This window comes from Stenotrophomonas sp. 96582_Sma (genome assembly GCF_056480905.1).
The window spans coordinates 900,167-1,128,548 of the sequence record NZ_CM151122.1; the positions used below are offsets into that span (position 1 = coordinate 900,167).

Annotated in this window: 193 protein-coding genes, 14 tRNA genes and 1 other RNA gene (2 of these 208 cut by a window edge); 116 read left to right on the forward strand and 92 right to left on the reverse strand. The window is 66.1% G+C overall.

Annotated features, from left to right (window positions below):
* The 4 genes from ppk1 to ACZK2R_RS04130 all read right to left on the reverse strand — a co-directional run.
* Positions 1–796 carry the 5' end (the start) of a polyphosphate kinase 1 gene (gene ppk1, locus ACZK2R_RS04115; protein WP_032129077.1) on the reverse strand. Its footprint begins 1,292 nt before the window's first position, so only the first 796 of its 2,088 coding nucleotides appear in the window; it begins with the start codon at positions 794–796; the stop codon falls past the left edge of the window.
* Positions 797–800: 4 nt separating this feature from the next.
* A complete protein-coding gene (gene phoR, locus ACZK2R_RS04120) occupies positions 801–2,132 on the reverse strand; it encodes a phosphate regulon sensor histidine kinase PhoR (protein WP_032129078.1) in 1,332 nt (443 codons plus the stop codon).
* 106 nt (positions 2,133–2,238) lie between these two features.
* A complete protein-coding gene (phoB, locus tag ACZK2R_RS04125) occupies positions 2,239–2,928 on the reverse strand; it encodes a phosphate regulon transcriptional regulator PhoB (protein WP_005408258.1) in 690 nt (229 codons plus the stop codon).
* Positions 2,929–3,044: 116 nt separating this feature from the next.
* On the reverse strand, positions 3,045–4,691 hold the full coding sequence (locus ACZK2R_RS04130; protein WP_032129079.1) for a M48 family metalloprotease: 1,647 nt from the start codon (positions 4,689–4,691) through the stop codon (positions 3,045–3,047).
* A gap of 142 nt (positions 4,692–4,833) precedes the next feature.
* Here ACZK2R_RS04130 and grxC point away from each other — a divergent pair, with 142 nt between their 5' ends.
* From grxC to ACZK2R_RS04165, 7 genes are all read left to right on the forward strand, one after another.
* A complete protein-coding gene (gene grxC / locus ACZK2R_RS04135) occupies positions 4,834–5,124 on the forward strand; it encodes a glutaredoxin 3 (RefSeq protein WP_049400919.1) in 291 nt (96 codons plus the stop codon).
* Positions 5,121–5,513, forward strand: coding sequence for a carboxymuconolactone decarboxylase family protein (locus ACZK2R_RS04140; RefSeq protein ID WP_004146041.1), 393 nt, complete (start codon positions 5,121–5,123; stop codon positions 5,511–5,513). The genes grxC and ACZK2R_RS04140 overlap by 4 nt, the downstream gene beginning before the upstream one ends.
* A gap of 324 nt (positions 5,514–5,837) precedes the next feature.
* A complete protein-coding gene (locus ACZK2R_RS04145; RefSeq protein ID WP_180838318.1) occupies positions 5,838–6,842 on the forward strand; it encodes an isocitrate dehydrogenase in 1,005 nt (334 codons plus the stop codon).
* 131 nt (positions 6,843–6,973) lie between these two features.
* Positions 6,974–7,384 carry a hypothetical protein gene (locus tag ACZK2R_RS04150; protein WP_180838319.1) on the forward strand — a complete coding sequence of 137 codons (411 nt, stop codon included), beginning with the start codon at positions 6,974–6,976 and terminating at the stop codon, positions 7,382–7,384.
* Between the two features lie 161 nt (positions 7,385–7,545).
* Positions 7,546–8,289, forward strand: coding sequence for a cysteine hydrolase family protein (locus tag ACZK2R_RS04155; RefSeq protein WP_110711216.1), 744 nt, complete (start codon positions 7,546–7,548; stop codon positions 8,287–8,289).
* Between the two features lie 53 nt (positions 8,290–8,342).
* Complete coding sequence (locus ACZK2R_RS04160) at positions 8,343–9,251, forward strand: LysR family transcriptional regulator (RefSeq protein ID WP_032129084.1); 909 nt, start codon at positions 8,343–8,345, stop codon at positions 9,249–9,251.
* A 25-nt stretch (positions 9,252–9,276) separates the two neighbouring features.
* The gene (locus ACZK2R_RS04165; protein WP_032129085.1) at positions 9,277–10,026 is read left to right on the forward strand and encodes a sulfite exporter TauE/SafE family protein; all 750 of its coding nucleotides are present in this window, start codon (positions 9,277–9,279) and stop codon (positions 10,024–10,026) included.
* Between the two features lie 60 nt (positions 10,027–10,086).
* On the opposite strand, the gene ACZK2R_RS04170 is transcribed toward ACZK2R_RS04165, so the two are convergent.
* Positions 10,087–10,845 carry a Bax inhibitor-1/YccA family protein gene (locus tag ACZK2R_RS04170; RefSeq protein WP_180838320.1) on the reverse strand — a complete coding sequence of 253 codons (759 nt, stop codon included), beginning with the start codon at positions 10,843–10,845 and terminating at the stop codon, positions 10,087–10,089.
* Positions 10,846–11,025: 180 nt separating this feature from the next.
* Between ACZK2R_RS04170 and ACZK2R_RS04175 the strand changes: the two genes are divergently transcribed.
* Positions 11,026–11,102, forward strand: a tRNA-Pro gene (locus ACZK2R_RS04175).
* Between the two features lie 39 nt (positions 11,103–11,141).
* Positions 11,142–11,218, forward strand: a tRNA-Arg gene (locus tag ACZK2R_RS04180).
* A gap of 318 nt (positions 11,219–11,536) precedes the next feature.
* Here ACZK2R_RS04180 and ACZK2R_RS04185 read toward each other — a convergent pair.
* Together ACZK2R_RS04185 and ACZK2R_RS04190 are read right to left on the reverse strand one after the other, a co-directional pair.
* A complete protein-coding gene (locus ACZK2R_RS04185; protein WP_180838322.1) occupies positions 11,537–11,965 on the reverse strand; it encodes a hypothetical protein in 429 nt (142 codons plus the stop codon).
* A gap of 75 nt (positions 11,966–12,040) precedes the next feature.
* Complete coding sequence (locus tag ACZK2R_RS04190) at positions 12,041–12,961, reverse strand: hypothetical protein (RefSeq protein WP_180838321.1); 921 nt, start codon at positions 12,959–12,961, stop codon at positions 12,041–12,043.
* A 435-nt stretch (positions 12,962–13,396) separates the two neighbouring features.
* Between ACZK2R_RS04190 and ACZK2R_RS04195 the strand changes: the two genes are divergently transcribed.
* The 17 genes from ACZK2R_RS04195 to ACZK2R_RS04275 all read left to right on the forward strand — a co-directional run bounded on the left by ACZK2R_RS04195 (position 13,397) and on the right by ACZK2R_RS04275 (position 24,654).
* The gene (locus ACZK2R_RS04195; RefSeq protein ID WP_049422622.1) at positions 13,397–13,621 is read left to right on the forward strand and encodes a hypothetical protein; all 225 of its coding nucleotides are present in this window, start codon (positions 13,397–13,399) and stop codon (positions 13,619–13,621) included.
* Between the two features lie 168 nt (positions 13,622–13,789).
* A tRNA-His gene (locus tag ACZK2R_RS04200) sits at positions 13,790–13,866 on the forward strand.
* Positions 13,867–13,945: 79 nt separating this feature from the next.
* A tRNA-Lys gene (locus tag ACZK2R_RS04205) sits at positions 13,946–14,021 on the forward strand.
* A 198-nt stretch (positions 14,022–14,219) separates the two neighbouring features.
* A tRNA-Lys gene (locus ACZK2R_RS04210) sits at positions 14,220–14,295 on the forward strand.
* A 246-nt stretch (positions 14,296–14,541) separates the two neighbouring features.
* A complete protein-coding gene (locus ACZK2R_RS04215; RefSeq protein WP_125894652.1) occupies positions 14,542–14,907 on the forward strand; it encodes a hypothetical protein in 366 nt (121 codons plus the stop codon).
* A 139-nt stretch (positions 14,908–15,046) separates the two neighbouring features.
* A tRNA-Leu gene (locus ACZK2R_RS04220) sits at positions 15,047–15,131 on the forward strand.
* Between the two features lie 189 nt (positions 15,132–15,320).
* A complete protein-coding gene (tig, locus tag ACZK2R_RS04225) occupies positions 15,321–16,616 on the forward strand; it encodes a trigger factor (RefSeq protein WP_049400909.1) in 1,296 nt (431 codons plus the stop codon).
* 76 nt (positions 16,617–16,692) lie between these two features.
* Positions 16,693–17,319, forward strand: a complete 627-nt coding sequence (clpP, locus tag ACZK2R_RS04230) for an ATP-dependent Clp endopeptidase proteolytic subunit ClpP (RefSeq protein WP_004146318.1) — start codon at positions 16,693–16,695, stop codon at positions 17,317–17,319.
* 126 nt (positions 17,320–17,445) lie between these two features.
* Positions 17,446–18,735 carry an ATP-dependent Clp protease ATP-binding subunit ClpX gene (clpX, locus tag ACZK2R_RS04235; protein WP_032129320.1) on the forward strand — a complete coding sequence of 430 codons (1,290 nt, stop codon included), beginning with the start codon at positions 17,446–17,448 and terminating at the stop codon, positions 18,733–18,735.
* A 142-nt stretch (positions 18,736–18,877) separates the two neighbouring features.
* Positions 18,878–21,328: an endopeptidase La gene (gene lon, locus ACZK2R_RS04240; RefSeq protein WP_049422624.1), complete on the forward strand. Its 2,451-nt coding sequence runs from the start codon at positions 18,878–18,880 to the stop codon at positions 21,326–21,328.
* A 217-nt stretch (positions 21,329–21,545) separates the two neighbouring features.
* Positions 21,546–21,818 carry an HU family DNA-binding protein gene (locus ACZK2R_RS04245; RefSeq protein ID WP_004146343.1) on the forward strand — a complete coding sequence of 91 codons (273 nt, stop codon included), beginning with the start codon at positions 21,546–21,548 and terminating at the stop codon, positions 21,816–21,818.
* 11 nt (positions 21,819–21,829) lie between these two features.
* Positions 21,830–21,904 (forward strand) — tRNA-Val (locus ACZK2R_RS04250).
* A gap of 26 nt (positions 21,905–21,930) precedes the next feature.
* A tRNA-Asp gene (locus ACZK2R_RS04255) sits at positions 21,931–22,007 on the forward strand.
* A gap of 85 nt (positions 22,008–22,092) precedes the next feature.
* Positions 22,093–22,169: transfer RNA gene (locus ACZK2R_RS04260), tRNA-Asp, on the forward strand.
* An 87-nt stretch (positions 22,170–22,256) separates the two neighbouring features.
* Positions 22,257–22,333, forward strand: a tRNA-Asp gene (locus tag ACZK2R_RS04265).
* Between the two features lie 106 nt (positions 22,334–22,439).
* Positions 22,440–22,516 (forward strand) — tRNA-Asp (locus tag ACZK2R_RS04270).
* 182 nt (positions 22,517–22,698) lie between these two features.
* Positions 22,699–24,654, forward strand: a complete 1,956-nt coding sequence (locus tag ACZK2R_RS04275) for a peptidyl-prolyl cis-trans isomerase (protein ID WP_100437402.1) — start codon at positions 22,699–22,701, stop codon at positions 24,652–24,654.
* 172 nt (positions 24,655–24,826) lie between these two features.
* Here the strand turns inward: ACZK2R_RS04275 and ACZK2R_RS04280 are convergent, their stop codons facing one another.
* Together ACZK2R_RS04280 and gloB are read right to left on the reverse strand one after the other, a co-directional pair.
* Positions 24,827–26,026 (reverse strand): lytic transglycosylase domain-containing protein, encoded by a 1,200-nt coding sequence (locus ACZK2R_RS04280; protein ID WP_071228862.1) that lies wholly within the window; start codon positions 26,024–26,026, stop codon positions 24,827–24,829.
* Positions 26,023–26,787 carry a hydroxyacylglutathione hydrolase gene (gloB, locus tag ACZK2R_RS04285; protein ID WP_032129324.1) on the reverse strand — a complete coding sequence of 255 codons (765 nt, stop codon included), beginning with the start codon at positions 26,785–26,787 and terminating at the stop codon, positions 26,023–26,025. The genes ACZK2R_RS04280 and gloB overlap by 4 nt, the downstream gene beginning before the upstream one ends.
* Before the next feature lie 11 nt (positions 26,788–26,798).
* On the opposite strand from gloB, the gene ACZK2R_RS04290 reads away from it, so the two are divergent.
* From ACZK2R_RS04290 to dnaQ, 3 genes are read left to right on the forward strand one after another with little or no spacing between them, the layout of a single operon-like run.
* A complete protein-coding gene (locus ACZK2R_RS04290; RefSeq protein WP_121504044.1) occupies positions 26,799–27,443 on the forward strand; it encodes a methyltransferase domain-containing protein in 645 nt (214 codons plus the stop codon).
* Positions 27,444–27,456: 13 nt separating this feature from the next.
* Positions 27,457–27,909, forward strand: a complete 453-nt coding sequence (gene rnhA / locus ACZK2R_RS04295; RefSeq protein WP_032129326.1) for a ribonuclease HI — start codon at positions 27,457–27,459, stop codon at positions 27,907–27,909.
* A gap of 4 nt (positions 27,910–27,913) precedes the next feature.
* Complete coding sequence (dnaQ, locus tag ACZK2R_RS04300; RefSeq protein WP_180838458.1) at positions 27,914–28,645, forward strand: DNA polymerase III subunit epsilon; 732 nt, start codon at positions 27,914–27,916, stop codon at positions 28,643–28,645.
* A 69-nt stretch (positions 28,646–28,714) separates the two neighbouring features.
* Here the strand turns inward: dnaQ and ACZK2R_RS04305 are convergent, their stop codons facing one another.
* Positions 28,715–29,419 (reverse strand): PP2C family protein-serine/threonine phosphatase, encoded by a 705-nt coding sequence (locus ACZK2R_RS04305; RefSeq protein ID WP_032129328.1) that lies wholly within the window; start codon positions 29,417–29,419, stop codon positions 28,715–28,717.
* Between the two features lie 164 nt (positions 29,420–29,583).
* On the opposite strand from ACZK2R_RS04305, the gene ACZK2R_RS04310 reads away from it, so the two are divergent.
* Positions 29,584–29,673, forward strand: a tRNA-Ser gene (locus ACZK2R_RS04310).
* A gap of 278 nt (positions 29,674–29,951) precedes the next feature.
* Positions 29,952–30,356, forward strand: a complete 405-nt coding sequence (locus ACZK2R_RS04315) for a DUF6165 family protein (protein ID WP_046982834.1) — start codon at positions 29,952–29,954, stop codon at positions 30,354–30,356.
* A gap of 18 nt (positions 30,357–30,374) precedes the next feature.
* Here the strand turns inward: ACZK2R_RS04315 and ACZK2R_RS04320 are convergent, their stop codons facing one another.
* Complete coding sequence (locus ACZK2R_RS04320) at positions 30,375–31,421, reverse strand: glycosyltransferase family 9 protein (RefSeq protein WP_180838459.1); 1,047 nt, start codon at positions 31,419–31,421, stop codon at positions 30,375–30,377.
* A 20-nt stretch (positions 31,422–31,441) separates the two neighbouring features.
* Between ACZK2R_RS04320 and ACZK2R_RS04325 the strand changes: the two genes are divergently transcribed.
* Genes ACZK2R_RS04325 through ACZK2R_RS04335 form a run of 3 tightly spaced genes read left to right on the forward strand, consistent with a single transcriptional unit; the run spans position 31,442 to position 33,344 of the window.
* Positions 31,442–32,191 carry a 3-deoxy-D-manno-octulosonic acid kinase gene (locus ACZK2R_RS04325; RefSeq protein ID WP_049400634.1) on the forward strand — a complete coding sequence of 250 codons (750 nt, stop codon included), beginning with the start codon at positions 31,442–31,444 and terminating at the stop codon, positions 32,189–32,191.
* Complete coding sequence (locus tag ACZK2R_RS04330; protein WP_049421588.1) at positions 32,191–32,958, forward strand: MBL fold metallo-hydrolase; 768 nt, start codon at positions 32,191–32,193, stop codon at positions 32,956–32,958. Before ACZK2R_RS04325 ends, ACZK2R_RS04330 begins: the two co-directional genes overlap by 1 nt.
* Positions 32,955–33,344: a nuclear transport factor 2 family protein gene (locus tag ACZK2R_RS04335; RefSeq protein WP_180838460.1), complete on the forward strand. Its 390-nt coding sequence runs from the start codon at positions 32,955–32,957 to the stop codon at positions 33,342–33,344. The genes ACZK2R_RS04330 and ACZK2R_RS04335 overlap by 4 nt, the downstream gene beginning before the upstream one ends.
* Positions 33,345–33,422: 78 nt before the next feature.
* Here ACZK2R_RS04335 and ffs read toward each other — a convergent pair.
* Positions 33,423–33,519, reverse strand: an RNA gene (ffs, locus tag ACZK2R_RS04340) — signal recognition particle sRNA small type.
* Between the two features lie 300 nt (positions 33,520–33,819).
* Here ffs and ACZK2R_RS04345 point away from each other — a divergent pair.
* On the forward strand, positions 33,820–34,137 hold the full coding sequence (locus ACZK2R_RS04345; RefSeq protein WP_010483859.1) for a DMT family transporter: 318 nt from the start codon (positions 33,820–33,822) through the stop codon (positions 34,135–34,137).
* Between the two features lie 359 nt (positions 34,138–34,496).
* Positions 34,497–45,374, forward strand: a complete 10,878-nt coding sequence (locus ACZK2R_RS04350) for an autotransporter-associated beta strand repeat-containing protein (RefSeq protein ID WP_478487769.1) — start codon at positions 34,497–34,499, stop codon at positions 45,372–45,374.
* Between the two features lie 57 nt (positions 45,375–45,431).
* On the opposite strand, the gene ACZK2R_RS04355 is transcribed toward ACZK2R_RS04350, so the two are convergent.
* The gene (locus tag ACZK2R_RS04355; protein WP_125894641.1) at positions 45,432–45,875 is read right to left on the reverse strand and encodes a GNAT family N-acetyltransferase; all 444 of its coding nucleotides are present in this window, start codon (positions 45,873–45,875) and stop codon (positions 45,432–45,434) included.
* A gap of 250 nt (positions 45,876–46,125) precedes the next feature.
* Positions 46,126–46,968, reverse strand: a complete 843-nt coding sequence (locus tag ACZK2R_RS04360; RefSeq protein ID WP_180838462.1) for a DUF6216 family protein — start codon at positions 46,966–46,968, stop codon at positions 46,126–46,128.
* Positions 46,969–47,569: 601 nt separating this feature from the next.
* On the opposite strand from ACZK2R_RS04360, the gene ACZK2R_RS04365 reads away from it, so the two are divergent.
* The 3 genes from ACZK2R_RS04365 (at position 47,570) to ACZK2R_RS04375 (ending at position 50,433) form a co-directional block, all read left to right on the forward strand.
* Entirely contained in the window at positions 47,570–48,811 is a 1,242-nt protein-coding gene (locus ACZK2R_RS04365; protein ID WP_049431274.1) for a tyrosine-type recombinase/integrase, read from the forward strand.
* Positions 48,812–49,747: 936 nt separating this feature from the next.
* Positions 49,748–49,927 carry a helix-turn-helix transcriptional regulator gene (locus ACZK2R_RS04370; protein ID WP_223846483.1) on the forward strand — a complete coding sequence of 60 codons (180 nt, stop codon included), beginning with the start codon at positions 49,748–49,750 and terminating at the stop codon, positions 49,925–49,927.
* Positions 49,928–49,944: 17 nt separating this feature from the next.
* Positions 49,945–50,433, forward strand: coding sequence for a helix-turn-helix domain-containing protein (locus ACZK2R_RS04375; RefSeq protein ID WP_161770632.1), 489 nt, complete (start codon positions 49,945–49,947; stop codon positions 50,431–50,433).
* Positions 50,434–52,004: 1,571 nt separating this feature from the next.
* Here ACZK2R_RS04375 and ACZK2R_RS04380 read toward each other — a convergent pair.
* Positions 52,005–52,097: transfer RNA gene (locus ACZK2R_RS04380), tRNA-Ser, on the reverse strand.
* Positions 52,098–52,241: 144 nt separating this feature from the next.
* Here ACZK2R_RS04380 and dnaX point away from each other — a divergent pair.
* The 4 genes from dnaX to ACZK2R_RS04400 all read left to right on the forward strand — a co-directional run bounded on the left by dnaX (position 52,242) and on the right by ACZK2R_RS04400 (position 55,791).
* Entirely contained in the window at positions 52,242–54,296 is a 2,055-nt protein-coding gene (gene dnaX, locus ACZK2R_RS04385; protein WP_180838466.1) for a DNA polymerase III subunit gamma/tau, read from the forward strand.
* A gap of 6 nt (positions 54,297–54,302) precedes the next feature.
* Positions 54,303–54,623 (forward strand): YbaB/EbfC family nucleoid-associated protein, encoded by a 321-nt coding sequence (locus tag ACZK2R_RS04390; protein WP_004154630.1) that lies wholly within the window; start codon positions 54,303–54,305, stop codon positions 54,621–54,623.
* A 141-nt stretch (positions 54,624–54,764) separates the two neighbouring features.
* Positions 54,765–55,364 carry a recombination mediator RecR gene (gene recR / locus ACZK2R_RS04395; protein WP_121504037.1) on the forward strand — a complete coding sequence of 200 codons (600 nt, stop codon included), beginning with the start codon at positions 54,765–54,767 and terminating at the stop codon, positions 55,362–55,364.
* 67 nt (positions 55,365–55,431) lie between these two features.
* Positions 55,432–55,791 carry a histidine triad nucleotide-binding protein gene (locus tag ACZK2R_RS04400; protein WP_014646179.1) on the forward strand — a complete coding sequence of 120 codons (360 nt, stop codon included), beginning with the start codon at positions 55,432–55,434 and terminating at the stop codon, positions 55,789–55,791.
* A 98-nt stretch (positions 55,792–55,889) separates the two neighbouring features.
* Here the strand turns inward: ACZK2R_RS04400 and ACZK2R_RS04405 are convergent, their stop codons facing one another.
* From ACZK2R_RS04405 to ACZK2R_RS04420, 4 genes are read right to left on the reverse strand one after another with little or no spacing between them, the layout of a single operon-like run.
* The gene (locus tag ACZK2R_RS04405) at positions 55,890–56,417 is read right to left on the reverse strand and encodes a Slp family lipoprotein (RefSeq protein WP_032127773.1); all 528 of its coding nucleotides are present in this window, start codon (positions 56,415–56,417) and stop codon (positions 55,890–55,892) included.
* Positions 56,414–58,363, reverse strand: coding sequence for a transglutaminase TgpA family protein (locus tag ACZK2R_RS04410; protein WP_071228018.1), 1,950 nt, complete (start codon positions 58,361–58,363; stop codon positions 56,414–56,416). The genes ACZK2R_RS04405 and ACZK2R_RS04410 overlap by 4 nt, the downstream gene beginning before the upstream one ends.
* Complete coding sequence (locus tag ACZK2R_RS04415) at positions 58,356–59,279, reverse strand: DUF58 domain-containing protein (protein WP_032127771.1); 924 nt, start codon at positions 59,277–59,279, stop codon at positions 58,356–58,358. Before ACZK2R_RS04415 ends, ACZK2R_RS04410 begins: the two co-directional genes overlap by 8 nt.
* A 23-nt stretch (positions 59,280–59,302) precedes the next feature.
* Entirely contained in the window at positions 59,303–60,256 is a 954-nt protein-coding gene (locus ACZK2R_RS04420) for an AAA family ATPase (protein WP_049400642.1), read from the reverse strand.
* A 42-nt stretch (positions 60,257–60,298) separates the two neighbouring features.
* Between ACZK2R_RS04420 and ACZK2R_RS04425 the strand changes: the two genes are divergently transcribed.
* Positions 60,299–62,134 carry a glycosyltransferase family 39 protein gene (locus ACZK2R_RS04425; RefSeq protein ID WP_125894615.1) on the forward strand — a complete coding sequence of 612 codons (1,836 nt, stop codon included), beginning with the start codon at positions 60,299–60,301 and terminating at the stop codon, positions 62,132–62,134.
* Positions 62,135–62,253: 119 nt separating this feature from the next.
* Here ACZK2R_RS04425 and ACZK2R_RS04430 read toward each other — a convergent pair whose 3' ends face one another.
* The gene (locus ACZK2R_RS04430; RefSeq protein WP_180838179.1) at positions 62,254–62,823 is read right to left on the reverse strand and encodes a Maf family protein; all 570 of its coding nucleotides are present in this window, start codon (positions 62,821–62,823) and stop codon (positions 62,254–62,256) included.
* Positions 62,824–62,936: 113 nt separating this feature from the next.
* Between ACZK2R_RS04430 and ACZK2R_RS04435 the strand changes: the two genes are divergently transcribed.
* The 14 genes from ACZK2R_RS04435 to ACZK2R_RS04500 all read left to right on the forward strand — a co-directional run bounded on the left by ACZK2R_RS04435 (position 62,937) and on the right by ACZK2R_RS04500 (position 74,350).
* Positions 62,937–63,446 (forward strand): YceD family protein, encoded by a 510-nt coding sequence (locus tag ACZK2R_RS04435; protein WP_032127767.1) that lies wholly within the window; start codon positions 62,937–62,939, stop codon positions 63,444–63,446.
* Positions 63,447–63,553: 107 nt separating this feature from the next.
* A complete protein-coding gene (rpmF, locus tag ACZK2R_RS04440; protein WP_004154640.1) occupies positions 63,554–63,748 on the forward strand; it encodes a 50S ribosomal protein L32 in 195 nt (64 codons plus the stop codon).
* Positions 63,749–63,839: 91 nt separating this feature from the next.
* On the forward strand, positions 63,840–64,817 hold the full coding sequence (locus ACZK2R_RS04445) for a beta-ketoacyl-ACP synthase III (protein WP_032127766.1): 978 nt from the start codon (positions 63,840–63,842) through the stop codon (positions 64,815–64,817).
* Between the two features lie 77 nt (positions 64,818–64,894).
* Entirely contained in the window at positions 64,895–65,677 is a 783-nt protein-coding gene (locus tag ACZK2R_RS04450) for a BUD32 family EKC/KEOPS complex subunit (RefSeq protein ID WP_125895270.1), read from the forward strand.
* A 135-nt stretch (positions 65,678–65,812) separates the two neighbouring features.
* On the forward strand, positions 65,813–66,757 hold the full coding sequence (fabD, locus tag ACZK2R_RS04455) for an ACP S-malonyltransferase (RefSeq protein ID WP_180838180.1): 945 nt from the start codon (positions 65,813–65,815) through the stop codon (positions 66,755–66,757).
* Positions 66,758–66,839: 82 nt separating this feature from the next.
* On the forward strand, positions 66,840–67,583 hold the full coding sequence (gene fabG / locus ACZK2R_RS04460) for a 3-oxoacyl-ACP reductase FabG (RefSeq protein WP_004146899.1): 744 nt from the start codon (positions 66,840–66,842) through the stop codon (positions 67,581–67,583).
* A gap of 152 nt (positions 67,584–67,735) precedes the next feature.
* Positions 67,736–67,975, forward strand: coding sequence for an acyl carrier protein (gene acpP, locus ACZK2R_RS04465; RefSeq protein ID WP_005415509.1), 240 nt, complete (start codon positions 67,736–67,738; stop codon positions 67,973–67,975).
* Positions 67,976–68,118: 143 nt separating this feature from the next.
* Positions 68,119–69,381: a beta-ketoacyl-ACP synthase II gene (gene fabF, locus ACZK2R_RS04470; protein ID WP_049463472.1), complete on the forward strand. Its 1,263-nt coding sequence runs from the start codon at positions 68,119–68,121 to the stop codon at positions 69,379–69,381.
* Positions 69,382–69,537: 156 nt separating this feature from the next.
* Positions 69,538–70,902: an aminodeoxychorismate synthase component I gene (locus ACZK2R_RS04475; RefSeq protein ID WP_180838181.1), complete on the forward strand. Its 1,365-nt coding sequence runs from the start codon at positions 69,538–69,540 to the stop codon at positions 70,900–70,902.
* A gap of 211 nt (positions 70,903–71,113) precedes the next feature.
* Positions 71,114–72,175 (forward strand): endolytic transglycosylase MltG, encoded by a 1,062-nt coding sequence (mltG, locus tag ACZK2R_RS04480; protein WP_049400647.1) that lies wholly within the window; start codon positions 71,114–71,116, stop codon positions 72,173–72,175.
* Positions 72,172–72,837, forward strand: a complete 666-nt coding sequence (gene tmk, locus ACZK2R_RS04485; RefSeq protein WP_049400648.1) for a dTMP kinase — start codon at positions 72,172–72,174, stop codon at positions 72,835–72,837. Before mltG ends, tmk begins: the two co-directional genes overlap by 4 nt.
* Positions 72,834–73,790, forward strand: a complete 957-nt coding sequence (locus tag ACZK2R_RS04490) for a DNA polymerase III subunit delta' (protein WP_478487773.1) — start codon at positions 72,834–72,836, stop codon at positions 73,788–73,790. Before tmk ends, ACZK2R_RS04490 begins: the two co-directional genes overlap by 4 nt.
* Complete coding sequence (locus ACZK2R_RS04495; RefSeq protein WP_004146965.1) at positions 73,787–74,140, forward strand: PilZ domain-containing protein; 354 nt, start codon at positions 73,787–73,789, stop codon at positions 74,138–74,140. Before ACZK2R_RS04490 ends, ACZK2R_RS04495 begins: the two co-directional genes overlap by 4 nt.
* A gap of 135 nt (positions 74,141–74,275) precedes the next feature.
* Positions 74,276–74,350, forward strand: a tRNA-Val gene (locus ACZK2R_RS04500).
* An 84-nt stretch (positions 74,351–74,434) separates the two neighbouring features.
* Here the strand turns inward: ACZK2R_RS04500 and ACZK2R_RS04505 are convergent.
* Complete coding sequence (locus ACZK2R_RS04505) at positions 74,435–74,998, reverse strand: hypothetical protein (protein ID WP_180838194.1); 564 nt, start codon at positions 74,996–74,998, stop codon at positions 74,435–74,437.
* A 288-nt stretch (positions 74,999–75,286) separates the two neighbouring features.
* On the opposite strand from ACZK2R_RS04505, the gene ACZK2R_RS04510 reads away from it, so the two are divergent.
* The 4 genes from ACZK2R_RS04510 to ACZK2R_RS04525 all read left to right on the forward strand — a co-directional run bounded on the left by ACZK2R_RS04510 (position 75,287) and on the right by ACZK2R_RS04525 (position 80,065).
* Entirely contained in the window at positions 75,287–75,667 is a 381-nt protein-coding gene (locus tag ACZK2R_RS04510; RefSeq protein ID WP_049400651.1) for a tautomerase family protein, read from the forward strand.
* Positions 75,668–75,883: 216 nt separating this feature from the next.
* Positions 75,884–76,279, forward strand: coding sequence for a DUF2946 family protein (locus tag ACZK2R_RS04515; protein WP_100434139.1), 396 nt, complete (start codon positions 75,884–75,886; stop codon positions 76,277–76,279).
* A gap of 130 nt (positions 76,280–76,409) precedes the next feature.
* Positions 76,410–78,548 (forward strand): TonB-dependent receptor, encoded by a 2,139-nt coding sequence (locus ACZK2R_RS04520; protein WP_180838195.1) that lies wholly within the window; start codon positions 76,410–76,412, stop codon positions 78,546–78,548.
* A gap of 11 nt (positions 78,549–78,559) precedes the next feature.
* Positions 78,560–80,065, forward strand: a complete 1,506-nt coding sequence (locus tag ACZK2R_RS04525) for a PepSY domain-containing protein (RefSeq protein WP_180838196.1) — start codon at positions 78,560–78,562, stop codon at positions 80,063–80,065.
* 9 nt (positions 80,066–80,074) lie between these two features.
* Here the strand turns inward: ACZK2R_RS04525 and ACZK2R_RS04530 are convergent, their stop codons facing one another.
* Both ACZK2R_RS04530 and ACZK2R_RS04535 read right to left on the reverse strand, forming a co-directional pair.
* Positions 80,075–81,208, reverse strand: coding sequence for an MFS transporter (locus ACZK2R_RS04530; RefSeq protein ID WP_125895247.1), 1,134 nt, complete (start codon positions 81,206–81,208; stop codon positions 80,075–80,077).
* An 11-nt stretch (positions 81,209–81,219) separates the two neighbouring features.
* The gene (locus ACZK2R_RS04535; protein WP_049400656.1) at positions 81,220–81,996 is read right to left on the reverse strand and encodes a DeoR/GlpR family DNA-binding transcription regulator; all 777 of its coding nucleotides are present in this window, start codon (positions 81,994–81,996) and stop codon (positions 81,220–81,222) included.
* 160 nt (positions 81,997–82,156) lie between these two features.
* On the opposite strand from ACZK2R_RS04535, the gene smqnr reads away from it, so the two are divergent.
* Positions 82,157–82,804 (forward strand): SmQnr family pentapeptide repeat protein, encoded by a 648-nt coding sequence (smqnr, locus tag ACZK2R_RS04540; RefSeq protein WP_125895243.1) that lies wholly within the window; start codon positions 82,157–82,159, stop codon positions 82,802–82,804.
* 3 nt (positions 82,805–82,807) lie between these two features.
* On the opposite strand, the gene ACZK2R_RS04545 is transcribed toward smqnr, so the two are convergent.
* Both ACZK2R_RS04545 and ACZK2R_RS04550 read right to left on the reverse strand, forming a co-directional pair.
* The gene (locus ACZK2R_RS04545) at positions 82,808–83,482 is read right to left on the reverse strand and encodes a class I SAM-dependent methyltransferase (RefSeq protein ID WP_180838197.1); all 675 of its coding nucleotides are present in this window, start codon (positions 83,480–83,482) and stop codon (positions 82,808–82,810) included.
* Between the two features lie 99 nt (positions 83,483–83,581).
* On the reverse strand, positions 83,582–84,961 hold the full coding sequence (locus tag ACZK2R_RS04550) for an aminotransferase-like domain-containing protein (RefSeq protein WP_180838198.1): 1,380 nt from the start codon (positions 84,959–84,961) through the stop codon (positions 83,582–83,584).
* Positions 84,962–85,094: 133 nt separating this feature from the next.
* Here ACZK2R_RS04550 and ACZK2R_RS04555 point away from each other — a divergent pair, with 133 nt between their 5' ends.
* The 3 genes from ACZK2R_RS04555 to ACZK2R_RS04565 all read left to right on the forward strand — a co-directional run bounded on the left by ACZK2R_RS04555 (position 85,095) and on the right by ACZK2R_RS04565 (position 87,915).
* Positions 85,095–85,958: a DMT family transporter gene (locus ACZK2R_RS04555; protein ID WP_180838199.1), complete on the forward strand. Its 864-nt coding sequence runs from the start codon at positions 85,095–85,097 to the stop codon at positions 85,956–85,958.
* A gap of 158 nt (positions 85,959–86,116) precedes the next feature.
* The gene (locus ACZK2R_RS04560; protein ID WP_180838200.1) at positions 86,117–86,998 is read left to right on the forward strand and encodes an SDR family NAD(P)-dependent oxidoreductase; all 882 of its coding nucleotides are present in this window, start codon (positions 86,117–86,119) and stop codon (positions 86,996–86,998) included.
* A 38-nt stretch (positions 86,999–87,036) separates the two neighbouring features.
* A complete protein-coding gene (locus tag ACZK2R_RS04565; protein ID WP_180838201.1) occupies positions 87,037–87,915 on the forward strand; it encodes a LysR family transcriptional regulator in 879 nt (292 codons plus the stop codon).
* Positions 87,916–88,072: 157 nt separating this feature from the next.
* Here ACZK2R_RS04565 and ACZK2R_RS04570 read toward each other — a convergent pair whose 3' ends face one another.
* From ACZK2R_RS04570 to ACZK2R_RS04580, 3 genes are all read right to left on the reverse strand, one after another.
* Entirely contained in the window at positions 88,073–90,163 is a 2,091-nt protein-coding gene (locus tag ACZK2R_RS04570; protein ID WP_180838202.1) for a TonB-dependent siderophore receptor, read from the reverse strand.
* Between the two features lie 99 nt (positions 90,164–90,262).
* Positions 90,263–91,648: a sensor histidine kinase gene (locus ACZK2R_RS04575; protein WP_180838203.1), complete on the reverse strand. Its 1,386-nt coding sequence runs from the start codon at positions 91,646–91,648 to the stop codon at positions 90,263–90,265.
* A complete protein-coding gene (locus ACZK2R_RS04580; RefSeq protein WP_032969121.1) occupies positions 91,626–92,309 on the reverse strand; it encodes a response regulator transcription factor in 684 nt (227 codons plus the stop codon). Before ACZK2R_RS04580 ends, ACZK2R_RS04575 begins: the two co-directional genes overlap by 23 nt.
* A 153-nt stretch (positions 92,310–92,462) precedes the next feature.
* Here ACZK2R_RS04580 and ACZK2R_RS04585 point away from each other — a divergent pair, with 153 nt between their 5' ends.
* From ACZK2R_RS04585 to ACZK2R_RS04595, 3 genes are all read left to right on the forward strand, one after another.
* Positions 92,463–93,641: an efflux RND transporter periplasmic adaptor subunit gene (locus tag ACZK2R_RS04585; protein WP_125895230.1), complete on the forward strand. Its 1,179-nt coding sequence runs from the start codon at positions 92,463–92,465 to the stop codon at positions 93,639–93,641.
* Between the two features lie 4 nt (positions 93,642–93,645).
* Positions 93,646–96,747, forward strand: a complete 3,102-nt coding sequence (locus ACZK2R_RS04590) for an efflux RND transporter permease subunit (RefSeq protein WP_180838204.1) — start codon at positions 93,646–93,648, stop codon at positions 96,745–96,747.
* Positions 96,748–96,846: 99 nt separating this feature from the next.
* Positions 96,847–97,020, forward strand: a complete 174-nt coding sequence (locus tag ACZK2R_RS04595) for a hypothetical protein (protein WP_180838205.1) — start codon at positions 96,847–96,849, stop codon at positions 97,018–97,020.
* Here the strand turns inward: ACZK2R_RS04595 and ACZK2R_RS04600 are convergent.
* A complete protein-coding gene (locus tag ACZK2R_RS04600; RefSeq protein WP_180838206.1) occupies positions 97,017–97,421 on the reverse strand; it encodes a GFA family protein in 405 nt (134 codons plus the stop codon). The two genes, ACZK2R_RS04595 and ACZK2R_RS04600, sit on opposite strands and share 4 nt — an antisense overlap.
* Before the next feature lie 171 nt (positions 97,422–97,592).
* Between ACZK2R_RS04600 and ACZK2R_RS04605 the strand changes: the two genes are divergently transcribed.
* Positions 97,593–98,567 carry an Lnb N-terminal periplasmic domain-containing protein gene (locus ACZK2R_RS04605; RefSeq protein ID WP_180838216.1) on the forward strand — a complete coding sequence of 325 codons (975 nt, stop codon included), beginning with the start codon at positions 97,593–97,595 and terminating at the stop codon, positions 98,565–98,567.
* A complete protein-coding gene (locus ACZK2R_RS04610) occupies positions 98,567–100,588 on the forward strand; it encodes an esterase/lipase family protein (RefSeq protein WP_032127736.1) in 2,022 nt (673 codons plus the stop codon). The genes ACZK2R_RS04605 and ACZK2R_RS04610 overlap by 1 nt, the downstream gene beginning before the upstream one ends.
* A 38-nt stretch (positions 100,589–100,626) precedes the next feature.
* On the opposite strand, the gene ACZK2R_RS04615 is transcribed toward ACZK2R_RS04610, so the two are convergent.
* Entirely contained in the window at positions 100,627–102,048 is a 1,422-nt protein-coding gene (locus ACZK2R_RS04615; protein WP_180838207.1) for an MFS transporter, read from the reverse strand.
* Between the two features lie 29 nt (positions 102,049–102,077).
* On the opposite strand from ACZK2R_RS04615, the gene soxR reads away from it, so the two are divergent.
* A complete protein-coding gene (gene soxR, locus ACZK2R_RS04620; protein WP_032127734.1) occupies positions 102,078–102,512 on the forward strand; it encodes a redox-sensitive transcriptional activator SoxR in 435 nt (144 codons plus the stop codon).
* A gap of 73 nt (positions 102,513–102,585) precedes the next feature.
* Here soxR and ACZK2R_RS04625 read toward each other — a convergent pair whose 3' ends face one another.
* Positions 102,586–103,188, reverse strand: coding sequence for a short chain dehydrogenase (locus ACZK2R_RS04625; protein ID WP_180838208.1), 603 nt, complete (start codon positions 103,186–103,188; stop codon positions 102,586–102,588).
* Between the two features lie 99 nt (positions 103,189–103,287).
* On the opposite strand from ACZK2R_RS04625, the gene ACZK2R_RS04630 reads away from it, so the two are divergent.
* Positions 103,288–104,163 (forward strand): LysR family transcriptional regulator, encoded by an 876-nt coding sequence (locus ACZK2R_RS04630; RefSeq protein ID WP_132809399.1) that lies wholly within the window; start codon positions 103,288–103,290, stop codon positions 104,161–104,163.
* Between the two features lie 59 nt (positions 104,164–104,222).
* Here the strand turns inward: ACZK2R_RS04630 and proC are convergent, their stop codons facing one another.
* Positions 104,223–105,044 carry a pyrroline-5-carboxylate reductase gene (gene proC / locus ACZK2R_RS04635; protein WP_180838209.1) on the reverse strand — a complete coding sequence of 274 codons (822 nt, stop codon included), beginning with the start codon at positions 105,042–105,044 and terminating at the stop codon, positions 104,223–104,225.
* A gap of 18 nt (positions 105,045–105,062) precedes the next feature.
* Positions 105,063–105,740 (reverse strand): YggS family pyridoxal phosphate-dependent enzyme, encoded by a 678-nt coding sequence (locus ACZK2R_RS04640; RefSeq protein WP_032127730.1) that lies wholly within the window; start codon positions 105,738–105,740, stop codon positions 105,063–105,065.
* An 87-nt stretch (positions 105,741–105,827) separates the two neighbouring features.
* On the opposite strand from ACZK2R_RS04640, the gene ACZK2R_RS04645 reads away from it, so the two are divergent.
* The 3 genes from ACZK2R_RS04645 to ACZK2R_RS04655 all read left to right on the forward strand — a co-directional run bounded on the left by ACZK2R_RS04645 (position 105,828) and on the right by ACZK2R_RS04655 (position 109,271).
* Positions 105,828–106,865, forward strand: a complete 1,038-nt coding sequence (locus ACZK2R_RS04645) for a type IV pilus twitching motility protein PilT (RefSeq protein ID WP_006422551.1) — start codon at positions 105,828–105,830, stop codon at positions 106,863–106,865.
* A gap of 78 nt (positions 106,866–106,943) precedes the next feature.
* On the forward strand, positions 106,944–108,107 hold the full coding sequence (locus ACZK2R_RS04650; protein WP_049400675.1) for a PilT/PilU family type 4a pilus ATPase: 1,164 nt from the start codon (positions 106,944–106,946) through the stop codon (positions 108,105–108,107).
* 180 nt (positions 108,108–108,287) lie between these two features.
* Entirely contained in the window at positions 108,288–109,271 is a 984-nt protein-coding gene (locus ACZK2R_RS04655; protein ID WP_180838210.1) for an aldo/keto reductase, read from the forward strand.
* An 82-nt stretch (positions 109,272–109,353) separates the two neighbouring features.
* Here ACZK2R_RS04655 and ACZK2R_RS04660 read toward each other — a convergent pair whose 3' ends face one another.
* Complete coding sequence (locus tag ACZK2R_RS04660) at positions 109,354–110,253, reverse strand: LysR family transcriptional regulator (RefSeq protein ID WP_180838211.1); 900 nt, start codon at positions 110,251–110,253, stop codon at positions 109,354–109,356.
* A gap of 471 nt (positions 110,254–110,724) precedes the next feature.
* Between ACZK2R_RS04660 and ACZK2R_RS04665 the strand changes: the two genes are divergently transcribed.
* Positions 110,725–110,937 carry a DUF4287 domain-containing protein gene (locus tag ACZK2R_RS04665; protein ID WP_014646220.1) on the forward strand — a complete coding sequence of 71 codons (213 nt, stop codon included), beginning with the start codon at positions 110,725–110,727 and terminating at the stop codon, positions 110,935–110,937.
* Between the two features lie 110 nt (positions 110,938–111,047).
* Positions 111,048–111,755, forward strand: coding sequence for a YitT family protein (locus ACZK2R_RS04670; RefSeq protein ID WP_012510275.1), 708 nt, complete (start codon positions 111,048–111,050; stop codon positions 111,753–111,755).
* Positions 111,756–111,828: 73 nt separating this feature from the next.
* Here ACZK2R_RS04670 and ACZK2R_RS04675 read toward each other — a convergent pair whose 3' ends face one another.
* Both ACZK2R_RS04675 and ACZK2R_RS04680 read right to left on the reverse strand, forming a co-directional pair.
* Positions 111,829–112,371: a DNA-3-methyladenine glycosylase I gene (locus ACZK2R_RS04675; protein ID WP_049400680.1), complete on the reverse strand. Its 543-nt coding sequence runs from the start codon at positions 112,369–112,371 to the stop codon at positions 111,829–111,831.
* Complete coding sequence (locus ACZK2R_RS04680; protein WP_180838212.1) at positions 112,368–114,155, reverse strand: DUF4153 domain-containing protein; 1,788 nt, start codon at positions 114,153–114,155, stop codon at positions 112,368–112,370. Before ACZK2R_RS04680 ends, ACZK2R_RS04675 begins: the two co-directional genes overlap by 4 nt.
* A gap of 91 nt (positions 114,156–114,246) precedes the next feature.
* Between ACZK2R_RS04680 and ACZK2R_RS04685 the strand changes: the two genes are divergently transcribed.
* The 4 genes from ACZK2R_RS04685 (at position 114,247) to ACZK2R_RS04700 (ending at position 117,062) form a co-directional block, all read left to right on the forward strand.
* Positions 114,247–114,813, forward strand: a complete 567-nt coding sequence (locus ACZK2R_RS04685; protein ID WP_004147177.1) for a YqgE/AlgH family protein — start codon at positions 114,247–114,249, stop codon at positions 114,811–114,813.
* A complete protein-coding gene (ruvX, locus tag ACZK2R_RS04690; protein ID WP_049400682.1) occupies positions 114,806–115,300 on the forward strand; it encodes a Holliday junction resolvase RuvX in 495 nt (164 codons plus the stop codon). Before ACZK2R_RS04685 ends, ruvX begins: the two co-directional genes overlap by 8 nt.
* A gap of 15 nt (positions 115,301–115,315) precedes the next feature.
* On the forward strand, positions 115,316–116,266 hold the full coding sequence (locus ACZK2R_RS04695) for an aspartate carbamoyltransferase catalytic subunit (protein WP_032130186.1): 951 nt from the start codon (positions 115,316–115,318) through the stop codon (positions 116,264–116,266).
* A 304-nt stretch (positions 116,267–116,570) separates the two neighbouring features.
* Positions 116,571–117,062, forward strand: a complete 492-nt coding sequence (locus ACZK2R_RS04700) for an REP-associated tyrosine transposase (protein ID WP_180838213.1) — start codon at positions 116,571–116,573, stop codon at positions 117,060–117,062.
* Positions 117,063–117,216: 154 nt separating this feature from the next.
* Here ACZK2R_RS04700 and ACZK2R_RS04705 read toward each other — a convergent pair whose 3' ends face one another.
* From ACZK2R_RS04705 to ACZK2R_RS04780, 16 genes are all read right to left on the reverse strand, one after another.
* Positions 117,217–118,035 (reverse strand): carboxylesterase family protein, encoded by an 819-nt coding sequence (locus ACZK2R_RS04705; RefSeq protein WP_180838214.1) that lies wholly within the window; start codon positions 118,033–118,035, stop codon positions 117,217–117,219.
* Positions 118,036–118,105: 70 nt separating this feature from the next.
* The gene (locus tag ACZK2R_RS04710; RefSeq protein ID WP_010483664.1) at positions 118,106–118,372 is read right to left on the reverse strand and encodes a hypothetical protein; all 267 of its coding nucleotides are present in this window, start codon (positions 118,370–118,372) and stop codon (positions 118,106–118,108) included.
* A gap of 58 nt (positions 118,373–118,430) precedes the next feature.
* On the reverse strand, positions 118,431–119,792 hold the full coding sequence (gene mgtE, locus ACZK2R_RS04715; protein WP_010483662.1) for a magnesium transporter: 1,362 nt from the start codon (positions 119,790–119,792) through the stop codon (positions 118,431–118,433).
* Between the two features lie 194 nt (positions 119,793–119,986).
* Positions 119,987–121,756 (reverse strand): phosphoenolpyruvate--protein phosphotransferase, encoded by a 1,770-nt coding sequence (gene ptsP, locus ACZK2R_RS04720; protein WP_100437450.1) that lies wholly within the window; start codon positions 121,754–121,756, stop codon positions 119,987–119,989.
* Positions 121,757–121,758: 2 nt separating this feature from the next.
* Entirely contained in the window at positions 121,759–122,028 is a 270-nt protein-coding gene (locus ACZK2R_RS04725; RefSeq protein WP_005408385.1) for an HPr family phosphocarrier protein, read from the reverse strand.
* Complete coding sequence (locus tag ACZK2R_RS04730) at positions 122,021–122,413, reverse strand: PTS sugar transporter subunit IIA (RefSeq protein WP_049462131.1); 393 nt, start codon at positions 122,411–122,413, stop codon at positions 122,021–122,023. Before ACZK2R_RS04730 ends, ACZK2R_RS04725 begins: the two co-directional genes overlap by 8 nt.
* Before the next feature lie 302 nt (positions 122,414–122,715).
* Positions 122,716–123,600 (reverse strand): RNase adapter RapZ, encoded by an 885-nt coding sequence (rapZ, locus tag ACZK2R_RS04735; protein ID WP_032130190.1) that lies wholly within the window; start codon positions 123,598–123,600, stop codon positions 122,716–122,718.
* 27 nt (positions 123,601–123,627) lie between these two features.
* Complete coding sequence (gene hprK, locus ACZK2R_RS04740; RefSeq protein WP_005408388.1) at positions 123,628–124,578, reverse strand: HPr(Ser) kinase/phosphatase; 951 nt, start codon at positions 124,576–124,578, stop codon at positions 123,628–123,630.
* The gene (locus ACZK2R_RS04745) at positions 124,575–125,027 is read right to left on the reverse strand and encodes a PTS sugar transporter subunit IIA (RefSeq protein ID WP_032130191.1); all 453 of its coding nucleotides are present in this window, start codon (positions 125,025–125,027) and stop codon (positions 124,575–124,577) included. Before ACZK2R_RS04745 ends, hprK begins: the two co-directional genes overlap by 4 nt.
* Before the next feature lie 21 nt (positions 125,028–125,048).
* The gene (gene hpf, locus ACZK2R_RS04750; RefSeq protein WP_004147311.1) at positions 125,049–125,366 is read right to left on the reverse strand and encodes a ribosome hibernation-promoting factor, HPF/YfiA family; all 318 of its coding nucleotides are present in this window, start codon (positions 125,364–125,366) and stop codon (positions 125,049–125,051) included.
* A gap of 58 nt (positions 125,367–125,424) precedes the next feature.
* Entirely contained in the window at positions 125,425–126,849 is a 1,425-nt protein-coding gene (locus tag ACZK2R_RS04755; RefSeq protein WP_180838126.1) for an RNA polymerase factor sigma-54, read from the reverse strand.
* A 39-nt stretch (positions 126,850–126,888) separates the two neighbouring features.
* Positions 126,889–127,608 carry an LPS export ABC transporter ATP-binding protein gene (gene lptB, locus ACZK2R_RS04760; protein ID WP_049400688.1) on the reverse strand — a complete coding sequence of 240 codons (720 nt, stop codon included), beginning with the start codon at positions 127,606–127,608 and terminating at the stop codon, positions 126,889–126,891.
* Positions 127,608–128,159, reverse strand: a complete 552-nt coding sequence (gene lptA, locus ACZK2R_RS04765) for a lipopolysaccharide transport periplasmic protein LptA (protein WP_049462882.1) — start codon at positions 128,157–128,159, stop codon at positions 127,608–127,610. The genes lptB and lptA overlap by 1 nt, the downstream gene beginning before the upstream one ends.
* Before the next feature lie 104 nt (positions 128,160–128,263).
* Positions 128,264–128,839 (reverse strand): LPS export ABC transporter periplasmic protein LptC, encoded by a 576-nt coding sequence (lptC, locus tag ACZK2R_RS04770; protein WP_071228064.1) that lies wholly within the window; start codon positions 128,837–128,839, stop codon positions 128,264–128,266.
* Positions 128,836–129,384: a KdsC family phosphatase gene (locus ACZK2R_RS04775; protein ID WP_049398160.1), complete on the reverse strand. Its 549-nt coding sequence runs from the start codon at positions 129,382–129,384 to the stop codon at positions 128,836–128,838. The genes lptC and ACZK2R_RS04775 overlap by 4 nt, the downstream gene beginning before the upstream one ends.
* A gap of 66 nt (positions 129,385–129,450) precedes the next feature.
* Entirely contained in the window at positions 129,451–130,452 is a 1,002-nt protein-coding gene (locus ACZK2R_RS04780; RefSeq protein ID WP_032130370.1) for a KpsF/GutQ family sugar-phosphate isomerase, read from the reverse strand.
* 54 nt (positions 130,453–130,506) lie between these two features.
* Between ACZK2R_RS04780 and ACZK2R_RS04785 the strand changes: the two genes are divergently transcribed.
* From ACZK2R_RS04785 to ACZK2R_RS04795, 3 genes are read left to right on the forward strand one after another with little or no spacing between them, the layout of a single operon-like run.
* Positions 130,507–130,737, forward strand: a complete 231-nt coding sequence (locus tag ACZK2R_RS04785) for a BolA family protein (protein WP_005408396.1) — start codon at positions 130,507–130,509, stop codon at positions 130,735–130,737.
* A 21-nt stretch (positions 130,738–130,758) separates the two neighbouring features.
* Entirely contained in the window at positions 130,759–132,030 is a 1,272-nt protein-coding gene (gene murA, locus ACZK2R_RS04790) for a UDP-N-acetylglucosamine 1-carboxyvinyltransferase (protein ID WP_180838127.1), read from the forward strand.
* Complete coding sequence (locus ACZK2R_RS04795; protein WP_032130368.1) at positions 132,027–132,356, forward strand: hypothetical protein; 330 nt, start codon at positions 132,027–132,029, stop codon at positions 132,354–132,356. The genes murA and ACZK2R_RS04795 overlap by 4 nt, the downstream gene beginning before the upstream one ends.
* Positions 132,357–132,471: 115 nt before the next feature.
* On the opposite strand, the gene ACZK2R_RS04800 is transcribed toward ACZK2R_RS04795, so the two are convergent.
* The 7 genes from ACZK2R_RS04800 to purM form a co-directional block, all read right to left on the reverse strand.
* Complete coding sequence (locus ACZK2R_RS04800; protein ID WP_010483632.1) at positions 132,472–133,155, reverse strand: DUF3108 domain-containing protein; 684 nt, start codon at positions 133,153–133,155, stop codon at positions 132,472–132,474.
* 2 nt (positions 133,156–133,157) lie between these two features.
* Positions 133,158–133,982: a DUF3108 domain-containing protein gene (locus ACZK2R_RS04805; RefSeq protein ID WP_180838128.1), complete on the reverse strand. Its 825-nt coding sequence runs from the start codon at positions 133,980–133,982 to the stop codon at positions 133,158–133,160.
* A gap of 67 nt (positions 133,983–134,049) precedes the next feature.
* Positions 134,050–134,709, reverse strand: coding sequence for a phosphoribosylglycinamide formyltransferase (purN, locus tag ACZK2R_RS04810; protein ID WP_180838129.1), 660 nt, complete (start codon positions 134,707–134,709; stop codon positions 134,050–134,052).
* Positions 134,706–135,368, reverse strand: a complete 663-nt coding sequence (locus ACZK2R_RS04815; RefSeq protein ID WP_258015800.1) for a DUF2238 domain-containing protein — start codon at positions 135,366–135,368, stop codon at positions 134,706–134,708. The genes purN and ACZK2R_RS04815 overlap by 4 nt, the downstream gene beginning before the upstream one ends.
* 41 nt (positions 135,369–135,409) lie before the next feature.
* Positions 135,410–135,832, reverse strand: a complete 423-nt coding sequence (locus ACZK2R_RS04820; protein WP_032130364.1) for a hypothetical protein — start codon at positions 135,830–135,832, stop codon at positions 135,410–135,412.
* Positions 135,829–136,317 (reverse strand): hypothetical protein, encoded by a 489-nt coding sequence (locus ACZK2R_RS04825; protein ID WP_180838130.1) that lies wholly within the window; start codon positions 136,315–136,317, stop codon positions 135,829–135,831. The genes ACZK2R_RS04820 and ACZK2R_RS04825 overlap by 4 nt, the downstream gene beginning before the upstream one ends.
* A gap of 22 nt (positions 136,318–136,339) precedes the next feature.
* Positions 136,340–137,398 (reverse strand): phosphoribosylformylglycinamidine cyclo-ligase, encoded by a 1,059-nt coding sequence (purM, locus tag ACZK2R_RS04830; RefSeq protein WP_180838131.1) that lies wholly within the window; start codon positions 137,396–137,398, stop codon positions 136,340–136,342.
* A 99-nt stretch (positions 137,399–137,497) separates the two neighbouring features.
* On the opposite strand from purM, the gene ACZK2R_RS04835 reads away from it, so the two are divergent.
* The 3 genes from ACZK2R_RS04835 to hda are packed head-to-tail and all read left to right on the forward strand — an operon-like array spanning position 137,498 to position 140,510.
* Positions 137,498–138,637: a DUF2066 domain-containing protein gene (locus ACZK2R_RS04835; RefSeq protein WP_180838132.1), complete on the forward strand. Its 1,140-nt coding sequence runs from the start codon at positions 137,498–137,500 to the stop codon at positions 138,635–138,637.
* Positions 138,634–139,803, forward strand: coding sequence for an AI-2E family transporter (locus ACZK2R_RS04840; protein WP_032130360.1), 1,170 nt, complete (start codon positions 138,634–138,636; stop codon positions 139,801–139,803). Before ACZK2R_RS04835 ends, ACZK2R_RS04840 begins: the two co-directional genes overlap by 4 nt.
* Positions 139,803–140,510, forward strand: coding sequence for a DnaA regulatory inactivator Hda (gene hda / locus ACZK2R_RS04845; RefSeq protein ID WP_032130359.1), 708 nt, complete (start codon positions 139,803–139,805; stop codon positions 140,508–140,510). The genes ACZK2R_RS04840 and hda overlap by 1 nt, the downstream gene beginning before the upstream one ends.
* A gap of 629 nt (positions 140,511–141,139) precedes the next feature.
* On the opposite strand, the gene murU is transcribed toward hda, so the two are convergent.
* From murU to ACZK2R_RS04865, 4 genes are all read right to left on the reverse strand, one after another.
* Complete coding sequence (gene murU / locus ACZK2R_RS04850) at positions 141,140–141,850, reverse strand: N-acetylmuramate alpha-1-phosphate uridylyltransferase MurU (protein ID WP_180838133.1); 711 nt, start codon at positions 141,848–141,850, stop codon at positions 141,140–141,142.
* Complete coding sequence (locus ACZK2R_RS04855; protein ID WP_180838134.1) at positions 141,847–142,872, reverse strand: aminoglycoside phosphotransferase family protein; 1,026 nt, start codon at positions 142,870–142,872, stop codon at positions 141,847–141,849. The genes murU and ACZK2R_RS04855 overlap by 4 nt, the downstream gene beginning before the upstream one ends.
* A gap of 64 nt (positions 142,873–142,936) precedes the next feature.
* Positions 142,937–143,206 carry a GlsB/YeaQ/YmgE family stress response membrane protein gene (locus ACZK2R_RS04860; protein ID WP_125894171.1) on the reverse strand — a complete coding sequence of 90 codons (270 nt, stop codon included), beginning with the start codon at positions 143,204–143,206 and terminating at the stop codon, positions 142,937–142,939.
* Between the two features lie 70 nt (positions 143,207–143,276).
* The gene (locus ACZK2R_RS04865; RefSeq protein ID WP_010483606.1) at positions 143,277–144,770 is read right to left on the reverse strand and encodes a M20 family metallopeptidase; all 1,494 of its coding nucleotides are present in this window, start codon (positions 144,768–144,770) and stop codon (positions 143,277–143,279) included.
* A 199-nt stretch (positions 144,771–144,969) separates the two neighbouring features.
* Between ACZK2R_RS04865 and ACZK2R_RS04870 the strand changes: the two genes are divergently transcribed.
* The 4 genes from ACZK2R_RS04870 to ACZK2R_RS04885 all read left to right on the forward strand — a co-directional run bounded on the left by ACZK2R_RS04870 (position 144,970) and on the right by ACZK2R_RS04885 (position 148,126).
* On the forward strand, positions 144,970–145,296 hold the full coding sequence (locus tag ACZK2R_RS04870) for a ComEA family DNA-binding protein (RefSeq protein WP_012510302.1): 327 nt from the start codon (positions 144,970–144,972) through the stop codon (positions 145,294–145,296).
* Positions 145,297–145,648: 352 nt separating this feature from the next.
* Positions 145,649–146,740, forward strand: a complete 1,092-nt coding sequence (locus ACZK2R_RS04875) for a L,D-transpeptidase (RefSeq protein WP_180838135.1) — start codon at positions 145,649–145,651, stop codon at positions 146,738–146,740.
* A 17-nt stretch (positions 146,741–146,757) separates the two neighbouring features.
* Positions 146,758–147,483, forward strand: a complete 726-nt coding sequence (locus ACZK2R_RS04880; RefSeq protein ID WP_004147404.1) for a murein L,D-transpeptidase catalytic domain family protein — start codon at positions 146,758–146,760, stop codon at positions 147,481–147,483.
* Positions 147,484–147,517: 34 nt separating this feature from the next.
* A complete protein-coding gene (locus ACZK2R_RS04885) occupies positions 147,518–148,126 on the forward strand; it encodes a HutD/Ves family protein (RefSeq protein WP_180838136.1) in 609 nt (202 codons plus the stop codon).
* A 515-nt stretch (positions 148,127–148,641) separates the two neighbouring features.
* On the opposite strand, the gene ACZK2R_RS04890 is transcribed toward ACZK2R_RS04885, so the two are convergent.
* From ACZK2R_RS04890 to ACZK2R_RS04940, 11 genes are all read right to left on the reverse strand, one after another.
* On the reverse strand, positions 148,642–150,246 hold the full coding sequence (locus ACZK2R_RS04890; RefSeq protein WP_125894177.1) for a sulfite reductase subunit alpha: 1,605 nt from the start codon (positions 150,244–150,246) through the stop codon (positions 148,642–148,644).
* A complete protein-coding gene (locus ACZK2R_RS04895; RefSeq protein WP_180838137.1) occupies positions 150,243–151,214 on the reverse strand; it encodes an FAD:protein FMN transferase in 972 nt (323 codons plus the stop codon). Before ACZK2R_RS04895 ends, ACZK2R_RS04890 begins: the two co-directional genes overlap by 4 nt.
* Before the next feature lie 55 nt (positions 151,215–151,269).
* Positions 151,270–152,073: a DUF4198 domain-containing protein gene (locus ACZK2R_RS04900; RefSeq protein WP_071228078.1), complete on the reverse strand. Its 804-nt coding sequence runs from the start codon at positions 152,071–152,073 to the stop codon at positions 151,270–151,272.
* A gap of 76 nt (positions 152,074–152,149) precedes the next feature.
* Positions 152,150–152,668, reverse strand: a complete 519-nt coding sequence (locus tag ACZK2R_RS04905; RefSeq protein WP_004147429.1) for a DUF2271 domain-containing protein — start codon at positions 152,666–152,668, stop codon at positions 152,150–152,152.
* Positions 152,669–152,694: 26 nt separating this feature from the next.
* Complete coding sequence (locus tag ACZK2R_RS04910) at positions 152,695–153,333, reverse strand: PepSY-associated TM helix domain-containing protein (RefSeq protein WP_180838138.1); 639 nt, start codon at positions 153,331–153,333, stop codon at positions 152,695–152,697.
* Positions 153,334–153,544: 211 nt separating this feature from the next.
* The gene (locus tag ACZK2R_RS04915; protein ID WP_253144189.1) at positions 153,545–155,965 is read right to left on the reverse strand and encodes a TonB-dependent receptor domain-containing protein; all 2,421 of its coding nucleotides are present in this window, start codon (positions 155,963–155,965) and stop codon (positions 153,545–153,547) included.
* 146 nt (positions 155,966–156,111) lie between these two features.
* Positions 156,112–156,513, reverse strand: a complete 402-nt coding sequence (locus ACZK2R_RS04920) for a hypothetical protein (protein WP_125894185.1) — start codon at positions 156,511–156,513, stop codon at positions 156,112–156,114.
* Between the two features lie 164 nt (positions 156,514–156,677).
* Entirely contained in the window at positions 156,678–157,355 is a 678-nt protein-coding gene (locus ACZK2R_RS04925; protein ID WP_049463140.1) for a Fe2+-dependent dioxygenase, read from the reverse strand.
* Between the two features lie 49 nt (positions 157,356–157,404).
* On the reverse strand, positions 157,405–159,729 hold the full coding sequence (locus tag ACZK2R_RS04930) for a catecholate siderophore receptor Fiu (RefSeq protein ID WP_125894187.1): 2,325 nt from the start codon (positions 159,727–159,729) through the stop codon (positions 157,405–157,407).
* 717 nt (positions 159,730–160,446) lie between these two features.
* Entirely contained in the window at positions 160,447–160,779 is a 333-nt protein-coding gene (locus ACZK2R_RS04935) for a non-heme iron oxygenase ferredoxin subunit (RefSeq protein ID WP_125894189.1), read from the reverse strand.
* On the reverse strand, positions 160,776–161,315 hold the full coding sequence (locus ACZK2R_RS04940; protein WP_032129242.1) for a GNAT family N-acetyltransferase: 540 nt from the start codon (positions 161,313–161,315) through the stop codon (positions 160,776–160,778). Before ACZK2R_RS04940 ends, ACZK2R_RS04935 begins: the two co-directional genes overlap by 4 nt.
* 241 nt (positions 161,316–161,556) lie before the next feature.
* Here ACZK2R_RS04940 and ACZK2R_RS04945 point away from each other — a divergent pair, with 241 nt between their 5' ends.
* From ACZK2R_RS04945 to ACZK2R_RS04955, 3 genes are read left to right on the forward strand one after another with little or no spacing between them, the layout of a single operon-like run.
* Complete coding sequence (locus ACZK2R_RS04945; RefSeq protein ID WP_125894191.1) at positions 161,557–166,887, forward strand: wall-associated protein; 5,331 nt, start codon at positions 161,557–161,559, stop codon at positions 166,885–166,887.
* 3 nt (positions 166,888–166,890) lie between these two features.
* The gene (locus tag ACZK2R_RS04950; protein WP_219630964.1) at positions 166,891–167,745 is read left to right on the forward strand and encodes an RHS repeat-associated core domain-containing protein; all 855 of its coding nucleotides are present in this window, start codon (positions 166,891–166,893) and stop codon (positions 167,743–167,745) included.
* A gap of 3 nt (positions 167,746–167,748) precedes the next feature.
* Positions 167,749–168,069 (forward strand): apurinic/apyrimidinic endonuclease family protein, encoded by a 321-nt coding sequence (locus ACZK2R_RS04955; RefSeq protein ID WP_180838139.1) that lies wholly within the window; start codon positions 167,749–167,751, stop codon positions 168,067–168,069.
* 643 nt (positions 168,070–168,712) lie between these two features.
* Here ACZK2R_RS04955 and ACZK2R_RS04960 read toward each other — a convergent pair.
* From ACZK2R_RS04960 to ACZK2R_RS04980, 5 genes are all read right to left on the reverse strand, one after another.
* A complete protein-coding gene (locus ACZK2R_RS04960; RefSeq protein WP_121503983.1) occupies positions 168,713–169,969 on the reverse strand; it encodes a cysteine desulfurase in 1,257 nt (418 codons plus the stop codon).
* Positions 169,966–171,228 (reverse strand): Fe-S cluster assembly protein SufD, encoded by a 1,263-nt coding sequence (sufD, locus tag ACZK2R_RS04965; RefSeq protein ID WP_180838140.1) that lies wholly within the window; start codon positions 171,226–171,228, stop codon positions 169,966–169,968. Before sufD ends, ACZK2R_RS04960 begins: the two co-directional genes overlap by 4 nt.
* A complete protein-coding gene (sufC, locus tag ACZK2R_RS04970; RefSeq protein WP_171952363.1) occupies positions 171,228–171,992 on the reverse strand; it encodes a Fe-S cluster assembly ATPase SufC in 765 nt (254 codons plus the stop codon). The genes sufD and sufC overlap by 1 nt, the downstream gene beginning before the upstream one ends.
* 74 nt (positions 171,993–172,066) lie before the next feature.
* A complete protein-coding gene (gene sufB, locus ACZK2R_RS04975; RefSeq protein ID WP_043396952.1) occupies positions 172,067–173,542 on the reverse strand; it encodes a Fe-S cluster assembly protein SufB in 1,476 nt (491 codons plus the stop codon).
* Between the two features lie 17 nt (positions 173,543–173,559).
* On the reverse strand, positions 173,560–174,015 hold the full coding sequence (locus ACZK2R_RS04980; RefSeq protein ID WP_005408436.1) for an SUF system Fe-S cluster assembly regulator: 456 nt from the start codon (positions 174,013–174,015) through the stop codon (positions 173,560–173,562).
* A gap of 209 nt (positions 174,016–174,224) precedes the next feature.
* Between ACZK2R_RS04980 and ACZK2R_RS04985 the strand changes: the two genes are divergently transcribed.
* On the forward strand, positions 174,225–174,692 hold the full coding sequence (locus ACZK2R_RS04985) for an SET domain-containing protein (protein WP_012479369.1): 468 nt from the start codon (positions 174,225–174,227) through the stop codon (positions 174,690–174,692).
* Between the two features lie 72 nt (positions 174,693–174,764).
* On the opposite strand, the gene ACZK2R_RS04990 is transcribed toward ACZK2R_RS04985, so the two are convergent.
* The 4 genes from ACZK2R_RS04990 to ACZK2R_RS05005 form a co-directional block, all read right to left on the reverse strand.
* Entirely contained in the window at positions 174,765–175,361 is a 597-nt protein-coding gene (locus ACZK2R_RS04990) for a YceB family lipoprotein (protein WP_012510326.1), read from the reverse strand.
* Positions 175,362–175,442: 81 nt separating this feature from the next.
* Positions 175,443–175,991 carry a hypothetical protein gene (locus ACZK2R_RS04995; RefSeq protein WP_125894202.1) on the reverse strand — a complete coding sequence of 183 codons (549 nt, stop codon included), beginning with the start codon at positions 175,989–175,991 and terminating at the stop codon, positions 175,443–175,445.
* A 55-nt stretch (positions 175,992–176,046) separates the two neighbouring features.
* Entirely contained in the window at positions 176,047–176,355 is a 309-nt protein-coding gene (locus ACZK2R_RS05000) for a DUF3861 family protein (RefSeq protein ID WP_032129232.1), read from the reverse strand.
* A gap of 254 nt (positions 176,356–176,609) precedes the next feature.
* On the reverse strand, positions 176,610–177,008 hold the full coding sequence (locus ACZK2R_RS05005) for an HU family DNA-binding protein (protein WP_010483539.1): 399 nt from the start codon (positions 177,006–177,008) through the stop codon (positions 176,610–176,612).
* Positions 177,009–177,379: 371 nt separating this feature from the next.
* Here ACZK2R_RS05005 and ACZK2R_RS05010 point away from each other — a divergent pair, with 371 nt between their 5' ends.
* Entirely contained in the window at positions 177,380–177,811 is a 432-nt protein-coding gene (locus ACZK2R_RS05010; protein ID WP_005408443.1) for an OsmC family protein, read from the forward strand.
* 162 nt (positions 177,812–177,973) lie between these two features.
* On the opposite strand, the gene ACZK2R_RS05015 is transcribed toward ACZK2R_RS05010, so the two are convergent.
* Both ACZK2R_RS05015 and ACZK2R_RS05020 read right to left on the reverse strand, forming a co-directional pair.
* On the reverse strand, positions 177,974–178,852 hold the full coding sequence (locus ACZK2R_RS05015; RefSeq protein WP_180838142.1) for a PhzF family phenazine biosynthesis protein: 879 nt from the start codon (positions 178,850–178,852) through the stop codon (positions 177,974–177,976).
* 131 nt (positions 178,853–178,983) lie between these two features.
* Positions 178,984–179,856: a PhzF family phenazine biosynthesis protein gene (locus ACZK2R_RS05020; protein ID WP_180838143.1), complete on the reverse strand. Its 873-nt coding sequence runs from the start codon at positions 179,854–179,856 to the stop codon at positions 178,984–178,986.
* Between the two features lie 75 nt (positions 179,857–179,931).
* On the opposite strand from ACZK2R_RS05020, the gene ACZK2R_RS05025 reads away from it, so the two are divergent.
* The 3 genes from ACZK2R_RS05025 (at position 179,932) to murD (ending at position 185,345) form a co-directional block, all read left to right on the forward strand.
* The gene (locus tag ACZK2R_RS05025) at positions 179,932–182,526 is read left to right on the forward strand and encodes a bifunctional aspartate kinase/diaminopimelate decarboxylase (protein ID WP_478487781.1); all 2,595 of its coding nucleotides are present in this window, start codon (positions 179,932–179,934) and stop codon (positions 182,524–182,526) included.
* Positions 182,527–182,602: 76 nt separating this feature from the next.
* Positions 182,603–183,955 (forward strand): UDP-N-acetyl-alpha-D-muramoyl-L-alanyl-L-glutamate epimerase, encoded by a 1,353-nt coding sequence (gene murL / locus ACZK2R_RS05030; protein WP_049422722.1) that lies wholly within the window; start codon positions 182,603–182,605, stop codon positions 183,953–183,955.
* Complete coding sequence (gene murD / locus ACZK2R_RS05035; RefSeq protein ID WP_180838144.1) at positions 183,936–185,345, forward strand: UDP-N-acetylmuramoyl-L-alanine--D-glutamate ligase; 1,410 nt, start codon at positions 183,936–183,938, stop codon at positions 185,343–185,345. The genes murL and murD overlap by 20 nt, the downstream gene beginning before the upstream one ends.
* Positions 185,346–185,405: 60 nt before the next feature.
* Here the strand turns inward: murD and ACZK2R_RS05040 are convergent, their stop codons facing one another.
* Complete coding sequence (locus ACZK2R_RS05040) at positions 185,406–185,993, reverse strand: SMI1/KNR4 family protein (RefSeq protein ID WP_180838145.1); 588 nt, start codon at positions 185,991–185,993, stop codon at positions 185,406–185,408.
* 133 nt (positions 185,994–186,126) lie between these two features.
* Here ACZK2R_RS05040 and ACZK2R_RS05045 point away from each other — a divergent pair, with 133 nt between their 5' ends.
* Positions 186,127–186,918 (forward strand): dienelactone hydrolase family protein, encoded by a 792-nt coding sequence (locus ACZK2R_RS05045; protein WP_180838146.1) that lies wholly within the window; start codon positions 186,127–186,129, stop codon positions 186,916–186,918.
* Positions 186,919–187,121: 203 nt separating this feature from the next.
* Here the strand turns inward: ACZK2R_RS05045 and ACZK2R_RS05050 are convergent, their stop codons facing one another.
* Positions 187,122–188,120, reverse strand: coding sequence for a polyprenyl synthetase family protein (locus ACZK2R_RS05050; RefSeq protein ID WP_180838147.1), 999 nt, complete (start codon positions 188,118–188,120; stop codon positions 187,122–187,124).
* Positions 188,121–188,334: 214 nt separating this feature from the next.
* On the opposite strand from ACZK2R_RS05050, the gene ACZK2R_RS05055 reads away from it, so the two are divergent.
* Complete coding sequence (locus tag ACZK2R_RS05055; RefSeq protein ID WP_032129592.1) at positions 188,335–189,948, forward strand: alpha-glucosidase; 1,614 nt, start codon at positions 188,335–188,337, stop codon at positions 189,946–189,948.
* A 174-nt stretch (positions 189,949–190,122) separates the two neighbouring features.
* Here ACZK2R_RS05055 and ACZK2R_RS05060 read toward each other — a convergent pair whose 3' ends face one another.
* Together ACZK2R_RS05060 and ACZK2R_RS05065 are read right to left on the reverse strand one after the other, a co-directional pair.
* Positions 190,123–192,891 carry a TonB-dependent receptor gene (locus ACZK2R_RS05060; RefSeq protein WP_180838148.1) on the reverse strand — a complete coding sequence of 923 codons (2,769 nt, stop codon included), beginning with the start codon at positions 192,889–192,891 and terminating at the stop codon, positions 190,123–190,125.
* 251 nt (positions 192,892–193,142) lie between these two features.
* The gene (locus ACZK2R_RS05065) at positions 193,143–195,194 is read right to left on the reverse strand and encodes a glycoside hydrolase family 97 protein (protein ID WP_180837903.1); all 2,052 of its coding nucleotides are present in this window, start codon (positions 195,192–195,194) and stop codon (positions 193,143–193,145) included.
* 237 nt (positions 195,195–195,431) lie between these two features.
* Between ACZK2R_RS05065 and ACZK2R_RS05070 the strand changes: the two genes are divergently transcribed.
* From ACZK2R_RS05070 to ACZK2R_RS05100, 7 genes are all read left to right on the forward strand, one after another.
* The gene (locus tag ACZK2R_RS05070; RefSeq protein WP_180837904.1) at positions 195,432–197,624 is read left to right on the forward strand and encodes a glucosidase family protein; all 2,193 of its coding nucleotides are present in this window, start codon (positions 195,432–195,434) and stop codon (positions 197,622–197,624) included.
* Positions 197,621–199,108, forward strand: a complete 1,488-nt coding sequence (locus ACZK2R_RS05075) for an MFS transporter (RefSeq protein WP_180837905.1) — start codon at positions 197,621–197,623, stop codon at positions 199,106–199,108. Before ACZK2R_RS05070 ends, ACZK2R_RS05075 begins: the two co-directional genes overlap by 4 nt.
* Positions 199,108–200,820: an alpha-amylase family glycosyl hydrolase gene (locus ACZK2R_RS05080; RefSeq protein WP_478487784.1), complete on the forward strand. Its 1,713-nt coding sequence runs from the start codon at positions 199,108–199,110 to the stop codon at positions 200,818–200,820. Before ACZK2R_RS05075 ends, ACZK2R_RS05080 begins: the two co-directional genes overlap by 1 nt.
* Positions 200,821–200,962: 142 nt before the next feature.
* Positions 200,963–201,349, forward strand: coding sequence for an SseB family protein (locus ACZK2R_RS05085; protein ID WP_180837907.1), 387 nt, complete (start codon positions 200,963–200,965; stop codon positions 201,347–201,349).
* Between the two features lie 303 nt (positions 201,350–201,652).
* Positions 201,653–202,615 (forward strand): IS110 family transposase, encoded by a 963-nt coding sequence (locus ACZK2R_RS05090; RefSeq protein ID WP_132809226.1) that lies wholly within the window; start codon positions 201,653–201,655, stop codon positions 202,613–202,615.
* A 53-nt stretch (positions 202,616–202,668) separates the two neighbouring features.
* Positions 202,669–203,133, forward strand: coding sequence for a GNAT family N-acetyltransferase (locus ACZK2R_RS05095; RefSeq protein WP_032129587.1), 465 nt, complete (start codon positions 202,669–202,671; stop codon positions 203,131–203,133).
* A complete protein-coding gene (locus tag ACZK2R_RS05100) occupies positions 203,130–203,423 on the forward strand; it encodes a hypothetical protein (protein ID WP_032129586.1) in 294 nt (97 codons plus the stop codon). Before ACZK2R_RS05095 ends, ACZK2R_RS05100 begins: the two co-directional genes overlap by 4 nt.
* Positions 203,424–203,538: 115 nt before the next feature.
* Here the strand turns inward: ACZK2R_RS05100 and ACZK2R_RS05105 are convergent, their stop codons facing one another.
* The 3 genes from ACZK2R_RS05105 to ACZK2R_RS05115 form a co-directional block, all read right to left on the reverse strand.
* Entirely contained in the window at positions 203,539–207,123 is a 3,585-nt protein-coding gene (locus ACZK2R_RS05105; RefSeq protein ID WP_180837908.1) for an ABC transporter permease/M1 family aminopeptidase, read from the reverse strand.
* Positions 207,124–207,135: 12 nt separating this feature from the next.
* Positions 207,136–208,038: an ABC transporter ATP-binding protein gene (locus ACZK2R_RS05110; protein WP_180837909.1), complete on the reverse strand. Its 903-nt coding sequence runs from the start codon at positions 208,036–208,038 to the stop codon at positions 207,136–207,138.
* A 132-nt stretch (positions 208,039–208,170) separates the two neighbouring features.
* The gene (locus ACZK2R_RS05115) at positions 208,171–209,202 is read right to left on the reverse strand and encodes a LacI family DNA-binding transcriptional regulator (RefSeq protein WP_180837910.1); all 1,032 of its coding nucleotides are present in this window, start codon (positions 209,200–209,202) and stop codon (positions 208,171–208,173) included.
* Positions 209,203–209,460: 258 nt separating this feature from the next.
* Between ACZK2R_RS05115 and ACZK2R_RS05120 the strand changes: the two genes are divergently transcribed.
* From ACZK2R_RS05120 to ACZK2R_RS05150, 7 genes are all read left to right on the forward strand, one after another.
* Entirely contained in the window at positions 209,461–211,599 is a 2,139-nt protein-coding gene (locus ACZK2R_RS05120; protein WP_235202901.1) for a type I secretion system permease/ATPase, read from the forward strand.
* Between the two features lie 30 nt (positions 211,600–211,629).
* The gene (locus tag ACZK2R_RS05125) at positions 211,630–213,024 is read left to right on the forward strand and encodes an HlyD family type I secretion periplasmic adaptor subunit (protein ID WP_125893699.1); all 1,395 of its coding nucleotides are present in this window, start codon (positions 211,630–211,632) and stop codon (positions 213,022–213,024) included.
* A 5-nt stretch (positions 213,025–213,029) separates the two neighbouring features.
* On the forward strand, positions 213,030–213,596 hold the full coding sequence (locus tag ACZK2R_RS05130) for a hypothetical protein (RefSeq protein WP_125893701.1): 567 nt from the start codon (positions 213,030–213,032) through the stop codon (positions 213,594–213,596).
* Positions 213,589–226,113, forward strand: coding sequence for a cadherin domain-containing protein (locus ACZK2R_RS05135; protein ID WP_478487786.1), 12,525 nt, complete (start codon positions 213,589–213,591; stop codon positions 226,111–226,113). Before ACZK2R_RS05130 ends, ACZK2R_RS05135 begins: the two co-directional genes overlap by 8 nt.
* The gene (locus ACZK2R_RS05140; RefSeq protein ID WP_180837913.1) at positions 226,110–226,667 is read left to right on the forward strand and encodes a toxin-activating lysine-acyltransferase; all 558 of its coding nucleotides are present in this window, start codon (positions 226,110–226,112) and stop codon (positions 226,665–226,667) included. The genes ACZK2R_RS05135 and ACZK2R_RS05140 overlap by 4 nt, the downstream gene beginning before the upstream one ends.
* A gap of 192 nt (positions 226,668–226,859) precedes the next feature.
* The gene (locus ACZK2R_RS05145; RefSeq protein ID WP_180837914.1) at positions 226,860–227,435 is read left to right on the forward strand and encodes a single-stranded DNA-binding protein; all 576 of its coding nucleotides are present in this window, start codon (positions 226,860–226,862) and stop codon (positions 227,433–227,435) included.
* A 201-nt stretch (positions 227,436–227,636) separates the two neighbouring features.
* Positions 227,637–228,382, forward strand: the 5' portion of a protein-coding gene (locus ACZK2R_RS05150) for a hydroxypyruvate isomerase family protein (protein WP_180837915.1). It continues 151 nt past the right edge of the window; only the first 746 of its 897 coding nucleotides appear in the window; it begins with the start codon at positions 227,637–227,639; its stop codon lies off the right edge, out of view.

Below are 228,382 nucleotides of genomic sequence, written 5' to 3' on the forward strand. Positions count from 1 at the left end.
CGCGCAGCGCCAGCGCCAGGTTCTCCACTTCCTCCTCGTCCACCACCAGCTCGGAATTGCGGGTGACGCGGAACTGGTAGGCCCCCTGGACTTCCATGCCCGGGAACAGCTCATCGACGAAGGTCGACAGCACCGACGACAGGAACACGAAGTTCTGCGGACCGCCGAGTTTTTCCGGCAGCTGGATGATGCGCGGCAGCGAGCGCGGCGCACGCACGATGGCCAGGTGGCCGGCGCGGCCGAACGCGTCGGTGCCCTTCAGCACCACCACGATGTTCAGCGACTTGTTGAGGATCTTCGGGAACGGGTGCACCGGGTCCAGGCCCAGCGGTGACAGCACCGGCATGATCTCGTTGCGGAAGTACGCACGCAGCCAGCGCTTCTGGCGATCGGTCCAGGAATGGCGGCCGAGCACGCCGATGCCGGCGTCCATCAGCGCCGGGCGCAGCGTCTCGTTCCAGCAGCGGTACTGCTGGTCCACCAGTTCCGCGGCGCGGTCATGGATGGCGTTGAGGATGGCCTGCGGGCTCATCCCGTCCGGCGCCGGCGGCAGGCCGAATTCCTGCGCGTGGCGTACGGCGGCGGCGCGGATCTCGAAGAACTCGTCGAGGTTGGTGCAGGAGATGCACATGAAGCGCAGGCGCTCCAGCAGCGGCACCTGCGGGTCCATCGCCTGGGCCAGCACGCGGAAGTTGAAATCCAGCTGCGACAGCTCGCGGTTGATGTACAGCGCCGGGTCGCGCAACGGATCGTTGTCCGGGCTCACGGGGAGGGGGAGGGATCCGAGGCTGCTCATGGCGTCATTCTTCGATGGAGGTCAGGGGGGCGGACTCGCGCGGGCGCACGTGGTCGGCATCGAAATGGCAGGAGAACACCGAGCCCTTGCCGACTTCGCTTTCAATCTCCAGCCGTGCGTGGTGCAGGCCGAGGATGTGCTTGACGATGGACAGGCCCAGGCCGGTACCGCCGCTTTCGCGGGAGCGGCTGCTGGAGACACGGTAGAAACGTTCGGTCAGGCGCGGCAGGTGGGAGGCCGGGATGCCATAGCCGGAATCGCGCACCGCCAGCACGGCACCGTCGCCTTCGCGGCGGAACTCCACGGCGATGCGGCCACCGGCCGGCGTATAGCGCACCGCATTGGTGACCAGGTTGGAGAAGGCGCTGTGCAGTTCCTTGGTCGAGCCCTGCAGGTCAACGCCGGCCAGGTCGTCGATGCTGATCTGGTGGCGGCCCTGGCTGTGCGCTTCGGCTTCGCGGCGCAGCGTCGCCAGCATCGGCTGCATGGCCACGGTCTCTTCCTCGCTGTGTTCCTGCGATTCGAGGCGCGACAGGGTCAGCAGGTCTTCCACCAGCTGGGCCATGCGCTGGCTCTGCTTGCGCATTTCTTCCAGCATCGGTCCGGTTCCCGGGAAGTCCTCCGGGTCCATCATGTCCAGGTAGCCGTGCACCACGGTGAGCGGCGTGCGCAGTTCGTGTGAAACGTTGGCCACGAAATCGCGGCGCACCTGTTCCAGGCGCAGCAGCTTGCTGACGTCGCGGGCGATCAGCAGCCAGTAATCCGACGAATAGGGAATCAGGCGCAGGTTCAGGCGGATCGCCGGATCGACCGGCGAAGGCACGTCGAGGATCGGTTCGGCGTTGCGGCCGCCGGCCAGCCAGTGCGCCAGCGGCATCGGCTGCAGGCGTTCAACCAGGGCTTCGCCGAGGTCGCCGGGGTGATGCAGGCCGAGCAGGGCGGTGGCCGCTTCGTTGAACCACTGCACGCGCTGGCTGTTGCGGTCCAGCACCACCACCGCATCGGGAAGTGCGGCGGCCGCAGCGCGATAGCTGCGCAGCATGTCCAGCAGGCGGCGCTTGCGCACGCGCATTTCCACCTGGTTGCGGTACAGCAGGCGGTCCAGCTCGTTCCAGACGCCGGTGCCTTCTTCGGCGGTATCCCATCGCTGGCGCGCGGTCAGCCGCCGCAGCACGCTGCGCAGGCGCCAGTAATGCCATGCCAGCGTGGCCAGCGCGCCCAACGCGATGCACAACCACAGATGGCCCGTGAACCACCCCACCAGTCCGGCGAACAGCAGTACCGCGGCAACGGTGGCCAGGGTCTTCAACCAGGCAGAGCGGATGTGGCGGGGCATTGCGATCTCGTCGTTGAGGTGCGGCGGTTCACTGGGGTGAACCGAGGGTTATAGCAGAGTTGCCGGCGCCGGCACCCGCAGGTGCGCGGTGCCGGCACGACGAGGCTCAGGTAGCAGTGGAGAAGCGGTAGCCGGCGCCGCGCACGGTCTGCACCATGTTTTCGGCGTTGAACGGTTCCAGCGTCTTGCGCAGGCGGCGGATGTGCACGTCGATGGTGCGCTCCTCCACGTACACGCTGCCGCCCCACACATGGTCCAGCAGCTGGGCGCGGGTATAGACGCGCTCCGGGTGGGTCATGAAGAAGTGCAGCAGGCGGTATTCGGTCGGGCCGATCGGCACCGGCTGGTCGTTGGCGAACACGCGATGGGCGGCGCCGTCGATGCGGATCGGGCCGACCGCCACGCTGCCGTCCTCGTCGTCCTCGCGGGCGCGGCGCATCACCGCACGGATGCGGGCCAGCAGTTCGCGCGCCGAGAACGGCTTGACCACATAGTCGTCGACGCCGGCTTCAAGGCCACCCACGCGGTCGTTCTCTTCGCCGCGGGCGGTCAGCATGATGATCGGCACTTCGCGGGTCAGGGTTTCCTTGCGCCAGCGCCGGGCCAGGTCCAGGCCGCTGGTGCCGGGCAGCATCCAGTCCAGCAGGATCAGGTCGGGGACGCGGTCGGCGATGGCGGTCTGGGCCTCACGGGCGTCGCCGGCGTGGACCGGTTCGTAATCGCCCTTGCGCAGGGCGAAGGCGACCATTTCACGGATCGCGGGCTCGTCATCGACGATCAGGATGCGTTTCTGCACGAGGACACCGTAGGGCTCGGTTACTGGAGTGGTGCCAGTAGACTACGGTTTGATGACATGTTTGTGACTACCTGGCCGGAACCGTTCGGGATTGCCATCGGCCGGTCATGCAGCGCTCAGCGGCGGTCCAGGTCCGGGTCCTGCACGCCCTGCCGGCGCAGCTCCAGCACGGTGGGGGTGATCGCCTCGATGCGCGCATCCACCCGCGCCCGGCCTACGTAGTCCAGCGCCGGGTTGCGCTTGAGCGCCTGCAGCTGCATCAGCGACTGTTCCGGCCGGCCGCTGAGGAAGGCCGCCTCGGCGTAGGCCTCGCTGGCACGCACGCTGTCGCCGGCCAACTCGCTTGCGCGGGCGTACCGCTGCTGGAAGACCGGATCGTTACCGCTTTGCGACAGCAGGGGCCGCAGCATGGCCTGCGCGCGCTGGCCCGCCTCGCGGCTGCCCTGTTCGTTCAGGATCTCGGCATAGGTCAGCGCCACCGGACGGCTGTTGGGGTGCTGACGCAGCAACTGCTCGAAGCGGCTGTTGGCCTGGGCGGTCTGGCCTGCACGCGATTCGGCCTCGCCCAGCCCCAGAGCCAGCCACAGGTTGTCCGGGCGGGTCTGCAGCAGGCCTGCCAGGGTCTGCCGGGCCTGGGTGGCGCCAGCGCGACCGCTGCGCATCACCGCCAGCGCCTGGCCATAGCGCTGGGCATCGTTGAGGCCGTCCTTCTGACGCTTGGCCAGATCGGCATACTCGCGTTCCAGCTCGGGGGTGGAATCCGCGCTGAGCACGCGCAGGCGCTCGCGGGCCCAGTCGAAGTCGCCACTGGCGCCGCGGCTGAGCTGGCCCATCGGGATGCGCAGCACGCTGCTGGGCAGCAGCGGGTTGGTTCCGCGCAACAGAGGTTCGGCCAGGCTGGGATCGGCCGGGTCCACGCGCTCCCTGCGCTCGCCGCTGGGGGTGCTGGTGGTCAGCAGCACCGTGTCCTTCTTCATCTGGTCGGCGCGGGCCTTCGCCTCGCTGATGCGGGTGATGTTGACCGGATGGGTGCGCAGGAACTCGGGCACGCTGTAGCCACCCTCGTTGCCGCGCATCGCCGATGCCATCCGCTCGAAGAAGCCGGCCATGGCGTCCACGTCGTAACCGCTGCGCGACAGCGTGCGGATGCCGAGGCGATCGGCCTCGGATTCGTTGGAGCGGGTGTAGTTGATCTGGCGCTGCTGCATCAGGCCCATGCCCGAGCTGATCGCGGCCATGGTCGCGTTGCCGGACGACGTGCTGTTGCTGGCCTGTGCGGCCACCACCGCCGCCAGCATGCCGAGCAGGATCGGGATCTGGTCGCGCTGGGCACGCTCGACCCCGCGCAGCACGTGCTGCTGGGTGACGTGCGCGATTTCGTGCGACAGCACCGCCGCGACCTCGTCCTCGCGCTCGGCGGTCAGCACCAGGCCGGCATTGACCCCGATGTAGCCGCCCAGCGTGGCGAAGGCGTTGATCTGGCGGTCCTTCATCACGAAGAACGTGTAGGGCTGGCGAGGCTGGTCGCTGTTGGAGCCGAGCCGGGTACCCATGGTCTGCAGCCAGTCGTTGACCAGCGGGTCATCCAGCAGGTAGCCGTAGTTGCGCAGCTCGCGCAGCATCATCGCGCCGTACTCGGCCTGGCGGGCCGGGGTCAGCAGCTCGCCGGCCGAGGAGCCGATGTCGGGCAGCTTCTCCTGGGCCTGGGCGAGCGGCATGGCCAGGGCCAGGGTGACGGCGGTAGTCAGCAGCAGGGCTCGCAAGCAGTGGGTCCTCGGGCAGGGCGCGCCAAGCGTGGCAGGGTGGGGGGCAACCATTCGTTAATCCACAGTGTTGCGGCCGTGGCGTGGAAATTCCAGCGCACCGGTACCATATGTAGACCGTCGATCCATCGTGGAGTTTCCCGTGACAGCCCAGACCGCCGGCGGTGCCCCCGCCATCACCATCTATTCCACCGCCGTCTGCCCGTACTGCGTGGCCGCCAAGAACTTCCTGAAGAGCAAGGGCCAGCAGTGGACCGAGGTCCGCATCGACCTGGACCCGGTCGAGCGCGAGAAGATGATGGCACTGACCCGCCGTACCAGCGTGCCGCAGATCTTCGTCGGCGACGTCCACGTGGGCGGCTACGACGACATGATGGCCCTGCACCGTGAAGGCAAGCTCGAGCCGCTGCTGGCCGGGCAGGGCCAGGCATGAGCGCGGCCGACGACGGCAGCAAGGACCGCATCGCCGAGTTCACCGACTTCCGCAAGCGCATGAACGAGCGGATCCTGGGCGAGCCGAACCAGGTGGTGCGCCGCTTCTTCGCGCTGGACACGCAGACCTACCAGGCCGGCGCGCTGGATGTGAAGACCAAGGAACTGCTGGGCCTGGTGGCCTCGATGGTGCTGCGCTGCGACGACTGCATCAGCTACCACGTGGCCCAGTGCAAGGACGCCGGGGTGACCCGAGAAGAGTTCTTCGAGACCTTCTCGGTCGGCCTGGTGGTCGGCGGCTCGATCGTGATCCCGCACCTGCGCCGCGCGGTCGACTTCCTCGACCAGCTCGAAGGCGGCGCCGCCGCCCCCGAAGCGCACGCGCACTAAAGGGTAGTGCCGGCCGCTGGCCGGCATTCCGTGAACCCCACATGGCCGAGGTTGCCGGCCAGCGGCCGGCACTACCGGACGTGCGGGGCGCCTTCCCCGTGATCCCACAGCCCAGGAGCCCCCTTGTTGTTCAAGGGGGCGCGCCGACAGGCGCGGGGATATGGTGGGATGCGCGGGCAATTCTGCCTGAGCCGGGCACTGGGACCATGGTCTATTTGGGACCTCGGCCCCGGCTCAGGCATAATTGCCGGTGAAACTTCCTTTGCGCCGGCGTTTCCGGGCACGTCCGGACGGCGTTTTTCCCCCTGTTCGGAACATCGATCAATGACGCAGAAAATTACGGTCATCCGCGGCGACGGCATTGGCCCGGAAATCATGGACGCCACCCTGTTCGTGCTCGACCAGCTCAAGACTGGCCTGGAGTACGAAGACGCCGACGCCGGCCTGGTGGCCCTGGAAAAGCACGGCGACCTGATGCCGGCGGTGACCCTGGAATCGATCGCGCGCAACAAGGTCGCGCTGAAGAGCCCGCTGACCACCCCGGTCGGTGGTGGCTTCACCTCGATCAACGTCAGCCTGCGCCGTCACTTCGACCTGTACGCCAATGTGCGTCCGGCCCACACCTTCCCGAACACCAAGTCGCGTTTCGACAACGTCGACCTGATCACCGTGCGTGAGAATACCGAAGGTGCCTACCTGGCCGAAGGCCAGGAAGTGTCGGCCGACGGCGAGACCGCCTTCTCCGGCACCCGCATCACCCGCAAGGGCTCCGAGCGCATCGTGCGCTACGCCTTCGAGCTGGCCAAGAGCACCGGCCGCAAGAAGGTCACCGCCGTACACAAGGCCAACATCATCAAGTCGACCTCGGGCCTGTTCCTGAATGTCGCCCGTGAAGTGGCTGCGCAGTACCCGGACATCGAATTCCAGGAAATGATCGTCGACAACTGCTGCATGCAGCTGGTGATGCGTCCGGAACAGTTCGACGTGATCGTCACCACCAACCTGTTCGGAGACATCATCTCCGACCTGTGCGCCGGCCTCGTCGGCGGCCTGGGCCTGGCCCCGGGTGCCAACATCGGCAAGGACGCGGCGATCTTCGAAGCCGTGCACGGCACCGCGCCGGACATCGCTGGCCAGGGCAAGGCCAATCCGTGCGCGCTGCTGCTGGCAGCCGCGCAGATGCTGGACCATGTCGGCCAGCCGGAAAATGCCGAGCGCCTGCGCAAGGCCATCGTGGCGACCATGGAAGCCAAGGATTCGCTGACCGGCGACCTGGGCGGCACCGGCACCACCATGGGCTTTGCCCAGGCCATCGCCAGCCGCCTGTAAGCGGCCGTCGTTCCGGCTGGAGATCGTCTCGGCGATGCCCAGTCCGGGCCTGCATGCGTTGAAGACGGGCCGTCCTTGTACGGCCCGTCTGCGTTTTCAACTGCGGCTTTTCACCGACAGGATTTTTTCAGATGCCTGATGCGGCCGTGTGGGTCGTGGCGGCCGTTGCCGTCTATGCTGTCGGCGTGGCCATCTACGCCATCTTCTACTGGCCGTGGTCCCGCGCCCAGCGCGCGCTGCGCCGCCTGCGGACGCAGGGGGCGCCCCTCCGCAGCATGCAGGAGGGCGAGGCGCGCATCCTGCGGTTGATCGAATTTCCGGCAGGATCGCCTGTGTATCTGCTCGAAGGCAGCTGTGCCGAGTTCGTGATCAGGAGCAGGATCTCTCCGGCCCAGCATGTGCAGACCCTGGCCGGCGTCCCAGTGAAGTATCCGGCGGGCCTTGCACGTGCCGTGCGCGCGGGCAGCAATACCGCCGAAGTGGTGCTGGGTCGTGACCACGCGATGATCGTGCGACTCAATGTGGTCAAGCTGGCCCAGTAGAGTCGAGCCATGCTCGACTGCTCCTGCGTAGTCGAGCATGGCTCGACGCTACAAGGACATTCTGTGCGAAATTTGCACAGATCATGTGCTTTTACATGGCTGGTTCGTGCGCCGTCCGCTCCGCATCATGTGCCCACTTTCCACCGCACAGGAGCTTGAACATGAACCTCACCGCCTTTGGTCTGGCCAGCCTGATCGGCATGGCCACCGTTACCCCCGTCACCGCTGCCGAACCGGCCCATCCCACCATTCGCCACATGGCTGGCGCACCCGTTGTGGCTTCGCTGGATGCGGCGAAGACCGCCGTGCTGGTGATCGACTTCCAGAACGAATACTTCGACGGCAGCGCTGCGCCGGGCTTCGCCGGTGGCCGTATGGTCATCCCCGATGGCGTGGCCGCACTGCGGCAGGCGAAGCGGGTGGTCGAATTCGCCGATGCCCACGGCATCCGCGTGATCCATGTACAGCACGTGTTGCCGGCGGGTGCGCCGCTGTTCGCGCAGGGCAGCGTCAATGCCGCCTTCCATCGCGACCTGCAGCCGCGCAAGGGCGAGACCGTGGTGCAGAAGGACAACGTCAGCGTGTTCGCCGGTGACTCGGCCGCAGTGCTCGACCAGGTGCTGAAGGATGCCGGCATCGACACCCTGATCGTCACCGGCCTGCAGACCCATGCCTGCGTGGCCGGTGCCGCCCGCGATGCCGCAGCGGCACCGCGTGGCTACCGCGTCATCGTGTCGTCCGATGCAACTGCCAGCCGTGATCTGGATCTTGCCGGAGGCCAGCGCATCGGTCATCGCGCGCTGCATGACGCCTCGCTGGCGCAGATTGAAGACACCTTCGGCGACGTCCTGGGCACCGATGCAATCCTGGCACTGCCGGTGCGCAAGGCCGGCGACGGCGCTTGATAAGCTGACGGGGCCCGCACGCCGCGGGCCCCGCCACCTGGAGCCGCCCGCCGATGGACCATTTCGCCGCCCTGCGTGCGCTGCGCGCCATCGTCGATGCAGGCAGTTTCACCGCCGCCGCCGAACGACTGGGTACCACCCATTCGGCGATGTCACGGCAACTGCGGCAGCTGGAAGAACATCTGCAGGTTCGACTGCTCGATCGCAACAGCCGCCGGCTGTCACTGACCGAAGCCGGTCGCGATTACTACCGCGAGGCGGCAGCGCTGCTGGATCGCCTGCAGGAGGCGGATGACCGCGCACGCGCAGGGCAGGCACAGCCCAGCGGCACCGTGCGGATCAGCGTGCCGCAGGTGGTCGCCAGCCAGGAGCTGCCGCATTGGTTGCCGTCGTTCCTGCAGCGCTATCCAGAGGTCACGCTGGATCTTTCCGCCGACGACCAGCTGGTTGATGTGGTCGGGGGTGGCTTCGATCTGGCCCTGCGCATCGCGCCTTCCTTGCCGGACAGCCAGCTGGTCGCCCGCGAGCTGGCCAGCTGCCCACGCATCCTGGTCGCCGCACCGGCCTATCTGGCGCGGCACGGTCTGCCCCGGCAGGCTTCGGACCTCGCACAGCACACGCTGCTGGGTTTCAGTCCCACAGCGGCGATGTCGCCCTGGCAGCTGCAGGGGCCACGCGGTGCCGCCGCGAGCATCGAGGCGGGGCAGCGCCTGCGGGTGGATGCGACGCCAGCGTTGTATGCCGCTGCGTTGGCTGGCATGGGCATCAGCCTGTTCACTGCGCTGACCGTGCAGGAGGACCTGCGTGCCGGCCGCCTGATCCGCGTGCTGCCCGCCTGGCACGCCGGACAGCGGCGCTACTTCGCGCTGTATCCGCACGCGCGGGCGCTGGCGCCGAAGGTGCGTGCGCTGGTCGAGCACCTTGCGGCGCACTACGCTGCACAGGTGGGCGCGGCGGGGTAGTCGCGCGGCAGCAACCGAGGTGGTGATGGAGTCGGTGTATCTGCTGGTCGCGCTGGGCGCGATCGTCGCCGGATTCGTGCAGGGCCTGTCCGGCTTCGCCTTTGGCATGGTGGCGATGTCGTTCTGGGCGTGGGGACTGGAGCCGCGGCTGGCGGCGACGCTTTCGGTGTTTGGTGCGCTGGTCGGGCAGCTGGTCGCAGTGTTCACCGTGCGCCGCGGTTTCAACCTGCGCCTGCTGCTGCCGTTCGTGCTGGGTGGGCTGGCCGGCATTCCGCTGGGCGTGACGGTGCTGCCACGGCTGGACATGGACTGGTTCAAGGCGCTGCTGGGTGGCTTCCTGGCGCTGTGGTGCCCGGTGATGCTGATGGCGCGCTCGTTGCCTCCGGTCCGCGTCGGCGGCCGTATCGGTGATGCGATTGCTGGCATGGCCGGTGGCGTGCTCAGTGGCATCGGCGGCTTTGCCGGGCCGGTGCCGACGTTGTGGAGCACCCTGCGAGGCTTCGGCAAGGACGAGCAGCGCGCGGTCATCCAGAACTTCAACCTGGCGATGCTGGCGGTGACCATGGCCACCTATGTCGGCAGCGGCCTGGTGAGCCGGCAGATGTTGCCGTACTTCGCCATCGTGGCACCGGCCATGCTGGTGCCGACCCTGCTGGGCGCGCGGGTCTACATCGGCATCAGCGAGGCACGCTTCCGGCAGGTCGTGCTGGGCCTGCTGACCGCGTCAGGCATCGCGTTGCTGGCGTCGTCGCTGCCGGTACTGCTGGCGCGCTGAGGGAAGAACAAAAAAGGGCGCCACGAAGGGCGCCCTTTGTCGTCTACGGCATGTTTCGGCTCAGCGCTGCTGGATCTTCGACAGCAGGCGCAGGAATTCAACATACAGCCAGACCAGGGTCACCATCAGGCCGAATGCGCCATACCACTCCATGTACTTCGGTGCACGCTGGGCGACACCGGTTTCGATGAAGTCGAAATCCAGCACCAGGTTCAGCGCGGCCACGACTACCACGAACAGGCTGAAAGCAATGCCCAGCCAGCTGGAGTCGTGGATCACCGGCACGTCGATGTTGAAGAAGCCCAGCACGAACGACGCGAGGTAGAGCAGGGCGATGCCGCCAGTGGCGGCGACCACGCCCATCTTGAAGTTCTCGGTGGCCTTGATCAGGCCGCTGCGGTACGCGAACAGCAGCGCGAACAGGGTGCCAAAGGTCAGCAGCACCGCCTGGAACACGATGCCCGGGAACTTGGCGTTGAACACGGCCGAGATGGCGCCCAGGAACAGGCCTTCCACCAGCGCATACATCGGTGCGGTGACCGGCGACCATTCCTTCTTGAAGACGGTGATGAGCACCAGCACGAGGCCGCCGATGGCGCCGCCCATGGCATACAGCCTGGCACCGGGCAAGACCTGGCCGTAGTCGCCGATGGTCTGGTTCCAGGCGAAAGCGGCCGTTAATACGGTCAACAGCAGCAGGAAACCGGTCTTGTTGACGGTGCCGTTGAGGGTCATGGCCTGGTCGGGGCTGGTCACCACCGAGCCACTGGCGAGGTCGAGGAAGGTGGACTCGGAAAGAGCCGGGTTGCCGCTGCGCATACGCGTTCTCCGTGCGAATGAGGGTCAGGACGGCCATCCGGCCGATGGGCGTGAGCATAGCCGATGACTGCTTTCGGCGTTGTGGCAGGCGCCGGATCTACGCATCCTGCGTTGACAGTTCCCAATGCGCTTGGCGACAATGACCAGCTCCCCGGGCATGGCCCGAGGGGATTGCAAGACCGGGGTATAGCGCAGTCTGGTAGCGCGCCTGCTTTGGGAGCAGGATGTCGGGGGTTCGAATCCCTCTACCCCGACCAATCCCACATCACGTCGGATTGGACACCGTTCCGGTTCGGGCGCCCGTAGCTCAACTGGATAGAGCACCGGCCTTCTAAGCCGGCGGTTACAGGTTCGATTCCTGTCGGGCGCGCCATTGGAATCAATGGTTTAAGTGCTCACATCCGTGAACATTGGTTCCCATTCGATGGCTGCACGACCCTGGGTGGCGAGCATTCCACCTTCCTCTTTTCCGATGAAAGATACCCTTTGCATGGGGTGCAGTCGCACGACGTGATGTCATTCCGGTTGCGGTTGACCGGCGTCTGACGTCGATCGGCTCACTCCGCAGGTGCTTGAGCAGCGCCGCCTGGGATGGGGCAATGCACCCGGCAAAGAAAAAAGGCCAGCGCTATGCGCTGGCCTTTTTCAATGTCGCGATGGATGCACTCTGGTCGAGTGCACCCCGGATGGATCACATCTGTTCCAGTTCGCCCACTCGCACCTTGCCGCCACCGCCGCAGTTGCCGTGGCAGCCGCCGCTGATCGGGCCGCTGCCGCCGCCACCACCGCCGCCACCGCCGCCGCCACCACCACCACCGCCGCGGGAGTTGGGCGGGAGGACGGTCGAAATCACTTCGCCGGAGTCGAAACCTGCACCTCGCCACGTGTAGTTGACGCAGGAAATACCGTTGCAGACGGTCAGGACATCGCCGGTCTGGACGCGCGTCTGGGCAGTCCAGACCGTGGTCCGGCCGTCATTGAGCTTCTGGACCTCTTGGGAAAGCTGCTGGTTGGTCACCGGATCGGGATACGGGGTTGTCAGCGTGCATCCGGCGGTGCAGTTGATGACGCCAGGAAGCTTTTTCGCTTGAAGGCTCCCGGCCGCCATGAACAGCAGCACGCCTGCAATGGCGGGAATGGAGTTTCTACCAAGCGAAGGGATAATCCCAATCAGTCTAGCTTTCACAATAGGTCCTTATCGTGGGATGCAACAGTTCTTGAAGATTTCGTTCGATGAAATGCGGGCTTTCTCTTTCTCTTGGCTGCTCAGGTTTTTCTCATGGTTGGCAATGTCATTGGTGGTGGCAAAACGTGGGTCCAGCCGGTTGAGGACGCGGGTGTACGCCAGGGCCGCAACGGGATCCGCAGGAACGATGCCGCCATAGGTGTAGGCCATCGCCATGTCGCTGATGACATTGACGTTCCCTTGTGATTCCAGTTCGCGCAGATATCCGGTGGCGGTGTCCTTCCACGCCTCGAGCGCCGCGGGATCACGGATTGCGTCATCAAGCGAACCGATGACTTTCTCCGGCGATCGCGAGTAGGCGCGCATCGCTTCCTGCGAGCCCATGGCGGCGGCCTTCGAAAGCCAATCGGCGTGATAGATGTCCTGATCCAGAGCCAGCGACTCACACTCTTTGAGGATTCGTTCCGACCGCTCCAGGAACCAGTTGCCGGCCCCGACCGTGGTGGCCGAATCCGCCAGCTTGTCAGCGCGATCCGAGATGAAGGTCTGGCATTGCTCGATGGTTCGATAGATTTCGTAGGTTGCCGTGGCATCTCCGGATTCGGAGCGCAGCATCAGTTGCTTGACGTGGGCAAGCGCGTCACCGGGAGGCCGGAACTCATTGCCTCTTACGATTTCGTAGGCCTTGGGGCCCACGGCCTTGTACGAGCCCGGCGGGATTTTGTTGTCCCGCTCAAGCCTTTGCGCGGCCGCCGCACCTGACGCCGGAAGGTGCCTTCCCTGGTCAGGCCGTTCATCGAGGCTGCCACTCTTCCCGGATTCCTCTGCCGTGGCATCCGCAGTTGCCTGCTGCCGGTAGCCGGACATTGCAACGGCTGCCACTGCCAGCACGGCTGCCAGCGCGACGAATCCGATTAGCCGCTTGCTCATCTATTGATCTCACCTTCATTGCAGGAATCGGCATGGTTGCAAACGCGCGCCCTGCGTTCCATGTCCTGCAGCTAACGTTGTATGAATGGATCTCCCCCATCCCTATTTGAGATTCATTCACGATTTGTTCACTAAGCGTTCATGCTCTCGGGGCGTGCCCGACGACGGGCGGGCTGTTCGCCAGCGCCTGACATCCGGTGCGTGCGGCACGCGCCTTCTCTAGCTCGGGATGGATGCAGATTCGAACGGCGTGGGTGAGGTGAAGCAGGTGCTGATCGAAGTACATCGGCGGCGCAGGCGCCAACGGCGGCTTACCTTCTGCCGCGGTGCTGTCGCCTTGCGGGCGTTTGCTGGCCTGCTGATGGAGGTGACGGCCGAACGCAACACGTCGTTCGATGTGATCGAAACGATGTCGCCGATGGACAGTTGCGACCGATGTTCTGGGCCGACGATGAGCGCTTGCACGCGCAGGGTGTGCAAGCGATTACCCGTCGAGTGCTTCTTGGCAGGACGCAGTCGCGCAACGTGATGTTTCAGTTGCTCGACGGAGCGGGCCAGCCACGCCTGCAGCTGCAGGTCACGCCGAAAGGGGAGGCCACGCTGTCATTCCTGGATGGGCATGCGGACATCGCGCGCGTGACCTCGGCGGAGCAGCATTGATCTCCTGTTCCGGCCCCTGCACATCAATGTGAAGAAGTGCTTGCAATTCCTTCGCGACTCCCGGAAAATGCCGGACTCGCTTCGGGGGACGGACTTCTGGTTCCACCCGCTAGCAAAGCATCAAGGTCCAGCGTCAGCCTCATCGGCGGTGGAGCGAAAGTTTCAGTGGTGGCTGTAGCTCAGTTGGTTAGAGTACCGGATTGTGATTCCGGTGGTCGGGGGTTCGAATCCCCTCAGCCACCCCACTGATTCAACCGCATCGGCGCAGCCGAAACGGTATTGCAATAAACAGAAAGCACGCTACAATGTGCGTCTGAGTTTCACGGGCCGTTAGCTCAGTTGGTAGAGCAGTTGACTCTTAATCAATAGGTCCAAGGTTCGAATCCTTGACGGCCCACCAAGACAGAAGCCACCTGGTATCCCAGGTGGCTTTTTTCTTATAAGTGTGACTCCCATCGTTTCGATGGATCACGGGTTGCAGAGCCCCGCTTGGCCGTGGATCTGCAATGCAGCGGGACCGCAGTGCTGGTTTCAACGATGTTGAAAAAAGTGCTTGCACCCACCGAGCGGATCGGGTCATAATTCGCGCCCCGATTTCGGGCTGTTAGCTCAGTTGGTAGAGCAGTTGACTCTTAATCAATAGGTCCAAGGTTCGAATCCTTGACAGCCCACCAGACAAAAGCCACTTGGTCATCCAAGTGGCTTTTTTCTTGTCTGCACGCCGGGTTGCGCTTCATCCACGCATGGCGTGGATCTGCTGAAACGGCGCATGGCGTGAATCTACTGAAGCGATGCTGAAATCAGGGACATACGCGTCATCAGTGTTTTCAATGCTGTGCGCTGCTTCTCACCGCATCGCGTCCTGTATCGCACCCAATGGATCTTCCGCGCCGATGGCGCATGCACGAAGGAAGATGTTGATGGCTGATATCAATCGATTGCACCGCACGCTGTGGGTTCCCTTCGCGTTGATGGCGCTGGCTGCCTGCGCGCCAGCCAATGATCCCGCGAAGACCGTTGAACGCGATGCGGGCACGGAGAGCACTCCGGCGCGCCCGGTGGGTGACGCCATGCAGATGCGGCCGGCTCAGCCTGCGGAAGCGGAGGTCCTGCCTGACGCGGTGGATGTGCAGCGCAATGCGGACGGTTCGGTGGATGTGCGCAAGGCCATGCCGGAGTCGGTGGCTCTGCGGCGCACCGATGACGGGGGCGTGGAGATCCGCAAGGGGGAGGCGCCCGCCGAACATGCCGGCATGGCGCCGGCCCGCGCTGTACCGCAGCAGTAAGCCGCAGTCGTCCTGGCGGGTGGTGCGCCCGCCGGGGCGGCAGCGATGCAGGGGCCGCGCGCATCGCGGCAGATTCAGTTTTGTGCAGGCCTTCCGCTTCCAGCCCCCGCCTGCGACAATGAACGCCTGAGCCGGCCACGCGAAAGTGGCGGAATTGGTAGACGCCCTGGATTTAGGTTCCAGTGCCGCAAGGCGTGGGGGTTCGAGTCCCCCCTTTCGCACCAGTGCCGGCCTGTCCCCGCCCTGATCGGGCCATCTGCGCCCCCTTGACCGGCACGCGCTGGCAGTGCAGGCCGAATTGGGCGAAACTAAAGGGCTGCGGCAAGCAGGCGCGTCCCAGACGTCGTGTCCTTACAACCGTTTCATCCCAATCATCGAGCCGGGGGCGTGGGCCACCGGTGGCAGGAGTCAACATGCAAGCTTCGATCGAATCCACCGGCAACCTGGAACGCCGCCTGAGCTTCTCGCTGCCGGAAGAGCGTCTGCAGAGCCACATCGTCGGCCGCCTGGGCGAAATCGCCCGTACCACCCGCATCAAGGGTTTCCGTCCGGGCAAGGTGCCGGCCAAGGTGATCGAGCAGCGCTTCGGCGCGCAGGTCCGTGGCGAGGCGCTGGACGGCCTGCTGCGCGAAACCTTCGATGCCGCCGTGCGTGAGCACGACCTGCGCATCGTCGGCAGCCCGCGCATCGACAAGGGCGACGAGGGTGAATTCTCCTTCGTGGCCACCGTGGAAGTGGTGCCGGACTTCGGCGACATCGACGTCAGCAAGCTGACCGTCGTGCGCCACAGTGCCGAGATCACCGACGCCGACATCGACCAGATGATCGAGAACCTGCAGAACCAGCGTCGTACCTGGGCCCCGGTCAGCCGTGGCGCGCAGGACGGTGACCTGGTCGCGGTGGAAACCTGGTCGCAGGCCGGCGAAGAGCGCCTGCCGGCCGAGGGCACCGAGAAGGGTTCGATCGTGCTCGGCCAGGGCATGATGTTCGACACCATCGAAAAGGGCCTGGTCGGCCTGGCCAAGGGCGAAGAAAAGACCCTGGACGTCGAGTTCCCGGCTGACTGGCGCGTGCCGGTGCTGGCCGGCAAGACCGTGCAGGTGACCGTCAAGGTTGCCGAAGTGTCCGAGCCGGTCGTGCCGGCGGTCGACGAAGCCTTCATCAAGAGCTTCGGCGTGAAGGGCGGCGACGTCGAGCAGTTCCGCAGCGACATCCGCGCCAACCTGGAGCGCGAGCTGAAGGGCGCTCTGATGAACCGCCTGCGCCGCGAAGTGGGCGAGCAGCTGATCGCCGCCTACTCGTCGGTGGAAATGCCGCCGCGCCTGGTCGAGAACGAAGCCCGCGCCATGCTGGCCCAGCAGGTCGAGCAGATCCGCCGCAACGGCCAGAACGTCGGCGAGATCCCGGCCGATGCCCACGAAGGCTTCAAGGAAGCGGCCGCCAAGCGCGTGCTGGTCGGCCTGCTGGTCGGTGAAGTGGCCCGCATCAACGACCTGCGCCTGGAAGCCAAGCGCCTGAACGAAACGATGCGCCTGATCGCTTCGACCTACGAAGAGCCGGAACAGGTCATTGAGATGTACCGCAACGACCCCCAGCTGATGTCTGGCCTGCAGAACCGTGTGATGGAAGAGCAGGTGATCGACTGGATCGCCGAGCGTGCCCAGCACACCGAAGAGAAGCTGTCGTTCCAGGACGCGATCCGCCAGTAAGCCCGGGCGGATCACCGGATGCCCCGCGCCTTTGCCGGCGCGGGGTTGTTGCCCCCCAAGATAGGTACCTCACGTAATGGACAACCGAACCAAAGCCCTGAACCTGGTTCCGATGGTGGTCGAGCAGACCAGCCGCGGCGAGCGTGCCTACGACATCTATTCGCGCCTGTTGAAGGAGCGCCTGATCTTCCTCGTGGGCCCGATCGACGATCACATGGCCAACGTGGTGGTGGCGCAGTTGCTGTTCCTGGAGTCGGAGAACCCGGAAAAGGACATCAACATCTACATCAACTCGCCGGGTGGCGTGGTCACCGCCGGCATGGCGATCTACGACACCATGCAGTACATCAAGCCGAATGTGAGCACCACCTGCATCGGCCAGGCCGCCTCGATGGGCGCCCTGCTGCTGGCCGCGGGCGAAGCTGGCAAGCGCTATGCGCTGCCGAACTCGCGCGTGATGATCCACCAGCCGCTGGGTGGCTACCAGGGCCAGGCCACCGACATCGACATCCACGCGCGTGAGATCCTGACCCTGCGTTCGCGCCTGAACGAGGTGCTGGCCAAGCACACCGGCCAGTCGCTGGAGACGATCGCCCGCGACACCGAGCGCGACAACTTCAAGAGCGCCTTCGAGGCGCAGGCCTATGGTCTGGTCGACCAGGTCCTGGAGCGTCGTCCGGACGAGTCGATCCAGGCCGGCTGACCGGCCATCACGGGGCCATGGAGGCCCCGTTCCTGCAGGGTCGGGCGGGACTGGTGTCCCCTCGGCCCTGTGCTATTCTCGAATCGAACCCCCGTTCAGCGGGTGGGGTAACTGGGTAAGCGAAGCATGAGCGAAGACCGCCAAGGTCGTTCCACGGACACCGGCAAGATCCTCTACTGCTCTTTCTGCGGCAAGAGCCAGCATGAAGTGCGCAAGCTGATTGCGGGTCCGAGCGTATTCATCTGCGATGAGTGCGTGGAGCTGTGCAACGACATCATCCGTGAGGAACTTGAGGAAAAGGCGCAGTCGGCGCGCAGTTCGCTGCCCAAACCGCGCGAGATCCTCGAGGTCCTCGACCAGTACGTGATCGGCCAGAACCGCGCCAAGCGCACGCTGGCCGTGGCCGTGTACAACCACTACAAGCGCATCGAGAGCCGGCAGAAGAACGACGACGTCGAACTGGCGAAGTCGAACATCCTGCTGGTCGGCCCGACCGGTTCGGGCAAGACGCTGCTGGCCGAGACCCTGGCCCGCCTGCTCAACGTGCCGTTCACCATGGCCGACGCCACCACGCTGACCGAAGCCGGTTACGTGGGCGAGGACGTGGAGAACATCATCCAGAAGCTGCTGCAGAAGTGCGACTACGACGTCGAGAAGGCGCAGCAGGGCATCGTCTACATCGATGAAATCGACAAGATCTCGCGCAAGAGCGAGAACCCGTCGATCACCCGCGATGTGTCCGGCGAAGGCGTGCAGCAAGCCCTGCTGAAGCTGATCGAAGGCACCGTGGCCAGCGTTCCGCCGCAGGGCGGCCGCAAGCACCCGCAGCAGGAATTCCTGCAGGTGGACACCAAGAACATCCTGTTCATCTGCGGCGGCGCGTTCGCCGGGCTGGACAAGGTGATCCAGGCCCGTTCCACCGACGTCGGCAGCATCGGCTTCGGCGCCAAGGTGAAGAGCAGCGAGCGCAAGCAGGAAGTGGGCAAGGTGCTGGCCGAAGTCGAGCCGGAAGACCTGATCAAGTTCGGCCTGATCCCCGAGTTCGTCGGCCGCCTGCCGGTGGTGGCGACCCTGGAGGAGCTGGACGAGCCGGCCCTGATCAGGATCCTGACCGAGCCGAAGAACGCCATCACCAAGCAGTTCAAGAAGCTGTTCGAGATGGAGAACGTCGAGCTGGAGTTCCGTCCGGACGCGTTGTCGGCCATCGCCAGGAAGGCGCTCAAGCGCAAGACCGGTGCACGCGGCCTGCGCACCATCGTCGAATCGGTCCTGCTGGACACCATGTACGACCTGCCGTCGCAGGAAAACGTCAGCAAGGTGGTGGTGGACGAGTCGGTGATCGAGCACAAGTCCGAGCCGTACCTGATCTACCAGACCCCGGCGGCCCCTGAACAGAAGGCCGCAGGCGCCGAGTGATCCTTCCAGGTTGTTGATTGGAAAGGATTTTCAAGGAATGCCTTGCATCTGAAAGCCGATGGCCCCATAACGGGGCCATCGGCTTTTTTTGTCTCCGGAAGATGCCCTCCCGGAGGCGGTTTTCCCCTTCCCTGGAGCCCCCATGGCCCGTTCCCCAAGTGAAACCCTCGACCTGCCGGTCCTGCCGCTGCGCGACGTAGTGGTGTTCCCGCACATGGTCATCCCGCTGTTCGTCGGCCGTGACAAGTCCATGCACGCGCTCGAACAGGCAATGGAAGCGGACAAGCGCATCCTGCTGCTGGCGCAGAAGTCGGCCGAGACCGACGACCCGCATGCGGCCGACCTCTACCAGGTCGGTACGCTGGCGCAGGTGCTGCAGCTGCTGAAGCTGCCCGACGGCACCATCAAGGTGCTGGTCGAAGGCCTGTCGCGCGTGCAGGTCACCCACGTCGACGAGCGTAACGGCTCGCTGCACGGCCAGGCCGTGGAGATCGACGCCACCGACGAGCGCGAAGCACGCGAGGTGGAGGCGATCGCCCGCTCGCTGATGTCGCTGTTCGAGCAGTACGTGAAGACCAACCGCAAGCTGCCGCCGGAGCTGCTGCAGACGCTGTCGGGCATCGATGAGCCGGCCCGCCTGGCCGACACCATCGCTGCGCACATCAGCGTGCGCCTGGCCGACAAGCAGCGCCTGCTGGAAACGCTGGCCGTCGGTGACCGCCTGGAGATGCTGGTCGGCCTGGTCGATGGCGAGATCGACGTGCAGCAGATGGAAAAGCGCATCCGCGGCCGCGTGAAGTCGCAGATGGAGAAGAGCCAGCGCGAGTACTACCTCAATGAACAGATGAAGGCCATCCAGAAGGAACTGGGTGACCTGGACGACGCACCAGGCGAGCTGGAAGAGCTGGCCCGCAAGATCGCCGAAGCCGGCATGCCGAAGGCGGTTGAAGCCAAGGCACGCAATGAACTGAACAAGCTCAAGCAGATGTCGCCGATGTCGGCCGAAGCGGCGGTCGTGCGCAACTACCTGGAGTGGCTGCTGGGCGTGCCGTGGAAGAAGCGCAGCAAGGTGCGCAAGGACCTGAAGGCCGCGCAGGACACCCTCGACGCCGACCACTACGGCCTGGAGAAGGTCAAGGAGCGCATCCTTGAATACCTGGCGGTGCAGTCGCGCGTGAAGCAGATGAAGGGCCCGATCCTGTGCCTGGTCGGGCCGCCGGGCGTGGGCAAGACCTCGCTCGGCCAGTCCATCGCCAAGGCTACCAACCGCAAGTTCGTGCGCATGTCGCTGGGCGGCGTTCGCGATGAAGCCGAGATCCGTGGCCACCGTCGTACCTACGTCGGTTCGATGCCGGGTCGCATCGTGCAGAACCTCAACAAGGTCGGCAGCAAGAACCCGCTGTTCGTGCTGGATGAGATCGACAAGATGTCGATGGACTTCCGTGGCGATCCGTCGTCGGCGCTGCTGGAAGTGCTCGACCCGGAGCAGAACAACGCGTTCAACGACCACTACCTGGAAGTGGACCTGGACCTGTCCGAAGTGATGTTCGTGGCCACCTCGAACTCGCTCAATATTCCCGGCCCGCTGCTGGACCGCATGGAAGTGATCCGCATCCCCGGCTACACCGAGGACGAGAAGCTCAACATCGCCACCCGCTACCTGGTGCCGAAGCAGATCAAGGCCAACGGCCTGCAGCCGGAAGAACTGGAGATCGGCAGCGATGCGATCCAGGACATCGTGCGCTACTACACGCGCGAATCGGGCGTGCGCAACCTGGAACGCGAGATCGCCAAGATCTGCCGCAAGGTGGTGAAGGAGATCGCGCTGGCCGGTCCGCAGCCGGTGAAGGCGAAGAAGGGCGCGAAGAAGTCCAAGGCGCTGGTGAGCGTGTCCAGCAAGAACCTGGACAAGTACCTGGGTGTGCGTCGCTTCGATTTCGGCCGCGCCGAGGAAGAGAACGAGATCGGCCTGGTCACCGGCCTGGCGTGGACCGAAGTCGGTGGCGATCTGCTGCAGATCGAATCGACGCTGGTGCCGGGCAAGGGCCAGCTGATCCTGACCGGCCAGCTCGGCAACGTGATGAAGGAATCGGCGTCGGCGGCGTTGTCGGTGGTGCGTTCGCGCGCCGTGGGCTTTGGCATCGACAGCGACTTCCTGCAGAAGCACGACGTGCACCTGCACGTGCCCGATGGCGCCACGCCGAAGGACGGACCGAGTGCCGGTGCGGCAATGGTCACCTCGCTGGTGTCGATGCTGACCAAGGTGCCGGTGCGTGCCGACGTGGCGATGACCGGTGAGATCACCCTGCGTGGTCGTGTCACCGCCATCGGTGGCTTGAAGGAGAAACTGCTGGCCGCACTGCGCGGTGGTATCCGCACGGTCATCATTCCGGAAGAGAACCGCAAGGACCTTGCAGACATTCCGGCCAACGTCACCCGCGATCTGGAGATCGTGCCGGTGAAGTACATCGAAGAAGTCCTGGACCTGGCGCTGGAGCGCCCGCTGGCACCGAAGAAGGCGCGCAAGAGTGCGCAGCGTGTCACGGTGCGCAGCAAGGCCAAACCGAGTGGAAGCGCGCGCGTCAAGCATTGACGCGCGCTGTCCGATGGCCCGAAACCCGCGTCGTTGCTGGCTTTCCAGCTTGCGTGGGGGTAGGGCCACTGGTATAAAAGCAGCACTCGCGAATGAGTGATCGCTGTCAGCGATGACTGAATCGGCGAACCGTTTCCACATGGCGGCCGCATGCAGAAGGCGTGCGGTTGCTTCCCTGTCGAATAAGCGGAACCCACCGCCAAAGGAGTTGTAGAGAATGAACAAGACCGAATTGATCGATGCCGTTGCTGAAGCTGCCGACCTGACCAAGGCCGAGTCCAGCCGCGCTGTCGATGCCGTCGTTGCTGCCGTCACCAAGGCGCTGAAGGACGGCGATGCGGTCACCCTGGTTGGCTTCGGTACCTTCCAGGTCCGCGACCGTGCTGCCCGCACCGGCCGCAACCCGAAGACCGGCGACACCATCAAGATCGCTGCTTCGAAGAATCCGTCGTTCAAGGCTGGTAAGGCCCTGAAGGATGCTGTAAACTAAGCGGCTCGCTGGGGTGCTTAGCTCAGCGGTAGAGCGTCTCCTTTACACGGAGAGGGTCGGGGGTTCGAAACCCTCAGCACCCACCACAGCACCGCGGTAAAAGTTTGAGTGTGGAGCGGTAGTTCAGCTGGTTAGAATGCTGGCCTGTCACGCCGGAGGTCGCGGGTTCGAGTCCCGTCCGCTCCGCCATTCAACGAGGCCTCCGGCCAAAAGCTGGAGGCTTTGTTTTCTCCCTGGTCCAGGCCGGTGGGAAAACAGGAAATAGCAACAATGCGGAGCGGTAGTTCAGCTGGTTAGAATGCTGGCCTGTCACGCCGGAGGTCGCGGGTTCGAGTCCCGTCCGCTCCGCCACTACATCGAGGCCCCCGGCCTAAAGCTGGGGGCCTTGTCTTCTCACCGACAGGTTCGGAAGGAAGGCGAAAAGGTTTTTGCAAGAACGGAGCGGTAGTTCAGCTGGTTAGAATGCTGGCCTGTCACGCCGGAGGTCGCGGGTTCGAGTCCCGTCCGCTCCGCCATTGCAGAATTCTTAAGTCCCTGTGAAAAAACTTTGAAAAAAGTGTTCATCGGGCTGGGTTTCCAGGGAGTCTTCGGATATACTGGGCGCCTGCAAAGTTTCAGCGCGGAGCGGTAGTTCAGCTGGTTAGAATGCTGGCCTGTCACGCCGGAGGTCGCGGGTTCGAGTCCCGTCCGCTCCGCCAACTTTAAAAGCCCTCGGCGCAAGCCGGGGGCTTTTTCTTTGTGCCCTGCGGCAGGCCTGCCGAGGTGCTGACGGCACAGGTCCGCGGAGATCGGCGCAGGCCGCGCCGGCGCTGCTTTTGGTCCCTGCGACGAAGCGGGTTACACTGCCGGGCTCGCCAATCAGGCCTTGTGATTCCTCACCATGCTGCAGAAACTCCGCGACAAGACCTCAGGCTGGATCGTCACCGTGATCCTGGGGCTGCTGATGATTCCGTTCCTGTTCGTGATCGACAACAGCTACCTGGGTGGCGTTGGCGCACAGAACGTGGCCAAGGTTTCCGCGCCTCCGACCTGGTGGCGTTCGGCACCGTCGTGGTGGCCGGTGCGCATGCTGTGGCAGCACCACGAGATCAGCGCGCAGGATTTCCGCACCCGCTTCGAGCAGGAGCGCATGCGTGAGCGCCAGCAGCAGGGCGAGAACTTCGACCCGCGCGCGTTCGAAAGCACTGAAAACAAGATGGCCGTGCTCGATCAGCTGATCGACGAGCAGGTCGTGCGCCTGGTGGGCGAGCAGGCCGGTGTTGTGATCGGCGATGGCGCGGTGCGCGAGTACATCGCCACCATCCCGGCCTTCCTCGATTCGAACGGCAAGTTCAACGAGAACAACTACCGCCTGGCCTTGGCCGGTGGCAATCCGCCGCGTACCCCCACGCAGTTCCAGGAGCTGGTGCGCGAGAGCCTGCAGCAGTCGGTGATCCCGTCGGGCCTGCAGAATTCGGGCTTCGTCACCCAGGCCGAGACCGAGCGCCTGCTGAAGCTGCTGGGTGAGACCCGCGACGTCGAACTGGCCGCGCTGCCGGAGGTTCCGGCCGATACCGCGCCGGTCACCGATGAGCAGATCAAGCAGTGGTACGACAGCCACGGCAAGGATTTCCGCCAGGCCGAAAGCGTGTCGCTGGAATACGTCGAGATCAATGGCGCCAACCTGCCGGCACCGACCGCGGCCGACGAAGCGACCCTGCGCAAGCGCTATGAGGACGAGAAGGCGAAGTTCACTTCGCCGGAACAGCGCCAGGCCGCGCACATCCTGATCACCGGTGACGGTGCCGAAGCCAAGGCGAACAAGATCGCCACCGAAGCCAAGGCGGCGGGTGCCGACTTCGCTGCACTGGCCAAGGCCAATTCGGAAGACCCGGGTTCGAAGGACCAGGGCGGTGATCTGGGCTGGGTCGAGCGTGGCGCGATGGTCAAGCCGTTCGAAGACGCCCTGTTCGCCGCCAAGGCGGGTGACGTGATCGGCCCGGTCAAGACCGACTTCGGCTACCACGTCATCAAGGTCGCCGCGGTGCGTGGCGGCGAAGGCAAGTCGTTCGAGGAAGTGCGTGACACGCTGGCCGCCGAGCAGCTGAAGGCCGACGGCGAGCGCGGCTTCAACGAGCTGGCCGGCCACCTGGTCGATGCCATCAACAAGAGCCCGAGTGATCTGGCTGCTGCGGCCAAGGAAGTAAACCTGCCGCTGCAGACCCTGGGCCCGATCACCCGCGCAACCGCCAGTGGCATCGCCACCGATCCGGCTGTGCTGCGTGCGGCCTTCTCCGAAGTGCTGGTGCAGGATGGTACTGCCAGCGACCCGATCGCCCTGGGCGGTGCCACCAACCACAGCGTGGTCATCCGCGTTGCCGCGCATACCCCGGAACAGGCAACGCCGCTGGACAAGGCGCGTGAACAGGTGATCGCCGCGATCCGCGCCGACCGCCAGCGCCAGGCCAGCGACAAGGCCGCCGACGCCGTGCTGGCCAAGCTGAAGGCTGGTGCCACCCTGCAGTCGCTGGCCGCCAGCGAGAAGCTGCAGCTGAGCCCGATGCCGGGCCTGCCGCGCAGCCAGCCGGTGCCGACCCCGGAAATCAACCGCGCGATCTTCAGTGCGCCGGTGCCGGCGGAAGGCAAGCCGAGCTACGGCAAGGTCGACGTCAACGGCCACGCGCTGCTGTTCGCAGTGAACAAGGTCAACCCGGGCGACATCAAGGAAGTGACCGCCGAGCAGCAGAAGCAGCTCAAGGATCAGCTGAGCCAGATCGACGGCATGGCCGCAGCCAAGGCCTACGTCGAGGCGATGCGCAGGAAGTTCGTGATCCAGACCACCGAAGAGAACCTGTAAGCCTCGCGGCGGGGCAGGATCGAAGAAGGCCCGGCAATGCCGGGCCTTTTTTTGTGCTTGCGGCTATGTAGAGTCGAGCCATGCTCGACTGCTTTTTGCGCCGACCATCCCGCGAACGGAAGTCGAGCATGGCTCGACTCTACAGAGAGCAGATACCGCGGTGTTGGGGCCGTCAGTCTTCGACGCGCAGTACCGCGCCGGGCTTCAGCACGCTGCTGCCACTCAGGCCGTTCAGCGACAGCAGGGCCTTTACCGGCATGCCGTAGCGGCGGGCGATGGTCCAGGCCGACTCGCCATCACGCACGGTGTGGCGGCGGCTGCGCGGGCGGTCGGCGATCGCGGCCACGGCCTTGGCCACCTGCGGCGTCGGCGTGGTCGTGGCAACCGGTGCGGTGCTGGCCACCAGCGTGGTCGCGGCTTCCGTCACCGTCGCATTGGCGGCCGAGACCGGGGCCAGGACCCGGGTGGTTCCGGAGGCGCGGTTGCCGGCGGCCAGGGCCGGGTTGAGGCGGGCGATCCTGGCGGGGTCCAGGGCGCGCTGTGCGGCCCACTGCTGGACGCTGGTGCCGGCCGGCAGGGTGTGGTCCTTCAACACCGGCACGGTGCGGTCCAGCGAGGCCATTACGCGAGGCTGGTCCTCCACGTCTTCCAGCACGCAGGCCAGGGCATGCAGCTTCTCGACATAGGCATGGGTAACCGGCGACAGCCCCGGCAGGGCTGCCGGCTTGGCATTCTGCGCGTTCATGCCGGCCTTGCGCATGGACTGCAGCACCCGGTACTCGCCGGCGTTGTAGGCCATGGTGGCCAGTCGCCAGTCTCCGCCGAACATGCCGTGCAGGGTTTTCAGGTAGCGCACCGCGGCCTGGGTGGAATCAACCGCCGACAGGCGGCCGTCGTAGCCGTTGGCCATGGGCACGCGGTGGTTGCGCGCCGTGGTGGCGATGAACTGCCACAGGCCAGTCGGGCCGCTGCCGTTGCGGGCATTGGGCCGATAGCCGCTTTCCACGAATGGGATCAGCGCGAATTCGGTGGGCAGGTTCGCCTTGCGCAGCTCTTCGACCACATAGCCGAACAGCACCAGCGCATCGTCATCCTGGTTGGCCAGGCGCGAGGGGGCGTGGGCGAACTGCTTCTGCCAGCGCGGGCTGGTAGCCTCGGCATCGCAGCTGGGCTCGGCCAGACCGTCGCGGAAGCTGGTGAAGATCTCCTGGCCATTGCGCACCGAGGGCGCAGGCAGCGCGGACGGATCCAGCGGCAGCGCCGCAGCCGCGGTCAGGTTCTGGCTGATGCCGGCGCCCAGCGACTGTGCGCCCGCGGTTCCGGCCAGCCCCAGGGCAAGGCCCAGGGCCAGCGGCAGACTTCGGCGCATCATGCGCGGAAGCCGTCTTTCCAGTGCCGGAGACCGGCCATCACGTCGACGTCGTCCACGACGTCACGGCCCAGGTGTGCCGACACCGACGCACGGATCGGTGCAGCGTGCACACGCAGGAAGGGATTGCAGTCGAATTCGTTGGCCAGGGTTACCGGCAGGGTGGAACGGTCATCGCGGCGCATGGCCAAAGCCTCCTCTTGGCGCTGCCACAAGGCAGCGTTGGCGGGGTCGACATGCCGCGCGAAGACGGCATTTGACACGGTGTACTCATGAGCGCAACAAAGCAGCAGTTGCGCGGGCAGGGCACCCAGCTTGCGCATCGACGCCAGCAGCTGGGACGGCGTACCTTCGAACAGGCGTCCACAGCCCAGGCTGAACAACGAATCTCCGCTGAAAAGATGTTCAGCAGTGTGAAACGCGATGTGGCTGCGGGTATGCCCGGGCACGGATAGTACGTGGAACGTCCGGCCCAGTGCCTGAACGCGTTCACCTTCGCCGACCCGCTCGGTGGCTGTGGGAATGCGTTCCTCGACCGGCGCGATGACCCGCACGCCGGGGAAACGCGCCTGCAATGCCGGCACGCCACCGATGTGGTCGTCGTGGTGATGGGTGAGCAGGATCGTGTCCACGCGCAGGCCCTGATCGGCCAGTGCGAGCACTGGCGCGGCATCGCCGGGGTCGACGACCACGGCAGCGCCCTCGTTGTCGATCAGCGTCCAGATGTAGTTATCCGCAAATGCGGGCAGGGCAGTCAGTCGCATAGAATTGGACCATGCCCGCGCTGCAGAGCACCCGTCAAGCGAGCCAGACCCCGTGGTTCGACAGCGAACCGGCGGAGGCCTTGCGCGTGCTGGAGCGGCAATTGCTGCTGCCGCAGCTGTCGGTGCTGCCGGCGCAGCCCTGGCTGTGGATCGCACCAAGTGCAGCCTGGCTGGACGATGCACAGCTGGGTGGACGCGGTCTGCGCCTGTATCGGCAGGGACAGGGCTATGCCGGCGACACCCGCTGTGCGCTGCCGCTGCCGCTGGCCAATGAGAGTGTCAATGCGATCGTGCTGCAGCATGTCACTGCGGCCGACGCCGATCGGCTGCTCGACGAGTGCGAGCGCGTACTGATGCCGGGCGGCCATCTGTGGCTGAGCAGCCTCAATCCGTTCAGTCCGTATCGCACGCGATGGCGCCAGCATGGACTGGTGGTGCGCACGCCACAGCGGATCCGCCTGCTGCTCGGCCGTCATGGGCTGGAATGCGACGATATGCGTTACCTGGGCCCGCTCTGGCGCGGTGCGGGCAGCCGTCGTCCCGGAGGTTGGGCACCGCTGCGCGCGGCCTGCCTGTTCCATGCGGAAAAACGTACGCTGGCCCTGCCTGGGCCGAAACCGCTGCCGGTGCGCTGGCACGGCACCGTAGCTACCTGATTCTGGAGTTGTATTGAAAACCATCGAAATCCACACCGACGGTTCCTGCCTTGGCAATCCCGGCCCCGGCGGCTGGGCTGCGCTGCTGCGCTACAAGGGCCACGAGCGCGAACTGAGCGGTGGCGAGGCGCACACCACCAACAACCGGATGGAGCTGATGGCGGCCATTTCCGGGCTGGAGTCGCTGACCGAGCCGTGCAACATCGTGCTCTATACCGATTCGCAGTATGTGCGGCAGGGTCTGACCCAGTGGATGCCGGGCTGGATCCGCAAGAACTGGAAGACGGCTGGCGGCGATCCGGTAAAGAACCGCGAGCTGTGGGAGCGCCTGCAGGCGGCCACGCTGCGGCATCAGATCGACTGGCGCTGGGTGAAGGGTCACTCCGGCGACCCGGACAATGAGCGGGTGGATACGCTGGCCCGCAACGCGGCGATCCAGATCCGCGACGCCAGCCCGGTAAACTGAGCCCATGCGTCAGATCATCCTCGATACCGAAACCACCGGCCTGGAGTGGAAGAAGGGCAACCGCATCGTCGAAATCGGCTGCGTGGAGCTGTTCAAGCGCCGCCCGACCGGCAACAACTATCACCAGTACATCAAGCCGGACTGCGAGTTCGAACAGGGCGCGCAGGAAGTCACCGGCCTGACCCTGGAGTTCCTCGATGACAAGCCGGACTTCGCGCAGATCGCCGACGAGTTCCTGGCCTTCATCGATGGCGCCGAGCTGATCATCCACAACGCGGCGTTCGACCTCGGCTTCCTCGACAACGAGTTGTCGCTGCTGGGGCCGCAGTACGGGAAGATCACCGACCGCTGCGCCGTGATCGATACCCTGGTGATGGCGCGTGAGCGCTTCCCGGGCCAGCGCAACTCGCTGGATGCGCTGTGCAAGCGGCTGGGCGTGGACAACTCGCACCGTGCGCTGCACGGCGGCCTGCTCGATGCGCAGATCCTGGGCGACGTCTATATCGCGCTGACCTCGGGCCAGGAAGAAATCGGCTTCGGTCTGGGCGATGACGATGGCGGTGCTGCCGGTGCGGCGCTGCAGGCCTTCGACATCAGCAAGCTGCTGCCGCGCCCGCGCGTGGTGGCCACGCCGTCGGAGCTGGAAGCGCATGCGGCGCGACTGGAGCGGCTGCGCAAGAAGGCTGGCCATGCGCTGTGGGATGGCCCGAAGGTGGAAGAGCCCGCCAGCGCGTAATGCCTGGGATGGGGTAGTGCCGGCCGCTGGCCGGCAGCGTCGCATCCACGCATGGCGTGGATCTACCGGTTAGTGGCAGCGCACCAGGATCACGCTGATGTTGTCGCGGCCGCCGCCATCGAGCGCGGCGGCGACCAGCGTGTCCACGCATTCCTGTGCGCTGGCATCCTCGAAGGCGAGGGTGCGCGCAATGCTGCGGTCGTCCACTTCTTCGGTCAGGCCGTCACTGCACAGCAGCAGCTGCATGCCCGGACGCAGTTCGCCGCTGGTGGTGGCCACGTTCAGATGCGCCGGATCGGTCACGCCCAGCGCCTGGGTGACCACGTTGCGGTGCGGATGCGCACGCGCCTGTTCGGCGGTCAGGTTGCCCTGCGCGACCAGCTCCTGCACCACGCTGTGGTCCTGGCTGAGCTGGGCCAGCTGTCCGTCGCGCCACAGGTAGGCACGGCTGTCGCCGACCCACGCCACTTCATAGCGGTTGCCCTGTACACGTGCGGCGACCACGGTGGTGCCCATCGGCAACGTGTCGTTGCGCCGGCGCGAGGCGCGGATGATCTCTTCGTCGGCGGTGCGGATGGCCTGCGCCAGCGGTGCGCCGCGGCGGATCTCGCGCACGATGGTCTCGCGCGCCAGCGCGCTGGCCACTTCACCGCAGGCGTGCCCGCCCATGCCATCGGCCACCAGCCACAGGGCCAGCTCACTGTCACCGTAGTAGGTGTCCTCGTTGAGCTCGCGACGCATGCCGGGGTGGGTGAGGTGTCCGAATTCGATCATGGGCGCTGGGGCGGGGTGTTGCTGGGGAGACAGGCATCATCGGGTGGCTGCGCGCATCCGGCAAGGCATGCGCTCAGGAAATTTTCACTTCGTTGGCCGGAATGACTTGTCGTCGGCCTCACTTCCTCGTATGATGCGCGTCCCCGGTCCGCCGGGGACCACCCGGAGAGGTGGCAGAGTGGTTGAATGTACCTGACTCGAAATCAGGCAGGCGTTTATAGCGCCTCGGGGGTTCGAATCCCCCCTCTCCGCCAGATTAAAGAAAAAGGGCTGCCGAAAGGCAGCCCTTTTTCTTTAATCTGGCGCGGGACGCGCCGCGCTCTGCGCGTCGCCCCACACGTTGCTGCGCAACCTGTGGGCCCCTCCCTTTGCCGGCCTCTCCCCGCCCCTGTCGGGGCAGGTGCATCAGTAGATCCACGCCATGCGTGGATGCTGTTCCTGCTGGCAGGCTCATCCACGCATGCCGTGGATCTACCCATTCCATCGCGAGCTGCGGGTTAAACTGCCTGCATCACCTGCTGGAGCTTTCCCCATGACTGCTGAAATCCTCGTCCCCGTTTCTTTCGGCGAGCTGCTGGACAAGATCTCGATCCTGCAGATCAAGTCCGAGCGCATCAGTGACGAGGGCAAGCTGGCCAATGTGCGCAAAGAACTGTCGGCGCTGGAGCAGACCTGGATGGCACACCCGGCGGCGGTGAAGGACATCGCCAAGCTGCGTGCCGAGCTGAAGGCGGTCAACGAGCAGCTGTGGGACATCGAGGACGACATCCGCCTGAAAGAGAAGGCGCAGGCGTTCGACCAGGGTTTCATCGACCTGGCGCGCAGCGTCTACCTGCGCAATGACGAACGCGCGCGCATCAAGAAGGCGATCAACCTGGCGCTGGGTTCGGCGTACGTGGAAGAGAAGTCCTACCAGGATTACGCGCAGCGCGCGTAATCCGGGGCAGCCTGCCGCTCACCCCGGGTGGTCGGCGACGTAGCGTTCGAACGCAGCGATACCGTCTTCCACGGTGATCAGTTCCATCACATCGTCGAACTCGATCTTGGTGCCCCACTTCAGATCGGTGGCCTGCTTGGCCAGGTACTTGCGCGCGGCATCGTCGTAGCGGTCCACGCAGTAGCGGCGGTCGGAATAGGGACCGCTGCGGTTCGGGTTGCTGGCCGCGTGCAGGCCCAGTACCTTGGCGCCCATCGCGTTGGCGATGTGCATCGGGCCCGAGTCCGGGGTCATCACCAGATTGGCGCGGGCCAGCAGCGCCGGCAGCTGCTTCAAGGTGTCCTTGCCGACCAGGTCCAGCGCCGGTGTGTGCAGCTGTGCCTGGATGGCATCGGCCATGCTGCGCTCCAGTTCGCTGCGGCCTCCGCACAGCACCACCTGCCAACCGCGCTGTGCGGCGTGGTTGGCCACGGCGGCGTAGCGGTCTGCATACCAGTTGCGGCGCACGTGGCTGGAACAGGGCGAGATCATCAACACCGGGCGGCCATCGTCCTGCCATTGCGCGGCGGCCCACTCATATGCGGACTGCGGCACCGCCAGGTCCCAGCTGACCTCGGTCTGGCGCAGGCCAAGGGGTTCACAGAAACTGCCGATGGCATCCAGCACATGGATGCCGGGGCGGTCGGGGATGCGTTCGTTGATGAAGAGACCATGCAGGTCCTTCGAGCGGCTGCGGTCATAGCCGATGCGACGCTCTGCGGGAATGAAGGCCGACAGCAGGTTGGCGCGGAACGCCACCTGCATCTGCAACAGCGCTTCGAAGCGCCCCGGCGGCAGCTGCCTGCGCAGTTCCTTGACCCCGGCCATGCCGCTCTTCTTGTCGTAGGCATGGAAGGTGACACCGGGCAGGCCGTCGAGCAGCTTGTGGCCGGCCTTGTCGATGATCCAGTGGATCGGCGTATCCGGGCGCGCAGCCTGCAGGGTGCGCACCAGGGGCACCACGTGGGTGACATCGCCAAGTGCGGACAGGCGCAGGAGGCACAAGGAGGAGGACGCTGATGCCATGTGTTGTTAGACTCAATGAAATGGTCGCATTCGACGCCAATGAAGCGCTGACGCCATGCCGCGAGGGTCGCGGCATCGGGGCCATTCTGTTCGACCGCGAGCGGCTGCGGCAAGCCGAGATCGGCCTGTTCTCGCCCCAGCACTGGGGCAGCAGGGCTCGGCCGGTGGGCGAGGGCGGTCGTGGCAGCGCCTGGTTCGTCGATGCGCCGTTCGGCGCCAGCGTGCTGCGCCACTACCTGCGCGGTGGCCTGGCGGCGAAGATCAGCCATGACCAGTACCTCTGGCGCGGCGCGGACCGGACGCGCAGCTTCGCCGAATTCCGGCTGATGCGCGCGCTGCGCGAGAAAAAGCTGCCGGTGCCCCGGCCACTGGCGGCGTTCTACATGCGTGAGGGCCTGCGCTACCGGGCTGCGATCCTGATGGAGCGGATCGAGGGTGTCCGTTCGCTGGCCGACCGCGCGCTGGTCGCGGGCCGGGGCGCACCGTGGGAGGAGACCGGGCGGCTGATCGCCCGCTTCCATCGTGCCGGCCTGGACCATGCCGACCTCAATGCGCACAACATCCTGTTCGACGGCAACGGCCACGGCTGGTTGATCGACTTCGACCGCGGGGTGATCCGCATCCCGGCGACCGCCTGGCGCGAACGCAATCTCAAGCGCCTGCTGCGCTCGCTGATCAAGCTGCGCGGCGAGCGCAGCATGGAAGACGTGCAGAAGGATTACGCGCGGCTGCGCCGCGCCTATGACATGGCCTGGAACCGGGGCACCTGATGGACTGGTCGTTGCGTTTCCTCGGCGTCGGCAATGCGTCGGCGGTCGAGCTGGGGTCGCCGATGTCGGTGATCGAACGGGACGGTCGGCCGTGGTTGACCATCGACTGTGGCGGCGAAGGCCTGACCGCGTTCAAGGCGCACTACGGGCACATGCCGCAGGCGCTGTTCGTCACCCATGTGCACCTGGACCACGTAGCGGGCTTCGAGCGGCTGTTCGTCGATACCTTCTTCAACGCGCACCGGTGCGGCAAGGTGCGCCTGTACGTGCCCGCCACGGTGGTGCCGCTGCTGCACAAGCGCATCGGTGATTATCCGAATGTGCTGGCCGAGGGCGGTGCCAACTTCTGGGATGCGTTCCAGCTGGTCGTGGTGGGCGAGGCGTTCTGGCACGAGGGCGTGCGCCTGGAAGTGTTCCCGGTGCGCCACCACTGGCCGGAGACGGCCTATGGCCTGCGCCTGCAGGGCGCGCTGACCTGGAGCGGCGATACCCGGCCGATTCCGGAGATGCTGGCCCGCTTCGCCAACGACAATGAACTGATCGCGCACGACTGCGGCCTGCATGGCAACCCGTCGCACACCGGCGTGGACGACCTGGAGCGCGAGTACAGCGCCGAACTGCAGGCGCGGATGATGCTCTACCACTATGCGAGCGCGGCCGACGGCCAGGCGCTGGCCGCGCGGGGGCACCGTGTGGCGCAGCCGGGGCAGTGCGTGCCGCTGGCCAACCCCACTGCACCGCACGTGCTGGTGCAGGATCCGCCGTGAGCGGTGCTGGCCAGCCCGCCGACGCGGCGCTGGCTGCCGAGCTGGAGGCGCTGGAACGCGCGCTGCATGCGCCGCAGGTGCGGGCCGATCGCGAGCAACTGGCGGCACTTCTGGACGAGGATTTCAGCGAGATCGGCAGTTCCGGGCGGTGCTACGGCCGTGATGCGGCGTTGCAGGAGATCCCGCTGGAGCGCGCTCAGGTGCTGATCGAATCGGAACAGTACGCGGTGTGGCTGTTGGCCGAGGATCTGGCCCAGGTGCGCTACCGCAGCCGCTATCACGTTGATGGCCAGGCCCAGGGCTGGGTGTTGCGCAGTTCGCTGTGGCGACGGCATGCGCAGGAATGGAGGGTGGTGTTTCACCAGGGCACGCCTGAGGCGCGGTAGCGCCGGGCCATGCCCGGCGAAAAGCGCCAACCAAGATTGGCAGCTACCAGAAGTGGGGCCACGCCCGAAAAGGCGATGGCCCCGCCGGCTGACCTCGGCGCCCGCGTCGATCGATACCGTTGCTGCCTTCCGGCCCTGGCGGGATTTTCGACCTAGCGTCGCGAGGGGCCGACGGGGCCACCATAGAGACGTTGGCCGCCCAGTGGGCGGCCGGTTCACGGATCAGGGGAAGCAGCGCGCGATGCGCCGGAGACCACAGCCGGACTGCACATCGGCTGGCCGATGGCAGACGGCAACTATAGCGCAGGCAGGTACATCGACGCCAGCTTCGTGCACTGAATCGGCTGTAACCCGCGTCTGCCGGCAACGCCCCGCGCCGACCGGCGTTGCTAGAATGCCGGCCAGGAGGAACGACCTCCCCCGCATCGGGAATCAATGACCAGGACGGCCTGGCCCTACCAAGAGGAGGGCTGTCATGGCCTGGATCTATCTGTTGTTCGCCGGCCTGCTGGAAATCGTCTGGGCCGTGTCCATGAAGCAGTCCGAAGGCTTCACCAAGCTCACCCCTACCGTGGTCACCATCATCGGCATGATCGCCAGCTTCTGGCTGCTGGCGGTGGCCATGCGCAGCCTGCCGCTGGGCACCGCCTACACGATCTGGACCGGCATCGGCGCGGTCGGTGCGTTCGTGGTCGGCATCGTCTTCCTCGGTGAGCAGGTCAGCCCGATGCGGATCGGTGCGGCGGTGCTGATCGTTTCCGGCCTGGTGCTGATGAAACTCTCGAGCAGCTGAATGCATTTAGTTGGGCGGAGAAAGGAATCTCCGCCTGCTGCAGGTATATGCATTTTCGGCAAAACCATTTTGTCCGCCCGTTTTATTTGACGTGCGTCATGAAAATAGCGAGCGTGATTCACATGCCGCTGGCGCCATCGGCCGCACAGTGCCGCCATTCGTCATGCGAAATCGGGGAGTTTTCGCCTTGACGGACACGTTGACCTGCCTTTTCCAGGTGCGGTCGCGTGAAGATGTGAAGATTTTCAGAAGTTAATGAAGCCAGGCCTTGTTCCCGTGTCGGGAGCCGGGGTGGGCCGCATTGTCTTCAAAAAAAACCTGCCTGCAGTGCCATCCGGTCTTTTCATGGAGATTTACCGATGAACCGCATTTACCGTCTGGTTTTCAATCGCGCCCTCGGCGTAATGCAGGTTGCTTCGGAGGTCACCCAGAATCCCGGCGGAAGCGCGGTCTGCGCAGGGCGGGTGCCGCGATTGCGGGCGCACCAGCTGGTGGTGGCATTGGCTGCCACGCTGGCCAGTGGTTCGGCCTTCGCAGCGTGCACTGGCACCACGACCGTCAACTGCGACAGCTCCACCAACATCAACAACTACGTCAACCCGACCAGCGGCCTGACGTTGAACATCGCCAATGGCGCGGTGTTCAGCGTGCCTCTGCTGTTGGGCGGCAATGCGGTGACGTTGAGCGGCAGCAACACCACGGTCAACAACGCCGGCACGATCGATCCGTTCCTGACCGGTGGTCTCAGCCTGGCCGCGGCCGGCCTGGTGGTCGGCAACAACACCGCCGGTGGCAGCGCGATCACGGTCAACAACCAGACTGGCGGCCAGATCAAGGGCATCTTCAACATCGGCACTTTGCTGGGTTTCGGCGGCCAGGCGGTCACCGCGCAGAATGCCGCAGGTGGGACCACCACGCTGGTCAATGATGGTTCGATTGGAATGTCGCTGCTGGGGATAGGGCAGCTTGCGGATGCGACGTCGGTGGTGACCTATGGCGGAGCACAGGCCAACGTGACCAACCGTGGCAGCATCACCGGTCGTGTCGGCCTGGGCGCTTCGACAGGCAATACGTTCACCAATTCGGGCACGATCTCGGGCAGTGTGCATCTGGGTGATTCCACCGGCGGCAATACTTTCACTGCCGTGGCAGGGTCCACCGTGGTTACCGGTGGCGGTAGCGCACCTGCAGGCCTGCTCGCCGGCGTAACCGGGGTCAAGGTCGCAGCGGCGGGCACGGTTGATGCAGGCATCGGCACCGGTGCCGCCAACAACACCCTGGTGCTGCAGGACAACGCCAGTAACAACGGGCCTGCGTCGAGCATCGGCTGGACCAACTACATCGGCTTCCAGAAGCTCACCGTCAACAGCGGCACCTGGAACCTGCAGGGGCCGTGGTCGGGCACGGGCGCGATCACCCTCGGTGGCGGCGTGGTGAACTTCAACAACAACGCCGCATTCGGTTCCGGCCTGTTTACCGTCACTGGCGGCTCGATCGCGGCCAGTGGTGCAGGCCTGTCGCTGGGCAACAATTTCACCCTCAATGGCGGGTTGAACCTGGGCGGTGCCCAAGGCTTCGGTTTGAGTGGCGTGCTATCCGGTACCGGTGGGCTGACGGTCAACAACACCGGCATCGTCACCCTGGGCGGTGCGAACCTGTTCAGCGGTGGCGTCAACCTCAATGCTGGCGGCCTGGTGCTCGGCAATGCCGGTGCGCTCGGCAGCGGCAGTCTGACCGTCGGTGGCAACGCTTCGCTGGATACCTCGGCCAACTTCAATCTGGGCAACAACCTCGTCATCAACGGTGGCGGCACGCTCAACCTGCTGGGCAGCAACGCGCTGGGCCTGAATGGTTCGATCTCCGGCGCTGGCGACCTGGTCAAGGCGGGTCCGGGTACCCTCACCTTGAATGGTGCCAACCTGCTTACGGGCTCCTTCGCGGTCACCGGTGGTGCGCTGGCATTGGGCGCCGGTGGCGGCCTGTCGCCGACAAGTGCGATCTCGCTGAGCGCAGGTACCAACCTCGATCTCTCGGTTGCGGCCAGCCAGACCATCGGCTCACTCGCCGGATCCGGTGCGCTCAACCTTGGCGCGCGCAGCCTCACGTTGGGTGGCCTGAACACCAGCACCAGCTTCTCCGGCGTCATCGGCGGTGTCGGCGGCGCGCTGGTCAAGGTCGGTACGGGTACCCAGACCCTGTCGGGCGCCAATACCTTCACAGGTGGCGTCACGCTCAACGGCGGTGGCCTGCTGCTGGGCAATGCAGGCGCGCTGGGTACTGGAACACTTAGTGTTGGCGGCAACGTGTCTCTCGATGGCACCGGGGCGCTCGCTCTCACCAACGCGGTCAATCTGGGCGCGGGCAGCATCCTCAATCTGTCCGGGAACCAGGCATTGACCTTCAACGGCGTGATCGGTGGCTCCGGCAGCCTGGTCAAGAACGGCGCGGCCACCCTGACCCTCAACAACGCCAACACGTTTGGTGGAGGGCTGTCGCTCACGGCTGGAGGACTGGTGCTCGGCAACGGCGGTGCGCTGGGAACCGGCGCATTGAATGTCGGTGGCGCGGTGACGCTTGATGCCAGCTCGGCACTGACCGTGGGCAACGGCATCAACCTGGGGGTGGGTGGTTCGCTCAACGTGCTGGGCTCCAACGCGCTGACGCTGGGCGGCGTGATCGGTGGTACCGGCAGCCTGGTCAAGAACGGCGCCTCCACGCTTACGCTGGGTGGGGCCAACGCATTCACCGGCGGTCTGAACGTAAACGCAGGAAAGGTGGCACTGGCCAGTGGCGGCAGTCTGGCGGCCACCGGGGCGGTGAGCCTGGCGGGGGCCGGCGCCGAACTGGACATCTCGCTCGGCGGCAACCAGACCATCGGTGCGCTGTCCGGTTCGGCAGGCAGCATCCTCTCGCTGGGCGGCAGCACGCTCACCTTCGGTGATGCCACCAACCAGACATTCGGCGGCGTGATCGGCGGTACCGGTGGCCTGGTCAAGCAGGGAACGGGCACGCAGACGCTCAGCGGCGCCAATACCTTCAGTGGTGGCCTGAACCTGGCGGCCGGTGGCCTGTTGCTGGGCAACGGCAGTGCACTCGGTACCGGCGCATTGACGGTCAGCGGCAATGGCTCGCTCGACGCAACCGCAGCACTGAATCTGGGCAATGCCATCAACCTTGGCGCGGTGCTGACGCTGCCGGGCAGCCAGAACCTCACCCTGGGCGGCAACATCACCGGCACCGGCAGCCTGACCAAGAACGGTGCCTCGCTGCTGACCTTGAACGGTACCAATGCATTCAGCGGCGGCCTGAACCTCAATGCCGGCAGCCTGCTGCTGGGCAACAGCGGTGCACTCGGGACGGGCGCATTGAGCGTGGGTGGCAATGCATCGCTCGATGGCAGCACGGCGTTGAACCTGGTCAACAATGTCACTCTGGGTAGTGGGGCTGCGCTGTCGCTGCCGGGTTCGCAGGCGATCACGCTTGGCGGGGTGGTTTCCGGAGCCGGTGGCCTGATCAAGAACGGCGCCAGCACGCTCACGCTCAACGGCGCCAACAACTTCGCCGGTGGGCTGACGCTCAACGGCGGTGGCCTGATGCTGGGCAACGCTGGCGCACTGGGAACCGGGCTGCTTGCCGTGGGCGCGAACGCGACCCTGGGCAGTACGGTGGCATTGAACCTGGGCAATGCCATCGATCTCGATGCCGGTGCGCAGCTGAGCCTGACCAGCAATGAGAATGTTGCTCTGGGCGGACTGATCACTGGCACCGGTGGCCTGATCAAGACCGGCACTGGCGTGCTGTCGTTGAACAACAGCAACACCTTCAGTGGTGGTCTGACGCTGAATGCGGGCGGTCTGTCGGTCGGCGCCAACGGTGCGTTGGGTACCGGTGCACTGAACATCGGCGGCAATGTTTCTCTGGATGCGAGCGCCCCGGTTTCGCTGGTCAATGCAGTGAACCTGGGCGCCAATACGCTGACCCTGCCGGGCAGCAGCAATCTCACTCTGAGCGGTGTGGTGAGTGGTGCCGGTGGCCTGATCAAGGACGGCGCCTCGACGCTGACCTTGTCCGGTGCCAATACCTTCCTCGGTGGCGCCACGGTCAACGCAGGTGCGCTGGCACTCGGCGCGGGTGGCAGTCTTGCCGCCATCGGTGCGGTGGACCTCGCCGGTGCCGGCGCGACGCTGGACATCTCCGCAGCGGGTGCCGGGCAGACCATTGGCGCGTTGAACGGCGTGGCAGGCAGCCATGTGGCATTGGGCACGCAGACCCTTACTTTCGGTGGCGCCAGCAATGGCAGCTTTGCCGGTGTCATCGATGGCAGCGGTGGGCTGATCAAGGTCGGTGCTGGCGTGCAGACGCTGTCCGGTGTCAATACCTTCAGTGGCGGTGTCGCGCTTGATGCAGGTGGCCTGATCCTCGGGAATTCGGGGGCGCTGGGCACGGGCACGCTGGGCATCGGCGGCAACGTCAGCCTGGACGGAACGACGTCACTGAATCTGGCCAACGCCGTGAACTTCGGTGGGGGTACGCAGCTGACGCTGGGCGGCAGCAGCGATCTCACCCTTGCAGGCGTGGTGGCCGGCAGCGGCAGCCTGATCAAGAACGGTGCAGGCCTGCTGACGCTCAACAACACCAATACCTTCGGTGGCGGCCTGACCTTGAACGGTGGTGGCCTGGTGGTCGGCGCGAACGGCGCACTCGGTTCCGGCACGCTGGCGGTGAATGCCAGCACCACGCTGGATGCGGGTGCTGCAGCGACGCTCGGCAATGCGGTCACGCTGGGCTCGGGTGTCGCACTGACATTGCCGGGTAGCAATGCGCTGACGCTGTCGGGTGTGATCGATGGCAACGGCAGCCTGATCAAGAACGGTGCCACCACGCTGACGCTGTCCGGTGCCAACACCTATACCGGCGGTACCACCATCAACGCCGGTACGCTGGCACTGGGAACAGGTGGCAGCCTTGCCGCGGCGGGTGATGTCACGCTGGGCGCAGGCGCTGGCTTCGATATCTCCGGTGCCGGCAGCAGCCAGACCATCGGCGCGCTCAACGGTGCGGGCGGAAGCACGCTGGCGCTGGGCGGTAATTCGTTGACCTTCGGCACGGCCGGCAATGCCGCCTTCGACGGCGTGATCAGTGGTGGTGGCGGTCTGGTCAAGGTGGGCGCGGGCGTGCAGACGCTGTCCGGTGCCAACACGTTTGGCGGCGGCGTGACGCTCAACGCAGGTGGGCTGGTGCTCGGCAATGACGCGGCGCTGGGCTCTGGCGCGCTCACCGTCGGCGGGGCCGCCACGCTGGACACCACCGGCCTGGCAGCACTGACCAACAACATCGCACTCAACGCAGGCCTGACCGTACTGGGCACCAATGCGCTGACGCTCAACGGGGTGATTTCCGGTACCGGCAGCCTGACCAAGGATGGTGGCGCAACGCTGACCTTGAACGGTATCAACTCCTATACCGGTGGTACCAACATCAACGCCGGCACACTGGCGCTGGGTGCCGGTGCAAGCCTGGCGGCGAGCGGTACCGTGAACCTCGCCACCGGCGCGACGCTGGATCTGTCGGCCGGCAGTGGCACGCAGGTGTTCGGCACCCTGGTCGGCAACGGTACGGTCAACCTGGGCGCCAATTCGATCGAAGTCGGCGGGGCGACCAATGGCACCTTCAGTGGCTCTATCGCAGGTACGGGTGGCCTGACCAAGGTCGGTGCGGGCATCGAGACGCTGACCGGTGCCAACACCTACACCGGCGGCACCTTCATCAATGCCGGCACACTGGCGATCGGTCCGGGCGGCAGCCTGGCGGCCACCGGTGCAGTGACACTTACCGCAGCGGGAACCGGCTTCGACATCTCGACGTCCGGTGCCAGCCAGACCATTGGTTCGTTGGCCGGCGTGACCGGCTCCACGGTCACTCTGGGCGCGCAGTCGCTGATCCTCGGCGGCAACGGCAACAGCGTGTTCGACGGCGCGATTTCCGGCACCGGTGGCCTGGTCAAGAACGGCACCGGCATCCTCACGCTGGGCGGCGCCAACCTGTTCAGCGGCGGCCTGGCGCTCAACGGCGGTGGCCTGGTGGTCGGCAACAACGCTGCGCTCGGCAGCGGTGCGCTGACGGTGGGGGCCAGCGCTACGCTGGATGCTTCGACCGCGGCCAACCTGGCCAACAACATCACGCTGGCATCAGGTGCCAACCTCAACCTGCTGGGCAGCAATGCACTGACCTTGGGCGGCATCGTTTCCGGTACCGGTGGGCTGATCAAGAACGGTGCGGCCACCGTGACCCTGACCGGTGCGAATACCTACACCGGAGGCACCACCATCAACAGCGGCACGCTGGCGATCGGCGCCGGCGGCAGCCTGGCGTCGACCGGCGCGGTGAACCTGGCCGGTACCGGTACCCTCGATATCTCTGCGGGCAACCAGAGCATCGGTTCGCTTGCCGGTGTGGCCGGCAGCACCGTGGCGCTGGGGGGCAGTGCGCTGACCCTGGGCGGCACGGTAGACAGCACGTTCAACGGTGCGATCACCGGCAATGGTGGCCTCGTCAAGAACGGCGCAGGCGTGCAGACCCTCAACGGCGCCAGCACCTTCAGTGGCGGTGTAACGCTCAATGCAGGCGGCCTGGTGGTCGGCAACGATGCCGCTCTCGGCACCGGGGCGGTAACGGTGGGTGGCAACGGTACGCTCGATTCGAACACTGCGGTGACGTTGGCCAACAACTTCGTCCTCAATGCCGGGCTGACCGTGCTCGGCAGCAACAACCTCACCCTCAACGGCAGCCTGAGTGGCACCGGCTCGCTGACCAAGGAGGGCGCGGCAACGCTGACCTTGAACGGTGCCAATACCTATACCGGTGGCACCTTCATCAATGCCGGTACGCTGGCATTGGGCGCCGGCGCGAGCCTGCATGCCAGTGGCATCGTCAATCTGGCTTCGGGCGCGACCTTCGATCTGTCGGCGGGCAGCGGCACGCAGCAGTTCGGTACCCTGATCGGCAACGGCACGGTGAACCTGGGCGGCAACACCTTGACCATTGGTGGTCCCGTCAATGGCACGTTCAGTGGTTCGGTGGGGGGTACCGGTGGGCTGATCAAGGAAGGCACCGGCACCCAGACCCTGACCGGTGCCAATACCTTCACTGGTGGCACCACCATCAATGCGGGCACGCTGGCGATTGGCGCCGGAGGAAGCCTGGCAGCGAATGGCGCGGTGACACTGGCCAACGCCGGAACAGCGTTCGATATTTCTGCCGGTGGTGCGCAGAGCATCGGATCACTGGCCGGTGTTACCGGCAGTACGGTCGCGCTCGGCGGCAGCACGCTGACCCTCAATGGCGTAGGAAACACGACCTTCGCTGGTGACATTACCGGTACCGGTGGCCTGGTGAAGAATGGTGCTGGCATCCAGGGCCTGACCGGCAGCAGTACCTTCAGCGGTGGCGTGGCACTCAACGCCGGTGGCCTTGCCTTGGGTAACAACAATGCACTGGGAACCGGCACGCTGACCGTGGGCGGCAATGCCAGCCTGGACGGCACCAGCGCGCTGACCCTGGCCAATACCGTGCAGCTGGCCAGCGGCACGCTGACCCTTGCCGGCAGCCACGCGCTGACCTTGAACGGCCCTATCAGCGGCGCTGGCGGCCTGCTCAAGGATGGCGCAGCAACGGTCACCCTGGGCGGTGCCAGCACCTACACCGGTAACACCACCATCAACAGCGGCACGCTGGCGGTGGGGGCCGGTGGCACCCTGTCGGGTGCGAGCACGGTCAATCTGACCGGTGCCGGTACGCTGGACATCAGTGCCGGTGGCAACCAGAGCATTGGTGGCCTGGCCGGTGTAGCTGGATCCAGCGTGGTGCTGGGTGGTGCGACCCTGACCACCGGCGGCAACAACGGCAGCACCACCTTCGGCGGTGTGCTCAGTGGCACCGGTGGCCTGGTGCAGAGCGGCACCGGCACGCTGACCTTGAGCGGTGACAATGTCTACACCGGCGGCACCACCATCAATGGTGGCAGCACGCTGCAGGTCGGCAACGGCGGCAGCTCCGGTTCGGTGCTGGGCAACATCACCAACAACGGCAGCCTGGTCTACAACCTGGGCACCACGGCAACCGTAGGCGGTGTGGTCAGCGGTGGCGGTGGCCTGACCCAAGCTGGCAGCGGAACGCTGGTGCTGACCGGCAACAACACCTACACCGGCGGTACCACCATCAATGCAGGCGGCACGCTGCAGGTCGGCAATGGCGGTGCGACCGGGGCGATCGTCGGCGACATCACCAACAACGGTGCGCTGGTCTCCAACGTGGCGGGCAACACCACGCTGGGCGGCACCATCAGCGGCAGCGGTGGCCTGACCCAGGCCGGCGCTGGCACGCTGACTCTGACCGGCAACAACACCTATACCGGCGGCACCACCATCAATGCCGGTGGCACGCTGCAGGTCGGCAATGGCGGTGCGACCGGTGCGATCACCGGCAACGTCGCCAACAACGGCAGCCTGGTCTTCGACGTGGCGGGCAACACCACGGTCGGCGGCGCGATCAGTGGCAGTGGTGGCCTGACCCAGGCCGGTGCCGGCGTGCTGACGCTGGTCGGCAACAACACCTACACCGGCGGCACCATCATCACTGCCGGTGGCACGCTGCAGGTGGGCAATGGTGGAGCGACCGGTTCGATCGCTGGCGACATCACCAACAATGGTTCGCTGATCTCCAACGTCGCGGGCAACACCCTGCTGGGCGGCACCATCAGTGGTACGGGTGGCCTGACCCAGGCGGGCAGTGGCTCGCTGGTGCTGACCGGCACCAACACCTACACCGGAGGTACCACCATCAATGCCGGCGGCACGCTGCAGCTGGGCAATAGTGGTGCGACCGGCTCGATCGTCGGCGACATCACCAACAACGGCACGCTTGTGTCCAACGTCGCGGGCAACACCACGCTGGGCGGCACCATCAGCGGCAGCGGTGGCCTGACCCAGGCCGGCAGCGGCACACTGACCGTGACCGGCAACAACACCTACACCGGCCCGACCACCATCACTGCCGGTGGCACCCTGCAGGTGGGCAATGGCGGCGCGACCGGTGCGATTGGCGGCAGCGTCACCAACAACGGCAGCCTGATCTTCAACGTGGGTGGCAACACCACCGTCGGCGGCGCCATCAGCGGCAGCGGTGGCCTGACCCAGGCCGGCAGCGGCACGCTGATCCTGGGCGGCAACAACACCTATACCGGCGGCACCACCATCAACACCGGCACGCTGCAGGTCGGCAACGGCGGCGCGAGCGGATCGATTGCCGGCAACGTCAGCAACAACGGCAGCCTGGTGTTCAACGTCGGTGGCAATACCACCGTGGGTGGCACCATCAGCGGCAGCGGTGGCCTGACCCAGGCTGGCAACGGCACCATTACGCTTATCGGAAACAACACCTATACCGGTGGCACGACCATCAATGCGGGCGGCACCGTGCAGGTTGGCAATGGCGGCGCCAGTGGCTCGATCACCGGCAACATCACCAACAACGGTGGGCTGATCATCAACACCGGTGGCAGCACCACGCTGGGCGGCAGCATCAGCGGTGGCGGCAGCATCGTGCAGGCCGGTCCGGGGGGCCTGAACCTTGGCGGCAACAGCGGTGGTTTCAGCGGTACCGGCCAGGTCACCGGCGGTGGCCTGAATGTCACCGGCAACATCGGCGGCCAGTGGACCATCGGCAGCGGTACCACGCTGTCCGGCACCGGCACCATCGGGGGTACCGGTGGTGGCGTGACGGTATCCAGTGGCGGCGTGCTGTCGCCGGGTAATGGCCCAGGCAATGGCAGCGGTGCGGGCAATGGCACCGGCACGATCACGGTGGGTGGCAACCTGACCTTGTCGCCGGGCAGCACGCTGGGCATCGATCTGGGTGCCACCGGCAGCGACACGGTGCAGGTGGGTGGCAGTGCCAACGTGGGTGGCAGCAGCGTGCAGGTGAATACCATCTCGCCGAGCACCAGCTACCAGCAGGGCCAGCAGTACACCGTGGTCAATGCGGGCGGTGGCGTGAGCGGGCAGTTCGCTTCGGCGAAGACGCCGTCGGCCTTCCTGACCATCACCCCGGTCTACACGGCGAACACGGCCAATCTGCAGATCGATGTGGCGCAGACCGCAGCCTTCACCACGGCGGCGAAGACGCGCAACCAGTACAACACCGCCGCAGCGCTGGACAGCCTGCCGCAGAGTGGTCCGGCGCTGGGCCTGTACAACACGCTGCTGATGTATGACGCGGGTACCGCGCGCGCGGCCTTCGACCAGCTGTCCGGTGAAGTGCATGCGGCCAGCCGTGCGGTGCTGTTGTACGACAATTACCTGGAAGAGGGTATCCGCCAGCGTCTGGGCAGTGAGCTGCCGACCGTGCGCGGTGAGCGTGCCTCGGCCTGGCTGGCCGGCAGCGGCAAGGTGTTCAGGCAGGATGGTGATGGCAACGGCGATGACATCCGCTCCAATCGCAATGCGCTGATGGCCGGCGTGGACTGGCAGCTGGGCGAGCACGTGGTGCTGGGTGCAGCGGCCGGCAACGAACGGCTGGATACGCGCCTGTACGATCGCAGCTCGCGCGCCCGCCTGCGTGGCAACACCTTCGGCCTGTATGCGCAGGGCCAATGGAACAACGGCTTTGCGGTCGGTGGCAGCGTGTCGCGCGGCGACTACCGCACGCGCACCACGCGTGAGGTGCCGCTGCTGGGCCAGACCCTGTACAGCCGCCAGGACTCGGATGTGACCATCGCCCAGGTGGAGGGCAGCTGGACCTGGACCCACGGCAGGACCCAGCTGCAGCCGTACGTGCAGTTCACCAAGCACTGGGTCGACAGTGATCGCGCGGTGGAGCAGGGCGGCACTGCTGCGCTGGAGCTGGAAGGCGGCAAGGACACGCTCAATGTCAGCACCGTGGGTGTGCGGGGCCGCTGGGACGTGGGCAGCGGCGAGCGCTTCCCTGCACAGCTGACGGTCGGCCTCGGCTGGCAGCATGCTTCGGGTGACACCGACGTGGCCAGCCGCAACCGCTTCGCGGTCGGTGGCAATTCCTTCGACGTCTATAGCGCGGTGATGGCACGCAATGCGTTGGTCAGTCAGGTCGGCGTGGCGGTTGGGCTCGGCCGCAACAGCCAGCTGTCGATGTTCGTGCAGGGCCAGCACGGCGACGGTCGCCGCGATGTCGGCGGGCAGATCAACCTGCGCGTGGGCTTCTGAGGGGAGCGGGCCAGCGGTAGAACCACGGCGGGCGTGGATGGGACCGGGGCGGGAGCGCTAGAGCTCCCGCTCCATTTCCACAGCGTCGATCCCGGCGCCGTGACCATCGGGCACCACACGTGTCACCTGGAAGCCCAGGCCGGCATAGAAGCCCTGGGTGTGCTGGCTGGTACTGAGCGCGATGCGCTTGATCGAGGGATCCGCTTCGGCCTGGCGCAGGCGCGCCAGCGCCAGTTCGCGTCCCAGTCCATGCCGGTGCAGCGCGCGCTGCACCATGCCCCAACAGAAACCGGCGCTGCCATCGCCGCGTCGCGACAGGCCGCCGCAGGCCACGATGCGGTGGTCGCGCTCGATCACCTGGAAGGCGCAGTCCATGGCCTGCTCACGCAGGAAGCGTTCAAAGTCGCTGCGCTCTTCGGGCGCGAAGTAGGTGGGCACGTTGCTGTCGAAAATCGACAGGCAGGCGCTGGCATCTGCGGGGCGGTAGAGGCGGAGGTTCATGGGCCCACGATAGACGATCGTCAGTAGATCCACGCTACACGTGGATTCATGGGCCGGATGCCGTGTGTGTATCCCTCAGGCCGAAATACCAGCCAGATTCACTGGTCTGCCTTTTGCCTCCGACGTCCAACAGCATTCCCCTGTGAACTCATCCTTCGACTTGATACTTTTGCCATGAGTAGACCTGAATAATATCCAGCGATGGCTCCGGGGATTGGTGCTATTGCCTGGTCATAACAGAAGTTGTTCATCACTTGTTATTTTCAATAGGCTTTGGGTCGGACTCTATCGTGTCATCTTTAACTTCTTCCAAGAGGTCTCGAAGTTCTCTCTGGGCAAGCCACTCACGAAGAAGTGAAAAGCTCATAAATGCGTACCACGCAAAGATGGCTGCTGCTACAAGAAATGTGATTCGTTGCTCAGGTAGTTCTTTGGAGAAGTGCTTTTCAAGAGCTGGGTCAGACCAAAGTTCGCAAAGAATTTTACGGTCATATTTATGAAAGCCAACTGGAGGCTCGGCAGCGTCTTGCTCTTTATCGCAAGAGGCTTTGTTGATTACGGCTCTGTCGCCGAAAGGTCGAACTGCGCGAGCGTCCTCTTGGGAGAGCCACAGCCAAGTGTCAGTGGCTTTCAACGAAACGAGCAGCTTGCTGCTCGCTGCCACTGCCGAGAAGCCAGCGGTCGAGAGTATCAGAACAAACAAGAGTATCCCTGGAAGAGCGAGCCATGCTCCGTGAGGCACCCGGCTGGGAATTAGGGAGAGAGTTTTTAAATTGAATGCCCAGCCAGATCTTCCTATCAGATCGAGCGGAATGTTGGTTCTGTCGGAGAATTGCGACAGGTTTTGCGCGTCGCGAATCGTCCTTGCCTTAACGCCGTGTGTCATTCGAAAGCTGACCAGTGCCGTTTGATCTGCAATGCTCTTCTTGATGATGGGATCTTCGATCTCATCCTTTGCGATAAAGAATCGCAGCAGGCGAACGTTGACCGGATGGAACGAGCCGACACGCCAGCAGATTATAAGTGCCGCTGCCGAGATGCCCAGGATGGACCCAATCGCAACATCGCGGGTCAAAAAACTAATCCAGTCCATGGAGTGCTTTCCTTCTAGTATTGGTTGGTAGTGCGTCCGCTGAGAGTGCCATCCGGTACATGGGTGCGATGAAGCGTCAGGTCGTGCAGACCTGTTCCCTTGGCCAAAGGCTCGATGAGCGCGTCCACATACTTACCATAGTGGTGATCTCGTTCGTTGGCAGCCCCGAACTGCGTTCAAGATCTCAGCATAGCGCGACGCCAAGATGATGCCTGCAATTGGGCTTGGCACAGATGCGTGGTTTACAGACTTCGTTTGATGCCCGTCTGGTCCAGCTTGGCATGGAAATCGGAGGAGACTCGCCGGCGGAAGTGCCAGTAGCCGGTGGGAGAGCGGAAGAGGTGATGGGAAATTCACATTGGATTGTGTCCCGATTTGTGTCCCGTCTGACCCTCCTCCAGAAGGGCAAAAACCCCCGCGTTAACAGGGGCTTGCGTAATCTGGCGGAGAGAGGGGCAGCCTCCGCCATGATTCACATTGCATCACATGGACTCAAGCGAGCATTGAGACCCAGTAAATTAAGGCTCTCGTCGCATCATGCGGCGTCACTGGCTAGCATCCTGTGGCATCATCTAATGTTGGGACAGATGTTGGGACTGCCATGCCAAAGAAGGCTGCCGACGGGCTAACAGCCATTCAGATTCCTGAGCTAGAGCCGGGCTTCCATCCGGAGGGCACTGTTACCGGGCTTTATTTACGCGCTACTCCCAAGGGAGCAAAGAGCTGGATTCTGCGAATCGTGATCAACGGCCGCCGCCGTGACATGGGTTTGGGCGGCTACCCTGCCGTAACCCTCGCAGACGTACGCAAAGCGGCCCGCAAGGTCCGCGAGGCTGTAGCAAGTGGCGCTGACCCTGTAGCGGACAAGCAAGCGCGCAGAATGGCGTACAAGGCCATTCCAACCTTCCAATGGTGTGCCGAGCAAACCATTGCTGCGAAGCGTCCGGAATGGAAGTCTGCCAAGCATGCCGCCCAGTGGACCAGCACGCTTGCCGCCGATGCCTATCCCGTCATCGGGAAAACTCCTGTAGATCAAATCGAGCTATCTCATTTGCTGGAAGTGCTGGTCCCCATCTGGACGGTTAAATGCGAGTCGGCCACACGCCTACGCGCCCGGCTGGAAGCAGTGTTGGCTTGGGCGACCGCCTCGGGCTACCGCAAAGGCGACAACCCCGCGCGCTGGAAGGGGAACCTAGACGCTGTCCTGGCGAAGCCCAGCAAGGTTGCAAAGGTGAGCCATTACAAGGCGCTACCAATTGATGAGATGCACACCTTTGTGGCTTCGCTCCGCTTGCAGCAAGGCATGGCGGCGCGCGCGCTGGAGTTCCTGATTTTGACCGCCACTCGGTCCGGTGAGGTTCGCGGGGCCACATGGCAGGAAGTTGACCTAGATGCCGCTGTGTGGACCGTTCCAGCGGAGCGCATGAAAGCTGGCAAAGAACATCGCGCCCCGCTCAGCGCGCGCGCAGTAGCGCTTCTCAAGGAGTTGCCGCGCATGGGAGGCACTGAGCTTGTCTTTCCCGCCCCAAGGGGTGGCAGGTTGTCGGATATGACCATCTCCGCCGTAATGCGCCGGATGCAGGTTGACGCTGTGCCGCATGGCTTTCGCTCTACATTCCGCGACTGGTGCAGCGAACGAACCAACTATCCTCGCGACGTAGCAGAGATGGCACTGGCCCATGCAATCAGCAACAAGGTTGAGGCAGCATACCGCCGGGGGGACCTATTCGTAAAACGGACGGGATTAATGGAAGACTGGGCCAATTTTATAGACTCCGCTAAGTCTGAAAACACTGTGCTTAGGTTCCCCAGCACTCGACGTGGAGCACAGGCAGGTGAGTGAGGTGGACAACTTCGCCGCAGCGGGAAATCGCGGACTATCGTCGTTTGTATGCTCACAGTGTGAAAGTTTGACTGGCCGTGGCGCGCAGGAGATCCGCGTTCGCTTTTTGTACGAAGCGTACGGAGAGTCAGGGCCATTGCTGGATCAGATGAGAGCTTACGGCTTAGCCACCAAGGAGGCTCGAGAGCTGGTTGCCACCTTAGCAAAGAGAGCGCGCAGGGAGGGAAAGGGACGACCGCGAACCCGCATCAACAAGGATGACATGGCTGGCATCGAGGGTACCCTTGCTAGCCAGAGGGCATATCGCCACAACGGAACTAGATCAGACGGTCGGCCTTGCTGGCGATGCTCGTCCGGACAGAGTCACTGCGGGCGTGAGGTTGCTGAGCACTTCCTTGTGAGTGTGTACCGGAAGCACCGCCTATTGGAACCGCTCCTAGATCACTTCGTTGACTATGGGCTGGGTACTGAGGGCGCTAAGGCGCTTCTCATCAGCTTTGCAGAGAGAGCTAAGCGGCCTCGCCGAGGAGTTATAACTTCGCAGTTCTTAGACGATCAAGATTACCGCATATGCATCTTGGTCGCGGACCAGCTAGGGGCGTTGAACGGCGATATCAGCCGGCCAGGCAAGGCCTGTCGCTTAGTTCTCGAGAGGTTGCAACGGCTGGGTAAGGCTCAAGGCAATAGAGATGAAAGGACGTTAAGGCGCGTCTGGGCAAAAACCTACCCTAAATACTGGTTTGTCTTTGACCAAGTAATCGCGAATGGACGTTCAGGTGTACTCGACGGGCTGCACCCCATCTACCCAAGTCTCTAGAAAATCGCACATTTTGTGTCCAGTTGCGGGGACGGTGCTTGGCTTTAATAGCCTCATCTCCTCGCCTAAGGGCACATATGAAATCAGCTATTCATTTTCCCTCGCTGCCCGATGACGCAATGTTGCGAATTCGGGACCTACTTCCCGTCATCCCCTATTCCCAAGCGACGTGCTGGCGACGGATCAAAGAGGGGCAATTCCCGCGCCCCCATCGCCTTCCCGGCCGAATTACGTGCTGGCGTTGGGGGGACGTACGCTGCTGGCTGGATGCGCAGACACAGGGAGGCCCGAAACGATGAGGGCTGACAACCGAAGCATGTGGGACGCCAAGATTACGGCAAGACAGGAAAAGGCAGAGGTAGGAGGATCAAACCAAAATGGCTCAGGCCAACAAGGTCACGTCGATGCTGAGAATCGGCCCGTCCTTGGGACAAGTGAACAACACTATGGGGGCGCGGAATACAAAAAACGAAACCCGGATGGCGGACCGGGTTTCGAAAGAGGTTACAGCCACGACAGCTTCGATAATGGTAGCCCACACAGGCCTTCGCCGGCAATACGCTCTGTTAGAGCGAGCATTCTGCGCGCTCTTCTAGAGGGAAGGAGTTTGACCAGCGCGGAGGCGTGGCGAGAGTACGGTGCCTCACGGTTGGCAGCAGACATATACGAGCTCAAGAGGATGGGCTGGGGTATTGCGTCCTGCACCGTGGAGGTCGCCGTTAGAGGTTCGCGTACTGCGCGCGTTGCTAGTTACTACTTTCCTACTAATGTGCTGGAGCAAATCCGTGGCGAAGCGAAGGAGTAAGGCCCACGGCGACGCTCATGTCCGGCTCTACTGGTACGAACAGAATTGCTTGGCTTGGCAGACTATGACGCCTGATGCGCGCGCGCTGCTGTTTGAACTGCGCAGCCTCTACAGACCGTCCTACGGAAATGTTGTATTTCTTTCTATTAGAGAAGCAATGGCGCGTCTAAACATCGGGCAGAGACGTGTTCAGCGTGGATTCTCCGATCTTATCGAGCGTGGCTGGATTACTGTGGAGACGCCGGGCGGTTTCCAACAAAAGACGCGCCATGCCACTAGCTATCGGCTGACAAGCGAAGCTACGTGTGCGCCTGGGGCCAGCCCGGGCAAAGCCTACCTTCGATGGAGGCCTACACCCGCCGATTAAAAAACATCGGTAATCATTGTGCGTAGGTTCGGTAGCCGCATTCGCTACAGTGAAGAGTATTGATGAGAATGAATCGCCCTTGTGGTAGCCAATCCAGCTACCGAAGGGGCGATTTAGATGGCCATTGTGTAGCCATGCCAACTACACAGATACTGTTGCCACCCCATGTGTTTCTTATAGGCTCTCCATACCACCTAGGGCTGAGAGAGCTGGGGCGTTTCGCGCCACCAAAAAGGGGCGAAGATCCAGTTTCTTCACCCCCTAAAGGCTAGGCGCTATCGGAAGCTCACTGGAGGCCGATGGATCTGGCCTTCTTTCAGGGCTCCACCCCGTGCTTCTCCCGGAACCGTTTTTCCATCAGCTCACATGCACTAGCTACAAATCTCTTGGTGGATGGATCAAGAGACCTTCGCTCGTAGTCTTTCCAGCATAGATCGATTGCGGCGCGCTCCTGGCCCTTCTCTCTAGCCTTAGGCGACGGCTCCCGCATCGCGGCAATCAGGAGAAGTAAAACCAATAAGCCTGCACTCAAACCACAAATCAGGATTGCCCACCCAGCGCCAGTGAGCAAAGGAGGCCGCACATACGGCATGGGCGTCGGCGGAGGGGCTGCGCCACATGAAGGACAAGCCTTTGCAGTAGTGCTGATGTTGTGCCCACATTCGTGACAAGCTACTAAGGCCATCCTTGTACTCTCCTAGCAATTTGCCAGATTGTACCTGCATCACTCGGGCTACAGCCCCAGGCGGGGGGTATGGCTAGAAACGGTCGAGACAAGATCAAGGGACATGTATGCACTGGATGAAATCTTTCCACTGCAAGCGACCGCCCTCCCATAAGTCACCTAAGCGGCCAGATGTGCCGAAAGATCGAGAGGAATGATAGCTTCGCAACCGAAAGACGACGCGAAAGCCGCCGCTAAAGAGATCTATATCGCATCACTGGCCTACGCTGACGCTATCCGCAAAGCCTCTTCGAGGTCTGACCTAGACAATGGGAGCGCGCAGGCTGGGCTGAGCAGGGCGAAGGCCGCTTTCATCGTGGACTCCGGGCTTTGAGTGAGCCCGTACCACTTTTTAGCTTTTGCAGTCTCTAAAGCAGAGGCTGCGCGTAGCACACGCTTCTAGCTGTGTTGGGATAGATGTTGGGATGTTAGGCGATGGAAAAGAAAAAGCCCCTGAAATCAGGGGCTTAGTCTTTTATATGGCGGAGAGAGGGGGATTCGAACCCCCGAAGCGCGGTTTAGACGCTTACACACTTTCCAGGCGTGCTCCTTCAACCACTCGGACACCTCTCCGGATCCCTGCCATCGGCAAACGCCTCAGCAGGGGCGCAGATTCTAGCGGGCCGCGCGGCACTTCACAAGCACCCCGGTCAGGAACCTGCGAAGGACGTGCCGGAGGCGAGGGGGCTGGACAGGCATGGCACAATGGAACATCCGATGGAAAACGGTGGCCTGATGTCCTATCTCGTCCTTGCCCGCAAGTGGCGTCCGAAGCGTTTTGCCGAGCTGGTGGGCCAGGAACACGTGGTCCGTGCGCTCAGCAACGCGCTGGACAGCGGCCGGGTCCACCATGCGTTCCTGTTCACCGGTACCCGCGGCGTGGGCAAGACCACCATCGCGCGCATCTTCGCCAAGTCGCTGAACTGCGAGCAGGGCACCAGCGCAGACCCATGCGGCCAGTGCGCGGCCTGCCTGGACATCGACGCTGGCCGCTACATCGACCTGCTGGAAATCGACGCCGCGTCCAACACCGGTGTGGATGACGTGCGCGAGGTGATCGAGAACGCGCAGTACATGCCCTCGCGTGGCAAGTACAAGGTCTACCTGATCGACGAAGTGCACATGCTGTCCAAGGCGGCGTTCAACGCGCTGCTGAAGACGCTGGAAGAACCGCCGGAACATGTGAAGTTCCTGCTGGCCACCACCGACCCGCAGAAGCTGCCGGTCACCGTGCTCAGCCGCTGCCTGCAGTTCAACCTCAAGCGCCTGGACGAGGACCAGATCCAGGGCCAGATGACCCGCATCCTGGCGGCTGAGGAAATCGAGGCCGACGGCAGCGCCATCGTGCAGCTGGCCAAGGCCGCCGACGGCAGCCTGCGTGACGGCCTGTCGCTGCTGGACCAGGCGATCGCCTACGCCGGCGGCGCGCTGCGCGAGGACGTAGTGCGCACCATGCTGGGCACGGTCGACCGCACCCAGGTGGCAGCGATGCTCGATGCGCTGGCCGAAGGCGATGGTCCGCGCCTGTTGCAGGTAGTGGCTGCGCTGGCGGAGTTCTCGCCGGACTGGAGCGGCGTGCTGGAAGCGCTGGCCGAAGGCCTGCATCGCATCCAGGTGCAGCAGCTGGTACCGGGTGCCGCAGCGGCTGCCGAAGGCCTGGACGCGACGGTGTTCGCCGAACGCCTGCGTCCGGAAGTGGTGCAGCTCTGGTATCAGATGGCCTTGAACGGCCGTCGTGACCTGCCGCTGGCGCCTAGCCCGCGCGCGGGCTTTGAAATGGCTGTGCTGCGCATGCTGGCGTTCCGCCCGGCCGCGGCGGTCCCGCCGGTGCCGAAGTCGGTGGACGGTGCAGGCAATGCGCCGGGTGGCAATGCTGCCGGTGGTGGCAGCGGTACGGGTACCCACGAAGCGACACCGGTTGCTGCCGCCACTTCGGCAAGCCCGGCCGTAGTAGCGCAGGTGGCCGCTCCGGCGCAGGCCGCGCCGCGCGAACCTGAACCCGAACCTGAGCCGGCCCCACGACCCGAACCGGACCCGACCCCGGAGCCCGAGCCGGTTCCGGTGGAAGAGCCCGTGTCACCGCCGCCGGTGAAGGCCGAAGCAGCGGCACCGGCATCCGTTGACGCCGAAGCGGGCGACGACCTGCCGCCGTGGGCCACCGACGAAGCCGAGGCGCGTGACGAGGCGCTGGCGGCCGAGATGGCTGGGCCGGACGCCGCCATGGTGGCGCCCTGGCTTGAACCGCCAGCTCCCGTCGCGGCTCCCAGCGAGCCTGCGCTGCCCGAGCGCCCGTTCCGCACTGAAGGCATTGCCATCGCGCCGGCCGAGCCGGCCCCGCCACGTGATGCCGTGCCGCAGGAAGGTGTCAGCGACCTGGCCAGCGCCGAGGATTGGCTGGATCTGGTCGCCAACAGTGGCCTGAGCGGCCCGTCGCGGCAGTTGGCCGCCAACGCCGCCTTCATCAGTTGCCAGCACGGGACCTTGAAACTGGGTCTTTCGCCCGGATTTGAATATCTGCGCTCGGAGCGCGCGCTGGCCGCCCTGGGCGAGATGCTGGAGAAGGCCATCGGCCAGGCGCCGAAGATCGTGGTCGAGACCGTGGAAACCGAACACGTTCCGGCCGAGACCCTGCACCAGCGTGCCGATCGCCAGCGTGGCGAGCGGCAGCAGGTGGCAGAGGCTGTTTTCATGGACGATCCGGAAGTGCAGGTGCTGATCCAACAGCACGGCGCCCGGGTTGTTTCCGATTCCATCCGTTCTTTTGACGAGTAGGACACTATGCGCGGCAACATCGCCCAACTGATGCAGCAGGCCCAGAAGATGCAGGAAAACCTGCAGAAGGCCCAGGAAGAAATCGCCAAGATCGAAGTGACCGGCAGCGCCGGTGGCGGCATGGTCAGCGTGACCCTGACCGGCGCCAAGGAATGCCGCAAGGTGCGCATCGACCCGTCGCTGGCCAGCGACCCGGAGATGCTGGAAGACCTGATCGCCGCCGCCTTCAACGATGCCTCGAACAAGATCGATGCCGAGTCGAAGTCGAAGATGGGTTCGGCCACCGCCGGCATGCAGCTGCCGCCGGGCATGAAGCTGCCGTTCTGATTTTCAGCGTGGCACCCGCGTAACCGGGTGCCACGGATCCCGTAGAGTCGAGCTTGCTCGACTGCTCCAACCTTCAGTCGAGCATGGCTCGACTCTACAAACAGCCGTCGAGCCTGCTCGACGCAATGAAAGCCTGCCGCCGTGTCCGCACCCCTGCTTGAACAATTGATCGACGCACTGCGGGTGCTGCCTGGCGTGGGCCAGAAGACGGCGCAGCGCATGGCCTACCACCTGCTCGAGCGCGAGCGCGAAGGTGGCCAGCGCCTGGCCGAAACCCTGGCGCTGGCGGTGGAGCGCATTGGCCACTGCTCGCAATGTCGCGACTTCAGCGAAACCGAGTTGTGCCCGACCTGTGCCAACAGCAGCCGCGAACGCAGCCAGCTGTGCGTGGTCGAATCGCCGGCCGACCGCCTGGCCATCGAAAACGCCACAGGTTTCCGCGGTGTCTACTTCGTGCTGCAGGGGCGGCTGTCGCCGCTCGATGGCATCGGCCCGCGCGAGCTGGGCCTGGAGCAATTGGAGCGGCGGCTGGCCGAAGGCGAGGTGCAGGAGCTGATCATCGCCACCAGCGCCACTGTGGAGGGGGAGGCCACCGCGCATTACCTGGCGCAGCTGGCGCGCGCACGCAAGGTGCAGCCCAGCCGCCTGGCGCAGGGCCTGCCGCTGGGCGGTGAACTGGAATACGTCGATCGTGGCACGCTGTCGCACGCGTTCGGGACGCGCAGCGAATTCCGCGATTGAGCAACGGCCGGGCATGGCCGGGCGCGGGCGGCCTACAATGCGGGAGACATCCCCGCCGAGGCCGACCATGAGCAACGAAACCCTCTTCAGCAAGATCATCCGTCGCGAGATCCCGGCCACCATCGTCTACGAGGATGACGAGGTGCTGGGCTTCAAGGACATCGCACCGCAGGCGCCGGTGCACGTGCTGTTCATTCCGAAGAACGAGATCATTCCGACCCTGGATGACCTGCAGCCGTCGCAGGCGCACCTGATCGGCAAGCTGGCGCTGGCTGCCGCCGAGTATGCGCGCCGCGAGGGCTTTGCTCAGGACGGCTACCGCATCGTGATGAACTGCCGCGAGGATGCCGGGCAGACCGTGTTCCATATCCACATGCACCTGCTGGCCGGTGCGCCGCTGGGGCACTTCGGTACCCCGGGGCGTTGAAGCCCCTATCCACGCATGGCGTGGATCTACCGTATCCCGGCGTGGATGGAAAAGGCCGCCCGAGGGCGGCCTTTTCCGTCATGCCTGTGCGGTGATGATCACCACCAGCCCCAGCGACCATAGCCGCCCCAGTACGGGCCATACGGGCTCGGGCCCCACGGGCCATAGGGATAGGGCACCACGTCGACCTGACGCTGTTCCGGCCACAGGTAGATCACATCGGCCGACAGCTTCGGCAGGCGGTAGTCGTATTCGCCGATGCGGGTGTTCTGGTAGCCGTCGATCTTGCCGATGAAGGTCACGTCACGACCGGCTTCGAACACCGCCGGGTCGTAGAAGCCGGCACGGCAGGCGATGAAACGACCGTCGCTGGCATCGGACGAAGTGGTGTTCGGGCGGCCACTGCCATTGAGCGGGCGCGAGATGATCTGGAAGCAGGTCTCGCCCTGGCCGGGCTTGGTTTCGATGATGCGACCGCCCCAACGGACCGGCGTGCCGACCTGCTGGGTAGCGACCGAATCGCGAGGGGAGACCAGGCTGAACTGTCCCTGCAGCGGCTTGGGGGCCGTGGCGCAGGCCGACAGGGCCAGCGTGGCCACAGCGGTGAGAAGGAACTTGGTGTTCATGGGGAGGCTCCGGAAGTCGGGCGATGCCTGCGCAGGTCCCGCAATAATGAAGCGAGGTCGGTGCAAGTTCCAGCGTAACGCGCATCAGCGAAACGCTGGCTGAGCGCGAGCAGGGCCGGGTCAGGACGCTGCCGGTGTACGCGCTGTGCCCAGTCCTGGGCGGTTTCGTGCGGTTCACGGGCCAGGCCGAGGCGGGCGTAGCGCCGTCCGAGCCGGTGCCAGGCGCGCAGCAGCGGGTCGCGTTCGCGCTCGCCACGGGCCAGCAGCCAGGCCATCCACGCCAGCGCCAGCAGTGCGGCCACCACGAAGCCAGCGACCAGCTGCCCGGGGCCCAGATCGTCCAGCCCGAACGGCTTGAGCAGCTGTTGCTGGCGGCGCGCATCGAACGACAGCACCAGGTCGTTCCAGCCGCGGCGCAGCCAGTCGCCCATCTGGCCCAGCTGCAGCCAACGCTGCTGCAGTGGCGTGTCCGTGCCGGCCTGCAGGCGGTCATCCAGTGTGTCCAGGATGCGTTCCGGTGCCACGGCTGCGGTCGGGTCGACCCGGACCCAGCCGCGCTGCGGCAGCCACACCTCGGCCCAGGCGTGGGCATCCATTCGCCGCACTACCCAGTAGTCGCCGATGCGGTTGCGGGTGCCGCCGGCGAAACCGGTCACCACCCGCGCCGGGACGCCGGCGTTGCGCATCAGCACCACGAAGGCCGAGCTGAAGTGTTCACAGAAGCCGGCCTTGTAGCCGAACAGGAACTCGTCGATCGGGTCGCGTCCCGCCGCAGGGGTGTCCAGCGTGTACGAGAAGTCGGTGGTGATCCACTGCAGCGCGCGGCGCACGATGGCCTCGTCATCGCTGCCAGCCTCCTGTCGCCATTGCTGCGCCAACGTGGCGGTTCGCGGGTTGAAGCCGGTCGGCAGCTGCAGCGTCGCGCGGCGCAGATAGGGCGACAGCGTGCTGTCGAAACGCAGGGGAGGGGCCGAATGCAACCGCCAGCGGCTGAGCGAGGCCAGCGGGCGTTCGCTGCTCAGGCTCATGTCCGCATCCAGCATGCTGCCTGCAGGCGCGCGGCTGGGCAGGTCCAGCGCCACCAGCTGGCGGCGGTCGGTCGGCTCGTAGTCGATCTGGTAATCCCAGCCCTGTGTACTTGCTTCAACCACCGCAGCAGGCCGCCGCGCGCTGGCGCGGTCGCGTGTCCAGCGCCGTCCATCGAAGGCGGTCAGTACAGGGCCGCGCCAGTAACGCTGCGCCGGCTCGGGTGGAGTGCCGAAGAACTGCACGCGCAGCGCCGGGCTGTCGTCGGCCATCAGGTCCAACCACTGGCCGGGCTCCATGCTGTCGGACAACCCCGGTGTACCCACGGCGCGCTCGGGAACACCCCACAGTGGTGTGGCCAGGCGCGGGAACAGCCAGAAGCAGGCCAATGCCAGCGGCAGGCCGATCGCCAACAGGCGGCCGACACCATGCAGCTGCCCGCGCAGTGGCAGGCGGCCGGCATGACCTTCATCCTGGGCCAGGCGTTGCAGCGCGATCAGTGCGCTGCCCCCGGCCAGCGCGGCCAGCGCGGTTGTCAGCGGCCCCTGGTCGAGCAGGAATGCTGCAAAGGGCGAGAACAGCGCGAAGCCGAGCAGGCTGCGGGCATCACGCAGGCTGCGCAGCTCGCTGGACTTGATCGCCAGCATCGCGGCCAGCAGTGCGCAACCGGTATCGCGCCCGGGGCGCACCATGCCCATCTGCCAGACGATGGCGCCGAGCATGCCCAGCACCAGCAGCAGGCGTACCGGCATCGGCAACACTGTCCGCCACGACAGGGCGGCGGTGATGATCGCCGCCAGCGCGATCACACCAGCCAGCAGTGGCGGCAGCTGCAGCAGCAACGGCAACAAGGCCAGCGCCGCGCTGGCCAGGGTCCAGTTGCGGGCATTGCGGTCGAGCAGGGCGGGGGTCTCAGTCATGCGGCATCAGCGCCAGCGCGCGCAGGCACAGGTGATGGTGGCTGGCGCCCTGACCGGGCCCGAACGGCGGGTGTGCAGGCAGCAGCAGGGTGTAGCGGCGGCCCTCGCGCTCGGCCACATCCACCCAGCGCGCCAATCGAGCGATGCGTGCTTCATGGCCCAACGGCGCCAACGAGCGCCAGTCGAGGATCACTTCGATGCCGACCGGCTTTTCGTACTCGCGCACCAGCAGGCTGTCGCGGCGTGCCGAGTGCTTCCAGGAAATGCTGCGCGGCGCATCGCCGGCCCGGTAGGGGCGTAGCTGATGCAGTTCCTCGCCGCTGGCATGGGCGCGGGTGTGCAGCGGATCGCTGCCGCTCTCCGGCAGTGCAGGCGCCACGGCTTCGGCCAGCGGGTAGACCAGCAGCGGCTGTTCCGGCCACACCCACGACCACGCCCGCACCAGGCCCAGCGGCTGGGTGGTGGACAGTCGGATGCGCGGCAGTTCCAGCCAGCCACGGCGCTCGCTGGGGACGTCCAGTTCCACTTCGCCACGGCCGTGCGCAGGCAGCGAGGTCCAGGCGTTGCTGTCACCCAGCTGCAGATGAAGGCCGTGCCGCGCACGCGGGTCACGCAGTGAGAGGTCCACGCGCAGACGCAATGGTTGCCCGGCCGCTACCGGCTCGGCGGAGATCGCATCGATCTGCACGCCGGACAACTGGAGATGCGCGGCAATGGCACTGGCGATTGCTGCTGCCGCGAGCAGCAGGGCCAGCAGCAGCGCCGGGTTGTTGTTGTAGTTCAGTGCGCCCAGCAGCATGGCCGCCAGCAGGGTGGCAACGAACAGGCCGAAGCGGGTGGGCAGCACATAGATGCGATGGCGGTCCAGCCGCCTCGGCAAGGCTTCGGGCCTGCGTGGCCGAGCCAGCAGCTGCATGCGTGCCCAGCGTGTGGCCACGCTCAGTCCACCGCGACGGTCTGCAGGATCGCGCGCGCCAGTGCCGGACCCGAACTGGATTCGGCTTCCGCCACCAGTCGGTGACCGGCCACCGCCACGAACAGGGTCTGCACGTCTTCGGGCACCACATGGCCGCGCCCCAGCAGCAGTGCATGTGCCTTGGCCGCGCGCAGCAGCGCCAGGCCCGCACGTGGCGACAGGCCCACGCGCACACCGGCATGCTGGCGGCTGCGGGTCAGCAGCGCCTGCACATAGTCGATCAGCGCGTCGCTGGCATGCACCTGGTTCACTGCGTCGCGCAGCGCGCGCACCTGGGTGTCATCCAGTTTCGGTACGGCACGCGCGATCAGGTCGCGACGGTCGCTGCCACGCAGCAGCTCGCGCTCGGCCTGCGCGCTCGGGTAGCCCATCGCCAGCCGCAGCAGGAAACGATCCAGCTGCGAATCCGGCAACGGGAAGGTGCCGGACAGGTCGACCGGGTTCTGCGTGGCGATCACGAAGAACGGGTCGGGCAGCGGATGCGTCTGTCCATCCAGGGTGACCTGCTGCTCGGCCATCGCTTCCAGCAACGCGCTCTGCGTGCGCGGTGGTGCGCGGTTGATCTCGTCGGCCAGCAGTACGTGGGTGAACACCGGGCCGGGGTGGAACTGGAACTGACGGCTGCCGGCTTCATACACCGACACGCCCAGCACATCGGCGGGCAACAGATCGGAGGTGAACTGCACGCGCTGGAAGCTGAGGCCGAGGCTGCTGGCCAGCGCATGCGCCAGCGTGGTCTTGCCCAGGCCGGGCAGATCTTCGATCAGCAGGTGACCGCCGGACAGCAATGCGACGAACGCCAGCCTGACTTCCGGCACCTTGCCCAGTACCAGTGCGTTCACCTGATCCTGTGCCTCCCGCAGGGCCTGACGCAATTGATCGGTTAGCATGCTGGGGTTGGGGGACGAAGCTGGCATGATCGTCTCAGATCTGGAATCCACTCGATTATCCATAGAGCAATGCAAGGCGAACAGCGCGCACGGACGATATTTCTCTGGTTATGGACGCTGGTCACAGCGGCCAAGCTGATCGTTGCCGCGCGCTTGCCGCTGTTCGTCGACGAAGCGTTCTATTGGCAGGAAGGCCAGCATCTGGCCGCGGCCTATTCGGATCTGCCCGGGTTGACCGCCTGGCTGGCCCGCCTGGGCGTGGAGCTCGGCGGTCATCACGTGCTTGCGCTGCGCCTGCCGTTCCTGGCCATCGGTGCGCTGTTGCCGCTGCTGGTGGTGCGCACGGCCACGCGCTGGTTCGGCAATGTGGCGGGTTGGCAGGCGGGCAGCCTCACGCTGTTGATGCCGTTGTCGGCGACGCTGGGCCTGCTGGCGGTACCCGACGTGCCGATGGCGCTGGCGGCGGTGATCTGCCTGCACGCCGGTGCGCGCCTGCTGCACAACGTGGATGCCTCCTCGGCGATGAAGCTGGCGCTGGGCCTGCTGATCGGTGCGCTCAGCCACTACCGTTTCATCGGTGTCATCGGCGTCGGTTTCATCGCGCTGCTGGCATTGCCGCAGGGGCGGCGCATGCTGGCCGATCCGCGCGTGTGGGTCGCACTGGCGGTGGGCGTGCTGGCATGGCTGCCACTGCTGGCGTGGAATGCGGACAACCACGATGCCGGTCTGAAATTCCAGGTGGTCGAGCGTCATCCCTGGGCCTTTGAATGGGGCGGGCTGTGGTTCCTGGTGATCCAGCCGATGCTGGTGACGCCGATCCTGTGCATGGCGATGTGGAAGGTGGCGCTGGCAGGAACCCGGAGCGGTGGCGGTGCGCGCGTGCAGTGGCGCTATTTCGGCCTGGTGGGCGGCGTATCCACGTTGGGCATTTTCGTGCTTGGCTTCTTCACTGACGTCGAGCGGATCAGTTTCCATTGGCCGCTGCCGGGCTACCTCGCACTGCTGGTGGCGGTGCCGGTAGTGCTCAACGGCTGGCCGCGCTGGCTGCGCCGCACCGGCTGGTGGCTGGCAGGCGCGGGCATGGTGCTGGCGTTCGGCTACTACCTGATGGCATCCACGCCGGCACTGCGCGAGCAGATGGCCGGCAGCAAGTACTACCCGCGCAATTTCGCTGGCTGGCAACCACTGGCCGTAGCGGTCCATGAAGAGCTTCGGCAGATGCCGGAAGGGACGCGCGTGCTGGCCGGCAACTTCAAGGTCGGCGCCGAACTGGGCTTCCAGCTGGGCAATGGCAACATCGAGGTGCTGCCGCATCCGCTCAATGACAAGCATGGCCGCACCGCGCAGCTGGCACAGTGGGGCCTGCTGCATGAGGGCGAGCGCACGGCGCCGATGCTGCTGGTGCTGTCACCCAGCGACCAGCGCTATCGCGAACTGCTGGAGCGCTATCACGCCATCTGCGATCAGGTGGGGCCGATGCCGGCGCCACGCGTGGTCAGCAGTGATCACGGGTTCCAGCGCTTCCTGTTGTTCCGCCTGCCGGTGCAGCGCGCGGAAGGGCCGTGCGTGACGCCGGCGATGGCGTGGCTGGATGCGCCGTCCAATGGCGAGAAGGTGTCCGGCACGTTCGCGATCAAGGGCTGGGCGTTCAAGGATGGCGTCGGCCTGGCACGCGTCGAAGTGCTGGTCGATGGCCGTTCCATCGGTGACGCCCGCTATGGGCGTGTGTTCGACGTGCGCCCCGTGTGGCCGGACAGCACCGATCCGCAGCACCCGGCGGTGGGCTTCGACGCATCGCTGGATACCACCACGCTGGCGCCGGGCAGGCATTGGCTGGGCCTGCGCCTGCATGGCAACGATGGCAGCGTGGAAGAGTGGCAGGAGCAGCCGTTCGAAGTTCGTTGAGTCCTGCTTTTGTAGAGTCGAGCCATGCTCGACTGCTTCTCCAAAGACAGTCGAGCATGGCTCGACTCTACAAAAGGGCAGCCGAGCATGGGCTCGGCTCTACAGGTTGGCGGAAGCCCTCAGGGCACCGCGTATCCCGCCCTGCGCAGCAATCCGCATACCGCAATCAGCGGCAGGCCGACCAGCGCGGTCGGGTCGCGGTTGTCGATGGCGTCGAACAGGCTGATGCCCAGGCCCTCGCATTTGAAGCTGCCGGCGCAGTCCAGTGGCTGCTCGGTGGTCACGTAGCGGGCGATCTCGTCCGGTTCCAGTGCGCGGAAGCAGACTTCGGTCAGATCGACGGCCGTGAATGATTCTCCATCACGGCTGAGACAGACGGCGGTGTGGAAGCGCACGGTCTGCCCGGACATCGCTGCCAGCTGCGCACAGGCGGCCTCGACCGTACCGGGCTTGCCCAGCGGCTGGCCGTTCAGGTCCGCGACCTGGTCCGAGCCGATTACCCAGGCGCCCGGATGGCGGGCAGCCACCTCGGCGGCCTTGGCCGCAGCCAGGCGCGTGGCCAGAGCCCGCGGCGCTTCGCCATTCAACGGGGTTTCATCCACCTCCGGGCGCGCGCAGTCGAAGGCAAGGCCCAATCGCTGCAGCAGCTCGCGGCGGTAGCGGGAGGTGGAGGCCAGGACCAGTGACATGCGAGAATACCGGGGCAGGGCGCGGCAGTCTGGCGTGTCCGCAGCGCCAGCGGCAAGTCCTGTATGGCGGGCATTTGACAGCCGCCGCCCCGATCCTTAGTATTCAGCGGCTTATGTCCGCGAACGTGCCCGAAACGCTGGATGCCTGGCGGATGGTTGTAGCGCGAAGGCGCTTCGACGGTCAGGTGTCCCTGGCTGAATTGACCCGCCTGCAGGGGTTGGTCGCAGATACCGACGGTGAGTGCAATTACTCGCTTGAATTCGGTCGCGACGACGTCTTGCGGGTATCCTATGTGGAATTGACCATCGACACCGCGTTGCCGCTGACCTGTCAGCGCAGCATGCAGCGATTCCTGTTGCCGGTGAAGATGACCCAGAGGCTTGGCCTGATCCGCGACGAGGACGAGGAATCGTCCCTGCCGGAGGAGTACGAGGCGTTGCTGGTGCCGGAAGACGGCCAGCTGCGTCCGCTGGACCTGGTCGAGGACGAGCTGGTGCTGGCGGTGCCTGTGGTGCCGCTGTCGCCCGACGGTGAAGCAGTCGACAAGGACTGGGCGCCGAGCGAAGAAGAAACAAAGCAGGCCAACCCGTTCGCGGCGTTGGCGGCACTGAAGAAACAATAGCAGCCGGATTGTCGTCGGCGGCTGCGGCGAAAGCGAAAGTGTGCTGGGCGCTGGCGTCCTGCGCGACGATACGACGAAGCAAAACGAACCGAGTTTGGAGCAATCCCATGGCTGTGCAGAAATCCCGTGTCACCCCGTCCCGCCGCGGCATGCGTCGTGCGCATGACGCCCTGAGCGCCAAGCAGCTGTCGACCGACCCGACCACCGGCGAAGTGCACCTGCGTCACCACATCACTGCCGATGGTTTCTACCGCGGCAAGAAGGTCATCCAGACCAAGACCTCGGCCGTCGAAGAAGATTGATGTGCCGGGAAGGCCGCTGCCCCCGGGCAGCGGCCTTTGCCTTCTTTCCCGGGTGTGCCGGTGATCGGCGGCCCGCGCAACAGGAAACATGATGAGCAAGCGGATCTACTCGAGGATCGCGGGCACCGGTAGCTATTTGCCGGAAAAAGTCCTGACCAACGCCGACCTGGAAAAAATGGTCGAAACCTCGGATGAGTGGATCCAGTCGCGCACCGGCATTCGTGAGCGGCACATCGCGGCCGAAGGCGAAACCACCAGCGACCTTGGCTACAACGCCGCCCTGCGCGCGCTTGAAGCCGCAGGCATCGACGCCTCGCAGCTCGACATGATCGTGGTCGGCACGACCACCCCTGATCTCATTTTCCCGTCCACCGCGTGCCTGATCCAGGCAAAGCTCGGTGTGGCCGGGTGCCCCGCCTTCGACGTCAACGCCGCCTGCTCGGGCTTCGTGTTCGCGTTGGGCGTGGCCGACAAGTTCATCCGCTCCGGCGACTGCAGGCACGTGCTGGTGATCGGCACCGAAACGCTGACCCGCATGGTCGACTGGAACGATCGCACCACCTGCGTGCTGTTCGGCGATGGCGCCGGTGCTGTCGTGCTCAAGGCGGACGAAGACACCGGCATCCTCAGCACCCACCTGCATGCCGATGGCAGCAAGAAGGAGCTGCTGTGGAACCCGGTTGGCGTTTCGACCGGCTTCAAGGACGGCGCCAATGGCGGCGGCACCATCAACATGAAGGGCAACGACGTGTTCAAGTACGCCGTCAAGGCGCTGGACTCGGTCGTGGACGAGACTCTGGCTGCCAACGGCCTGGACAAGTCCGACCTGGATTGGCTGATTCCGCACCAGGCCAACCTGCGCATCATCGAAGCCACCGCCAAGCGCCTGGACATGTCGATGGACCAGGTCGTGGTCACCGTCGACAAGCACGGCAATACCTCGTCCGGCTCGGTGCCGCTGGCGCTGGACGCCGCCGTGCGCTCGGGCAAGGTCGAACGTGGCCAGCTGCTGCTGCTGGAAGCCTTCGGCGGCGGCTTCACGTGGGGTTCGGCTCTGCTGCGCTATTGATAGTGCAAGTTACGACAACGTGAAGCTTTGTCGTTGCGGCCCCTCTGGGGCCGTAACGCGTTTAAGGAGGACCTGTCATGGTTGAGCCCATCGTCATCGAAGGGCAACGTGCCTGGCTGAAGCAGTACGGCAAGGGAAGCCGCGCGCTGGCCCTTGGCCTGCTCAATTTTGTTGCCCGTCGTTTTCATCTGGATGCCCTGCGCCCGCCGCCGCACCGTGGCGGTGACGCCGCGCGCGAAACCGAAGCCCGTCGCCTTGCAGAACTGCAGGCGCAGGGCGTGAACGTGCCCGATGTGCTGGGCACCGGCCATGCTGCGCTGGTGATCGGCGACAACGGCAGTTCGTTCAATACCTGCCTGCGCGAAGCCGACGAGGCCGGTCGCGACCGCCTGGTGATGGCGGCCATGCTGGCCATTGCCGCAGCGCATGCGCGCGGCGCCTATTTCGGCCAGCCGTTGCCGCGCAATCTCACCTGGGATGGCGAGAGGGTCGGTTTCATCGACTTCGAGGAAGATCCGCTGGAAGTGATGGATCTGTCCGAAGCGCAGGCCCGCGACTGGCTGATGTTCGGCTATGGCGTGGCCAAGTACTACGCCGACCGCCCCGAGCACCTGCAGGCGATGATGGCCGAGGCGATGGGCGATGCGCAGGCGCCGGTGCGCGAGCACGTGCACGCGGTCACTGGCCGCCTGCGCAGCCTGGCCCGGGTCTGCATGAAGCTGGGCCGCTCGGCGCGCGCGCTGGCCCACTCCATCTTCATCGCCCATGGCGCCAGCACCGCTGGCGTGCTGATGCTGGTGGGCCTGTGCGTGGATTTCCTCGCCGACGGCGATCTGGACGTCCTGCAGCTGTTCTGCTGACTGTGCGTCCGCCGGGCCATGCCCGGCGGCGTTCCGCGGCTGGCCCACCATACGCGTGCATACGCGCACGTACAGACGACACGGCATGTTCCCCCTTATCATGGCCCGCTTCGATTGCAACAAGCGGATGACCGCGTGACCGTATCCACCCTCGCTTTTGTCTTCCCCGGCCAGGGCTCGCAGTCTGTGGGCATGGTGGCCGAGCTGGCTGAACTGCACCCGCAGGTGCGTGAAGCCTTCACCGAGGCATCCGATGGTGCCGGCGTCGACCTGTGGGCGCTGTCCCAGGGTGGCCCGGAGGAAATGCTCAACCGCACCGAATACACCCAGCCGGCCCTGCTGGCCGCAAGCATCGGCGTGTGGCGCGCCTGGAACGCCGTGGACGGTCCGCGCCCGTCGGTGCTGGCCGGTCACAGCCTGGGCGAGTACACCGCCCTGGTTGCCGCTGGCGCGCTGAGCCTGCATGACGGTGCGCACCTGGTGCGCCTGCGCGGCCAGCTGATGCAGGAAGCCGCACCGGCCGGCGTCGGTGCCATGGCCGCCGTGCTCGGCGCCGAAGACCAGCTGGTGCTGGACGTCTGCGCCGAAGCCGCAGGCAGCCAGGTGGTGGTGCCGGCCAACTTCAATTCGCCGGGCCAGATCGTGATCGGTGGCGACGCCGACGCGGTCGACCGTGCGCTGGCGCTGCTGGCCGAGAAGGGCGTGCGCAAGGCGGTCAAGCTGGCCGTGAGCGTGCCCTCGCACACCCCGTTGATGCGCGAAGCCGCCAACCGCCTGGCCGAAGTGATGGCCGGCCTGGCCTGGCAGGCGCCGCAGCTGCCGGTGGTGCAGAACGTCGACGCGAAGGTGCATGACGGCATTGACGCGATCCGTACCGCGCTGGTCCAGCAGCTGTACCAGCCGGTGCAGTGGACCGGGTGCGTGCAGGCGCTGGCTGGCCGTGGCGTCACTCGGATCGCCGAGTGCGGCCCGGGCAAGGTGCTGACCGGTCTGGTCAAGCGCATCGACAAGGCCATCGACGGCCGTTCGCTGGCCACGCCAGGCGACTTCGAAGCCGCCCGCGAGGCATGGTCGGCCTGATCCCCCTTGTTCCTGCCGACCGTACCGGTGGCCGCTGCAAGCGGTACGGGTACGGCGGCCGTCCCAGCCTGAGGAAAACATCATGAGCAAGCCCCTGCAGGGTGAAATCGCACTGGTCACCGGCGCCAGCCGTGGCATTGGTGCCGCCATCGCCGATCTGCTGGCCGCCCAGGGCGCCACCGTCATCGGCACCGCCACCACCGAATCCGGCGCCGCCGCGATCGGTGAGCGCCTGGCCGCCCACGGTGGCCACGGCCGCGCGCTGAACGTCACCGACGCAGCTGCGCTGGACAGTGTGCTCGATGGCATCGCCAAGGAATTCGGCCCGATCTCGATCCTGGTGAACAATGCCGGCATCACCCGCGACAACCTGCTGATGCGCATGAAGGACGAGGACTGGGCGTCGATCATCGACACCAACCTGACCAGCGTGTTCCGCACCAGCAAGGCGGTGATGCGCGGCATGATGAAGGCGCGCAAGGGCCGCATCATCAACATCGCATCGGTGGTGGGCGTGACCGGCAATGCCGGCCAGGCCAACTACGCTGCCGCCAAGGCCGGCATCATCGGCTTCAGCAAGTCGCTGGCCAAGGAAATCGGTTCGCGCGGTGTCACCGTCAATGTTGTCGCACCCGGCTTCATCGACACCGACATGACCAAGGCGTTGCCGGAAGAAGCGCGTACCGCGCTGATCAACGACATCGCCCTCGAACGCCTGGGTTCGCCGGAAGACATCGCCCATGCGGTGGCCTTCCTGGCCGGCCCGGCTGCCGGTTACATCACCGGCGAAACCCTCCATGTGAACGGTGGCATGTACATGCCGTAAGCAAGGGGCGCAGGGATTGCGCCGCAAGTGGTTGATCTGCGGAGGTTTTTGCTGCGATGCAAGGCCGCGTCGGTTTCCACTACACTATCCCACGGCCATCGCCTTTGATGGCGACCACTTTTGAACCACAACTCCATCTGGAGCGAGATCCCATGAGCACCATCGAAGAACGCGTCAAGAAAATCGTCGTCGAACAGCTTGGCGTCAAGGAAGAAGAAGTCACCAACAGCGCATCGTTCGTCGATGACCTGGGCGCTGACTCGCTGGACACCGTCGAGCTGGTGATGGCCCTGGAAGAAGAATTCGAGTGCGAGATCCCGGACGAAGAAGCCGAGAAGATCAGCACCGTGCAGGCCGCCATCGACTACATCAAGGCCCACGTCAAGGCCTGATGTCAGACGGCAGTGCGCGCGCGGGCTCACGCTCGCCGCGCACCGCACCCCATGGGGCCGCTGTTGCGGCCCCGTGTGTTTGAGCATCACACCGAAGCAAACCGAGTTGCCCGTTGAAATCATCCGGGCCAGGAGAATCAGCAATGAAGCGTCGCGTCGTCGTAACCGGCCTGGGTATCGTCTCGCCGTTGGGCAATGATCTGGCCAGCAGCTGGGAAGGCATCACCCAGGGTCGTTCGGGCATCGGTCCGCTGACCAACGTTTCTGATGCCTATCTGGATCGGTTCACCACCAAGATTGCAGGTGAGGTCAAGGGATTCGACATCACCGCCGACAATGAACTGTTCGGCAAGTTCCGGGTCAGCGGCAAGGATGCCAAGAAGATGGACCCGTTCATCCATTACGGCCTCGGTGCCTCGTTCATGGCCCTGCACGACTCGGGCCTTGAGATCACCGACGCCAATGCCGAGCGCATCGGCGCCATCGTCGGCGCCGGCATCGGCGGCCTGCTCGGCATCGAAGAGCAGACCATCGAGTTCCATGAGGGCAAGAAGATCTCGCCCTTCTACGTGCCCAAGACCATCATCAACATGCTGCCGGGCCAGCTGAGCATCATCACCGGCCTGAAGGGCCCGTCGTTCTCGGCGGTGTCTGCGTGCGCGACCTCGAACCATTCGATCGGCACCGCCATGCGCATGATCCAGTACGGCGATGCCGACGTGATGGTGGTCGGTGGTGCCGAGCGTGGCTCGTCGCCGACCGCACTGGGCGGCTTCTGCGCGATGAAGGCCATGAGCACCCGCAACGACGCCCCGGAACAGGCCTCGCGCCCGTGGGACAAGGACCGTGACGGCTTCGTGCTGGGCGACGGCGCCGGCATCCTGATCCTGGAAGAGTACGAGCACGCCAAGGCACGTGGCGCGAAGATCTACTGCGAACTGGCCGGCTTCGGCGCCAGCTCCGACGCGTACCACATGACCGCACCGAGCGAGAACGGCGAAGGCGCCGCGCGCTGCATGGTCATGGCCATGAAGGACGCCGGCGTGACCCCGGAACAGGTGGGCTACCTCAACGCGCACGGCACCTCCACGCCGCTGGGCGACCTGGGCGAGACCATGGCGATGAAGACCGCCTTCGGCGACCACGCCTACAAGATGATGGTCAGCTCCACCAAGTCGATGACCGGCCACCTGCTCGGCGCTGCCGGTGGCGTGGAAGCGATCTTCTCGGTGATGGCGCTGCAGGACAACGTCATCCCGCCGACCATCAACCTGCAGCAGCCGGGCGAAGGCTGCGACCTGGACTACGTGCCCAATGAAGCACGCCAGGCCAAGGTCGACGTGGTGATGTCCAATGGCTTTGGCTTCGGCGGCACCAACGGCACGCTGATCTTCAAGCGCGTCTGACCGACGTTGTAGAGTCGAGCTTGCTCGACTCCGCCCTTGTGTAGAGTCGAGCCATGCTCGACTGAACGTGCAACACAGTCGAGCAAGCTCGACTCTACGCACGAGGAGGCCGCCGCAAGGCGGCTTCCGTGCATCTGAATCCCCGAACTGGCCGCCATGACCCACGCACCGCTGATCCACCCGCTGCCGCACCCGATCGATCTGCTGGCCCTGCAGCAGCACGACCCGTCGCGCTTCCCGCTGCTGATGGAATCCACCGCCTCGGGCACTGCCCAGGGCCGCTGGAGCCTGCTGCTGGCGGCGCAGGGCGATAGCCTGCGGCTGGATGCCGATGGCCAGGTGCGCGACCAGCACGACGCGGTGCAGGCCGGCAGCTTCCTGCAGGTGCTGGACCGCGCCTGGCAGCAGGAACGCCTGCCGCATGACGGCAGCCACAGCCTGCCGTTCCGCGGCGGTTGGGCGTTGATGCTGGACTACGAAGTGGCCAGCCAGATAGAACCGGTGCTGCCGGCGCGCGCACGCGAGGACGGCCGCCCGACCGCGCTGGCGCTGCGCTGCCCGGCCGCGGTGCTGCACGACCACCACCACGAGGCCAGCTTCGTCATCGCCGAAGCCGGCGAGCAGGCGTTGCTGGATGCGCTGGTGGCACTGGCCTCGGCCACGCTGCCCGAAGCCGGGCAGGGCTGGCAGCCACCGCAGTCGGTCGGCGAGGACGCGCCGCAGCGCTTCACCGACGGCGTGCGCCGGGTGATCGAATACCTGTGTGCCGGCGATGTGTTCCAGGTGAACCTGTCGCGGCGCTGGAGCGCGCAGTTTGCCGCACCGGTCAGCCCGCAGGCGCTGTACGCGCAGCTGCGCCGTGCCAACCCGGCACCGTTCGCCGGCCTGTTCAGCGCGCACGGCCGCCATGTGGTCAGTTCCTCGCCGGAGCGGCTGGTGTCGGTGCATGCCGGCCACGCGCAGACCCGTCCGATTGCCGGCACGCGTCCGCGCTTCGAGGGGGACGATGATGCTGCGCGCATCCAGGAGCTGGTCGGTCACCCGAAGGAGCGTGCCGAGCACGTGATGCTGATCGACCTGGAACGCAACGACCTGGGCCGTATCTGCCTGCCCGGTACCGTGGTGGTCGATGAGCTGATGACCGTGGAGAGCTACGCGCACGTGCATCACATCGTCAGCAACGTCAGCGGCCATCTGCGCCCGGAGGTCACCCCCGGCGAGGTGATCGCCGCCACCTTCCCCGGCGGCACCATCACCGGCTGCCCGAAGGTGCGCTGCATGCAGATCATCAGCGAGCTGGAGCAGGTGCCGCGTGGTGCCTACACCGGCGCGTTCGGCTGGCTGAACCGCGATGGCGACCTGGACCTGAACATCCTGATCCGCACCGCCGAAGTGGATGGCCACGAGATGAGCTTCCGCACCGGCGCCGGCATCGTGGTCGACTCGGACCCGGACAAGGAACTGGACGAGACCCGCGCCAAGGCCCGCGGCCTGCTACGCGCGCTGGGCCAGCAGGGGTAGGCGTATTCCGGTAGTGCCGGCCGCTGGCCGGCAACCTCATGCACCCATGATCCGCGCGATTGCCGGCCAGCGGCCGGCACTACCGGTACCGGTGGGTGCCATTGTTCGGGTGGGTGCCGACCGTCGGTCGGCACAGGCGCATGCCCCCGGTCATGACCCCAATCCACCGGCACGGTATCCTGCACGACGGAATCGAGTTCAGAGGTAGTCCATGGCGGGAGCCAAGCGCGGGTGTCTGTTCGTGGTAACGCTGGTGGTGGTGCTGGCCGCCGTCGTGGCCGGCGCGGGCGCATGGTTCTTCTACCAGCAGACCCGGTTCGCCGACGCCCCGATCACCCCGTCCGCCGAGAGCGTGGTCATCGCCAGCGGCGATGGCATGAACAGCGTGCTGCGCAAGCTGCGCGACGCCGGCGTGGACGAGGGCCAGGACGCGCAGTGGCAGCTGCTGGCGCGCCAGCTCGATGCAGCCGGCAAGCTGAAGGTGGGTGAGTACGCGCTCAGCAGCGACCTGACCCCGCGTGATCTGCTGCTGCGCATGCGCGCCGGCAAGGTGCTGCAGCACCGCGTCACGATCATTGAAGGCTGGAACATCCGCCAGTTGCGTGCCGCGCTCAAGCGCGCCGAGCCGCTGCTGCACACCACCGACAACCTCGATGACGCCGCGTTGATGCAGCGCCTCGGTTTCGGTGGCCAGCATCCGGAAGGCCGCTTCCTGCCGGAGACCTACGTCTACCAGCGTGGCGACAGCGATCTGGATGTGCTCAAGCGTGCTCACGCTGCAATGCAGGACGCACTGGATGAAGCCTGGGAAAGCCGCGCGCCGGACCTGCCGATCAACACGCCCTACGAACTGCTGACGATGGCTTCGATCATCGAGAAGGAAACCGCGCTGGCCAGCGAGCGTCCGCAGATTGCCGGCGTGTTCATGCGCCGCCTGAAGATCGGCATGCGCCTGCAGACCGACCCGACCGTGATCTACGGCATCGGTGCTGCGTATGACGGCAACATCCGCCGCCGCGACCTGACCACCGATACGCCCTACAACACCTACACCCGCGCTGGCCTGACCCCGACCCCGATCGCCATGCCCAGCCGCGATGCGCTGATGGCAGCCGCGCAACCCGCAGCGGGCGACGCGCTGTACTTCGTCGCCGTCGGCGATGGTAGTGGTGCGCACGTGTTCTCGCCCAGCCTGGACCAGCACAACGCCGCAGTGGCCCGCTACCTGCAGCAGCTGCGCCAGCAACGTACCAAGGAGACCCCGGCGCAATGAGTCCCGCGCTGCTTCGCCACCCGCGTTTCGTCAGCCTGGAAGGCGGCGAGGGCGCAGGCAAGACCACCGCCATCAATGCCATCCGTGACTGCCTGCGCAGCCACGGCCACGAGGTGGTGCTGACCCGCGAGCCGGGCGGTACGCCGCTGGCCGAGCGCATCCGTGGCCTGGTGCTGAAACCCGATGCCGAGATCGCCGCCGAGCCGCTCAGCGCCGAAGCCGAGCTGCTGCTGGTGTTCGCTGCACGCGCGCAGCATGTGCGCCAGGTGATCCAGCCGGCACTGCAGCGCGGCGCCTATGTGCTGAGCGATCGCTTCACCGATTCCAGCTATGCCTACCAGGGCGGTGGCCGTGGCCTCGATCCGCAGTGGATTGCCGATCTGGAACGACGCGCGGTGGGCCTGCTGCCGGGCCTGACCCTGCTGCTGGACGTGGACGTGGCAGTGGGCCGCGCGCGCGCCAATGGCCGCGACCTGTGGCCGGACCGCATCGAGAGCGAACAGGATGATTTCTTCCAGCGCGTGCGCGAAGTGTTCCGCAGCCGCGCGCAGCAGGACCCGCAGCGCTTCGCGCTGATCGACGCCGGCCAGGTGCAGGCGCGTGTAGCGGCCGATGTGGTCGCGCAGGTCGAGCGCTGGCTGCAGGACGGGGAGGGCGCATGAGCACATTCTCGCCGTGGCAGCAGCGCGCGTTCGACCAGACCGTGGCAGCGCTCGATGCCGACCGCCTTGGTCATGGCCTGCTGATCTGCGGCCCGGCCGGGCTGGGCAAGCGCGAGGTGGCGTTGGCGCTGGCCGACCACGTGCTGGCGCGCGGTGATGCCGCGCATGCCACGCGCACGCGCCAGCTGATCGCCGCCGGCACCCATCCTGACCTGCAGCTGGTCAGCTTCATTCCGAACAAGAGCGGCGACAAGCTGCGCACCGAGATCGTCATCGAGCAGGTGCGCGAGATCACCGACAAGTTGGCGCTGACCCCGCAGTACGGCGTGGCGCAGGTGGTGATCGTCGACCCCGCTGATGCGATCAACCGCTCGGCGGCCAACGCGCTGCTGAAGACGCTGGAAGAGCCGCAGCCCGGCCGCTACCTGTGGCTGATCAGCAGCGACCCGGCGCGCCTGCCGCAGACCATCCGCAGCCGCTGCCAGCGCCTGGAATTCAAGTCGCCGCCGCAGCACGAAGCGCTGGCCTGGCTGCAGCAGCAGGGCCACAGCGAAGCATCGGCACGCGAAGCGCTGGACGCGGCGCGCGGCCACCCCGGCCAGGCCGACAACTGGCTGCGCGAAGATGGCCTGAGCCTGCGCCGCGAAGTGGGCCGCGAGCTGGAACAGCTGGCCGCCGGCAAGACCGGCGCGGTGGAGCTGGCGCAGAAGTGGTGCGCCGATGACAACGCGGCGCTGCGCCTGCGCTTTGCCGCCGACCTGGCGCTGGCCCAGGCCAGCACCGATGCCTTGACCACGCCGGAGCGATTGCACAAGCTTGCAGCCTGGTTCGATGCGGCCAACCGCACCCGCGACCTGCTGCGCACCACGGTGCGTGCAGACCTTGCCGTGGTCGAGTTGCTGCTGGCCTGGAACAAGGTGAACGAGCGGCCTGCCGCAAGGGGAAATCGATGAGTGCCAGCAACGCCCGCCAGGGCATCCTGTCCCTGGCCGTGAAGGACAAAGCCGCGCTGTACAGCGCGTACATGCCATTCGTGAAGAACGGCGGCATCTTCGTGCCCACGCCCAAGCGCTACTTCCTGGGTGACGAAGTGTTCCTGTTGCTGACCCTGCCCGATTCCAGCGAGCGCCTGCCGGTGGCCGGCAAGGTGATCTGGGTGACCCCGGCCGGCGCGCAGGGTAACCGCACCGCCGGCATCGGCGTGCAGCTGGCCGACGGTGCCGAAGGCGAGGGCGTGCGCCACAAGATCGAGACCCTGCTGGCCGGCCTGACCAGCTCGGACAAGCCGACGCATACGATGTAACGGCGCGCGGATAGCCGCCCTCGGTAGCGCCGGGCCATGCCCGGCGGCGCCCCTCGAAATGCCCGTGAACACCCATGTGAAAAAGTGTTGACGGCCTCTGAAAAGCCCCTATAATGAGCGGCTCAGCAACACACCGGGCGGTTAGCTCAGCGGTAGAGCATTGCCTTCACACGGCAAGGGTCACAGGTTCGATCCCTGTACCGCCCACCATGTTGCAGAACGAAAGAAGCCTCCAGCAATGGGGGCTTTTTTGTTGCCTGTGATTCCGTGGTGCCCGCCGAAGCAATCACCGTTTCAGCCGAGGTCCTCCAGCAGCTCGCGCGCGATCATCGCGGTTGCATCCAGCAGGTCGTGACCGCTGCCGGCCCGCACCACCACCGCCAGCAGGCTACGGCCCACATCGGCATTGCCGCCGCTCAGTTCCATCTCGCCTTCAAAGCACAGATCGGCCAACCATTCATGGGCCTGCTGCAGTCCGCGCTTGCGGACGCGGCGGAACTCCGCGAGCAGCTTCGCCTGGCCGGCCTCCTGCTCACCATCGGCAAGCAGGCCGATGGCACCGCCGTGCGCCGCGCGCCAGATGGCCGGTAGCGGGCGACCGTTCGCGTCCACCACGTCCGCCGAGAACTGCGCGCAGTACATTTCGTAGCGCTTGCCCGCTGTGCTGCAGGGCACGATGCCGGCCTCGGCCAGCAGGCGTTCGGCTTCATCCAATTTGCTGAACTTCAAGCGCAGCAGTGCAGGACGGCTCAGGTGTTGTGCCAGCGCCTGCTGGTTGGCGGTGAACCAGACGTTCCAGCCCACGCTTGCGCGGCCTTCCAGTGCGGCCTTGAAGTACTCCAGGTATTCGGCGTCCATTGCGGTCTCCTGCGCTCCCTGCGCGATTGTAGCGGGCGCATATCCGGGCCGGTCAGGCGTCGTCGCCGGAGAGGCAATGATGTGCCTCGCGTACCAGCTGTCGCGCGGCCACGATCAGCCCGTCGGTGTGGAAGGCGCCCAACTGTTCGTCCGGGTCGCCTTCGTTACGCACGTGGGCGGGCCCGTGCCACAAATGGAAGCAGAGGGTTCCATTCCTGCGCTGTCCCACCGCCCTGGGCAGGCGTAGTCTCGGCCCGTTGCCGTGCCCATCCACTCTGGAGTGCCACCATGCCGCTCGCCCGCATCGATCTGCGCAAAGGTAAATCCGCCGACTACCTGCAACGCGTCGGCGAAACCATCTACCAGGCCATGCGCGCGGTGGGCGTGCCGGAGAATGATCGCTTCCAGATCTTCCAGCAACACGAGCCGGGCACGTTGATCTATGACCCCGGCTACCTGGGCGTGGACCGCACCGACGACTTCATCTGCATCCAGATCACCTGGAACGAAGGGCGCACGTTGGAGCAGAAGAAGGCGCTGTATGCCGGCATCGCCGAGGGCCTGCACGCGGCGGTGGGTATCCGCCGAGAGGATGTGTTCATCAACCTGGTGGAAGTGAAGCGGGAAAACTGGTCGTTCGGGAACGGGCAGGCGCAGTACGTGAGTTGATGCGCGAAGCGCATCCACGCATGGCGTGGATCCACAGCGTGGTGGGCGTGCGCAGGGAGGGCGTGCCCATCGCTGTGGCCGGCAGCACAGCCCTGCGTCACCGTGTCGCAGGGGGTAAACCCTGAACGGGGTCCAAGGTTGGCCATGGCCCCGTAGAATGGCGGCGTGCGTCGTTCTGTCCTCCACCGCCGGTTCCAGGCCCTGGCATGGCTCGCCATGCTGCTGGTGCTGCTCGCTCCGCTGGTGAGCCGCTGGAAGGCGCACGGTCACGTGGCTGCTGCAGCACCGGTGGCCGCCATGGACCACGCGATGCACGCAGAGCATGCGCAGCACGCGATGGAAGGCCATCACGACCACCACGCGATGGCGATGCCGCACGGCGAGGCCGCAAAGAAGCCACCTGCCGATCCACACGCCGATCATGAGATGGGCGTGGACTGCGATTACTGCCTGATCGCTGCACGGCTCATCACGCTGCTGGTGGCGGCAGTGCTGCTGTTGGCGCCGATGGCACCGGTGTGCCGCGCGCTGCGCGGTGCGGTGCGGGCGTTGCCGCAACGGATCAGCGGCACATTGGGAGCGCGTGGGCCGCCAGCCATGATGGCTGCCTGAGCCGCACGCGCGTTGCATTGAACATTTTTCCATGAGGTTGCCGGCCACGGCCGGTGCCCGCACGCGCGTGTTTGCCCCTTTCTGATTGCTGCCCTGCCATTGCGGGGTGGCCTTGCATGCCGTGAAAAAAATGAAAACGAACCCCAACTCCGCGCACCTGCGCCGGGCGACGCTGCCTGTCCTGTGCGCGTTGCTCCTGCACACCGCCCCCGTACTTGCCGCCGATGCGGCACCACCGACCACGCTGGACACCGTGCGGGTGGTCGATACCCGCAGCGGTGAGCTCTCGTCCACCGCCAACGCCGGTTCCGCGCTGGGCCTGAGCGTGCTGCAGACACCGGCCAGCCTGACGGTGATTTCGCGCGAACAACTGGAGCAGCGTGGCGACAGCAACCTCAACGATGCGATCAGCCGGGCGGGTGCGATCAGTGCGATGCCGCACCCGGGCAACGGCCTGAGCGCGCTGTCCAGCCGCGGCTTCACCGATGGCGCTTCGGTGATGCGCCTGTACGACGGGCTGCGCCAGTACGGTGGCGTGGGCATCACCTTCCCGTTCGATACCTGGTCGATCGAGCGCATCGAAGTGCTGCGCGGCCCGGCCTCGGTCATCCATGGCGACGGTGCGATCGGCGGCGTGATCAACATCGTGCCGAAGAAGCCCACGCGTGGTGCGATCGAGAACGAGATCAGCGTAACCGTGGGCAGCGAGGACACCGCACGCCTGGGCTTCGGCAGCGGTGGCGCGCTGACGCCCGAGCTGGCCTACCGGCTGGACGTGAGTGGCAACTACAGCGGTGGCTGGGTCGATCGTGGGCGCAACAGTGACGCGACATTCTCCGGTGCGTTGCTGTGGCAGCCGCGCGCGGACCTGCAGCTGACCCTCACCCATGCGCAGGGCTACCAGCAACCGATGCGCTACTTCGGCACGCCGCTGGTCGAGGGCCGCCAGCTGGAGGCGCTGCGCCACCGCAACTACAACGTGGACGACAGCCAGATCCGCTATCGCGACCGCTGGACCCAGCTCGATGCGCTGTGGGCGCCGAACGCGAACGTGGAATGGCGCACGCGCCTCTACCAGATCGACAGCCAGCGCGATTGGCGCAATGCCGAAGCCTATGTCTACAACCGCCCTACCGGCTTGATCGATCGCTCGGGAAACACCGAGATCACTCACAACCAGGACCAGACCGGGCTGACCTCGACGCTGCGTGTGCAGGGAACCGCGGGTGGCCTGCAGAACAGCTTCGCGGTGGGCCTGGATGCCAACCGTGCGCACTTCAAGCACACCAACAACACCTATGCTGGCAGTTCGGGCCCGGTCGACGCGTTCGATCCGGTGCCGGGCCAGTTCGCCAGCGACGCGCCGAACCTGCCGCGCTACCGCAATCGTGCCGAGCAGTACGCGCTGTTCGTGGAAGACCGGTTGGCGCTGAGCGAGCGCTGGTCGGTGCTGGGGGGGCTGCGCCACGACCGCGCGCGCATCGACCGTACCGACCTGATCAGCGGCCAGAACGCGTTCTCGAAGACCTACAGCAGCACCGGTTGGCGTGCAGGTACGGTGTTCGCGTTGCAGCCGACGCTGAGCCTGTACGCGCAGTATTCGCAGGCGGCGGACCCTGTCAGTGGCCTGCTGATGATCAGCCCGGCCAACGGTGCCTTCGATCTGGCCAAGGGCCGGCAGATCGAAGTGGGCCTGAAGCAGGCCTTCGATGGCGGCGAGTGGACGCTGGCGGCGTACCGCATCCGCAAGACCGGGCTGCTCAGCCGCGATCCGCTGGTGCCGGACCGCCGCGTGCAAGTGGGCGCGCAGACCTCGCGTGGTATTGAAGCGTCCTTGAACTGGAACGTCGCGCCGCACTGGACGCTGGATGCCAACGCCACGGTGCTGAAGGCCGAGTTCGAGGACTTCCTGGAAACCACGGGTTCGCCGGCGATGCTGGTGTCGCGTGATGGCAACGTGCCGCCGAACGTGGCCGAGCGCCTGGCCAGTGTGTGGTTGAGCTGGCAGTTCGCACCGGACTGGAGTGCGGCGGGTGGCGTTCGCTACGTCGGCAAGCGCTATGCCGACAACGCCAACACATTGGAGCTGCCCGGCTACAGCACCACCGATCTGGCACTGACCTGGCAGGCGGCACCGCGCACGCGATTGTCAGCGCGCCTGTTCAACGTATTCGACAAGGCGTACTACGCCACCGCGTACTACACCAGCACGCAGTGGCTGCTGGGCGCGGATCGTCGCGTCGAGTTCACCGTCGACCATCGCTTCTGAGGACGCGCACCATGTCGCTGCGATCCACTGCCAAGCGCTGGACCTACCTGGTGCACCGTTGGCTCGGCATCGGCGGATGCCTGCTGATGCTGTTGTGGTTCGTCAGCGGCATGGTGATGTTGTTCATTGGCTACCCGAAGCTGACGCCCGGTGAACGTCTGGCGGCATTGCCGGTGCTGGGTGAGGCCCGCGACCTGCAGGGGCTGTCGATACTGCCTGCGGCTGTGCAGGCCGAGCCGGAGGCTGTGGCGTTGACCACGCTGCGTGGCGAGCCTGTGTATGTGGTGCGCACGGGAAGCAACGTGGGGGCGTGGTCAGCCGTCACCGGCCAGGCCCTGCTGCCGGTGTCGGCACAGCGCGCCGAAGCGTCAGCGGCACAGTTTGCTGGCGGCCCGGCCTTTGTCGGTGCAATGCGCGTGGAAGAGGACCGTTGGACGCATTCGCGCGCGCTGGACGCGCACCGGCCGCTGTACCGGGTGGAGGTGGGGGGCGCACAGCCCGGTGACCTGTATGTGTCCTCGCGCACCGGTGAAGTGGTGCTGGACGCACCGCATGTGCAGCAGCGCTGGAACTATGTGGGGGCCTGGCTGCACTGGCTGTATTTCCTGCGCATGCAGTCGGTGGATCCGGTCTGGACGTGGGTGGTGATCGTGCTGTCCGCGCTGTGCATGGTGGCGGCGGTCAGCGGCATCGTGGTGGGTGTGTGGCGCTGGCGTTTTCGCGGGCGCTACCGCTCCGGTGCGAAGACGCCGTACGTCGAACCGTGGATGCGCTGGCACCATCTGATCGGACTGATGGCTGCGGCCTTCGTGTTCACCTGGATCTTCAGCGGGCTGATGTCGATGAATCCATTGGGGGTCTTCAGCAGCACGCCCGAGGCGATCGATGTTGAACGCTATCGTGGCAGCGCGGTAACGGTGGATGGCGCGTTGGGTGAGCCGGTGAAGCTTCTGGCGGTGGCCGATGCTGAGCGCTTCCAACCGGTCGAGATCCAGTGGCGCCGCATCGGAGGCGAGCTGTTCGCAGTGCTGCTGGACGGGCGGGGCGAGACCCGCATCGTGTCCAGCGGCAATGGGCATTTGCAGGTGGCGCGGTTGCTGCCGGCCCCGTGGCTGCAGCAGAAGGTGCGTGCGCTGTCCGATGCGCCGATGCAGGAGTTCGTGGTGCAGCAGGCAGCGGATGCCTACTTCTATCCGCGTGCACCGGAAGCCATGAACGGCGCGGCGGTGCGGCGCTTCCCGGTTGCGGTGGCGGATTTCGGTGATGCCGAGGCGACGCGCGTCTATCTCGATCTGGCTACCGGCGATCCGTTGCTGACGATGGGGCATCGGGAACGAGTGGGACGCTGGCTGTTCTACTTCCTGCACAGCTGGGATCTGCCCGCGATGCTGCGCCAAGAGGGTGCCCGGCTGGCGGTGTTGCTGCTGCTGAGCGCTGCTGGCACCGCGTTGTGTGCCACGGCGACGGTGATCGGCTATCGGCGATTGCGGATGAAGCTGCGGCGCAGGCGGCGCTGATGCCTTGGGTTACACCCGCAGCCAGCGCGTGGACATCGCCACCAGCAACAAGGCCATGGCCACGCCGATGAAGGCGGCGATCAGGCCGAAGTGATTGGCAGCGAAACCGATCAGCGCCGGTCCGGCAAGGATGCCGGCGAAGCCCAGCGTGGAAACGGCGGTGATTGCCAGTGCGCCGGGCATGCGGGTCTGGTGGCCGGCCAGCGAGAACAGCGCCGGTGCGATGTTGGCGCAGCCAAGGCCGACCAGCACATAGCCGAGCAGTGACGCCTGCCACGGCGTGACCAGGGTCAGCACGAGCACGCCCGCGGCGGCCAGCAGCGCGCCGAACACGATCGCGCGCTCACGGCCAACGCGCTCCACCAGTGCGTCGCCGAACAGGCGCGCGACGGTCATGGTCAGGGTGAAGGTCACATAGCCGATACCGGCGAGGCTGGCATCGACGCGACGCACATCGCTGAGGAAGACCGCGCTCCAGTCCAGCATCGCGCCTTCACCGAGGAAGGCAACGAAGGCCAGCACGCCGATGAACAGCACGATGCCGTGCGGCAGGGCCAGCATTGGTGTGTCGTGTGGCATGCGTTCGCTGTGCCAGTGCGCTGCCGACAACAGCATCACCAGCAGCATGGCGCCAACGCCGATCAGCACCGATGCCAGTGGCGGCAGCTGTGCGGACAACAGCACGGTCATGGTGGCCGCGCCGAGGAAGCCGCCGATGCTGAAGAAGGCATGGAAGCCGGACATCATCACGCGCCGTGCTTCGCGCTCGACGATGACGGCCTGCACGTTCATCGTGCAGTCCATCGCGCCCACGGCGGCGCCGAACACGAACAGCACCAGCCCCAGCGTCCAGGCCGAACCGGCCAGCGCCAGGCCGGGCACGGTCAGGCAGATCAGCAGGCTGCTGGCCACCATCACCCGGCGGCAACCGAGGCGCGCGGCCAGCACGCCGGACAACGGCATCGCCAGCAGCGAACCGGCACCGAGGCAGAGCAGCACCAGCCCCAGCGTGGCGTCATTGATCTCGGTGCGTGCTTTGGCGAATGGCACCAGGGTGGCCCACAACGCAGTGGCGAAGCCGGGAATGAAGAACGCAGCGCGGGTCGCGTGCTGTTCGGCACGCGCGCGGTTGGCAAGGGACATGGGCGGTACGGTCAGGGCGGAGTGGGGTGTACCGCGATGCCGGCTGCGCGGAAGCGCGCGGCCAGCGCCGGCGGAGCCGAGGTGGTCAGCACCAGATCGTCGATTTCATCGAGGCTGGCGATCTGCCAGTTGCCGCGGGCACCGAGCTTTTCAGTGGTGGCGGCGACGATGACGCGGCTGCTGCAGGCCACCATCGCGCGTTTCAGCGTGGCTTCTTCCGAATCCATTGCCCAGACGCCGGTGTCGCCGTCCACCGCGCAGGGGCCGGGCAGGTATACGTCGGCGCGCAGGCGCTGCACCTGCGCCAACGCTTCAGCGCCGACCGCGCCGCCACCGCTGGCCAGGCGGCCGCCGATCAGCTGCACCGAGGTGCCTTCAAGCATGCTGGCGGCGGTGGCGATCTGCGGAGCATTGGTGATCACCGTCAGGCCGAGAGCGGTCGGCAGCTGCTGGGCGATCGCCAGGTTGGTCGACCCGGCGTCGAGCAGTACGACCTGGCCGGGCTGCAGCAGCGCGCAGACGCGGGCGGCCAGCTCGGCCTTGTCGCCGCGGTCGCGGGTCAGTCGCTCGCGTAGCGGGCGTTCCTTGGGGGGCGGCAGCACGGCGCCGCCGTAGACACGCTGGCACAGGCCTTGGGCGGCCAGCTCGCGCAGATCACGGCGGATCGAGTCTTCGGAGACGGCATAGCGGCGCGCCAGTTCGGCGGCGACCACGCGGCCCTGCTGGCGTAGTTCCTCGAGGATCTGCAGGGTGCGCTGGGCGGGGAGGGGGCTGGGATCGGAGCTCATGCCGCAAGTCTGCACGTTCGTGCATTAACGTGCAACAACGTGCATTCGGCATTGGGGGGACACAGGGCGGCTGGACTGCTGGTGAATTCGCCCGCGTCCACGTCTATGGATCGCCCTCGCGGCCCGGCATGATGGCGGGGCACCTGGCATGGAATCCCTGATGTCCTCCACCGTTCACCGCAAGCTGCGCATCGGCGCGGACCAGTACACCGGCCAGAAAGTGGTCGACCAGCAGTTCTACGAATGCGATTTCTCCGGCGCTGACCTCACCGCCACCGAGTTCATCAACTGCAGCTTCTACGACGCTGAAAACCGCGCCGGTTGCCGCTTCAACGGCGCCACATTGAAGGAAGCCAGCTTCCGTAGTTGCGACATCAGCATGTGCCACTTCAGTTTCATCAAGGCGCTGGGCCTGGAGATCAGTGAGTGCCGTGCGCAGGGCGCGGACTTCAGCAACGCCAGCTTCATGAATCAGATCACCACACGCAGCTGGTTCTGCAGCGCGTTCATCAAGAAGTCGAACCTGCGCTATGCCAATTTCTCGCGAGTGACGCTGGAAAAGTGCGAACTGTGGGAGAACCGCTGGGACGGCGCGAACGTGAGCGGTGCCAGCTTCGCGGGCTCAGACCTGTCCGGTGGCCAGTTCGAGGGGATCGACTGGAACAGTGCCAACTTCACCGACTGCAACCTGACCAACTCGGAGCTGGGCGAGCTGGACCTGCGCAGCACCAACCTGCGTGGCGCCACACTGGATGTGCAGCAGGTGGCGCTGTTGATGCAGCGCATCGGCATTACCGTGGTGCCGTAGGCATCATCCGGCGTACGCCACCCAGCCCTTGAAGCTGAAGCCGGCATAGAACAGCTCCACACCGTCGAAGCCGGCCTCCTGCAGCAGTGCGACCTCCTGCTCGGGTGCCAGCAGCGGCAACCGTTCGGCAATGGCGTTGATCGCGCGCTGCGCATCGGCGTGGGCAACCCCCGAGGCTTCGGCGAACGCCGCGTAGCGCTGCAACCAGCGCAGCTTGCCGGCCGGGTCCTGCGGCACGCTGTGGTGCGCCACCACCAGCGGCGCACCGGGTTGCAGGCGCCGGCGCAGTTCGCGCAGCGTGTGCAGGCGCTGCCCGGCATCGAGGAAGTGCAGGGTCAGCAGGCAGCTGGCACCGTCGAAGCGCGCATCGGGTGCATCGTCGATATAGCCTTCCAGCAGCTGCACGCGCGACATCAGCGGACCCAGTGTCTGCTCGGCCAGGGCCAGCATCGGCGCGGCCGGGTCGACCCCCAGCAGCTGCCAGCCCGGCTGCGCCTCGGCGAAGGACTTCAGTTCCAACCCGCCACCGGCACCCAGCACCAGCACGCGGCCCTGCGCAGGGACACGTTCGGCCAGCAGCAGCCGGCTCATCTGCTGCAGGGCGAGGAAGCCGGGCACCTGGCGCAGCGGCGCTTCGGCATAGCGGGCCACCGCCTGCGGATCGGAGAACGTGGACATGCGCGGATTCCTGCAGCGGGGGACATACCACTGTAGCGCGGCGCGCAAGCGCCTTTGCGGCTGGATACTGCCGCCTGCGCGGGCCGGTTCACAACCAGCTCAGCGCAGTTCCCGCGCCAGTACCTGCCAGATCCTCGGGTCCTGGCACTGCGAAACGTTGAAACGTACATAGTCGGCCGCGCGCTGCGACTGACTGAACGCGTTGCCCGGTGCCAGCACGATGCCCTCGCGCAGGCATTGCCGGGCCAGTGCGGCGGCATCGCGGCCATCGGGCAGCTGGCACCACAGGAAGAGCCCGGCTTCCGGCTGCAGCCACGGCGTGATGCCCAGCGCCTGCAGCTTCCGCAGCGTGTGCCGGCGCGCATCGGCCAGGCGCGAACGCACCGACTGCATGTGGCGGCGGTAGCCGCTGTCGGTCAGCGCGATGTGCATCAACTGCATCGCCAGGTGACCGCCACCGAAGCTGGTGGCCAGCTTCAGGTCGGTCAGCGCCTCGATCCAGTCGTGGCGGGCAGCGATGTAGCCGCAGCGCGATGCAGCCGACAGTGTTTTGGAGAAGCTGCCGACGTGGATCACCCGCGACAGTCCATCGAGCGCGGCCAGTCGCGGTGCAGGCTGCAGTTCAAAGTCGGCGAAGATGTCATCCTCAACGATGATCAGTTCGCTGCGTTCGGCCAGGCCCAGCAGGCGGTGTGCGGTGCTCGCGGAAAGCACCGCGCCGGTCGGGTTGTGCAGGCCGGAATTGGTGATGTACAGCCGCGGTGAATGCGCCTGCAGTGCCTGCGCGAACGCTTCCAGGTCCGGGCCGCTGTGCGTGTAGGGCACACCGATGGCCTGCACCTGGTGTGCCTTCAGCAACGCGTGGTAGTTGAAGTAGCTGGGGTCATCGACCAGCACGCAGTCGCCGGGCTTGAGCAGGAAACGGCAGATCAGCTCGACCGCATGCGTGCCCGATTCGGTCAGCAGGATCTGTTCCATCGGCGCATCGATGCCCACTGCGGCCGAACGCCGTTGCAGCAACTGGCGCAGCGCAGGCAGGCCGAGCGGCCCGGCGTAGTCGACCAGTTGTGATGCATCGGCGCGCGCCAGCCGGCGCAGGCCACGACGCATGCCGTCGTGGTACAGCCAATTGCTGGGCATCCAGCCGCAGCCCGGCTTGAGATGGCCGGCCGGTGTTTCCAGCGATTGCCGCGACACCCACAGCGGATCCACCGCGCGGTCCAGCCGCGGCTCCATTTCAGCCAGCGCCAGCGGTGCGGCCGGCCCACTGACGTAGAAGCCGGATCCTGCGCGCGCACTGATCAGGCCTTCGGCCGCCAGGCGCTCGTAGGCCTCGACCACGGTCGAGACCGACACCCCCATCGCCGCCGCCTGCGCACGTACCGAGGGCAGGCGGGAGCCGGGGCCATCCACTCGCGCACCGATGCGGGTGCGGACGGACTGGATGACCGATTCGATGCGGGTGGGCGAACGTGGCATGGCGGAACCGTAGTGGAAGTGTGGGCAGTACAGTTACTTGCGACTGTACTGGATTGTAGCTGGGGTCGTTCCGCGCTGGATGCTTCCATACAGGTCCAGCCGGGCATCGTCCGGCACCTTCAGGAGTACAGGCGTGGAACGGTCGGCGAGTGGTTGGATCAATGGCTTCATCGGCGTGGTGATTTTCGCGGGCTCGTTGCCGGCAACCCGTCTGGCAGTGCTGCAGCTGGACGCCGGGTTCGTCACCGCTGCACGTGCCACCATTGCCGCCGTGCTCGGCGTCAGCCTGTTGCTGCTGCTGCGCCAGCCGCGTCCGCAGCGCACCGATCTGGCGGGCCTGGCCGTGGTCAGTCTCGGCGTGGTGGTCGGTTTTCCACTGCTGACCGCACTGGCCCTTCGCCACGCTTCATCGGCACACACCATCGTGTTCCTCGGCCTGCTGCCACTGAGCACTGCTGTGTTCGGTGTACTGCGCGGTGGCGATCGGCCGCGTCCCGCATTCTGGTTGTTCTCGCTGCTGGGCAGTGCCTGCGTGGTCGGCTATGCGGTACGCCACGGCATCGAGGCCTCGCTTCAGGCTGACCTGCTGATGCTGGCGGCGATCGTGGTGTGTGGGCTCGGCTATGCCGAAGGTGGTCGACTTGCCCGCCACCTTGGCGGTTGGCAGGTGATCAGCTGGGCGCTGCTGTTGGCGCTGCCAGTGATGTTGCCGTTGGCGGTGCTGATGCGCCCGGCCTCGTTCACCGCGGTCGGTGCGTCGGCGTGGTGGGCGCTGGGCTACGTGGCGGTGTTCAGCATGCTGATCGGCTTCCTGTTCTGGTACCGCGGGCTGGCCCAGGGCGGCATCGCCGCTGTTGGCCAGCTGCAGTTGCTGCAGCCGTTCTTCGGCCTGGCCCTGGCTGCGCTGCTGCTGCACGAGTCGGTCAGCCTCAGCATGGTGCTGGTGACCGTGGTCGCGGTGATCTGCGTGGCAGGCGCGCGCCGCTTCAGCCGCTGAGCGAAAAAGGGGACGGAGGGGATTAAGTCGTAATCGGCCCTACTGTGCCTGAAACGACTTAATCCCCTCCGTCCCCTTTTCGACGATAGCGTGCGCGTATCGTGGAGGGCGGTGAACGGTATTGGCTGCGGCCTGCGTGCTTGGTTGAAGCTGGGCGCATGAAGCCGATCTCGCGTATTTCCTTCGAAGGCCAGGTGGGCCTGGTGACCGGTGCCGCCGGTGGACTGGGCCTGGCCTACAGCCGCCTGCTGGCCGAGCGTGGCGCGCATGTGGTGATGCATGACGTCGGTGCCGGCACCGATGGTCGCGGTGTGGAACCGCAGCGCATCCAACGCAGTGTCGAAGCACTGCTGGCGCGGGGGCTATCGGTGCAGGCCGTCAGTGATCCCATCGACCATCGCGCCGGTTGCCGCGCGCTGGTGCAGAATCTGCTGCAGCAGCACGGCCGCATCGATTTCCTGATCCACAACGCCGGCTGGGTCGAGTACCAGACGCTGGAAGCGATCGAGGACAACGCGCTGGAGCAGATGCTGTCCCTGGCCGCGAAGACGCCGCTGTGGCTGGCGCAGGCGGCGTGGCCGGCAATGCGCGCGGCGGGCGGTGGGCGCATCGTCATCACCACCTCCGATCGCGCGCTGTATCCGCAGTACGCACAGCGCGGGCTGTCCGCTTACGCGATGGGCAAGTTGGCGGCGTTGGGCCTGGTCAATGTGCTGGCGCTGGAAGGCGCCGAGCATGGCATCGTGGTCAACGCGGTTTCGCCGGTGGCAAAGACGCGCATGTGGGGCATCGACGGCGAGCCCGACGAACTGCATCCGGACGCGGTCGCGCAGGGCGTGGCCTATCTGGCGTCCACGCGCTGCCAGGACGGCGGATGGGTGCTGCGCGCAAGCAATGGCCAGTTCCACGCACTGCGCCTGCAGGAGGCCGAGCATGTGGCGTATCCGCGGGATCTGCGCGCGGTCAGTGCCGACAGCATCGAGTCGGTGGCGCTGCAATGGCCAGCCATTGCCCGCGCCAGCGTGGACGCGCGCAGCTGAGGGCGTACCCTAGGCGGGTTCCCACTGCCTGCATCGAGATGATCGACCTGCGCCTGCTGCGCCAGTTCGTGGCCGTAGCCGAAGAGCTTCATTTCCACCGCGCCGCAGCCCGCCTGCACATGTCGCAGCCGCCGCTGACCGCGGCAATACGACGCTTGGAAGACGAACTCGGAAGCGAGCTGATCGTGCGCGGCAACCGTACCCTGGGCCTGACCGTGGCCGGGCAGACGCTGCTGGTGGAGGCGCGGGCAACGCTGCAGCAGGCCGAGCAGGCATTGCAGCGCACGCGCGAAGCCGCCGCCGGGCAGTCTGGCAGCCTGCGCGTGGGTTATGTGGGCAGTGCGCTGTATGGCCGGTTGCCGGGCCTGATCCGCCGCTTCCGCCAGCAGTACCCGCAGGTGCAGCTGCATCTGCAGGAAGCGACCTCGCGTCAGCAGCAGCTGTGGCTGCGTGAGCAGCGCATCGATGTCGGCGTGTTGATCCCACCGATTCCCGCCGCCGAGCTGGTGCTGTACGGCTTCGACCACGACCGCCTGGCGATTGCGCTGCCGCGTGCACATGCGCTGGCCAACGCGCCGGAGGTCAGTGTGGCGATGCTCGCCGATGAGCCGTTCGTTTCATGGCCGGCGGGCGAGGGCATCGGCTTTCATGCGCAGGTGCTGGGCCTGTGCACCGCAGCAGGATTCACCCCGCGCGTGGTGCAGGAAGCGCAGGGCATGCACGCGGTGCTGTCGCTGGTGGCGGTGGACGCCGGCGTGGCGATCGTGCCGGCCAGCATGGCCAGTTTCCGTTCGCAGGAAATCGTCTATCGCCTGTTGGCCGATGACGCAGCGCGCTTCGCGCTGCAGTTCTGCGCGCGCCCGGAAGCTCCGTCGCCAGTGCTGCGCAATTTCCTGGACGCCGCGACCGCGAGCTGATCCGGTGGATCAGCTGGGCCTGAGCACTACGGAGCAGATGCGCAACGGCGTCGTCGATGACGCCTGCGGGCGTATGCCAGGCCACCGTGGCGGGACCTGACCGCCGCATGCGCTGTGCTGTTGCACCTGCTGCTGCGGCGGCCAGCGTTGGCCGTGATCAGAACCGATAGCTGATGGTGCCGGTCACCACGCGCGGGTAGCCGGCGAAGCAGTCGCCAAAAGTGCGGCACGGCGCGTAGTAGCGCTTGCCGGTGAGGTTGGTGATGTTCAACGCCATCGTCCAGTCGGTTACCTGCACTTCCAGCAATGCATCGGCCAGCGTATAGCTGGGCGTGATGATGCGCCCGCCATTGCCCAGCGACACCGTATTGCCCACATGGCGCACGCCCAGCCCCAGGCGCAGGCGTGCGGCATCATCCAGCTGGAAGCCCTTCGAGACCCAGGCCGAGGCCAGGTCCTGCGGGGTGTCGTTGAGGCGCTGGCCCACTTCCAATGCGAAGTTGCTGCGGCTGACCTCAGCCTCGTTGCGCGCAACGGCAGCGGTGACCGTCAGGTCGTTGGCAAACTGGAACTGGCCTTCCAGCTCCACGCCCTTGGAGCGGATCTGGCCGGTCTGCACCACGTTCAGCACGTTGTCCGGATCGTTGGTCTGGCGATTGGTTTCGGTGATGCGGTACGCCGCAAGCGTCAGCAGCAGGCTACGCGCGGGTTGCCACTTGATGCCGGCCTCGGACTGCCGTCCGCGCATCGGCTTGAAGGCGTTGCCGAACAGATCCTGGCCCGACACCGGCAGGAACGATTCGCTGTAGCTCAGGTAGGGCGATACTCCGCCGCCGAGGTCGCCGATCAGGCCGGCGCGGTAGGTGGTGGCGTTGTCGGTCTGGCTGGGTTGGCCTTCGGTCTTCGAGCGTGCATGGTCGCGGCGCGCGCCCAGCACCAGCGAGACGCGGTCGGCCCAGCGGATCTGGTCCTGCACATAGACACCCAGCTGGGTGGAGGTCTGGTCTGGCTGACGATCCCAGCCACGCACGATCGGTGCGACCGATACCGGAGTGTAGATGTCGATCGGCGTGCCGGTGGCGTCCAGCCGCTGCAGCTGCTCTTTGTACTGGCTGTAGTCCACGCCGGCCAGCAGCAGATGCTGGAAGGCACCGGTGGCGAAGTCGAACTGCAGCGCATTGTCGGCGCTGAAGATCTGCACGTCGGGGCGGGTGCCGTAGGCGGTGCGGTTGACCACGCGCCGCTCGGCGTCGATGAAGGGATCAGCCGGATTGCTGTAGCTGTCCACGTACATCTGCTGCAGGGTGGTCCTGCCATCGATGTAACGCACTGCCGAGCGCAGGCTGAGCGTGTCGTTGAAGCTGTGGTCGAACAGCGCGGTCAGGCTGTACACACGCGAGTCGATGCGGTCGAAGCCGGGATCGCCTATGAAGGTGGACGGGTCGAGGCGGCGTCCGGGCGGGGCCAGCAGGGTCGCAGCCAGCGGCAGGAACTGCTGGCTGGAGCCGGTCTTGTCGCGCTGGTAGCTGGCCAGCAGGGTCAACGTACTGCTTTCGCCACGCCAGCTGATGGACGGTGCCAGGTAGACGCGATCGTCCTTCAATACATCGGTCTGCATGTTCGATTCGCGCACCAGCCCGACGAAGCGACCGGCAAGCGTACCGGCATCGTTCAATGCGCCGCCGATGTCACCCTGCAGCTGCCTGCGGTCGAAACTGCCGAACTGCACGCCGACCTCGCCGTTGAGGGCGCCGAAGGTCGGGCGCTTGCTCATCGCATTGATGATGCCGCCGGTGGCGCCGGCACCGTACAGCACCGAGGACGGGCCGCGCAGCACTTCCACCCGTTCCAGGCCATAGATCTCCGGGCGGGCGAGGGGACTGAAGCCGTAGCTGCGGCGCAGGCCATCCTGGTACTGCACCGGGTCCAGCCCGCGCACCGAGGTGGCATCGTTGCGGGTATCCAGGCCCCAGGCATCGGCGGTGACGCCAGCGCTGTAGCGCAGCACTTCCTGCAGATTGTGCGCGCCGCGATCGGTGAACAGCTGCTGGGTGACCACGCTGATCGCCTGCGGCGTCTCGGTCAGGGCGGTGTCGGTCTTGGTCGCGGTGCTGGCCCGCTCGGCCACCACCGTCACCTTGTCCAGGGTGCGCGCCGCCGGGTTGTCCTGGGCCTGGGCGAGGGCCGAGGCCAGCAGGGTGGGCAGGGCGAGCGTGTACAGCAGCGGACGCGACGGCAGGGCGGGCATCGGGAATGATCCGGGAAGGGCGCTGACGGCGGATTATCCGGATGCTCGCCCTCAAATACAAATGATTCCCAAATGCGATTGAGGCGCCCGGGCCAGACCTCAGGGCAGGCCGTCCGTTGCGCCGCGGATGCTCATCCAGGCGCCGCCACCGGGGGCGCTGCCGGCACGGACACGGAAGCCGTGCAGGCCGGCAATGGCGGCCACGATCGACAGGCCCAGGCCAAATCCCGGTCCCTGGCCGGCACTGCTGCTGCCGCGGAAAAAGCGCTGGTAGATCAGCGTGCGGTCCTGTGGCGGAATGCCCGGCCCGTTGTCGATCACATCGATCCTCGGGGCGCCGTGATCATCGACCGCACGCAGCAGGATGCGGCCGTGTGCAGGGGTGAACTGCAGGGCATTGGACAACAGGTTGGCCAGCGCTTCGAACAGCAGCTCGCGGTCGCCACGAAGTTGCCCGAGCTTCGGGTCCACCTGCAGTTCCAGCAGCTGTTGCTTCTCTTCGGCCAGCGGCAGGTAGAACTGGTGAAGTTCCTGCAGCAGATCGGCGATGTCCACCGCGTCGAAGGCCGAACGCCGCTGGTGGCTCTCCAGCTCGGATACCCGCAGCAGCGCGGCGAAGCGCGCCATCAGCATGTCGGTCTCGGCCAGCGCCTTGTCCAGTGGATCGGCATGCGGGTTCTGTTCGTCCAGGCCCACGCGCATGCGGTACAGATGCGCGCGCAGGCGGGTCAGCGGGGTGCGCAGATCGTGGGCGATGCTGTCGCAGACTCCTTTGACTTCGGTCATCAGCTGTTCGATGCGTTCCAGCATGGCATTGACGATGCTCGACAGCCGATCGATCTCGTCGCGACGGCTGGAGACCGGCAGGCGCTGGCCGAGGTCGCCGGCAACAATGCGGTTGGTGGCCGCTTCGATCTGCTGGATCCGTTTCAACGGGCGCCGGCGCAGCAGATGCCAGCCCACCAGGCCGGGAATGACGGTCAGCGACACGCCCCACAGCAGTGCATCAAGGATGATGCTGTTGACCGCCATGAGCTTGCCGTTCTGGCGCACAAATACCAGCGTGCGGCCATCGCGGGTCACCACGCCGAGCGCACTGCCGCCGTTGTCGTGGCGGCCATCAGCCAGCGTCCAACCGTCCACCGCATGCGAGTTGCCATCCAGCGGCAGTCCCGCGGGGATCGCTGTCAGCGGGCCTGCCATCGGCATGCCGGCCTTGTCGAACAACCCATAGGTATAGACCTGGTGCAGATCGAAGCGCTGGCTGTCGCGCAATGCTTCATCCAGTGCCGGCCCGTCGAAGCTCATGAACAGGTGGGCGCGCTGCTGCAGGCCCGATTCGGTCAGGTCACTGAGGTAGTCCGAGATGCGCCAGTACATCACGCCCAGCAGCAGGCTCGACCACGCTACGAACAGGATGCAGTACAGGCCCAGCAGCCTGCTGCTGGAGGAACGCCAGTGGTCAGGATTGCGCGTCGAAGACATAGCCGGTTCCACGGACGGTCATGATCGGCTGCGGCCGGCCGGGTTGTTCGATGCGTTTGCGCACGCGACCGATATGCACGTCGATCAGGTTGGTACCCGGATCGAAGTGGTAGCCCCAGACTTCCTGGAACAGCATGCTGCGGGTGACTACCTGGCCGGCGTTGCGCACCAGGAATTCGAGCAGCTTGAACTCGGTCGGCAACAGCGCGATTTCATGCCCGCCGCGTCGCGCCGAACGGGTCATCAGGTCCAGTTCCAGGTCACCGGCGCGCAGCACGTTATCGATGGCGCCAGTCGGGCCCTGGCGCCGGATCAGCACTTCCACGCGTGCAGCCATCTCATCGGAGGCGAAGGGCTTGGTCAGGTAGTCGTCGCCACCGGCGCGCAGGCCACGCACGCGTTCATCCACGTCCGACAGTGCGCTGATCATCAGCACCGGCGTGGTGATGCCTTCGCGGCGCAAGGTGGTGACCAGGGCCAGCCCGTCGATGCCGGGCAGCATGCGGTCCAGGGTGATCACCGCGTAGTCGCCTGCACGTGCCAGCGCCAGGCCGTTGCTGCCGTCGCTGGCCAGGTCCACGTCGAAGCCGTGGCTGCGCAGTTCGGTGGCGATCTCCTCGGCGGTGACAAGATCGTCCTCGATGGTGAGTACGCGCGGCATGGGCCAGTGTGCAGAGTGGGACAGGGGCATCCTCGCAATCGTGGGCAGCGACTGCAAATGAAAAATGTTTCATGCGCGATTTAGCAGGATCGTGCCGCCACGTCTTCTATATTCGGCGCCGAACGCTCCCCCACGCGTGGAACCCTGCAGCCGATGATCCTTCCGAACCCCTCCCGTCCGTACCGTGCCTGGCGGCTGCCGCGAACCGCGGGCCTGCCGCTGCTGGCGCTTGCCCTGGCGGGCCTGCTCAGCGCCTGCGGCAAGGACGCGCCCAAGCCCGGCGCCGCGGCACCGGAGGTGACCGTGCTGACCCTGCGCAGCCAGCCGCTGGCACTGCAGCAGGAACTACCCGGGCGCAGCGTCGCCTCGCAGGAATCGGACGTGCGCCCGCAGGTCGATGGCGTGCTGGTGAAGCGGTTGTTCGAGCAGGGCCAGTGGGTGAAGGCCGGGCAGCCACTGTTCCAGATCGAGCCCGCGCTGTACCAGGCGGCGCTGAACGAGGCGCAGGCCAACCTGAAGACCGCCGAGGCCGCTGCGGTGACCGCGCGCCTGCGGGCGCAGCGCATGCAGGCGTTGGGCAAGGACCAGCTGGCCGCGCGCCAGGACGTGGACGATGCGATCGCCAGCGACCAGCAGGCTGCCGCCGCGGCGCAGGCCGCACAGGCCGCGCGTGACACGGCCAGCACACGGCTGGGGTTCGCCACGGTGACCTCGCCGATTGCCGGGCGCATCGGCCGCGCGCTGTTCACGCCGGGGGCGCTGGTCACCTCGGGCCAGGCCGATCCACTGGCACGGGTGCAGCAGATGGACCCGATGAACGTGGACATCACCCAGTCCAGCAATGAGTACCTGGCACTGCGCCGCGCCATCGCCGACGGTGGCGTGCAGGCCGACACAGCACCGGTGCGGCTGCGCTTGTCCGATGGCACCGACTACCCGCTGCCCGGCACGCTGGAATTCGCCGACGTGGACGTGCAGCAGGAGACCGGCAGCATCACCCTGCGGGCGCGTTTCCCCAACCCGGATGGGCAGCTGCTGCCAGGCATGTACGTGCGCGCGCTGGTGGGACAGGGAATCCGCCAGCAGGCGCTGCTGGTGCCACAGGCTGCGGTCGACCGCAGCCCCAAGGGCGAGGCACAGGCGTGGCTGGTGGACAAGGACGGCAAGGCGCGGCTGCGGCTGTTCCGCACCGCGCGTGCGATCGGCGACCAGTGGCTGGTCCTTGATGGCCTGGCCGCCGGCGAGCAGGTGGTGGTGGCCGGCGCGCAGGGCCTGGCCGATGGCATGACGGTGCGGGTGAAGCCTGCACCGGCACCGGTCGGGAAGGACTGAGCAGATGCTGCCGCGCTTCTTCATCCATCGCCCGGTATTCGCCTGGGTCCTGGCGATCTGCATCATGGCCTTCGGCACCATCGCGGTGACCCAGCTGCCGGTGGAGCAGTACCCGGACATCGCGCCGCCGCAGGTCAACATCACCGCCAACTACACCGGTGCCTCGGCGCAGACGGTGGAAGACAGCGTCACCCAGGTGATCGAGCAGCAGATCAAGGGCATCGACCACCTGCTGTATTTCTCGTCCACCAGTTCCTCGTCCGGGCAGGCGCGCATCACGGTCACCTTCGACCAGAGCGCCAACCCGGATATCGCCCAGGTGCAGGTGCAGAACAGCGTCAATCAGGCGATCAACCGGCTGCCGCAGGAAGTGCAGCAGCAGGGCGTGACGGTCGCCAAGTCGCAGGGCGATTCGCTGATGGTGGTCTCGCTGTACGACACCAGCCGGCGCATGGAGCGCGTGGACGTCTCCGATTTCCTTGTCAGCAATGTGCAGGATCCGATCAGCCGCATTCCCGGTGTCGGCGAGATCAACGTGTTCGGCTCGGCCTATGCGATGCGGGTGTGGTTGGACCCGCACAAGCTGCGCGCCTACGACCTGATGCCGTCGGACGTTCGCGCTGCGATCCAGGCGCAGAACACCCAGGTGACGGCGGGTGAGCTGGGCGCGATGCCGTCCAGCCCGACGCAGAGCCTCAACGCCACGGTCACCGCGCAGTCGCGCCTGCAGACGCCCGAACAGTTCCGCGCGATCATCCTGCGCACGCTGCCCAATGGCGCGGCGGTGTTGCTGGGCGACGTCGCACGGGTCGAGATCGGCGCGGAGAACTACCAGACCAGCAGCTATCTCAATGGCTATCCGGCGGCTGGCTTCTCGGTCACTCTGGCCTCCGGCGCCAATGCGTTGGCCACGGCCGATGCGGTGCGCGCGGAGATCGAGCGGCTGCGGCCGACTTTCCCGCCCGGCCTGCAGGTGGCCTACCCGCGTGACAGCACACCGTTCGTGCGGGTCTCGATCGAGGGGGTCATCCATACCCTCATCGAAGCCATCGTTCTGGTGGTGGTGGTGATGTTCCTGTTCCTGCAGAACCTGCGCGCCACGCTGATTCCGGCGATCACGGTGCCTGTGGTGCTGCTGGGCACGTTCGGCGTGCTGGCCGTTGCCGGATTCACCATCAACACACTGACCCTGTTCGCGATGGTGCTGGCGATCGGGCTGCTGGTCGACGATGCGATCGTGGTGGTGGAGAACGTGGAGCGCATCATCCACGACGAGCATCTGCCGCCGCGCGAAGCGACCGAAAAATCGATGGGCGAGATCACCGGCGCGTTGATCGGCATCACCGTGGTGCTGGGCGCGGTGTTCCTGCCGATGGCGCTGTTCGGTGGTTCCACCGGCATCATCTACCGGCAGTTCTCGATCACGATTGCATCTGCCATGGCATTGTCGGCGCTGGTGGCGCTGACGCTGACCCCGGCGCTGTGCGCGTCCCTGCTCAAGCCGTCTTCGGCGCAGAAGCCACAGGGTCGTTTCTTCCGGGCGTTCAACCGGGGCGTCGAGCGCAGCCAGTTGGCCTACCAGGGAAAGCTCGGTGGCGTCGTTACCCGGCCGCGGCGCTGGATGGCGTTCTACCTGCTGCTGGTGGTCGCCATGGTCGCGCTGTACGCGCGCATGCCCACCGGCTTCCTGCCGGTGGAAGACCAGGGCCAGGTAACCTTCCAGTTCTCCACGCCGGAAGGCACGCCGATGGCGCGTACCGAAGCATTGGGCGAGCAGATCAGCCGCTACTTCATGGAGCACGAAAAGCAGAACCTGGATGTGGTGTTCGTGGTGGTCGGCCGCAACAATGCCGGCACCGGCCAGAACGCGGGGCAGGGCTTTCTCGCACTGAAACCCTGGGATGAGCGCACGGGCGACAACACCGCTGCAGCGATCATCACACGCGCCAATGCCTACTTCCGCAGCTTGCCGGATGCCAAGGTCAATGTACTGGCACCGCCGGCGGTGCGTGGACTGGGCCAGTCCAGCGGCTTCGAACTGTGGCTGCAGGACACCAGCGCGGCCGGGCGCGTGGCCCTGCAGTCAGCGCAGGAACAGGTGGTGCGTGCGGCCGGCGAAGACGACGGGCTCACCTCGGTGCGCCTGAACGGTCTGGGCGACAAGGCCGAGCTGCGGCTGGACATCGACCATGCCCAGGCCAGCGCGCTCGGCCTGGCCCAGGCCGACATCAATTCAACGTTGTCCGCGGCCTGGGGCGGCAGTTACATCAACGATTTCCTCGACCGTGGCCGGGTCAAGCGGGTCTACATGCAGGGCGACCAGCCCTACCGCAGCGTGCCCGACGACATCGGCCAGTGGTATGTGCGCGGTGGCAACGGCCAGATGGCGTCGTTTGCCAGTTTCGCCAGCAGCCACTGGGCGCGTGGGCCGCAACTGCAGCAGCGCTTCAACGGCCTGCCGGCGATGCAGATCCAGGGCAGCGCTGCCGAAGGCCGCAGCTCGGGCGAGGCGATGCAGCGCATGCAGGCGCTGGTTGCCGATCAACCCGGGTTCGACCTGCAGTGGAGTGGCCTGTCCTACCAGGAACAATTGGCCAGCAACCAGACGTTGTGGCTGTACATCGCCTCCATTGCCTTCATCTTCCTGTGCCTGGCGGCGCTCTATGAGAGCTGGACGGTGCCGGTGGCGGTGGTGCTGGTGATTCCCCTGGGCGTGATCGGCACCGTGCTGGCGACCACCGCGGCCGGGTTCGTCAACGACATCTACTTCCAGGTGGGGCTGCTGACCACCATCGGCCTGTCGGCCAAGAACGCGATCCTGATCGTGGAGTTTGCCGAGGCTCGCTATCGTGCCGGCAGTTCAGCGGTGGAAGCGGCCCTGCAGGGCGCACGCCTGCGCCTGCGCCCGATCGTGATGACGTCGTTGGCCTTCGTGGCTGGTGTGATTCCGTTGGCGTTGGCCACCGGTGCAGGCGCGGTCAGCCGCCGTGAAATCGGCATGAGCGTGATCGGCGGCATGGTCTCCGGCACGGTGCTGGCAGTGGTGCTGGTGCCGTTGTTCTTCGTGCTGGTGCGCCGCCTGGGCCGGTCACGGCCGCAGGACTGAGGGGGGCGCGGCTGTCATCTGGCTGCCGCAGCACCCTCACCCGTTCTTTGCCCAGGTGCCGCTAGCGTAGGTCGTCCCCGTCCCCCACGGAGACCTGCCATGTGGCTGCTCGACCATCTCTGGCCTGGCCGCAGGCCGTTACCTGCCCCGGTCGAAGCGCAGCCGCAGGCCGCGCCGCGACGGCCCTGGCTGAAGCGCCCGGCGCGCGCCGGGCGCAGTGGCATGGCACCGTGGCAGAAGGTCGCCGCACCGCCACGGCGCACCCGCCACTAGGTGCGGCGGTCGGCCGGGTGGTTGACCCCGTCGTTGACCGGTATCACGCCCAGCGCGAACGGGTCGATGCCTTCCAGGCAGGCCACGTTGTAGCCGTACTGTTCCGGGTTGGAGCGGCGCCGGTGATGGGTGTAGATGCCGCACACGCCACAGAAATAGTGCTCGGCCACATGGGTGTTGAACTGGTACAGCTGCAGGTGGTTCTGCCCGCGCACCACCTGCAGGCCCGCGCGGCTGACGCTGGCGGCAATGGCCCCCCGGCGCCGGCACATCGAGCAGTCGCAGCGGCGGGGTTCGACAATACCGTCCGGCAGGTCCAGCAGCAGTTCGACCGTGCCGCAGTGGCAGGTGGCTCGGTGCCGGGGTTGGACCGGAACGCCGGCCACGGAAGTGATGCCCATCGTTGCTCCTGTGAAGTAAACCTGGCCGCAGAGGCCGCCGCCGACGGTGCGCCGCCCAGCCTGAACGGTCCGTAGATGCCACGGTGAACCCGCTTGTGGCTAACTATGCGGCTTGAAGACCTCGACAGGATGCCAGTGAACGCCGCAGGACGTTGGATGACAGGGAGTGCCATGGCGCTGGCGGCGCTGTGGGTGAGCGGGCTGCTGGCCTACCAGCTGCCGGGGCCGGGTTGGCTGGCCACCGGCGTGGCCGTGCTGTGGTTGCTGGTGGCGCTGTGGGCGTCGTGGCGGGTCGCGCGCGGGGGTGCCTCGCGCCGCCTGGGGACGGCCTTCGGTGCGGCGCTGGCGTTGGCCGGCCTGTGGTGGCTGCTGCTGACCCCGCGCCAGGACCGCGTATGGGCCGACGACGTGGCCCAGCGCCTGCACGTGGTGTCCTTCGACGGGCGCCACGTGGTGCTGGACAACGTGCGCGACTTCAGCTGGCGCAGCGAAACCGACTACGACGCGCACTGGGTGCGCCGCGAATACGACCTGGACCAGCTGCGCTCGGCCGACCTGGTGCTGTCGTACTGGATGGGCCCGGCGATCGCCCACACGCTGATCTCGTTCGGTTTCGAGGATGGTCGCCACGTGGTGTTCTCGCTGGAGATCCGCAAGGAGCGCGGTGAGTCGTTCTCCGCGCTGGGCGGCTTCTTCCGCAAGTTCGAGATGACCCTGGTGGCTTCGGAGGAGACCGACATCATCCGCACCCGCACCAACGCACGTGGCGAAGATGTCTACCTGTACCGCCTGCATGGCATGGACCGCGCGCAGCTGAAGGAACTGTTCGCCGCGTACATCGAACAGGCGCGTGACCTGGATGCCAAGCCGGGCTTCTACAACACGCTGACCAGCAACTGCACGACCATCGTCTTCGACCTGGCCCGCCACATCGCACCGCGCCTGCCGTTGGACTATCGGCTGCTGCTGTCCGGCTATCTGGCCGAGTACGCGCAGGAGGTCGGTGCACTCACGCCGGGCGTGCCGTACGCCGAGCTGCACGACAAGGGCCGCATCACCCAGCGCGCATTGGACCTGGGTGATGGCGAGCATTTCTCCACCGTGATCCGCCAGGGCGTGCCCGGCACCGAGCAGGACCCGCAGTAATGACCCAACTCTTTCTGACCCGCTGGCAGCGCCTGCTGCCGGTGTTGTTCGCCGCCTTCCTGCTGCTGGGCAGCAGCGGCTGCGCGATGGTCACCGTCAAGCAGGTCAAGTCCAGCGATTCGCTGGTCAACAAGCGCGCGGATGTGCTCAACACCGGCAAGCTCAGCCCGGCCGCGCGTGAAACGCTCAGCGCAGCGGGCCTGGACGAATCGCAGTGCGAGAAGGACTTCCTGGTCTGCCGCAGCACGCTGCTGATGACCGACGACCTCAATGTCGAGCAGCGGCTGTCGGCGCTGTCCGAGCTGTGGGTGAAGGCTGCATTGGCGATGACGCCAAAGAAGACCGCCGCAGGCGACCCGCCGATGAGCGATGCGGCATTGGATGCCTGGCTGGAAGCCGCGCGCTATGCCTATGCCTACCTGTTCTACAGTGGCCGCTCACCGTCCGACCGGGCCTTCGAGGACCGGCAGACGCAGGTGCGCGACTACTACAACTACGCGGCCGAGAAGGCGGCAGTGGTGCTGTTCGTGCGCGCACGCGCCGCTGCGCTGGCCGGCGAGGACTATACGAAGCCGCTCACGGTCGGTAGCTGGTCGCTGGCCTCCAACTACCAGCAGCTGGGCCTGAAGAGCATTCCGGCGCAGCTGGTGCCGGCGGGAACGGTCAGCTTCGTTGGCCTGCGCAGCACCTATCGCCGCGATGGCTTCGGTGCCGAACTGGTGATGGTGATGGACCCGCCGAAACTGGTCGCGCCAGTGATCGCGCCCGACGGCCCGAAGGCTGAAACCGCGCAGGACGACGAGGACGACGAGCGTCGTGGCCGCCGCCACCGCCATGACGATTCGGTGCCCGAGTTCAGTGAGATGTCCTCGATCAACGTCACCGCACTGCTGCGGTTCGAGGGCAGCAGCCTGGAAGACGTGATGCGCACGCGCCGGGTCGAGCTGGATGCCTATTCGCCGGAAGCGACCGAGCGCATCACTCTGCACGGTGAGCAGGTACCGCTGGCCGGCAACTTCACTGCCGCCTACGGCCTGTGGCTGGCGCAGAGTGGCTTCGCCCGGCAGTCGCTGCGTACCCTGTTCGGCATGAGCGAGGGCATCGGCGAGCCGCACATCTACCTGATGCAGCCGTGGGACCCGAACCGCCGCATCATCTTCATGCTGCACGGCCTGGCCAGCAGCCCGGAAGCGTGGGTGAACCTGGCCAACGAGATCATGGGTGACCCCGAGCTGCGCCAGCAGTTCCAGGTGTGGCAGGTCTATTACCCGACCAATGCGCCGATCGCGCTGAACCGCTACGAGATCGCCAATGCATTCAACGACACGCTGAAGCATTTCGATCCCAACGGCAGCACGCGTGCGTCGAAGGACATGGTCTACATCGGTCACAGCATGGGCGGCGTGCTGGCCCGCCTGCTGGTGAGCGATTCCGGCGATGTACTGTGGAACGACCTGCTGGCCAACTACGACCTGAAGGGGGAACGGCTGAAGCGGGTGCAGAACAAGCTGGGCCCGCTGCTGCATTTCAAGGCACAGCCGAACGTGGAGCGTGCGATCTTCATCGCCGCGCCGCACCAGGGCACCGACATTGCCGGCAACAAGGTCGGTCGCCTGATCGGTCGCCTGGTACGCCTGCCGCTGACCATTCTCGGCAAGTTCGAGGACGTGTTCATGGCACTGGCACAGGCCGAGCAGCAGGTCGATGGCACCGCCAAGCCGAAGATCCCGAACAGCATCGACAACCTCAAGGCCAGCGATCCGTTCGTGAAGGCCGCCGCACAGCTGCCGATTGAGGCGGGCCTGAAGTACCACTCGATCATCGCCCAGCGCAAGCCGGAGCTGCCGGTGGAGAAATCCGATGATGGGCTGGTGCCGTACTGGAGCGCACATCTGCCGGGCGCGCTGTCGGAGAAGGTGATCATCTCCGGCCACAGCGTGCAGGAAACCCCGCAGGCGGTGCTGGAGGTGAGGCGCATCCTGCACCGGGATATCGATGACATGGGGACCGGCAGCCGGTAGTGCCGGCCGCTGGCCGGCAATCCCGCAATGCGGCGGTGCTACACCCGTCGTGCGATCACCGTGGCCAGCAGCGCCAGGCCGAAGGTGATCGCCAGGCACAACAGGTAGCCGGTGTGTGGCGCGGCTTCCACGAACAGCGCGAACAGCGCACCGGAAACCGCCAGCGCGGTGGTTACCGACAGCGCCTCGCTCAACTGTAGCGCCGAGGTGTTGGCACCCTGCTCGTGCGGTGCGGACAACGACAGCGTCAGCACCGACAGGCTAGCGTAGATCATGCCCATGCCGAAGCCGGTCATGGCCCAGCCGACCAGGGCCACCGGCAGCGGCACTGCGTTGAACAGCACGGCCAATGTGGCGGCGATACCGATCGTCATCAGCGGTGTGCCAACGCGCAGCAGCTGCTGGCGTGACCAGCCGCGCTGCTGGTGGCCCTGCAGCCATGAACCGGCGAACCAGCCCAGTGCACCAAGACTGAGCACGGCACCGGCCCAGCTGGGCGAGAGCCCGCGTTCGCGCTGCAACAGCAGTGGCAGGTAGGCCTCACAGGCGAAGAATGCGGCCGCCGCGACGCCGCGCAGCGCGATCACGCTGGGCAATCCGCGGCGCAGGATCAATGTGCCGGCGGGCAGCAGGCGATGCACGCAGAACAGCAGCGCCAGCAGCGCTGCGCCAATGCAGAGCAGGGCGGGCAGGCCGCGCTGCTGGCCGCCGAAGTAGAGCAGCAGCGCCGCCAGCGAGGCGCCGCTGGCCCAGCGCACCACGTTGCCGCGACCATCGTCGCTGCTGACAGCATGAGTGGGCTGTATGCGTGCGAGCGCCGGGCGCAGCAGCAGCGCGGCCGGGACCGCCAGCAGTGGTACGGCCAGGAACACCCAACGCCAGCCGAGATGCTGCACGATCAGCCCGCTCAGCGCGGGACCGATCATCGACGGCACCACCCAGCCGGCGGAGAACGCGGCGAACACCTTCGGGCGCAGGTGTTCGGGATAGCTGCGGCCAACCATCACGTACAGCGAGACCGAGATCGCGCCTGCGCCCAGGCCCTGTAGCAGGCGCCCGGCCACCAGCATGCCCATGCGCATGGCGAAGCCGGCCAGCAGCAGGCCCAGCACGAAGCAGCCCAGGCCATACCACAGCGGCCGAGCTGGTCCCTGGCGGTCGGCCCAGCGTCCGGCCAGGGTCATGCCGATGACACTGGTGGCCAGGGTGCCGCCAAAGGCCAGCGCATACAGGCGCAGGCCATCCAGCGCCTCGGCCACGGTCGGCATGGCGGCCGCCACCGCCAGGGCCTCGAAGGCATGCAGCGCCACCAGTGCCACCATGCCGATGGTGGTGGCGCGATAGCGGGGAGACAGGATCGACGTATCAGCCGGCGCACGGGCGTCGGCGGGCGAAAGAGTGGGGGACATACGAGTCAGATGCGGGCCGCGCTTGTCAACTGGCGGCGAAGATAGCAGCATGCCACCTCAACTGTAGTTTAGGTCAAGCAATGGTTTCCCAGGAACTCAGCGTTGGCGAAGTCTCCCAGCGCAGTGGCGTGGCGGTTTCCGCGCTGCATTTCTACGAGCGCAAGGGGCTGATCAGCAGCCTGCGCACCTCGGGCAACCAGCGGCGCTACAGCCGTGACGTGCTGCGACGGTTGGCCGTGATCCGCGTCGCGCAACGGGTGGGCATGCCACTGGAAGCTGTCGGCCGTGCCTTCGAAAGCCTGCCCGAGGGCCGCGCGCCGACCAAGGCCGACTGGGCCAAGCTGTCCGCGCGCTGGCGCACCGAGCTGGAGGAGCGCATCCACATGCTGGAATTGCTGCGCGATGAACTGACCGGCTGCATCGGCTGCGGCTGCCTGTCGCTGCAGCGCTGCCGCCTGGCCAACCCCGAAGACGTCCTCGGCGAACGCGGCGACGGCCCGATGCGCTGGGAGTGATCCGCGAAAAGGGGACGGAGGGGATTATGTCGTTTGTGCATTAACGACTTAATCCCCTCCGTCCCCTTTTTTCTTACCAGACCGTGATCGTCTCGCCGCTCTGGATGCCTTCCACCGCGCGCTGGAAGGCCAGCGCCGCGCGCTGCGCGCTCACCGCTTCGAAGCCTGGGAAATAGGGGCCGTAAGCCGCCATCGATTCGATCAGCACGTTCGGGCTGACCACGTTGATGCGCAGGCCACGCGGCAGCAGCTCCAACGCGGCGGCACGCACGAAGCCTTCCAGCGCGGCATTCACCGAGGTGGCGTTGGCGCCATCGCGGATCGGCTGTGCGCTGACGATGCCGCTGGTCAGGGTGATCGAGCCGCCGGCGTTGAGGTGGTGCTGGGCGACCAGTGCCAGCCGCACCTGGCCCAGCAGCTTGTCCTGCAGGCCGAGGTTGAACTGCTCGAGTGTCATGTCCTTCAGCGGACCGAAGTGCAGCTTGCCAGCGGTGGAGATCACTGCATCGACCGGACCGGTGCGCGCGAAAAGTTCGGCGACGCTGGCGTCGTCTGTCAGGTCGACGCGCAGCTCACCGCTGTTGCGGCCGGCGGCGAGGATCTGATGCTGCTGGCCGAGCTGGTGGGCGACTGCCTGGCCGAGGGTGCCGCTGGCACCGACGAGGAGGATCTTCATGGCCGTTCCTTGCGAGAGGGGGAATGGGCGCAGTCTGCGCCTCACAGTGGGGTTAGGTAAGCGGCGTATGCTTCGCAGATTCCTAACTCTGGATTAGCAATGGATACCCTTCGCTGCATGCAGGCCTTCGTCGCCGTGGCCGAGTGCGGAAGCTTTGCAGGCGCCGCCGAACAGCTGCAGGTGTCGGCGGTGATGGTCGGCAAGTACATCCAGCAGCTGGAGGCGCACCTGGGGACCGCGCTGCTGCAGCGGAACACCCGCCGCCAGCGCCTGACCGAAGCCGGCAGCGCCTACCTGGCCGGGTGCCGGCAGGTGCTGGAGCAGGTGCAGCAGGCGGAGGCGGACGTGGCCGGACTGCAGGTACAACCCCGCGGGCTGCTGCGGGTCAGCGCGCCAACCACCTGGGGCAGCTGCGTGCTGGCGCCACAACTGGCCGGCCTGCTGCGCGCGCAGCCGCAGTTGAACATCGAGCTGGACCTGAGCAACCGCCGCGTAGACCTGATCGAGGATGGCTTCGACGTGGCGATCCGGGTCGGGCCGCTGCCATCGCAGGAGGTGGTGGCGCGGCCGCTGCCGCCGTATGCAATGAGCCTGTGTGCGGCACCGTCCTACCTGCGCCGGCGCGGCACGCCGCGCACGCCCGCGGATCTGCAGGGGCATGATTGCCTCAGCCACCTGGCCTGGCGCGGCGGCCATGGCTGGCAGCTGGCCAACGGTGAACAGGTGGATTGGGAGGCGCGCCTGACCTGCAATGATGGTGTTGCACTGCGCGAGGCCGCCGTCGCCGGGGCAGGGCTGGTGCTGCAACCGACCGCACTGCTGGCCGGCGAGATCGCGGCAGGGCGGTTGAAGCCCCTGCTGCGCGACTACCTGCCGGAACCGCGACCGATGCACCTGATCTACCTGCCGGATCGACGGCCGCGTCCGCGCCTGCAGTGCTTCGTCGATTTCGTCATGGCCACATTGGGGCAGTGAGCATCCACGCTATGCGTGGATGCTGGTAGGTGCCGACCGTTGGTCGGCACACATCGGGATCAATCATTCGCCGCCGACAATTCCTGCCCACGCACCTGCGCGGCGCGCAGCGCCTTATCCACCAGCGCCTCGAAACCACCGGCCTGGAAGCTCTCGATCGCGGCCTGGGTGGTGCCGTTGGGCGAGGTCACGCGGCGACGCAGTTCGGCCGGGCTTTCGCCGGCTTCATCGAGCATGCGCGAGGCACCCAGCAGGGTCTGCACCACCAGCGTGCGCGCCGCTTCTGCAGGCAGGCCCTGTGCGATACCCGCCGCTTCCATCGCTTCGGCCAGCAGGAAGACATAGGCTGGGCCACTGCCGGATACGGCGGTGACCGAATCCATCAGCGACTCGCTGTCGATCCACACCGTGCGCCCGGCGCTGGCCAGCACCTGTTCGGCGCGTGCGTGCTGCTGCGCATCCACCGACGCGGTGGCGTACAGGCCGGTCACGCCGGCGCCGAGCAGGGCCGGTGTGTTCGGCATCGCGCGCACCACCGGCAGGTTCCCGCCCAGCCAGCGTTCCAGCTGGGCGCTGGTGATGCCGGCGGCAAGGGACACCACCAGCGGCTGGTTCGCCTGCGCCAGCGCCTGCAGCGACTGGCACACATCGCGCAGCACCTGCGGCTTCACCGCCAGCAGCCAGGTGCGGCCGTGCGCGGCGGCATCGGCGGCGTTGTCGTGCACCTGCACGCCGAAGTCCGCCGCCAGTGACTCGCGCAGTGCTGCAGCCGGTTCGGCCACGTGGATGTGTGCGGCAGGCACGCCCTGGCGGATCAGGCCGGCGATCAGGCTGCGGGCCATGTTGCCGCCGCCGATGAAGGTGATGGAATCAGCTGCCATGGAAGTCTCCTTGGAAAATCAGGCCGGGCGCGGGCGGGCGCCGAACAGGGCGGTGCCGATGCGTACCAGGGTGGCACCCTCGGCGATGGCTTCGGCGTAGTCACTGCTCATGCCCATCGACAGCGTGTCGATCCGCGCGTGCTGGGCAGCCAGCGACTGGAAAAGTGTGCGCATGCGCACGAATGCATCCCGACGGCGCTCCGCTTCCGGCCACGGTGCGGGAATCGCCATCAGGCCACGCAGGCGCAGGCTGGGTTCGGCGGCAATCGCGGCGGCCAGTGCATCCACTTCTTCCGGTGCACAGCCATGCTTGCTGGATTCATCGTCGATGTTGACCTGGATCAGTACGTTCAGCGGGCCACGCGCGGCCGGGCGATGGCGTGCCAGCGCGGTCACCAGCTTGGAACGGTCCACGCTCTGCACCCAGTCGAAATGGCTGGCCACGGCATCGGCCTTGTTCGACTGCAGGTGGCCGATCAGGTGCCATTCCAGCGCCAGGTGCTGCAGCGCCTGCATCTTGGCCAGTGCTTCCTGCACGTAGTTCTCGCCGAAGGCGTGCTGGCCCTGTGCGGCCAGCGCGGCCACGGCCTCGGCCGGCTGGGTCTTGGACACCGCCAGCAGGCGTGGGTCGGGCCTGCCAGCGGCCTCGGCGGCGGCGTGCAGGTTGCTCAGGATCTGGGGCAGGGGAGTGGCCACGTAACGCGTTCCGTTGAATCAGGAGGCTATACTGCCGCCCGGGGAAAGATCCTTCCAGTCGAAGCCGTTATTGGGGAGTAGCCGCTCATGGATATCGCCGAGCTGTTGGCGTTTTCCGTAAAGAACAAAGCGTCCGACCTGCACCTGTCCGCAGGCCTGCCGCCGATGATCCGCGTGGACGGCGACGTGCGCCGGATCAACATCCCAGCCCTGGACCACAAGCAGGTCCACGCGCTGGTGTACGACATCATGTCCGACAAGCAGCGCCGCGATTACGAGGAATTCCTCGAAGTGGACTTCTCCTTCGAGATCCCGTCGCTGGCGCGCTTCCGTGTCAACGCGTTCAACCAGAACCGCGGTGCCGGTGCGGTGTTCCGTACCATTCCGTCCGAGGTGCTCACCCTCGAGGACCTGGCCTGCCCGCCGCTGTTCCGCGAAGTGATCCAGCAGCCGCAGGGCCTGATCCTGGTGACCGGTCCGACCGGTTCGGGCAAGTCGACCACGCTGGCGGCGATGATCGACTACATCAACAAAAACGAATACGGCCACATCCTCACTGTCGAGGATCCGATCGAATTCGTGCACACCTCGCAGAAGTGCCTGATCAACCAGCGCGAAGTGCACCGCGACACGCATGGCTTCAACGAAGCGCTGCGCTCGGCACTGCGTGAGGACCCGGACATCATCCTGGTCGGCGAACTTCGTGACCTGGAAACCATCCGCCTGGCACTGACCGCCGCGGAAACCGGCCACCTGGTGTTCGGCACTCTGCACACCAGCTCGGCGGCCAAGACCATCGACCGTATCATCGACGTGTTCCCGGCCGGCGAAAAGCCGATGGTGCGTTCGATGCTGTCCGAATCGCTGCGTGCGGTGATCTCGCAGGCGCTGCTGAAGAAGGTCGGTGGCGGGCGTACCGCTGCGTGGGAAATCATGGTCGGCACCCCGGCCATCCGCAACCTGATCCGCGAGGACAAGGTGGCGCAGATGTACTCGGCGATCCAGACCGGCCAGCAGTACGGCATGATGACCCTGGACCAGCACCTGCAGGACCTGGTCAAGCGCAGCCTGATCACCCGCAACCAGGCCCGCGACTACGCCAAGGACAAGCGCCTGTTCGAGTAAGGCGGGCAGCAACGGGGCGGCGGGCGCCAGTGCGCCGCCGTTCCCGCGCCGTTTCCGCCTCCGACCGTTTCCTGGTACATGCCCCATTGGGAGCCCGCCGTGAACACCACCGCGACCACCATCGATTTCACTTCGTTCCTCAAGCTGATGGCGCACCAGCGCGCCTCGGACCTGTTCATCACCGCCGGCATGCCGCCGGCGATGAAGGTCAACGGCAAGATCTCGCCGATCACGCAGACCCCGCTCACGCCGCAGCAGAGCCGCGACCTGGTCCTCAACGTGATGACCCCGGCGCAGCGCGAGGAATTCGAGAAGACCCACGAGTGCAACTTCGCCATCGGCCTGTCCGGCGTCGGCCGCTTCCGCGTCAGCTGCTTCTACCAGCGCAACCAGGTCGGCATGGTGCTGCGTCGCATCGAGACGCGCATTCCGACCGTGGAAGAGCTGAGCCTGCCGCCGATCATCAAGACGCTGGCGATGACCAAGCGCGGCATCATCCTGTTCGTCGGTGCCACCGGTACCGGTAAATCGACCTCGCTGGCGGCGATGATCGGTTACCGCAACCAGAACTCGACTGGCCACATCATCACCATTGAAGACCCGATCGAATTCGTGCACAAGCACGAGGGCTGCATCATCACCCAGCGCGAAGTCGGCATCGATACCGACAGCTGGGAAGCCGCGTTGAAGAACACCCTGCGCCAGGCGCCGGACGTGATCATGATCGGCGAGGTGCGTACCCGCGAAGGCATGGACCACGCCATCGCGTTTGCCGAAACCGGCCACCTGGTGCTGTGCACCCTGCATGCCAACAACGCCAACCAGGCGATGGACCGCATCGTCAACTTCTTCCCGGAAGACCGCCGCAACCAGCTGCTGATGGACCTGTCGCTGAACCTCAAGGGCGTGGTCGCGCAGCAGCTGGTGCCGTCGCCCGATGGCCGCTCGCGCAAGGTGGCGATGGAGATCCTGCTGGGCACGCCGCTGGTGCAGGACTACATCCGCGACGGCGAGATCCACAAGCTGAAGGAAGTGATGAAGGACTCGGTCCAGCTGGGCATGAAGACCTTCGACCAGAGCCTGTTCGAGCTGTACCAGGCGGGCGAGATCAGCTACGAGGACGCGCTGCGCTACGCCGATTCGCAGAACGAAGTGCGCCTGCGCATCAAGCTCAGCCAGGGCGGCGACGCCCGCACCCTGTCGCAGGGGCTGGATGGCGTGGAGATTTCCGAGATCCGGTGACCTGGGTGTTCCGTAGCGTCGAGCCTGCTCGACTGTTCTTGTCGAGTCGAGCAAGCTCGACGCTACGGGCGGGCGGCTGCGCGTATTGATGAATTCCAGTCATGACCAACTGCAACGCTGCGCATTCAATCGGTTGCCCTTGCAGGCGTATCGTCAGCGCTCCCCCTCTGGAGCACGACGATGCAGACACGTGAACTCGGCCGCAGTGGCCTGAAGGTCTCCGCCCTGGGCCTGGGCTGCATGGGCCTGAGCCATGGCTACGGCCAACCGGTGGAGCGCAGCCAGGGCATCGCCCTGCTGCAGGCCGCCGTCGAGCGTGGCGTGACCTTCTTCGACACCGCCGAAGTGTATGGCCCCTACACCAACGAAGACCTGCTCGGCGAGGCGCTGGCGCTGTACCGCGACAGGCTGGTGATCGCCACCAAGTTCGGCTTCAAGGATGCGCGCGTCGATACCGGGCTGGACAGCCGCCCCGAGAACATTCGCGCGGTGGCCGAGGCCAGCCTCAAGCGCCTGCGCACCGACCATATCGACCTGTTCTACCAGCACCGCGTCGACCCCAACGTGCCGATCGAGGATGTCGCTGGCACCGTTCGCGACCTGATCGCCGAGGGCAAGGTCGGCCACTTCGGCCTGTCCGAGGCCAGCGCCGCGACCGTTCGCCGTGCGCATGCGGTGCAGCCAGTGGCCGCCGTGCAGAGCGAGTACTCGCTGTGGTGGCGTGAGCCGGAGCGCGAACTGTTGCCGACGTTGCAGGAACTGGGTATCGGCTTCGTGCCGTTCAGCCCGCTGGGCCGTGGCTTCCTGACCGGCGCGATCAACGCCGATACCACCTTCGACGCCAACGACTTCCGCAACACCGTACCGCGTTTTGAAGTGGAGGCGCGTCGTGCCAACCAGGCGCTGGTTGACCGCATCAGCACGATCGCTGCCGCACGTGGCGCGACGCCGGCGCAGGTAGCGCTGGCCTGGCTGCTGGCGCAGGCACCGTGGATCGTGCCGATTCCGGGCACCACCAAGGTCCATCGCCTGGAAGAAAACCTGGGCGCGGCTGACCTGCAGCTGGCGCCGGAGGAACTGCAGCGCATCGCGCTGACGTTGGAGGAAATCTCCATCGTCGGCGAGCGCTACAACGCGCAGCGCGCCGCGCAGGCCAAGGGCTGACCGCCGGGCCACCCTGACTCTGGCGGGTGCGGACCGGGGTGGGTGCAAACTGAGGTGGGTGCGGACCGTTGGTCCGCACACCTCATCCAGCCATCGGCCCGCGCAACGCATCAAGCACCGTGCGCATCGCCACGGTGACGTGGCGGCGTGACGGGTAATACGCGTAGTAGCCATCGAAGTGCGGGCACCAATCGTCCAGCACCGACTGCAGCCGGCCATCGTCCAGCATCGGCTGCACCTGGTCTTCCGGCAGCCAGGCCAGCCCGCTGCCGGCCAGTGCAGCCGCGCGGGTCATGCCCATGGTGTTGAAGGTCCACTGACCGGTCACGCGCACGCTCAGTTCGTTGCCGTCCCGGCCGAAATCCCACGGCATCAGTCCGCCATGCGTAGGCAGGCGCAGGGTGATGCAGTTGTGGTTGGCCAGGTCGTGCGGATGCCGTGGCACCACATGCTGGCGGAAGTAGCTGGGCGCACCGACCACGCGCATGCGCAGCGGTGGGCTGACCGGTACCGCGATCATGTCGCGCGCCAGCCGTTCGCCGAGGCGGATACCGATGTCGTAGCGCTCGGCGACGATGTCGGCCAGGCCGTAGTCTGCAGCCAGTTCCACCTTCAGGTCCGGATACTGCTGCAGCAATGGCGCCAGCCGCGGCCAGGCGATGTATTCGGCGGCATGGCCGGTGGCATTGATGCGGATGGTGCCGGCCGGGCGTTCGCGGTACTCGGCCAGTGCGGCCAGTTCGTCCTCGATCTCGGCCAGGCGCGGGGCGAGGGTCTCGAGCAGGCGCGCACCGGCTTCGGTGGTGGACACGCTGCGGGTGGTGCGGGTCAGCAGGCGCACGCCGAGGCGCTCTTCCAGGCCGCGCATGGCATGGCTGAGCGCGGACTGGGACACGCCCAGCTGGGCGGCGGCCTTGGTGAAGCTGCCCTCGCGGGCAACGTGGACGAAGGCCTGCAGGTCGTTGAGGTTTTCGCGGGGCATGACGGGATGATACGGCCGGGCTGCGCCCGGCACTTGCCGAATCAACGTCAACGGCAACGTCAAAAGCTGGCTTCCCGTGGGAGGCGAGGTGGCTCAGGTCGCGGGGGACGGCGCAAGTCCCCCTCCGGGGCCCGGCCCAGCCGCTGGCGGCTGTGCGTTCGGGCGCTTGCGAAGCAGTGCTTCGCAAGCAAAGCGCCCTCACCCATGAAGCTCGGTCGCGCTTGCTCGTGTGCGCTGTCCTGCGCACACGGCAAGACCGGGGCTGGGCATCCTGCCCAACCCGCCCGAGGCATGCCTCGGGCCCATGCGGCTTACACCCCGCAACCTGAGCCGCCCCGCCTTCGACAATTTCCCGCTGCTGTTGGTGGGTGCCGACCGTTGGTCGGCACGGGATCCGGCCCCACGACGTGAGGGTGTGTCGATTTCAGGGACTGTGGTTCGTCGAATGAATGACTTCAACGGGAGCTGCACATGAGCACTGACACCAAGCCGAAAGGCCCGGCCTCGTATTTCCCCTCCATCGAGAAGACCTACGGGCAGCCGGTGGCGCACTGGTTCGGGCTGCTGGCCGGGAAGAAGGGCCTGAAACACATGGAACTGGTCAGCTTCCTGAAAAGTGAGCATGGGCTGGGCCATGGCCATGCCAATGCGCTGGTGGCGCACCATCTGGCCGGCAAGGGCTGAGCAGCGGCGGGCCGGAGATCGGGCGGGGCGCATTCAGCTGAACGATTTCATCTGCAACTGTCATGCAGATCGTGTCTAATACCGCTCCCCACCTGCTGTTCCCCACCCGTATGTCCCTTCCCGCCCATGGCTCTGCGCCGTGCGACGACGCTGACGGCCACCTGGTCACCGCTGGTCCGCTGACCCCGCCGCCCGACAGCGCCGGCACCACCGCCGACGAAAAAGCGCTTCGCCACTCGATTGCCGAGGACGTGCAGGGCATGGTGCTGGCTACGATGGTGGCCTCGCTGGGCCTGGCCATCTTCGCCAAGGGTGGGCTGATGATCGGCGGCATGGCCGGCATGGCCTTCCTGCTGCACTACTCGATGGGCTGGAACTTCGGCCTGGTGTTCGTGCTGGTCAATCTGCCGTTCTACTGGGTGGCGCTGCGGCGCATGGGCTGGGAATTCACCCTGAAGACCTTCGCCGCGGTCACCGCCTGTGGCGTGCTGACCGACCTGCTGCCGCGCTGGATCGACTTCTCGCACATCAACCCGTTGTATTCGGCGATCGTCGGTGGTGCGTTGTCCGGCCTGGGCATCCTGTTCTTCATCCGCCACCGCGCCAGCCTCGGCGGCATCGGTATCCTGGCGGTGTACCTGCAGCGCACCCGCGGCTGGAGCGCGGGCAAGGTGCAGATGTCCTACGACGCCTGCCTGATGGTGGCCGCGTTCTTCGTGCTGTCGCCGTCGAAGGTGCTGTACTCGGCGATCGGCGCGGTGGTGCTCAGCCTGGTGCTGATGTTCAACCACCGCCCGGGCCGTTACATGGGCGTGTGACGATTCGACGGTAGTGCCGGCCGCTGGCCGGCAACACCTGAGGCGTTCCGAGGTTGCCGGCCAGCGGCCGGCGCTACCGGGAGGCCTGCAACCACGGCGGCGACAGCGTCAGCAGCCGCGCATGCACCGGGCAGTCCTCGGCGTGCGCACCGGGCAGGTAGCCCAGGCTCATCAGGAATTCGCCGGTGATCTCGCCGCCGGTGAAGCGGAACGTCTTCTTGAACAGCTTCACCCAGTCGGCCTTGCTGCGCGGATGGTGCGCGTCCAGCCACGCCGCGAAGCTGCCGTGGCTGGCCCGCAGCTGCTGGATCACCTGTGCGTTGTGGATCGCCGCCAGCACCTTCAGCCGGTTGCGGATGATGCCCGCGTCCGACAGCAGGCGTTCGATGTCCTGCTCGGCATACGCCGCCACGCGGTCCACATCGAAGCCGTCATAGGCCGCGCGGAAGCCCTCGCGCTTCTTCAGGATGGTCTCCCAGCTCAGCCCGGCCTGGTTGATCTCCAGCACCAGCCGCTCGAACAGCTCGCGCTCGTCACGCTGCGGGAAGCCGTATTCGTTGGCGTGGTAGTAGTCGTGCACCGGATGGCCCGGGGCGATGAGGCAGTAACCGCTCATGGAGAAGACTCGTTGGATTCGGGTTCGGGATCGATGGCCACCGCGGGGCGCCCGCCGATGGACAGCATCGGCCAGCGCGGTGGCACAAGCATGAGTTCGCCGTCACGCAGGGCCTGGTTGATCGCCTCGGCCTGGCCGCTGACGGTGCCGAACAGCGAACCGGCGCGGCGCCACTGGGCATCCCTGCCACGTGCGTACAGCACGCAGTCCGGCCCGCGGTGGGTGTACAGCTCGCACAGCAGTACCTCGGCGTTGCCGTCGCCATCCAGGTCGCGATGCACGATCAGGCAGTCGCGCTCGCTCTGGGCGCACGATTCGCCATTGATCGCGCGGGTGGCCAGTGCCTGCCACCAATCGTCCGGTGGCGAGCTGGATCCCTTGGCCAGCTTCAGCGCGCGCTGCAGGGCGGCGACGTCCTGCAGACCCTTGTCGAGGCGCTGTCCATCGTCCCAGCGCGAGGTACGTGCCAGCGCGGCAGCGATCACCTGTGGCGCGTTGGCATCGGCGGTGATGGCCGGATCACGCTGCAGCTCGCGCAGCGCCTGCACGCCACGGCGCCCAAGATCGAAGCGCAGCACGTTGACGTCACTGCTGGTGATCGCTGGCGGGTCCGCACGCAGGCGCGCCAACTGGCTGGACAGGGTCAGCCGCACCGGGTCCAGCAGCGGCGAGTTGCCCAGCAATGCCAGTGCCAGCACCGCCCAACACATCCAGCGGTTGACCGGCTCCAGCGTCTGCAGCCAGCGGCCCTGCCGGCGCACTACCGCCAGCGCGTAGCCCAGTGCATAGCCGGCCACGGCCAACGCGATCAGCACCGCCCAGAAGCGGTCCAGGGTCCAGCCGTACTGCACCACGCGCAGGCCCAGTGCATACAGCGCCAGCACCGCATAGACCGGCAGCGCCAGCAGGCTGGCCTCGACCAGCCGGCGCAGCACGACGGGGTAGGGCGCGGTGTCGTCGCCCTGCTGGTAGACCGCATTGGTGAATGACACCAGCAGCAGCGACAGCACCAGCAGCAGACTGGCGGCCGAGCGGGTCTTCCACAGCGGTTCCAGCCCGGTCAGCGGCAGGCTCAGCACGAACAGCACGGCAATGAACGAGAGCAGCGGCAGCAGCCCGCGACAGATCGCGAACAGCACCTGGCGGGTGATCTGGATCGCGCGGTGCTGGGTGCGCCCGATCAGCACGCCGAACCCGGCCAGGCTGCCGGTGGCCAGCGCGATGAACGCGTCCTGCCGGAACAGGTCGCGGAAGACGGTCACGTCGAGCAGCTGGAACAGCGCCGCCCACAGCCACAACAGCAGCCAGGTCAGCCCGGTGAACAGCGCGGCGAGGGCCAGGGTCAAACCATTCTGCCAGGCGCGCTCGAACAGCTCCGGGTAGCTGGCACGCCAATGCCCGTGCTGCAGCTGGAACTGCCACCAGGGCAGGGCCACGAACACCGCCACGGCCATGCCCAGGGTCAGCGGGAACTGCAGCGCGCCCGATTCCAGTGCGGTCTCGCCGTTGAGGTTCCAGCCGGTCCAGGCGGCCAGCGCCAGCACCACCGCCGAGCCGAGCGCGGCCTGCAGCCACAGGCGGCGCTGGCCCAGCTCGACCAGGCTCAGCGCCACCGCGCTGGGAATGGCCAGCACCCAGGCGTACCAGCAGTAGCGCCAGCCGATATCGCGGAACGGCCACGCATCGGACAGCTCCTGCGCGGCATACAGCATCAGGCCCTGCAGCAGCGCGATCAGGACGATGGCGCTGCGTGCCGGCAGGGTCAGGGGCGATGAAGACTGCATCGATGACCTTCCATGGCAAAGCACCATCCTAGCCCATCGCGGTTCGGCGCCATCGCGCGACCATCCCGCCCCCAGCAGGTAGAATGGGCCCATGCCTGTTACGCCGACTTCCCTTGCCGATCACCTGCTCGTCGCGCTGCCGTCGCTGCTCGACGCGACATTCGCCCGCAGCGTCGCGCTGATCTGCCAGCACGACGAGAACGGGGCGATGGGCGTGCTGGTCAACCAGCCTTCCGAGTACACGCTGGGGGAAGTGCTTGCACAGATGGACATCACCACCGGTGATGGCGACCTGCAGGCGCGCATGGTGCTCAACGGCGGCCCGGTGCATCCCGAGCGCGGCTTCGTCATCCATGACGACGCACGCGCATGGGATTCCAGCCTGATCGTGGGTGAAGGCCTGTACCTGACCACCTCGCGCGACATCCTCGAAGCGATGGCACGTGGCGAAGGCCCGGCCAATGCCGTGGTCACGCTGGGCTGTGCGGGTTGGGGCGCAGGGCAGCTGGAAAGCGAGCTGTCCGAGAACAGCTGGCTGACCGTGCCGGCCGATGCCGAGCTGGTGTTCCAGCTGCCGCTGGAGCAGCGCTGGCAGGGTGCAGCCTCGCGTATCGGTGTGGACCTGTTCCGGCTGACCGACTACAGCGGCCATGTCTGAGCCCATCGCGCCCGCGCCGGATTCTGCTGCCCCGGCCATCCGCCGTGATGGCACCGTTCTGGGTTTCGATGTTGGCTCGCGGCGTATCGGCGTGGCCATCGGCAGTGCCTTCGCTGCGCATGCGCGCGCGGTGGCCGTGGTCGATGTGCACGGCAACGGCCCGGACTGGACCGCGATCGAACGCCTGCTCAAGGAATGGAAGCCCGACGGCCTGGTGGTCGGCGACCCGCTGACCCTGGACGGCCAGGACCAGCCCAACCGCAAGCGCGCGCAGGGCTTTGCCCGCCAGCTGCGGGAACGTTTCAAGCTGCCGGTGGTGATGATCGACGAGCGTTCCAGCTCGGTCGAGGCCGCCCGCCGCTTCGCCGTCGAGCGCGCCGAAGGGCGCAAGCGCCGCCGTGATGCGGCCGCCCTCGATGCCGTGGCCGCGGCGGTGATCATCGACCGTTGGCTGTCGTCGCCGGACGACGCCACCCCCATTCCCTGACTGCCCGACACCGCCATGACCGCCCAGCAACTCGATGCCTCCGGCCGCCTGCGCCACCTGCTGACCCTCGAAGGCCTTCCGCGCGACACCCTGCTGCAGCTGCTTGACCGGGCAGGGCAGATCCGCGACGCCGCGGTCGGTCGTGTCGGCAACAAGCGCCACGTGCTGGCCGGTTCGGCGGTGTGCACGCTGTTCTTCGAACCGTCCACACGCACCCGCAGCTCGTTCCAGCTGGCCGCGCAGCGCCTGGGCGCCGACGTACTGAACTTCGATGCATCGACCTCGTCCACGCGCAAGGGCGAAACCGCCTGCGACACGCTGCGCAACCTGGAGGCGATGGGCGTGCGCGGCTTCGTGGTGCGCCACCCCGATGATGGCGCCGTGGCCGCACTGGCCGAGGCAGCGGGTGAGGGCACTGCACTGATCAACGCCGGTGACGGGCGCAGCGCGCACCCGACCCAGGGCCTGCTGGACATGCTGACCCTGCGCCAGGCCAAGGGCCCGGATTTCTCGAAGATGAAAGTGGTGATCGTCGGCGACGTGAAGCACTCGCGCGTGGCCCGCACCGACCTGCATGCGCTGCGTACGCTTGGCGTGGGCGAGATCCGCGTGTGCGGCCCGCAGTCGCTGCTGCCGGACGACGAGACCCTGAAGGGCTGCGTGGTCGGCGATGATTTCGACGCGATGCTGGAAGGCGTCGACGCGCTGATGATGCTGCGCCTGCAGCGCGAGCGCATGGAAGAAGGCCTGGTGCCGTCGCTGGAGCAGTACCACGCGCAGTACGGCCTGACCAACGAACGCCTGGCCCGCGCCGGCAAGGATGCCGCGGTGCTGCATCCAGGCCCGATCAACCGCGGCGTGGAAGTGACCGACGAGGTGGCCGACGGCCCGCAGTCGTGGGTGCTGCGCCAGGTCGCCAACGGCGTCGCCGTGCGCATGGCCGTGCTGGAAACGCTGCTGGGCTGACCTGCCCTGGTGGGTGCCGACCGTTGGTCGGCACAAAAGGGATTCACCCTGAACTGTCTGGGTGGGTGCCGACCGTTGGTCGGCACAAATAGGATTCACCTTGAACTGTCTGGGTGGGTGCCGACCGTTGGTCGGCACAAATAGGATTCACCTTGAACTGTCTGGGTGGGTGCCGACCGTTGGTCGGCACAGAACCATCAGTCCCGTGAAGTGCCGGGCTCAGACATTGAATAGCTACGGGCCTACCTGGACTGATGGGGTTGCCCGATAGAAGAAGGCGGTCGGGAGGCACACGCTTGTACCCATGAACCGCGCACGCCTGAGGCTTGGCCGCCATTCCCGGATCGGGCAATCCTACATCCTGACGACCGTCACCCAGGGGCGTCGACGCTACTTCGACGATGCCACAGCGGCGCAGTTGGTGATGGACGTGGTCCGTCGCCTTGATACTGAAGGCCTGACGTACTCACTTGCCTATGTAGTCATGCCGGACCACATCCATTGGCTTGTGGAGCTCCGTGCGTTCTCGCTGGACTACATCATGCAACGATTCAAATCGAGCAGTGAATTGCGGATCAACCGCATGCTGGGCAGGACAGGACCATTCTGGCAATCGAGCTATCACGATCATGCCATTCGTTCTGAAGAATCACTGTTTCGCCATGCGATGTACATCGTCGCCAACCCGGTCAGGGCGAACTTGGTGAGCTGCGTGGGAGAGTATCCGTATGCCTGGTGCCGATGGGAGATCGATGGGAGGTACCAAGCAATGGATTACCCCGAGGCGGAGAGATAGTGCCGACCAACGGTCGGCACCCACCAATACCCAAGCCGACCAACGGTCGGCACCCACCAATACCCAAGCCGAGCAACGGTAGGCATCCACCAATACCCAAGCCGAGCAACGGGTAGGCATCCACCAACAGTTGTTTCCCAGCAGAAACTGCGGTTCAGCGCTTCTGCGCGAACAGCCACGCCCACATGGCCGGGTCGGCGTAGGTAGCGTCCCAGGCATTGTGATTGCCTTCCGGGTACTCGGTGTAGCGCACATCGCGTGCGTTGGCGCTCTGGAATGCGGCATGCAGCCTGCGGTCGTCATCCGGAGGCACCACGTCGTCCAGCGCGCCGTGGAAGATCCAGACCGGCGTGTGCTGCAGGCGCTGCGCGATCACGGCATACGGATCGGTTTCCTGGGCGACCTGCTCGACGAACAGGGTCGGGCGCTTTGCGCGTGGTGCCAGCACGGCACCGCACACGGGGACGATCGCGGCAAAGCGGCGCGGGTCATCCAGGGCGATGTTCCAGCTGCCGTAGCCGCCCATCGACATGCCGGTCAGGTACTGCCGTGCCGGGTCGGCGCCGAACTCGGTGATCGTCGCGTCCAGCGCGGCAACGGCCGCACGGTTGTTGCGGCCGCTCCATTCCTCATGGCCCGGTACCTGTGGAAACACCACCAGGGCAGGGAAGTCGGGATGCTCGCGCAGATAAGGCCCCAGCCCGGCGTGGGTCTGCTTGATGCCATCGGCGCCGCGCTCGCCCGAACCGTGCAGGAACAGGATGACCGGGACGTTGGAGGTTGCGGGCGTCTGCCCACCAGGGCTGCGGGCCTGCAGGCCCGCGGGAATGAACACCTGGTAGTAAGCCGTGTGCCCGTCCACCTTCACCGCACGTGCTTCGAAGCGGCCACGCGCGCTGTCCGGCAGCGAAGTGCAACCGCTCATCATCAGAAGGGCCAGCAATGGCAGCCAGCGCGACAGCAAACGGACCATGGGGTTTTCCGAAGCGGCGAGAACGCCTGCATCGTAGTCCGCCAACGTCGGCCCGGCATCATGCGCCGCGTCACTGCGGGCGCGGGAAGCTGGCGATGATGTCCAGCTGCTCCTGTGCCTCGGCATTGCCTTCGGCGGCCGCAGCCTGCACCTGCGCCATATCCGGGTGCAGCACCACCAGCAGCGGGTTCTCGCAGACCGGGCAGTCGTACTCGGTGGCGTCCTCGTCCAGCTCCATCTCCATGGCACGCGAGCTGCCCTTCCATTCGCAGGCCGGGCAGGTGTGCTGCTGGTCGCGCCAGCCGGGCTGGAAGTAGTTTTCTATCGTTGTTGCCATGGGTGTTCCCGTTGAGTGGGGTCCGAGCCCGCTTGGCGGGGCCCGATCCTTGATGCGGTCAGTGCAGCAGCACCAGGGTGGCCAGGCCGAGGAAGGTGAAGAAGCCCATCGAATCGGTCACGGCGGTCAGGAAGATGCCGCTGGCCAGCGCCGGGTCGAAGCCGAAGCGTTTCAGGGTCAGTGGCACCAGCACGCCGGCCAACGCGGCGAACAGCAGGTTGCAGGTCAGCGCGATGGCGATCACCGCCGACAACCCGGGCGAGTGGAACCAAGCGAGTACGATCAGGCCCAGCACCGAACCCAGCATCACGCCGTTCAACAAGGCGACCCGCACTTCCTTCCACAGCAGCGTGCGCGCGTTGGAGGCGCCCACCTGGCCCAACGCCAGGCCACGCACCATCAGCGCCAGCACCTGGGTGCCGGCGTTGCCTCCGAGGCCCGCAACGATCGGCATCAGCACCGCCAGCGCCACCAGCTTGTCGATGGTGCCCTCGAAGTGGCCGACCACGCTGGACGCCAGGAATGCCGTGCACAGATTGACCGACAGCCACATCAGGCGGCGGCGCATGGCGCGCCAGACCGGGCTGAACAGATCCTCGTCCTCGTCCAGGCCGGCGGCGCCAAGCGCCTGGTGCTCGGCCTGTCCACGGATGATGTCGACCACGTCATCGATGGTGATGCGGCCGACCAGGATGTTGTTGTCGTCCACCACCGGCGCGGAGATCCAGTCATGGTCGGAGAACTGGCGGGCGACCTCCTGGTCGCTTTCGCCGACATCGATCGCCGGTTGCTCGTCGTCGATCAGGCGGTTGATCGGGGTGGTGTCCTCGTGGGTCACCAGTGCCGCCAGCGACACCCGGCCGAGGTATTGATGGCGACGGCTGACCACGAACAGATGATCGGTGTGGTCGGGCAGTTCGCCACGCAGGCGCAGGTAGCGCAGCACCACGTCAACGTTGACGTCGGCGCGCACGGTCACCACGTCCGGGTTCATCAGGCGGCCGGCGCTGTCCTCGGGGTAGGACAGCACCTGCTCCAAGCGCTCGCGGTTCTCGCGGTCCATCGACTTGAGGACTTCGTCGATGACCGTGTCCGGCAGATCTTCGACCAGGTCGGCCAGATCGTCGATGTCCAGGTCTTCGACCGCGGCGATGATCTCGTCCGGGTCCATGTCGGCGAGCAGGCTCTCGCGCACGTCGTCGCCGACGTGGACCAGCACCTCACCGTCATCTTCCGGATCGACCAGGCCCCAGACCACCTCGCGCTTGCCCGGCGGCAGCGATTCGAGCAGGTTGCCGATCTCGGCCGGGGCCAGGGTGTTGACCAGGCGGCGCACCGGGCCCAGCCGACCGCTGTCCAGTGCGTCGGACAGCATCCGCAGTTGGCGCGCAGTCTTGTCGTGGCGTACAGCTTCAGCCATCGCAGCTCCCGCGGGATAAGAAAAGCCGCGATCCCGGCAAGGATGCGGCAACAGGGGTGTTCAGCGCGTCATTATCGCAAGGGGATGTTTCAACGCATAGCCGCCGGGCGGTGGTAGTGCCGGCCGCTGGCCGGCAAGCGGCCCCATCGAAGGCCATGAGGTTGCCGGCCAGCGGCCGGCACTACCCTTGGCGCTCAGGGCGTATCCGCCACCAGCGCCAGCCAGCGCTCGATCGCGCGGCGGTCGCGTGCGGCCAGCAGCTTCGGTGCGCGCGCGCGCAGCGCGGCCAGGTCGGCCTCGCGGATCGCGCGGCGCACCTCCAGCAGTGTGCCGGGGTGCAGGCTGAATTCGCTCAGGCCCAGCGCCAGCAGCAGCGGAGTCATCCGTGCATCACCGGCCATCTCACCGCAGACCGCCACCGGAATGCGATGCCGCGCGCCGGTCTCGATCACCATCTGCAGCAACCGCAGCACGGCCGGATGCAGCGGCGAATACAGCTCGCCCAGTGCCTCGTTGTTGCGGTCGGCGGCCAGCAGGTACTGCACCAGGTCGTTGGTGCCGATCGACAGGAAGTCGACCAGGTCGATGAAGCTCTCCAGCGCCAACGCCGCAGCGGGCACCTCGATCATCGCCCCCAGCGGCACATGGTCGGACACCATGTGGCCTTCGCTGCGCAGCTGTTCGGTCAGCTTGAGCATGCGCCGGCGCACCGCCAGCAGTTCCTCGCGGGTGCTGACCATCGGCACCAGCACGCGCAGCTTGCCGTAGGCCGAGGCGCGCAGGATCGCGCGCAGCTGGGTGTCGGCCACCTTGGGCCGTGCCAGCGACAGGCGTACGCCGCGCAGTCCCAGGGCCGGGTTTTCTTCGTTGCTCAGGGTCAGGCCGGTGCGGTCGGCCTTGTCCGCGCCCAGATCGAGCGTGCGGATGGTGACCGGTCGCCCGCTCATGCCCAACGCGGCATCGCGGTAGGTCTGGAACTGTTCTTCTTCGTCCGGCAGCTCGTTGCGCTGCAGGAACAGGAATTCGGTGCGGTACAGGCCCAGCCCCTGCGCGCCCAGCGCATGCGCCTGGGTGACGTCCTCCAGCGATTCGGCATTGGCCAGCAGGGCGATGTCGACCTGGTCGCGGGTACGGCTGGGTTTGCTGCGCAGGCGGCCGAGCTCGCGCTGCTCGCGCGCATGTTCTTTCAGGCGCGCGCGGTAGTCGCGCAGGTTGTCGGCCTGCGGGTTGGCGGTGATGCTGCCGTCGGCGCCATCGATGATCAGCACGTCGCCATCGGCGATGCGGCTGAGTAGCTGCGGCACGTTGACGATCAAGGGCAGGTGCAGGCTGCGCGCCAGGATCGCACTGTGCGACAGCGCGCTGCCGGCGGCGGTGACGATGCCGACCACGCCCTGCGCCTGCAACTGGGCAAGCTCGGAGGGCGCGATGTTGTCGCAGACCAGGATTTCACCGGCCAGGCCTTTCATCACCGGCGGGCGTTCGGGCTGCAGGAAGGCGTGGATGCGGCCGATCACATGGTCGAGGTCGTCCATGCGGCTCTTCAGATAGGCATCGTCCATGCCATCGAAGACCTTGGCCAAGCGGTCACGCTGCAGGCGCAGCGCATAGCCGGCGCTGTACGGGCCGCTGCGGATCAGCTCGTCCAGCCCGAACAACAGCTCGGGGTCGTCCAGCAGCAGGGCATGCAGGTCGAGGAACTCGCCCACCTCCTGGTTCAGGGCGCCATGCAGGCGCTGCCGCAGTTCGTGCATTTCGGTGCGCGCGGCATCCACCGCGCGGTGCAGGCGGGCCAGCTCGGCCTCGACCTGATGGGCGGCGACGCGCTGCTCGGCCACTTCCAGCGCATGTGGCAGGCGCACCCGCGCCCGGCCCATCGCCGCGCCACGGGCAGCACCGTGCCCGGCCAGCAGCTGTACCGGCCGCTGGCCGGAAGGGACCTGGCCGGCGCGCGCGCGTGGCACGCTCAGCTGTCCTCGTCGAAGCGGCGTTCGAACAGGCCGACCACCGCTTCCATCGCGGCGGCTTCGTCCTCGCCGTTGATGCGCACCGTGACCGGGGTGCCCTGGCCGGCGGCCAGCAGCATCACGCCCATGATGCTCTTGGCGTTGATCTCACGGCCCTTGGCGGCCATGGTCACGTTGCAGCGGAACGGCGCCAGGGTCTGCACCAGCTTGGCGGTGGCCCGGGCGTGCAGGCCCAGGCGGTTGCTCACGGTGAGTTCTCGTTCAAGCATCGTCGACTATCGCTCCATTACGGGTACCCGCCGCGGCTGTGGCGGGCAGTTGATCCAGTCCCTGTTCCGGATAATTCATCACCCGCAGCAACATCGGCAGGCTCAGCGCCGACACCCGGCGAACCGGGGTCCCCAGCCGGGCCAGCTGCCCGGCAAGGTTGGCGGGGCTGGCGCCGTACAGGTCGGTCAGGATCAGCACGCCTTCACCATTGTCGACCCGCCGCAGAGCGGCTGAGGCGAGCGGGAGCAGGGCGTCCAGGTCTGCGTCGAACGGTACTTCGAAAGCTTCGGTTTTCAGCGGCAATTGCCGCAGGAGCCGGGTCGCCACGTCTAGCAGGGCGGTCCCGACCCCGGGATGTGTTACGAGGAGAATGCCACAGGTCATTACTGCACGTTAACAGGTCAAGGTGAATTGGCGATAGCAGCAGATGAGGGGCACTGTGTCCCGTATTCAGTGTTGCTCGGGTCGGAGCCCATTTCCGTTGGAAAAGGATCCGACCCCATCCGTTTTTCGATGCCTGACCGGGATTCATCCACGCATGGCGTGGATCTACTGTGTCGACCAAGGTCGACACCCACCAACAGCACACCGCCTCGCCATCCCAGGGAATGCCGCTTTTGCTTTTGCTGTTGCCGGCCAGCGGCCGGCACTACCCGCGGGTGCCGGGCGCAGCCCGGCCGCACCCCTCAATCCTGTTCGCGGTGGTAGGTCGCCACGTCTTCCCAGCCCATCTCGCGGGCATGCCGGGCCAGGCGCTCGGCCAGGAACACCGAACGGTGCTTGCCGCCGGTGCAGCCGAAGGCCACGGTCACATAGCTGCGGGTGCCATCCCCCAGCTTCGGCAGCCAGGTATCGAGGAAATCCATCAGCTGGGTCAGGTAGCGCTGCACGTCCGGCTGCGCTTCCAGGTAGTCGCGCACGCCCGGTTCGCGGCCACTCAGCGCACGCAGATCCGGGTCCCAGTGTGGATTGGGCAGCACCCGCGCATCGAACACGAAGTCAGCCTCGGCCGGCACGCCGCGCTTGTAGGCGAACGATTCGAACAGCAACGACAGGCCGGTGGCATGGTCCATCGTGAACTCGGTGATGATCCGCCGCCGCAGCTGATGCACGTTGAGATTGCTGGTATCGATCACCGCATCGGCCTCGCGGCGCAGCGGTGCGGTCAATTCACGCTCACGCGCGATCGCTTCGGGCAGCGACAGGCCCAGCTGGCTCAGTGGATGGCGGCGGCGGGTGTCGGCGTAGCGTTTGAGCACGGCCTCGTCGCTGGCCTCGAAGAACAGCACCTTCACTTCCACGCCGGCATCGGTGGCCAGCTGCCGCCAGTCGCCCAGCTGGCTCAGGTCGGCCTGGCCGCGCACGTCGATGCCTACGGCAAGGCGGCGTGGTGCGCTGCCGTCGTGGTTGGCCAGCAGGCTGCGCACGAAGTCGGGCAGCAGATTGATCGGCAGGTTGTCCGAGCAGTAGTAGTCCTGGTCCTCGAAGGTCTTCAGGGCGACGGATTTACCCGAGCCGGACAGGCCGCTGACGATGATCAGGGTCGGGGCGGAGGGGGTGACGGTGCTCATGGACAGGCTCTTCGAAGGACAGGGGAATCAGGGTGTTCGCCGTTCCAGCAGGTTGCTGTGGCGGGCGATGAACATGGCTGCCGGGTCGATGCCCTTGGTGCGCAGGATGTGCAGGCGGGTCGCGGCCTCGGTCAGCACGGCCAGGTTGCGGCCGGGCATCACCGGCAGGGTGATCAGCGGTACATCCAGGTCCAGCACATGGCGGGTGCCCGAGTCGCCGGTCAGGCGCTCGTAGCCATGCGGGGTGGGTTCGGTCATCGGCTTGGTCAGGTGGACGATCAGCCGAAGGTACTTGTTCTTCTTTACAGCCGTGTCGCCGAACATCTCGCGCACGTTCAGCACGCCCAGGCCGCGCACTTCCAGCAGGTCCTGCAGCAGTTCGGGGCAGGTGCCATCGAGCACGTCGGGCGCGATCTGGGTGAATTCGGGCGCATCATCGGCGACCAGGCGGTGGCCGCGGCTGAGCAGCTCCAGCGCCAGTTCGCTCTTGCCCGATCCGGCCTCGCCGGTGATCAGCACGCCGATGGAATAGATCTCCATGAACACGCCATGCAGGATGACCCGCGGCGCCAGCGTGCGGGCCAGGTGGTAGGACAGATGGTTGAGCAGTTCGTGGCCGCGCTTGGGTGACAGCCACAGCGGCGTGCCGGATTCATCCGCGGCGGCGCGCAGGTCTTCCGGGCAGGCCTGGTTGCGGGTCAGCACCAGCGCCAGCGGGTGCGACTGCATGATCTTTTCGATGGTCTCCCAACGCTGGCGTGGTTCCAGCGCATCCAGCCAGGACAGCTCTTCGGTGCCCAGGATCTGCACCTTGTTGGGGTAGATCGCATTGAGATAACCAGCCAGCGATGGACGCCGCGAGACCGTGTTGCCGGCCTCCAGCTCGCGCTTCTCGCCGGACTTGCCGGCAGCCCAGCGCAGCCCCAGCCGCTCGCGCTGCTGTTCGAACAGTTCACGGGCGGTGATGCTGGTATTCATGCGGCACTCGCAGGTGGGGTCATGTCCAGCGCCTCGCGCAGCGCCCGGGCATCGCCCGCTTCGCGCAGGGCCTGGCGGATGTCGGGCGCCGAAAACAGCTCGGCCAGCTCGGACAGCAGCATCAGGTGCTGGTGGGTGTAGTGGGCGGGGACGGCCATGGCGAACACCAGGTCCACCGGCTCGTCGCCACCGAAGTCGACCGGGGTGGCCAACCGCAGCAGGGCGCCGCGGGGGCGGTCCAGGGTTGGCGCGCGGCCGTGGGGAATGGCGATGCCGTGACCGATCGCGGTGCTGCCCAGCGCTTCGCGCTGACACAGGTTCAGATAGATCTGTTCGGCGTTGGCCTGGCGGCAGGCCAGCAACCCGGCGGCGGCCTGCAGGACGCTGTCGCGGTCGGTGGCCGTGCAGAGCTGGGTCTGCACGGCCGCCAGGAGGTCAGTCAGGGGCATGTCTGCGGGGAACGGTGGCGATCAGCCACCATTGTCGCCCACCGGCAGCGGTGCGTGCTGCTGTTTTTTCTCCTTGTGCTTGATCACCAGACGGTCAAGCTTGTCCGCAAGCAGGTCGATCGCGGCATACATGGTCTGGGCATTGGCCTCGGCGTGCAGGGTCTGGCCGGGAATGTTGAGGCTGGCGTCGACGTGGTGTTCGGTCTTCTGCAGCTTGAGGGTCACCCGCGCTTCGCAGTGCTGGTCGAAGTGTTTGCCGATCCGGGCCAGCTTCTCCTCTACATAGGACTGCAGGGCCGGGGTGACTTCGACATCTTTGCCAAACGTTTCGATGCGCATCGGGTTTCTCCTGTGTTCGGATGTGCCAATGAACCTCTCCGCCGGGCGCGGCGGCGCGTCAAGCGATTCTGACCCTTTCGTGCGAGGCGGAAATGTTCATGGCTTCACGATACTTCGCCACGGTGCGTCGCGCTACTGGAATTCCCGACGATTTGAGCAGGTCAGCCAGCTTGGCGTCAGAAAGCGGCTTGCGTGGGTTCTCGTCGTCGATCAGGCGCCGGATCATCGCCTGGATGGCCGTGCTGGACGCCTCGCCACCGCCCTCGGTATCGATGCCCGAGGCGAAGAAGGCGCGCAGCGGCAGGGTGCCGCGCGGGGTACGCACGTGCTTGCGGGCGATCGCGCGCGAGACCGTGGATTCGTGCAGGCCGAGCTCGGTGGCGATCTCGCGCAGGGTCAGTGGACGCAGCGCCTGCTCGCCGAATTCGAGGAAGCCGGCCTGCTGCAGGATCAGGCTGCGTACCACCCGCAGCAGGGTTTCGCCACGCTGCTGCAGCCCTTTCAGCAGCCAGCGCGCTTCCTGCAGCTGGGCACGCAGGTAGCCGGCATCGGCGTCGCCACAACGTCGGATCAGCTGTTCGTAGCCGCGGTGGATCACCACCTTCGGCCCGGCATGCGCGGCCAGCGCTGCGCGCCATACGCCGTTCTGCCGCCACACCACCACATCCGGCACCACGTAGGTGTCCTGCGACAGCGGTGCGATCTGCGTGCCCGGGCGCGGGTCCAGCGAGCGCAGCAGGGTGACTGCCGTCTCGACCTCGTCCAGGGGCTGTTTCAGTTCATGGGCCAGCCCGGCGACGCCGCTGCGCGGCAGCCGTTCCAGCGGGCCTGCGGCAATCTGTCGCGCCAGCACCAGGCCGGGCGTGTCACCGGCCAGCACATCCAGCTGCAGCAGCAGGCATTCGCCCAGCGTGCGTGCAGCCACACCGACCGGATCGAAACGCTGGATGCGATGCAGCACGGCGAGGATCTCGTCCTCGTCGGCGTGGATCGCCGGCAACAGGGTTTCGGCGATGCCGGCCAGCGGCTCGCGCAGGTAACCGTCGTCGTCCAGCGCATCGATCAGTGCGGCACCGATACTGCGATCACGCGAGGACAGATGCGACAGATGCAGCTGCCACAGCAGATGGTCGGCCAGTGTTTCGGTTTCGGCTACGCGCTCGGCGGCGCTGCCGGTGTCGTCGTCATCGTCGAAGCTGCCGCCGCTGCCGGCCGCGCTCCAGTCCAGTTCGGCCGGTGCCCAGTCGTCACCAGCATCGGTACGTTCTGCGGGGGCGTCACCGTCGTTGCCATCGCTGCCTTCGTTGCCGGCGCTGCTGCTGTCACTGCTGTCGGCCCAGTCCAGCAGCGGATTGCTTTCCACCGCCTGGGCGATCTCCAGCTCCAGCTCGGTGGTGGACATCTGCAGCAGCTTGATCGCCTGCTGCAACTGGGGCGTGAGCACCAGCTGCTGTCCCATCGATGTCTGCAGCCGAGTCTTCATGCCTGTGCCGAAGGGAAGGAGAGGAACCCGGCGACTGCTTCACAGCTTGAAGGAATCCCCGAGGTAGACGCGACGTACATCGGCGTTGTCCAGGATCGCTTCCGGCGAACCCTGGGCCAGCACGCTGCCCTCGGCGAGGATATACGCGCGGTCGCAGATACCCAAGGTCTCGCGCACGTTGTGGTCGGTGATCAGCACACCGATGCCACGCTGCTTGAGATGGGTGACGATGCGCTGGATCTCGCCGACGGAAATCGGGTCGACGCCGGCGAACGGTTCGTCGAGCAGGATCAGGCGCGGCTGCGCGGCCAGGGCACGGGCGATCTCGCAGCGGCGACGTTCGCCACCGGACAGGCTGGCGCCGAGCTGGTCGGCGACGTGGCCCAGCTGCAGTTCGTCGAGCAGGCTGTTCAATTCACGCTCGCGGCCAGCCGAATCCAGGCCCTCGCGCAGCTCCAGCACCAGGCGGATGTTGTCGGCCACGGTCAGCTTGCGGAACACCGACGGCTCCTGCGGCAGGTAACCCACGCCCTGCTTGGCCCGGGTATACATCGGGTCGCCGGTGATGTCCTTGCCGTCGAGCACGATGCTGCCAGCATCGGCGGCAACCAGGCCGACGATCATGTAGAAGCAGGTGGTCTTGCCGGCGCCGTTGGGGCCGAGCAGGCCGACCACTTCACCGGCGTCGAGGGTCAGCCCGAAGTCCTTGACGACTTCGCGTTGCTTGTACTTCTTGCGCAGGCCCTTGGCGACGAGCATTACTTCCTGCTCCCGGCCGGCTGTGCCGGCGTGGTGGCCTTGGGCTGTGCCGCAGGTGCGGCCGGGGTCTTGTTCTTCGGCGGGATGACGGTGCGCACGCGGCTGCCGTCACCACCGGAGTTCATTTCGCCGGTGCGGGTGTTGTAGATCATGCGCTGGCCGGCATTGGTGCCGCGCGCGCTGGTGACCTTGTAGTTGCCGGTCAGGGTGATGATCTCGGTCTTGATGTCGTAGTCGATGCGATCGGCCAGCGCGTCCATCCAGGTGCCATCATCGAGCTGCTGCTTCATCTTGGCCTGCTTGCCGGTGAACACCACACGCACCGCTTCGCCGTCCTTGAGGTAGATCTCGGCCTCGGACGAGCGCAGGTCCAGCGTGCCCTGGGTGATGATCACGCCCTGCGACAGCACGGTCTTGCCGTCGCCGGTGAGCATGCCCGACTGGGCGCCGGAATCGATGTGCATGTCTTCGTTGCGGTCGGTGGACTTGGCGAAGGCGGCGCTGGGGACAAGAAGACCAAGCGCGAGTACGGCGGCAAAGGGAATCTTCATCGGGGTCCGTTCTACCGGTGGGGGCCTCCCGGGTGGACCGGGGGCGGGCGGGTGGGGCTGCCGGCCTTGCGCCTGTCCGGAGACGTCGCAGGCTGGCGGCGGAATCAGCGTTTGGGCGTGTAGCGGCCCTTGGACTGGCTGAGGAAATGATACGTGTTGTTCTTCGAATCCACTTCGAAGCCGACGCCGGACTGTTCCATGCCCGGGCGGGTCATGGTCACCAGGGCGTCGGTGCGGGCGCGGTTTTCCTTCGGGAACACGTCCAGATGATCGGTGCGGAAGGTGGTCGGCACCGTGCCCGGGCCGACCGGGCTGTCGCCGGCGACATTGCCGCGCAGCTTCATCTCGTCGCCCTTGGCGCTGAGCCAGCCGGTTTCGGCACGCAGGGTCCAGTGCCTGCCATCCTTGTCCGGCATCTCGAACAACGGCGTGGCGATGTTGATGGTCTGGTCACCGCGCTGGCGTTCCAGCAACGGCGCACGCAGCGTGGTCGATTCCTTGCCTTGCTCATCCAGGGCGACGATCTGGAAGTCGTGCAGGATGTAATCCACGCCCACTTCCTGGCCGCCACTGGCTGGCCCCTTGTCGCGGTTGCGCAGCGCCGCCCAGCTGCTCAGCAGGGCGGCCAGCAGCAGGCCGATGCCGAGCAGGGTGCGCCAGTTCACGGTCGGCAGGTTCATGCGCCGAACCTCGCCAGCACCGCATCCACATGCCCCTGCGCGGCCAGCAGGATGTCGCACAGCTCGCGCGCGGCGCCACGCCCGCCATCGGCACGGGTCTGCCAGTGCACGCGCTCGGCGATCCACGGATGGGCGTTGGCCGGCGCCACGGCCAGGCCGACCGCGCCCAGCGGCGCCAGGTCCGGCAGGTCATCGCCCATGAAGGCCACCTGTTCCAGGCCGATGCCATGCTGCGCGCACAGCGCCTGCACGCTGGCCAGCTTGTCGCCCACGGCGATCTGGGTGTCGATGCCGAGGTCGGCGCCGCGCTTGAGCGCGGACTGGCTGTTGCGCGCGGTGATCAGCACGGGGTGGATGCCGTGCTGCTGCAGCAGTTTCAGGCCCAGGCCATCCTGCACGAAGTATGCCTTGCTCTCGTTGCCGTCCTTGTCGTAGTACAGCCGACCGTCGGTGAGGGTGCCGTCCACGTCGAAGCAGGCCAGGCGGATACGGGCCGCGGCGGCATGCAGGTGGGCAGGGAAGGCGGGCAGGGGGGACCAGGGCATCAGGGCGGCAGGCTCGGTGGGTTCGGGTGGGGCAGTACAGACTGAATGGGGTCTACGGACTGTCGGTTAAACCACCCGGGCCCGCAACAGGTCATGAATGTTCAGGGCGCCGACCGCACGGCCCTGGTCATCGACCACGATCAGGCCGGTGATCTTGTGGGTCTCCATCAGCCGGGCCGCCTCCACCGCCAGCTGGTCGGCGCCGATGGTGCGTGGGTTGCGCGTCATCACATCGGCGATCTTGGCGGTGCGCACGTCCAGCGCGCTGTCCAGCGCGCGGCGCAGGTCGCCGTCGGTGAACAGGCCGATCAGCACGCCGCCGGCATCGACCACGGCGGTCATGCCCAGCCGTTTGCGGCTCATCTCCATCAGCGCTTCACTGAGACTGGCGTCGGCGCCCACGCTGGGCAGGTCGTCGCCGGTGTGCATCACGTCGGTGATGTGCAGCAGCAGGCGGCGGCCGAGGCTGCCGGCCGGGTGTGAACGGGCGAAATCGTCGGCGGTGAAGCCGCGTGCGTCGAGCAGGGCCACGGCCAGCGCGTCGCCCATCGCCAGCGAGGCGGTGGTGCTGGAGGTCGGCGCCAGCGCCAGCGGACAGGCCTCGGCCGGCACGCTCACGTCCAGGTGGATGTCGGCGGCGGTGGCCAGGCTGGACTGTGGGCGCCCGGTCATGGAAATCAGCACGTTGCCCTGGCGCTTGAGCACCGGCAGCAGCATCAGCACTTCGTCCGACTCGCCCGAATAGGACAGCGCCAGCACCACGTCGTCCTCGGTGATCATGCCGAGGTCGCCGTGGCCGGCTTCACCCGGGTGCACGTAGAACGCCGGCGTACCGGTGGACGCCAGGGTGGCGGCGATCTTGCGGGCGATGTGCCCGGACTTGCCCATGCCGGTGGCGACCACCCGGCCGCGGCTGGCCAGGATCGCCTGGCAGGCCTGCTGGAACGCCTCGCCAAGGCGGTCGGCCACGGCGTCCAGCGCCTGCCGCTCGATCTCGAAGACGCGGCGGCCGCTGGCGACCAGGCCGGCAGGGTCGACGGAACGGGGGGGCAACAGGGATTCGGCCATGCGGACGCCACGCAGCGGAAGTAGAATGGAGGCACATTTTATTAGGAAAGCCCGTTGGACGCCGACACCATCCGCAATCTGATCGAAACCGGCCTGCCCGGCGCCCGCGCCGACGTGCAGGGCGACGATGGCGTGCATTTCGAAGCGACCGTGGTCTGCGAGGCCTTCGCCGGCAAGATGCCGCTGGCCCGCCACCGCATGGTGTATGCCACGCTGGGCGACCTGATGGGCGGCGCGATCCACGCGCTGGCGCTGAAAACCGTGACCCCGGCCGAAGCCGGCTGAACCGCAGAAGATCCCGAATACATGGCCAAGATCGTTGTGACCGGCGGCGCTGCGCTGCACGGTGAAGTGAGCATCTCCGGCGCCAAGAACGCCGTCCTCCCCATTCTCTGCGCGACCCTGCTGGCCGATGCGCCGGTGGAGATCACCAACGTGCCGCACCTGCACGACGTGGTCACCACGGTGAAGCTGCTCGGCGAGCTGGGCGCCAAGGTCACCATCGACCAGGGCACGCTGTCGCGCGGCAGCGCGATCGTGGTCGACCCGCGTCCGGTCAACCAGCACGTCGCACCGTATGAGCTGGTCAAGACCATGCGCGCCTCGATCCTGGTGCTGGGCCCGCTGCTGGCCCGCTTCGGTGCGGCCGAAGTATCGCTGCCGGGCGGCTGCGCGATCGGTTCGCGTCCGGTCGACCAGCACATCAAGGGCCTGCAGGCGCTGGGTGCCGAGATCGTGGTCGAGAACGGCTTCATCAAGGCCACCGCCAAGCGGCTGAAGGGGGGGCACTTCACCTTCGACATGGTCAGCGTCACCGGCACCGAGAACGTGCTGATGGGCGCGGTGCTGGCCGAAGGCACCACCATCCTCGACAACTGCGCGATGGAACCGGAAGTGACCGATCTGGCGCACTGCCTGATCGCGCTGGGCGCGAAGATCGAAGGCCTGGGCACTGCCCGCCTGGTGATCGAAGGTGTCGAGCGCCTGTCCGGCGGCCGCCATGAAGTGCTGCCCGACCGCATCGAGACCGGCACCTTCCTGGTGGCCGCAGCGATGACCGGTGGCAAGGTCACGGTCAACCGTGCGCGCCCGAACACCATGGACGCGGTGCTGTCCAAGCTGGTCGAAGCCGGTGCGAAGATCGAGACCACCGACGACAGCATCACCCTGGACATGCAGGGCAAGCGGCCGAAGGCGGTCAACCTGACCACCGCGCCGTACCCGGCATTCCCGACCGACATGCAGGCGCAGTTCATGGCGCTCAACTGCGTGGCCGACGGCGTGGGCGTGATCAACGAAACGATCTTCGAGAACCGTTTCATGCACGTCAACGAACTGCTGCGCCTGGGCGCGGACATCCAGGTCGAAGGGCATACCGCCATCGTGCGTGGCAACGAGCACCTGAGCGGCGCGCCGGTGATGGCCACCGACCTGCGCGCCTCGGCCTCGCTGATCCTGGCCGGCCTGATGGCCAGCGGCGATACCACCATCGACCGCATCTACCACCTTGATCGTGGCTACGAGAACATCGAAGAGAAGCTGTCTTCGCTCGGCGCCACCATCCGGCGCGTGCCATGATCCTGCGCGGCAAGTTCAGCCCGCGTCGCAAGGCGCTGCTGGCCCTGGTGCTGATCGTGCTGGCGTGGCTGGGCTATGCCTGGTACGCCAACATCGCCATCACCCAGGGCATCGAGCAGAAGGACATGGACTGGAACGGCGATGGCACGGTCTCGCGTGATGAAATCATCGAGTCGTTCTATGCGGTCGCAGTGAACGACAGCCAGGACGGCAACCGTCATTGCCGCACCTTCGTCTGGCGCAGCACCGGTGAGCAGATCCGCGTGGACTGCCGGACCGAGTTCAAGCCGGCCGAGGAACAGAAACCGGCTGAAGCGAAGAAATAAGAAAACGCCCGCGAAAGCGGGCGTTTTCTTTGGGGTACACCCATCCACGCATGGCGTCGATCTACTTCAGGTTTCCAGTAGATCCACGCCATGCGTGGATGATGTGGATCTCCCGTCAGTTCATCGCCTTGATGGTCAGGTCCAGCGCATCGCGGCCGCTCTCACGCTGCAGCATGCGCGCCGGCACCGGGAATTCCGGCACGATCCAGGCGATCAGCTCCTTGTTGCCGTCGGCGCGCGAGACCTTGGTGGCCTCGTAGCTCTTGCCGCCCACGGTGATCGATTCCTTGCCGATCACACGGTACGTCATGTTCTTGATGCGGCCTTCGTCGACCATGCGATAGGTCAGCGGCTTGCCCGCCGCCAGGTCACGGGCGATCGCCAGGTTGATCAGCAGCGCGTCCATGTCACCGGCTTTCAGCGCAATCGGGCCAGCGCGATCCGGCTTGATGTCACCGGTCCAGGTGGCCTGGTTGCTGGTCCAGTTGTAGTTGGCCTGCACGTTGCGCTTCTTCACCAGCAGCGCCGAACGGTCCTGGCTGCTGAGCGGGCGCAGCTGGCCACGCACTTCCTCGAACACCGTGCTCTGGCTGAGGTCGGCCAGCTGGTTCTTCACCTGCAGGCTGTAGCGCCACTTGTTGCTGCCTTCGCTGGCCAGGGTCATGGTGCCGTTGGCCTGCATGCCCATGTAGCTGGCCAGGTAATCGGCCTTGAACGGTTCCAGCGCCATGGCCGGCAGGCTGGCCACGGTCAGGGCAGCGGCTGCGATCCAGGTGAGGGGGCGGGTCAGGGTATTCATGCTCAGACTCCTTGGTATTCGATCAGGCGCAGATCGACGCGGTCTTCGCCGTCTTCGCGTTGCAGGATGCGCACCGGGGTGGGGACACCGTTGGCGATCCAGAGAATGGTTTCGTTTCTGCCACCGTTGGTCCGGTAGACCCGCAGTGCGTTGTAGGACAGGTCGCCGACCTCGACGTTCTCGGTCTGCGGCGCGGCCTGGTAGTCGTGTTCGCGGACCTTGCCCATGTCCACGTAGCGGTAATGCATGGAGGCGCCTGGACGCGCATCGCGCATGATCGCCAGGTTGATCAGCAGCGCGCTCTGGTCGCCTGCCTGCAGCGGGATCGGCTGCGCGCGTTCCTTCTTGACGTCACCGGTCCATTGCGCGGTGCCGGCCTGCCAGTTGTAGGTGCCGACCGCCTTCTTGCCCAGGAACAGGCCCTTGCGCACCGTGCTCTGGCTGAGCGGCGCATACACGCCGCTGCGCTCCTCGAACACCGTGCTCTGTTCGATGTTCAGGCCCAGCACGCTGGCAAAGCCGCGGCGGCCGACCACCTGCATGTCCACCCGCCACTGGCTGCCGCCGGTGTGGGTGACCTGCATGCTGGCATCGCCCGCTTCCTTGCCCTTGTAGAAGGCCTGGTAGGTGGCGCTGAACGGTTGCAGCGGCGGTGGCTCCCAGGCCAGTGCCGGTGGCATCGGTACGGCCGGCGCATCGGCTGGCGGCTGCGCTGCGGGCACCGGTGCCGGCGGGGGGGCGGGCCCCTGTGCCTGGCCCCAGCCCACGCCGGGGAACACGGCAAGCGACAACAGCAATGGAGTGGACAGCAGGGTCGTGGTCTTCATGGAGGACAGGGACCGCAGGAGGGGGCAGGATGCCAGCCCCGCAGTCAGCGGGGCGTGTGCATGGGGACTACCGGTTCAGGTTCCCGGCGGAATCTAGGGCCAACGGGCTAAACAGGGGGTGACCGTCCAGTTGCGGCTGGCCCTCCCGTTCAGCCAGGCGGCCGGCGCACAACAGCTGCAGGGTGGCGATCAGCAGCGGATGCTCCACCGCCAGCACGCGCGCGGCCAGGCTGTCGGCGTCATCGCCGGGCAGCACCGGCACCCGCACCTGCGCCAGCACGGCGCCCGCATCCAGCTCGGGCACGACCAGATGCACGCTGGCACCGTGCTCGGCGTCGCCCGCCTGCAGCGCCCGTGCGTGGGTGTCCAGGCCCTTGTGCAGCGGCAGCAGCGATGGATGGATGTTGACCAGCCGGCCATTGAAGCGCTGTACGAAGGCCGCGCCGAGGATGCGCATGTAGCCGGCGCAGACGATCCAGTCCGGTTGTACTGCGGCCAGCGCATCGCCGAGCGCCTGCTCGTAGCTGGCGCGGTCGCTGAAGGACTTTGGTGCATGCGCCCAGCGCAGGTTCGGTGCGACGCGCTGCAGGGCCTCTGCGGCGGGGCGGTCGGAAAACACGCCGACCACCTCGGCGGGCAGTCGGCCGTCGGTAATGGCATCGAGGATGGCCTGCAGGTTGCTGCCCCGGCCGGAGGCGAGCACGGCAATGCGGGTGGTCGCGGTCACTGCTGGGCGCTCCGGCGGATCAGCGGCCAGATCAGCAGGCTGCCGAGGGTGGCCATCAGCATGTCGGCGTGCGCGTCCCACATGTCGCCCTGCTGCCCGTTGTAGGCCTCGGCAGCATCCGGTGACAGCGCCAGCGCGATGGCCCACTCGAACCATTCGTAGACCAGGCTGGCACACATCACCGTCATCACCGCCAGGGTGAAGGCCTGGCCCAGGCGCAGCGCCGGCCACGCATGACGGGCAAGCTGCAGCAGCGCAGGAGTGAAGCAGACGCCGAACAGGAAGTGGATGAGGCGATCGAAATGGTTGCGCTGCCAGCCGAAGGCCGCATTCGGCGACCAGCCGCTCAGCGTCTGCGCCCAGGCGTCGTAGGGCACGTTGGAATACAACCAGCGCGCGGCCACGCAGTGCAGGGCGATGAAGCCGCAGATCGCGATGAAGGCACCGTTGCCCAGCCAGCCGCCGCGACGGTCGACCCACAGCAGCGCGGCCAGCCCGATCACGGTCAGGGTGCTGTGCAGGGCCTGTTCGGTAGGCCACAGCGGGTGGACCCAGCTGACTGCGAACACCGCCAGCACGGCGGCAAAGGCCAGCTTCTTGGGGCCCGAGAAACGGTGGGTGGTGGGCGAAGCGGACGTGGGGAGGGCAGGCGCGGACATGGGAAATCGATCAGGAAAGGACGGGGCGTCTGCCGGCAGGTTCAGACACTGAGGTGGTCGCCGCGGTCGAACAGCGCGGCCATGTCAGGTTTGGACAGGAACACCCAGGCATAGGCGGCCAAGGCCATGCCCAGCGGGCCGGCCAGTACGCCCAGCCACGCCGCGCGCCGGCACCAGGCCAGCCCGGTGCGATGTGACAGCTGGCGCGCGGTATACAACTGCACGAACCCCAGCACGGCCGCCAGCACGGCGATGGACGCATATACCGTGGTCAGCATCCAGGCATCGTCCAGCCCGCGCGAGTGGGCCACCCATCCGCTGAGGCCAAGAAACGCCACTGTGGCGAACCAATGGAAGCCGGCCAACGCGTAGAACAGCACTTTCAGCGTCTGCAGATGGCTGGTCAGCTGCAGCTGCGCCAGGGTCTGATGCGGCAGCGGCGGCGGATTGCCGGAGGCGGTCATGCGGGCGTGGCGGGAAGGTCGAAGGCGGCCTTCACCTGCGGGCGCAGCAGGGTGATCAGGCTGAACACCCCCAGCACCGTGCCGACGGGGGTGAACAGGCAGGCCAGGCCGGCCGCGATCAGGCACAGCAGGTAGCGGCGTCTCTGGGCCAGGCAGCGGCCGGCATAGGCGACGAACGCGCCCAGGGTGACGCCACCGAATACGGCGACGCAACCGATGAGGGTGAACATCCAGCCGAACAGGCGCTGTTCGGCCGGCGACGACGGCTGGCCGCCGGAATTCATCGGCAGGTTGCCGGTGAGCGCGGTGATGCCCAGCACGATGTGGATGATGAAGATCAGCGAGAACAGCACGATCAGGCCGCCGACCACGTAGTGCGCGATGGCCAGCATGCGCAGGTGGTCGGCATCCTGCGCGTTGAACACCGGTACCGTCGCCAGCGGCGGCGGCACGGGGGCGGGCGACAAGGGGGGCGTTGCGTCCATGCGGGCTCCTGGGTTGTCGGGATCAGGCGATGTGGACGCGCTCGGCGCCTTCGGCGGTGACCACCTGGCCGATGGTCCAGTGCTCCAGGCCCTGCGCCTTGACCGCATCGGATACCGCGGCCACCTGGTCCGGCGCCACGATCAGCACGAAGCCGATACCGCAGTTGAAGGTGCGCCACATCTCGCTGTCGGCGACCGCGCCTTCCTTCTGCAGCCACTGGAACACCGGCGGCAGGGTCCAGGACGAGGCCTGGATGTCCAGGCCGAGGCCGTCGGGCACCACGCGGATGATGTTCTCGGTCAGGCCGCCACCGGTGATGTGGGCCATGCCGTGGATGGCCGCGCCGTGCGACTTCAGCAGCGACAGGATCGGCTTCACGTACAGGCGGGTCGGCGCCATCAGCGCATCGACCAGCTTCACGCCGCCTTCCAGCTCCAGCTCGGCCGGGCGGCCGGCGCGGTCGTAGATGCGGCGCACCAGCGAGTAGCCGTTGGAATGCGGGCCGGACGAAGCGATGCCGATCAGCACGTCGCCGACAGCCACGCTGGCGCCATCCTTCAGCTCGCTCTTCTCGACCGCGGCGACGGTGAAGCCGGCCAGGTCGTACTCGCCCGGGGCATACATGTCGGGCATTTCAGCGGTTTCGCCGCCGATCAGCGCGCAGCCGGCCTCGGTGCAACCGTTGGCGATGCCGCCCACGACCGCTGCGGCGGTGTCGATGTCCAGCTTGCCGGTGGCGAAGTAGTCCAGGAAGAACAGCGGCTCGGCACCCTGCACCAGCACGTCGTTCACGCACATGGCGACCAGGTCGATGCCGATCGTATCGTGGCGGTTCAGCTGGTGGGCCAGCTTCAGCTTGGTGCCCACGCCGTCGGTACCCGACACCAGCACCGGCTCGCGGTACTTGTTGGACAGGTCGAACAGGGCGCCGAAGCCGCCCAGGCCGCCCATCACTTCCGGGCGGAAGCTGCGCTTGACCAGGGGCTTGATCCGCTCGACCAGTTCGTTGCCGGCGTCGATGTCGACACCCGCGTCACGGTAGGTGAGGGGGGAGGGGGCGGAAGACGGGGTGTTGGTCACGGGCGTCGGCGCTGGCAGGGGTTGAACGGGCGATTTTAACAGGCCGCATTGGCGCAAAGGCCGTATTCGGGCAACAATTCCCCCGGATACGTCGAGCCAATGGATGTCCTGATGCGCCGCAGCCTGATTCTGACCCTGCTCCTTGCGCTGAGCCTGCCGGTGGCCACGATGGCCCAGAGCGGCCTGCGCACCGAGGGTGATGTTGCCACCGCCACTGGCGCGTACGAGGCCGAAGTGCCCGTCAACAGCCAGGCCGAAGCCGACCGCAACGGCGCCCTGGCCCGCGCCTTGAGCGTTGTACTGGGCAAGTTGTCCGGCGATCGCAGCGTGGTGTCGCGCCCTGGCGTGGCGCAGGCGCTGCGCAATGCCAAGGATTACGTGGCCAGCTACGACTACAAGCAGGACCAGAGCGTGAGCGCCAGTGGCGCCCCCAGCTTCCGTACCCTGCTGGTGGCCCGCTTCCGCGAGGACGATGTCGATTCGCTGGTGTCGGCGCTGGGCCTGCCGCTGTGGCCGCAGCCGCGGCCGAAGCCGGTGCTGTGGCTGGCCGTCGATGACGGCAGCGGTCCGCGCCTGGTCAGCGTGCAGCAGGCCAACGCCGCCCGCCCGTTGCTGAACCGCGCCATTGAACGCGGCTACAAGCTGGGCCTGCCCAGCGGTGGTGCCGCCGAACAGGCGCTGGCCGGTGCCATCTGGCGCCAGGACAGTGCCGCCGTGGCCCGTGCCTCTTCGCGCTACTCGCCGCCGATGCAGCTGATCGGCAAGCTGTACCGCGCCAATGGCGGCTGGCAGGCGGACTGGGTGTTCGTCGACAACGGCCGTGAGCTGAACAAGTGGACCAGCAAGGACGCCAACGCCATGCGCGCGATGGCCGCCGGTGCCGACGGCGCCGCCGATGCGCTGGTCAAGCGCTATGCCAAGGCCGGCGCGGCCGTCGGCCAGGCCGGCACCTATCGGGTGGTGGTCACCGGCATCAACAGTGCCGACGACTACCTGCGCCTGGCTGCCGGCCTGCGTGAGGTGCCGGTGGTGCGCAACGTCACCCCGCTGCACGCTTCGGCTGGCCAGCTGGAGCTGAGCCTGGAGATGACCACCGGCCTGGCCGGCTTCAACCGCATGCTGGGCGACAACGGCGTGCTGGTGCCGAGCGCACCGCTGCCGGCCCTGCCGACGCCGATCGACGACACCACCGGTGCCCCGGTCGCTGCGCCGGTCAGCAACGAGTACCGCCTGCGATGAACCTGACCCCGGAAGCGGAAATCGCGCAGTTCCTGCGCCGCCTGAAGTACATCCTGTTCGCCGGCCTGATCGGCTGGGTGGTGTGGTTGCTGGCGCCGATCCTGACCCCGTTCGTGCTGGCGCTGGCGCTGGCCTGGCTGGGCGATCCGCTGGTGGACCGCATCGAGGCCACCGGCCGTTCGCGCATGACCGGCGTGGTGCTGGTGTTCGCGGCGATGGTGCTGGTGATCGTGGCGCTGCTGCTGGTGCTGGTGCCGATGATCGAGCGCCAGATCACCACCCTGATTGCGGTCGCGCCGCAGGCACAGGCGTGGCTGATGGAAAAGGGCATTCCCTGGTTCGAGCAGAAGACCGGCCTGGAAGTGATGCAGTGGCTGGACCCGGACCGCCTGATCGAATGGGTGCGCAGCCACTGGCAGCAGGCCGGCGGCTTCGCCACCACGTTCATGGGCTACGTCTCGCGTTCGGGCTTTGCGATGGTGACCTGGGTGGTCAACATCCTGCTGCTGCCGATCCTGGCGTTCTACTTCCTGCGTGACTGGGACAAGCTGGTCGAGCGCGTGGCGTCGGTGATTCCGCGCAACCAGATCGGCACCATCAGCGCATTGGCGCGTGAGTCCAACGAGGTGCTGGGCGCCTTCATCCGCGGTCAGTTCCTGGTGATGCTGGCGCTGGGCGTGATCTATGCCGGCGGCCTGTCGCTGGTCGGCCTCAAGCTGGGTCTGCTGATCGGCCTGATTGCCGGCCTGATCAGCTTCATTCCCTACCTGGGCGCGACCACCGGCATCCTGATGGCGGTGGTCGCCGCACTGGTGCAGGCACAGGGCTTCGACCTGAAGCTGCTGATCCTGGTCGGCGTGGTGTTCACCGTGGGCCAGCTGCTGGAAAGCTACGTACTGACCCCGCGCATCGTCGGCGACAAGATCGGCCTGCACCCGGTGGCAGTGATCTTCGCGGTGATGGCCGGCGGCCAGCTGTTCGGCTTCCTCGGCATGCTGCTGGCGCTGCCGGTGGCAGCGGTGACCAACGTGCTGCTGCGCTACGCGCACCAGCGTTATCGCCAGAGCGAGCTGTACGTGGGTGAGAAGCCGGCGATCGTGCTTGATGGCGTGGTCGATGCCCCCCATATCATCATTCCGAACGACAAGGGCCCCGACCTGAAGTGATGGGTGTGCCGCAACTGCCGCTGGCCCTGCATTACCCGCGGGACCAGCGCCTGGAGACCTTCATCGGCGCGCCGGACGGCGCGCTGGCGCAGCTGCGCGCGATCGCGGTGGGTGCCAGCCACGATTGGGTCTATCTGGAAGGTGCGGCGGGCACGGGCAAGACCCACCAGGCACTGGCGATGTGCTCCAGCGCCGAGCAGGCCGGGCGACTGCCGACCTACGTACCGCTGGCCAGCGCCGCCGGCCGCGTACGCGCGGCGTTGGATGGGCTGGAGGCGCGCGAGCTGGTGGCGCTGGACGGCCTGGACGAGGTGGCCGGCAACCGCGAGGACGAGATCGCGCTGTTCGATTTCCACAACCGCGCGCGCGCTGCGGGCGTGACCGTGCTGTACACGGCGCAGAAGGCGCCGGAAGAACTGGGCCTGGTACTGCCCGATCTGCGTTCGCGGCTGGGCCAGTGCGTGCGTGTGCTGCTGCAGCCGCTGGATGAGGAAGGACGGGCAGCGGTGCTGCGTGAGCGCGCGCTGCGGCGTGGGCTGGCGATCGACGAGGCCTCGATCGAGTGGCTGCTGTCGCACACCGGTCGCGAGCTGGGTGGATTGATCACGCTGCTGGACTGGCTGGACCGGGAGTCGCTGGCGGCGAAGCGGCGGATCACCGTGCCGTTCCTGCGCCAGGTGCTGGAAGAAGGCCGGCCGCGTTACTGAGGGTGGGGTTTGCTTTGCAGGGCTGCGCCCTGCACCCGCCGTAGTGCCGGCCGCTGGCCGGCAACAGCAAGAGCTGAAGCAACAGCAGAAGCTGGCTTCCTGAGGGGAGGCGGGGTGGCTCAGGTTGCGGGGGACGGCGCAAGTACGTCCATGTAGCCTCGGTCGCGCCATCCATGGCGCTCACGCCCCCGCAACCTGAGCCACCCCGCCTTCGACAGGTTCCCGCGATCTGCCGGGACTGCATACTGCACTGCTGTTGGTGGGTGTCGACCTTGGTCGACACGTGTCTTGCTTGTGGTGGGTGACGACCGTTGGTCGTCACCAGAGCAAGCGCAGCGACGCGACCCGCTTTTGCTTTTCTTTTTTCTTTTCCGTGGCTGGTCGCCCACGGAAACTGTCAGAGGCCGGGCGGGGTGGGCTGCGCAGGGGCGTGAGCCGCATGGATGCGGCGACCGAGCTTACAGGGGTGAAGGCGCTTTGCTTGCGAAGCACTGCTTCGCAAGCGCCTGAACGCACAGCCGCCAGCGGCTGGGCCGGGCCCCGGAGGGGGACTTGCAGCGTCCCCTGCGCAGCCCACCCCGCCCGGCCAAGCAAGGCTTCTGCTTTCAATAAGCCCAGCCACGAGGGGCTCAGCCGTTCGCTGCCAACTCCGCATCCAGCGCACGCAGGCGATCCACGGTGCCGACATCGGTCCAGCGCCCGCGATGGTGCTGCCCCGTCATCAACCCCTGTGCCATGAAGTGCTTCTGCAGCGGCACCACCGAGAACTTCGGCGGCAGCCGCTCGCTGCCCGGTGCATCACCGATCACCGTGCGCCAGTCGGCCACGATGGAAGGGCGATACACGCCGATACCGGCATAGGTCAGGCACGGGCCTTCGCGGTCGTGATGCAACACGCCCTGCGCGTCGAGCCGGTAGTCACCGTTCGGGTGCTGAACCGGATTGTCGACCAGCACCAGATGCGCCTGGCCCTGCGGCTCGCGCGGCAGCGTGGCGAAATCGAAATCGGTCCAGATGTCGCCGTTCACGACCAGAAACGGGGCGTCGCCCAGCACCGGCAACGCGTTGAGGATGCCGCCGCCGGTTTCCAGCGGGGTCTGCCCTTCGTACATGAAATGCAGGCGCAAGCCCCATTGGCTGCCATCGCCCAGCGTCGCTGGAAACTGTTCGGCCAGCCATGCGGTGTTGACCACTACCTCGCGCACGCCGAGTGCGGCCAGGCGTTCCAGGTGCCAGACGATCAGCGGTTTGCCGGCCACGTCCAGCAGCGGCTTGGGCGTGTGCAGGGTCAGCGGGCGCATGCGCTCGCCGAGGCCGGCAGCAAAGACCAGTGCCTTCATCGGGCCACGCGCATCGGTGCGGTCAGGTCGGCCAGCGCTGGCTTGATGCGGTCTTCCAGCAGCTGCTGCAGCGGTGCCAGCTCGCGGTAGCGCGGCAGCACTTCATCCAGATAGGTGATGAAGCGCGGCGCGTCGTCGAGGTAATGGCCCTTGTTGTCGCGATAGCGCAGGCGGCAGAACAGGCCGAGGATCTTCACGTGGCGCTGGATGCCCATCCAGTCGGCATCGCGCAGGAAGGTGGCACGGTCGGGCACCGGCAGGCCGGCGTTGCGGGCGCGCTCGTGATACTGCGCCAGCCACTCGTCCACACGCTGCAGCGGCCAGCTCAGGAACGCGTCCTTGAACAAGCTCATCGCATCGTAGGCGATCGGGCCGCGCACCAGGTCCTGGAAATCCAGCACTGCCGGACCATTCTCGACCGGCATCAGATTGCGCGGCATGTAGTCGCGATGGCTCATCAGCTGGGCCTGGCCCAGCGCGTTGTCCATCAAACGGCGGTGTACCAGCTGCAGCCCTTCAATCTCACCGCAGTCCAGTTCCAGGTTCAGGTGGCGCTGCAGGAACCATTCGTCGAACAGGCCGGCATCGCGCTGCAGCAGCGCTTCGCCGAACTGGCCGAAGTCGGCCGGCACCGGGATCGCCTGCAGGCGCAGCAGCTGTTCGATCGAACGGCCGAACCATTCATCGGCGTTGCGCTCGTCGAGGATCTTCGCCAGGGTCGGGCCGCCGAGATCTTCCAGCAGCAGGAAGCCGGCATCCAGATCCTGTGCCAGCAGCGCGGGCACACGCAGGCCGTTGTCATCCAGCAGGCCGCGCATGCGCAGCCACGGGCGCGGATCTTCCAGCCCCGGCGGGGCATCCATCACGATGTGGCTGCCGCGCGTGCTGGTGGTGCGCCAGTAGCTGCGCATGCCGGCATCGACCGAGGCGCGTTCGACCACCGCACTGGAGTCATCGAGCTGGGTACGGGCCCACTGCAGGCGCTGCGCGCTGCGCTGGGGATCGGAGGCGGGTTCGGTCATGCAGGCATATCCGGGCGCGCCGGGCGCGCCTACGTCGGGAACAGGAAGGGAAGAGGGTGCGGGATCAGCGGCGACCGCTGAACAGACGCAGGACGGCCAGCACGGCCACCGCGCCCAGCACCGCACCGAGGAAGCCGGCCGGCTCACCGGGGGCGTACCAGCCCATGTACTGGCCGAACCACCCCGCCAGCAGCGCGCCGACGATGCCCAGCACGATGGTCAGCAGGCAGCCCATGCGGTTGTTGCCGGGCATGAAGAATCGCCCGAGCAGGCCGACGAAGAAGCCGACCAGGATGATGTAGAGCCAGCTGCTGCTGCCGAACAGACCATTCATGCGCGCGATTTCCACCAAGGGTGGACGCAGCCTAGCAAGGCCAGGCTGCGTCCGTCACGGTGTGCCGGATTCAGCAGCAGCCGTGGTCGCCGTGGCGGGTGCCACTGTCGGCAGCCACCGGCGAACCGCTGGTCTCGCCGCGCAGGCTGGCGGCGTAGTGCTCGCTGATCACCTTGGACACGCAGGCGGTGACCTTCTTGCCCATCGGAATGTGCAGGAACTCGTTCGGGCCGTGTGCATTGGAGTGCGGACCGAGCACGCCGGTGATCATGAACTGGGCGCCCGGGAACTTCTCACCCAGCATGCCCATGAACGGGATCGAGCCACCTTCGCCCATGTACATCGCCGGCTTGCCGAAGAAGGCCTGGCTGGCGTCGTCGATGGCCTGGGTCAGCCACGGCGCCATGGCCGGGGCGTTCCAGCCGGTGGAGGCCTTTTCCAGATCCAGAGTGACCTGCGCGCCGTTCGGCGGATCGCGCAGCAGCGCTTCCTTCAGCAGCTCGCCGCAGGTTTTGCCATCGGCGGTCGGCGGCAGGCGCAGCGACAGCTTCACCGAGGTCTGCGGGCGCAGCACGTTGCCGGCCGATTCCAGCGCCGGCATGCCACCGACGCCGGTGACCGACAGTGCCGGGCGCCAGGTGCGGTTGAGCACCAGCTCGGTCAGGTCCTCGTTCATCGGACGCAGACCGTCGACCATCGGGAACTTCTCGAAGATCTCGGTATCGACCACTTCGGCGGCGCGCTTGGCCTGTTCCTGGCGCTCGGCCGGGATCTCAACGTTCATGCCGTCGATCAGGATGCGGCCGGTGTCCTGGTCCTCGATGCGCGACAGCAGCTGGCGGAGCAGGCGGAAGCTGGACGGCACCACGCCGGAGGCATCGCCGGAGTGCACGCCTTCGTTGAGGACCTTCACGGTGAAGTTGCCGCCGGTCAGGCCGCGCAGCGAGGTGGTGCACCACAGCTGGTCGTAGTTGGCGCAGCCCGAATCCAGGCAGACCACCAGCGACGGCTTGCCGATGCGGTCGGCGAGGTGGTCGACGTAGGCCGGCAGGTCATAGCTGCCCGACTCTTCACAGGCTTCGATCAGCACCACGCAGCGGGCGTGCGGCAGGCCCTGGGCCTGCAGCGCCAGCACCGCGGCCAGCGAGCCGAAGATGGCGTAGCCGTCGTCCGCACCGCCGCGGCCATACAGCTTGTCGCCGCGCAGGACCGGGGTCCACGGGCCGAGGTCGTCGTCCCAGCCGGTCATTTCCGGCTGTTTGTCGAGGTGGCCGTAGAGCAGGATGGTGTCGTCGCCGGTTTCGGCGCCGGTAGCCGGAATTTCCAGGAAGATCAGCGGGGTACGGCCTTCCAGACGCACCACTTCAACCTTCAGGCCGGGCAGCTGCTGGGCCTTGGCCCAGTTCTCCATCAGGGTGACCGCCTGTTCCATGTAGCCGTTCTGCACCCAATTGGCGTCGAACATCGGCGACTTGTTGGGAATGCGGATGTAGTCGACCAACTGCGGGACGATTTCGCTGTCCCACTTGTCATTGACGAATTGGCCGAGCTTGGCGCTGTCCATCTGAAACTCCGGTTGCATGGGCTGATCCAGCCATTCTACGCCTGTGCCGTGGGTAGGGTTTTTCCTACATCACGTCGGGTATTTGGCTGGCTTTTAGAAATCCAGGAAACCGATAGGCTGTGTGCATGTGGTGACGGACACTGTTCCTACCGACGGGATTGCCGGTCGGGACGGCCAGAATCACAAGGAGATACACGTCGTGCCTTGGAGTGTCGTGTTGAGGGCACTGGTGCTGGTCGTGTGGATCGCTGGGGCGCATGCCGCCGAACCGATCGACATCAACCGCGCCGATGCCCAGGCGCTGCAGCAGGGATTGACGATGGTCGGAGCCGCCAAGGCCGAGGCGATCGTCGAGCACCGGCGCAGACACGGCCCGTTTCATCGCGTCGAGGACCTGACGCAGGTGAAGGGGATAGGGAAAGCAATCGTCGAACGGAATCGACAGCGGATCACCGTAGGCAACAGGTTGTTGCCGGCGGATCCGGTACCCGGATCGGTACCGGTGCGAACCGTACCGAGGCGCTGACAGCAGGAATCGTCGGAACCGGCAGGAGGCTGGTTCACCGGACACGGACAGGAAGGCCGTGACCACCGACCGCCGCAGGACGCGGCACCAATCACCAGGATGGTGGCATCACAGACCTGTGGAAGGGGCTGAGATACAAACAGGACAGACGCGGCCGCGTGCAGGATGCAACGCTACCCCCACAGCGCAGGATGCGAGGGGGCGGCAGCAGGCCGACAAGGACGTAACGATTGCCCGGTACGACACATGGCTGTGTCGCCGGGCAGTTTCATTTCCGGCGCCTGGTTTTGCCGCGGCCACCACGGGTCGATGGTGTACGGTGGCCGCACCGCATGGAAAGGACCCCCGCTGGATGCTTCTGCACCGCCCCACCACCCTGATGCTCGCCCTTGCACTGGCCCTGCCGCTGCTGGGCCATGCCGCTGCGCCGACGCCGACGCCGGCTGCCAAGCCTGCCGCTGCCGCAGCCAGCAGCGCCGAAGTGCGCGGACCGACCGACCTCAAGCCGGGCGAATACCTGTGGCATCCGGAAATTTCGCCGACCGGCCCGATCGTGCTGGTGGTCAGCCTCGATGAGCAGCGCGCGTACGTGTACCGCAACGGCATTGCCATCGGCCTGACCACGATCAGCTCGGGCAAGGCTGGGCATGAGACGCCGACCGGCGTGTTCACCATCCTGCAGAAGGACAAGGACCACAAGTCCAACCTCTACAACAGCGCGCCGATGCCCTACATGCAGCGGCTGACCTGGGACGGCATCGCCCTGCATGGCGGCAGCCTGCCCGGTCATCCGGCCTCGCATGGCTGCGTGCGGCTGCCGCAGGCCTTCGCGCAGAAGCTGTTCAGTGAAACCCAGCGTGGCGACACCGTGGTCGTGGCCGATGCCAAGAGCTCGCCGATGACGCTGGCCTATCCGTCGGTGTTGGCGCCGGTCAACGCGCGCGGCCAGGCCCTTCCGGAAACCGAGGGTGGGGCCCCGGCGCAGGCCCGGTGGGATGACGCCGCGGCGCCGGCCGGGCAGGTCGGCATCCTGGTCAGTCTGCACGACCAGCGCCTGTACGTGCTGCGCGATGGCGTGATGATCGGCGAGTCGCCGCTGAAGGCCGACGCCCTGCCGGCGTTCCAGGGCACCACCCTGTTCGTGATGGGGCAGGGCTACAGCGATACGCCCAGCCCGCTGGACGCGAACAAGCGCCTGCACCAGTGGACGGCCTATCCGCTGCTGGGCCAGGACCGTGCCCAGGCCACGCCGGACCTGCTGGCCACGCCCTCGCTGCCGATGGCGTTGCCGGCCGATTTCGCCCGCCAGCTGTACCAGGTGCTGGTACCGGGCACGACCCTGCTGGTGACCTCGCTGCCGGCGGTCCGCCCAAGCCCGGCTGAATCCGGAATGCAGCCGGTCTTGGAATCCGAGCCGCCAGGGTCCACCCTCAAGGGCAACTGAGTCCCTTCGTTGTGCCCATGACTGCATCCCGCCTGTGCCGGCTGGCCGCGTTCGGCCTGCTGGCGACCTCGGCCAGTGCTCCGGCGCTGGCACAGACGCCCGCCCTTGCCACCAGTGCCGATGATCTGGCCGCCTTGCTGTCGCGCAGTGCGCCCAAGGCCGACCGCCACGTATTGCAGCTGGCGGCGCACGCCATGCGCTGCGCGCTGCAGCGGCCGGAGCTGGGCATCAATGGTGATCGCCTCAGCGTGATCGATTATTCGCGGCCGTCCACCGAGCCGCGCCTGTGGGTGTTCGACCTGGCCCACCAGCGCCTGCTGTTCGAGGAATGGGTGGCGCATGGCCGCAACAGCGGTGAGAACCGTACCGAACACTTCTCCAATCGCGATGGCAGCTTCATGTCCAGCCTCGGCGCGTTCACCGCGCAGGAGACCTACATGGGCGGCAACGGCTATTCGCTGCGCCTGGCCGGGCTGGAACCGGGCTTCAACGACCGCGCGCGCGAACGCGCCATCGTCATCCACGGCGCGCCGTACGTGAACCCGGCGACTGCGCAGCTGCAGGGGCGGCTCGGCCGCAGCCTGGGCTGTCCGGCAGTGCGCCTGTCGGTGGCCAAGCCACTGATCGACGCATTGCGTGGCGGCACGATGGTGTTCGCCTACTACCCCGACCAGGATTGGCTGAAGCACTCGCAGCTGCTGGGCGGTGAGTGCGGTGGCCAGGGCACGCTCGCCACGCGGTGATGCATGACGGCGCGCGGCATGATGCAATGCGCCGATGAACATCGACTCCCTGCTGCACACTCCGAGCCAGGTGATCTCCCGCCTGGACTATCGCCGCGAACGCTGGCGCAACGGCCTGGGCTGGACCCGCGAGATCCTGCGACTGCCGGCGCAGGGTGATGACTGGGCGCTACGCCTGTCGGTGGCCGAGATCGAACAGGACGCCGCGTTCTCTGCTTTCCCCGGCGTGGAGCGCGAACTGGTGCTGCTGCAGGGCAATGGCGTGCGCCTGCGTTTCGAGGATGGCCGGGTGGCCGAGGTGCTGCCACCGCACGGGCGTGTGCGTTTTGCCGGTGAGGAAGCGCTGCACGGCGAACTGGTCGATGGCACCACCCACGACTTCAACCTGATGTGGAAGCGCGAGCTGCTGCAGGCCGAACTGCTGCACCGGCCGCTGGTGGGCACGATGTTCTTCTTCTGCGAACCGGGCGTTGCCTGGGCGCTGCATCTGCTGGCTGGTCAGGCGGAGTTCGGTGCAGATAGCGGCTTGCCGGCGCTGCAGGCGGGAGACACTGCGTGGTTGGCGGCCGGTGAACGGCAGCGGCACGCGTTGCAGGGCGGTGGCGAGTTGCTGGCGATACGGGTCAGTGCAGCGGCGGGATGATTCCTGGGCGCCGGTGGCTCGATTCACGCATGGCGTGGATCTACTGGGTGTGGTTGCCACCACGCCTGGACACGCCGTTGTAGATCCACGCCATGCGTGGATGGGGCCACCGACACCGCGTCACGGTGCGAACCAAGATTCGCACCCACCAGAATGCGGTTCGCGCCAGCCGAATCTGTTCAGTAGATCCACGCCATGCGTGGATGCGGCCACCGACACCGCGTCATGGTGCGAACCAAGGTTCGCACCCACCAGAAAGCGGTTCGCGCCAGCCGAATCTGTTCAGTAGATCCACGCCATGCGTGGATGCGGCCACCGACACCGCGTCATGGTGCGAACCGAGGTTCGCACCCACCAGAATGCGGTTCGCGCCAGCCGAATCTGTTCAGTAGATCCACGCCATGCGTGGATGCGGCCACCGACACCGCGTCATGGTGCGAACCAAGGTTCGCACCCACCAGAAAGCGGTTCGCACCCACCAAGAATCGGTTCGCACCCACCAGGATGCGGTGGCCTCAATACACATCGCGCCGGTAACGACCGGCCAGCAACAGCGCTTCCTTGCCCGCGGTACCCAGCACCTGCTCGATCACTGCATCCACCGCCGGGGCCATGCCCTGCAGGCTGCCGCAGACCAGGATCGTGGCGCCTTCATCCACCCACTGGCGCAGCGTTGCCGCTTCGGCCAGCAGCCGGTCCTGCACATAGCGGTGCGCACCGCCATCGCGGCTGAACACTGCATCCAACCGCACCAGCGTGCCGTCGGCCAGCATCGCCTGCAGTTCTTCACCGAAGTGGAAGTCATGCGCGGCGGTGCGCTCACCGAACAGCAGCCAGGTGCGGCGTGCGCCACTGCGTACGCGTTCGTGCAGATGCGCGCGCAGGCCGGCGATGCCGGTGCCGTTGCCGATCAGCAGCAGCGGCACGTCGGCGGGCGCGCCATGGAAATTGTCGTTGCGGCGCAGACGCAGCTGTACCGGTTCGCCGATGGCAGCGTGGTCGCACAGCCAGCCGCTGCCGATGCCGGGTGTACCGTCAGCGCGCAGCTGGCGGCGCAGCAGCAGCTCAACCGCACCGTCGGCCATGACCGAGGCGATGGAATACTCGCGATGCGGCAGCGGTTGCAGGGTCGCCAGCAAGGCAGGCAGATCACCCGGGGGAACCAATGAGGGCAGGTGCGAGCGCGCGACGCGTGCCAGCAACGTCTGCCCGTCATCCAGCACGGTGTCCGCGTCGAAGCGTTGTGCATCCAGCCATGCACGCACGGTGTGCGATGCGTGCTGCGGGCCGATCTCGGCGATGTCACCGGCCTGCCACTGCGCATTTGCATCGGCCGGTGGCTGCAGGCGCAACCAGTACACCGGACCACCGGGGCTGCCCGGGTTCAGATGCTCGCGTTGCAGCAGCGTCCACGGCTGGTACTCGGCCGGACTCCAGTCGGGCAGTTCGCTGGCGTTACCGCCGAGTTGTCCCAGCAACTGTTGCCAATGACGCAGCGCTGCCGGATCGGCGTTGTCGACCTCGATGGCGTCGAACAGCGGATGCGCGCCGTGTTGGCGCAGCCAAGTGTCCAGCTGGTGGCCGAATCCGCAGAAGTGGCCATAGCTGCGGTCGCCCAGCGCGAGCACCCCGTAGTGCAGGTGCTGCAGCGGGGGCGGGGTGGCCATCACCCCGCGCAGGAACGGCAGGGCGTGGTCGGGTGGATCGCCTTCGCCGGTGGTGCTGGCAATAAACAGCGCGCGCTGGCTGGAAGCCAGCAGTGCTGCATCCACCTCATGCAGTCCGCGCACGCGCACTGGCGCGCCGGCACCGCGCAGGGCCTCGGCGCTGCGTTCGGCCAGTTCGCGGGCGAAGCCGGTCTGGCTGGACCAGACCAGCAGGATGGGCGCGGTGTCTCCGGTTGCGGCGTCGTCGCGCGGGCGCCCACGCCACCACAGGGCCGCGCAGGCCAGCGCATACAGCACCGTGGCGAGCACCGCGATCTGCGACTGCCGCGCCGGTGGTGCGCCCCGCCACCACGCTTCGCCGAGATGCAGGCGAAGCAGTGCCCAGCCGATCGCTGCCAGCAGGAGCAGAACCAGTGCGTTGCCGAGCCAGGCGCGCGATGGACGTGCGCTCATGCGTCCTGCTCGTCGAGCAGGCGCTGGAAGGCGCTGCTGAGAAATTCCTGCGGGCCGTCTGCCGCACGCTGCAGGTAGCGCGCAGCCAGTCCTTCGCGCTCGGCCAGTGCCATGCCCTGTTCGCGACCGAGTACGGTCAGTGCGGTGGCCCAGGCATCGGCGTGCATGGCGTCGTCGGCCACCACGGTTACTGCCGCGGCAACCTGCCGCACCGGTCTGCCGGAGCGCGGGTCCAGGCTGTGACTGTAGGCCTCGCCATCGGCCTGATACTGGTGCCAGCGATCGCCGGAGGTGGCCACCGCCTTGCCGTCCAGCGCCAGCACCCGTGGCGGGGTATCGGTGTGCACGTCTTCTTCGGGTGCGGATTCCACCAGTACGCGCCACGGCTGGCCGTCCGGTTTGCGGCCGTAGCCGGCCAGTTCGCCGCCGACTTCGATCAGCGCGGCAGTGATGCCTTGTCCAGGCAACCAGGCGGCCACGTGATCGACGCCGAAGCCCTTGGCGATCGCAGAGAGATCCAGTGCCAGTCCACCCGGCTGCAGCAGCGCATCGTCCTGCCACTGCAGGCGCTGCCAACCGCAGCGATCACGCGTGGCCTGCAGGGTAGCGTCGTCGGGCTGGCGGCGTTCACCGGCATGTGCCCCGAAGCCCCACAGTGCAACCAGCGGACCGATGGTGGGATCGAAGGCGCCGCCACTGGCGGAAGCGATGGCCTGTGCGCAGACCAGAACGTGACGGGTTTCGGCCGGCAGCACGCACCATTGGCCGGCGTCGGCGCGGTTGTAGCGACTCAGATCCGAACCACGCTCCCAGGTGCTCATCTGCGCGACCACCTCGTCCAGCCGCGCCTGGATGCCAGCATGCAGCGGGTGCAGGTCGCGCTGGCGCGACGCGACCAGCGACACGCTCCAGATGGTGCCCATGGTGGTGCCACCGAGGCGGGCGATGTCGAGCAGGGGATCGGTCATGGTGGTGTGCTGCAGGCGCGATGCCGGGGCGTGCCCGGCATCGCGGTCCACGTCATTACTGCGGCAGCACTTCCAGCGTGGCGACGTAGCTCAGGCGGCGCTTGGCGGCCTGCTTCACCGAGGTCTTGTTGTCTTCGGTGCCGGTCTCCAGCCAGTACATGCCGGCTTCCGGCCAGGTCACCTTGATCTCACCCTTGGCATCGCTGGTGACCTTCAGCTCGTCCTGCGCGTTGCGGTAGCGGGTGGCGCCACGCACGATCTCGAACTCCAGGCCGGCGGTCGGCTTGCCGTCGACCAGCACGCGGAAGGTGGCTTCCTCGCCGGCGAACAGATCGTTCGGGTGGCCGACGGCGACCAGCTCGATGCCACGGTTGGTCGGCTTCAGCGCGGTGTCGTTCGGGGCGCCGTTGGTGACGAAGGTCTCCACGCGGCCGACCGACTGGCTCACTTCCAGCTTCTTCGCATCCTTGGGCAGTTCGCCGAAGGTGGCGACGCTGCCGCGCCAGCGCTTGCGCTCGCCGTTCTGCTCGTAGGTGGCGAACAGGCCGTCATTGACCGACGCGATGCGGTAGGTGCCCGGCTGCTTCAGCTCGACATCGAACACGCTGCGGTACTTGCCGGTGGACGCGTTCTGCGGTTGCACGGTGCTGCCGTCCGGCGCGGTGATCACCAGCGACTCCAGGCGCAGCGGCACGTGGTTGAAATAGAACAGGTCGTTGGAGACCGCACCGTCGACGGTGATCCACGGCGCATTGCCGGCGATCACGGTCTGCGAGGGCAGCAGCCAGGCCTTGTGGGCCAGGGCGGAGAAGGGAAGGGCAGCGGCCAGAGCGGCGGCGAGGACGAGCGTGCGCTTCATGCGGAAGACTCCAGGTGGATGCAGGGTGGTGCGGCGAGAGGAGGGGAATTACGACTTAATCCCCTCCGTCCCCTTTTCAGGGTTTGACGGCGAGGGTGACCTGGCCCAGTTCGGTGGCGCCCTGCGCCTTGCCGTTCTGCGCGGCGGTGGCCGGCCAGGTGAAGGGGATCTTCAGCAGTTCACGGCCGCCGACTTCGCGCACCGCTTCCACCACCAGGGTGTAGTTGCCCGGAGCCAGCTGCTTCAGCGCCGGCTGCTTGTCGTTGAACGACAGCGCGTGCTTGCCGGCCGGGCGGGTCGGGCCGGTCACGCCGTCCACCGGCACCTGCAGGGTGCGGCCGCTCTTGCGCCACCACTGGCGCAGGTCCGGCAGCCACTTGGTGCCGTGGCCTTCGCTGTTGCTGGTCTGCTGGTACCAGACCGACAGGTTGGCCGCGACCTTCTGGTCGGCGCCTTCCAGCCACACCGCCACGTACGGGCGGTGGTACTCGGCCACGTTGAGCTTGGGCACTTCGACGTTGATGTCGAGGGTGGTGGCATAGGCCGGCGAGGTGGCCAGCAGGCCGCTGAGGGCGATGGTCAGGGTGACGCGCATGGGGCGGCTCCGGAAACGAAGGAAAGTCAGTGAATCAGCAGCAGGGCGATCAGCAGCGGGATCATCAGGCCGAGGCCGACCAGCGGCCAGGTCATGCGCCGCTGCCGTGCATGCAGGTGAAGCAGGAACAGGCCGGTGATGCAGAACACCAGGCAGGCCACGGCGAACAGGTCCAGGAACCAGCCCCACGCTGGGCCCGCGTTGCGGCCCTTGTGCAGGTCGTTGAGGTAGGACACCGCGCCGCGCGAGGTTGATTCGTACTCCACCGCGCCGGTCGCGCGATCGATGCTCAGCCAGGCGTCGCCACCCGGGCGTGGCAGTGACAGGTAGATCTCTTCAGCCGACCACTCGGCCGGGCGCCCGCCGATGGCGATGCCCAGCTGCGTGTCCAGCCATTGCCGGGCCGGGCGCGGGATCGGCGCGTTGCCGTCCTCGCGCGTGCCCAGCTGGCCCAGCAGCGCGGCCGGCAGTTCCAGATGCTGGTTCTGCACCTCGGGCTTGGCCTCGATCTTCGCGGCATGGTTGAGGGTCAGGCCGGTCACCGCAAACAGCAGCATGCCGATCAGGCAGACCGCCGAGCTGATCCAGTGCCACTGGTGCAGCGTCCGCAGCCAGAAGCCACGGCTCTGTTGCTGCTGCACGGTGGAAGGGGCAGGACGGCTCACGGCACGGTTCGAGGCGGACGGGGACTGCCCATTACATCATTGATGAGAATAGCTCGCAATTGCGTATCGTTCTGTATCCCTGGAGGGGAATTGCCGGCCAGCGGCCGGCACTACCGACTGGCCGGCAATCCCGCGGATCAGTAGATCCACGCCATGCGTGGATGGAGCGGTGCCGACCAAAGTCGGCACCCACCAGGGCAGGGCGCAGAGATCAGAACTTCGCGTTCAGCGAAATCCAGTAGCTGCGGCGCTGGTCCTTGGTCGCGTAGTCGTCCACGCAGCTGAACTCGCTGGGATTGAGCAGCAGGCACGACTGCGAAACGAAGTCCTTGTCGAACAGGTTGTTGACCCGCGCGTTGACCGTCAGCCACGGCGTGGCCTTCCAGCTGCCACCGAGATGGAAGATCGTGTAGTCCTCGTAATAGCGCACGTGGCGGGTGCCGGCACTGTCGATGAGGGTGTCGCGATAGCGGTCGTAGCGGCCTTCGCCGATCAGCGACAGGCTGATCGCTTCGTTGATCTGCCAGTTGAGGCTGGCGTTGGCCATGTGCTTTGCCGGCGTGGTGCCAGAGATCGGGCGTCCCTTGTCGGGGCCGCTGGTCTGCTCGCTCTTGGTCCACGTGTAGTTGCCGCGCAGCTGCAGGTTGTCGAGCAGGTCGACGTGGCCGGCCAGTTCCGCACCGCGGGTCTCGGCCTTGTCGATGTTCACGCTCTGGGTGAAGGTGCTGTAGCCCAGTGCTGCCCAGCCCGGGCCGATGTCCACGCAGTAACCGCTGCCGGCGCGGGCCACTTCGCAGTTCGGGAACGTGCCGCCGCTGGCGATCTTGTCTTCGAACTTGTTGAAGAAGCCGGTGACATTGAAGCCCCAGCGCTGGCCTTCGTAGTACGCGGCCAGCTCGTAGTTGGTGCTGGTTTCAGGCTTCAGGTTAGGCGAGCCCACCAGCGGCAGCACGCCCTGGCCACCGAAGCCGGTGATGCCCGGGAACAACTGGTCCGGACGCGGGGTCTTGTAGCCGGTGCTGACGCCACCCTTGAAGGTCCAGGCGTCAGTGGCGTTCCACACCAGGTAGCCGCGCGGGCTGACATGGCTGCCGAACACGTTGTGGTCGTCGTAGCGCAGGCCGAAGGTGGCGGTGAGGGTGTCGGTCAGCGACCAGTTGTCCTCGGCGAAAAGCGCCCACATGCGGTGCTTCTGCTTGGTGTTGCTGCGGTAGCCGGCGCCATCCATGCCGAACACGCCGTCGATCATGTCGGTGTCGTTGTACTGGCCGCCGACGGTCAGCTTGTGCGCGCCGAAGTCGAGGTCGAGCATGGTGTCGAGCACGTAGCCTTCCAGCTCCATGGTGCGCAGCGGACGCGGCAGGAATGCCTGCAGGCGTGCCATTTCACTTGGGTTGAGGGCGGCCAGTGCATTGCCGCGGCCGGCCGCGCAGTTGTTGGCGCCGCCGGTGCGGCGGCAGACGTCGTTCCACAGGGTCTGCAGGTTGGCGCGTTCGTCCAGGGTCAGCGGCAGCGAGCGGCCCAGGTTGCTGCTCTTGCTGTGGGTCAGCGAGGTCTGCCAGGTACCGAAGCTGTAACGGCCCTGGTGGGTCAGCGACAACTGGTCGCGCTCGTATCGCTGGTAGGCGGTGTAGCCCACGCGCGGCTGCACCACGCGGCGGGTGACGGTGCCGCTGCCGTTCGGGTTGGGGATGACGGCATTGCCGACGCGCCACAGGCTGGCCAGGCTGTCGAGGGTGCCGGTCTGGCCCTCGCTGTTGTCGTACTTCTGCCGCGACACGTCGTAGTCCAGCCACAGTTCGTGGTCATCGTTGACGTGGAAGTTCAGCCGCACACCGGTGTTCCAGTTGGTGTTGGCCACCGACTTGCCGCCGCCACCGAAGCCGATGCTGCGCTCCCACAGGCTGCCGTCGGGCAGGGTCAGCGCATCCCACTCCGGATTGGAGGCCTTGGCATCGTAGTAGCTGCCGCGCACCGCCAGGCTGAGGCGGTCCTTGACCAGCGGGCCGCTGAGGTACAGGTCGGTGGTGCGTGCATCACCGAACTGGTCATCCTGCTGCACGGTGAAGCCCTGGGTCACAGCGCCGTGCCAGCTGTCCTGGTTGCGACGGGTGATGATGTTGATCACGCCGCCCATTGCATCCGAGCCGTACAACGTGGACATCGGGCCGCGCACCACTTCAATGCGCTCGATGGCATCCAGCGGCGGCAGGTAGGCGAACTGGCCACCGCCGAAGTTGTTCGGATACAGCTGGCCGACATTGCTCTGGCGGCGGCCGTCGATCAGCACCAGGGTGTACTCGGAGGGCAGGCCGCGCATCGAGATGGTGGCACGGCCGTTCTTGTCGCTGGCTTCCAGACCGACGTCGATGCCTTCAACGTCGCGCAGCGCGTCGACCAGATTGGTGTACGGGCGCTTGCTGAGTTCTTCGCGGCTGACCACGCTGATGCTGGCGGGTGCATCGACCACCTTCTGCTCAAAGCCGGAGGCGGTGACCACCACCTTGTCCAGCGTCTGTGGCGCGCCGGAAGCGTCACCGTGGGCGAAGGCTGGGGCGGTCATGGCTGCCAGCACGGCGCTGGTCAGCAGGGTACGGGACAGGGACGAACGGACACGATGGCGCTGGGCCATGGCAGTAACCTCGAAGGATGCAGGGTGGTGCAATGCCAAGCGCGAACGGCGCGGCATGCACGGGGAGGCCCGGTCAGGGGCGGCAGGGATGAAGCAGGCAGCGGCGTGCGGGCACGACCGCGCAGGCGGTCACGCGGGGCCGTGATTCAGGCGAGCGGCGGCGCCTGGCCGCGTTGCTGGCGGCGCCCGGGCGCGTCGGCCCAGGGCGTGTCCGGAGCGGCCAGCGGCCAGTCCGGGCGCACGCCGGGCATGGCCGGCGTGGCGGGTACGAGTTCAAGCTCGGTGCGCAGCCATTGGCTGGCCAGCAGCAACGGCGGGCGCGCCTTCTCGGCCGATTTCACCGGGGCGGCAGCACAGCGGCGCAGTTTGGCCGGTGCTTCTTCCTGCGGGGACGCTTCGCCACCGCGCTCTTCCAGCGGCATCTGCACGGCCATTCCGGCCCGGCCGTGTGGCAGCAGCGGCAGGGTGCCCAGCAGCAAAGCCAGCATCGCCACCCACGCCAGCAGACTGGCCAGCGCAGGACGCTGGCCGCGCATGGCGGTGCCCATCTTGCGATGGATGAGTGGGCGAGGGCGAAGCGGGCGCAGCAAGCAGGGGTCCCCAAGGGTCTGCCGGCAGCGGCCGGCATCAACGGGGCGTGATTGTAATGAGAGCTGTTAGCTGTTGCAAATGAGAATGATTGCTAAATTGTCGCGGATCGGCCGGATGGGGCTCAGACTTCGCTCCAGCGTCGCAGCAGGTTGTGGTACACGCCGGTCAGCTGCAGCACCGCCTCGGCGTCACCGCCGGTCTGCCGCAGGCGCTCGATCGAGCCATCCATTTCCCACAGCAGGCGGCGCTGCACATCGTCGCGGATCATGCTCTGTACCCAGAAGAACGAGGCCACGCGCGCACCGCGGGTGACCGGCCGCACCTGGTGCAGGCTGCTGGACGGATACACGATCAGGTCGCCGGCCGGCAGCTTTACCTCGTGCTCGCCGTAGGTATCGCTGATGATCAGCTCGCCGCCTTCGTATTCGTCCGGATCGGACAGGAACAGGGTGCAGGAGATGTCCGAGCGCAGCTGTTCGCCGTTGGCCAGGTTCATCACCGCGCCATCGACATGGAAGCCATAGGTGCCGCCACCGCTGTAGCGGTTGAAGCGCGGCGGCAGGATCTTCAGGGGCAGCGCGGCAGCAAAGAACAAGGGGCTGCGGCTCAGCGCGGCCAGTAGGTCCCTGCCCAGCTCCGCTTTCAGGGGAGATGCATCGGGTAGCTGCAGATTGTGCTTGACCATCGCGCCCTGTGCACCGACGGTCTCGCGACCGTCGGTCCAGTCTGCAGCGTCGAGTCGCCTGCGTGCCTGCGCCACGTCCTGGGGTGAAAGCACGTCGGGAATGTGCAGCAGCATGGCGGTTCCTTTGGGGGGCGCGGGGGAGTGGGCTCCCCCGCGTGCTGCATCAGAAGCGGATGTCCGCGCTGAGCAGGAAGGTGCGCGGGGCACCCGGGGTGTAACGGTAGCCGCTCTTGTTGATGCTGGCCACGTACTGCTTGTCGAACAGGTTGTAGCCGTTCAAGCGCAGCGAGATCGTCTCATTGATTGCCCAGGACACGACCGCGTCATACACCACGTAGGACTTGGTGAACGACGGGGTGCCCACCGCGCCGTCGGTGCCGCGGTGCATGCCGGCGGCATAGCGTACGCCGCCGCCCACGGTGATGCCGTAGGGCAGGGTGTAGCTGGTCCAGCCGGTGAATGTGTCGTCCGGGGTATAGGTCAGGTTGGTGGTGCCATCGGCGGCCACCTTCGCGCCTTCCCTTACGTCGGTGTCCAGGTGGCTGTATCCGGCGCTGACCGACCAGTTGTCGGTCAGGCGGCCGACTGCGGAGAGCTCCACGCCCTTGACCCGCTTGCTGCCGGTCTGGGTCGGGTTGCCGGCATCGTCGAGCACGGTGGTGTTGATCTCGTTGTCCACGTCCGTCTGGAACAATGCAAGGTTCACTGCCAGAGCGTCATCCAGGAAGGCCCACTTGCTGCCCACTTCGAAGGTCTTGGCCTTCTGCGGATCCAGCTTGGGATTGTCGGCACTGCTGGCCGAGCTGCTCAGCTGGAAGTTGGCGCCACCCGGGGGTTGCTGCGAGATAGCATAGTTGGCGTAGACGCTGACGGTATCGCCGACCTTGTAGAGGGCGCCCAGCTTCCAGTTCAGCAGCGTATCGGACGCGTCCAGCGTCGGGTTGCGCAGCACCGTGCCGGTAGGATTGCCGCCGCACGCCGGGCCGCCGCGGCCACCACACACCGACGCGCTGGCGTACTCGGTCTTGTAGTGGTCCGCACGCACGCCAGCGGTCAACAGGAAGCTTTCGCCGAAGGACAGGGTATCGAACAGGTACACCGAGGAGGTGGTGGTCTTACCATGTGCATCGGCGCCGTTGTGCGCCCAGTTCAGGCCGCTGACGTTCCAGTCCGGGTTGTACAGGTTCGCAGCGGGCCAGCTGGTGCCGGCAGCGGCGGCCTGGCCATAGCTGTCCAGTTCTTCACGGGTGAATTCCAGGCCAGCGCTCAATGCGTGCCCGACCGCGCCGGTGGCGAAGTCGGCGCGCAGGTTCAGCTGATCGGTGAGGATCGTGTTGCGCTGGTCCTTGAAGGTCGGCAGGCTGCGCGCGATGGCGTAGCTGGAAAGGTCGGCCGGGTTAGCATAGGTGATGTTGCCGGTCGGGCGGCCGCCTGCGCCGCGCACGCCGGTGCCCATGAAGGCGGTGAGCAGGTAATCCTGTTCGGTGCGACCCCAGCGGGCGGTGTTGGTCAGGCGCACGCTGTCGTTGAAGTCGTGCTCGAAACGGAACGTGGCCATCTTCGCGGTCACGTCATCGTGGTCGGCGCGGGTGCCGTAGAAGTTCTCCGGATCGACCGGGTGCCCGGCCAGCGCTTCCAGCGTCGGCTGCGGCGTCCAGCCCGGCAGGCCCAGGGTGGGCACGCCACCATCTGGCACGTTGTCCTGCTTCACATACAGCAGGTTGAGGTAGTAGCGGGTGGCGGTACCCAGACCGAAGGCCAGCGACGGTGCGATGCCCCAGCGCTTGTTCTGCACGTGGTCGCGGCCGGGCTGGTCGCTGTCCTGCCACATGCCGTTGATGCGCAGCGCGCTGGTGGTGCCCAGCGACTGGTTCCAGTCGGTGGTGGCGCGGCGCTGCTGGTCGCTGCCCAGCGAAATGCTGGCCGACGTCGCGTCCTGCAGGTTGGCCTGCTTGCTGACAAGGTTGATCGCGCCGGTCGGCGCCGAACGGCCATTGTCGGTGCCGGCCGGCCCCTTGGTCACTTCCACCTGTTCGATGTTGAACACATCGCGCGAGATCGAGCCCAGGTCGCGCACACCGTCCACATACAAGCTGTTGGAGGTGTCGAAGCCGCGCATGAACAGCGCATCGCCGGTGGTCGTGTTGCCGTTCTCGCCGGCATAGAAGGTGCCCACGCCCGGGCTGTTGCGCAGCGCCTCGGTCAGCGTGGTGGCACCCTGCTGGTTGAACAGGTCGCTGGTAATCACTTGGATGGTTTGCGGCGTGTCCTGCAGGCGCTGGGTGAACTTCGGCGAGGCCACCTTGTCGGCTTTGTAGCCCCGGGTGGCGTGCACGTCGATCTTGTCCAGCGTGCGGGCGTTGTCGGTGGCTTCAGCGTGGGCCAGCGTGGGCAGGGTGGCCAGGCCGAGGCCGGCGGCAAGACTGGCGGTGGCCAGCGGCAGGGTACGAAGCGGCGAAGCGTGCTTGCGGCTCTTGATCGGGTTCATGGGCGTCTGCAGAAGGGGAACAGGGAGAGGCGGCCGGCGCGGGCCGCGCGGCAGCAGTACGTAGAACGAGGGGGGGGGGGGCGTGCGGATGCGGCTGCGCATGGCGCAGCAGAGCGTCAGGCCAGCAGCGCGGGCGGTGCGTGGGATGGGGGCTGGCGCCGGCCCGGTGCGAGCACCGGAGGGGTCGGTGTCACCGGCGCCGGAGCGTCTGCAGGTGCATTGTCAGGGTGCTGCAGGCAGAGTCGCCGCAGGGCACGAGGTTTGTCACCGCGACTGCCATCGGGTTCGGATTCAGCGGGGTGCATCGCCTGTTCGTGCGGCAGCACGTGTGGTGGGGACGCGGGCGACACATCATGAGCATACAGAGTCGGCGCATCGGCGGTCGCCGTGTGCCTGCCTTCATGCAACGCAGACCAGCCCAACACCAGCGTCAGCAGCACGGCTACGAGCAGCGGCCACCCTTGACGGGCAAGCTGGCACAGCGTGGCGGTGGGCGCGGGCGAAGCCATGGCGCGGGGGCGGAGTCGTTACGAAGATGTTACGTAGAATAACATAAACGATAATGATTCGCATCTGCGGGGCGTGACGGGCCGCTGGGGCCGCCCCGGAGCGGCCTGGGGGCGCCCTCATGGCCTTCCGGTAGATCCACCTCATGGGTGGATGCTCTCCCGCGGGGCGCCCTCTGGGGGGGGGGGGCTCTCTGGGCTGAGCGCCGCCTCAATCCCGGTCGTCGCGGGTCCAGACAGCGTCGTGCTCGCGCTTCACCGGAAACTTGGGCACAGGGCTGTAGGCCGGGGCACACAGGGCGCGGCCGTCACGCACGTCGAAGCGCGCGCCGTGCAGCACGCACTCCACGCTGCCCTCGGTGGTGTTGAACTCGCCCGAGGACAGCTCGAACTCTTCATGTGTGCACTGGTCTTCCAGCGCGTACAACTCACCGTCGAGGTTGAACACCACGATCGGCGTGCCGGTCACTTCGTCGAACACGCTCTTCATTTCACCCGGCAGCAGCTCGGTGCCGGCACAGACGAAGGTCCAGGTATTGCTCACGCGGCGGCTCCGGCCAGCGGCTTTTCCAGGATTTCGAAGCGCAGGTCGTCGCGCTTGGGAATGCCGAAACGCTCGTCGCCGTACGGGAACGGCTTCTTGATGCCGGTGCGCAGATAGCCGCGGCGCTCGTAGAAGGCGATCAGCTCGTCGCGCACGTCGATCACCGTCATCTGCATCACCGGCACCTTCCATTCGCGTGCGGCGTGCGCTTCGGCGGCGTCCATCAGCTGCTTGCCGACGCCGCCACCCTGCTGGGCCGGGTCGACCGAGAACATGCCGAAGTAGCCCTTGCCGTCGACATCGGCGACGTGGGCGCAGGCTACCAGTTGGCCGTCGCGTTCGGCCAGCAGGATGGTGGAGCGCGGGCGGTCCAGGTCGGCCTGGATGCCTTCGGCATCGATGCGGGCGCCGTCCAGCAGGTCGGCTTCGGTGGTCCAGCCGACGCGGCTGGCATCACCCCGGTAGGCCGAGGTGACGAGGGCAATGAGGGCGGGGATGTCGGCCGGCGTGGCGGCGCGGAAGGTCAGGGTGCTCATGGGGACATTCTAGGTGGAGCGGGGAAGGGCGCGGGAGGCTGCCGCTTGGGTCGACTTTGCCGAGTGTGGCCAATACGCAGGGTTGACGTCGTCTTCATTATTCGTTCATATCCATGGTCAGCACCCGCCCACCGTGAAGCAACGCGTGGCTGTCTGCCGGAGTGGGTGCCGCCTGGTCGAAGGCCAACTGCCGTTCGGCGCAGGTGGGGCACACAGGGACGTCGATCCAGGGAGGATCTTCATGCAGTCTGGCCTCATTTCTCATCCGCGCGCCGCAACGGCTGCCAAGGGTCTGTTTCTCGGTGTCATTGCCCTGTGTGTGCTGGCACCGGTCGGCGTTTCAGCCCAGATCGTTCCCACCTGGCGCCAGGAGTACGACAAGCGGCTGAAGTACGGGGACCTTGTCGAACCGCTGAAGGGCGAGATCTTCGGCGAGCAGGTCAACCTCTATGACGGCTCGATCAGCTTCAAGGCCACGGATATTTCGATTCCAGGCAATGGCGGGCTCGCGGTTTCACTCAGCCGCAGCTACGGGGATGTCAGCGGCGGTGCAAATGACAAGGAATATGGAAACTGGGATCTCGACATTCCGTCGCTTTCAGGCACATACGGAGACCAGCCCGAAACCGCGATCGGCGGGCATTGGATGCCAAGCGCCCGTTGCTCGACAGTTACCGCACCCCCGTCGCTGGATGTCTGGAATTACAAGCATACCCAGACCATCAATTTTTCTCCCCACACCTATTGGGATGGGGTGAGGCTTTCATTGCCGGGCGGAGGCGGTGAAACCGTCCTGGCGGGCAGCGGGGACGCACGCCAGCCAACGCCCCAGATTGGCACGCCAACGCCTTGGAACACAAAAGGGGGATGGTTCTTCTCATGCCTCAGTGCGCTCAAGAGCGGCCAGCCGGGCGAAGGTTTCCTGGGCCACGCGCCAGACGGAACCAAGTACTACTTCGACTGGATGGTGGCGCGCGAGAACGAGTCTGCCGTTCTCCAGCCCTACGACACCATCACCCATGCCACGCTGAAACGGAAAAAGGTCTTCCTCTATCCATCCCAGGTTGTCGATCGTTTCGGCAACTGGGTCCGCTACGAATGGAGTGGCGGGCGGCTGGATCGAATCGTTGCCAACGATGGGCGCAGCATCAGCCTTGCCTATGACTCCCTGGGCCGCATCGCAACCGCAACAGCAGCGGGCCGCACCTGGACCTATGGCTACACTCCGGCCGGTGTGTTGCAGTCGGTGACGCTGCCGGATGGCTCCGCCTGGCGTTACGACCTGCCTCCGGTCCACGTGACGAAGAAGTACCCCGAATACACCGGGCAGGACCCTTCAGCCTACATGGACTTCGCTGGGCTGTGCGCGAAGACGAACAAGATTGTGCAGACCGAGGTCACGGCTACTGTCACACATCCCTCTGGCGCACTCGGTACTTTTGTGTTTCGACCGTTCCGACACGGGCGCAAGAATGTTCCGTTCAACTGCCAGACCTCCGGCGACGATCAGTTGCTGGCCGACGGATGGAATCTCACGCCCCTCTATCGGGACGCGATGTCTTTGGTGGCAAAGCGGATAAGCGGCCCGGGGATGCCCACCGCGCAGTGGAGCTATCAGTACACCAATCTGGGGTGGCAGTACGACAGGAGAGTCGACCAGGCCGGGTGGCCGATGATTCCGGTGGGGCAGGCAGAGCCCAAGATAACGATTGAAACCCTACCCGATGGGGTTATTCGGACCTACGAATTCGGTAAGGAAGTCGGCTACAACGACGGTCTATTGCTGTCCACGACTACCAGCTCTGGTGGCGCGGTGGTTCGCATCGAGCGCAGCAACTACTACCCGGACGCGCAGCTTGCCAGCGCGCCGTTCCCGCGCGAGGCGGGCCGGAATCTCAAGTACGGGGCCAGGGAACTGGGAGAGCATCTGAATCGCCCAGTGCAGAGCACGGTTGTGAATCAGGATGGCGTGCAGTTCACGCGTACTGTGCAGGCCTTTGATGCCTTCGTCCGCGAAGTCACCGTCGCAGAAGCCAATTCCGCAGGCCAGAGTCGCACCACCAGCACCAGCTACTACGACAATCCCGCGCTATGGGTGAACGGCCAGACGGCGCGCAGTGTGCTCAATGGCATCGAACAGTCCCGCACCGAATTCGATACGGCCAAAGCACTGCCGCTGCGAGCCTACGCATTTGGCCGCCTGGCGCAGCAGGTGACCTACGCAGCCGACGGCACGGTTGCCTCGGTGGCCGATGGCCGTGGAAATACCAGCCATCTGTCGGGATGGAAGCGTGGTGTTCCGCAGCAGCTCCGCATGCCGGCCACGCCCGAAGCGCCCAATGGTGCAGTGCGCACGGTTGCCGTGGACGACAACGGTTGGATCACCTCGCTGACCGACGAAACCGGCGCAACCACCAGCTTCAGCTACGACAGCATGGGCAGGCTGCGCAGCCAGCAGTTCCCTGGCGGCGACAGCGTGAACTGGAATGGCGTAACCATGGACCTGCAGCGACTGGGTGGCGCGCAGCTGGGGGTGCCCGCCGGCGCATGGAAGCACTCGCGCACGCAGGGCGGGCGGCGCACGGATACCTACCTGGATGCGATGTTCCGCCCGGTGCTGGTGACCGAGAACGCCAACAACGTGCTGGACAGCGCCGTGGTGACCCGCTACGACACCAGCGGCAAGACCGTGTTTGCCTCGTATCCCACGCGGCAGCTCTCCGATATCAATGCCGCCCTGACCGGCACCACGACGCAGTACGACGCGTTGGGCCGCCCCACCGTGGTCAGTCAATCGTCCGAGCTTGGGGCACTGGTTACCCGCACCGAGTACGTGGGCAACCTGTCGGTGAAGGTGACCAACCCCCGCGGCCAGGCCACGACGACCCGTCATCTTGCCTACGACCAGCCCAGCTACGAGATGCCGCTGACGCTGCAGCACCCGGAAGGCGTGGTGACCGAGATCCAGCGCGACACGCTGGGCAAGCCGCTGGCGATCACCCGCCGCAATGCAGACGGCAGCCAGTCGCTCACCCGCCGCTACGTCTATGACGGCTACCAGCAGCTGTGCAAGACCATCGAGCCGGAAACCGGTGCGACCGTGCAGGACTACGACGCGGCAGGCAACGTGCTGTGGTCGGCGGCCGGCACGGGTTTGACCAGCACCACCGACTGCAACCGAAGTGAAGCCCTGGCCAGCGGACGTGCGGTGAAGCGTAGTTACGACGCCGCCAACCGCTTGTCGTCCCTGATCTTCCCGGATGGGCGCGGAAATCAGAACTGGTCCTACGCGCCTGATGGTCTGCCGGCCGAGATCAGCACGCAGAACGATCCGGCCCGGCCGATGGTCGTCAACCGCTACCAGTACAACCGCCGCCGCCTGCTCAGCGGCGAAACCCTGCAGCATCCGGATCTGGGAAGCCTGAGCCTGGCCTATGGCTACGATGCCAACGGCACACTGGCCAGCAATACCTATCCGGGTGGGCGTGTCGTCAGCTATACGCCGGACGCACTGGGTCGGGCGACGACGGTCGGCGGCTATGCGAAGGAGGCCAGTTACTTTGCCAACGGCGCGTTGGCCCGCTTCGTATATGGCAATGGGATCGTGCACACGTTGACCCAGAATGCCCGCGGGCTGCCCGACCGCAGCCGCGATGCCACCGCAGCGGCCGCAGTGCTGGATGACAGCTATGACTACGATGCTGGCGGCAACGTGATGGCCATTTCCGATGGCCTGCCCGGGGCGCCCGGTAACCGGGATATGACCTATGACGGCCTGGACCGGTTGCGGACGGTCACTGCACCGGGCTTCGGCAACGCATTGTATGAGTATGACGCGCTGGACAACCTGCGCCGTGCCAAGGTTGGCAGCCGCGATCGTACGCACTATTTCGATCCGACCAATCGGCTGGTCAACGTGATCGAAACCGGAACCGGGGCGACCGTGACCGGTCTTGGCTATGACGTGCAGGGCAATCTTTCGGTGCGCAATGGTCAAGCTTTCACGTTTGACTACGGCAACCGGCTGCGCGCGGCGGGGACGGCAGAGAGCTACGAGTACGACGCCCACGGTCGCCGGGTGAAGGGCGGGGCCAGTGGCAAGGGGGCAATCTACTCGTTCTACGACAACGGCGGCGTGCTGCGATTCCAGCGTAACGAACGCACCGGCAAGCAGACCGACTATCTCTATCTGTCAGGCAGCCTGGTCTCCCAGGTGCATGGTGAAGCCGCACCCAGCGTTCCCGCGCTGAGTGCGCCGGGCTACATCACCCAGGGCAGCGTGAACCTGACCTGGAGCCCTGCCGGTGGTGCCAACCGCTATGAGTTGCAGCGTGCCCTTGCAGGCACCTGGAGTACGGTCTTCGATGGCGCGGCGCAATCGTTCACCAGCACCGGTCTGGTCACGGGAACCTATCAGTTCCGCGTGCGCGGTTGCAGGACGGTGTGCGGCGGATGGAGCAATGTCGCATCAGTGGCCGTGGCATTGGCGCCATCCACCGTACCGACCTTGAACCTGCCTGCCACGGCCTTCAATGGCAGTTACAGCGTGGCATGGTCTGCGGCCTCCGGTGCCGAGCGCTATGAGCTGGAGGAAAGCGCCAATGGCGGCGCTTGGGTCCAGGTGCACAACGCCATCGGTCAGTCCAAGGCCTTCAGTGGCAAGGCAGCGGGAAGCTACAACTACCGGGTTCGCGCATGTAACCCGGTGGGGTGCACGGGATACAGCGCCACGGCTGCGGTGACGGTGGTGTATCCGCCTGCCACTGCGCCAGGTCTCTCTGCGCCGGCACGCGCTGCGCCGGGTAGTATCGGCATTGGCTGGAACGGGGTGGCTGGTGCCACGCGTTACACCTTGCAGGAGAGCAGTAATGGTGGCGGATGGGTCACGCTGTTCGACGGCAACGCGGGTTCCTATGCCACCGCTGTGCGTGGTGTGGGCAGCTATGGTTATCGGGTTGCCGCCTGCAATGGCGCAGGCTGCGGGCCGTGGTCGGCCACGTCGACGGTAGCGGTGATCGGGCCGCCGACGATCGAGCCGGTGATCAGCGCGCCGGGCCTGGTGAACGTGCCGCAGTACAGCCTGAGCTGGTCGGTGCCGGCCAACAGCGAGAGCTTCGTGCTGGAGGAGAGTGCCAATGGTGGTGGCTGGACGGTGGTGCATAACGGCGGCGGGAACAGCTTTGGTGCCAGCCGTGGCAAAGGCAGCTACGCCTATCGTGTGAGGGCGTGCAACTTCGCTGGGTGCAGTCCGTACTCCGGAGTCGTGACTGTTGCGGTGGTGTTGCCGCCGGGGGCGACGAGCCTTTATCTGGCAGAGTGGCTGACCACACGCAGGCCGCCTTATCAGGTCCAGTGTTCTGCCGGGTGGAGCCCGGTGGCAGATGCAACGGAGTATCAGCTCGAAAGCGGTGGCGGTGGCCAGCGTTTGTACACGGGCCCCCAGACCTACGTGAACGACAGTGGCGGGGCATACTGCGCGCATGAGTATCGCGTGCGTGCCTGCAACGCAGGTGGTTGCTCACCGTGGTCGGCCGAACGGCCGGTCACCCGCGGCGTACTGAGTTGGGACTAAGCCATGAACGGACTCTCTTCGCTGTTGATTCGGGCGGTACTCGCGGTGGTGGTGCTGGTGGCCTGCGTGGCTCCGGCAGTTGCACAGGAAGTCGTCGAGTACATCCACACTGATGCACTGGGTTCACCGGTGGCGATCACCGATGCTGGTGGAAATGTCATCGAGCGTACGGTGTATGAGCCGTATGGGGCGGTGGTCAACCGGCCGTTGAAGGATGGGCCGGGATATACGGGGCATGTGACGGACTCGGGGACCGGGTTGATCTACATGCAGCAGAGGTATTTCGACCCAAGTACTGGCGTATTCCTTTCAGTTGATCCCGTCGCGGCGGATACGGTGACGGGAGGAAATTTTGCGAGATATCTCTATGCGAATGGGAATCCTTACAAGTATGCCGATCCAGATGGGCGGATCGGTAAGCTAATCGCGGAATTGATAAAGAAAATTCTTCCTAAGATTTTGCCAAAGGCATCGCCAAAGCCCGCTCCCAAGGCTGCTCCCAAAGGTTCTCCTCGCACGGAGAAAAAGCCTGATAGTTCTAAGCCGGAATCAGCAGGTGGCGAAGGTTCTGGAAATCGATTTCCTGATCGAGATCTACCGCGAGATCAACACGGAAATCCCACCCCGGATCCTGGTGCAAAAGGACCACATACTCAGCTTGGTCAGAAGGACGGAAGGAAGTCACGATATGATCAGGCTCGAGAGTTCGATGGGGATGGAAAGCCGGTGAAAGACATTGATTTCACTGACCACGGTCGCCCAAGTCAGCATGTGAATCCACATGAACACCCGTATGTTCCGAATAAGACGGGCGGAACACCAATGCGTGGCGATGAAAGACCATTGAATGGAGGGTAGGTCATGAGTGAAGGGTTTGCCCAATTTCCTATTACAGGGAGAGCAGTTGCTGATGCACTCGAGTCGCTCGCGGGACCTGGAGATATCTGGGAGGTTTCAGCCGTTGAAACATTAACTTCAGCGGATGACGTGCTGCTGGGTGACCTGTGGCGACGCGTGGTCGCGGGGGACAGGGTCTTCGCTACTCGAGAGATTTGCTCCGCACTGGTAAGAGCAGATCAGGTGGTTACCCTGTATGCGCGTCTGATTGGCAAAGACAATGTTCACCTCTACATTGATGATGGCATTGCTGCCTCTGATGACGGAATTAAGGAAGGCCGCTAGATGAGGAGGGTTTGCTGGCGCAGCTGAGGACGTTGATGGCCCCGCGGAATACATCAGAGGTCATATTGCGCCCTTGAACGCATCGGTTCCATAGCTGTTTGCTGCGTAGAAGATTGGGTGTGCAGGTGCTATTTGATGGAGTAGCCTCAAAAGGAGGAGCTGAGTGCCAGGGTTTGTTGAAAGCTTCCCCATTTTGGCTTCCATTATTCTAGGCGCCATGTGGATAAACGCATCTGCGGCTCACAGGATACTGCTTAAAATCGAGCGTGAACGGCCGGAAGTACTCGCTGCAGTCGGAATCATCAAGGTTGATTGGTGGCTTAGGTGCTTGCGCGGTATTGCAGTGCTTGCCCTTACTTCCAAAGGGCAGACGCTCCATCAGGGGGAACGGTGGGTGTTGAGGGGCGTCGTGATGATGTACGTCTTCTTGATTGCCTCCGGGGTATCCATGCTTGTTGGCATGTAAAAGACGGCGCCTCAAGGCCGTTGATGGTGGATGGATCGGCATTACGGTGAGATTGCCCGTTCCTGGCATCACTCGGTGTTTCCCGGTCACGCCTCTGCTTGCTTTCGTCCAGCGCGCAATAAAAAAACGCCGCAGTTTCCTGCGGCGCTCTCATACTTCCCCGATTCTGGCGAATCCTCAGCCCAGCAGCTTTCGCACCTTCGTCAATGCCGTCATGAACCGCTCGATCTCGGCATGCGTGTTGTAGAACGCCAGCGAAGCTCGGCAGGTAGCCGCGACGCCGAAGTACTGCAGCAGCGGGTGTGCGCAGTGTTGGCCCGAGCGCACGGCCACGCCTTCCAGGTCGAGCAGGGTCGCCAGGTCGTGCGCATGCGCGCCATCGATCAGGAAAGAGACCACCGCAGCCTTCTCCGGCGCTTCGCCGATGATGCGCAGGCCGTCGACGCGGCGCAGCTCTTCGGTGAAGTGCGCCAGCAGTTCGGCTTCGCGGGCTTCCACGTTCTCCTGGCCAAGCTGCTGCAGGTAGTCGGCAGCCACACCCAGGCCGATGAAACCGGCGATGTTCGGGGTGCCGGCTTCGAACTTGTGCGGGGCATCGTTGAACACGGTGCCGTCGAAGCTGACTTCCTTGATCATCTCGCCGCCGCCGAGGAACGGCGGCATCGCATCCAGATGCTCGCGGCGCGCCCACAGTGCGCCGGTGCCGGTCGGGCCGCACATCTTGTGGCCGGTGATGGCGTAGAAATCGCAGCCGATCGCGGCGACGTCGACCTTGCGGTGCGGCACGGCCTGCGAGCCATCGACCACGGTGATGATGCCGCGCTTGCGCGCTTCACGGCAGATCTCGCGCACCGGATTGACCGTACCCAGCACGTTGGAGACATGGGTGACCGCCAGCAGCTTGACTTCCGGGGTCATCGCCGCGCGCAGCGCATCCAGGTCCAGCGCGCCATCAGGGGTGATCTCGGCTACGCGGATGGTGGCGCCGGTACGCTGCGCGACCAGCTGCCACGGCACGATGTTGGCGTGGTGCTCCATGCGCGTGATCAGGATCACGTCACCAGCCTTCAGTCGCGGCAGCGCCCACGAGTAGGCCACCAGGTTGATGGCGAAGGTGGTGCCACTGCACAGCACCAGGTCGCTGGGACGCACGTTCAGGAAGCGCGCCAGCTTGTTGCGTGCGCCTTCGTAGGCATCGGTGGCCTCGCTGCCCAGTGCATGCACCGCACGGCTGACGTTGGCGTTGTAGCGGCGGTAGAACTCGTCCACCGCGCCGATCACCTGCACCGGCTTCTGGCCGGTGTTGGCATTGTCGAAATAGACCAGCGGCTTGCCATGCACTTCACGCATCAGCAGCGGGAAGTCGAGGCGGACGCGGTCCCAGTCGGGGGCGCCGGCGCGTTCTTCGATCGGTCGCGGCGTGGACAGGTTCATGCCACACCCGCCTCGGCGAGGGCCTTGTCCAGGCGACGTGCCAGCTGCGCACGCAGCGCGTCCGGCAGGACCTTCAGCGGCTCGTGGCAGAACGCGGCGCTCAGCAGAGCCTGCGCCTGTGCCTGCGGCAGGCCGCGCGAGCGCAGGTAGAACAGCGCATTGGCGTCGAGCTGGCCGACAGTCGCACCGTGTGCGGCCTTCACTTCATCGGCGTCGATCACCAGCGTCGGCTGGGTGTCGATCTCGGCATCGGCCGACAGCAGCAGGTTCTTGTTGGACAGGTTCGCGTCGGTGCCATCGGCGCCTTCGCGGATCTGGATGCCACCATGGAACACCACGCGGCTGCGGTTGGCGGCGACGCCGCGCCACAGCAGTTCGCAGGAGGTATCGCGTGCGATGTGGTCGATGCCCAGGCGGGTTTCGACGTGGCGGCGGCCATTGCCAAGCAGCACGCCGTTGGCGGTCAGCTGGGCATTGTCGCCTTCCAGGCGCACGTTCAGTTCATGGCGGCTGAGCGCGGCGCCCAGTTCCAGGTCGACGCGGTGGTACTGCGCGTCGCGCGCCAGCACGGCGTCGGTGCGCAGGAAGCTGGTCTGGCGCGCGCTGCCGGCCTGCACGCGGGCGTGCTTGAGCACGGCATCACGGGCGACGTGGGCATGCAGCACGGTGTTGTCCAGGTGGGCGGAGTCACCCACGCTGAAGCGGTGCTCGACCACGCCCAGGCTGGTGCCGGCACGCAGTTCGATCAGGTGACGGTGGTGCCAGGCCAGATCGGTGTCGCCGGCGACGCTGGCGAATACCAGCTGCAGCGGCGTTTCGACCTGCACGCCTTCATCCACGCGCAGCACCGCGCCTTCATCGGCAAGCGCAGCGTTGAGGCGGGAGAAGATCTCTTCGCTGCGCTCGTAGCGACGGCCAAGGAAACGCACGGCGTCTTCGCCGGAGGCCAGTGCGGCCGACAGCGGCTGCAGCTGCACGCCGGCCGGCAGCGCCTGCACGTCGCTCAGCGCGGCATCCAGGCGGCCGTTGACGAACACCAGGCGCGGTGCCGGGATGTCCTCCAGCAGCGCGGCATCCAGCGCCGGGCCCTGCAGTGGTGCAGCCGCGAACGCACGGCGCTCCAGCTGGCGCAGCGAGGTGTACTTCCAGGCTTCGTTGCGGGCGGCCGGCAGGCCGTCGCGCAGGGCCGCGTCCAGCACTTCGCGGCGCGCATCGCTGCCGCAGAAGGCCTGGGCCATCGAATCAAGCAGGGCGCTCATCAGACCGCCGCCTCGGGCACGACCCGGTCCTTCAGGAAATCATAGCCGTGCGCTTCCAGTTCCAGGGCCAGCTCCGGGCCGCCACTCTTGACGATGCGGCCATCGGCCAGCACGTGCACCACGTCCGGCTTGATGTAGTCCAGCAGGCGCTGGTAGTGGGTGATGACCAGGAACGAACGGTCGGCGGCGCGCAGTGCATTGACACCATCGGCCACGCTCTTCAGCGCATCGATGTCCAGGCCCGAGTCGGTTTCGTCCAGGATCGCCAGCTTCGGTTCGAGCACGGCCAGCTGGAAGATCTCGTTGCGCTTCTTCTCGCCGCCGGAGAAGCCTTCGTTGACGCCACGGTGCAGCAGTTCGTCCTTCAGGTGCAGCACGGCCAGCTTCTGGCGCACCAGCTTGAGGAACTGCATGGAATCGAGTTCTTCCTCACCGCGCGCCTTGCGCTGGGCGTTCAGTGCCGCGCGCAGGAAGTAGGTGTTGTTCACGCCCGGGATTTCCACCGGGTACTGGAACGCCAGGAACAGGCCGGCGGCGGCGCGCGCTTCCGGGTCCTGCTCCAGCAGGTCGACGCCGTCGAACTGCACGCTGCCTCCGGTCACTTCGTAGCCGTCGCGGCCGGCCAGGACATTGCCCAGGGTGGACTTGCCGGCGCCGTTCGGGCCCATGATGGCGTGCACCTGGCCCGGCTGGACGTCCAGCGACAGGCCCTTGAGGATTTCCTTGTCGCCGATGCGGGCGTGGAGGTTTTCGATCTTCAGCATGGTGGGGGTTTCCGTGGGGCGGGCCGCGGCCCGCCGGTAAAGAGAATGCGTTTGCGAGGGGCAGGGGCGGACGGTCAGCCCACCGAACCTTCCAGCGAGACTTCCAGCAGCTTCTTGGCTTCCACCGCGAACTCCATCGGCAGTTCGCGGAACACCTGCTTGCAGAAGCCGTCGACGATCATCGACACCGCGTCTTCCTGGCTGATGCCACGGGCGCGGCAGTAGAACAGCTGGTCGTCGGAAATCTTCGAGGTGGTGGCCTCGTGCTCGACGGTGGCGCCCGGGTTCTTCACCTCGATGTAGGGGAAGGTGTGCGCGCCGCACTGCTTGCCGATCAGCAGGGAATCACACTGGGTGTAGTTGCGCGCGCCATCGGCATTGCGGTCCACACGCACCAGGCCGCGGTAGGTGTTCTGGCCGCGGCCGGCGCTGATCCCCTTGCTGACGATCTTGCTCTTGGTGCGCTTGCCGACGTGGATCATCTTGGTGCCGGTGTCGGCCTGCTGGCGGTGATGGGTCAGCGCCACGGAGTGGAACTCACCGACCGAGTCGTCGCCCAGCAGCACGCAGGACGGGTACTTCCAGGTGATCGCCGAGCCGGTTTCGACCTGGGTCCAGGTGACCTTGCTGCGCGCACCACGGCACTCGGCACGCTTGGTGACGAAGTTGTAGATGCCGCCGACGCCGTTCTCGTCGCCCGGGTACCAGTTCTGCACGGTGGAGTACTTGATCTCCGCATCTTCCAGCGCGACCAGCTCGACCACCGCAGCGTGCAGCTGGTTCTCGTCGCGCATCGGCGCGGTGCAGCCTTCCAGGTAGGACACGTAAGCCTTGTCCTCGCACACGATCAGGGTGCGCTCGAACTGGCCGGTGTGGCCGGCATTGATGCGGAAGTAGGTGCTCAGTTCCATCGGGCAGCGAACGCCTTTGGGAATGAACACGAAGCTGCCATCGGAGAACACCGCCGAGTTGAGCGCGGCGAAGTAGTTGTCGCCCACCGGCACCACGGTGCCCAGGTACTGGCGGACCAGTTCCGGGTGTTCCTTGATGGCCTCGGACATCGAGCAGAAAATGATGCCCTTCTCGGCCAGTTCCTTGCGGAACGTGGTGCCGACGGACACCGAGTCGAACACCGCGTCCACCGCCACGCCGGCCAGCTTGGCACGCTCGTGCAGCGGCACGCCCAGCTTGTCGTAGGTGTCCAGAAGTTCCTTCGGCACGTCATCCAGCGAGGCGTACTTCGGGCCCTTCGGCGCGGAGTAGTAGCTGAGCGCCTGCAGGTCGATCGGCGCGATCTCCAGCTTGGCCCAGTCCGGCATCGGCATGGTCAGGAAGTGGCGGTAGGCGTCCAGGCGCCACTGCGTCATCCACTCCGGCTCTTCCTTCTTGGCCGACAGGGCACGGATGGTGTCCTCGTCCAGGCCCGGCGGCAGGGAGTCCGATTCGATCTCGGTGATGAAGCCGGCCGAATACTTGCGGCCGAGCTGCTCGTGGATCTCGCGGTTGGGGGTGTCGTCGTGGGCGACGTTTTCGATGGTTTCGGTGGCCATGGGGGGCTGCCTACGGATCAGGAGACGACGTCGACAGCGATGGTGCGGCGCTGTTCGTCATCGGCAAGGGGGAGAGGGGGCAGGATCTGCGCAAGGGTGACATCGCGCAGGGCCTCGGAAACCACGTCGTTGATCAGCCGCCAGCTGCTGCGCGCGCCGCACTTGGGCGCCATGCCGCACTGATGGTGGTCGTGGCTGCATTCGGTCAGGGCCAGCGGCCCTTCCATCGCTTCGACCACTTCGAACAGCGAGATCTCGATGGCCGGGCGGGTCAGGCGATAGCCGCCACGGACGCCGCGCAGGCCTTCAACCAGGCCGGCCTGGGCCAGCGGCTTGAGCACCTTGCTGACGGTGGGCGGCTCCAGACCGGTGAATTCGGCCAGCTCGGTGGCACTGAGCACCTCGCCCGGACGGGCGGCGAGCACGGTCAGCACGACGGTGGCGTAATCGGTGAGTTTGGTGACGCGCAACATGGGGATGCGAGTGGTTCTTAAAGCGGACTGAAATTGTACGCTTTTATTCGCCGCCATCCAACCCGGGCATTCAGCCGGCGCTGGGGCCGGGCCGGGAGGACACACCGGGGCCGTTGCCAGGGCGCAATGCTGCGCCAACGGGGTGATTTTCGCAATCACCCGGAATGGGCGAGAATCCCTGTTCCATTCGCTGCAAACAGCCCGTGCCGATGCCGAAGAAGATCCAAGCCCGCAAGTCCGCCATCCATGGCAACGGCGTGTTCGCCGTGGCCCCGATCAAGCAGGGCGAGCGCGTGATCCAGTACAAGGGCCTGCTGCGCAGCCACGGCGACGTTGATGCCGATGACAGCGGCGACGTCGAAAGTGGCCATACCTTCCTGTTCACCCTCAACGACGACTGGGTGATCGATGCCAACTACAAGGGCAATGACGCGCGCTGGATCAACCACAGCTGCGACCCGAACTGCGAGGCGGTGATCGAGGAAGACGAGGACGGCGACAGCCGCGGCGACAAGGTGTTCATCGAGGCGCTGCGCGATATCAAGGCCGGCGAAGAGTTGACCTACAACTACGGCATCACCCTGGCCGAGCGTCACACCGCCAAGCTGAAGAAGATCTGGGAGTGCCGCTGCGGCTCGCCCAAGTGCACCGGCACCATGCTGCAGCCCAAGCGCTGACCCGCAGCGGGTAGTGCCGGCCGCTGGCCGGCACACATGTGAAAAGCGTGCCGGCCAGCGGCCGGCACTACCTTACTTACCCAGGACGCCTGCCGGCACCAGGTTGCCCAGGTTCTGGTTGAAGGTGACCACCAGCTTGCCGTTCTTCACCTGCGCCGACTGCACCTGCAGGGCGCCGAGCAGGCCGGCCACGGCCGGGTCCAGCTTGTAGATCGGTTCGCGCTGGGCGTAGTCGCTCAGCCAGGCATTGAGCAGGCCGCGGGTGCGCGAATCGAGGCGACCGCCCTGGTTGGCCGGGGTGAAGTCATCCACGCTCGGCTGCTGCAGGTGGAAGCCCTGGGTCTGCGCGTCGTAGCGCAGTCCACTGCTGAGCTTCACCGTGCCCAGCTTGGCCGGGTTGCCACCGGCGGTGGCCAGTGCCACATCCATGCCCAGGTTCAACCGTTCGCCGGCCGGAAGACTCAGTTGCGGGTGACTCATGGTCAGGGCGATCAGGCCGCCGAGGGCGTCCTGGGTGCGCGGGAAGCTGCCATCGAGGTACTGCTGCACGTCGCTGGCGCCGACCGACAGTTCGCGGCCGGAAATGGAAGGGGCGGCCTGGGCGCCGATCGCAGCGGCGATCAGCACGGTGGAGGCCGCGAGGCGGGTCATCAGTGAACGCAGGCGCATGGCGGTGACCGGTGGATATGAATGGACGAATCAAAGAGTAGCCGTGCCGGCTGAATCGCGCGTGCATGCCGCTGCAACGGTTCAGTCCAGCGTTGGCCGCAGTTGCGCCGACTGGATCTGCCAGGCGCGGCCATCGGCACGGGGTTGCACCCGGTACCAGCCGCCGAAGCGGAAGGTGCCCTCAGGGGTCACTGCGCGGATCTGTACCGGAACCTCCAGCAGCTGCGGCGGCTGGTGACCGTCGCGCGCGATCGGTAGTTCGCTGGTCAGGCGCAGGCTGCGCACGTCCGTGAGCTGGCGCAATGCGGCATCGTCGGCGCGTCGTGCATCGCTGGGCGGGAAGGTCCACGCGGCGTCGACGGCCTTGCGATCGCGATTGAGCAGGGCCATGACATAGGCATTGAGCATTCCCGCCGGCAGCTCGGCCTCGGCCGCGACGGCGGCAAACAGGGGATCGACATCGATGGCCTGCACGGTCGGTGCATCGCCTTCTGCGGCGGTCTGTGACTTCGTGCGGGCAGCCGCCTCGGCCGTGGCCGACGGTGTGGCATCCGCTGGATCGGATTGCGATGTCGGCCGGGAACAGGCCAGCAGCACCAGCGGTGCGAGCAGTATCAGGAACCTGCGCATGTCTGCCTCCTCCCCGAGGCGAACGGAAGGAGGCAGTGTATCGGCTGTTCCGCGATCAGCGGGAGGAGGGCAGCTGTTCCAGTGCATCCAGCGCCGGCAGCACCTGCGTGGCGATGGCGGCCAGGGCATGCCCTTCGGTGTCGGCGTGGCGCTGCACGATGTCGCGCAGCAGCTGGGTGGCGATCACCAGCGTCGCGCGCTCGTCGCCGCTGATACCAGCGGTACGCGGTGCTGCTTCCAGCAGGCGCATCAGGTCGCGGCTTGCGCGATGTTCCAGTTCGATGGTGCAGCGCCCGGTGCACTGCAACCCGTCCTTTTCGATGGGGGTCACCGAGATCCGGTAGCGGGTGGAGGGGCTGGCCATGAGGGTGTGCTCGCCGTAGCTGTGGAGGATGTGCCCACCTTAGGCAAGGCCGTGCTCGGCGGCGATGGCCGGGGCTGCACGCAGTGTTCCACCCGGTACGTTCCGGGGCCGCAACGGACCACGTCCAGCCAATGGCGACGGGCCTGTACGCGCATTCCCGGGGATGCGGCAACGCTGTGTTGCGGGCTGTGGTTGGGACAAAAAAAACGGGACGGCCAGAGCCGTCCCGTCGGAATCCGCGTTGGGGCGCGCGCTTACAGCGCGGCGTCCTTCAGCTTCTTCAGCGGACGCACCTTCAGCTTGGTGGTGGCCGGCTTGGCAGCGAACCACTGCTCTTCCTTGGTGAACGGGTTGATGCCCTTGCGCTTCGGCTTGGCCGGCACATTGACGGTGGTGATCTTCAGCAGGCCCGGCAGGGTGAAGGAGCCAGCGCCCTTCTTGTGCACCGAGGAGGCGACGGCGCTTTCAAGCGAGGCCAGCACAGCGCGGACGTCCTTGGCGATGACGCCGGAGGCTTCAGCGATGTGTGCAACCAGGCCGGACTTGGTCAGCACTTCCTTGATCGGCTTCGGAGCGGCCGGCTTGGCGGCTGCCTTCGTCGCGACTTTCTTCACTGCCTTCTTCGGGGCAGCCTTCTTAGCGGTCTTTGCCATGGTTTCCTGTTCCGTGAACGGTTGGTTGTTTGGTCGGCGCCGAACCCCGTCGGCAAGCGCAATGTAGGGCAACTCTCGGGCGCCGCCAATAGCCCGAAGCGCGGAAAGTGCATGTTTTTTCATATCCAGGCCGATTCAGTACATGGCCGGCAGTGGGGGAAGGGGGTGTGGCAGCGCGCGCGATGGCCCGCGCCTGCCCATCGGAGGAATGCGCGAAACCACTGAAAACAAGGGAAAAATGCGCGCCGGCCTGGCGAAGAAGTGACCAGTTGTCCGGTTTCCGGCGGACCTGTGGCGTGCGGCGGAGCGACGCAGGGCTAACGCCTCCCGTGCGAGGGTGACCGTTCATCACCGTCACGCAGGAGCAGCACATGGGAATCTCGCGACACGCCACCGCGCATTGGGAAGGCGATCTGAAGTCGGGCAAGGGGCAGTTGAGCACGCCGCAGAGTGGGCTGCTGGACAAGACCCGCTACGGCTTCAACAGCCGCTTCGGCGACGAAAAGGGCACCAATCCGGAAGAGCTGATCGCTGCCGCGCACGCCGGCTGTTTCACCATGGCGCTGTCGGCCAAGCTCGGCGAAGCCGGCTTTACCCCGACTTCGCTGGATACCGAAGCCAAGGTCGATCTGTCGCTGGAAGGCGGCCCGCAGCTGTCGCAGATCCGGCTGAAGGTGAAGGCCGTGGTGCCGGGCATCGACGCGACGCAGTTCCGTGCGATTGCCGATGACGCCAAGCAGAACTGCCCGGTATCCAAGGCGCTGAGCGCAGTGCCGATCAGCCTGGAAGCCGAGCTGGGCTGAGGGTAGTGCCGGCCGCTGGCCGGCAACCGCATGATGTCGAGGTCCAGGTAACAGCCGGCCAGCGTTATGGCGGCCTTCCTGGCCGCCACCCTCCAGGCCGTCGCGTCCGACGTTGGCAGCGGCTCCTGCCGCTGCCTTCGGCTCTACCACCCCCCATCACAATCACCAATCAAGGGTGCCGGTAATCACCGTCTGCACCTGGCCACCGGACCAGACTTCCCCGTCTTCATCGACGAAAAGGGTCAGGCGCGCGTCGTGGCCGACTTCGCGGCCCTGGCTGACTTCGAACGGTGCGCGACCACGGGGCAGCGCATCGCGCAGGTCCAGCCATGCGGCCAGCACCGCATTGGCGGCACCGGAGGCGGCGTCCTCGAAGCGGCGTCCATTGCCGACGAAGGCACGTACCGCCAGATCGAAGCCCTCACCGCCATCGCTGAAGGCATAGGCAAACACGCCCATGCTGTCGGTGGACTCGGCCAGTGCGGCCACCGCATCCCAGTCCGGCTGCAATGCGCGCAATGCGGCCTCATCGGCCACCTGCACCACCCACCAGCTGCGTCCGCCCTGCATCCGCGCCGGCGGCAGCGTGCCCAGCGGCCAGTCCTTCAGTGCGGCCTGCAGGCGTGGATCGGTCGCCTCGGCAGTCTCGGCCAGCTGCGCGCGCGGCGTGCGGATGGCGATGCGCTGCTGCGCACCTTCACCGCTGACGCGCAGCGGCAGGGCACCGGCAATGCCGTCCTGCACCAGCACACCATCGACCGCTGCGGCCAGGCCGGCCTGCAGCACCGCATGCGCGGTGCCGACGCTGGGGTGGCCGGCAAACGGAACTTCCTTCTGCGGGCTGAACATGCGCAGCCGGTAGCTGGCACCGGCGACCTGCGGCGGGAACACGAAGGTGGTTTCGGGCAGGCGCGTCCAGCGCGCGATGGCCTGCATGCTGGCGTCGTCCAGGCCCTCGGCATCGAGCACCACGGCCAGCGGATTGCCAGCGCCGGCGCGCGGGGAAAACACATCCAGCTGCAGGAAACGGCGGGTGGACATCAGGCGGCACTCCAGTAAACAGGCCGCATAGCGTAGCGCGGGGCACCCAAAAGGGGACGGAGGGAATTAAGTCGCTTTTGCCCCATGTGCCATAAGCGACTTAATTCCCTCCGTCCCCTTTTTTCCGTGGGCTACCAGCGGATGTGGCCGTCGATGACCGCCTGCACCTGGCCGCCGATCCAGACCGTGCCCTGCGCATCGACCTGCACCTGCACGCGGCCATCGCGGCCGACTTCGCGGCCCTGGCTGGCCACGTAGTGGCCCTCGCGGCCGGGCAGGGCATCGCGCTGCCGCAGCCAGGCACCGATCAGGGCATTGGCGCTGCCGGTCACCGGGTCCTCGGGTACGGCGGCCGCATCAGCGGGGCAGAAGGCGCGCACCACCCGGGTGTGGTCGGTGCCAGCTTCGTCGGCGAACACGGCCAGGCCGGTGGCATCAGTGGCGAGGCTCCAGTCGGCCAGTGCGGCCATGTCCGGCACCAGGTTGCGTACGGCGGAGGCGTCGCGCAGCGGCAGCAGCCACCAGCGAGCGCCGTTGTCCCATAGTTCGGGTACGTGCCCGCTGGCAGCCAGCGCCAGCAGCGTTTCCGGCGCTCCGTCCGCCGCTGTGTCCAGTTGCTGCGCCGGTGGGCTGGCCAGTTGGATCTGCAGTGCCTCGGCCGGGCCGCTCACCCGTACCGGCAGCAACCCCGCCGCGCATTGCTGCAGCAGGGCACCGTCGCGTGGTTGCGCCAGGCCGCAGATCACCGCCGCCCAGGCGGCGCCGACGCTGGGGTGGCCGGCAAATGCCAGCTCGCGGGTCGGGGTGAAGATGCGGATGTGGTAATCGGCGCCGGGCGCGCTGGGGCGCAGGAAGAACACCGTCTCGGACAGGTTCAGCCAGGCGGCCAGGGCCTGCATCTGGCTGCTGGAGAGCTCGTCGGCGTCCAGGATGGCGCCCAGTGGGTTGCCGGTGCCGGGGCGGGGGGCGAAGACATCGAGCTGCAGGTAACGGAGGACGGCCATCTACGAGGATATTGCGCTTAGAATCAAAGGTTCCGCCCCCGAGGGCGGCTTCCCCACATTCTACATAGCCAATCCATGTCAGCCTTCCCCCTTGTCGATCGTTGGATCGTACTGAAGTTCGGTGGCACCTCGGTGTCGCGTCGTCATCGCTGGGACACGATCGGGAAGCTGGCGAAAAAACGTGCGGAAGAGACTGGCTCGCGCGTGCTGGTAGTGGTTTCGGCGCTGTCCGGGGTCACCAACGAACTGACCGCGATCGCCGATGGCGCGCCGGACAGCCGTGATCGCGTGGCGGCGCTGGTCGAACGCCACGAGGCCTTCCTGGTTGAACTCGGCCTGGGCCGCGAGGTGCTGGCCGAGCGCCTGGCGGCGCTGCAGGGGCTGCTCGACGACGCGCGCGCGGCCACCCGGCCGCTGCAGTGGCAGGCCGAAGTGCTGGGCCAGGGCGAACTGCTGTCCTCCACCCTGGGCGCGGCCTACCTGCACGCCTCGGGCCTGGACATGGGCTGGATGGATGCCCGCCAGTGGCTGGACGCGATGCCGCCGCAGCCGAACCAGAGCGACTGGTCGCAGCGGCTGTCGGTGAACTGCCAGTGGCGCGCCGATGCGGAGTGGATGCAGCGCTTCCGCGCGCAGCCGACCCGCCTGCTGATCACCCAGGGCTTCATCTCGCGGCATGCCGATGGTGGTACCGCCATCCTCGGCCGTGGTGGCTCGGATACCTCGGCGGCGTACTTCGGTGCGCTGCTCGGTGCCAGCCGCGTGGAGATCTGGACCGATGTGCCGGGCATGTTCAGTGCCAACCCGAAGGACGTGCCGGACGCGCGCCTGCTGACCCGCCTGGACTATTACGAGGCGCAGGAAATCGCCACCACTGGCGCCAAGGTGTTGCACCCGCGCTCGATCAAGCCGTGCCGTGATGCCGGCGTGCCGATGGCCATCCTCGATACCGAGCGCCCGGAACTGCCGGGCACCAGCATCGATGGCAGCGCTGCGCCGGTGCCGGGTGTAAAGGCGATCAGCCGCCGCAACGGCATCGTGCTGGTGTCGATGGAAGGCATCGGCATGTGGCAGCAGGTCGGCTTCCTGGCCGATGTGTTCAACCTGTTCAAGAAGCATGGCCTGTCGGTGGACCTGATCGGTTCGGCCGAAACCAACGTCACCGTGTCGCTGGACCCGTCCGAGAACCTGGTCAACACCGATGTGCTGGCCGCGCTGTCGGCCGACCTGTCGCAGATCTGCAAGGTGAAGGTGATCGTGCCGTGCGCGGCGATCACCCTGGTTGGTCGCGGCATGCGCTCGCTGCTGCACAAGCTGTCGGACGTGTGGGCCACCTTCGGCCGCGAGCGCGTGCACATGATCTCGCAGTCGTCCAACGACCTGAACCTGACCTTCGTCATCGACGAAGCCGATGCCGATGGCCTGCTGCCGATCCTGCACGCCGAGCTGATCGACAGCGGTGCGATGCCGGTGGAAGAGACCGAAGTGTTCGGCCCACGCTGGCGCGAGATCGCCGGCACCGTGCGCCCGCGTGGCACGCCGTGGTGGCGGGGCCAGCGTGCGCACCTGCTGCAGCTGGCCGACGCCGGTACGCCGCGCTATGTCTACCACCTGCCGACGGTGCGCGCCCGCGCCCGCGCGCTGGCCGCGATCAAGCCGATCGACCAGCGCTACTACGCGATCAAGGCCAACAGCCACCCGGCCATCCTGCAGCTGCTGGAGGCCGAGGGCTTCGGCCTGGAGTGCGTCTCGCACGGCGAACTGAAGCACGTGTTCCAGCACCTGCCGGAACTGTCGCCCAAGCGTGTGCTGTTCACCCCCAGCTTCTGCCCGCGCAGCGAGTACGAAGCCGCGTTCGCGCTGGGCGTGACCGTCACCGTCGACAACGTCGAAGCGCTGCAGCGCTGGCCGGACCTGTTCCGCAACCGCGAGCTGTGGCTGCGCGTGGATCTGGGCCGTGGCGAAGGCCACCATGCCAAGGTCCGCACCGGCGGCAAGGACTCCAAGTTCGGCCTGCCGATCGCCCGCGTCGATGAGTTCGTGCGCGCGGCCACCGATCTGGGCAGCCGCGTGGTCGGCCTGCATGCGCACCTGGGCAGCGGCGTGGAAACCGCGCAGCACTGGCGCCTGATGTGCGATGAGCTGGCCGGCTTCGCCCGCCGCATCGGCAGCGTGCACACCATCGATATCGGCGGTGGCCTGCCGATTCCGTACAGCGACGAAGACGAGCCGTTCGATCTGGATGCCTGGGCCGAGGGCCTGGCCGAGGTCAAGGCGCTGCATCCGGCATTCCGCCTGGCGATCGAGCCGGGCCGCTACCTGGTGGCCGAGTCCGGCGTGCTGCTGACCCATGTCACCCAGGTGGTGGAGAAGGACGGCGTGCGCCGTGTTGGCCTGGATGCCGGCATGAACGCACTGATGCGCCCGGCCCTGTACGACGCCTGGCACGACATCGAGAACCTCAGCCGCCAGGGCGGTTATGCCGAAGCGGCGTTCGATGTGGTCGGCCCGATCTGCGAATCCAGCGATGTGTTCGGCAAGCGCCGCAAGCTGCCGGTGTCGACCGCACCGGACGACGTGATGCTGATCGCCGATGCCGGCGCCTACGGCTATTCGATGGCCAACACCTACAACCAGCGGATGCTGCCGCGCGAAGACGTGATCGAATGATCGCCGCGCGCGCCCTGCACCCGCCCACCGACACGCCCCGCGCCATCGCGCGGGCCCGTGCCTGACCGGATACACCATGACTGCTTTCGACAAACACCAGGTTTCCCGCTTCCGCTTCGTCCGCTGCGAATTCGCCGCGGACACCGGCGTGGCCAAGCTGGTCTACGCCTTTGATGACGGCCCGGAGATGGTGGAAACCATCACCGTGCCGGGCGCCCCGTTCGTGCTGGACGAAGTGCGTACCGCCGCTGTGCAGCGCGCGCTGCAGCTGCTGCACCTGATCGCCGGTGTCAGCTACTACAAGGCGGGCGTGCCGGAGACGGTCAGCATCGACAGCTACGCCATCGATGCCGATACCGCTGCGCTGGTGGAGACGGTCTACCTCAATGGCCTGGGTGAATTTGCCTACCGCAACGGCCTGAACCTGCGCGGGCGCTTCCGCCTGCCGGTGCAGGGCGAGGCAGTGCAGGCGCCGGTGCTGGGCCTGCAGCCGCACGCGCTGGTGGCGATCGGTGGCGGCAAGGATTCGCTGGTCAGCATCGAAGCGCTGCGCCGTGCCGGCGTGGACGAGACGGTGACCTGGATCGGTGGCTCGCAGCTGATCCGTGCCTGCGCTGAACGCACCGGCCTGCCGACGCTGAACCTGGGCCGCGCGCTGGCGCCGGAACTGTTCGAGCTGAACCGCCAGGGTGCGTGGAACGGGCATATCCCGGTCACTGCGGTGAACTCGGCGATCATGGTGCTGGCCGCGCTGCTGCAGGGCGTAGACCAGGTGGTGTTCTCCAATGAGCGTTCGGCCAGCTACGGCAGCCAGATTCCGGGCACCGGCGAAGTGAACCACCAGTGGTCCAAGGGGTGGGCGTTCGAGCAGGCGTTCGGCAGCCATGTGCAGACGCACGTAGCGGCGGACCTGCAGTACTACTCGCTGCTGCGCCCGATGTCGGAGCTGGCAGTGGCCCGCCAGTTCGCCAAGACCGATTTCTACGACGCGCATTTCTCCAGCTGCAACCGCAACTTCCACATCCTCGGCGAGCGCCCGGTGAACCGCTGGTGCGGTGTCTGCCCGAAGTGCCATTTCGTGTTCCTGGCGCTGGCCCCGTTCATGCCCAAGACGCGCCTGGTGCGCATCTTCGGCCGCAACCTGCTGGACGATGCCGAGCAGGCCGGTGGCTTCGACGCGCTGCTGGAATTCCAGGACCACAAGCCGTTCGAGTGCGTGGGCGAAGGCCGCGAATCGCGTGCGGCGATGGCGACCCTGGCGCAGCGCCCGGAGTGGAAGGAAGACGTGCTGGTGAAGCGCTTCTGCAATGAGATCCAGCCGCAGCTGGATGCCGCCGAACTGGAACTGGCACCGCTGCTGCAGCTGCAGGGCGAGCACCGCGTTCCGGCTGCGCTGTGGGAACGGGTGCGTGAAGATTTCGAAGCTTGAAGGAAAGCGCGTTGCGCTGTGGGGCTGGGGCCGTGAGGGCCGCGCCGCGTTTGCGGTGCTGCGCGAGCGCCTGCCCACGCTGCCGCTGAGCCTGTTCTGCCCGGCGGCAGAAGTCGAGGCCGCACGCGCAGAAACGCGGGGCGCGCTGGATGTGCGTGGCGAGCCTTCTGCTGAAGCGCTGGCCGCGTTCGACGTGGTGATCAAGTCGCCCGGGATCAGCCCCTACCAGCCGGTCGCGCTGGCGGCGGCGGGGCAGGGCACCACCTTCATCGGTGGCACCGCGCTGTGGTTTGCCGAACATGCAGGTGCCGATGGCATCGTGCACGACACCGTGTGCGTGACCGGTACCAAGGGCAAGAGCACCACCACCGCGCTGGTCGCGCACCTGCTGCGTGCCGCCGGCCACCGCACCGGTCTGGTCGGCAACATCGGCCTGCCGCTACTGGAAGTGCTGGACCCGCAGCCCGCGCCCGAGTACTGGGCGGTGGAACTGTCCAGCTACCAGACCGGCGAAGTGGCGCGCAGTGGCGCCCATCCGCAGGTGGCGGTGGTGCTGAACCTGTTCCCGGAGCACCTGGATTGGCACGGCAGCGAGCAGCGTTACATCGAGGACAAGCTGCGGCTGGTGACTGAAGCCGCACCGCGCATCGCCGTGCTCAATGCCGCCGATCCGCATCTGGCTGCGCTGTCGCTGCCCGATAGCGAAGTGGTCTGGTTCAACCAGCCGCAGGGCTGGCATATGCGCGGTGACATCGTGCATCGCGGCGAGCAGGCCGTGTTCGATACCCGCAACACGCCGCTGCCGGGTCGCCACAACCGCGGCAACCTGTGTGCGGTACTGGCGGCGCTGGAAGCGCTGGGGCTGGACGCCGTGGCGCTGGCACCGGCGGTGCAGGATTTCCGTCCGCTGCCGAATCGCCTGCAGCGCATCGGCGCGGCCGATGGCCTGACCTACGTCAACGATTCGATCAGCACCACGCCGCATGCCAGCCTGGCCGCGCTGGAGTGCTTCGCCGGGCAGCGCATCGCGTTGCTGGTGGGCGGGCATGACCGTGGCCTGGACTGGACCGATTTCATGCAGCACATGGCGCACGACGTGCCGCCGGTGGAGATCGTGACCATGGGCAGCAACGGCCCGCGCATCCACGCGATGCTGCAGCCATTGGCCGACGCCGGTCGTTTCGGTCTGCACGCGGCGGCGGATCTGCCCGAGGCAATGGCGCTGGCACGTGCCGCGTTGGGTTCTGAAGGCGGGGTGGTATTGCTGTCGCCGGGCGCGCCGAGCTTTGGTGCCTACCGGGATTACGTGGCGCGTGGCCGTCATTTCGCTGAGCTGGCTGGGTTTGACCCGGAGAGCATCAGCGCGATTCCCGGGCTGGGTATCGCTTGAAGGTAGTGCCGGCCGCTGGCCGGCAACCTCCGGAGAAATTCATCCACGCATGGCGTGGATCTACTGCTCCTGATCGATGAACGCGTAGCCGCCGTCGATCAACTGCTGCAGGTACGCATCGAAGCTGGGCGCGATCACCGCATAGCTGTCCGGATCGTGCAGGTAGCGCACCACCTGGCCGACCGTACCGCCCGGCGCGGGATCAAAATCCAGGTACAGCATCGAGGTGCCGCCGTTGTTCATGCAGTGCGAGAAGCACAGGCGGCGGTTCATCGGCAGATCGGCGTCGATGCCCTCACCCAGGATCTCCGGCTCGTCATCCAGCCACTCTTCGTAGATGGAACGGATGCTGTCGTCCCACTGCTGCTGGTCCTCGAAGATCTGCGCGACCGAGCGCAGGTAGTAGGGGTAATCGCCCACATCTGAACCCAGCATCAGCACGCAGACCTCACCGCCGGGATACTCGCGGAAATGGGTGCCATCCACGCGGGACAACAGTTCCACCAGGCTGTCCGGCACCTGCGGCCACTGCGCACGCAGGCGCTGCAGGTCTTCGGCGCTGGCGCCCTGGACCCAAGCCCACTGCGGGGCATCCTCGGCAGGCAGACGCGGAACAAGGCCAGACAGGAAGCGATCAACAAGATTCATGCGAAAAAAGGGGACGGAGGGGATTAAGTCGTATCCAACCACACCTGCGTCACGTCGCCAATGCAGAATGCGACGCGGGAGGGGCGAATACGGCTTAATCCCCTCCGTCCCCTTTTTCTTGCGGAGCAGGCGCATGAATCGTTGGCGATGCGGTGTGGCGGTGGTTCTGGGGCTGGCGGCGATGCCGGCGTGGGCGGCGATGAAGACGCAGCCGGTGGAGTGGAAGCACCAGGGTACGACCTTCAGTGGCGTGCTGGTCTATGACGACGGCGACAACGATAAGCGCCCCGGGCTGGTGATGGTGCCGAACTGGAAAGGCGTGAACGAGTCGGCGGTGGAGAAGGCCAAGCAGCTGGCTGGCGATGACTATGTGGTGCTGGTGGCCGATGTGTACGGCAAGAGCGTGCGGCCGAAGACCGATGCCGAGGCCGGGCCGGTGGCGACCAAGCTCCGCAACGACCGGCCGCTGCTGCGTGCGCGTGCGCTGGAGGCGGTGAACGTGCTCAAGGCCCAGGCCGGCAAGGCGCCGCTCGATGCCAGCCGGATCGGTGCGGTGGGCTTCTGTTTCGGTGGCACCACGGTGCTGGAGCTGGCCCGTGCCGGTGCGCCGCTGGCAGGGGTGGTCAGCCTGCACGGCGGGCTGGGTTCGCCGCTGCCGGCACAGGCTGGTGGCAGCCACCCGTCGGTGCTGGTGCTCAATGGCGCCGACGACACCAGCGTGACCGCCGAGGACATCGGCAGCTTCCAGAAAGAAATGAACGCGGCCAAGGTCGATTGGGAATTCACCAACTACAGCGGCGCGGTGCACTGCTTTGCCGAGCGCGATGCCAACAGCCCGCCGGGCTGCCAGTACAACGAGCGCGCGGCGAAGCGCGCATGGAAGGCGCTGGATGAGTTCTTCGAGGAGCGCTTCGAGAAACGTTGAACCGTGCAGCGGTAGTGCCGGCCGCTGGCCGGCATTCCCGTGACATCCGCAGCATCATGAGGTTGCCGGCCAGCGGCCGGCACTACAATGCGGTCAATGCGAACGGTCGGCAGCTACCGATGTTTCCGTGCCGACCAACGGTCGGCAGCCACCGGAATGCCGGTTTGGTGGGTGCCGACCGTTGGTCGGCACACCTCAACCCATCAATGCGAGCGCTGCACCGCGTAGCGGGCCAGGCCGCGCAGGGCAGCCACGGCATCATTGTCGGCCAGGCCATCGAGCGCGCGCTCGGCGGCCTCGGCATATTCCTCGGCACGCGCGCGGCTGTACTCCAGGCCGCCGGTAGCGCGGATCGCGGCCAGCACTTCCGGCATCGCCGAGGCGTCGCCGTCCTGCACGATGGTGCGCAGGCGTTCGCGGGTGGCGGCGTCCGAATGGGCCATGGCATGGATCAGCGGCAGCGTGGCCTTGCCCTCGGCGAGGTCGTCACCCAGGTTCTTGCCCAGCTCCTCGGCATTGGCCGAGTAGTCCAGCACGTCGTCGGCGATCTGGAACGCGTAGCCCAGGTGCATGCCGTAGTCGAACAGGGCCTGCTGGGTGGCTTCGTCCACGCCGCTGGCCAGCGCGCCCAGACGGGTGCCGGCGGCGAACAGCACGGCGGTCTTGCGCTCGATCACGCGCAGGTAGGCCGCTTCGTCGGTATCCGGGTTGTGCACGTGCAGCAGCTGCAGCACTTCACCCTCGGCGATGCGGTTGGTGGCATCGGCCAGGATCTGCATCACCGACATGCGCTCCAGCTCGACCATCAGCTGGAAGCTGCGCGAGTACAGGAAGTCGCCGACCAGCACGCTGGGCGCGTTGCCCCACAGGGCGTTGGCGGTGCTGCGGCCACGGCGCAGGCTGGATTCGTCCACCACGTCGTCGTGCAGCAGGGTGGAGGTGTGGATGAACTCGATGATCGCCGCCAGCTGGTGGTGGTCCGGGCCGGCCTGGCCAACCGCATGGCCGGCCAGCATCACCAGCATCGGGCGCAGGCGCTTGCCGCCGGCGGAAATGATGTGGTCGGCGATCTGGTTGATCAGCACGACGTCCGAGGACAGGCGGCGCCGGATCAGGGTGTCGACGGCGGCCATGTCGGCCGCGGCAAGCGACTGGATCTGGGGCAGGCCCAGGGCGGGACGGGTGTCTTCGGTGATGGTCATGCGATCAGGCTTTCAGGCTCATCGCTGATTATAGGCGTTGCCTGTGAATTCGGGCGCAAACCGGGCAGGCCGGCGTCCGCGGCCCGGCCACGGATGCCGCCTGCGTGAATACGTATGCAGGTTGCGCCATGCCCGTGAGGCCACCGCTAAGCTTGCGGCATCAGGATTTCGGCCCGCTCCCGGCGGGTCCCGCACGCCCGGAGGGGGGCTGTCGATGTCGCACTATCCATGGTGGCGCGGAGCCGTCATCTACCAGATCTACCCGCGCAGTTTCCTTGACGCCAACGGCGACGGGGTAGGCGACCTGCCGGGCATCATCCAGCGCCTGGACCACATCGCAACGCTGGGCGTGGACGCGATCTGGATCTCGCCGTTCTTCAAATCGCCGATGGCCGACTTCGGCTACGACATCGCCGACTACCGCGACGTCGACCCGCTGTTCGGCAGCCTGGACGACTTCGACCGCCTGCTGGCCAAGGCGCACGGTCTGGGCCTGAAGGTGATGATCGACCAGGTGCTGAGCCATACCTCGATCGAGCACGCCTGGTTCCGCGAGAGCCGCCAGGACCGGACCAACCCCAAGGCCGACTGGTACGTATGGGCGGACCCGCGCGAGGACGGCACGCCGCCCAATAACTGGCTGTCGCTGTTCGGCGGCGGCGCCTGGCAGTGGGAGCCGCGCCGAGAGCAGTACTACCTGCACAACTTCCTGGTCGACCAGCCAGACCTGAACTTCCATCACCCGGACGTGCAGCAGGCGACCCTGGACAACGTGCGCTTCTGGCTGGACCGCGGCGTGGATGGCTTCCGCCTGGATGCGATCAACTTCTGCTTCCATGACGCGCAGCTGCGCGACAACCCGGCCAAGCCGGCGGAGAAGCGCTTCGGTCGCGGCTTCAGCCCGGACAACCCGTACGCCTACCAGTACCACTATTACAACAACACCCAGCCGGAGAACCTGCCGTTCCTGGAGAGGCTGCGCGCGCTGCTGGACGAGTATCCGGGGGCGGTCAGCCTGGGTGAGATCTCCTCGGAGGACTCGCTGGCCACCACCGCCGAGTACACCCGCGATGGTCGCCTGCACATGGGCTACAGCTTCGAGCTGCTGGTGGACGACTACAGCGCGGCCTACATCCGCGATACGGTCTCGCGCCTGGAAGCCGTGATGACCGAAGGCTGGCCGTGCTGGGCGGTTTCGAATCACGACGTGGAGCGGGCGGTCAGCCGCTGGGGCGGCCACCCGGCTGACCCGCGCCTGGCGAGGATGCTGGTGGCGATGCTGTGCTCGCTGCGCGGCTCGGTCTGCCTGTACCAGGGCGAGGAACTGGGCCTGGCCGAGGCCGAGGTGCCGTTCGAGGCCCTGCAGGACCCCTATGGCATCACCTTCTGGCCCAACTTCAAGGGCCGCGATGGCTGCCGGACCCCACTGCCGTGGACCGACGCGCCGCTGGCCGGTTTCACCGCCGGCCAGCCGTGGCTGCCGATTCCGCCCGAGCACCGCGCCGCGGCCGTGGCGGTGCAGGAGCGCGACCCGGACTCGGTCCTGGCTGCGTTCCGCGGGTTCCTGGCCTGGCGGCATAGCCAGCCGGCACTCCTGCATGGCAGCATCCGATTCATCGAAAGCGCCGAGCCAGTGCTGCTGTTCGAGCGTATGCTTGCAGATGAAACCCTCCTGCTGGCCTTCAACCTGTCGGCCGAGGCGGTGAGCCATCCGCTGCCGCCGGGCAACTGGCAGCAGGTGGCGGTGCCAGGCCCGGATGCGGGCACGGTGCAGGGCAATGAACTCCAGCTGCCGCCGCGCGCGGTGTATTGCGCCCGACGCAGCTGACCGTTTTCTCCGGTGGCGGTACTTGCGGGGACGGGGCCGAAGCGCCCCGTCCCTTTTTTGTGGATGGGCCTTGCCGACCAACGGCCGGCATCCGCGCAAAAGAAAACCCGCTGCCTGCGCAGCGGGTTTCCGATGAGTCGCTGCCGGCCAGCGGCCGGCACTACCCGGTCGTGGTCAGAACTTGTAGTTCACGCCCAGCATGTAGGTGCGGCCCCACTCGATGTATTCCAGCGGGCGGTCCTTGCTGCCGGCGTAGGTGCGGTACGGCTCGTTGGTCAGGTTGCTGCCCTGCAGCAGCAGGGTCAGCCCGCGCAGGCTGCTGCTGTCGCTGAAGGTGTAGCTGACCTGTGCATCGGTCACATTCTCGCCGACCACGTAACGCAGCGTGCGATTGCCGTTGAAGTTGCCGATCTCACCGATGAAGTCCGAACGGCGGCGCTGGCTCACACGTGCTTCAAAGCCGCTGCGCTCGTAGTAGGCGGTGAAGTTGTACACGCGCTTGGACAGTCCCGGCAGGCTGATCGGGTCGGTGCCCACACTGGAGGCGCTCTCCGGATCCAGGATGGTGATGTCGCTCTTGTTGAAGGTCGCGCTGGCCTGCACGCCGAAGCCGCGCAGGCTGTCGGTCAGCATCTCCAGCGGGAACGACCCGGTCAGCTCCAGCCCCTTCAACGTGCCGCCCTTGCCGTTCTGCGGCGTGGAGAAGGTGCCGGTGGTCAGCACCGGTGCGGTCATGCCCGGCGGTGGCACGTAGTTGCCGAGCAGGCCGCTGAAGTCGTAGTTGTCCACCGACTGCGTGTAGACGTAGCTCTTCAGGTCCTTGTAGAAGATCGCCGCAGCCACGTAGGCCTTCTCGCCGAAGTACTTCTCATAGGACAGATCCAGCGCGGTGGCGCGCCACGGATCCAGCAGCGGATTGCCACCGCTGCCACCGGGGCGGCCGTTGTTGGTATCCACGCCGAATTCCAGGCCGGCACGCATCTGGTCCACGCGCGGGCGCGCGACCTGCTTGGCGGCGGCGAAGCGCAGCGTCTGCTGGTGCGGGAACATGAACACCAGGTTCAAGCTAGGCAGCCAATCCTTGTAGGTCTTGCCGGCAGAGAAGGGCTGGATGTTGCTGCCCGCCGGCTGCGAGCTGTCCCAGTAGCGCGAATCCGAGCTCTGGTCGGTGTGCTGCATCTGCACGCCGATGTTGCCGCGCACGCCGACCACGCCGATGTCGGTGTTGATGTTCAGGCGTGCCCACGCCGTGGTGATCTTCTCCTCGACCGTCCAGGATTTCGGAATCAGGTAGTCCAGGTTGTCGACCGGGTTGAAGGTCATGTAACGACCGACGGCTGCCGGCACATTCCACGACGGGATGTAGCCGATGCCGGCGAAACCGAGGTTGACCGGGCGGTACTGCAGGTCCGGTGCGATGCTGGATTCGCCTTGGGCGCCGAGCAGGATGTTGCCTTCGGCCTGAGCCTTCTGCTTGCGACGGTCGGCATAGTTCACGCCCACGTCCACATCCGAGAACCAGCTGGACATGGCCTCGGGAACCGGCAGCGTCGCCGCCAGCTTGGCGCCCTTCAAGCGGTCTTCGACCTCTGGCACCTTGCCGTAGCCGGAACCATAGATCGTGTTGGTCAGGAACAGGCTGTCCGGATTGGAATAGTCGCGCCCCGGCGTGATCTGCGAGAAGCTGTTGTTGTTCACCACCAGCCCGATCGTGTCGAACTGCGGGCGCGGCACCAGCTGCAGGTTGTTTTCCAGGTTGATCTCGCGGCGGGTCGCCTTGGAGTAGTTCAGGTCGGCGACCAGCTTCACGCCACCGACGTTGAACTCGTTGTTCCAGCCGAACGCATCGATCTTGTCCTTGCGCTTGTTGTACATGCCGCGCACCAGCGGGTACGCATTGTTGATCGTGCCACCGGTGAAGCTGCCATCGGCATTGCGACCGACATTGCTGAACACCGGCAGGATCGCGTTGGGATTGTTGCTGTCCTCGCCGTTGCCGCTGAGGCTCAGCTCGAACTGGTTGGCGGTGTCGATCTGCTCGGCTTCGGTATGGAACGCATCGAAGGTGCTGGTCCAGCTGTTGCTGGGGCGGAACTGGATCGTTGCCATCACACCGTCGCGCTTGTTGTTGCCGGTGCGACGCAGGGCCTTGATGCCATCGGTGAAGTAGGTGCCAGGTGCGATTCCGCGACGCTCGCCCTTGTCGGTGTGTTCGGTGGTCCAGGGCTCGTACAGGCCGACCTGGTTCTCCTGGATCGGCATGTCGCTGTGCGCATAACCAATGGCGATGCCCAGGGTGTTGTCGAAGAACTGGTCGATGTAGCTGGCGCTGAAACGGTTGCCATACGGGTCGATGTTGGCAGCGCGGCCCAGGGAGCTCTTCTGGTAGCGGCCGCTGACCGCGATCACGCGCTCGCCGAAGCTGAGCGGGCGTGCGGTCTGCATGTCGATGGTGCCCGACAGGCCTTGGCCGACCAGCGCCGCGTCCGGGGTCTTGTACACGGTCACGCCGTTGACCAGCTCGGACGGGTACTGGTCGAATTCGACGCCGCGGTTGTCGCCGGTGCTGACCACTTCACGGCCATTGAGCAGGGTGGTGGCGAAGTCGGGCGACAGGCCACGCACACTGATCACCTGCGCACGGCCGGCCACACGCTGCGCGGCCAGGCCGGGCAGGCGCGAGATGGATTCGGCGATGCTGACGTCGGGCAGTTTGCCGATGTCTTCGGCGGAGATCGCTTCGACCACCGAGGTGGCGTCCTGCTTGATCGCGATTGCGTTCTCGATGCCGCGGCGGATGCCGGTGACCTGCACCGTATCCAGGTTGGTGGCGGCGGTGGCGGCCGGCGTGGTGGTGCTCTGCGTGGACTGTGCCGACGCCAGCGTCGGCGCCAGGACAACGGCCAGCGCGATGCTCAGCGCGCTGCGCTTGTGGTTCAACATTTTCCCCTCCCAGGCAATGTTGCAGATCGATTCGTGAACGTCCCGGAGTGACCGTGGACGTGCGACGCGGTGGCCGCTGTCGTCGCCGCTATGGTAGGCAGCGCGTTCTTCGCGGGAATCACCCTGCATACGTATTCAATGGCGTTTGCAGGGATGTAATCGCTTTCAGGTTCTGTTTGCGGTAGTGCCGGCCGCTGGCCGGCAATCGCGTTCACCGGGTTGCCGGCCAGCGGCCGGCACTACCGGGGCATTCAAAGCGGCGTGAAGCGAATGGCCTGCCCACCCCCCGGTGCCAGCACCAGCGTCAGCACCTCGGCGCTGGTCACCTCTCGGGTTTCGCGCGCGAATGCGAAGGGATTGCTGCGGAAATCCGCGCCCTCGCCATCGCGGTAGATCTCGGCGCGATAGCGCACGCCCGGCTCCAGGAAGCCCAGCGACACCGGCAGCACGCGGCCGTGCTCGTCGGTGATGCTGCCGAGGAACCAGTCGCGGCTGTTGCGGTCGCGGCGCACGATCGTCACGTAGTCGCCCACTTCGCCATCGAGCACGCGGCTCTGCTCCCAGTCCACGGCGACGTCTTCGATGAAACGGAATGCCTCGCGATGCTGCAGGTAGTGCTCGGGCAGGTCGGCGGCCATCTGGATCGGGCTGTACAGCACCACGTACAGCGCCAGCTGGCGTGCCAGCGTGCTGGGAATGGCCTGGCCGTGGCGGCCCTTCAGGCTGAGGATGCCGGGGGTGTAATCCATCGGCCCGGCCAGCATGCGGGTGAACACCAGGTTGACCTCATGTTCCGGCGGGTTCGGCGGCTGGCCCCAGGCGTTGTACTCCATGCCACGTGCGCCTTCGCGCGAGATCCAGTTGGGATAGGTGCGGCGCAGGCCGGTGTCCTTGATCGGCTCATGCGGGTTCACCGACAGGTGCCGCCGCGCCGCTTCCTGGACCACCTTCAGGTGGTGGCGCGCCATGAACTGCCCGTCATGCCACTCACGCCACAGCGGGCCGCCCGAGGGATTGCGGCGGTCGACCTGACCGTCGTCGCAGACGTAACCGGTCTTGAACTGGTCCACGCCCAGCCGCGCGTACAGGTCCAGCGCAGCATCCAGCTGCTCCTCGTAGTGCTCGATGGCGCAGCCGGTTTCATGGTGGCCGATCAGGTGCACGCCCTTGTTCTGGCCATACGCCGAGAGCGCTTCAATGTCGAAATCGGGCGTGGCACGGGTGAAATCGAAGTCGTAGCCATTGCCCACCCACATGCCGTCCCAGCCCGGATTCCAGCCTTCCACCAGCACGCCACGGAAGCCGTGCGCGGCGGCGAAGTCGATCACCTTCTTCGTCTTCGCGGTGGTGGCCGCATGCTTCGGCCCGGTCGCCCAGCTCTCGTTGTCCAGGTGCATCGACCACCACACCCCCAGGTACTTGGCCGGCTTCACCCAGCTCACATCACCCAGCGCATTGGGTTCGTTGAGGTTGAGGATCAGGTCCGATTCGACCAGGCCGCCGGCACGGTCGGCAATCTGCAGCGTGCGCCACGGCGTGGCGAAGGGCAGGCCGCGGCGCACCTTCCAGCCTTCGGCCGAGGGCGAGAGCTGCGCGCGCAGGCGCTGGCCCTCGGTGCGGCGCAGCCACATGCCGGCGTAGTCGACCAGCGCAGCCTCGTGAATCGCCACGTGCAGGCCATCGCGGCTGCGCAGGGTCATCGGCGTATGCACCAGCGGAACCTCGCGCAGCGGCGTGCGCTGGTACAGGTACTCGTAGTGGATCGGTTCGCCGGCAGGGATCCACCACGCGGTGGAATCCTGCGCGATGGCGAACTCGGTCAGCTCGTCATCGATGATCGCTTCGTGCAGGTTCGGCTGCTCGGGGAATACGTAGCGGAAGCCAAGGCCATCGTCGTACACGCGGAACACCACATCCAGCCGGCGCTTGCTGCCGGTGGTCTCGGCCAGCTGCACGGTCAGTTCGTTGAAGTGGTTGCGGGTGAGCCGGCGTTCGCCCCAGGGCTGTTCCCAGTTGTCATCGACGCTGCGTTGCTGTTGGCCGAGCAGGGCGAAATCCCGGTCCAGGCGCCCATCGCGCAAGGCAAAGCCCAGCTTCGAATCTTCCACCACGGTCTCGCCGAAACGCTCGACGCGATAGCGCGCGGTGCCACCGACCAGCACCAGGCTGACCTTGAGCACCTTTCCCGGTGATTCGACGCTGGCCACCTGCGGCGCGGCCTGCGCCAGCGTGGCCAGGCCCAGCAGAGCCAGACCGAGCAGGTGCGCGAACACCGCGCGTACAGCAGTGGGTGACATCGGCATTTCCCCTCCCAAGGCGCCGTTGGCAGACCCGGACCATAAGCCAGCGCGGCAGGCCCGCTGCCGCGCAACGCCATGAATACGTATGCAGCTGGACGCAGCCGACAGCCCCGCGTCTACCATGGGGCCAAGGCACCTTGAGGGAGGGGCCGCGCCCGCCCGCCGACAACGACGGTGCGGACCTACAACGCGTGCAGAGAGGGAGGGAGGCCGACGGGCGAAAGCCGGTCCGCCGCTTCGATGCTGAAGATCATTTGCCTGACCGCTGCCCTGGGGGCAGCGCTGGGATCGACCGCGCAGGCGGCCGACCTGCAATTCGACGGCCGCCATGCGCGCGCCGAAGCCGCTGCCAACGGCAGCTACGTGCTGCATGCGCCGAAGGCTGAGGTGCGTATCGCGCCCATGCCGATGCGCAGCCAGACCGGCAGCGTGATGTTCGATGCACTGTTCGCGCTGGCCCAGCAGGAGATGGACCAGGACCGCGTGGATGCGATCCGCGATCCCGCGTTCGATGAAGGCCGGCCGGTGCCATGCGAGTGCTTCCAGACCGGCGCGCGCTGGCCCTACGTGTGGACCCGCGATGTCAGCTTCGCCGCCGACCTGGCGCTGGCGCGGCTGGACCCGCAGCGCACCCGGCAGTCGCTTCAGTTCAAGCTCTCGGCAGCGCGCGATGGCCATACGCCCGGCCTGTTCGTCGCGCAGGACACCGGTTCCGGCGGCAGCTGGCCGATCAGCAGCGACCGGGTGGTGTGGTTCCTGGCGGCACGCCACCTGCTGGACGATCGCGCGTTTGCCGGCCAGGTCTGGCAGGCGCTGCAGGGCACGCTGGCGCAGGACCGCGCGATGGTGTTCGACGCGCAGGTGGGCCTGTACCGTGGTGAGACCTCGTTCCTGGACTGGCGCGAGCAGACCTATCCGGACTGGACCCGCGAGGACGTGCGCTTCATCGGCGATTCCTATGCGCTGTCCACCAACGTGCTGCACTACCAGGCGCTGCGCCTGGCCGAACGCCTGGCTGGCCAACATGGTGATGCCCGCGCGGCTGACTACAAGGCGTGGGCCGATGCGTTGGCGCAGCAGATCGATGCGCGCTTCTGGCGCGAGGAAATGGGCCAGTACATGAGCTACATCGGCGAAGCCGCGCACCCGGTGCCCTACGCCAAGGTCGATCTGCTCGGCCTGTCGCTGGGCATCCTCGCCGAGGTGTTGCCGGCCGAGCGTGCGCGCCGTGCGCTGGCCGCTTACCCGATGGGGCCGGCCGGAAGCCCGGTGGTCTGGCCGCAGGAATCGCAGCAGCCGATCTACCACAACCGTGCGATCTGGCCGTTTGTCAGCGCGTACTCTCTGCGTGCGGCGCGGCAGCTGGACGATGCGCCGCGCATCGCCGCTGAGATCCGTTCGCTGATGCAGGGCGCGGCGCTGGCCGGTTCCAACATGGAAAACTACGAACTGGTCAGCCAGGCCGTGCATGTCGAGGAAGGAGCGCTGAGCGGCCCGGTGGTCAACTCCGAACGCCAGCTGTGGTCGGTGGCCGGCTATCTGTCGATGGTGGTCGAGGGCGTGTTCGGCGTGCAGGACGATGGCCGCATGCAGCCCAAGCTGCCGGCCGTGCTGGTGCCGGAGCTGTTCGGCACGCATCCCCGCATCACGCTGGAAGCCAACGGCAGGCGCTATGTGCTGGAGCGCCCGCAGAACGTGGGCGATGGCCTGCTGGTGGCCGGCAGCACCATCACACGTGGCACGACTACCACGGTGCAGCTGGTCGCTGCCCCGGCAGCAACCGGTTTCGCTGCCACGACTGCGGATGCCAACGCGCGTGCGCCCGCAACACCGGCGGCACCGCAGGCCCTGCGCATGGGCACGGGCTGGAACGTTCCGGTGCAAGCCGAGCAGGTTCTGTGGAAGGACGGCAGGGCCCTCGTCGCCAGCAATGGCCCGGTGCACATCAGCGACGATGGCCTGCAGCACTGCCTCAGCCTGACCCTGCGCGAGGGTGCGCTGGAGTCGCTGCACAGCCCGACGCTCTGCGTCGGTCCGCAGCAGGTGCTGAAGGGCGAGGAACGCTGGCAGTTCACCTCGGTCAAGGCCGGGCAGGTGCGCCTGCGCCTGCAGTACCGCAACGCGAACGGGCCGATCAACACCGGCGTCACCGCTGCGGTCAAGCAGCTGGTGCTGCAGTGCCCGGGCCAGCCATTGCAGCGGCATACGGTCACTCTGCCGCACAGCGTGGCGATGCAGGACTCGACCTCGGCGACATTCACGGTGCCCAAGGGGCAATGCACGGTCGCGCTTGAAGAGGGCTTCAACATGAGCGCGCTGCAGCACTTCGCGCACTACACGGGCGGCAAGGGTGGACGTGAGGGTGTGCTCAACCAGGCCCAGGTGCAGGCGCTGAAGGTGGCGCCGGTGGCGATGGAAGAGGGCGCACGATGAGTCGTCCCGTCAAACCGCAGTTGTCGTTCTGGCAGATCTGGAACATGTGTTTCGGCTTCCTCGGCATCCAGTTCGGATTCGCCCTGCAGAACGCCAACGCCAGCCGCATCTTCGAGACACTGGGCGCGGACATGGACGCGGTGCCCGGGCTGTGGATCGCGGCGCCACTGACTGGCCTGCTGGTGCAGCCGGTGATCGGTTACCTGTCCGATCGCACCTGGACGCGCTGGGGCCGTCGCCGCCCGTTCTTCATGATCGGTGCGGTACTGACTACGCTGGCGCTGCTGGTGATGCCGAATTCGCCGACGCTGTGGATCGCCGCCGGTACCTTGTGGGTGCTGGACGCCTCGATCAACGTGTCGATGGAACCGTTCCGCGCCTTCGTCGGCGATCAGCTGGCGCCGCGCCAGCGTCCGGCCGGCTATGCCATGCAGAGCTTCTTCATCGGTGTGGGCGCCATCGTCGCCAGCTTCCTGCCGTTCATCCTGGCCCACTTCGGTGTTGCCAATACCGCAGCTGCCGGCGAAGTGCCCGATACCGTGCGCTATGCGTTCTACTTCGGCGCGGTGGTGCTGCTGGCGGCGATCACCTGGACGGTGGTCAGCACCCGCGAGTACTCGCCGGCGGAGCTGGCCGGGTTTGACGATGCCGAGCCGCCGGCGCACCACGCAGGGGCTGCGATCAGTGGCCCCGCGCCGTGGGCACAGATGGCGCTGTGGCTGGGGCTCGGCGTGGTGCTGGCGCTGCTGATCGCCTGGCGGCAGGGCGACAGGATGCTGTATGTGCTGGCAGGACTGTGCGCCGGCTACGGCCTGCTGCTGGCGGCCGCGCGTGCGTTGCCGGCCACGCATATGCTGGCCGCCATCGTCGGCGACCTGCGCGCGATGCCGGTGACCATGCGTCGTTTGGCGTGGGTGCAGTTCTTCTCGTGGTTCGCGCTGTTCGCGATGTGGATCTACACCACCGCCGCGGTGGCGGGTATCCACTTCGGCTCGACGGATCCGCAGTCGGCGGCCTACAACGAGGGAGCCAACTGGGTGGGGGTGCTGTTCGGTGCCTACAACGGCTTCGCTGCGCTGGCCGCGGTACTGATCCCGCCGATGGTGCGTGCGATCGGCCTGCGCTGGAGCCACCTGGTCAACCTGTGGCTGGGCGGCGCCGGCCTGGTCTCGCTGATGTTCATCCGCGACCCGCACTGGCTGCTGCTGTCGATGGTCGGCGTCGGCTTCGCCTGGGCATCCATTCTTTCGCTGCCATACGCACTGCTGTCCGACAGTGTGCCGGCCTCGAAGATGGGCGTGTACATGGGCATCTTCAATTTCTTCATCGTGATCCCGCAGCTGGTCGCGGCCAGTGCGCTCGGCTTCGCCCTGCGCGCCTGGCTGGGTGGCCAGCCGATGCATGTGCTGGTGCTGGGCGGCTGCAGCCTGTTCGTCGCCGGCCTGTGCGTGCTGCGGGTTCCGTCCCGTCCGGAGGTGGTGTGATGCGCGGTGTGCTGTCTGTTGCTGTTTCCCTGGTACTGCTGGCCGGCCATGCGGCGGCCGCGCCACGCCCGGACTATGTGGGTACCACCGAACCGTTCGCCAGCGATGCGGTGTACTTCGTGGTCACCGACCGCTTCGTCAACGGTGACCCGTCCAATGACCATCGTGACCAGGGTGGCGCGCACCGCACCTTCGACATCCCGGTGCCGTGCCCGGACAAGGTGGACGGCAACATCGGCTACCTCGGTGGTGATTTTCGCGGCGTGCTCGACAACGCGCAGTACATCCGCAACCTCGGTTTCGGCGCGGTATGGATCACGCCGATCGTGGACAATCCGGACGAGGCGTTCACCGGCAGCAAGCCGATCAGCTGCACCAGCACGCTGACCGACCGCGGCAAGACCGGCTACCACGGGTACTGGGGTATCAACTTCTACAAACTTGATGAGCACCTGCCCAGCAAAGACCTGGATTTCGCCGGGTTGACCAAGGGCCTGCACGGTGCTGGCTTGAAGGTGGTGCTGGATATCGTGGGCAACCACGGCTCGCCGGCCTGGACCATGCCGACGCGACAGCCGCAGTTCGGGCAGATCTTCGACAAGGACGGAACGCTGATTGCCGACCACCAGAACCTGCCGCCGCAGAAACTGGATCCGAAGCACAACCCGTTGCACGCGTTCTACAACAACATCGGTCCGGTCGACAGCAAGGACGGCTCGATCTTCGACGGCAACCTGGCCGAGCTGTCGGACTTCAACCAGGACAATCCGGCGGTGATGGACTACCTGGTCGGCGCCTACCTGCAGTGGACCGCGCAGGGCGTGGACGCGTTGCGCATTGACACCATCGGCTGGCTGCCACACCCGTGGTGGCATGAATTCGTCAAGCGCATCCGCGCCGAGCATCCGGGCATGTTCATGTTCGGCGAAGCGTTCGACTACGATGCCGCGCGCATCGCCGAGCACACCTGGCACGCCAACGCGAACGTGAGCGTGCTCGATTTCCCATTGCGCGGCGCACTGGAGCAGACCTTCGGCACCGCCGCCAAGGGCTTCGAGACCCTGGCTGAGCCACTGCACCTGAGCGGTGGCCCGTATGCCAATCCGTACGAGCTGATGAGCTTCTACGACAACCACGACATGCCGCGCCTGCAGGCCAGCGACAGCGGCTTCATCGATGCGCACAACTGGTTGTTCACCGCACGCGGCATTCCGGTGGTCTATTACGGCTCGGAAACCGGCTTCATGCGCGGCGCCGAGCATGCCGGCAATCGTGCCTACTTCGGCCAGCCGCGTGTGGACGCCGCACCGGAGAGTCCGATCTTCGCGCCGCTGCAGCGTATCGCGCGATTGCGCGAAGCCACGCCCGCGCTGCAGCGTGGCCTGCAGGTGAACGAGCGCCTGCAGGGTGATGAAGCGGTGTTCTTCCGCGTGCTGCAGTATGGCGACGTGGCGCAGACCGCGCTGGTGCTGCTGAACAAGGGCGACCGGACCAGGACCCTCACCGTGTCGCGTTACGTGCAGGCGGGCCGCTGGCGCGATGCACTGGACGGCGGTTCGTTGCAGGTGGATGCATCCCTGAAGGCCGACGTGCCCGCGCACGGCGTGAAGGTCTACGTGCTGGACGCCGCCGTGCAGCAGCCGGCATTGCAGGCCGAGCTGGACAAGGCGATGGCCGACCAGAAGGCGCGGGATCAGCGGCTGGGGCGGTAGTGCCGGCCGCTGGCCGGCAACCCATGAATCCATGGCACCTGCCTACCGCTCTGGTGGGTGCCAACCTTGGTTGGCACGCTTTTCGAGCAGTCGAGCAAGCTCGACTCTACAATAGGCACCCCTCACGCCCCGCCGTACCGCCATGACCGAGCTCGTCCCGCAGACCCCGATCGAAACCCTGCTGAAGGCGGCGATGGACGGGGCGGTGCCGATCCGCGCCTTCATGGAGGCCTTCGTCGCCTCCGAAGTGGTGCTGCTGACCGGCAGCCTGGTCACTCCCGACGGCAGCGGCTTCGACCCGCTGCTGTTCGACAAGCAGGGCACCCTGCACGTGGCCGTGTTCACCGACCCGTCGCGGGTGGGCATCTACAGCCAGCAGGCCGAACACCAGATCCGCTGGCTGATGCTGGACGTGCTGCGCCGTGTGCCGGGTGGCTATGGCGTGGTGATCAATCCGGGCACTTCGCTGGGCTTTGAGATTTCGCCAAGCGGCGTGGGCGAGATCCTGAAGGACTTCGCCCAGGGCTGAACCGCCACCGCGCTATATTTGTAGAGTCGAGCCATGCTCGACTGCCTTTCGCACAGTGCCAGATCAGTCGAGCATGGCTTGTATGTTCCTCCCGGCTCCTACGAGGTATGTAGGAGCCAGGGTGGAGGGACCGTCAAGCATGCATCTGCGGATACTAGCCGACAGACGAGTCGAGCGATCCCCATCCCGCACACGAACGTCGATAAAGGATCGTACGGCCCCCAAAGGGGATCGTCGATGTAGGCAAGCTAACGTCGGTGCGGTACCACCCCAGCCCCTTAAAGATAGCTGGGAGCCGTACAAATGTCTGATTCTCTCGATATTGGCGTGGACGTGGACTCCAAGGAGTTCGTACCGGCAGTGGCCGACCGCAAGGCCGGCGACAGGATCGCCAACACCCGGGCCGGCATAGCCCAGTGGCTCAACACCTTGCCCCAGCGATGCCGGATTGGCATGGAGGCGACGGGGCGGTACTACGAGTTGTTGGCTCGGATGGCTGGCCAGGCAGGCCACGTTGTCTATGTGATCAATCCACGTCTGATCAAGCACTACGGCCGGGCGACGGGCTCGCGTGGCAAGACGGACGCCATGGACGCCGAAGCGATCGCCCGGTACGTGAAGAAGGAGAACGATCGCCTGCGTGAATACGTACCGCGTACCGACGAGCAGCAACAGATGCACGATTTGCTGCGCAAGCGGCAGACGCTGGTAAAGACACGCGCGCGCCTGGAGCAATCCTTCGGGGTAAGCAAAAGTGCCCCCGGGGAGCTGTCAGATCTGTTCTGCGCTCTGGCTGGGACGCTGTCCGAGCTGGAAAGCGAACTGCAGCGCTTGGGTCGCGATGGAGAGCATGGCACGCTCTACAAGCGCCTGTTGACCATCCCTGGTATCGGCCCCGCCGTCGCCGCTCACCTGATCTACTACATGACGCGCTGGCCGTTGGCCAACGCCAACGCGTGGATCGCCTGCACCGGCCTGGATCCCCGGCCCAACGAGTCTGGCGGCAGAACGGGACGGCGTCGGCTGTCCAAACAGGGCGCGCCAGTGCTGCGCCAGATGCTCTACATGGCCGCAATGGGGCTCAAGCGGTGTCGCCAGGGGCAACCGCTCTACGACGAGCTGTCAAAACGCGGTCACCCCAGCACCGCCGTCTTCAACATCCTGGCCAGAAAGCTGGCCAGGATCGCCTGGGGTGTCTTCAAAAGCGGCCGGGACTTCGATCCGGCCATGCTGAAGGTGGGTCAAGCCTGCTTCCAGCAGGCTTGACCACGAACATAGGATCTCGACTCTACAGAACGCTTCCCCATCGAGGCATTGCCATGGAATTCAGGGTATTACCCGCCGATGCACCGGAACGGCAGCAGTTGGCCCGGTGGTACCACGCCGAATGGGGCCGCGACGCCGGCCTGTCGCTGGAACAGGAACTGCAGCGGCTGAACACACCTCAGGACGCCGAGGGTTTCCCGCACCTGATCGCCGCCTTCGATGGAGACCAGGTGGTCGGTGCCGTGCAGCTCAAGCGCCGGGAAATGCAGGCCTTCCCGCAGTACGAGCATTGGCTGGGCAGCGTGTTCGTGGCCGATAGTCATCGCGGGCGTGGGCTGGCTGGCGCGCTGGTCGAACAGGCCGCGGCGCAGGCGGTGCGGATGGGCGTTTCCGAACTGTACCTGCAGACCGAATCGTTGGATGGCGGCCTGTATGCGCGGTTGGGCTGGAAGCCGCTGCAGGAAGCGGACAACCGCAGCCACCGCGTGCTGGTGATGGTGCGCAGGTTGGCCGCATGAGCGCCGCAACGGCCCGGCACCCCCGCTCAGCACTGATCTTCCTGATCGCAGCCATCGTTGCCGCACTGGTCTCCATGCCCCTGCTGCGCGCGGTGGGCATGGTGCTGTGGCCGGTGTTCGTCATTGCCTGGCTGATCAATCTGGGCGCGGCCTGGCATCTGGCCCAGTGGGCGCGCCAGCAGGGCCGTTCGGCGTGGGTATACGGATTGCCGGCAGCGCTCGGTACCGCCGCCTCGATCGTGGTCTATGTGCTGCTGGCGTTGCTGGGGCCGAAAGCCCCGGTGCACTGAATCTTCGCGGCTGTCGTGGACAATGTGCCGAGCATGGCTCGGCACTACAGTAAGGCCGAGCCAAGCCCGCAGGTGTTGCGTGGAGCGCCGACGGACAGGCCGGCGCCCCGTTGCCTCACATCGTCACCTTGCGTCGGTTGTCATCGCTCACCCGGTCGATCAGCTTGTTGTACGGGTCGAAGCCCGCTTCATCCGGCTTTTCATCCACGGTTACCGTGATCTTCGGCGCGGCGCTGGTGATGTGGTGGCGCTGCAGGTACAGCACCTTCTGGTCGCGCTCCTTGCCCGACGGCCCGTTGGCGAACACGCCGATCTCGACCCAGTCATCCATCGTGCCGTCGCTCTCCTTGCCCTTGCCGTCGGCGTACTGCTTGGCGGCGTGCAGGTCCAGGGTCACCTCGTAGCGGCCGTCATCACGCTTGCGGGCGCTGGCGGCCATCACCCGGTTGTCGTAGAAGCTGATTTTCTCGAACAGGTCGGTGACCAGCTGCTGGCGGTCGGCCGGGGTCTCCGCCCGGATGTAGTCCAGCAGTTCGCGTGAGGTGGTGTACGGCGGTTGCTGATAGCCCTTGTCCTGCAGGAAGCGCTTCAACGCGCGGTTCAGCGCCTGCTCGCCGATTTCCTCGCGCAGCCGGTAGAACACCAGCGAACCCTTCTGGTAGTGGATGTACTGCTGGTTCTCCACGCGCTCCAGCGGCTGCTCCTCGATGGCCTCGCCACCGCGTCCAGACAGGTAGCCATCCAGCTCGCGCTTGAGGAACTGGCGCATGTGCTGGCGGCCGTACTCCTGCTCCATCACCATCAGCGCAGAGTACTGCGACAACGATTCGGAGAGCACCGTCGCGCCCTGCACGTTGGCACCGATCACCTGGTGCGCCCACCACTGGTGCGCGATCTCGTGCGCGGTCACGTAGAACACGTAGTCCACCTTGTCCGGATCGCGCAGGTCGGCGATGAAGCCGATGGCCTCGGAGTAGGGGATGGTGTTGGCGAACGACTGCGCGAAGCGCGCATAGCCCGGGAACTCGATGATGCGTACCTGGCGGTGCTGGTAAGGCGTGAAGTTCGCTTCGTAGTAGGTCAGCGACTTCTGCACCGCTTCGATCATCCGGTCCACGTTGTAGCCGTGCGCCGGGTCGAAGTAGACCTCGATCGGGATGTCCTTGTACTTCGCCTTGCGCACCTCCCAGCGTGCCGACAGATAGGCGTAGAAGTTCAGCATCGGCCGGTCCATGGCGTAGCTGAAGCAGCGGCGGCCATTCACCGTGGTCTCCTTCTGCAGATAGCCCGGCGCCAGCGCCACCTGGTCCGGTGCGGTGCAGACCGTGGTGTGGAAATCGAGCCAGTCGGCGTCGTTGGAAATGTAGGTGTTGGCGCGCGCGGCTTCGTCTTCCAGCTTGGGCATGCGCCGCGGCTCACCCAGGCCGCGCTTGCGCCGCTCGTTGCGGTCGCTGATCTCGGCGCCTTCGTTGTAGCCGAACGACGGCAGTACGCGGCTGTTGAAGAACGTGCCGTTGTCGACGATGTTGCTCGGCGCCTGGCCGGCGGTGATGCCATTGGGTTTCTGCACCACCCGGAAGTGGACGTTGCGGCTTTCACCCGGTTGCAGTGGCGCGGCCAGGCGGTAGATGCGGTAGCCAAGGTCGGCGTCGTGCATCGACAAGGTCTGCCCACCCAGGTCAGCCGCGACCAGCTGCTTGTCGTCGCCCATCGAGACATGCACGTCCTGGATCGGCACGGCATGCGTGTTGCGCACCGTCCAGTTCGCATCGATCACCATCGACTGCGATTCGGGGAACAGGTCCACGCGGTTGTCCACCGCCACGATGCGAGGCTGCGGCAAAGTGCGGTACTTCGACAGCTCGCGCTCGTAGCGGGCCTGCAGATCCAGCTGCTGGTCGGGCGAGATGAACTCGTTGCGGATGTTGGTGCTCCAGTAGAGCCAGCCGCCCACGCCGATGAAGGCCAAGGCCGCTACTCCAGCGAAGACGCCGGTCGGACCGCGCAGGCGGCGGCCGGCCAGGGCCAGTCGCTGGCGCAGGCCCTGGCTGACACCTCGTACCCAGAAGGCTGACGCCAGGCACATTAAGGTCAGCAGGAACAGGGCCCAGTAGCCCTGGAACGCCAGTTGCCCGGTCAGGAAGTGGCCGTAGCCGTTCATGTCCGAATAGGGCGCGTTGGGCCAGCTGCCGAAGTTGTACAGGTTCTGCGTGTAGTCGAGCAGGCCGAGCACACCCTGGCCGATCATCACCACGATCAGCAGTGCGTAGCCGACGAACTTGTTGTTGGTGAGCACCTGCAGCACCAGCGCCAGGCCGCCCATCAGGATGTAGACCACCGAATCCAGGGCCAGGCTGCGCAGGTACAGCAGCGGCTCAAGATGCGTGTAGCCCTTGGCCAGCTGCACACCCATCGCCGCCAGCGCGCCGGCGGCCTGGAAGCAGACGATCACCGCCAGCAGTGCAGTGAACTTGGCCAGCAGCGGCACCCAGTTCGGCACCGGCATGGCATCGGTCACTTCATTGATGCGCGCGCTGCGTTCCTTCCAGACCAGCTCACCGGCGAAGAACAGCACGATGATCACCAGCAGCCAGCTGAAGGCGCCCTGCAGGCCCATGATCATCTGCGAGGTGACCGGCCAGATCGAGGTGCCGTACAGGGTCTGCCGGAACAGCGCGCTGGGCAGGAAGTTGGCCAGGCCGAGCACGAGCAGCACGATGAACGGCACGCTGCGCAGGACGCCACGTGTATCGAAGCGGACCTGGCGCAGGAACTGCTGCCACGCCGTGGTGGTAGTGAACGCCGGTACCACGCGCGGCAGCGTTGCGCGGGTGGGGCGGACGGCGCCGGCATCGGCAACCGGTTGCGCCTGCCTGAGGCCCCAGCGCCGACGGCCACTGCCGCTGCGTTCGGTGCGGAACAGCGCGAAGGTGGCGGTGAACAGCGCGGCAGCCACGCCCAACCACAGGGCGCGATTGGCCAGCAGGTAACCGGCCAGCTCGGGAATCCCGTTGTTGCGTTCGGCGGTGGACCAGTAGCGGATCGTGCGGCCCAGTGCGCGCATGCCCAACGGTTCGCTCAGCACCGCGATCCACGTGTTGTCGATGTCGCGCAGCAGGGCTGCACTGACGCCATACAGCACGAGGTAGGCCACCAGGCCGATGTAGACCCACAGGATCGAGCGCGTCAGCGCCGCCAGCAGCGACAGCAGCGCGGTGGTGAACAGCAGGTTCGGAATGACGATGACCGCGAACGTCCACGCATAGCCCTGCCAGCTGATCGGGCCCATGCGCTCGGGATCGACCCACGGCATGAACGGCGCCAGCCACAGGCCGAACGCGATCAGGACGTAGACCAGCAGCCCGGCCGCCAGGGCGGCAGCGATGCGCCCGGCCAGGTAATCGCGGCGCTTCACCGGACTGGCGAAGATCAGTTCGGCGGTGCCGAGTTCGAAGTCACGCAACAGCGCATTGCTGACGAACAGTGCGGTGACCAGCATGCCAAGCAGGGTGAAGATGCCCAGCATCTGCGCGATCACGGTGGGCGCGTTGCTGTGCACGTTGCCAGTGCCGCCACCGATCTGCACGGCGTCGCTGGAGGCGGCGGCGAAGGCGAGCAGGGCGAACAGCCCGGCCAGCAGCCACAGCAGCGGGGAACGCAGCTGCTCGCGCAGCTCGAAGCGGAAGAAGTTGAGGATCATGGCGTGCTCCGCTCAGGCTGCCGCGCGGGCACGGGCCTGCAGGCGCAGGCGCTGGAAGTACACGTCCTCGAGGTCGGGAGCTACGGCCGCAAAGCCGTCGCCGGGGTCGTTGGCGCTGTGCACGTGGATCACCGGGCGGCCACCGACCAGGCGGGTCGACAGCACCACATAGCGCGCTTCGTGGTCGGCCAGTTCCAAAGGATCGACCTGCTTGCGCCAGACCTGGTGCTGCAGGGCGTCAATGGCTTCGGCAGGACGGCCGGTCAGCAGCACCTGGCCCTTGTTCATGATCGCCATCGTCGGGCACAGATCGGTTACGTCCTCGACGATGTGGGTGGACAGGATCACCGCCACGTTCTCGCCGATGGCCGCCAGCAGGTTGAGGAAGCGGTTGCGTTCTTCCGGGTCGAGGCCGGCGGTGGGTTCATCGACGATCACCAGCCGCGGGTCACCCAGCAACGCCTGGGCAATGCCGAAGCGCTGGCGCATGCCGCCGGAGTAGGTGCCCAGCTTGCGTTTGCGGGCGTCCCACAGGTTCACCTGCTGCAGCAGTCCATCGACCACCTCGCGGCGCTGCGCGCGCTGGGTCAGGCCCTTGAGCACCGCGAAATGCTCCAGCAGGTCCAGCGCGCTGACTTTCGGGTACACGCCGAAATCCTGCGGAAGGTAGCCCAGCCGGCGGCGCACCGCGTCCTTGTCGCGCAGCACGTCGATCGGTGTCTCGCCGGGGATGGTGAGCACGGCCGTGCCGCTGTCGGCCTCCTGCAGGGTGGACAGCGTGCGCATCAGCGACGATTTGCCGGCGCCGTTCGGGCCGAGCAGGCCGAACATGCCGCGCGGGATGTCCAGGTTGACGTTGTTGAGGGCATGCACGCCGTTGGCGTACGTCTTGGACAGCGAATCGATCTTCAGCATGCGACGTACACCTTTCAATGGGCGATGTCTGCGCGTTATCCGCGCATCAGCCTCCGTGCGCATCCGCCGTTGGTCATGGGGGGAGAATTCCGCCGTCGCACGTTGGGGCGTGGGGCGGTGGCCTGGCAGCGCTTACCCGCGCAGCGAAGATTCCCGCACCACCAGCTTCACCGGGATGCTCTGGCTCTCCACCGGTTGCCGGCCGATCAGTGCCAGCAGGCGCTCCACCAGCAGCTGTCCGGCCTGCTTGGTGTCCTGCTGCACGGTGGTCAGCGCCGGGGATACCGAGGCCGCCAGTGGGATGTCGTCGAAGCCGGTCACCGCCACGTCCTGTGGCACCCGCAGGCCAGCCTCGCGGAGCGCGCGCATCGCACCGATGGCGATCAGGTCGCTGGCGGCGCAGATCGCATCGATCGGTTCACCGCGCGCCAGCAGCACCTGGCAGGCCTCCTGGCCGGAAGCCTCGGTGGTGATCGCATCGTGCTGCAGCGCCGGTTCGGCGCCCAGGCCGTGGTCCTGCAGGGCCGCGACATGGCCGCGGTAGCGTTCCTGGAATTCGGGGTAATGGCTGGAGGCATGGCCGAGGAAGGCGATGCGGCGGCAGCCCTGCTGCAACAGGTGGGTGGTGATGTCATGCCCGCCCTGGAAGTTGTCGCTGCCGATCGACAAGCCGGGCTGGCCGGGCAGGGCGGCGCCCCAGCGCACGAAGTGCGTGCCCTGTTCAACCAGCCGCTGCAGGCGGTCGCGCGATTCGTGGTAGTCGCCGTAGCCGAGCAGGATGATGCCGTCGGCCTTGTTGCTGTCCTCGTAATCGGCCTGCCAGTCGGTGGACAACTGCTGGAACGATACCAGCAGGTCCTGCCCGTGCAGGGCGCAGGCGCGGGTGATCGAGCCCAGCATCGAGTGGAAGAACGGGTTGATCAGCGAGTCGTCGTTGGTCGGGTCTTCGAAGAACAGCAGGGCCAGGGTGCCGGCGTTGCGCAGGCGCAGGCTGGAGGCGTTCTTGTCGACCTTGTAGTTCAGTTCGCGGGCGATGCGCAGGATGCGCTCGCGGGTCTCGGCATTGACCATCGGGCTGCCACGGAGCGCCCGCGACACGGTCGGCTGGGAGACCCCGGCCAGGTGGGCGATGTCCAGGGAGGTGGCTTTGCCTTTGATCGTCATGGGAACGGATAGGGAACGTGCAGCGATCATGATGCCATGAGGCTGGCCCTCCGCTCGCAGGTGCGCTCCTGTCTGGATGAACGGGATTGATGTTGAAAAATGTGACCAATTTGTCACTTTGACCTGATTTGCACAAAAGCGCATTCAGCAGATGGACAGCTGCCATGGCATGGCCCTAGAGTCCGCGCACCAGGGGACAACAAGGCAGTTGACGTGGGCAGTAACGGATCAGGGATCGATCTGCAGGAGTCACTGTGCGTGGACGATGGAGGCGCGCTGGCGTGCTTCGTCGCCCTGTTGGGGTTTCTGGATCGGCCTGCCGACCCCGACCAGCTCCGGCACCAGCTGGGCCACCCCGAAGGCCGTATCGATACACAGGATCTGTTGCGCCTGGCCAAGCGGATGGACGTCAAAGCACGCGTGGTACAGGCGCGGGTAACCGCGCTGCGCGACCATCCGCTGCCCGCCATCGCCTGCCTGGCCGACGGGCGCTATACGCTCGTGCTCAAGGCTGACGCCGAGAACGTGTTGTGCTTCGACGCGGCGGCCGACGGACGCCCGGTCACGCTGTCCCTTGGCGAGTTCTCGCAGGAGTTCGATGGCCGCCTGTTGCTGATGACCACGCGTGAAAGCGTGGCCGGCGCCGTGAGGCGCTTCGATGTCGGTTGGTTCATTCCTGCCCTGGTGAAGTATCGCCGCCTGCTGCGTGACGTGTTGGTAGCCTCGTTCTTCCTGCAGTTGATGGCACTGATCACGCCGCTGTTCTTCCAGGTGGTGATCGACAAGGTACTGGTGCACAAAGGCATCACCACGCTGGAAGTGCTTGCCCTCGGCCTGCTGGTGGTTTCGGTGTTCGAAGTGCTGATGGGCGGACTGCGCACCTACCTGTTTTCGCACACCACCAGCCGCGTTGATGCCGAACTTGGCTCGAAGCTCTTCTCCCACCTCACGCATCTGCCATTGGCCTATTTCCAGGCGCGCCGGGTGGGCGATTCGGTGGCGCGCGTGCGCGAACTGGAAACCATCCGCGAGTTCCTCACCTCTTCGGCGCAGACGGTCGTGCTGGACCTGTTCTTCGCCATCGTGTTCCTGGCCGTGATGTGGCTGTACAGCCCTGCATTGCTGCTGATCGTACTGATCACGCTGCCGCTGTACGCGGTGGTGGTCATGGTGGTCGGGCCGATGCTGCGGCGCCGCCTGGATGAAAAGTTCGTGCGCGGTGCCGAAAACCAGTCGTTCCTGGTCGAAGCAGTGACCGGTGTGGAGACCATCAAGGCGCTGGCGGTCGAGCCGCAGGCGCAGAACCGCTGGGACAAGCAGCTGGCGGGTTACATCCAGGCCAGCTTCCGCGCCAGCATGCTGGCCAACTGGGGCTCGCAGGCGGTGCAGCTGATCCACAAGCTGGCCACCGTGGCACTCCTGTTCTTCGGCGCGCGGCTGGTGATTGACGGCAAGCTGACCGTGGGCGAACTGGTGGCGTTCAACATGCTTGCCGGGCAGGTTGCCGGGCCGGTGCTGCGCCTGGCGCAGTTGGCGCAGGACTTCCAGCAGGCGCGCATTGCCGTGGAGCGGCTGGGCGACATCCTCAACTCCCCTACCGAACCGGCCAGCTCACCCTCGCGTGCCAGCCTGCCGGCAGTGGATGGCCGCATCGCGCTGGAGCACGTGTCGTTCCGCTATCGGCCTGAGGGGCAGGAAGTGTTGTCGTCGGTCAGTCTGGAGATTGCTCCGGGTGAGATCCTCGGCGTGGTCGGGCCCTCGGGATCCGGCAAGTCGACCCTGACCAAGCTGATCCAGCGCCTGCACACCCCGGAGCGCGGCCGTGTGCTGGTGGATGGTGTCGATCTGTCCATGGTGGATCCGGCGTGGCTGCGGCGACAGGTGGGTGTGGTGCTGCAGGAAAACCTGCTGTTCAACCGCAGCGTGCGCGAGAACATCGCCATGGCCGACCCGGCGATGCCGATGAGCCGGGTGGTGGAGGTGGCCAAGCTGGCGGGGGCGCACGACTTCATCCTGGAGTTGCCCGAGGCCTACGACACGCGCATCGACGAGCGCGGCGGCAACCTCTCCGGCGGGCAGCGTCAGCGCCTGGCGATCGCTCGCGCGCTGGCCATCGACCCGAAGATCCTCATCTTCGACGAAGCGACCTCGGCGCTGGATGCGGAGAGCGAGGAAGTCATCCAGGACAACCTCAAGCGGATGTCCGCTGGCCGCACCGTGATCATCATCGCGCATCGTCTTTCGGCGGTACGCCAGGCCAACCGCATCGTGACCCTCGAACGTGGCCGCATCACCGAGACCGGCACGCACGAGGATCTGCTCCGCGCGGGAGGCCGTTACTCACTGCTCTACACCAAACAGATGGGCCTGCCCGCCGTGGCGGCCCCGCTGAACTGACCACCGCGGGCCCAGCCAAGGACAGCACGCATGTTGAAGGGACTGAGGCATCACCTGGGCATCCTGCGCGAGAGCCTGCGCGCGGAGCGTGCGCAGCCGGACCAACGCGACTCGGCGGCGCCGGACTTCCTGCCGGCGGCGCTGGAGATCCTGGAAAAGCCCCCGAACCCGATCGGCCGCACCGTTCTCTGGCTGCTGATCGCCTTTCTCGCCATCGCATTGGCCTGGTCGTGCCTTGGCCGCCTGGACATGGTCGCGGTGGCCGAAGGCAAGGTGATTCCGCGCGGCAACGTGAAGGTGATCCAGGCTGCGGACCAGGGTGTGGTCCGTGCGATCCACGTGGTTGAAGGGCAGTCGGTGAAGGCCGGCACGCCGCTGCTCGAACTGGACCCGACGGTCAGCCATGCCGAAGTCGAGCAGGCGCGCCAGGCGTTGCTGACCGCGCAGATCGATGTGGCACGGGCGCAGGCCGTGGTTGACCACGTTGCCGGTCGGGCCGGTCGCTTCATCGCACCGGAGGGAGCACCTGACAGCATCATTGCCATCCAGCAGGCACTGGTGGCCGCCAAGCAGCGCGAGTTCGATTCCACTGTGGGTGGCTTGCAGCAGGAGCGCAGCCAGCGCGATGGCGAGCACGGCATGATCCTGGCCGAGATCGCCAAGCTGGAAGAGCAGCTGCCGCTGGCTACCGACCAGTTGAACAAGCTGGAGGAGCTGAGCCGCGACAACTATGTGCCGCGACTGCAGGTGGCCGAAGTAAAGGAGCGTGTTGTCGGCATGCGCCAGGACCTGGCGATCCGTCGCGAAGAGCAGCGTAAAGCGACCGCTGCGCAGCTGGCGGCCAGCCAGCAGATGAGCAAGAGCCGCAGCGAGTTCGCACGTGAAGCACTGGACGCCCTGACTGAGGCGGAAGCGGCACGCGCGTTGCGAGGCGAAGAATTGAAGAAGGCCCATGACAAGGCTGGGCACACGGTATTGCGCGCACCCGTGAATGGCGTCGTGCAGCAACTACAGGTGCACACCATCGGCGGCGTGGTGAAGCCGGCTGACGCGCTCATGGTGCTGGTGCCGCATGACGGCGAGCTGGTGGTCGATGCGATGCTGCCCAATCGCGATGCCGGCTTCGTCCGCGACGGGCAGCCGGTGGAGGTGAAGCTGGAGGCCTATCCGTTCACCCGCTACGGTGTGGTGGATGGCGTGGTCGAGACTGTGGGCCGTGATGCGGTGCAGACCGAGAAGGAGGGGTTGCGCTATCCGGCGCGCGTGCGCCTGCTGCGGCCCTGGATCGAAGTGGATGGCCGGCGCCGCGCGCTGGCGCCGGGCCTGGCCGCAACGGCGGAAATCAAGACCGGTGACCGCCGCATCATTGAATACCTGTTGTCGCCGCTGTCCAGGCGCGTGCAGGAAGCGGGGAGGGAGCGATGAGGAGAATGCCGTTCTGGCAAATCCTGGGCGCTTCAGTCCTTTGCCTCACTGCGGCATCCCCGGCAAACGCGCGGGAGCGTCACGTCTGGGCAGCATCCGAGCTGGAGAAGATGCTTATCGCATTGGTCCTGGAGCAACCGCGCCACGGTAGTTGGCGTGGCGTCGAACGCTCGGATGTCGAGCGAAGATTCGGTGTACATCTGTCATCTCTGGATGTCAACTCGAGAACGATTCAGTCGAGGCTGCTGACACGTGAAGGGTGGTCCGCCGCAATCAAGGTGGAGTACAGGCGGGAAGGTCGCGCGGTGAAATTCGACGCATTGGCGTCCCGCCGATTCAACGATCTTGAACGGCCATGCACGTTCAAGGCTGACGCAATGACGTCTTCAATGCTGGCTGCGGGATTCCATGGAGGAAGGAACGCCGCGCCGCTCAGCCCGGACACCCGAACCTACTCTCGGGGTTCCGTCTCTGTCCATATCACGACGTTCGACGCGGCCATCAATGCCGCGCTGCCTGAACAGTGTGTAGATACCCTGACCATAGCCCCGCCGGAGCATGACAATGTCTGAACTTAGCATCAGGTTGAACACCTTGCTGGACCAGTTCGCATCGCGAAATGCGGATACGCGTACCGCAGCGCAGAGGCTACGTCAGGCAATTTCCTCGTCACCAAGCTTGGTCAAGCGCTTCGAATCGGCTATTGCCGAGGGCAAGTTGAAAACGATTGAGTTGCTGCCTAGATCGGCGACCGAAAGAGCTCATATGTCGGACGAGGGAGTGCTCGCGATAGGCCGGGATGCCGTCGTGGGCAACGCGACCACTGAGTTCATGGACCAGCTCCGCGATACCTTGGGGCACGAGATCGCGCATGCGCACTATAAAGGCTACGACTTTGCCTTGAATGTGCTGAGTGAAGAAGTAGAGAAGCTGGCGTTTGAGAGAACAGAGACTCGCAATTACACCGCGGTCCTCCAGAATTTCCTTGCTGCCGCACGAAGGAATGAGGCTGTCGCAGCTATCGGAGGCTGGAACGCCAACATTTCCAAGATGATCGCAGACAGTGGAGGCCGTCCTCTAGACCGAGCCGCAGTTCTGGAGAGGATGGCCCAAGTTAATCCGCGATGCGTCATCGAGGTCAATGGCGTCTATCAGATGGCTGCCGGAATCGTGCTGAATGCCGATCTCACTGCAAATGTTTCAGATCAATCCGTTGAAGCATTCGCAAAGTGCTACTTTGATGGCAGCAAGGGAAGCCTGGGGCCTCAAGGAAAGTCTTCCTACACCGATTACTACTTGTCCTACGGCGTCAGCCTGATTGTGCGCATGGAGCGCTACAACAACCAGTACGGGGATCCCGACAGGGCACTGGTACAGATCAATCTTGCCGCTCTGGGAACGACAGAGGCAGCGCTGGAGGTCGCGGGTCTGACATTCCAAGGCAAAGGAGATATCTTCTTCTATACCGACCTTGGTGGTGGCCCGAACAACGGCTTCCAGCGCAGCGGAACCACGACGGGGCCGCGATTTGATCCGGACCAATGGAATGCCTTCTTCGATCGTACGCGCCTGCAGCAGATTGCCCAGGCGGGTGCGCTTGGTGGGGTGATTGGTGGCGCAATCTCTTCTGCCCTGAAGTTGAATGACCCGGCATGGCAGGTCATTTCCTCGGCAACGCTGTCGACCATCGGAGAGAACTTCGCCGAGGCGATCTCGGCCAGGGGCCTCGGGGTTCGGCTGTCCAGTGGGGACTTCAGCAGCATTCTTGCCGATCTTCCTGAGGAGTTTCAGGCCAATCTCAGGAGCGCAGGGGCTGGAGCTGTCTCTTCCTACCTGACCGCAGAGCTGTTCAGGACACTGGGTATCGAAGGGACGCTCGGTGAAATTGCACAGACCGCTGCTGGTGCAGCACTGAGTCAAGTTATCCAGAATGCGAACCTGATCGCCGATGGTGCCAAGATCAGCGTGTTCGAAGGTCTGGGTGCAACGCAGATATTCAACGCAGTCGGTGGCTACGTTGGCGCACGGCTGGGCGCTAGTTTGGTCAAGTTCGATACGGTCGGAGGGCAAATCGGTGCACAGGTTGGTTCGGCGATCGGCGCCTATGTCGGTGCGTCCGTTGCGACCACCTGGGCTGCAGCAGGTAGCAAGGTCGGAGGTGCCGCGTATGGCGCAATCGGAGCGGCAATCGGTGCGCTGGTGGGCTACATCCTGGGCGGGCTCGTTGGCTCGTTCTTCTCAAGTGGCAAGCCGCGTTCGTGGGCGTCGGTCAGCTGGGAAGAGGCATCGGACGGCTTCGTGGTCACCGGCATTCGTTCCCGATCGGGTGGCTCCAAGGCTGGGGCGAGGGTTCTTGCCAATGCCGTAGCGGACAACCTCAACGCGGTGCTGAAGATGTCGGGAAGCCGTGTGGCTTCGGGGGCCAGCATCGATGGCGGTACCTACGGTACCTACGGAAAGGACTATCGATACTGGTCTGCAACGCCCGTCGGGTTTGCGACGGCTGAGGAGCTTATCGGTCACGGCTCTGCGCTGGCTCTGGCGGGGATGGCGGACAAGATGGTTGGCGGAAACATCTATATCAAGCGGGCCATCGTCCAACATCTGGGTATGTTGCCTTCGCCTCGCGGTTTCAATGTGACGTCAATGATTGGCGACTTGGCCATGGCTGCTGATTATGGTCAGTATGTAATGGATCCTTTCCAGGTCAATTCGCTCATCGCCGGTGCGCCAGACAGCGGGTTGGCAGCTCAATGGGCGATCACGCTTGCGCGTGCGATCGAATTGGGCCTCAACAAGCGCGCATCGACCGATTGGACAGGGGGATTTGCAGCGTGGATGGACCAGCTTCCTGACGGTGAGCTGGACGGGCGTGGCTTGAACGCCGCGAACGTCAGTGCGCGATACAATGCCATTGATGGCAGAAAGTTCGTCCTGACTGGCGGAAGCGACGAAGAGCTCTTCTCGATCAGCGACACCATCGTCACCGCGGATAAGGATCGCATTCTCGGTGGCATCGGCAACGACAGCATCATCGTCAATGGTGCCACGCTGTCCAGCACCACCGGCCTGCTGATCAATGGCAAGGCCGCCCCGGCCACCCATCGCATTGGCATCGCTGCGGTCATTGACGCCGGTGCTGGCGACGATCTGGTCCGCGGCGGAGACCTCGGCAACGATCTGCTCGGCGGCAGCGGCAACGACACCCTGGTGGGGGGCCTGCTCGATGACTGGCTGCTTGGCGGTGACGGCAACGACGTGCTGTTCGCCGGCAATGTCACCAATGTGAACTTCGCCATCGGTGATGCCAGCGCACAGGCGCTGGCGATCGCCGCGCGTGGTGGCAACGGCAACTACCTCGACGGCGGTGCCGGCGACGATCGCCTGTATGGCGGCACCGGTTCGGACTGGCTGGAAGGCGGCGCCGGCAACGATCTGCTGGTGGGTGGCGAGGGCGGCGACATCATCGCCGGTGGCGCCGGCGATGATCGGGGTGCCAATGGCGAAGCACGCCTGTTCGGTGGGGGCGGCGCGGACCAGTACCTGTTCCGGCTCGGTGACGGCCGCGACGTGATCTACGACGAAGAGGGCGCAGGCGCCATCCGTGGCAGCGGCGACAGCTTGAATGATCGCCTCGCCAAGATCGCCAATGGACAGCTGGCGCGCAACTGGGCCGGTGGCGGCGAGTACGAGGTCAACGGTTCGGTGAAGGGCGGTGAGGACGCGATCGTGTTCGGCACCGGCCTGTCGCTGCAGAACATCCAGATGCGCCGCTCCTCGGCCAGCGGTGCCGGCAACGACCTGATCATCGCCCTGGTCAGCTATGACGCCGCCGGCAACGCGACCTTCACCGGCGATGAGCTGACCATCAAGGACTGGTTCGAATCCTCGCATCGCGTGGAGTGGCTGCGGTTTGCCGATGGCGAGGACATCCGCATCGGCGACATGACCTCGTACATCATCGGCACCGGTGGCTCGGATGTGATCCTGGGCACCTACGGTGCGGACTTCCTCTATGGCGGCGCCGGCAATGACGAGATCCGGGGCCTGGCCGGCAATGACTTCGGCAATGGTGGCTCGGGCGACGATTTCGTTGCTGGCGATGGCGACCAGGACTGGGTGATGGGCGGCTCCGGCAACGACCAGGTGCTGGGCGGCGCGGGCAATGACACGGTGTTTGGCGATGATGGCAATGATCGTGTGTATGGCGGTACGGGTTCGGACCTGGTGGTCGGCGGCCGTGGCAACGACGAAGTGGTCGGCGGTGAAGGCGATGACGTCTTCCGCTACCAGCGCGGCGATGGCGACGACATCGTCATGGACGACTATGTCGACAACTGGGATCTGGTCTGGGAAAGGGGCGCCTATGTCAACGGCTATGTGCGCAATGCCGATGGCACTGTCAGCAAGGATGGCGTGGTCTACTTCGATGGCTCCACCTGGATCAGCCACAACGACTGGAATGATGAGGCGCAGGTGCTGCGCCGGCACAAGGGCGCGCTCAATGGCCTGATTGCGCGCAACGCGGGTGTTGATTCGCTGGAGTTTGGCGTTGGCATCGACATCCAGGATGTGATGTTGCAGCGCGATGGCAATGACCTGCGCCTGGTGATCGGCCGCGATGGTGAGAAGGAGCGCCTCTCGGCGTCCAGTGACCGCATCACAATCAAGGACTGGTACGCGCTGGGTGGATCGATCGAGAACATGGTGTTTGCCGCGACCGGCCGCCATGCGCTCACCGACATGACCCTGCTGGGGGGCGGCGATGGCAATGACACCATTGCCGGTACGGCCGGCAAGGACTGGTTGACCGGCAACGGTGGCGATGACGTCATCGACGGCGGCGCGGGCAATGACCTGCTGATGGGCAACGAAGGCGACGATACGCTGCGTGGCGGTGCGGGTGACGACATCCTGTACGGCGGCCAGGGCGATGATCTGCTGCACGGCGGTGCCGGCGCGGACACCCTGTTCGGCGGCGGTGGCGTGGACATCGCCTCTTACGCGGGAAGTGCGGCGGTGCGCGTTTACCTGGAAGGCACGTTCGCCAATACCGGCGACGCCAAGGGAGATGTCTACAGCAGCATCGAGGGTATTGAAGGCAGTGCCGGTGCCGATCGCCTCGGCGGCAGCATCGGCGCGGACGTGCTGCGCGGTGGTGGTGGCGCGGATGCGCTGTACGGCGGTGAGGGCGACGATGCCTATGAGTACAACGTCGGCGACGGTAGTGATGTCATCTATGAAGGCGCCTTCTATCTGGATGAGGTGATGTCCAGCTCAGGGACGTTTGGATCAGCCTACACGGCGTCCTGGGAGTATCTGGGCCTTGGCGAGACAACGGCGGGCAACAAGCATCAGTATCGGTTGACGGTCAAGGAGATCGCATCCGGCACCGTTGTCTACCAGAGCGTGGACAAGGTGGACTTCCTGTTTGACGCCCCAGTGGCGAACGCGCCAGCCTCCACCACGTGGCCATCGGCGCAGGGGCAGTTCCGTTCGTCGACCTGGCGAAACGGGCCAAATGGGCAACAGATCGTGCGCGAAGTGTTCCAGGCCACCGACGGGGGCCAGGATACGCTGGTACTGGGAGCAGGGCTCAGCCTCTCAAATCTTCGGTTGGCGCTGAGCGGGACGACGCTCCAGGTGGATGTCTTCGCCGCACAGAACGGTACGATCAAGCTCGCCAATCATACGAATGCCCAGCGTCGCGTCGAGTTCATGCAGTTGAAGGACGGACTGGTGCTGGATCTGCGCCAGTTCCGCCAGCTTTCCCAAGGCGGTAGCGCGAGTGACGATGTATTGTTCGGGTCCGATGGCGCGGACACGCTTACGGGTCTTGCAGGTCACGACGTGCTGGCGGGTGGAGATGGCAATGACACGCTGCGGGGCGGCGACGGCGACGACACGCTGGAGGGCGGCGCCGGTGCCGACATCCTCGACGGCGGCAGCGATCGCATCAGCCTCGGCCAGGCCGCGGTGGCGGGTGAAGCCTATGGCGATACCGTCCGATACGTGACCTCCACTGCGTCGCTGGTGCTGGACCTGGCTGCGGGTACTCTGTCGGGCGGGCACGCCGATGGCGATACCCTGGTTGCAGTCAACGGCGTCAGCACGCTGGAGAACGTAGTTGGCAGCGACGGCTTCGCCGATACGATCAGTGGTGATTCACGCGCGAATCGCTTGATCGGGCTGGGTGGCAACGACTGGCTGGATGGGCGGGGGGGCGACGACGTGCTCATCGGTGGTGATGGCAATGACACCCTGATGGGCGGCGACGGCAACGACGCGTTGTCCGGTGATGCCGGCGATGACCGGCTTGAAGGTGGCGGGGGCAACGATGTGCTGGCCGGCGGCGCCGGTGCCGACGAGCTTTACGGCGGGCTGGGCGACGACCAGATCAGCGGCGATGTGGGCAACGACAAGGCTTGGGGCGGCGAAGGCAATGACACCCTGGGGGGCCAGGACGGAGACGATCAGCTCTACGGCGAGGCCGGCAACGATACCCTGGTGGGCGGCGCGGGCGACGACCTGCTGGACGGCGGTACCGGCAACGACACCCTGGCCGGTGAGGCCGGCAACGACCTGCTGCGGGGCGGCGACGGCAATGACACCTACCTGTTCGATCGGGACGGCGGCAACGACCGGATCGAAGATGCACTGGGCGTCAATCGCATCGTGCTTCAGAACGTGGCCAACCACGAGGTCTGGCTGCAGAAGGTGGGCAACGATCTGCTGGTCAGCGTGATCGGGGGCAGCACGCGGATCACCATCGCGGGCTACTACACCGGCGCCAGCCGGATCACCGAGATCGCGACCGGTGCGGGCTCGCTGTTCCTTGCCCACGCCGAGCCGCTGCTCGCGGCAATGGCCGCAGAATCGGCGTCCGTGCCGGCCGGGATGTCCTCCAGCTTGCAGGGCCTGCTCGGCGGCTATTGGCAGAACTCGAGCAAGCCGGCACCGCTGGTCGAAACGCAGTACCTGGCCACCGACGAGGACGTGCCGCTCAGTGGCAGCGTCAATGCCGTCGACCATGACGGGAACATCACCGGGTACACGGTGATCACCGCCCCCGGCATGGGGACCGTCACGCTTAATGCGGCCACCGGCGCCTGGGTCTACACGCCGGCGGCGGACCGCCACGGCAATGACCATTTCGTGGTCCGGGTCACCGATGCCGACGGCAATACCGCCGACCAGATCGTCGATCTGGAGGTGCGCTCGGTCAACGACGCGCCCAGCGACATCCTCGCACCCGGTCCGCTGGCCGTGGACGAGAACGCCGCCAACAACCTGTCGCTGGGCCGCTTCGGCCATGTCGATCGCGACGGCGCGGAAGATACGGCCAGCTTCACCCTGATCAATGATGGCGGCGGCCGCTTCAAGCTCACCGCCGATGGCACGCTCAGCGTTCGTGATGGCACCAAGCTGGACTATGAGACCGCCACCGCGCACACCATCCGGGTGCGCGTGACCGACGGTGCCGGCGCGTGGTTCGAGAAGGACTTCAAGATCGACGTCCGCAACGTCAACGAGGCGCCGTTCACGCCGACCCGGCCACCGAACACTGCGGCCGTACTGGCCGGCGAGAAGACCGGGGCCGGTACGGTGGTGGGCACCTTCGTGATCGGGGACCCCGACAAGACCACGCCGACCCTGCAGCTGGTGACCAACCCGGGTGGCCTGCTGGAAGTGGTGGGCAACCAGGTGCGTGTGCGTGCGGGCGTTGCGATCGACTTCGAGACGCTGGCCGCCGCGCAGGGCGCGACCCTGGTCGATCTGGATGGCGATGGCATCAAGGAGGTGCTGCTGACCGCCAGCGTGAGAGCCTACGACGGCAGCCTGGCATCGGCTTCGACGCTCAGCTTCACCTATGCCATCGAAGACGAGAACGAAGCGCCGACGGCAGTAGTGTTCGCGGCCACCACCACCAGCCTCAGCGAAAACGATCGCGTTCCCACCGGCACTGCGCTGCCGGCGATCCTGCTCGGCACGCTGTCGGCCACCGACCCAGACACCACGGCAGGCACTGACTTCGCCACGATGGTGTACAGCGTGTCCGACAGCCGCTTCGAAATCATCAACGGCAACCAGCTGCGCCTTAAGGCCGGTGCGATCGTTGACTATGAAGCGGGAGGCAACGTCACCGTGACGGTCACCGCGACCGATCGCGGCGGCGCCGGATTGAGCGTCAGCAAGCAGTTGGTCTTCACCGTGGTCAACCGGGATGACTACCTGTACGGCACTGCCGCTGGCGAAACGCTGGTCGGCCAGGCCAACCGGGACGTGATCCAGGGGCTCGGCGGCAACGACATCATCAACGGCGGCGGTGGCAACGACGACCTGTACGGCGGCGATGGCGATGACAATCTGCGCGGTGAGGCTGGCGACGACAAACTGTGGGGCGAGCTGGGTCGCGACACGCTGTACGGTGGCGCAGGCGTCGACGAACTGCGTGGTGGTGATGGCGATGACAACCTGTATGGCGAAGACGGTGATGACCGCCTGTACGGCGACGCCGGCAATGACATCCTCGATGGCGGTGCCGGCAATGACCTGCTGGAAGGGGGCATCGGAAATGACACGCTGCGCGGCGGCGTCGGCAACGACATCCTGCGCGGTGGCGATGGCGACGATATCCTCGATGGCGGCGTCGGTGCCGACACCCTGTCCGGAGGCGCCGGTGTCGATACGCTGACCTACGCCTCGGCGACGGCGGGCATCGTGCTGAACCTGGCTACCGGAACACATGGCGGGGCGGCCGCCGGCGATGTGCTGGAAGATGCGTTCGAGCGCGTGATCGGCAGTGGGTTCGACGACGTCATCACTGGTGGCGCGGGGGATGATTACATCGAGGGTGGCGCGGGCAACGACAAGCTCTACGGCGGCGCTGGCAATGACACGCTGTATGGCGGTGATGGTGACGACCTGCTCGATGCGCAGGCAGGCAATGACACCCTGTATGGCGGCGCCGGTAACGACATCCTGATTGGTGGCGATGATAGCGACGTCTACTTGATCGACCGCAACTCCGGTGCCGACGAAATCCGCAACTACGACTCCAGTGGCGACGATATCGACGTCATCGGCTATCGCGACATCAGTCGCAATGATCTGTGGTTCAGTCGAACCGGCGACGATCTGGTGATCTCGGTGATTGGTACCAGTGTGGTGACCACGATCAAGGGCTGGTACACCACCACCAACGCCAATGATCGCGCCAACTACAAGATCGATTTCTTCCTGGCCGGCGAGCACGCCAGCAGCACGATCAATGCAGAGGCACTGGTCGCGTTGATGGCCGGCCGCACCAAGCCCGCCACGGTCGCGGCCTATCAGGCATTGCATGCCGACGGCACGTTCGAGAACCAGTGGCGGCACTACTGGGATGGCAACGGCCTGCCGTCGATCAGCATCGTGCCGGATCAGTCGATCAACGAGGATGGCCAGGTCGCCCTGCAGTTCACCGTCGGTGATGACCTGACCCCGGCGTCCGGGGTCACCGTACGTGCCGTGGCGGTGGATGCCACTGACCTCACGACGGTGGTGGCCTGGATGAATACTCCGACGATCACTGCGGGGGCCAACGGCGAGCGTACGGTGACGCTGGTGCCGAAGGGCAACGCCAGCGGACGCGTTGCGATCAAGCTGATCGCAACCGATGCCGGTGGGTTGGTGACCGAGCGCGTGTTCTTCATGAATGTGGCGCCGGTGGTGGACGCGCCGGTGATTACCCGTGCCGTGCAGGTCGGCAAGACACTTGATAGTGGCACGCTGACGCTGGATGTGCAGGCGGCGCTGTCCGATGCCGATGGTTCGGAGACCCTGGAGATCCGCATCTCGAACCTGCCGACCGGGCTGACCCTGAACAAGGGCACGAACCTGGGCAACGGCGTGTGGTCGCTGACGCTGGCGCAGCTGGCCGGTCTAGCGCTGGTCGGTCCGGCCACGTGGTCGGCCGACCTGACCGGCACTGCGGCGCTGACGGTGACTGCCATCGCCAAGGAGACCGCGACGGGCAAGACCAGCAGCAAGACGCAGACGCTGTCGGTCACCATCAATGCGCGTCCGACCGACATCACTGTCGACCGCGCGTTGAGTACGGTCGAGTCAACCGCGGATGCACCGGTGGCCAATGGCACGGTGCTCGGCAATTTCGCCCGCGTCGATGCGGACAACGATGGCTTCACCTTCAGCCTGACCAACAACGCCGGCGGCCGCTTTGCGATTTCCGCAGCCGGTGTGCTGACCGTGGCCAATGCCAGCCTGCTCGACTACGAGGCCAACACCTCGCACCAGATCGTGGTGCGGGTGACCGATTCGGGCGGGTTGACCCGCGACAAGACCTTCACCGTCGCGGTGACCAACGTCGATGAAGCCCCGGCCACGCCGACCGTCTCCAGCCAGCCGGTGGCGATTGCTGCGGAGAATGCAGCATTGGGTGGTGTGGTGATTGCCAACTTGGCTTCCAGCGGTGGCAATGGCACCTACAGCTATGTGCTGGAGGGCGACGCGCGCGGCTGGTTCACCCTGGTCGGCAACCAGCTGAAGTTCCGTGATGGCCTGGTACTGGATTTCGAGGCGCTGAAGGCCGCCGGCATGACCCTGAGCGATGCTGACAGCGATGGCCGCCAGGAAGTGGTGTACTCGGTGTCGGTGAAGGCGGTATCCGGTGGATTGACCTCGGCAGGTGCGCGCACCATTACCGTACGCCTGGAGGACGTCAATGACGCGCCTCATGGCATCACTGCCGACCGCTCGCTCAGCATTGCCGAGAACTCGGGCAACGGCACCGAGGTCGGCAGGTTCAGCGGCCAGGACCAGGACGTTACCGACGGTCTGACCTTCACCCTGGTCAACAACGCTGGCGGCCGCTTTGCCATCACCGCGGCTGGTGTACTGAGCGTTGCCAATGGCGGGCTGCTGGACTACGAGGCCGCCACTTCGCATGCAATCACGGTGAGGGTGACCGACACCCACGGCGCGACCCGCGACCAGGTGTTCCAAGTGGGCGTGTCCAACGTCAACGAAGCACCACGAACGCCGGACGTCGTACAGCACGTGGCGCTCACCTCCGAGAACACCGGCGTGTCCGGGCAGGTGGTAGCCACGCTGTCCTCGTCTGATCCGGACGGGACCGTACCCTCGTATCAGATCATCAACGACCCCTTTGCCTGGTTCGTCATTTCCGGAAACCAGCTCAAGTACAACGTCAGCAGTTTCGATTTCGAAGCGGTTGCACCGTACCTGCAGCTGATCGACGGCGACGGCGACGGCCAGCTGGAGGCTTACTACAACGTCACGGTCCGTGCCACGGATGGTGCGCTGGTGTCGGGCAATCGCGAGATCACGGTACGCATCGAAGACGTCAACGAGGCACCGACGACCTGGGGCCAGAGTCTGACGCTGGCCGAATCGGCGCCGGGCGCGGGCCAGACCGTGTTCCAGTTCACCAACTGGTCCGACCCCGACAGCCAGTGGTACAACCGCGACCACCGGTTTGCCATCACAGGTGGTGCCAGCAACCTGTTCGGCATCAACGCCACCACGGGTCAGATCGCGCTGCACGGGCAGCTGGACTATGAAACCGCGCAGAGCCACCAGATACAGGTGACGGTCACCGATCGTGGTGGCTTGTCCAGCAGCACCTGGGTGACGATCAATGTGCAGAACGTCAATGAGCGGCCGACGGTCGTGACTTGGCAGGATGGGAATTTCTATCAGGTGCTCTCAGCGAGTGACCAGGAGGACTTCTACGCCATCATGCATGTCACCAGTGCAGTGGAGTTCACTGGCATCTCCAGCCAGTATTGGGATACCTACTCGGGTGAAACCGAAATGCTCGATGGAGGTATTACAACGCGCGGTATCTCGGGCGATGGTTTCCTTACTTCTTACGGAAGCAACATCTTCGATTCGCGCATCGTGGGCCGTGGCGGCCGTCGAACGGAGATATCTGGAAACTGGGGCGATCCGCGAGGCAGCGGCGCGGGCTACTACCAGGAAACCTACTACGACACCTGGTATGAAATCGTCGTTCAGGCGGTGGATTCTGCAGGGCAGTGGAGTGATCCTTTGAAGTTTGTCGTCAACCAATGGGGCGGGCGCCTCGGTCCGGTCGTACTTGACCTGGATGGCGACGGCGTGGAGACCGTGGGCTGGGCGCAGAGCGCCACGCGCTTTGACATGGACGGTGATGGCGTGCGTGATCTGACCGGTTGGGTCGGGCCGCACGACGGTCTACTGGTGCTCGACCGCAATCGCAACGGCACGATTGATTCCGGCGCCGAAATCTCGTTCACGATGGATCTGGAGGGGGCCCATTCCGACCTCGAAGGTCTGGCTGCCTATGACAGCAATGGTGATCGGCGTCTGGATGCCAATGACGCCCGCTTCGGAGAGTTCCAGGTCTGGCGTGACGCCAACCGCGATGGCATCAGCCAGGCGGGTGAGCTGTTGACGTTGCAGCAGGCCGGCGTGGCGTCGATCAACCTCGATGCGCGCCGTACCGGGCAGATGCCGGGTACATCGGCGGACAACACCACCTATGCCAACGGTCAGTACACCCGTACCGATGGCACCCAGGCGGCGCTGTCGGACATGTTCTTCGCTTTCGGCGAGCGCGATGAGGAGGGCAACGGTGACGGCCTGAATCTGAATGCTGGCGCCGGCAAGGGCGGACGCGACCTGGGCAGCGGTGATGCCGCCTCCGGCCGGGTCAACCGTCGAGGCGGCGATCCACGCTTCGCGCCTGCAGCTGACCTGCCGCAGGCCCCGGTGGCGCAAGCAGTGACGGAACCGGGGGATCGTTTCGGTGGCGTTGAGCCCACAGCCGCCGAGCGGATGCAGCAATCGGCTCGTTCGGAACATCGTGCTCCCATCGACGAAAGCATTCCCTCCGGCCAGGCATCACAGCGCTCAGCCTTGCATGACAATCTGGCGCTGGCACAGAAGAAGCGGTTCCAGATGATCGAAGCGATGTCCACGTTCGACGCCCAGCCCTATGCCCAGGGCATCAGCACAGCGGCGCGCGATCCGGCCACCATGGAACTGTTGACCGCCATTCCCGACTACAGGATTTCCCGTTCATGATCACGTCCACGACCGCCACCGCCACCGCCACCACCACCGACGGGGCGCCGCGCACCGTTGCCGAGGCCCTCGGCCAGATCGTCTGGCTGCTTTCACAGTCGCCGCTGCACCGTGAGATGCAGTTGAAGGACCTCGAATGGTCATTCATGCCGCCGCTGCTGAAGGAGCAGTTCCGGGTGTTCCGTTTCGGCACCCTGCCGCCGTTGCCGGGCATGCAGGAGGCCGGTGCGGCCTTCGCCGGGGTGACCCAGCAGGCGCTGGAACAGTTGCCGCTTGGAGTTGCAATCTGGGCCAATTTGTCAGAGGAGGCCGAGCGCAAGCTGGAAGCCGGCGAGCGGCTGGAACTGGACGACTGGAACAGCGGCGATCGCCTGTGGCTGATCGAGTTCATCACTCCCTTCGCCCAGCCCGGCAACGGCCTGGCCGAGGCCATGCTGGGCGATCTGCTGACCGGGCCGTTCGCGGGGCGCAGTCTGTCCATGCACCGGACCGATCCGGCCACCGGCCGGCGTGACAAGGTGACCCTGGGCGGCGTGCCGTCGCAGGCGGCCTGATCCGGGAGAGGTGAACGTCCGCCCCGGTCGCCACGCTGGCGGTCGGGGGAGTAGAGGCAAGCCCGGTGGGCCGGGGCTCGATGATAGAATGCCGGGTTTCTGGCAGTGCCCACCCATGGGCGGCCGGGTATCGGCAACTCCGGCTGTGTGCTATGACAGGCACCAGCCCCCGGACAATGGAATCACTTACCTATGGCGCGCGGCATCAACAAAGTCATCCTGGTCGGCAACCTCGGCAACGACCCGGACGTGAAGTACACCCAGAGCGGCATGGCGATCACCCGCATCAGCCTGGCCACCACCAGCGTCCGCAAGGACAAGGATGGCAACCAGCAGGAACGTACCGAATGGCACCGCGTGGTGTTCTTCGGCAAGCTCGGCGAGATCGCCGGCGAGTACCTGCGCAAGGGCAGCTCGGTCTACGTCGAAGGCAGCCTGCGCTACGACAAGTACACCGGCCAGGACGGCGTGGAGAAGTACTCCACCGACATCGTTGCCGATGAAATGCAGATGCTGGGCGGCCGTGGTGAAGGCGGCGGTGGCGGCGGTGGCGGCAACTACGGCGGCGATCGCCCGCAGCGCCAGCAGGCGCCGCGCCAGGAGTACGGCGGCGGTGGCGGTGGCCAGCGCGGCGGCCAGGGCGGTGGCTATGGCAACCAGGGCGGCAACCAGGGTGGCGGTTACGGCAACCAGAGTGGCAACCAGCGCCCGCAGCCGCAGCAGGCGCCGCCGATGGATGACTTCGCTGACGACGATATTCCGTTCTGATCGAACGCTCGTTCGCAGCAGAAAAGAAAGCCCCGCTCATGCGGGGCTTTTCTTTATCCGGAATCCCTTCGGAGTTGTGCCCCGCAGCATCGGTTTTCGTGCACCGCGACTTGCAAACAGACAATTTCCTCCCCTATGGTGCAATCGATTGCATTGCTGTGAATCGTTGCGTTTGATACCGGTTGGGAGGCCGGCAGGTGGATGTCCATCCATTCGATCAGACCGGCCCCGGCGACGGGCCTCACGCGGCGCGATGCGTTGCGCATGGCGGTTGCTGGAGGCGTAGCTCTGGGTACTGCGGGAGCGTTGCCTGCATTCGCCGCCACCGCAGCGCTCAAGGGCAACCTGAAGCACTCCGTGGCCCGCTGGACGTTCCCGCAGCTGTCCGTCGCCCAGCTTTGCGCGACGGTGAAGGACATCGGCTTTGCCGCGATCGACCTGGTCGGCCCGGAAGACTGGTCCACGCTGAAGGCGAATGGCGTGTACAGCTCGATGTGCAACGGCGCGGAGCTGGGCCTGACCAAGGGCTTCGCCGGCCGCGAATTCCACGACCAGCTGGTGGAGCGTTACACGCGGCACATCGATCTGGTCGCCGATGCCGGCTACCGAAATCTCATCTGCTTCTCCGGCAACCGCAACGGCATGGACCCCGCCGAAGGCATGGCCAATGCCGAGGCCGGCCTCAAGCGCATCCTCGGGCACGCCGAGAGGCGCGGGGTGGTGCTGGTGATGGAGCTGCTGAATTCCAGGGTCGATCATCGCGACTACCTGTGCGACCACTCGGCATGGGGCGTGGAGCTTTGCCAGCGACTCGGCTCGGACAACTTCGGCCTGCTCTACGATATCTACCACATGCAGATCATGGAGGGCGACATCATCGCCACCATCGGCAAGCATCACGCCTGCTTCAAGCATTACCACACCGCAGGCGTGCCCGGCCGGAACGA

Coding starts and splice junctions, on each gene's coding strand:
- ACZK2R_RS04615 (WP_180838207.1), bottom strand. CDS start 102,048: ATGCTGCTATCTTCGCCGCCAGTTGACAAGCGCGGCCCGCATCTGACT.
- ACZK2R_RS04920 (WP_125894185.1), bottom strand. CDS start 156,513: ATGGGCACCGCCATGCGCGGCCAGCGTCCTGCGCTGGCCAGTCTGCTG.
- rapZ (WP_032130190.1), bottom strand. CDS start 123,600: ATGAGCACCGTCACCCCCTCCGCCCCGACCCTGATCATCGTCAGCGGC.
- ACZK2R_RS04245 (WP_004146343.1), top strand. CDS start 21,546: ATGAACAAGACCGAATTGATCGATGCCGTTGCTGAAGCTGCCGACCTG.
- ACZK2R_RS04495 (WP_004146965.1), top strand. CDS start 73,787: ATGAGTGCCAGCAACGCCCGCCAGGGCATCCTGTCCCTGGCCGTGAAG.
- ACZK2R_RS04775 (WP_049398160.1), bottom strand. CDS start 129,384: ATGCCCTGGTCCCCCCTGCCCGCCTTCCCTGCCCACCTGCATGCCGCC.
- ACZK2R_RS04170 (WP_180838320.1), bottom strand. CDS start 10,845: ATGCGCAGCGGCAACCCGGCTCTTTCCGAGTCCACCTTCCTCGACCTC.
- ACZK2R_RS05005 (WP_010483539.1), bottom strand. CDS start 177,008: ATGGCAAAGACCGCTAAGAAGGCTGCCCCGAAGAAGGCAGTGAAGAAA.
- ACZK2R_RS04905 (WP_004147429.1), bottom strand. CDS start 152,668: ATGCGCGTCACCCTGACCATCGCCCTCAGCGGCCTGCTGGCCACCTCG.
- ACZK2R_RS05080 (WP_478487784.1), top strand. CDS start 199,108: ATGCGCGGTGTGCTGTCTGTTGCTGTTTCCCTGGTACTGCTGGCCGGC.
- ACZK2R_RS04695 (WP_032130186.1), top strand. CDS start 115,316: ATGACCGCCCAGCAACTCGATGCCTCCGGCCGCCTGCGCCACCTGCTG.
- ACZK2R_RS05100 (WP_032129586.1), top strand. CDS start 203,130: ATGAGCGCCGCAACGGCCCGGCACCCCCGCTCAGCACTGATCTTCCTG.
- ACZK2R_RS04515 (WP_100434139.1), top strand. CDS start 75,884: ATGCTGCTGGTGCTGCTCGCTCCGCTGGTGAGCCGCTGGAAGGCGCAC.
- ACZK2R_RS04670 (WP_012510275.1), top strand. CDS start 111,048: ATGTCCCTTCCCGCCCATGGCTCTGCGCCGTGCGACGACGCTGACGGC.
- ACZK2R_RS04955 (WP_180838139.1), top strand. CDS start 167,749: ATGAGTGAAGGGTTTGCCCAATTTCCTATTACAGGGAGAGCAGTTGCT.
- phoR (WP_032129078.1), bottom strand. CDS start 2,132: ATGCCCCGCCACATCCGCTCTGCCTGGTTGAAGACCCTGGCCACCGTT.
- fabF (WP_049463472.1), top strand. CDS start 68,119: ATGAAGCGTCGCGTCGTCGTAACCGGCCTGGGTATCGTCTCGCCGTTG.
- ACZK2R_RS05040 (WP_180838145.1), bottom strand. CDS start 185,993: ATGAATCTTGTTGATCGCTTCCTGTCTGGCCTTGTTCCGCGTCTGCCT.
- hprK (WP_005408388.1), bottom strand. CDS start 124,578: ATGAATACCAGCATCACCGCCCGTGAACTGTTCGAACAGCAGCGCGAG.
- sufC (WP_171952363.1), bottom strand. CDS start 171,992: ATGCTGAAGATCGAAAACCTCCACGCCCGCATCGGCGACAAGGAAATC.
- lptA (WP_049462882.1), bottom strand. CDS start 128,159: ATGAAGATTCCCTTTGCCGCCGTACTCGCGCTTGGTCTTCTTGTCCCC.
- ACZK2R_RS04390 (WP_004154630.1), top strand. CDS start 54,303: ATGCGCGGCAACATCGCCCAACTGATGCAGCAGGCCCAGAAGATGCAG.
- ACZK2R_RS04815 (WP_258015800.1), bottom strand. CDS start 135,368: ATGTCCGCGCCTGCCCTCCCCACGTCCGCTTCGCCCACCACCCACCGT.
- ACZK2R_RS04880 (WP_004147404.1), top strand. CDS start 146,758: ATGACTGCATCCCGCCTGTGCCGGCTGGCCGCGTTCGGCCTGCTGGCG.
- lon (WP_049422624.1), top strand. CDS start 18,878: ATGGCCCGTTCCCCAAGTGAAACCCTCGACCTGCCGGTCCTGCCGCTG.
- ACZK2R_RS04510 (WP_049400651.1), top strand. CDS start 75,287: ATGCCGCTCGCCCGCATCGATCTGCGCAAAGGTAAATCCGCCGACTAC.
- ACZK2R_RS04405 (WP_032127773.1), bottom strand. CDS start 56,417: ATGAACACCAAGTTCCTTCTCACCGCTGTGGCCACGCTGGCCCTGTCG.
- ACZK2R_RS04650 (WP_049400675.1), top strand. CDS start 106,944: ATGCCCCATTGGGAGCCCGCCGTGAACACCACCGCGACCACCATCGAT.
- hpf (WP_004147311.1), bottom strand. CDS start 125,366: ATGCGCATCGAAACGTTTGGCAAAGATGTCGAAGTCACCCCGGCCCTG.
- ACZK2R_RS05025 (WP_478487781.1), top strand. CDS start 179,932: ATGTCAGCCTTCCCCCTTGTCGATCGTTGGATCGTACTGAAGTTCGGT.
- ACZK2R_RS05110 (WP_180837909.1), bottom strand. CDS start 208,038: ATGCTGAAGATCGATTCGCTGTCCAAGACGTACGCCAACGGCGTGCAT.
- murA (WP_180838127.1), top strand. CDS start 130,759: ATGGCCAAGATCGTTGTGACCGGCGGCGCTGCGCTGCACGGTGAAGTG.
- ACZK2R_RS04195 (WP_049422622.1), top strand. CDS start 13,397: ATGTTCTGGGCCGACGATGAGCGCTTGCACGCGCAGGGTGTGCAAGCG.
- ACZK2R_RS05095 (WP_032129587.1), top strand. CDS start 202,669: ATGGAATTCAGGGTATTACCCGCCGATGCACCGGAACGGCAGCAGTTG.
- clpP (WP_004146318.1), top strand. CDS start 16,693: ATGGACAACCGAACCAAAGCCCTGAACCTGGTTCCGATGGTGGTCGAG.
- ACZK2R_RS04665 (WP_014646220.1), top strand. CDS start 110,725: ATGAGCACTGACACCAAGCCGAAAGGCCCGGCCTCGTATTTCCCCTCC.
- ACZK2R_RS04155 (WP_110711216.1), top strand. CDS start 7,546: ATGAACCTCACCGCCTTTGGTCTGGCCAGCCTGATCGGCATGGCCACC.
- ACZK2R_RS04330 (WP_049421588.1), top strand. CDS start 32,191: ATGGACTGGTCGTTGCGTTTCCTCGGCGTCGGCAATGCGTCGGCGGTC.
- ACZK2R_RS04930 (WP_125894187.1), bottom strand. CDS start 159,729: ATGAACCCGATCAAGAGCCGCAAGCACGCTTCGCCGCTTCGTACCCTG.
- dnaX (WP_180838466.1), top strand. CDS start 52,242: ATGGAAAACGGTGGCCTGATGTCCTATCTCGTCCTTGCCCGCAAGTGG.
- ACZK2R_RS04895 (WP_180838137.1), bottom strand. CDS start 151,214: ATGACCGATCCCCTGCTCGACATCGCCCGCCTCGGTGGCACCACCATG.
- ACZK2R_RS04530 (WP_125895247.1), bottom strand. CDS start 81,208: ATGTCCCTTGCCAACCGCGCGCGTGCCGAACAGCACGCGACCCGCGCT.
- ACZK2R_RS04430 (WP_180838179.1), bottom strand. CDS start 62,823: ATGTCACTGGTCCTGGCCTCCACCTCCCGCTACCGCCGCGAGCTGCTG.
- fabG (WP_004146899.1), top strand. CDS start 66,840: ATGAGCAAGCCCCTGCAGGGTGAAATCGCACTGGTCACCGGCGCCAGC.
- murU (WP_180838133.1), bottom strand. CDS start 141,850: ATGAAGGCACTGGTCTTTGCTGCCGGCCTCGGCGAGCGCATGCGCCCG.
- ACZK2R_RS04570 (WP_180838202.1), bottom strand. CDS start 90,163: ATGCCCGCCCTGCCGTCGCGTCCGCTGCTGTACACGCTCGCCCTGCCC.
- ACZK2R_RS04490 (WP_478487773.1), top strand. CDS start 72,834: ATGAGCACATTCTCGCCGTGGCAGCAGCGCGCGTTCGACCAGACCGTG.
- soxR (WP_032127734.1), top strand. CDS start 102,078: ATGGTTTCCCAGGAACTCAGCGTTGGCGAAGTCTCCCAGCGCAGTGGC.
- ACZK2R_RS04325 (WP_049400634.1), top strand. CDS start 31,442: ATGGTCGCATTCGACGCCAATGAAGCGCTGACGCCATGCCGCGAGGGT.
- ACZK2R_RS05125 (WP_125893699.1), top strand. CDS start 211,630: ATGTTGAAGGGACTGAGGCATCACCTGGGCATCCTGCGCGAGAGCCTG.
- ACZK2R_RS04585 (WP_125895230.1), top strand. CDS start 92,463: ATGATCCTTCCGAACCCCTCCCGTCCGTACCGTGCCTGGCGGCTGCCG.
- ACZK2R_RS04990 (WP_012510326.1), bottom strand. CDS start 175,361: ATGCGCCTGCGTTCACTGATGACCCGCCTCGCGGCCTCCACCGTGCTG.
- ruvX (WP_049400682.1), top strand. CDS start 114,806: ATGTCTGAGCCCATCGCGCCCGCGCCGGATTCTGCTGCCCCGGCCATC.
- ACZK2R_RS04590 (WP_180838204.1), top strand. CDS start 93,646: ATGCTGCCGCGCTTCTTCATCCATCGCCCGGTATTCGCCTGGGTCCTG.
- ACZK2R_RS04600 (WP_180838206.1), bottom strand. CDS start 97,421: ATGGGCATCACTTCCGTGGCCGGCGTTCCGGTCCAACCCCGGCACCGA.
- ACZK2R_RS04275 (WP_100437402.1), top strand. CDS start 22,699: ATGCTGCAGAAACTCCGCGACAAGACCTCAGGCTGGATCGTCACCGTG.
- ACZK2R_RS05075 (WP_180837905.1), top strand. CDS start 197,621: ATGAGTCGTCCCGTCAAACCGCAGTTGTCGTTCTGGCAGATCTGGAAC.
- ACZK2R_RS04605 (WP_180838216.1), top strand. CDS start 97,593: ATGGCGCTGGCGGCGCTGTGGGTGAGCGGGCTGCTGGCCTACCAGCTG.
- ACZK2R_RS04445 (WP_032127766.1), top strand. CDS start 63,840: ATGAGCAAGCGGATCTACTCGAGGATCGCGGGCACCGGTAGCTATTTG.
- ACZK2R_RS04365 (WP_049431274.1), top strand. CDS start 47,570: ATGCCAAAGAAGGCTGCCGACGGGCTAACAGCCATTCAGATTCCTGAG.
- ACZK2R_RS04700 (WP_180838213.1), top strand. CDS start 116,571: ATGAACCGCGCACGCCTGAGGCTTGGCCGCCATTCCCGGATCGGGCAA.
- smqnr (WP_125895243.1), top strand. CDS start 82,157: ATGTCCTCCACCGTTCACCGCAAGCTGCGCATCGGCGCGGACCAGTAC.
- ACZK2R_RS04865 (WP_010483606.1), bottom strand. CDS start 144,770: ATGGACAGCGCCAAGCTCGGCCAATTCGTCAATGACAAGTGGGACAGC.
- ACZK2R_RS04610 (WP_032127736.1), top strand. CDS start 98,567: ATGACCCAACTCTTTCTGACCCGCTGGCAGCGCCTGCTGCCGGTGTTG.
- ACZK2R_RS04360 (WP_180838462.1), bottom strand. CDS start 46,968: ATGGACTGGATTAGTTTTTTGACCCGCGATGTTGCGATTGGGTCCATC.
- ACZK2R_RS05020 (WP_180838143.1), bottom strand. CDS start 179,856: ATGGCCGTCCTCCGTTACCTGCAGCTCGATGTCTTCGCCCCCCGCCCC.
- ACZK2R_RS04705 (WP_180838214.1), bottom strand. CDS start 118,035: ATGGTCCGTTTGCTGTCGCGCTGGCTGCCATTGCTGGCCCTTCTGATG.
- ACZK2R_RS04725 (WP_005408385.1), bottom strand. CDS start 122,028: ATGCTTGAACGAGAACTCACCGTGAGCAACCGCCTGGGCCTGCACGCC.
- ACZK2R_RS04595 (WP_180838205.1), top strand. CDS start 96,847: ATGTGGCTGCTCGACCATCTCTGGCCTGGCCGCAGGCCGTTACCTGCC.
- ACZK2R_RS04855 (WP_180838134.1), bottom strand. CDS start 142,872: ATGACCGAACCCGCCTCCGATCCCCAGCGCAGCGCGCAGCGCCTGCAG.
- ACZK2R_RS04320 (WP_180838459.1), bottom strand. CDS start 31,421: ATGGCATCAGCGTCCTCCTCCTTGTGCCTCCTGCGCCTGTCCGCACTT.
- ACZK2R_RS04745 (WP_032130191.1), bottom strand. CDS start 125,027: ATGCCCCTGACTGACCTCCTGGCGGCCGTGCAGACCCAGCTCTGCACG.
- tmk (WP_049400648.1), top strand. CDS start 72,172: ATGAGTCCCGCGCTGCTTCGCCACCCGCGTTTCGTCAGCCTGGAAGGC.
- ACZK2R_RS04560 (WP_180838200.1), top strand. CDS start 86,117: ATGAAGCCGATCTCGCGTATTTCCTTCGAAGGCCAGGTGGGCCTGGTG.
- ACZK2R_RS04280 (WP_071228862.1), bottom strand. CDS start 26,026: ATGATGCGCCGAAGTCTGCCGCTGGCCCTGGGCCTTGCCCTGGGGCTG.
- ACZK2R_RS04520 (WP_180838195.1), top strand. CDS start 76,410: ATGAAAACGAACCCCAACTCCGCGCACCTGCGCCGGGCGACGCTGCCT.
- hda (WP_032130359.1), top strand. CDS start 139,803: ATGGGTGTGCCGCAACTGCCGCTGGCCCTGCATTACCCGCGGGACCAG.
- ACZK2R_RS05055 (WP_032129592.1), top strand. CDS start 188,335: ATGTCGCACTATCCATGGTGGCGCGGAGCCGTCATCTACCAGATCTAC.
- ACZK2R_RS05065 (WP_180837903.1), bottom strand. CDS start 195,194: ATGCCGATGTCACCCACTGCTGTACGCGCGGTGTTCGCGCACCTGCTC.
- ACZK2R_RS04925 (WP_049463140.1), bottom strand. CDS start 157,355: ATGCTGCTGCACATTCCCGACGTGCTTTCACCCCAGGACGTGGCGCAG.
- clpX (WP_032129320.1), top strand. CDS start 17,446: ATGAGCGAAGACCGCCAAGGTCGTTCCACGGACACCGGCAAGATCCTC.
- ACZK2R_RS04915 (WP_253144189.1), bottom strand. CDS start 155,965: ATGGCCCAGCGCCATCGTGTCCGTTCGTCCCTGTCCCGTACCCTGCTG.
- ACZK2R_RS04645 (WP_006422551.1), top strand. CDS start 105,828: ATGGATATCGCCGAGCTGTTGGCGTTTTCCGTAAAGAACAAAGCGTCC.
- ACZK2R_RS04160 (WP_032129084.1), top strand. CDS start 8,343: ATGGACCATTTCGCCGCCCTGCGTGCGCTGCGCGCCATCGTCGATGCA.
- ACZK2R_RS05045 (WP_180838146.1), top strand. CDS start 186,127: ATGAATCGTTGGCGATGCGGTGTGGCGGTGGTTCTGGGGCTGGCGGCG.
- ACZK2R_RS04860 (WP_125894171.1), bottom strand. CDS start 143,206: ATGAATGGTCTGTTCGGCAGCAGCAGCTGGCTCTACATCATCCTGGTC.
- ACZK2R_RS04940 (WP_032129242.1), bottom strand. CDS start 161,315: ATGAGCACCCTGACCTTCCGCGCCGCCACGCCGGCCGACATCCCCGCC.
- ACZK2R_RS04150 (WP_180838319.1), top strand. CDS start 6,974: ATGCCTGATGCGGCCGTGTGGGTCGTGGCGGCCGTTGCCGTCTATGCT.
- lptB (WP_049400688.1), bottom strand. CDS start 127,608: ATGCTCGTCGCCAAGGGCCTGCGCAAGAAGTACAAGCAACGCGAAGTC.
- ACZK2R_RS04535 (WP_049400656.1), bottom strand. CDS start 81,996: ATGAGCTCCGATCCCAGCCCCCTCCCCGCCCAGCGCACCCTGCAGATC.
- ACZK2R_RS04950 (WP_219630964.1), top strand. CDS start 166,891: ATGAACGGACTCTCTTCGCTGTTGATTCGGGCGGTACTCGCGGTGGTG.
- ACZK2R_RS04435 (WP_032127767.1), top strand. CDS start 62,937: ATGTCCGCGAACGTGCCCGAAACGCTGGATGCCTGGCGGATGGTTGTA.
- ACZK2R_RS04710 (WP_010483664.1), bottom strand. CDS start 118,372: ATGGCAACAACGATAGAAAACTACTTCCAGCCCGGCTGGCGCGACCAG.
- proC (WP_180838209.1), bottom strand. CDS start 105,044: ATGGCAGCTGATTCCATCACCTTCATCGGCGGCGGCAACATGGCCCGC.
- tig (WP_049400909.1), top strand. CDS start 15,321: ATGCAAGCTTCGATCGAATCCACCGGCAACCTGGAACGCCGCCTGAGC.
- ACZK2R_RS04755 (WP_180838126.1), bottom strand. CDS start 126,849: ATGAAGACTCGGCTGCAGACATCGATGGGACAGCAGCTGGTGCTCACG.
- ACZK2R_RS04985 (WP_012479369.1), top strand. CDS start 174,225: ATGCCGAAGAAGATCCAAGCCCGCAAGTCCGCCATCCATGGCAACGGC.
- ACZK2R_RS04425 (WP_125894615.1), top strand. CDS start 60,299: ATGCAAGGCGAACAGCGCGCACGGACGATATTTCTCTGGTTATGGACG.
- ACZK2R_RS04450 (WP_125895270.1), top strand. CDS start 64,895: ATGGTTGAGCCCATCGTCATCGAAGGGCAACGTGCCTGGCTGAAGCAG.
- ACZK2R_RS05070 (WP_180837904.1), top strand. CDS start 195,432: ATGCTGAAGATCATTTGCCTGACCGCTGCCCTGGGGGCAGCGCTGGGA.
- ACZK2R_RS05140 (WP_180837913.1), top strand. CDS start 226,110: ATGATCACGTCCACGACCGCCACCGCCACCGCCACCACCACCGACGGG.
- ACZK2R_RS05105 (WP_180837908.1), bottom strand. CDS start 207,123: ATGATCCTCAACTTCTTCCGCTTCGAGCTGCGCGAGCAGCTGCGTTCC.
- ACZK2R_RS04505 (WP_180838194.1), bottom strand. CDS start 74,998: ATGGACGCCGAATACCTGGAGTACTTCAAGGCCGCACTGGAAGGCCGC.
- ACZK2R_RS04355 (WP_125894641.1), bottom strand. CDS start 45,875: ATGAACCTCCGCCTCTACCGCCCCGCAGATGCCAGCGCCTGCCTGTCG.
- ACZK2R_RS04805 (WP_180838128.1), bottom strand. CDS start 133,982: ATGAAGACCACGACCCTGCTGTCCACTCCATTGCTGTTGTCGCTTGCC.
- sufD (WP_180838140.1), bottom strand. CDS start 171,228: ATGAGCGCCCTGCTTGATTCGATGGCCCAGGCCTTCTGCGGCAGCGAT.
- ACZK2R_RS04625 (WP_180838208.1), bottom strand. CDS start 103,188: ATGAAGATCCTCCTCGTCGGTGCCAGCGGCACCCTCGGCCAGGCAGTC.
- ACZK2R_RS05015 (WP_180838142.1), bottom strand. CDS start 178,852: ATGTCCACCCGCCGTTTCCTGCAGCTGGATGTGTTTTCCCCGCGCGCC.
- ACZK2R_RS04945 (WP_125894191.1), top strand. CDS start 161,557: ATGCAGTCTGGCCTCATTTCTCATCCGCGCGCCGCAACGGCTGCCAAG.
- ACZK2R_RS04410 (WP_071228018.1), bottom strand. CDS start 58,363: ATGACTGAGACCCCCGCCCTGCTCGACCGCAATGCCCGCAACTGGACC.
- ACZK2R_RS04305 (WP_032129328.1), bottom strand. CDS start 29,419: ATGATCGAATTCGGACACCTCACCCACCCCGGCATGCGTCGCGAGCTC.
- ACZK2R_RS04780 (WP_032130370.1), bottom strand. CDS start 130,452: ATGGCCGAATCCCTGTTGCCCCCCCGTTCCGTCGACCCTGCCGGCCTG.
- ACZK2R_RS04840 (WP_032130360.1), top strand. CDS start 138,634: ATGAACCTGACCCCGGAAGCGGAAATCGCGCAGTTCCTGCGCCGCCTG.
- ACZK2R_RS04145 (WP_180838318.1), top strand. CDS start 5,838: ATGACGCAGAAAATTACGGTCATCCGCGGCGACGGCATTGGCCCGGAA.
- ACZK2R_RS04980 (WP_005408436.1), bottom strand. CDS start 174,015: ATGTTGCGCGTCACCAAACTCACCGATTACGCCACCGTCGTGCTGACC.
- ACZK2R_RS05090 (WP_132809226.1), top strand. CDS start 201,653: ATGTCTGATTCTCTCGATATTGGCGTGGACGTGGACTCCAAGGAGTTC.
- murL (WP_049422722.1), top strand. CDS start 182,603: ATGACTGCTTTCGACAAACACCAGGTTTCCCGCTTCCGCTTCGTCCGC.
- ACZK2R_RS04885 (WP_180838136.1), top strand. CDS start 147,518: ATGAACATCGACTCCCTGCTGCACACTCCGAGCCAGGTGATCTCCCGC.
- ACZK2R_RS04825 (WP_180838130.1), bottom strand. CDS start 136,317: ATGGACGCAACGCCCCCCTTGTCGCCCGCCCCCGTGCCGCCGCCGCTG.
- ACZK2R_RS04675 (WP_049400680.1), bottom strand. CDS start 112,371: ATGAGCGGTTACTGCCTCATCGCCCCGGGCCATCCGGTGCACGACTAC.
- ACZK2R_RS05010 (WP_005408443.1), top strand. CDS start 177,380: ATGGGAATCTCGCGACACGCCACCGCGCATTGGGAAGGCGATCTGAAG.
- ACZK2R_RS05130 (WP_125893701.1), top strand. CDS start 213,030: ATGCCGTTCTGGCAAATCCTGGGCGCTTCAGTCCTTTGCCTCACTGCG.
- ACZK2R_RS04190 (WP_180838321.1), bottom strand. CDS start 12,961: ATGAGCAAGCGGCTAATCGGATTCGTCGCGCTGGCAGCCGTGCTGGCA.
- ACZK2R_RS04400 (WP_014646179.1), top strand. CDS start 55,432: ATGAGCAACGAAACCCTCTTCAGCAAGATCATCCGTCGCGAGATCCCG.
- ACZK2R_RS04290 (WP_121504044.1), top strand. CDS start 26,799: ATGCCCGCGCTGCAGAGCACCCGTCAAGCGAGCCAGACCCCGTGGTTC.
- ACZK2R_RS04165 (WP_032129085.1), top strand. CDS start 9,277: ATGGAGTCGGTGTATCTGCTGGTCGCGCTGGGCGCGATCGTCGCCGGA.
- ACZK2R_RS04900 (WP_071228078.1), bottom strand. CDS start 152,073: ATGAAGCGCACGCTCGTCCTCGCCGCCGCTCTGGCCGCTGCCCTTCCC.
- ACZK2R_RS04890 (WP_125894177.1), bottom strand. CDS start 150,246: ATGAGCGCACGTCCATCGCGCGCCTGGCTCGGCAACGCACTGGTTCTG.
- ACZK2R_RS04575 (WP_180838203.1), bottom strand. CDS start 91,648: ATGTCTTCGACGCGCAATCCTGACCACTGGCGTTCCTCCAGCAGCAGG.
- sufB (WP_043396952.1), bottom strand. CDS start 173,542: ATGGCCACCGAAACCATCGAAAACGTCGCCCACGACGACACCCCCAAC.
- ACZK2R_RS05145 (WP_180837914.1), top strand. CDS start 226,860: ATGGCGCGCGGCATCAACAAAGTCATCCTGGTCGGCAACCTCGGCAAC.
- ACZK2R_RS04215 (WP_125894652.1), top strand. CDS start 14,542: ATGGCTGATATCAATCGATTGCACCGCACGCTGTGGGTTCCCTTCGCG.
- ACZK2R_RS05085 (WP_180837907.1), top strand. CDS start 200,963: ATGACCGAGCTCGTCCCGCAGACCCCGATCGAAACCCTGCTGAAGGCG.
- ACZK2R_RS04545 (WP_180838197.1), bottom strand. CDS start 83,482: ATGTCCACGTTCTCCGATCCGCAGGCGGTGGCCCGCTATGCCGAAGCG.
- ACZK2R_RS04565 (WP_180838201.1), top strand. CDS start 87,037: ATGATCGACCTGCGCCTGCTGCGCCAGTTCGTGGCCGTAGCCGAAGAG.
- ACZK2R_RS04655 (WP_180838210.1), top strand. CDS start 108,288: ATGCAGACACGTGAACTCGGCCGCAGTGGCCTGAAGGTCTCCGCCCTG.
- lptC (WP_071228064.1), bottom strand. CDS start 128,839: ATGAACCTGCCGACCGTGAACTGGCGCACCCTGCTCGGCATCGGCCTG.
- ACZK2R_RS05115 (WP_180837910.1), bottom strand. CDS start 209,202: ATGACGATCAAAGGCAAAGCCACCTCCCTGGACATCGCCCACCTGGCC.
- ACZK2R_RS04550 (WP_180838198.1), bottom strand. CDS start 84,961: ATGCCACGTTCGCCCACCCGCATCGAATCGGTCATCCAGTCCGTCCGC.
- ACZK2R_RS04960 (WP_121503983.1), bottom strand. CDS start 169,969: ATGAACCTGTCCACGCCGCGACCGATCGAAGAACGCGCCGGCGCCCCC.
- gloB (WP_032129324.1), bottom strand. CDS start 26,787: ATGCGACTGACTGCCCTGCCCGCATTTGCGGATAACTACATCTGGACG.
- ACZK2R_RS04350 (WP_478487769.1), top strand. CDS start 34,497: ATGAACCGCATTTACCGTCTGGTTTTCAATCGCGCCCTCGGCGTAATG.
- ACZK2R_RS04800 (WP_010483632.1), bottom strand. CDS start 133,155: ATGAATACCCTGACCCGCCCCCTCACCTGGATCGCAGCCGCTGCCCTG.
- ACZK2R_RS04475 (WP_180838181.1), top strand. CDS start 69,538: ATGACCCACGCACCGCTGATCCACCCGCTGCCGCACCCGATCGATCTG.
- ACZK2R_RS04660 (WP_180838211.1), bottom strand. CDS start 110,253: ATGCCCCGCGAAAACCTCAACGACCTGCAGGCCTTCGTCCACGTTGCC.
- ACZK2R_RS04835 (WP_180838132.1), top strand. CDS start 137,498: ATGGATGTCCTGATGCGCCGCAGCCTGATTCTGACCCTGCTCCTTGCG.
- ACZK2R_RS04820 (WP_032130364.1), bottom strand. CDS start 135,832: ATGACCGCCTCCGGCAATCCGCCGCCGCTGCCGCATCAGACCCTGGCG.
- ACZK2R_RS04525 (WP_180838196.1), top strand. CDS start 78,560: ATGTCGCTGCGATCCACTGCCAAGCGCTGGACCTACCTGGTGCACCGT.
- ACZK2R_RS04370 (WP_223846483.1), top strand. CDS start 49,748: ATGTTGCGAATTCGGGACCTACTTCCCGTCATCCCCTATTCCCAAGCG.
- ACZK2R_RS04730 (WP_049462131.1), bottom strand. CDS start 122,413: ATGACCTGTGGCATTCTCCTCGTAACACATCCCGGGGTCGGGACCGCC.
- ACZK2R_RS04415 (WP_032127771.1), bottom strand. CDS start 59,279: ATGCAGCTGCTGGCTCGGCCACGCAGGCCCGAAGCCTTGCCGAGGCGG.
- ACZK2R_RS04685 (WP_004147177.1), top strand. CDS start 114,247: ATGCCTGTTACGCCGACTTCCCTTGCCGATCACCTGCTCGTCGCGCTG.
- rpmF (WP_004154640.1), top strand. CDS start 63,554: ATGGCTGTGCAGAAATCCCGTGTCACCCCGTCCCGCCGCGGCATGCGT.
- ACZK2R_RS04345 (WP_010483859.1), top strand. CDS start 33,820: ATGGCCTGGATCTATCTGTTGTTCGCCGGCCTGCTGGAAATCGTCTGG.
- ACZK2R_RS04995 (WP_125894202.1), bottom strand. CDS start 175,991: ATGCGCAGGTTCCTGATACTGCTCGCACCGCTGGTGCTGCTGGCCTGT.
- ACZK2R_RS04875 (WP_180838135.1), top strand. CDS start 145,649: ATGCTTCTGCACCGCCCCACCACCCTGATGCTCGCCCTTGCACTGGCC.
- ACZK2R_RS05135 (WP_478487786.1), top strand. CDS start 213,589: ATGTCTGAACTTAGCATCAGGTTGAACACCTTGCTGGACCAGTTCGCA.
- mgtE (WP_010483662.1), bottom strand. CDS start 119,792: ATGGCTGAAGCTGTACGCCACGACAAGACTGCGCGCCAACTGCGGATG.
- ACZK2R_RS04375 (WP_161770632.1), top strand. CDS start 49,945: ATGTGGGACGCCAAGATTACGGCAAGACAGGAAAAGGCAGAGGTAGGA.
- ACZK2R_RS05050 (WP_180838147.1), bottom strand. CDS start 188,120: ATGACCATCACCGAAGACACCCGTCCCGCCCTGGGCCTGCCCCAGATC.
- ACZK2R_RS04315 (WP_046982834.1), top strand. CDS start 29,952: ATGACTGCTGAAATCCTCGTCCCCGTTTCTTTCGGCGAGCTGCTGGAC.
- ACZK2R_RS04420 (WP_049400642.1), bottom strand. CDS start 60,256: ATGCCAGCTTCGTCCCCCAACCCCAGCATGCTAACCGATCAATTGCGT.
- dnaQ (WP_180838458.1), top strand. CDS start 27,914: ATGCGTCAGATCATCCTCGATACCGAAACCACCGGCCTGGAGTGGAAG.
- ACZK2R_RS05060 (WP_180838148.1), bottom strand. CDS start 192,891: ATGTTGAACCACAAGCGCAGCGCGCTGAGCATCGCGCTGGCCGTTGTC.
- ACZK2R_RS04580 (WP_032969121.1), bottom strand. CDS start 92,309: ATGCCGCGCGTACTCACCATCGAGGACGATCTTGTCACCGCCGAGGAG.
- mltG (WP_049400647.1), top strand. CDS start 71,114: ATGGCGGGAGCCAAGCGCGGGTGTCTGTTCGTGGTAACGCTGGTGGTG.
- ACZK2R_RS04795 (WP_032130368.1), top strand. CDS start 132,027: ATGATCCTGCGCGGCAAGTTCAGCCCGCGTCGCAAGGCGCTGCTGGCC.
- ACZK2R_RS05000 (WP_032129232.1), bottom strand. CDS start 176,355: ATGGCCAGCCCCTCCACCCGCTACCGGATCTCGGTGACCCCCATCGAA.
- ACZK2R_RS04680 (WP_180838212.1), bottom strand. CDS start 114,155: ATGCAGTCTTCATCGCCCCTGACCCTGCCGGCACGCAGCGCCATCGTC.
- acpP (WP_005415509.1), top strand. CDS start 67,736: ATGAGCACCATCGAAGAACGCGTCAAGAAAATCGTCGTCGAACAGCTT.
- ACZK2R_RS04140 (WP_004146041.1), top strand. CDS start 5,121: ATGAGCGCGGCCGACGACGGCAGCAAGGACCGCATCGCCGAGTTCACC.
- ACZK2R_RS04630 (WP_132809399.1), top strand. CDS start 103,288: ATGGATACCCTTCGCTGCATGCAGGCCTTCGTCGCCGTGGCCGAGTGC.